This is a genomic window from Fulvivirga sedimenti (assembly GCF_020328055.1).
Genome location: NZ_JAIXNE010000001.1, coordinates 749729 through 980414 on the forward strand (window position 1 = coordinate 749729; position 230686 = coordinate 980414).

Here is a 230686-nt window from a genome sequence, read left to right on the forward strand (position 1 = left end):
CGGAGCAAACTTTTACATCCACCAGGTCGGTGGTCAGCAGAATCTCACGGACGAGTTCCCTGTTGAGATCACCCGGCACGCGCGCCGACTTTTTTGGCCAGCTCACCCAAAGCATTCCCGAATCGGGCAGGACTTCCATACAGGCCGGCAGCATTTCGTATAGGGTGTCTGATTGTGTGACGAAGAGATGGATATAATCAGCATCATCATGACCATCAGACCAACGTATGTCATCCAACTGATGCAAGGCGTCAGTTAAGACCGGTGGTGCATTAATAATCCAGGTCACAGAACCCGGTTTTACACCCAGTTTTTCCAGCAGGGTTGGCATTTACATAATATCGTCATAACACGGTCAAAATGCAACTCTAATGGAGTACGTAGAAATAAAAAAAGCCCCGTCTCCGGGGCTTTTAATGATAGCATAATGAATTATCCGTTTATTCGGTCGAGTACATCCATCACCTCCTGAACATGATCTCGCGAAACATTCAATAATTCCTTCTCAGCATCAGTGAGCTGAAGTTCAATAACCTTTTCAACACCGTTCTTGCCAAGTATAACCGGTACGCCCAGGTAGCAGTTATCAATACCATACTCGCCTTCGAGTTTGATACATACCGGGAATACCCGACGCTGGTCCTTCACAATAGCTTCCACCATTTGCGCTGCAGCTGATCCGGGTGCGTACCACGCAGAAGTACCCATTAATTTAACGAGTTCACCTCCACCTGTTTTTGTGCGTTCAATAATCGCATTAAGTTTATCTTCGTCGATAAGTTCCGTAACAGGAATACCACCAACTGTAGTATACCGTGGAAGAGGCACCATCGTATCTCCATGACCGCCCATCAGTACTGCCTGGATATCCTTTGGCGAAACATCCAGCGCTTCTGCAAGGAAAGAACGATAACGTGCTGTGTCAAGAATTCCAGCCATTCCCATTACACGGGTCCGTGGAAGTTTAGATGTCAGGTGAGCCTGATATGTCATTACATCCAACGGATTTGAAACGACGATTATGATGGCATCGGGTGAATGCTTTACAACATTTTCGGTGACTGACTTAACGATTCCGGCATTGGTTTCGATAAGGTCATCACGCGACATTCCAGGTTTACGGGGTAAGCCGGAGGTAATTACGACAACATCGGAACCGGCTGTCTTTGTGTAATCATTTGTTGAACCGATCGTACGGGTATCATAGAGATTGATCGGCGATTTTTCCCATATGTCAAGTGCCTTGCCTTCAGCGATACCTTCCTTGATATCTACAAGCACGACTTCATTGGCCACCTCTCTGTATGCCAAAACATCGGCACACGTCGCACCAACATTCCCTGCTCCCACAACAGTAATTTTCATAACGGATTTATGTTTTAAATGTGAATAAAAAAGCAATTTTTCAGGAAGACAAATTTAAGCAATCGCATTCATATGCCTAAATCTGCGGGAAGTTTAATTCAGGGCCTTTCTTTTCCGTATATCTGTGACAAGTGGAAAAACCCGAATGATGACCGGTATGCCTTGAAAAGGTTTGAATTGTATTCATTATACATCATTGCCAGCTCCTTCAGCATTTTGGTTTTTACGCGAGCGTGGTTTTCAAATATTGAGAAAATATTATCCTGCGGTATGACATAAAACTGGGCTGATTCGGAAATCACTATGGCATTCAACTGTCGCTTTGAATTTTCGAGAAGACAACTTTCTCCAAGTACGTTTCCCCCCTTAACCGAAGTGAGACTTTCAAAAGAGTCATTCACATCGATATTGAGCAAAACTTCACCCCTTTTCAGTAAATATAGCGCATGACTGGGATCATCACGGAAGAATACGACCTCATCCTTTTGAAAATTCCTTTCATGCATGAAGGGAAGAAAATAAGACATCTCCTTGAAGGTGAGATTCTTGAAGAGGCGAATTCCCGATAAAAAATTGAAAATCCGTAGTTCGTATGTCGTGTAGGTTTTTTTAAACGGATTTATCATTGTCTATGATGATATTGAAACGCCTGGTAGTGTGCTGCGTAACCTTTGCCATTTCTGAGATCCGCAATCCAACAACCCAGACAATTTCGCCATTGGATTCAAGCACGCACACACGCTGTTTCAAGTTTAACGGAATTTTCTCATCTATCATAAGGTCACTTACCTTTTTTTTGCCCTTCATTCCCAATGGAATGAAGTGGTCTCCCTCCTCCCATTTTCGGAGAATGAGCGGTTCCCGAAGCCGTTCAATATCAAAAGAAGCCTGCATAGGTCCCTTCAGTACCGGCTCAAAACCTGGTTCAATGAAGGCCTGTATCTTTCCAAGATCATGTTCATAATGAGCATCGGAAAGATCAATTCGCAACGGTATGATTTCTGTTGGAGATTTGGAAATGATCAAATATTCTCTGTCCAGGTTCAAACGGAAATCCGAAGTAATGAAAATCTGTGAGTGGTCATTTCGCCCAATACATTCGAGTAGATCCTGGTTTTGTGAAATCGTCAATCCATATGGCGCCAGCAAAACTTCAGTAACAGCAAGATTTGTGTCCCTGAATGCATCCCGATGAATGTATATATCCTCTCCCTGTTTATGCTGATAAGCATTGATGCGTTCAGCTGCTTCCTGAAGCAGAACAGATTCGGCATCCATGAGTCGAAGGTGTGTGGCTCTGTAAGTTTCAATAACCGAGGGGTTAAGCTCCTCAAGCTTCGGAATTATATGATGACGAATATAATTTCGGGTGTAATGGTCGGAGGCATTGGAAACATCTTCGCGCCATTGAACATTCTTCAAGCGCGCATATGACTCGATTGAATTACGCGAAGTATGCAGAAGAGGCCTGAATATCCGATCATGCAGCGGCTTTATGCCACGCAATCCGGCAATGCCAGTGCCCCTGGATAAATTTAACAGTGTGGTTTCAAGGGCGTCATTCAGGTGATGCGCAGTGACCAGATAGTTGAATCCTTCCTTCTCGAGAAGTTCATACATCCAGGCATACCGAAGTTCCCTGGCTGCCATCTGAATGCTGATCTTTTTCTCTTCGGCATAAGTTCTGGTTTCAAACTGCACAGAAAAAAAGGGGACGTCACGGGATCGGGCAAGTTTCTGAACAAATTGTTCATCCTTTTCCGAGTCTTCACCCCGAAGCATAAAATTCACATGGGCTATGGCAAAGTCAAACGACTCTCCCGCCAGTAAATCGATCAGCACTGCTGAATCAATGCCTCCGCTCACAGCCACCAGCAAGCGATCTGATTTTTTTATTTTACACGCATGGAACAATTCGAGAAATGAACCAGGAAGCATGGTATGAATTTTGTTTAACTTTGACCCTGATGAACGCCGGTAAAGTTACCATATTAATATTAACCTCTCTACTCCTTTTCTCCAGTTCCATGGCCCAGGCACAGCGGAAGGTTGAATTGGTTCAGGCTGATACCTCCTACGGCGGCCTCAGAGATGGGGTAAGATACCGGAATGTGGTGGGAAATGTCGTTTTTGTTCAGAACGAAACTACAATCTACTGTGACACAGCTGTCCTCTATAATGAAACCAACCGGATAGAAGCTCGAAGTAATGTGAGAATCGTAGAGGGTGACTCGGTCACTATTGTGGCAGGCCGACTTATTTATGAAGGCAATGAAAAGATCGCCCGCCTTCGGAAAAATGTGGTTTTTACAAAGCTCGGACAGGCAACGCTGTATACCGATAATCTGGATTACGACCGCATAAACCAGGAAGCGCGTTATTTCCAGGGGGGAAAGCTTGTTGACAGCACCAACGTTCTTACCAGTGATAAAGGGTATTATCTGGTAAATACAGGAATGGCATCCTTCAAAAAAAAGGTTGTTGGAGTCAATCCGGAATATACACTCCGGTCAGACACCCTGCAATACAATACCCGAAGTAATATCATGTATTTCCGGGCTCCTACCGAACTAACGGATAAAGAGGGGAATGTATTTGAGTATGACCAGGGGGAATATGACACGCGAAAAAAGAGCTCCGATCTTCGACTGGGTGAAGTAGAGACGAAATCATATTTTATCAATGCCCGGCGTATGCTGCTTGACGATCTCCGAAAGTTTTACCTGGGAAAGGACCGGATCCATCTTGTTTCGAAGCAGGAAAATGTGATCATCGATGGTGATGACGGATACTATGATAAGGCGAATGGAATTGCCAAGGTTTATGGAAATGCGGTCATGAAACGACCCCTGGGTGAAGATACCCTTTACCTTCGTGCTGATACGCTGGTGGCTGTTGAAAGTGATGATCCTTCAAAAGAGCGAATCCTTGCTTATCCCAACGTAAGGATCTTTAAAAATGACCTGCAGGGACGATCAGATTCACTGGCATATATGAATGCCGACAGCCTGATAATATTCTACTCCGATCCTGTGCTATGGACGGGTGAAAACCAGATTACTGCCGATACCATTGAAGTAGAAATTCATGACAATTCCATCGATAAAATGTTTCTGAATTTCAATTCATTTGTGGTAAGCCGGGATTCAATCAACAATTACAACCAGATCAAAGGCCGGAATATGATCGCCCTCTTTCGGGAGAGCGCAATCAGCAAAGTGGATGTGGATGGTAATGCGGAGAGTCTCTTCTATGCACTTGATGAGACAGAATCCTACCTGATGGGGATGAATAAGAGCATTAGCAGCAGTATGCGGATCCATTTTAAGCTGAACCGTGCCGATAATGTATCATTTTTTGTGAAGCCTGATGCGCACATGATTCCACCTCACGAGCTTACATCAGAGATGCAAAGACTTCCGGGATATTCCTGGAGAATTGCCGAACGGCCGGCAAAAGAGGATGTTGCAAGAGAGGAGGACCTGGTTTCGCCCATAAAACCTGATGTAAAACCTGTGCAGGAGAAGCCTGATATCCTGAAAGAAAAATCATCCCTGCAGAAAAAAGAATAATTCTTTTTTTATTGTCCGCCACCACAACCAAATTGTCCTTTGCAGTGTCAAACAGATGATCCAGTCATTAGCAGTTTTGCAATGGCAACAGCTTTTTGCGGATTCATTTTAAAATTATTGTATCAAATACTGAAATACATTGATTTTATGTGAATTCACTATGTTAAAAATGAGGATATTTTGTATCTTCCTTAACGAATTTGATAAAACGTACGTATATACATATATATTATGTTTGCCTATGAATAAACTTTACTTCCTGTTAGTATTGTTTCTCGCCTCCCACATTATCAGCGCCCAGGAACTTCAGGTCGTAGAAAATTCTATTGTCCATACCGGACGGATTGGATCCGTAATGAAAGTGCCGGTTACACTGGTGAACACATCTGATCGTCCCATTTATGTTGCTATAAAACGAACCAACAAGGTAATTGGCACAAGCCAAAAATCTTATTTCTGCTGGGGCAATGAATGCTACAGTGAGGAAACCGACAAGTTACCATTATCCAAGAGACTTGAGCCAGGAGAAAAATCAAGTGCATTTGTAAGTGTACTGGAGGCTGGACTTGCTGAAGGAATCAGTACGGTAAATTATCAAATATATAATCGGGACAATCCGATGGATTACGTAGAATACGAAATAACCTATTCAGTTGAAGACAAAGTAGCGGAACGGTTCATTTATGAGTCACGCGCCATAAGAATCAACGATGTTTATCCGAATCCGGTGACTGAATTTGCATTTATTGATTATAATATCCTGGACAGGGACGTAGAGGCCAAGGTTGTTATACACAATGTATTGGGGAGTGCAGTCGCGGAGTATGATCTTCCCTACCTTGAAACAAGGGTGAAGGTGAATGCCGATGAATTTAATGCCGGCGTATATTTTTATACCCTGTATGTCGACAATGAAGGTGTCATGTCGAGAAAACTTATTGTTCGAAAATAATCGCCGCCCCGGGCACTAAATAGTACTTTAATCCTGTTATCCAATCCGACACAGACATTCTTCATTGATAATTGTCGTTAACTAGTTATATTTGCAGCCTTATGCGTAAAAGGGTCCTATTTTATATTATTTCAGCAAGCATTGCGATTACACTTTTTTCAGCGTGCGGTAAATTCCGTGCTATCGAAAAAAGTGAAGACTGGCGGGTGAAATATGAGGCGGGTCTGGAATATTACGAAAACAAGGACTATTACCGTTCCTCAACACTTTTCGAACAAATTTTACCCATCGTCAGGGGTCTTCCGGAAGGTGAGAAGGTACAGTTCTATTATGCATACTCCCAGTATTATCAGCGACTATACGACCTGGCTTCGCACCACTTCAAGGTCTTTTACGAGACTTACGGAAGAAGTGAGTTTGCCCAGGAGGCTGCATATATGTATGCCTATTCACTCTATGCAGCCTCGCCGACTTACAATCTGGATCAAACCAACAGTATTCAGGCCCTCATGGCGATGCAGCAATTCATTAACCGTTATCCGACCAGTGAATTTGTTGACGACGCTTCGAATGTGATTAATGATGTGCAGGTACGACTGGAGAGAAAGGGGTATGAAAATGCCAAACAATATTATCGTTTGGAAAATTACAATGCGGCAGTCATTGCGTTTCAGTCATTTTCAGAGAATTTCCCTGATTCTGAATACAATGAGGAGCTGTCTTACCTAAAATTCATGGCTCAGTATAAGTATGCTGAGAAAAGTATTTCAATCCGACAGCTGGAACGTTTTCGTGAAGCCAATCAATATTACCAGGATTTCATTGATAATTATCCGGAATCAGAATACATAAAAGAGGCTGAAAGGAAATATGCTGACAGCCTGGAGAAAATAACAGAATTAGCTAAAAATTAAATATATGGTTACTCAAGCATCGATTATTACGCGTGACATGGCTGAGATTTCAGAAAAGACAGGAAACATTTATGAGTCTGTCGCGATCATCTCACAAAGGGCACGTCAGATAACTATTAATGTTAAGGAAGAACTTAACAGCAAACTGGCAGAATTTGCCTCTACCGTGGATAACCTCGAAGAAATTTTTGAGAACCGCGAACAAATAGAGATCTCAAAATTCTATGAGCGCATGCCTAAGCCAACCTCACTAGCAATTGAGGAATTCGTAGAAGACAAGGTTATGTTCCGTGAAAGGGATCAGGATCCTGCCGGTGCACTTGAATTATAATTCAATATGCTTCGCGGAAAGCGTATTTTATTAGGCGTATGCGGAAGTATCGCAGCCTATAAGGCCGCATACCTTACGCGCCTGCTTGTGGGGGAAGGTGCTGAAGTGAAAATAATCATGACAGCTTCTTCCCGCACTTTTATTACCCCACTAACACTTGCTACCCTATCTAAAAATCCTGTTCTGACGGATTTTGAAAAGAATGATTCGGGCGAATGGAATAATCACGTGGAACTGGGCCTCTGGGCTGATCTTATGGTAATCGCGCCCGCGAGCGCGAATACCCTGGCAAAGATGGCAAGCGGATTGTGTGATAACCTATTGCTGGCAACATATCTTTCTGCCAAATGTCCGGTCGTAATTGCTCCTGCTATGGACCTGGATATGTATGCTCATCCATCCACTACCTCAAATATCAATACACTTAAAAGTTACGGCAATGAGATCATTGCTGCGGAATTTGGTGAATTAGCAAGTGGTTTGGTGGGAAATGGACGAATGGCTGAGCCCGAGACAATCGTGACAGTCATCAGCGACACGCTTAAAAAAAAAAGTCCGCAGAATAAACCCCTCCAAGGAAAACAAGTCCTGATTACAGCCGGTCCCACACACGAAGCCATTGACCCGGTACGCTTTATTGGCAATCACAGTTCCGGTAAAATGGGTTTCGCCATTGCTCAGGCTTGCGCTGATGCGGGAGCTCATGTCACCTTGGTTACTGGTCCAACTTCTCTCTCCATACAGAATCCTTCTGTGCATGTGATCAGGGTGGTGAATGCAAGTGATATGTATGACGCAGCAGCCTCTGTATTTGATCATGCAAATATCATTATCCTGGCGGCAGCCGTCGCAGATTACAAACCAGCCAAAACTGCCGAACAAAAAATTAAGAAAACCGAAGGATCACTTTCACTTGAGTTAACCAAAACAGTGGACATTGCAGCAAAACTGGGAGCTAAAAAGAAAGAAGGTCAGATTATCGTGGGGTTTGCGCTCGAAACGGAGAATGAAAAAAGCAATGCGGCTGGAAAGTTGAAAAAGAAGAACTTTGACCTGATTGTTTTAAATTCTCTGAACGATGCCGGGGCCGGATTTGGTCATGATACCAATCAGATTACAATTTTAGACAAGCACAATCATCAACAGACCTTTCCGTTAAAAAGTAAAACAGAGGTTGCTCATGATATTCTTGATGCGATCATTAAATTTAACGTATGAGATCAGTTATCGCAGGTCTATTCATATTTCTTCTCACGGTTTCCCCCCTTACCGGGCAGGAACTCAACTGTCGTGTTTCGGTAAATGCTGAACAGGTACAAACTTCAGACCGGCAAATATTTGAAGATATGGAAACTGCGCTCGAACAGTTTCTGAATAACACACAATGGACCAGTGATGTGTTTGAGCCCTCCGAAAGGATCGGATGTAATATTATCATTACCCTTCAGAATACTCCTACACTCGGTTATTTCTCAGGAACTACCCAGATTCAATCAGCCCGCCCTGTTTTCAACAGCAACTATGAATCCATCCTGCTGAATTTTGCCGACCGGGACTGGCAATTCGAATATATCGAATCAATGCCGTTAAACTTCAATGAGAATATTTTCACATCTAACCTGACTTCATTACTGGGATTCTATGCTAATATCATATTGGGCATGGATTATGACTCATTCGGCGAACTGGCCGGAAATCCTTTTTTCCAAAAGGCATTAAATATTGCCAATACAGCTCAGACATCCAACAGACCTGGATGGGACGCTCTTGGAAGTACCCGTAACCGGTACTGGCTGATAGAGAACATGACGAATCAGCAAATGCAATCGCTGAGAACAGGGTTCTATCGCTATCACCGTTTGGGACTGGATACATATATGCAAAGTGGTGATGATGCCCGCTCCACGATTCTTACGGTACTGAAAGACCTACAGCAGATTAAACAACAATATCCAAATTCAATATTTGTAATCAGTTTTCTCGACGCTAAAAGGGTCGAATTGATCAATATTTATTCGGAGGGTGAATTGAACACCCGGCGGCAGGCATTTGAGATCCTGGCCAACCTGGATCCGGCCAACCGGGCACAATATGAACAAATGCTGAAGTAATATGGCAAAACGTCAGGTTCGAATTAAATACCAGCATTTGAATGATAAACTTCCCGAATTTCTTGGGAAAAAAATTCATGTTATCATGAAAAATGGAAGTGTTATATTCATGAATCTGACGGAAATCAATGGTGATTCATTAAATGGCAGGAATATGCGCCTGGATAAGATGACAATCTCCATGCAAGAAATCGAAGAAGTGATCATCGATATAAATAGTTGAATGTTAACGAACCTGATCATAAAGAATTATGCGCTCATCCAACACCTGGAAATGCGCCCGGTGGATGGCCTGAATATAATTACAGGCGAGACCGGTGCTGGTAAATCCATAATGCTGGGAGCAGTTGGCCTATTGCTGGGAAACAGGGCAGATACGCGCGTTCTTTTTAATGAAGAGGCCAAATGTATCATCGAAGGCAGTTTCTCCATCGAAGATTACAATCTTCAGGGCTTCTTTAAAGTCCAGGAGCTTGACTACGAACCTGAAACCATAATCCGTCGGGAGATCAGTCCGTCGGGAAAATCACGTGCATTTATCAACGATACGCCGGTAACACTGGATGTACTTCGGACATTGGGAGATCAGCTCATGGATGTTCACTCACAGCATGAAACTCTACTCCTTGCAAAATCAGGATTTCAAATGGATCTGGTCGATGCTTTTGCCGGCATTCTGGACGAAAGGGCCGATTTCAGGAAGATCTACAGGGAGTACAAAAAGCATCAGGAAGAGCTTAAAAGACTTCTGGAAATACGCACCAAAAAAGAACAGGAGGCAGATTACAGGCATTTCATTCTTCAGGAATTGATTGATGCCAACTTACAATCTGGTGAACAGGAGGAACTGGAGCAGCAATTGACGGTACTGGAAAATGCCGAAGAAATTAAAAGTAATCTCACGGCAGCGAATAATATTCTTCAGGAAGATGAATATTCAGCCTTGCAGGCCATCAGACAGGCACAGCAATTTCTAAATTCCCTGCGCAAATTCTCTTCGGATTACGAGAGTATTTACGAGCGGATCAGGAGCGCATTCATTGAAATTGATGATCTGGCTTCGGAATTGGTTCGCCTCAATGATCTGGTCGAATTTGATCCTGAAAAGACCGAGATTATACAGCAACGACTGGGAAGCATCTATCAACTGCAGCAGAAACATCATGTCAATTCAATTGACGAATTGATCCGCATTCGTGAAGAACTTGATGCGGAAGCTTTTGAAAGCGGGACGATGGAAGAACGAATCGTTTCATTAGAGCGGTTACTGGAAGAACAAAAAATAGCGCTCAGCGCACGTGCTGAATCGCTTTCAAAAAAACGAGCTGATGTCCTGGAACCGCTCTCACATGAAATGCAGGAGCTGCTAAAAAAGGTTGGTATACCCGATGCGCGTATACGGATTGATTTAAAAACTGCTGCCGAAGAATTCACTGAATTCGGCAATGATGAGATTAATCTTCTATTCAGCGCCAATTTGGGTGTTGCCCCGCAGCAACTTTCAAAAGTTGCCTCTGGAGGTGAATTTTCCAGGCTAATGTTCTGCATCAAGCATATTCTGGCAGATAAGGTCGCCCTTCCCACCATTATTTTTGATGAGATTGATACCGGCATATCGGGGGAAATTGCTCTTCGGATGGGTGAAATGATGAAGTTCATGTCTAAAAATCACCAGGTTATTGCCATCAGCCACCTGCCACAGATTGCCGCTCGTGCGGAACGACATTACTTTGTTTACAAAGACCGTGGTGAGAATTCAACCATCAGCAAAATCAGAATGCTGTCAGAGGAAGAGCGCACCATTGAAATTGCCAAGATGATCGGCGGCGACAGCCCAAGCGACACCGCATTACAAAATGCCAGGGAATTAATGACACACAACTAGCCATTGAATAGTACCAGGCATTCATACAGGCCCCTGATCAATTTAATTGCCGGACCCGTCGGAGGTTTCATTTTGTACCAGATAGTTCTCTATTTCTCCGCCGATGAAATGATGGCGCGAACGATCGGACTGGCCACCTGGATGGTTACATGGTGGATACTGGAATCTGTCCCGCTTCCGGTCACAGCCTTATTGCCGCTCATTATACTGCCACTTGCCAACATTTCTTCCATCGGGGAAGCGGCTTCTTCTTATGCAAATCCTGTGATTTTTCTTTTCATGGGAGGTTTCATGCTGGCACTGGCCTTACAAAAACACCGTTTACATGAACGAATTGCCCTTAATATTCTACGGTATACCGGCACAAGCGGTAACGGGATAATCCTGGGGTTTACCATCGCCACAGCCGTACTGAGCATGTGGGTGAGCAATACTGCCACGGCGGTAATGATGCTCCCGATCGCAATCTCCGTAACTGATCTTTTACTCGCAGATGCCAGACTGGATTCCGACGAAAGGAAATTTGCACTTGGACTAATGCTCTCCATTGCCTATGCGGCAAATATTGGTGGATTTATGACAATCATCGGAACGCCCCCCAACGTTGTGATGGCAGGCTATCTGAGCAAACTAGCGAATTATGAGATGTCTTTCTCCCGCTGGCTGCTGGTTGGTATTCCATGCGGAATTATGATGCTTACAGTAGTTTATCTGTTAACAACACGCATACTATTCCGGAATAATTTAAAGGCAGTATCTGGTAGCAGGCAACTGGTGAATAACAAACTTGCTGAACTCGGAGCCCTCAAACAGGAAGAGAAAGTCGTTATTGCCATTTTTGGAATGACCATTTTCGCATGGATGTTCAAGGCACAAATCAATTCATTGCTGGGAGCAAACCTTTTAACTGATCATGTGACTGCCATGGCGGGAGGAAGTGCAATGTTCATCATTCCATCCGGCATAAAGCCGGTGCGCACACTTCTCACATGGGACGATACACGTGATCTTCCCTGGGGTATACTGTTATTGTTCGGTGGGGGGATTTCTCTTGCCGCTGCCATGGAAAAAGTAGGGATCATTGAGCACATTGGCGCTTATGTGGCCAGTTATGATTCAATAAATAAACTCCTTTTGATTTTACTTGTAACCGCAATTGTTTTGTTCATGACCGAACTTATGAGCAATGTGGCACTCGTTACAATAATGCTCCCCGTTCTTATCGCCGTGGCTGCCGGTATGGGTGAAGACCCCCTGCGTCTGGTGATCCCTGCCACGATGGCCTCCAGCTGTGCCTTTATGATGCCCATCTCCACACCGCCCAATGCCATTGTTTATTCGAGCGGGTATATTCGGATTAATGATATGATGCGCGCAGGATTCTTGCTCAATTTGATCGCAGTGATCATTTTATCTGTTTTTACCTACTACCTGGTTCCCTTTTTATCCTAACCCGTATAAAATGAAAACCTCCCGGACGGGACCGGGAGGTATAGTTTAAAAAATTACATACCAGAACCTTCCAGAAAAATTACAACCAACAACCACTACAAAATTGGAAAGTAAGAAGGTTTGTGTCCGTATGTACTTACATAATCATCAATCCACGTTATCGTGTAAGAATCGATTGTTTCCAAGTATCTGATTGTCATCATTCAGATTGTACTTGGAGACATGAGGTTCTGAAGAATGGGGGACCGACTGAAATCGTACCTGCTTACGCAAATATGCTGGTACGTCCAGGCGTTCTTTAAATTCATCAGGTCTCATTTCAACACGTCCCGAAGCATGCAGTTTTTCAATACGTTTATTTGCCTGCTCCTGGAGTCGTTCCTTTGTATTATTAATATCCATCATTCCATCATTGCTGAAGAAATCATCGTCTGACGAAATATCAGTTACTTCCATCTCATCCTCTTCAGAAAAAAGTGAGTCTTCACCTTCATCATCACCAAAGTCTGCATCATCAGTAATTGCCGGCTTATGATTTTCTATTGTAAAATGATAGAAGCGCTCACCTAACTCCGGTTTTTCCTTTTCCTCCAATTTTTCCTCAGCCTCCTCTTCCTTGTGCTTCAGGATCATTTCCTGCGAATCGCTTGGATTATCATCAAAAATGGTTGTCTGCTGTTGAACCGGCTTTTCAAGGTCCATAACTGTCCGTTTTATTTCATACTCACGGCCTCCATTTCCTGTAACCTCATGGTCAAAACCGGTGGCAATCACGGTCACCCTGATATAATCTTCCAGCTCCGGATCCACACCATGACCAAATATTACTTCGGCATCATCACCCGCTTCCATCTGAATATATTCGGTGATCTCAGTAAGTTCATCCATCTGTAGTTCGGCCTGCTCACCCGAGATAATGGAAAGAAGTATCTTTTGAGCACCCATGATGTCCCGGTTATCCAGCAACGGTGACGACAATGCTTCTTCAGCCGCTCTGCGTGCCCTGTTCTCACCCTTGGTCTGCGATGATCCCATAACCGCCGCGCCTGCATTATGCATTACGGTACGGACATCCTGAAAATCGACGTTCACATATCCTGCCACGGTGATGATTTCAGCTATTCCTTTGGCCGCAGTAGTAAGGATGTTATCAGCTTGTCCGAAAGCATTTCCAATAGAAAGGTTTCCGTAAATCTCTCTGAGTTTATCATTGAGGATCACAAGAACAGTATCGCAGTTTTCCTTGAGCTCATCAATCCCCCGCTGGGCAGCGCCAAATTTCTTTTTACCCTCAAAAGAGAAGGGCGCCGTCACGATTCCCACAGTCAGGATATCCATTTCCTTGGCAATCTTGGCAATCACGGGAGCAGCACCTGTTCCGGTTCCACCTCCCATTCCGGCAGTGATAAAGACCATTTTTGTGTCATGGCCGAGCAGATCGCGAATATCTTCACGGCTCTCCAAAGCGGCATTCTTTCCAACATCAGGATTGGCTCCTGCACCAAGACCTTCGGTGAGGTTGGCGCCGATCTGAAGCTTATTTGGAACAACGCTCGCTTTCAAAGCCTGAGCATCGGTGTTACATACCACAAATTCAACATCCTTTATTCCCTGGTTGAACATGTGGTTTACAGCATTACTGCCTCCTCCACCAACACCAATCACCTTAATGATCGATTTATGGTGTTTTGGCAAATCAAATTTATAGGCGTTTTCAGACATAATATTGTGTATTTAGTGGTTGTTGATTCAAAAAATTAGTAGTCGGATCTTGTATCAAAATCATCAATAAGCAGCCCTTTAGTCTTATTCAGGATCTTGGAGAAAAAGTCTGATCCGGATGGACGTACTTTCTTATTATCGTGTTGCTTTCCACGAGCCGTAACTTCCTTGTACCTGTTTTCCCTTTCGTCGATAGCCCTGAAGCCCGACAACACAAGACCTACGGAAGTGGCATACATCGGACTCTTCACCGATTCAGTCTTGCTCTTACCCAGGTGTTCATTCGGGTAACCAATACGGGCATCCATGCCTGTCATATATTCAACCAGCTGTTTCAGGTTAATGAGTTGTGATCCGCCACCGGTTATCACAATCCCTCCTGCCAGCCTGTTCTCATATCCGGAAGTAACGATTTCAGTATGAATCAGCTCAATGATCTCTTCCATACGCGCCTCAATAATGTGGGCGAGGTTTTTTACGGAGATTTCCTTTGGCGGACGGTTACGAATCCCGGGAATTGAAACGATTTCATTCGGACTTGCATCCTCGGCAATGGCACGGCCGAATTTGGTTTTCAGTAATTCTGCCTGGTGCTGCATGACCTGGCATCCCTGCTTAATATCGGATGTGATAATATTGCCGCCAAATGGAATTACCGCAGTATGTCGGATAATATTATCGTGAAAGATCGCAATATCTGTAGTACCGCCTCCGATATCCACCAGGCAAATACCAGCTTCCTTCTCCTCTTCGCTTAACACGGCAAGACTCGAGGCAAGCGGCTCTAATATCAGGTTTTCAATTTCAAGACCGGCCCGGCGCACACACTTGTTAATATTGTTGATCGCATTTGTCTGGGCAGTGATGATATGAAAATCTGCTTCAAGCTTCACGCCAGACATACCCACCGGGTCCTTGATACCGTCCTCATAATCCACTGTATAATCCTGAGGCATCACGTGAATGATCTCGCTGCCCGGTGGAATTACGATGCGGTACATATCGCTGTTCAGGCGATTGATGTCTTCAATAGTAATTTCATCATCTTTTGTGGAACGTGTAATACTTCCGTGATGAATGGAACTCTTAATGTGCTGGCCGGCAATCCCAACGTTCACTACGTTGATCTCGATTCCCGACTGTTCTTCGGCCTCCCGTATGGCCTTCTCAATTGCATTGACTGTCTTGTCGATATTGGTTACAATACCCCGTATTACGCCGTCAGAATCGGCCTTTCCCATGCCAAGCACTTCCAGTTTACCAAACTCGTTCTTTCTGCCAACAATCGCACAAATTTTGGTTGTGCCGATGTCCAGTCCAACTACGATCTTGTCATTTTCCATGGTTGTTAATTGTTATTATGTTAGTGGTTGTTATTCTGCTATTATCTGGTCCTTAAATTCTACGTTCACGCGATCGTATGTATTCCACCCTTTACTGGGCAGGATCTTCTTATAGAAAATCATCAGCTTGGCAAATTTTTCCTCCAGGTCAACCGGTTTGCCAAACTCTATCCGCTGTTTCGTTACCTGGGGGTAAATTGTCATATTCAAATTTTTGTCAATATCGATCTGTGCAACCTGTCCGCTCCAGAATGGATCCTCGTAAACGGTGCGAAGCATTTGAAGAACCTGTTCATTACTCTCTGCATCTTCTTCTTTCTGGGCGATCAGTTTATCAGCATATTTTCCGGAAACTAGTACGACCCTGGATGTGAATTTCTCAGATACCGGCATGATTGTACCATCTTCGGCAATGTAGGCATGTGGTGCTCCTGAGCGTATGATTCGGGCCATTGGACGCTTCAGGTCTACATTTACGATAAGATTACCTTTCAGATCACGATAAATTTCAACATCCTCAACAAACGGCTCTTCCCGTACCTTACCTTCCATCTCTTTTAAATTGAGCTCTGAAAATGGCTGACCTGTTACCAGAGTCTGACCATGGTCTGTCACCAGGTTACTCACATCAGATTCATCCAGATAGTAATTATCGGTCTGATTGAGAATATTGATAACCAGCTCATTACATGTATCCCCATTGTCTACGCGATCTGTAAATGCGATAGCCATTACCATGAACGCCAGTACCAACAGTACTCGTCCGCCTTGTCTGATATATGATTTATTCAACTTCATAGCGCGACTTTAAATATTTCTTTAATGGTGCCACCAGCTGATCAATATCTCCTGCACCGATAGTGGCGACAACCTCCAGTGTTTTACCTTCCAGCATATCGATAAGGCCTTCCTTGGTGCTTACTATTTTATCGGTGTGACGGATCTTATTCAGAATCATAGATGCATTCACGCCCGGGATAGGTTTTTCCCGCGCAGGATATATCTCGAGCAGGATCACATCATCCGCCAGGCTGAGGCTCTCCCCAAATTCCTCGGCAAAGTCCCTTGTGCGACTGAAAAGATGCGGCTGAAATACAGCCGTTATTTTTTTATTCGGATAGAGTGCACGCAATGATTTCAAAAATGCACTGATCTCTTCCGGATGATGGGCGTAATCATCAACGAATACGATCTTATCAGTTCTCAGCAGGTATTCAAATCTGCGCTTAACACCGCTATACGACTCCATCGCCTCTTTCACTATTGCAGGCTCAACACCCAGTGAAAGTGCTATGGCCATCGCTACAGTTGCGTTTTCCACATTATGAAAACCGGAAACACCAAGTCTGATACCTTTGATGAGATACTCATGATCGGTGTAATCGAAGACGAAAAAACCACGTTCTATTGTGATATTACTTGCAAAAAATTGTCCCCGGTTCAATCCGTACGTATGCACGGAAGCCTTTAGATCGATTGGTACTAAATTTTCTTCCAGGCCTTCTTTGATGAAGATATGGCCAGTATTCTTTACTCTTTTTATAAACTCCCTGAACGACTCCTTCAGGCTTTCGCTGTCACCGTATATATCCAGATGATCAGCATCTGCAGAAGTCACTACCGCGAGGTCTGGCATCAGGGTAAGAAATGAACGATCAAATTCATCGGCCTCCACCACGGCAAGGACTTTGTTCAGATCTCCTTCATTAGCGATAAAGTTGCTGTTATAGTTTGTGGCAATTCCACCTAAAAATGCTGCTATATCTTTACCCGCGAACTTCAATATATGAGCAATCATGGAAGAGGTCGTAGTCTTTCCATGTGTTCCGGCAACGGCAATGGTGAAAAGGTTTTCGGTTATCTTTCCGAGGATCTGGCTGCGCTTAAACATGGGTATGCCTAGGTCTCGGATAAAATTCATTTCAAGGTGTTCTGCAGGTATCGCAGGCGTATAGATCACCAGGAGGTGTTCCGCATCCCCAAGGAAGTCTGCAGGAATCTCCGACGGGTCATCATTGAAATGAATCGATATTCCTTCTGACTCCAGCTCATCGGTAAGTACGGTGGAAGTACGGTCATAACCAGCCACCTCAAATCCATTCCGGTTAAACCAACGCGCAAGGGCACTCATACCGATTCCACCGATGCCAAGGAAATAGACGTTATTGTAGTCAGTTAGTTTCACGCGATAATTTTTTCAAGTTCATTTACGATATCTTCCGTTGCCCGGGGCTTTGCCATGGCCTTAATTCGTCTTGCCAGTTCATCCATCTGTTTACTATCACTAAGCAGTTCCAGCGTTGTAGGAATCAGTTGTTCGGGTGCCTGTTCATCGGTTACCATCAATGCAGCACCTTTCGATGTTAAAGCCTTCGCGTTTTTCGTTTGATGATCTTCAGCCACATTGGATGAAGGAACGAATACCACCGGCTTTCCTGCCAGGCACAATTCTGATATCGACAACGCTCCGGCACGGGAGATAACGATATCTGAAGCGGCATAGGCAAGATCCATTTCACGAATGAATTCAAGAACCTGAATTCCCGCATGATCTCCCTGCGCACTTGCTTTTTCGGTCATTTCCTGATGATAGAATTTACCTGTCTGCCACAGCACCTGAACGTTGGCATCTTTCAGGAGCTGCAGGTGGCTGAGCACACTGTTGTTGATCGTACGCGCCCCCAGGCTTCCACCAAGGATCAATACAACGGGCCTGTCATCGTCAAGCCCGAAATGGGTGAGCGCCTGCTGACGTTTTGTTTCCAGTCCAATAATATCCTTACGAACCGGGTTTCCGGTAATCTCTATTTTATCCTTCGGAAAATACTTTTCCATTCCTTCGTATGCCACGCAGATCTTTTCAACCCGATTTCCAAGCTTCCGGTTGGTTAATCCTGCATAGCTGTTCTGCTCCTGGATCATCGATGGAATGCGGCGTCCGGTAGCAGCGAGCATCATCGGACCGCTGGCATACCCTCCAAAACCAACTACAGCATCCGGTTTGAACTCACGAAGAATATTTCTGGCTGCAAACCAGCTGTGAATCAGTTTAAAGGGAAACATCAGATTCCTTGTCGAAAGGGATCGCTGAAAACCACTGATCCAAAGTCCGCGAATTTCAAATCCGGCTTCAGGCACCTTGGTCATTTCCATTTTACCCTGCGCGCCTACAAAAAGAATTTTACTATCTGCATAACGCCGGCGAATTTCAGCAGCCACTGCTAAAGCAGGATAGATATGTCCGCCGGTGCCGCCACCGCTGATGATAAATCGATATGGTTTACCGCCTGTCACGCTGTTCTCATTACATTTTTAGTTCCTTCATTTTTCACTGAAAACGTAGTATCAGTCTCTCCCCGGCTGACACTGAGAATTATTCCCAGTGAAATTCCCGTAAATAGCAATGACGTTCCTCCCATACTTACCATGGGCAAGGGTAAACCAGTGATCGGGCCCAGTCCAACCACAACTCCCATATTGATCATTGCCTGCATCACGATGGCGAAGCTCAATCCCGCCGAGAGTAATCCCCCGAAAACACGTTCGCTTTGATAGACGGCCTTCATTCCACGGAATAAGAGGACCAGGTACAGTATTAGTACAGCACCGCCGCCAATCATTCCGTATTCCTCAATGATGATCGCGTAAACGAAATCAGAATACGGATGGGGGAGAATATTTCGCTGCTGACTCTGACCAGGTCCGACCCCGGTGATCCCACCGGTTGCTACGGCGATACGCGCATGCTTGGCCTGGTAGGGAAGTTCCTCACCTTTTATAAAACTTTCGATCCGGCTTTTTGCCGTTTCACCACGAACACCCAATTCAATAGCCGCCACACCTGCTATTGCACCTACGAAAATGAGCATCGCCAGGTATTTGACAGGTACCCTTCCGATGAACATGATCAGCATGCAGGTCAGGAAAAGTAAAATCGCGGACGAAAGGTTGGTCAGTGCAATCAACCCGCAAATAACGCCACACCAGATCAGCATGGGGATTAGCGACTCTTTGAAGTCTCGAATATTTTGCTGGCGTTTTGCGAGCATACTCGCCAGACTTGTTATGAGGGCAAGACTCGCAAGATCAGAAGGTTGGAAAGAAGCATTGATCACAGGAATCATGATCCACCGTGATGCATCGTTCAGGCTTACTCCGTTCGTAAAGGTATAAAGGAGTAAGGGTACGCTGATCCAAAGTGCAAAGCGCGATAAGCGGGAATAATACCTGTAATCGATTTTGTGGGCAAGCCACATGGCTGAAAGTCCGAGTCCCATCAAAAGGGTATGCTTCATGAGATAGGCTTCCGGATGGCTCATTCGCTTAAATGCCAGCGTTCCGGTCGCACTGTAAACAACCAGTATCGAGATGATCGACAGCAATATCACTACGGCCCAGATCACCGGGTCTCCCTTCAGATGTTTGTCGGTCCATTCTTTTATCGCGATCATTGCATCTGCTGATTTTTTTCAAACTCTTCTTTTAATGCCAGCACCGTTTCACGGAACTGATTTCCACGATCTTCATAATTCCTGAAAAGATCAAAGCTTGCACAAGCCGGTGATAGTAGCACAACATCATTCGCACGTGCATACCCCATCGCACCACGTACCGCGTCCTGCATGGTCCTGGTTTCCATGATGTCGACGATCTGGTCATGAAATGCATCCCGCAAGCGCAGATTATTGGTACCGAGACAAACCAGTGCCTTTACTTTCTTATTCACCTGTTCCATGATCAGTTTGTAATCATTTCCTTTGTCAATGCCCCCGGCAATCCAGACCAACGGCTCATCGAATGCATCCAGCGCATATTTCACCGAATCCACATTCGTAGCCTTGGAGTCGTTAAAAAATTTAACATCATTGATAGTAGCGACGTATTCCAGGCGATGCGGTGCATTTGTGAACGTTTTTAACGCCTTTTTAACCTGATCAGCATCGGCACCAAGGATTCGTAATGCCTCCACTGCGGCCATTATATTCTGCGCATTGTGTAATCCGCGAAGTGGTGTGTCTTTTTGGGCGATCCAGAATCCAAAGAAGTACATCTTTCCTTTCCGGTAATACATTTCAGCAGCCTTACTTCCGTCGATGGAAAACCCGTGACCCAGTGGTTTGAACAACCCGCGCGTGACCAGCTCTTCAGTGAGTATGGGATCTTCGGCATTGTAAATAAAATGGTCCTCTTCAGTTTGATTCTGAATGATCCGGAGCTTGCTGTTCACATAGTTCTTCAAGCTATACTGATACCGGTCCATGTGATCCGGCGTAATATTCAGCAGCATTGAAATATAGGGACGGAATGTGCGCGTGCCATCCAGCTGGAAACTACTGATCTCAACCACATAGTAATCTTTTTCACCGTCGAGCAGCTGCCGGGCGAGACTCTTGCCAACATTACCCGCCAGACCCACATCGAATCCAGTCTCCTTCATCAGGTGATACGTCAGCAGGGTGGTCGTTGTCTTTCCATTGGTCCCTGTAATAGCAATAATCTTTGCCGAAGTGAACCGGAAAGCAAATTCAAGCTCATCGATGATCTCGATCTCACGAGCCATCGCCTGTTGTATGATTTCTGTCTCGGGGCTAATGCCCGGCGACTTAATGATGATCCGTGCATCAAGAATATAGTCGGCCGTGTGACCGCCCTCTTCATAAATGACACCCGCCTGCTCCAACTCCGCTTTATATTTCTCCGAAATTTTGTTAGCGTCTGAAACGAACACGTCATAGCCCCTGGCCTGACCCAAAAGGGCCGCCCCTGTACCGGATTCCCCGGCTCCCAATATGACTAGTCGTTGTTTCATTCTACATTTCCAGTTGCGTAATACTCTCTTCCCGTACGTCAATCTTACTGACGACCAGCCTAATCACCCTTCTGACCAGGCCGATCAGCCAGTTAAGAATCATCGTATGGATGTCACACATATTGATCATCTTAATTTCAAGGTTGCTAATGTCATTATCGCCAACAGAATACCTACCATCCAGAATCGGGTTACGATCTTAGCCTCATGCATATTTTGCATCTGGTAGTGGTGATGCAGAGGTGACATCTTAAAAATCCGTCGTCCCTCCCCATACTTGCGCTTCGTATACTTAAAATAGCTGACCTGCAAAATCACCGAGAGATTTTCGATCAGGAAGACCCCGCATAACAAGGGGATCATTAATTCTTTTCTTACCACCAGGGCTATTACCGCAATAATTCCACCCAATGAAAGACTTCCGGTATCACCCATGAAGACCTGTGCGGGGTATGAATTGTACCAGAGAAAACCGATACACGCCCCGACAAATGCCGTGCAAAAAATCACGACTTCACTCAGATTCGGAATAAACATGATATTCAGATACTGACTGAAATCCACACGGCCTGAGAGGTACGCAAAAATGGCCAGGGTTAATCCAATAATGGCTGATGTGCCTGCTGCAAGGCCATCAATTCCATCGGTAATATTCGCTCCGTTAGATACGGCAGTGATGATAAAAATTACGATCAGGACGTAGAACATCCAGGTGAAATCATCTCCTGCAAAAGAGAGAATCCGATCGTAACTCAGCTCGTTGTTTTTTACAAAGGGGACTGTAGTCCTGTTGGATTTCACATCCTCATATTCCCGGATAATTTCATTGTTTTCCATGCGCACCTCCCCTGTGTAGCTTCGCACAGTGACATCCTCATGAAAATAAAGCGTTAAGCCAACGATCAGGCCGATACCAATCTGGCCCACTACCTTGAACTTTCCGGCAAGTCCCTTTTTATTCTTTCTGAATACCTTGATATAATCATCCAGGAATCCGATTATACCCAGCCATAAGGTTGTGATGAGCAACAGGATCACATAAATATTGTCGATCTGTGCGAAAAGCAAAACCGGGATGATAATGGCCGCGATGATGATGATCCCTCCCATCGTTGGAGTTCCCTTTTTCTGCATCTGTCCTTCCAATCCCAGATCACGGATATCTTCACCAACCTGTTTACGGCGCAAAAAATTAATAATGCGCTTGCCAATTAAAATGGCAATAAAAAGCGAAACAAAAGCTGCCATACCTGCACGGAAGGAAATATACTGAAAGACACCAGCCCCCAGTAAATCATATTCCCGATCCAGATAGTCAAACAGATAATACAGCATATTTCAGTTCGTAAACAGATTTAACATTCTTGATAATACTTCCTTGTCATCAAAAGGATGTTTCACCCCATTGATCTCCTGGTATTTCTCGTGCCCTTTTCCGGCCACCAGGATAATATCCCCCGATTGCGACATCATACAGGCGGTTTTGATCGCCTCTTCACGGTCTGCGAGGACAACAGTCTTTTTATAATCAGCCGGACTTACGCCTGCCTGCATATCCTTCAGAATCTCCAGCGGATCTTCATTCCGGGGATTATCTGAAGTAAGGATCACCTTGTCACTGTATTTACAGGCAATCGATGCCATCAGCGGACGCTTACCTTTGTCACGGTCTCCACCACATCCAACCACCGTGATTACCTGCTCATTACCGGTTCTCAATTCGCGTATGGTCTCAAGGACATTCTGGAGGGCATCGGGGGTATGCGCATAATCCACCAGTGCGGTGATACCCGTTTCACTTAGTACCTGCTCAAACCGGCCAGGAGCTCCGTTTGTGATGGTTAGTTTAGTGATCACATCATCCGGATCCTCACCAAGCAATACAGCCGTACCGTATGCAGCAAGGAGGTTATAGGCATTGAAATCACCAATCATCGTGAACCATGCTTCTTTACCATCCACCTCCATCTCAAGCCCCTGCAGCGAATTGGTCATGAGCCGTCCCTTAAATTCGGCCACTGAACGCAGCGCATATGTATGCTTGGTGGCCCGTGTATTCTGAAGCATGATGCGGCCCCGTTTGTCATCGACATTCACCAATGCAAATGCCTCTGCAGGCAAATCATCAAAAAGCCTCTTCTTGGCGGCTATGTATTCATCAAATGTCTTATGGTAATCCAGGTGATCATGTGTGATATTGGTGAAAACACCGCCGGCAAATTCGAGTCCGGAGACACGTCTCTGATCCAGTGCGTGCGAGCTCACTTCCATAAAACAATGTGTGCACCCTTCATCAACCATTTCCTTCAGCATGGAATTCAGCGATACGGCATCAGGCGTGGTGTGAGAAGCCGCCAGTTCCCGTCCGTCGATCTTATTGACTACTGTAGAAAGCAGTCCTGTTTTATGCCCGAGGTTTCTGAAGAGGTTATAAAGAAGGGTTGTAACTGTCGTTTTGCCATTCGTGCCGGTAACACCTACGATTTTCAGACTTGATGCAGGATTACCGAAGAAGTTGATGGCCAGGCGGCTTAAAGCTTCCGCGCTGTTACGTACAGCAATGTAAGCAACATTTTCTGCCAGTTCCAGGGGAAGCTCTTCACATACGATGGCAACGGCACCCTGATCAATGGAGGGATTAATAAAACGATGGCCGTCAACCTGTGTACCGCGAACAGCGATAAAAAGAGAACCTTTACGGACTTCTCTTGAATCAAAGGTAATATGCCCGATGTCCACTCCCATGTCACCGGATGTGGACAGCAATGATACCTTATATAACAAGTCGCGTAATTGCCCCATTAACTGAGCGTTATTTTAATTTCGTTACCTTTTTTAAATTTCGTTCCGGGCCGGATTGACTGGTTCTTTACCCGTCCGTATCCATTAAACTGTACCCTCAAACCATGTTTTTCAAGCAAATACAATGCGTCCCGCAGGGTCATGCCCGTTACATCCGGAACCAGGGTTTCAGCCATTTCAAATTCTTTCCACTGGATCGTATCCCCACTTACCTCTGTCTTTACCCATTCGGAATTTTCCAACCCTGCATTCGGGATCTGAAGCTCATCACAAATGATTCTTAATTCATCCTGAACTCCACCACGGATCAGGGGAAAGTGGTCATCATCCACCTCCGCAAGCACCTCAGATTCATGCAGGTCGATGTCCCGTGCGTAAATATTATCTGCAATTTCCTTGAAAACCGGAGCCGCCACATTACTTCCGTATTGCCGCCAGCCTTTCGGATTTTTGATCACCACAATAGCGCTGTATTTGGGAGCATCTGCCGGAAAATATCCAGCGAAGGAAGTGATGTACTTACGGGTATACCGTCCACTTTCCAGCACCTGGGCAGTACCGGTTTTTCCGGCGATCTTGTAATGATCATTCTTGATATTCATCGCAGTACCACGCTCGACAACACCTTCCAAAATCTCCTGCAACTTCTCCAGCGTTTCTTCCGAACAGATCTTACGATTCAAAACAGCCGGTTCGAAGGTCTCAACAATCTTGTCTGCGCGACGTACACGTTTCACAAGCAAGGGGCGAATAAGCCGGCCATTATTGGCAACTGCATTATAGATTGAAAGGGTTTGAAGCGGCGTGATCTCAAAGCCATATCCATACGCCATCCATGGCAAAGTGATTCCACTCCAGTCCTTGTCCTGAGGCCGCTTGATCTTTGGAACACCCTCACCCTTAATCTGGATTCCCAGCGGCTGTGAAAGTTTTAATTCATCAACGTAATCAAGATATTTCTCGGGTTTCAGACCAAAGTTCTCATCTACCAGCTTGGCCATAGCCACGTTCGACGATTTTTCAAACGCATCCCGTATCGTGATCGTTCCGTATCCGCCGGCTTCATGATCACGAACAGTGTTATTGTAAAACTTGAAGGTTCCGTCTCCTGTATCAATGCTATCTTCAAGGCTGATATTGGTTTCTTCGAGCAACGCCATCATCGTTACCAGTTTGAAGGTAGATCCCGGCTCCATCAGACCCCCGATGGCATGGTTATAACGCTCATAGTACGACCCGTTCTCATTCCGGCTTAGGTTTGAGATCGCCTTGATCTCACCAGTCTTTACTTCCATGACAACAACGGTTCCGTAATCTGCATCGTGATATTCCAACGCACGCAGCAGGGCAGTTTCAGAAACATCCTGAAGGTTTATATCGATGGTCGTCTCAATGTCATAACCATTTTCTGTCTTTACCTCACTGCCGTCAAATACAGGTCTCCAGCTTCCTCCCGCCATTTTTTGGTAGAGGGCCTGACCGTCCTTACCTGCAAGGAACTGATCAAAGCTATATTCCAGTCCCGCCCCGCGGTGATTTTCATTGATAAACCCAATTGTTCTTCGGCTTAGGTTATTAAACGGACGGAAGCGTTTGTCTACTTTTTCAAAGATCACTCCCCCACCCAGACGACCTTCACGGAATATGGGCCAGGTTTCCATTTTCTTTTTCTCCTGATATCCGATCTGACGGCGGTTCAGGAGGATATACTGACGGCCTGTACTGCGCGCATCTTTGATCTTCCGTGCATACGACTTGGCCGACAAATCACCGAAATGGCGGGAAAGCAGAAGGGCCAGTGAATCCAGCCCTTTATCAAATACTTCGTTATTTGCTCTGGTGGCATCGAAGCCGACTTCATAAAAGGGCAGTGAAGTGGCGAGCAGACTCCCGTTGTCGGAGTAAATATTTCCGCGTGTGGCTTTAACGACCCTCGTTTTGTAGCTGATCTGTTCGGCGATCTTATTCCATTGTTCACCCTCTGAGAACTGTATGAGCGATACCTTTACCATGATCGCCATGGCAAACAGCGCTACCAGTATAAAGGCAATCCTTGCCCTGAGTAATATGGATTTTTTAATATTCACCCTCTTCGATCACAATTTTTTTTGGTGGTTCAAGTGTTTCCTGAATTCTTAGCCTGTCTACGCTGCGAGCGATCTCCGACTGTTTGCTGGCAAACATGTAATCACTTTTTAATGTCGTGTAATCCGCACGCAGATCTTCAACCTCTACCTTCAGCTTGTCAATCTTTCGGATAGTTGAATCGGCATAATGACTATTCCCGATATAGAAGATCACAAGCAATGTCACAAACAGCACTTTCGGCATGTACTTTACCGGGAGTCCATTCTCAAAAAGAACCGGAATCCGCAGAGATCCCTCGATCAGGGAAAAAATACTTTTCCCGGATGGTGTAGTGGATACTTTGTATCTGTTGGTTGCCATTTTATTTTTTTATCGCAATCCGAAGCTTTGCACTTCGTGCTCTGTTGTTTTCCTGTGTCTCTTTCACTGAAGCTGTAATAGGTTTTTTATTGAAGGGGTGTAGTGGTTTCAACACGTTTCCATAAAAGTCTTTTTCCAATTTCCCCGCAGTGTTTCCCGAATTGATGAAGTTCTTCACCATCCGGTCTTCCAATGAATGATAGGACATGATCACCAGTCTTCCCTGAGGCGCTAAAACTTCTGCCGCCTGGACCAAAAATTCCTCCAGCGCCTGCAATTCCCCGTTCACCTCAATACGTAGCGCCTGAAATACCTGAGCATAATACTTAAACTCCCGGCCTCGTGGCGCATACTTCTTTAAAATGGCGATCAGATCTTCTACCCGTTCAATTCTTCGGTTTATTCGTTCTGCAACAATGGCAGCGGCAAGGGTCCTGGCATTTCTAACTTCACCATACATTCCCAATATCCTGTGAAGATCCCGTTCTTCATAGGTATTAATTACCTCCCGCGCCGATAGCGAAGCCTCCTGATCCATCCGCATATCCAGAACCGCATTGAACCGTGTAGAAAAACCACGATCCGGTTCATCAATCTGATGGGAGGAAACCCCCAGGTCGGCAAGAATCCCGTTAACCTGCCCGACATTGTGCAACTTCAGAAATCGTTTCAAAAACCTGAAATTCGCTTCGATAAATGTGAAAGAACGTTTTGTGATGTTCTCGGCATTGGCCCTCGCGTCCTGATCCTGATCGAAAGCATATAAATGCCCCTCATTCAGATGCTTCAGGATTTCCCTGCTATGACCTCCTCCTCCAAACGTCACATCGACATAAATCCCTTTCGGATCTATATTCAGCCCGTCGATACATTCCTGTAACATAACGGGCCGATGATAACTGCTGGGCTGATCCATCGGATACTATTCCAGCAAATATTTTTCAGCCAGCTTCGACAGCTCATCCGGATCTTCAATGGACTGAGAATTGTATCGTTCAGGATTCCATATCTCCACCCTCAGACCGGTACCCACAACCATGGCATCCTTTTCCAATCCAGCATACTGCAGCATTTGTTTCGGAATTAAAATCCGACCCGCACTGTCAATTTCCACCGTTTGTACACTGCTGAAGAAGTTCCGCTGCAATGCCCGGTGCTCCTTGTTGAATTCATTCAGACCCGCAATCTTCTGGTATGTCTTTCTGAACTCAACCATCGGATACAGTATGAGACAAGGCTCAAATGCCATTCTCAGAACTACCTCATTACCAGTATCTTCCGGAAAATTTGTCTTGATTTTCGACGGCAAAACAAGTCTGCCCTTCGCATCAATTTTACAGTCATATGTACTGGCAAGGAATGTCACTGTCGATAGTGTGCTTCTTTTCTAATAAACAAACATATTAAAAAATCTGACATTTTCCACCACTTCCTACCACTTTTAACCACTTTTTTACATTATACTCGAAATATGGTAGAATAGCCCCACGAACGACCACATATAGCCGATCTGATGAAGTTTGATATCCGCGAAAAGGGGTATTTTTCGATTGAAACAGAGACCTGGTGTCTCAAAGTGGGAGTCGGATCAGTAAATTACATTACGGGCCCGGAGGGATTCAAAATCAAACCCTCCGGCAGGCAAAAATCCATTCAGAATATCCTTACTGTTAGCACCCAGGAGCGGAGGTGGAGACAATGAAACAGGATTACCGTCGAAGAAAGTACGGATACCGCTGAACCCATTATTTTTCAACGACATATGCTCCGGTAACATTTCCATGGCTTCACTGATCTTACGAATTCTACCGGCAGGAATATGAAGCCTGTTACATTCATTCAGCAATACATCGGCGGTCACTCCGAGAGATACATTTCTTAGTGCTTCGCCAAGTTCAGTGCGATTCGACACCCTGCCGGAATTAGTTCTGAACCGTTCGTCCTCCAGAAGTCTGCCCAACCCCAGGATCCCCAGCAGATGTTGAAATTGAGAATCAGTACCAACGGCCAGCAGGATGCGCTCGCCATCTTCTGTCACAAGCACTTCGCCATAGGGCGCAATATTAGGGTGTAAACTGCCGGATGCCGCGGGTTCATGGCCTGCCACCAGGAAGTTGGCTCCCTGATTCGCCAGGGACGACAATGCAGCATCCCACAACGAAACAGTTACTTCACCCCCACTTCCGGACCGCTCCCTTTGAATGTAGGCAAGGAGCAGTGCTTCCTTTAAATGATGGGCGGCAAGAATATCAATTAAAGCGACAGGCAGTTTCAGAGGGTCAGCCCCCTTCTCACCATTGATGTGCATAAAGCCCGATTCCGCCTGGATAAGTGCATCATAGCCAACACGGGGATCACCCTTGCCGTACCCGGTTATGCTTCCATAGAGAAGCGAGGGGTTCAACGTCGACAGCGTTTTGTAATCCATCCCAAGTTTTTCAGCGCTTCCAGCCCTGTAACTTGCAAGCACAATGTCTGCTTTTTTTACAAGCTCGTATACAATTTCGCGACCTTCATGGGTACTCAGGTCAATGCCGATTGATTTCTTACCCCAGTTGACTGAAGAAAAATACGCAGAGATCGCCCCATTTTCTCCTGACAGGCGCCAGCTGCGCGTTACATCACCTCCATTGCGATGATTCTCAACCTTGATCACAGTTGCTCCTAGTTCGGTGAAGAACTGGCCGACAGCAGGACCCGCCAGAACCGATGCCAGTTCAATCACTACTAAACCCTCAAACATCCGGGAAGGAATCATCAATAACCTAATTTATCCGAACCGAAAGTTAGTATTTCCGTATTAATTCACATAACCATTATTCACTTCCGATTGATACGTATATACGGTTTTCCCCTGGGGCCTTACGACGGGTTTTCATTCTTTATCTTTCTGTTTTTTAAGTCAAAGAACCCGTCTGCTGAATTAATAAACCATGAAAGAATTCACTTCTATCAGCAGGTTGAATTGCTTTTTATATTTCACTGGCTTCTATATGCAGGTCATTACGCCGTTTTACGACTGAAGATGCTCGGCAAACCAGGTATTAAGAGACCTCATGACACCGCCTACCGTGCGATCTGTTTCGAAAAAGAGGCATATGCAAATGAAAGGAACCTCACCTACCTGGATAACCGACCGCTATTTGCCTGGCGACACTATTTCCATTCCCGCCGGAACCAATCCGTTGATAAATAACTTTACATAAAAGAATTGTAAATTTGCGGCATGAATCAGGGTACCGGTAAACGAGTTGTTGTAGGGATGTCCGGAGGTGTGGACTCCAGCGTTGCTGCCTACCTGCTGAAAGAGCAGGGGTATGATGTGATCGGTCTGTTCATGAAAAACTGGCATGACGACAGTGTTACGATAAGCAAGGAATGTCCGTGGCTCGAAGACAGTCATGATGCAATGATCGTCGCTCAGAAACTTGGAATTCCCTTTCAGGCCATTGACCTGAGCAAGGAATACAAGGAAAGGATTGTGGATTACATGTTTGCTGAATACCAGGCAGGACGAACACCCAATCCGGATGTATTGTGCAACAGGGAAATAAAATTTGATATATTCCTTAAAGCTGCGCTGAAGCTTAAGGCCGATTTCATCGCAACCGGTCACTACTGCAGGAAAGGGACAATAGAAAAAGACGGCAAGGTTACATACCAGCTCTTGTCCGGAAAAGATCAAAACAAAGATCAGAGTTATTTCCTGTGTCAGCTGACGCAGGATCAGCTATCACGGGCCCTTTTCCCGATCGGCGAGTTAACCAAACCTGAAGTTCGGACAATCGCCCGTGAACTGGACCTGGTAACGGCCGACAAAAAGGATTCCCAGGGTCTTTGCTTCATTGGTAAGGTCAGGCTGCCTGAATTCCTTCAGCAAAAGCTTACTCCAAAGAAAGGAGAAGTTATAGAGATACCCCCGGATGCCGCTATGTTTGAAAATACAGGTGAAGTACCATCCATTAATGGGGACCTTCATGTTTTGAAGACATTAACGGAACCGTTTCACTATTCTGCATCCGACGGTGCGGTGGTAGGAGAGCATAATGGTGCGCATTACTATACGATCGGGCAACGTAAGGGCCTCAACATCGGAGGCACACCCAAACCGCTGTTCATCATTGACACCGATACTGAAGAGAATACTATTTTCACCGGACAGGGCGAAGACCATCCGGGATTATTCCGATCCGGCCTTTTCATAAAGGCTGATGATGTTCACTGGGTCAGGTCAGACAGGGCCCTTGAAGCCGGAACTGATGAACGTTACCAGGTACGGATCCGTTACCGACAGGATCTTGAACCTGCCACACTCTATGCGCGTGAAGATGGAATGTACATCATTTTTGACAAGCCACAGAAGGCCATCGCCCGCGGTCAGTTTGCCGTATGGTACGATGGTGACGAACTCGTTGGTTCAGGCGTAATCAGCTAGCTATTCTTCTAACCCACTAACCCCGCCGGAAACAACAAATTTCATCGCGTCTGTGCTATTCATCGGAAGCGGATGTACCATCTCTTTTTTCACCAGGAAGTGATTACCCGAAAAATTATAACTATGTGGCAAATAGACTGAGATGAACCCGGGCAGACCGAGTGCATTTAAATCTTCCCGGGTAATAAATCCAACTTTAAGTACTGTTTGCTCAGAATTCAGGGCTACGGTTACAGGAACATTGAATTTCTTATGATCCCCGACAAATGCCCCAATAAGATCTTTGATGGATGTATAGATAATATTTACCAGCGGGATTTTTGCCAGATACTTTTCAAAAAGCTCGAAAAACGGCCTGGTAATGAAGAAGGATGCTAGATATCCCAGGAATGTAATGTTCACAATGATGATCAGCAAACCGAGACCGGGAATGTTTACCGGGATGAGCCCGTCCAGCCATTGAAGGATCACGTAGATAATGTAAATGGTCAGCGCAAACGGGACGACGAACAGCAGGCCCCGGAAGAAATAAGTAAGGAACCTTTTTACAGTAAAATTGCTCATAAGTTAAGGGATAAAAAAAGGCTTCCTGTTACAGAAGCCTTCATTGGTTGGGTAATTCATTTTTAAATCGCGATACCGATGAAGGATTTAAACGCGAGTCCCATAAGGCCGGTGATCAGCATGGTAATACCAAGACCTTTGAGGCCGTCGGGCACATTCGAATATTTTAATTTTTCACGGATGGCAGCCAGTGCTACGATCGCGAGCAGCCAGCCGATCCCTGAACCAAAGCCAAAGACAGTAGCTTCAGAAAGTGTGTAGTCACGCTGTACCATGAAAAGGCTTGAGCCCAGGATGGCACAGTTAACAGCGATCAAAGGCAGGAATATACCCAGTGAACCATAGAGCGCAGGTGAAAACTTTTCAATGACCATTTCTACCAGCTGTACCATGGCCGCGATAACTGCGATGAACATGATAAACTGCAGAAATTCCAGGTTCACGTCAGCAAAACTCGCCCCTGCCCAGGCCAGTGCTCCTTCTTTGAGAACATACTCCTGGAGCAGCCAGTTCACAGGCACAGTAATCGTTAATACGAAAATTACCGCAGCCCCCAGACCCAGTGCCGTAGAAACCTTTTTAGATACTGCAAGAAATGAACACATACCCAGAAAATAGGCGAAGATCATATTCTCAATGAAGATGGATTTTATTCCAAGGTTAAGTAATTCCATGTTTTTCAGATTAATGTTCTACGTATCCTGTTTTCCAGCGCTGCACCCAGATGATAAGTCCGAGAACGACGAATGCTCCGATTGAATCCACCATGAGTCCGTTGGTCGGAAAATTCTGGATCCCAATGATTTCAAATACTTTTGCTCCGAATATTGAACCTGAGCCAAGCAGTTCTCTGAAGAATGCCACAGCCAGAATGATCCAGGCATATCCAAAACCGCTTCCAAGTCCGTCGAGAACTGAATCATACGGTTTGTTACCCATTGCGAATGCTTCAAGACGTCCCATTACTATACAGTTGGTGATGATCAGACCAACGAAAGCCCCCAGCACCTTGTACATCTCATAGCTATACGCTTTCAGCACCTCACTAACCAACGTTACCAGTGTGGCAATTACGGCAAGCTGAACGATGATACGTACACGATTCGGAATGGTATTACGCAACAATGAAATGATCAGGTTGGAGAAGACAATTACAAATACAACCGATACCGACATAATGAAAGTAGGTCGCATTTGAACGGTTACAGCCAATGCTGAACAGATACCAAGTACCTGAACCGTAATGGGGTTGTCATCATTCAGGGGATCCGATACCAGACGTTTCCGTCGTTTGGATAACAGCTCCTCCTTGGGTAATGCTATCTCTTGTGATTGTTCTACAGTTTCAGTACTCATAATTTATTAATTAATACTAGCTGTTCTGGAATTTCCTTTTACTGAATTGATATAGGACTGATAATACGAAAGATAATTCTTCAGCATATTGTTAAGTCCCTTACCGGTAATGGTTGCACCGGACATTCCGTCAACCTGATATTCGCTCAAACCTGAATTTCCTTCCCCTTTTACCATGGTTACAGAAACCAGGTTTCCGGTTTCGTCAAATATTTTCTTGCCTTTATAGCGATCCTGTACTTCAGGGGTCGCAATACGTGCGCCCAGTCCGGGAGTTTCTCCACGATGGTCGAAAGAAGCTCCAACGATTTCCTCGAACTGGCTGTCAAGCGCGACGAATCCCCAGATCTTGTCCCAAAGCCCGGCTCCGTACAAGGGAAGAATATATGCATCCACCTGCTCGGGGTTGGCTTCATTCATATATTTAAATACCGGGTACATACGATTTTCAGGAGTCTTCTTATAGTTCTTTGAAACATCCACTTCCTCTGCAACAACCGGGTTTCCCTTCTCATCGGTAGTCACTTCGTTTCCGTTGATATCCACAACCAGAGAGTTGATCCTTTTACTGTAGGTCTCCAGAATTGCGTCTCCCTTCAGTCCGGCAGATTTCAGATCCATAACCGAACTCAGGATCGCGCTTTTTGTATCCAGCTCAACAGATTTCTTCTGAGCCGGTGCCAGTACCTGCGAGGTTAGTGATAGTACACCTCCAACCACGACCGTCATGATCGCGGTGAATATGATGATATATTGATTAGACTGTCGCACGTTGTAATCTTCGTTTTTTGTTTGCTTTCACTACATAATAATCCACCAGGGGTGCAAAGACATTCATAAACAGAATTGCCAGCATAATACCCTCCGGATATGCCGGGTTCAGAACCCGGATCAGGACGGTTAGTATACCAATGAACAGACCGTAGATCCATTTACCTGTTTCAGTCTGCGCTGCAGAAACCGGATCGGTAGCCATAAAGACAGCTCCGAAAGCCAGGCCTCCCATCACAAGATGATATTCAGCTGGAACCGCCATGAAAGCGTTACTTCCAACTACATTGAACAGGGCCGCCATTCCATAGGCACCGGCAAATACACTTACGATAATTTTCCAGCTTCCAACACCTGTAAAAATGAGCACGAAGGCACCAATAAGACACATGAGTACCGAGGTTGCCCCGATGGAGCCGGGATACAGTCCCATGAACAGATTCTGAAAGGAATACAATCCCTCGGCTAAACCATCTCCATAGTTAAATGTATTCAATGCGCTCACCATATCCTGACCGTTGTTTACAGCCTCGGCGCCAATGGCAAGCGGCGTTGCCCCGGAGTATCCGGCTACTGCCTGGTTGTCTGATCCAATGTAGGTCCACACATCTCCTGAAATCTGGCCAGGATAGGCGAAATAAAGGAATGCCCGTGCGGTTAGCGCCACATTCAGAATATTCATCCCGGTTCCGCCAAATGCTTCTTTTGCGATGATAACCGCAAAAACGGTTGCAAGGGCAACCTGCCAGAGAGGAATATCCGGAGGCATGACAAGCGGAATCAACATCCCTGTTACCAGGAAGCCTTCATTCACCGGGTGTCTTCGAATCGTTGCGAAAGTAAATTCCGTTCCAAGTCCGAATATATAGGAAACCGCCACAATGGGGATCACCTTGTATAGTCCTACCCAGATCATGTCAAGCAAAGCCGCATCAGGCTGTCCGATGGCCAGGTAATGCTGGTAGCCTACATTATAAATACCAAAAAGCAGACAGGGCAGCATGGCAATGATCACTGTCATCATCATACGCTTCATATCGATTGCATCGCGAATCTGCACCCCGTTTGATTTTGTGGTATGGTTGGGAGCGAAGAGAAGTGTATCATGCGCTTCATACACATAATAGAATTTCTCCCATTTGCCGCCCTTTTCAAAGTTCGGCTTTACCTTATCCAACGCGTCTCTTAAAAACTTCATATCGTATAGGTTGGCAATTAACTATATCTTAATAAATCTAAACCTTCTCTCAAAATTTCCTGGATATCATGTTTGGAGACATCCACGTATTCACAAAGGGCTACATCCTCCTCAATCAGTTCGTAAATTCCCAATGCTTCCATTTCATCATAATCTTCAGCCAGGATGGCTTTGAAAAGATATGTTGGCAGGATATCCATGGGTGTTACTTTTTCAAACACACCGGTCTGCACGAATGCGCGCGGCTCACCTTTTGTATTCGTATCAACCACATACTCCTTACCCGGATTCAGGAAGCTCAGCAGTCCGAATGCCCGGTGGAAACTTGGCCTGTTGAAAGTCGGCTTAATCCATCCGAACATTTCATAATAATCCCCTTCCGGAATTACAGTGAGCTGCTGATCGTAGAATCCCAGGAAACCATCTTTAGCGATGCGTGTTCCGGTCAGGACATTTCCGGAGATATAGCGTACATGGTCGGAGGTAGTATTACCTGCAATCATGTTCTTAATATTTGCCCCGGTATAGGTTTTGTAGTATTGAGGATTCTTGATTTCAGATCCGGTTACTGCAACGATTCGGGATGCGTCATACTTTCCTTCACGGAAAAGTTTGCCTATCTGAATCACACCTGCCGGATTCAGCGTCCAGACGATCTCACCTTTGGCAATCGGATCCACATGATGAATCTGAACTCCCACATTTCCTGCCGGATGTGGCCCGTTAAAGGTATGTACATCCACTCCCGAAGCATTGGTAAACATCGGAAGAGTTTCACTGTCACCAGATACGCCCAGGTTCACACGGCCGGAAGTCAGCTTTTTCAACACTTCCAGACCTGTCTGAAAATATTCATCATTGCCCTTGAAAATAAAATTGTAGTCGGGCGCTAACGGATGGCTGTCGAAACAACTGATGAAAATAGACTTTGGTGTTACTTCCGGATTGGCCACCACTCCGTAGGGCCGTTCGGTGATATTCAACCATGTGCCGGATTGGAGCAGATGTTCAACGATCGCTTCACGTGATAACGCTTCCGGTTCAGGATGTGCGGTGAAGGCTTCATATTCCATCTGACGATCCGCAAGGATCACCACTTCCAGTAATTTTCTCTTTTCTCCACGACGGATTTCCACGATTTCACCGCTAACGGGTGCGACGTGTTTAACCCGGTCATTCTTTTTATCGAAAAGTATCGGTGTTCCTGCCTTCACAGTATCTCCTTCTTTGACCAATAATTTAGGCCGTAATATACCGTGAAAGCTGGTGGGTTTATAGGCGAATGTTTCAGGTTGAGCCGCCTCGGCGATTTTTCTGTCGGGTTTACCCGCCAGATTGATATCAAACCCTTTCCTTAGCTTGATCTGTTTAGACATGCGTTCTTCGTAAGATTCTGGTCTACCTTTAAAATTGTGGCAAAATTAAGAATTTTTCCTACAATTAAAATTGATTGTCTCTATTTTACCATTAAATAAAAAACACCTCAAATACCTTTAAAAAAGAGATTTTCAGGCATTCTCCATCATTTTTTCCTTTGCGAGCGCCACCACCTGCTGCACTTGTTCTTCCAGGGTGATTCCGGATGTATCCAGAATCACGGCATCATCGGCTTTTCGTAACGGACTTTCCTCCCGGGTGGCATCGATATGATCCCTTTTTTCAAGGTTCTCCCGGATTTCATCCAGGTTCAGCGCCTGCCCTTTCTCGAGAAGTTCCAGCTGCCTTCTTCCTGCGCGTATACCCATCTCCGCAGTCATAAAGACCTTGAGTTCTGCGTCGGGAAACACTACTGTGCCAATATCCCTTCCATCCATAACCACACCCTTCCTTTTTCCCATGGCCCGCTGCTGAGCAACCATAGCGTGACGAACCACAGCAAGGGTACTTACCTCGCTCACATGATTACTAACATTCATTTTGCGAATCTGTTTTTCAACATTCGCACCATTCAGAAAAGTCGTATTTGCTCCACTGATATTTTCGAAATGAATATTGATTTTCTCAAGCGCCCTTTCCACTTCCTTCAGATTCGTGATGCTCACATGATTGTCAAGAAAATACAACGTGACGGCCCTGTACATGGCACCCGAATCGATGTAGGCATAGCCGAGTTCTTCGGCAACACGCTTGGCTGTGGTACTTTTACCGCAGGCTGAATATCCGTCGATGGCAATAATGATTTTTTTCATTTAGCAATCTTTTTGCGGACAGGGGATCGGCTTGCCTGGCTTGATCTTACCGGGTCGTTTATTGGAAGAAGCACAGCCGGCAGCCAGGATGAGCGAAAGGAATATGATGATCCATTGTCTTTTCATGGAATTAAACAGGTTTGTCCCGGTCATGAGACATCTGGAAACCAATTTTTTGCCCCATCCCCACCGAAGCAGACAGGCCTACCTTCTCATTCAGTGTGATCATCCGGATCGTTGGAAATGGTGGTGTAATAAGATCGGATTCAACCGCACGAACCATCAGCAGTTGAATAAAAATACTGACATCGCTTTCATTGATCTCCCGATCTGAAATATCATTGAAATTATAGCCGAGCTGCCCATCGCCTTCCACCAGGAAATGGTTATCGGCATTCACAAAAAAACGTGCCAGGAGATAGCCTGTATCATTCAGCCGGTTGTACTTAAATGAATCAGCCATAAAGTTGTACACATTGATCTGTCCGAGGTACCTGCGGGAGGGATTCTCCAGCACATAGGGCGATTTATTCAGTCCGTGTTCCGGATCCAGCGTTACAATGTTCGTGTGCAGGATAAATACCAGCAGATCACCGGCGATTTTTACATGAAATTCATTCTCCCCGATCTCAAATACTCCAACGCGTACATCAGGATCCGTACCTTCCATGAGATGTCCTCCGATGGTATCAATCACATGACGTGACTCATGGTAAAGGAGTTCAAATGCTTTTTGAAGGTTTTTAAAAGCCACCTGCTTCGCACTGCATTTATCATGCAGCATTTTGGCTATATCTTCGAGCGGATTTTGTGACATATTTACCTGTAATAACATCGCTGTTCACGACGATGTTTCGTAAATTCATAACAGCGAACCAAACTTAACAGACCATGACCACAAATGCACAAGGTAATGCCGAAAAATTCATGCAGGACCTCGGCAAAAGGCTGGATGCCATGATCAGCGACCTGCATAATCTGAAAGAGAAGGCGAAGACCGACTATGCCGACGAAATTGAAGAATTAAAGAAAAAAGGCGATACAATCCGGGAAGAAATTGATGAATTCCGTGAAAAGCACAAGGACCGGTTTGATGAAATACATGAACGGCTGGACCGTGCAGCCCAGGAACTTGGCAAAGCCATTGAAGCCGCCTTCAGGAAAAAGGAGACGAAATAAATTTCCCTTCTCGCTGAGCGAGGATCATATATAAGATAAAAGCATTCCTGCCGGGGCAAAAAAAAGAGGCTATCCTGAAAAGACAGCCTCTTTTTTTTATAATCTACGTGTTATTATCCTATAGAAACCCGCTTGAAGCTGGCTACAGAAAGTCCTTTGGTAATACTGTTAAGATAATCCTGAACAGTAATGGAAGAATCCTTTACGAACTGCTGTTTGAGCAAGGTATTATCTTTGTAAAACTTCTGAAGTTTACCCTGAGCGATCTTTTCAACAATGTTTTCAGGTTTTCCTTCAGCGAGGGCCTGCTCCTTACCGATCTCCAGTTCCTTCTTCACTATTTCAGCGTCTACGCCTGACTCATCAACTGCTACCGGGTTCATGGCAGCAATCTGCATACCCACGTCCTTACCAGCATCGGTTACGTCGGTACCGTTAACACCCGTTAGCGCTACCAATACACCCAGTTTGCTTCCTGCATGGATATAAGGAACAACGGCATCACCTGAAACAGTTACGAATTCAGTGATTTCAATTTTCTCCCCAATCTTTCCGATCAGCTCTGTGATTTTTTCAGCAACGGTAAGATTACCGATTTTCTCAGCCTTTAACTGCTCGATATCTGAAGGCTTCTTGTCGAAAGCAACATCAAGGATCTGCTCACCAAGTTTTACAAATTCCTCGTTTTTACCTACAAAGTCTGTTTCACAGCTCAATGCAACCATAACCCCCTGGGTGTGATCCTCGTTTGTTTTAACGAATACCGACCCTTCAGTGGTTTCACGGTCTGCCCGTGAAGCAGATACTTTCTGCCCCTTTTTACGGAGTAGATCAATTGCTTTTTCGAAATCTCCATCCGCCTCAACCAGTGCCTTTTTGCAGTCCATCATACCTGCACCAGTCATTTGTCTGAGCTTATTTACTTCTTTTGCTGTAATAGCCATGGTTTATACTTTTATGAATTAACTACTAGGTTACTTATTAAAAAAAATTGAACACCAGCATGCGACCGATGTTCAATTTTGTATGATCATTCAAATATGACGTATTATTTCTCTACGGTCTCTTTTTCGTCAGCTTTCTTCTTCGCTTCCTCTTCCTTTTTCATTGCCGCTTCTTCCTTGTCCTTCTTTCTTTCCATGAGCGACTCTTCGATCACCTGACCGATTCGGCCTGTGATCAGGGAGATTGACTTGAAAGCATCATCGTTCGCAGGGATAGGGAAATCAACTCCGGTAGGGTCTGAATTCGTATCAACCATTGCAAACACAGGGATGTTCAGTTTCTGAGCTTCTTTCACTGCAATGTGCTCGCGCTTTACGTCGATTACAAACAATGCTGCAGGAAGACGGTTAAGGTCGGCAATACCGCCCAATACCCGCTCCAGCTTCGCTTTCTCACGTGAAATCATCAAACGTTCGCGCTTCGCCAGGTTCTGATAGGACTCGTCCTTCATCAACTTTTCGATTGACGTCATTTTCTTCAATGATTTACGGATGGTAGCGAAATTGGTAAGCATACCTCCTAACCATCGTTCTGTTACATAAGGCATGTTCAAACGCTGTGCCTCACCGGCAACGACGTCCTGAGCCTGCTTCTTTGTTGCAACGAAAAGTACTTTTCGTCCGGAACGAATGATGTTCTTAAGTGCATAAGATGCTTTGTCGAGGCACTCAAGGGTCTTATTTAAATCAATAATGTGGATACCATTCTTCTCCATAAAAATATACGGAGCCATTTTAGGATCCCACTTTCTCGTTAAGTGTCCGAAGTGAACACCAGCATCCAGTAAGTCTTTTTGTGTTAATTTATCTGCCATATTACTTGTTTTCTGATTCGCCAGGTACAGTACGTATTAACGTTTACTGAACTGGAATCTTCTTCTCGCTTTTCTTCTACCGTATTTCTTACGTTCCACCATTCGCGGATCACGCGTGAGGAAACCTTCCTTTTTCAAAGGCGGGCGATGCTCAGTATCAACTTCTACCAGAGCACGCGAAACTGCCAGGCGAATTGCTTCTGCCTGTCCTTTCGGTCCCCCGCCATCAACGTTTACCTTGATGTCGAAGTTTCCAATTGCATCTACTACGTCCAGGGGCTGCATAACAATTGTTTGCAGAATCTCCGAAGGAAAATATTCCTTCACAGACTTCTCGTTCACCACGATCTCTCCCTTACCGGCAGTCATATATATCCTGGCCACCGATGTTTTTCTTCTTCCGATTGAACTGATTACTTCCATTCTTAAAATTTGAGTTCTTTGGGTTGTTGGGCCGCATGAGGATGCTCTTCGCCCTCATACACGTATAAATTACCGAATAAAGCGCGCCCTAATCTATTCTTAGGAAGCATGCCACGAACAGCTCGCTCCACCAGGATCGTTGACGACTTCTTGTTCATCACCTCCTTGGGAGTTTCAGTACGCTGACCGCCCGGATAACCGGTGTGCGAAACATATTGCTTGTCGGTCCATTTTTTACCGGTAAGTTTTACCTTATCCGCATTGATCACAATCACATTATCCCCACAATCCACATGCGGTGTAAAATCAGGCTTGTGCTTACCCCTGATAACACGGGCAACCTCACTCGCCAGTCTTCCCAGCGCCTTAGATTCAGCGTCGATAACGACCCATTCCTTATTAACAGTCGCCTTATTTGCCGAAATGGTTTTATAACTTAAAATATTCACGCCTTCAAGCTTTATTTTTTGACATTATTCACTACTCCCCTCGAAAAGGGACACAAAGATAGATGTATATAATTTTAAAAGCAACATGGGGTATAAATATTTGCAGGATATAACCTTCACCTCATGAATTTTTTTCCAATTGTGTCACCAAAACCCTGAAATCCTTGGGGTATGGAGCTTCAACAGCGATTTTTTCTCCTTTCAAATCTTCAAAAGTCAGCTGTTTTGCATGCAATGCCAGCCGGCGAATTAATGGCTGCTCCTCTTCATCCCTGCCCGACCGGTACTTCGGCTTGATATTACTAAGGAAAAATGGATGCCCGCCATATTGTATATCTCCGGATATTGGCGCTCCGTAATGGGCAAGGTGAATCCGTATCTGGTGCATACGCCCCGTTACCGGGCGGCATTCCACCAGTGTATGTTTCTTATAGGCATGAAGGGTGGTAAAGATCGTTTGTGCATCACGACCCTTCCTTTTATCAATACAAACAGTTCCATTTCCCAGCTTTCTGATCGCATCCTCTACATTAAGGGCATTAAAATCATGTATGCCCTCACTTACTGCATGATAAATCTTGGAAACCTGCCGGTTCTGGAATTGCATAGACATATGCCGGTATGCTTCCGGGTGCTTTGCAATCACCAGCGCACCGGAAGTTTCCTTATCCAGCCGGTGACATACCTGCGATTCCGCATGATATCCCCGCGCCATCGACAGGATATTGGTGTCCATCACCCGATCCTCCAGGGTTGCAACAAACGGCGGTTTATTGATGACGATGAAATCATCCGTTTCCACCAGAATAAGATCTTTGAATTGTGGTTTACTCAACGCTTTTTTTGACAAAGTTAATCAAACCTCGTCCAATGCGTGATGTTCCTCGCCAGCTTTAAGCTTAAATCTGAACTCAGATCCCTTTCCAACCGTACTTCGCACATCAACCTTGGTATTATGACCTTCCATTATATGCTTCACGATGGCAAGTCCCAGTCCGGTTCCTCCCTTTTCCCTCGAACGGCTTTTATCAACGCGGTAGAACCGCTCAAAAATTCGCTTGACATCTTTTTCAGGGATTCCCTCACCGGTATCACTCACCACGATCTCCACGAATTCACCTTCAGGAATGAAGTTCACCCGAACTTTGCTTTTTTCACCGGAATATTTAACAGCATTACTGATCAGATTGGTCATGACCTGATTGATACGCTTCCAGTCACCATGTACAATTACCTCATCGGGTATTCCCGGCTCAAAGCTCATATCCAGCTTTTTCTTTTCTGCCTTATTTTCAAACTGATCAAAAACCTCCTCCGTAAGCCGACGAATATCAAAATCCTCGAAATGCATTTTGATCTCACCGGTTTCTATCTGGGAAAGGGTTAGTAAATCCTGAACCAGCAGATCGAGTCCGTCAAGGCTCTTTGCAGCCTTCTTAAGAAAACGGGTACGTACACTTTTATCCTTGACCGCCCCATCCAGCAATGTATGTACGAACCCCTGTGCGGCGAAAATGGGGGTCTTGAGCTCATGGCTGACGTCTGCAATAAACTCTTTGCGGAAGGCCTCCATTTTTTTCAGCTCATCGATCTCTTTTTCCTTGAGTTGTACAAACTGATGAATGTCCTCCTTAATCTTCCGGAATGGATTAAGCGGATTGCTATCCATATTCTCAAGGTTGATGGGCTGATCAGAACGTAATTTCTGAAGCAGATCATAGATATTATTCATCTCCCTGAAGATGAGAAATTCCAGTACGATAAAAACCAACAGGTAGGTAGCACCCAGCGACACAAAGAATGTGACCACCAGTGCATTTCGGGTTACTTCTTCAAATAAAGAAAGGAAGGCAGTCGTCACTGCCGCGACGCAGATCGCCAGCAAAAAGGCAATGCCGCGTGAATTGAAGGTCATGCGTTAATTCAGGTTAAACTTATATCCTACCCCCTTGATGGTCTTGATATAATTGTCGCCGATTTTTTCTCGAACTTTCCGGATATGCACATCGACCGTGCGGGCCAGTACGTAAACATCGGAACCCCAGATATTCTGAAGGAGCTCATCCCTTCCATATACCTTATTCGGATTTTGAGCCAGAAAATACAGGAGTTCAAATTCCTTTTTCGGAAGGGTGATCTCCTCTCCGTCCTTACGGATGGTATAGCTTGATCGGTCAATCACCATATCTCCCACTGAAACCTGGTTGGTAACGGTCTTTTTCTTGGAATCCCTTCGGAATAATGCACTGATGCGACTCATCAGCGCGCGTGGCTTAATCGGTTTTGTGATATAGTCATCTGCTCCTACATCAAAGGCGGCCACCTCTGAATACTCTTCGGAGCGGGCAGTAAGAAAGATAATGAATGTCTGTGCCAGTTCAGGAATATCGCGAATCTGACGGCACGTCTCAACACCATCCTGCTTTGGCATCATAATATCAAGTAAAATCAGGTCCGGATGATATTTTTTCGCGATCTCAACCGCTTTCATTCCGTCGGCTGCGGTTTTCACATCGTAGCCCTGCTTTTCCAGGTTGTATTTCAAGAGTTCAAGAATGGCCTCTTCGTCATCCACAACAAGCACTTTGTGATGCTGCTTGTTTCCCATATCCTTTTAGATTTTTGTAGTTTCGGTATTGAAAGTTAAAGCTATTATCTTTTGGTTTCAATACAAAGGCAGTAAAAATATCTTAACAATTACTTAACCTTTCCCTTCTTGAAGGACTCTATATCGATCTCAACTGCACCAACAAACATATTTGCCTTAATCTTCAGCGGCACCTTATTTATATCATCGGAAATCCATATACGGATGGAATTTTCGCCATCGAACAGGCTGTTCTCCGGCATAATGGGTGAAAGCACAAGAGACCGAATAACGCCAAGGTTGGTTTTAACTTCTTCCCTGCCTACAAATCGGATCTTAAAATCATACATTTCCTTATCAAAGAAGGCTTTGAGTGTAATTAAATCACCGGGCTTGTTTTTCGAAAAGTCATAGGTCCGAAGGAAATAATAACCGCTTACCAGATCCTGAACATTCGAAGGCACTTTGGCCTCCACAACGGGTTTCCAGCGGTTCTGGCTGAAGGAAAATTCGCGGGTATAGGCAATCTCCCTGGAATGATCAAAGGTTACAACTTCGTTCTTCCGGTATTTGCCTTCCTCAAGGACGCGATAGAATCGCGCCGGCCGGATATTCGTAGTATCGAAATATGTACCCCAGTTGTCACGTATCCGTGTAAACAGATCAAACATGCCAACAGATTCACCGTAAACATCGATTTTCATGCATGGTTGGCCATTTACATAATGGATATCCTCCCCGATCACCATCCTGGCAACCGCTGCATTCAGGAATCCGTAATGTACGCGATAATTCAGTTCTTCACCCGGACCAAAAGTGATCTTGTGCCCTTGCCTTTGATTCTCTTCAGAAGGAGGAAGAAGGGCCAGGAGTGGGATCAGACAGAATAAAAAAATGACTGCTCGCATAATCATCAGAGATACGGATATGTCTTAATGAATTCTGAAATCATGAATCTGAGATTGCCTTCATACCTGGAAAAAAATAAGGAATCCAGATCCTGCTGTCGTTCCCTATATCTGATAAACGACATAAAGTACGTATTATTTGGGAATTGCGCCTCAAGCCGTGACCGAATATCATAATTAAACGTTAATTGAAGTGTATCCACCGATTCAACAACTTTCCGGATGAGATTCGTTTTTTTAACTGCCAGGGATGCTGAATCAAGATTGCTCAAGTTTGAATACAGACTATCCAGCTTATCAGCACCCAGTAGAATATGATCTGCAAATTTCTTTTCATCGCCCAGTTCCCTGTAATAATTTAGCACCTGGACGGATGAATCTCCGAAATGTGACTTCAGAAATAGCACCGTGCCCTTGTCGGCAATGAAAGAAGCGAGATTCTCATTGAAGGTAACGCTGTCTTTCACAAAAATCGTTGAATGTACAAGCTCGTGAATAATCAGATTGGCCAGGTCGCCGTCACTTCGAGTCAGCATTTCACTCAGGATAGGATCCCGAAACCATCCGAGGGTAGACCATCCGCCTACGGTACGAACTCCGGCATCAAAGCCTTTTGCCGAAACTGCCTCCATCTCTCTGGTTGCGAGTTCCTCCCTGAAAAAACCTTTGTACGGCACCGTACCTACCACAGGAAAATCCCACTCATACGGCTCGAATGCAAACGGCTTCGTTCCGGTTACGACCCATAATACCGGTTTTCCCTTCTGATCATACAGTGTGGTATAATTGTCGGTATCATTTAATCCCAGGGAGTCAATTGCATATTGACGGACAACGGAAATATAGGAAAGCTTTGTCTTGACAGAATCGGGGACCTGCGGGTCATTCATTACCTCATTCACGTCCCGGGCGTTCCAGACAATGGAAAGCTGCCCGCGGCCCTGCTGCAGTCCGTAACGAATCAATTTGTAGTTCCACGCAGCAACAACAAGCAGGATCAGAAGAAGGATGAGTGCTGTTTTTTTAAACATTCCGAAAAAATAAATTCAGATGATGAAAATCGGCAACCGATGAAAACGAAGATACATATTTATTCAACGGGACTCAAAATGATTGAAACGGAAACATATTGTCCTCCTGCAAAGAGAAATTAGTGCGACAGTTACGGTACGAATTTGAAAAAAAAGACTGCAAATAAATTTTCCTAATATTTTTAGCAAAATATTGAATTAATTCTGAAATGTAATTAGTAACTTCACCCCTATTGAACAGAAACGGATAATCACAGATGAGCGAGAAGAACGAAAAACTTAAGGCATTACAATTAACGATCGACAAGCTGGAAAAGACTTACGGCAAGGGTGCCGTAATGAGACTTTCTGACGAACGTGTAGTGGACGTGCCCGCGATCTCCACAGGATCTCTGGGCCTTGATATTGCACTTGGAGTTGGGGGGATTCCACGCGGTCGTGTTATTGAGATTTACGGACCAGAATCTTCCGGAAAAACAACCCTGTCGATGCATTGCATCGCAGAGGCGCAGCGAGCCGGAGGGCTTGCCGCCTTTATTGATGCCGAGCATGCATTTGATAAAATTTATGCTGAAAAACTAGGTATCGATACAGAAAATTTACTCATCTCACAACCCGATAACGGGGAGCAGGCACTGGAAATTGCAGAGCATTTGATTCGTTCCGGAGCTATCGACATTATTGTGATTGACTCCGTAGCAGCGCTCGTACCAAAGGGTGAACTCGAGGGTGAAATGGGGGAAAGCAAAATGGGCCTCCAGGCACGATTGATGTCACAGGCACTCCGTAAACTTACCGGTACCATCAATAAGACAGGCTGCTCCTGTATATTCATCAACCAGTTACGTGAAAAGATTGGTGTGATGTTCGGTAATCCCGAAACAACAACGGGTGGTAATGCGCTTAAATTTTATGCGTCGGTCCGGCTTGATATTCGCCGCATTGGTCAGATCAAGGAAGGCCCGAACGATATTACCGGAAACCGCACACGAGTGAAAATAGTAAAGAACAAAGTGGCGCCTCCATTCAAAGTTGTGGAGTTTGATATCATGTACGGACGTGGAATTTCCAAAGTCGGTGAAATCATTGATCTGGGTGTTGAACTGGAAATCGTAAAGAAAGCTGGTTCATGGTTTAGTTATGAGGATAATAAACTCGGCCAGGGTCGGGATGCCGTGAAATCATTACTCGAGGACAACCCTGAATTAATGGAGGAAATTGAGGCAAAGATTAAGGCAACGATCAAAGGCGAAGATCTTGAAAAGCCCATTCCGGCGGCAGAGGATAACTAAAGAATTTAACTGATAGAATATAGAATGGCTGGTGTTCCTACATCAGCCATTTTTTTATTTAGCTCCGAATAGCGATTACCGGATCCAGGTTGGCAGCTTGTGCGGAGGGAATGATTCCAGACAATGTTCCAATCGCCGTGGAGACGCCAAGCCCCAGCAATATATTGGAAAGGGACATCGTAACTTCAAGGCTTCCCATGGGAATAAGGGTGATGAGATATACGAGGAATAAGCCTGCACCCCCGCCAATAAGGCTCAGGAAAATAGATTCAAAGAGAAATTGGAAGAGGATGAAGTAGTTTTTGGCACCGAGTGACTTTTGCAAACCGATTACACTCGTCCGCTCCTTAACTGAAACAAACATAATATTGGCGATTCCAAAACCGCCGATGAGGATTGAAAAGCCACCAATTACCCATCCTGCCATATTGAGTACATTGAATAAGCCGTCCAGCACTTTTCCCAGTGCTTCCGGCCGGTTCAAGGCGAAGTTATCCTTTTCCTTTGGCTTCAGTCCTCTTAAATTTCTCATAGTGCCAACCACTTCATTTTCAAGTTCTATCAGGCCGATATCGGAGGAAAATCCCTTTACAGCGATATTTGATCCCAGCTCATTGGAGGAACCAGTTCCCGTCTGATACATTTTCCGGAAAGAACCATATGGAATTATGCATACCTCATCGGCACTGGGCGTGCCCAGAAAGCTTTCACCTTCGAATTTCAACACACCGATTACGACAAATTTGATGTTCTTCACTTTCATCGTTTCCCCAATCGGAGATGGATTGCCGGGGAACAGCGTTTTCGCAATTTCCGACCCGATGATTGCAACATTTCTGCCTGCCGCCGCTTCCGTGGGAGTGAAATAGCGTCCTTTTTCTATATCAAGCTCTTTGGTATCCTTGTAGGAATAACTGGCCCCTGTGAGATTCACGCTTTCCATGGAATTACTCCCTTTCTTTAGGGTATGTCCGCCACGATCTGCAAAAATACTAATGGCAGCGCTGTGCTGAAGGTTCTCTTCCAGCATCTTGTATTCAAAATAGGATACATTGGGTCGGCGCATAAACTCCCACCATTTGTATACACCCTCTGCATCAGGAAGAAATTCCCATTTATTCACATAAATGATGTCATTTCCGAGGAAATCAAGACTTTGCCGTATATTCTTCTCAAGGGAATCAACAATAGTTAGCACCGAAATAATGGCAAATATGCCGATGGTCACACCCAGTAGCGAAAGTACTGTCCGCAGGATATTCATCCGCAGGGCGTTCCATGCGAACCGAAAACTTTCAATGATCTGAGTTAAAACTACCATTAGCTTCTGCCGGTTTAACAAATTCTCCTGAACACTATTATTGTCAGAAGGATTCTATAACTTTGCAAGTTCTATTTAGAAATTATCCTTGTCTGAATTACCACAATTATACGTATGAAGTTATCAGAATTCAAGTTTGATCTACCGACTGGGCTAATGGCCATGTATCCGGCAGAAAATCGGGATGAATCCAGGTTGATGGTTATTAACCGTGCCACTGGCGAGATTGAACACAAGGTTTTTAAAGACGTTGTTAATTATTTCGAAGAAGGAGATGTCCTGGTCGCCAATAATACCAGGGTTTTTCCAGCACGGCTGTATGGCAGAAAAGAGAAAACCGGTGCGAAGATCGAAGTATTCCTGCTCAGGGAGCTGAATGAAGAAATGCACCTATGGGATGTGCTGGTAGATCCGGCGCGAAAGATCCGGGTTGGAAATAAGCTGTATTTCGGGGAAGGCGATCTGGTTGCAGAAGTTATCGATAACACCACTTCACGTGGTCGCACAATCCGGTTTCTTTTTGACGGAACCGATGAAGAATTCTATAAGACTATCGACACTCTTGGAGAGACCCCTCTTCCAAAATACATCGATCGTCCGGCGGAAGAATCCGACAGAGAACGCTTTCAGACCATATACGCAAAGCACAAAGGTGCCGTTGCTGCTCCAACAGCAGGTTTGCACTTTACCGAACAGTTGCTGAAGAGACTTGAAATAAAAGGTGTGGAGAAAACCGATATCACACTGCATATCGGTCTGGGCACCTTCCGTCCCGTGGATGTTGAAGACCTCACCAAGCACAAAATGGATTCTGAGAATTTCCAGGTTGGGCCTGAAACAGTCGAGATAGTAAACAGAGCCATTGATCAGAAAAAGAAGGTTTGCGCTGTCGGCACAACATCCATGAGAGCACTGGAATCAGCTGTTTCTGCAAGTGGCCGATTGAAGGAAAAACAAGGTTGGACTGATAAGTTCATTTTTCCGCCCTACGAATTCAAGATCTGTTCCGCAATGATCACGAACTTTCATGCTCCTGAATCAACATTATTGATGATGGCATGTGCCTTTGGAGGTTACGACCTGGTCATGAAAGCATATGAAATTGCGAAAAAAGAAAAATATCGCTTCCTCACGTATGGGGACGCTATGCTGATCATTTAAATTAAAGGGGCTCAATTGGCCCCTTTTATTATGTCCAGAAGAGAATACGCCATCATAGTTGCCGGCGGACGCGGCACAAGAATGCAATCAGAAACGCCCAAACAGTTTATGATGCTGAACGGGATGCCTGTGCTTGCGCATACCATCAATGCCTTTCTTGAATACTCTTCCAATATCGAGATCATTGTGGTATTACCTGAATCTGAGATCAATACCTGGAATAAAATCTGCGACCAACTGGATTACCATCCTCCGATGACTCTTGCTTCAGGAGGCGAAACCCGCTTCCAGTCGGTACAAAATGGCCTGGCGTGTATTCAGGAAACCCACGGTCTGGTGGCAATTCATGACGGAGTTCGTCCGCTTGTTGCCACAGATATCATCGGTGCTTCATTTCGACTGGCAGCAGTTCATAAAAGCGCTGTTGCCGCTGTAAGACTAAAAGAAAGCATCCGGATTACGGATCAGGATACGACCAAAGCCGTTGACCGATCGAAATATCGGCTGATTCAAACACCACAAACTTTTGATGTATCACTCATTAAAGATGCGTACCGCCAGAAAGAAGATCCAAGTCTGACTGATGATGCCAGTGTGGCTGAGAAACTGGGACATAAAATTTCCCTGTTTGAGGGAAGCTACGAGAATATAAAGATAACAACACCGGAAGACCTGGTTGTTGCTGAAGCGTTATTAGCTGAAAGAAAAAAAGCTGATCAGTAGTGACCAGCTCCCATCTCATAATTTTTTTTTAGGAAGGCTAATATTCATCTTCATTGAAGAAGAAATCTTCCTTGGTAGGATAATCCGGCCAAATTTCCTCAATATTTTCATAAGGCTGTCCGTCATCTTCAAGTTCCTGAAGATTTTCAACCACTTCCAGTGGCGCTCCTGTACGAATTGAATAGTCGATCAATTCATCCTTTGTTGCCGGCCAGGGCGCATCCTCAAGATATGATGCTAATTCTAGTGTCCAATACATAATAAACCCTCCTGTTTAATGCCTTTTAAATTTTGCTGCAAAAATATAATTATTAACAAGAAAACAAATATTAACAGAGATATTTTACTTCCCCCCAGTTTAAATAGGATGTTTCCAATAATTTACCGCGGTAACACCTGTTTGATTATAAAAGTTTATTATAAGTAACCTTTTTGTCAGGTTTTTTTAACAACTTCTCCCATAACTTTGATTATCAAGCAATAACTTTGATAAAACTGAATATCATCTAACGTATGGCGAACGAAAAAATCATCTTCTCAATGGCCGGGGTATCGAAAGTATATCCACCTAATAAAACGGTATTGAAGAACATATATCTTTCCTTTTTTTACGGCGCGAAAATTGGCGTCCTGGGTCTCAATGGTTCCGGTAAATCATCCTTACTCAGAATTATCGCAGGGATAGACAAGGATATTCGGGGGGAAGTTGTTTTTGATGGCACATATACCGTTGGCCTTCTGGAGCAGGAGCCCGAATTGGATCCCGCTAAAACAGTAAAGGAAGTTGTGGAAGAAGGTGTAAAGGAAACAGTGGATCTGCTTCGGGAGTTCGAAGAGATCAACCTGAAATTCGCTGAGCCGGAAATCCTGGAAAATCCGGACGCTATGAACGATCTGATTGAAAAACAGGCAAAAGTTCAGGAAAAGCTTGACCAGGTAAATGCCTGGGAGCTGGAGACACGTCTTGAAAAAGCCATGGATGCGCTGCGTACACCCCCCGCAGACGCGAAAATTGAATATTTGTCGGGTGGAGAGAAAAGGCGTGTTGCCCTATGCCGCCTGCTTCTCCAGCAGCCAGACGTACTATTGCTGGATGAACCAACCAACCACCTCGATGCAGAGTCGGTTCACTGGTTAGAACATCATCTTCAACAATATCCGGGTACCGTAATTGCCGTTACTCATGATCGTTATTTTCTCGACAATGTTGCAGGATGGATTCTGGAACTGGACCGCGGGGAAGGGATCCCCTGGAAAGGAAATTATTCAAGCTGGCTTGAACAAAAACAAAAACGCCTTGCTCAAGAGGAAAAAACAGAAAGCAAACGACAGAAAACACTGCAGCGGGAGCTGGAATGGGCACGAATGTCACCCAAAGGCCGGCATGCAAAAGCTAAAGCACGTCTGAATGCCTACGACCAGCTTCTTAGCCAGGAATCGAAGGAGAGAGAAGAGAAGCTTGAACTTTTTATTCCACCTGGCCCTCGCTTAGGTGACAAAGTAATCGAAGCTCACGACGTTGCCAAGGCATTCGGAGATAAGCTCCTCTATGAAAATCTCGAGTTTCACCTGCCAAAAGCCGGTATCGTTGGAATCATCGGTCCCAATGGTGCAGGAAAAACTACCTTGTTCAAGATGATCACCGGGCAGGAGCAGCCTGACAAGGGTACGTTTGAAGTCGGACCTACCGTAAAAATTGCATATGTGGACCAGGAGCATGATGATTTGAAGCCGGAAAGCACAGTCTGGGAGGCGATTACCGGAGGCAACGAGCTGATCAACCTGGGGGATAAACAAATGAACAGCAGAGCGTACGTGAGTAAATTCAACTTCAACGGAACCGACCAGCAGAAAAAACTCAAGGAACTTTCGGGAGGAATGCGGAACCGTGTCCACCTGGCGATTGCCTTGCGACAAGGTGCAAATCTCCTTCTGCTCGATGAACCGACCAACGACCTCGATGTAAATACACTGAGGGCACTCGAAGAAGCACTGGAAAATTTTGGAGGATGTGCGGTGATCATTTCACACGATCGCTGGTTCCTTGACCGGGTATGTACACATATTCTTGCATTCGAAGGTGATTCACAGGTTAAATGGTTTGACGGGAACTTCACCGAATATGAGGAAGACCGCAAAGCGAGACTGGGTGATTTGGTTCCGAAACGGATTCGCTACAAAAAACTCGCATAATTGAGATCGCTACTCATTTTCCGCCACGCAAAATCCAGCTGGGATTACCCGAACCTGGATGATTTTGACAGACCCCTGAACAAACGGGGCGGAAATGATGCTCCGGAAATGGGCGCCAGGCTAAAGAAATCGGGCTACTTCCCTGATCTCATGATCTCAAGCCCCGCAAAACGTGCAATCGATACCTGTATCGCAGTAGCTGAAGCCGTTGGATACCCTAAAAAAGCCATTAAAAAAGATGAACGCCTGTATCATGCATCTTCAGGCGAGATTCTGGAAATACTCAAAAAAACAGATGATCTTTGGTTGAATGTGGCAATCTTCGGGCATAACCCCGGCCTTACATCCTTTGCAAACTACCTGAACAATACGTCCATCTATAATATCCCAACCGCAGGGATGATCATGAGCGATCTTGATATTAGCAGCTGGAAAAATATCGCCTTCGGAAAGGGAATCATGCGGTTCTTCGATTTCCCAAAGAACCGCTGATATTTATAGAATAAATTCGCTGAGATCGCGGTTCTTAACCAGACTTTCCAGTTTCTCATGAACCATTTCCGCAGTGATTACGATCTGGGCGTTCGGACCAATTTTATCCGGCACATCAAACAGGATCTCATTGAGTAAGCGGCTCATGACCGTGTGAAGCCGTCTTGCTCCTATGTTCTCCACTTCGGAGTTAATTCGAAATGCAGTATCTGCAATAGCCAGCATCGCCTCATCCTGGAACTCAAGCTTCACATCCTCCGCATCGAGCAGTGCTTCATACTGCTTGGTGAGCGCATTTTTCGGATCTTTCAGAATATGATAAAAGTCGTCTTTCGTTAAATTCTCAAGTTCCACCCGAATCGGAAAACGTCCCTGTAATTCAGGAATCAGATCCGAAGGCTTTGCCACGTGGAATGCGCCAGCAGCAATAAAAAGAATATGATCAGTCTTGATAAGGCCATACTTTGTACTTACCGTACTTCCTTCCACGATCGGCAGCAAATCACGCTGAACACCTTCACGGCTCACATCCGGTCCGCCGCCCGACTTACCTGATCCACCGGCAATCTTATCGATCTCGTCAATGAAAATAATTCCGGTATTCTCTGCCTTCTGAATAGCTTCATCCTTCACTTCATCCATATCGATGAGCTTTGCAGATTCCTCTTCCAGAAGAATCTTACGGGCCTCCGCAATTGTAACCTTACGCTTTTTGTCCTTCTTGGGCATCATACCACTGATCATCTCCTGCAAATTGATCATGGAAGCCTCATCCATCATTCCTCCTCCGATCATTCCAACACCCGAATTCGCAGGTTTTTTTACATTGATCTCAATCTTCCGGTCTTCCAATTCCCGGTTCTGGATTTTCTGACGAAAACGTTCCCGGGTTTTTTCGTTGAGTTCCGCATCCGAATCCGTCATCAATTCAGTGCTTCCCGTAGTGGTAGTTGGCCTGGTATTCTTTACCGGCGGAATTAAGGCATCGAGAATAATATCCTCCACAATCGCTTCGGCCTTTACCCTCACCTCTTCCTGCTTTTCAGTTTTTACCAGATTCACGGATTGCTCCACAAGATCGCGGACCATGCTTTCCACATCCCTTCCCACGTATCCCACCTCAGTAAATTTTGATGCTTCAACTTTCGTGAACGGTGCATGAGCAATCTTGGCAAGACGGCGCGCAATCTCAGTTTTTCCAACACCCGTCGCCCCAATCATCAGAATATTGTTGGGTACAATTTCCCCCTTAATATCCTCACGAACATTCATGCGTCTCCATCGATTTCTCAATGCGATCGCTACGTTTCTTTTGGCATCATTCTGACCAATAATATATTTGTCAAGTTCCGCCACGATCTCACGAGGCGTGAAATAATTCTGTCCGTCCTTCATAACTTAATTCCTTTTCTAAATAGCGATTTCGTATCTATTGTTAGTGTTACATTATGGGCCCCACCTGCAACATGGTATCCGCCACGGCTATATGCAAATGAAAACGCCTTTACGAAAAAAACGATTCCATAGGATATGCCAGCTCCGCCTGCTGCATTATCCAGACGTAGTTCCTTTCGATTCAGATGATTATATCCGAATCTCACATGCACCCTTTTATGTAACAATAGTTCTGTTCCAACGTTCAGGTGTCTGAAAAAAAGGTCCGCCGTACCCGGATCTTCCAGCCCTTCTGCCGTATCCCAGTCGGTAAGGTTAAACAGCGTAAGATGAAATCTCAACGGCATAAACTCAGGCTTGAAGGAAACCCCGGCCTGCACATCAAAAGGCAGATCGGAAGCAGCTCCATCATCATAATCGGAAATAACCGCCCCAAGGTTACGCACCGCAAGCCCGACCGACAGGTCCTTCTCCGGGTGCTTAAAGGTACCCCCCAGATCCAGGGCTACGGCATTTGCCCCAAATCCGGCAATATTGGATGAGATGAACTTTAAGGATGCTCCCAGGCGAAAGATCCCTACCTGATGCGAAGTCCCAACCAATACAAGTGTTTCCCCCGATTTGAATTCACCGATCGCCTGGCCGGTTTCATCATAACCTTCCAGGGAACCATATCCGATATGGTCCACAGCAGCAAACCAACTTCCCGCCCTGTTGAAACGGTGCTGATACGCGAACTGCATTTTCCGCACATCGGCAAAATAATCCATATAGCTTACGGAAACGCTGTAATCGAGGCTGTCACCGCTTTGCGCAGGATTTGTCAGCACAAGATTCACATCTGCATTGGGCTGGGAAACCAGGTAGCCACCCAGACCGGTCAATCTCGCAAATGAAGGAACATCCATAAAACTGAATGAGCCATCTCCCGGCTGAGCCATTCCAAGCGCCGGAATCAGCTGGATCAGGAGAAGAACCAAATATATTTTCCTATTACCCATAGCAGGTTTCATGCCGGGTAAATCTACGCCTTATTGGCGGGCTCTTCAAGCCTGAATTCAAGTGGATTTTTCACCTTCTGCTTGAGCAGTGCCAACTCAAGTACCTCGTCCGCATGCTGTACATAATGTATATTGAGTCCGCTTACATATTTTGCATTGATCTCCCCGATATCGCGGCGGTTTCGTTCAGACATTATGATGTCATGGATTCCCGCACGCTTGGCGGCAAGGATTTTTTCCTTAATGCCCCCTACCGGCAGTACTTTCCCGCTGAGGGTAATCTCACCGGTCATTGCCAGCCGGGACTTCACCTTTCGCTGTGTATAGATCGAGGCCAGTGATGTAAGCATGGTGATGCCCGCCGACGGACCGTCTTTTGGAACAGCTCCCGCCGGAACATGTACATGCAGATCATACTGATCAAAAACCCGGTAATCAATGTGAAGTTGCTCAGAGTTGGCCTTGAGATAGGAAATCGCGGCCATGGCCGATTCCTTCATCACATCGCCCAGCTGTCCGGATAGCGTAAGTTTACCCTTGCCCCGGTTTAGACTGGCTTCCACGAAGAGAATCTCTCCGCCGGTCTGTGTCCAGGCCAAACCCGTTACGACACCGGCTACATCATTTCCCTGATATGATTCCTTGTCAAACATTTCAGCTCCGAGAACCTCTTTCACCTTGGCAACGTCTATAACCTGCTTTTCAGTAAGATCCTCCATCGCCACATTTTTGGCGACATTTCGAACAACTGAACCGATCTGCCGCTCCAGGTTTCGCACGCCGGATTCCCGGGTATAGCTTTCAATGATTGTCCGAATCGCCGGTTTTTGGAATGAAACCTGGCTTTTGGTAAGGCCATGATCCCTGATCTGCTTGGGTATCAGGTGACGGTTGGCAATTTGTATTTTCTCTTCCTGGGTATATCCATTGATCTCGATGATCTCCATCCGGTCACGAAGTGCCGGATGAATGGTATCAAGGGAATTGGCCGTAGCGATGAAAAGCACCTTGGAAAGGTCGTATTCAAGTTCAAGGTAATTATCCACGAACGCGTTATTTTGTTCGGGGTCCAGGACTTCAAGCAATGCGGAAGCAGGATCACCACGAAAATCAGAATTCACCTTATCAATTTCATCCAGGATAAATACCGGATTAGATGAACCTGCTTTTTTCAGGTTCTGGATCACCTTGCCCGGCATGGCGCCCACATAAGTCTTTCGATGACCACGGATTTCAGCTTCATCATGCACTCCTCCCAGGGACATCCGGATATATTTACGGTTCAATGATTTGGCGATTGATTTACCAAGCGAAGTCTTACCCACACCGGGAGGTCCGTACAGGCACAATATAGGCCCCTTCAGCTCTTTCTTCAGCTTCAATACCGCCAGGTATTCTATCACCCGTTCCTTCACCTTGTCCATTCCAAAGTGATCTTTATCAAGAATTTTCCGGGCTTTTTTGAGATCAAAGTCATCGGCCGTGTATTCATTCCACGGCAATTCCAGCAGAAACTCCGCATAGTTCATCGCCACAGGATATTCGGCTGCCGCCGGATTCATCCGCAATATCTTGTCCAGTTCCTTGTTGAAATGCTCCCCTACCTCCTTTGGCCATGCCTTGTCTTTTCCCTTTGCCCGCAGGGCTTCAATTTCCTGGTCCGGACCGTCATATCCCAACTCATCCTGCAGCACCTTAATCTGCTGGCGCAGGTAGTAATCACGCTGCTGCTGATCGATATCGGTGTGCACCTTCTTCTGAATATCATTTTTCAGCTCAAGCAGCTGGATCTCCCGGAGCATAAATTCCAGCAGTAATGTTGCCCGCTCCAGGCCATCTTCCATTTCCAGCAGCCGCTGCTTTTCTACCACCTCGGCATTCAGATTGGATGAAAGAAAGTGGGTAAGAAAAACCGGGTTGTGAATATTGTCCAGGGCCATTTGAGCTTCCTGGGGAATTTCAGGATTCAGTTTAAGAATCTTGGACGCAGAGTCCTTCAATGACTGTATGATCGCTTTGGTTTCTTTCTTACCTGTAGAGGGAAATCCTCCCTGCAGCAAGGAGATCTTTGCCATAAAAAATGGATCCTCCGACGTGAAGTTATCGATCTTAAAGCGTCGCTTGCCCTGAATGATAATGGTTGTATTCCCATCGGGCAACACAAGCATCTTAACAATCTTCGCAATTGTTCCAACCTCGTACAAATCCTCTGTTGAAGGATCTTCTGTCTGATCATTGCGTTGTGCCACCACTCCGATGATGCGGTCACCCTTATACGCCTTCTTTACAAGTTTTATCGATTTCTGCCGTCCTACTGTTATGGGTATAACAACTCCCGGGAACAGCACCGTATTGCGAATGGGCAAAATTCCCAGTTCATCAGGATAATCCTCCTGCTGCTCATTTATTTCTTCATCAGGATTTATTAGTTGGATCAAGTCTTCCGCTTCCGCCTCACCCAGATCCGACATTATCAGGTCCTTGAACATAAAGTTTCCTCCGACTATTAAGTATATAAAAATATGTCAAAATGACATTCATACCCCTGTATTCAGGGGATTTTATTCGTAACCCCTAATAGGTCAAGCGCTGTGCCAAACTTCTTTCAGGCACGTTTCTTGATAAAAATTGTTTTTTGTAACATCTTTAATCACAGTTTATAAAACGGAGGCTTCTTGAAATTCCGATTGATTTTTTACGGTATTGTACTCTGGTCGTGTTTAACGCCGGTTTCCGACCTATTGGGTCAAAAGAAGAAAACGAAAGCCGTTGGTCAGCTTACCCTCAATGACACTTTGTCAACCTATAGTGACTCCGATCTTTTCCTTTTTCCGAATGTAAATAACATCGCCTATTACGAAAACAAGAAGGACCTGCGCGAAATACAAAACCTGATATCAGGTGAAAAATGGGAGGCAGCATACCCCCTGTTGCGTGACTATGTGAGTAAATTCGGCATCATGAATTTTTACCGGGAAACTGAACTGATCTGGCGACTGGCAACACTTACGGAAAAATTCGGAAACCGGGATGAAGCAATCCTGCTCTACAAGCTTGTGCTGCGGCACCACCGTGAAGATATCGATATCGCCAGTATTCAGCTCTACTACGATTCGCTTACAGTAAATGACAAGGACTATTACGTTCCCTTAAAATATTATTACGAACTGGTGGACTTCCGGCAGGAAGTTGACACGCTCCAGCCTCCGCGCAGTGTACTGATTAACATGGGCCAGGAAATAAATTCCGAACAATCCGACTATGCCCCGGCGCTTGGCAATGGTGATACCAAGCTGATCTTTACTTCCAAGCGCAATGCAAATTTCAGAGGGGTGGACCCGGTGGAAGATGAGGATCTGTACATCAGCTATAAAGATGGTGAGTATTGGGAGAACGCCGTTTCGATGGAAGGTGTCAATACACGGTACAATGAGGGGTCTGCATGTTTGTCGAAAGATGGAAAAACCCTGTATTTCGCACGTTGTAATTCACCGGACAGCTATGGCGATTGTGATATTTTCGTGAGCCGGCTAAAGGAGGACAGTACCTGGAGTAATGCCGAAAACCTGGGTGTTAATATTAACAGCGTGGCATGGGACTCTCACCCTTCCCTCTCCCACGGCGAGGATACGCTCTATTTTGCTTCCGACAGAATTGGCGGGTTCGGCTTGTCGGATATTTATTATTCTGTTCACACAGAAGACGGGTGGTCAAGAGCCAGGAATATCGGGCCGATCATCAATTCACGGGGTTCCGATGTAAGTCCGTTCTATCATCATGTTGATGATGTGCTTTATTTCAGCTCCAATGGTCAGAATCTTAATTTCGGTGAATTTGACATTTACAAGGCATATTACGGGGGCGTGAACTGGCGCGAGCCGATCAATATAGGTCCCCTGGTGAATGGTGATGGCAGTGAGTTTTATTTTACAATCGATTCACGGTCAGATGATCTGTACTATGCCCGGTCGGTATCTGACCGGATGAACAACCTGGATCTGTATTCCTTTCCTTTGCCGATGGGCGCCCAGCCACTGGCGAATACTAAAATCACGGGATCACTCATCAATGAGGAAAACGGAAAGCCGTTCAAGGGGATCGTATCCATTATAGACCTGGACAATGGGATCGAGGTTGCACCTAAATTTTTACGGCCCGATGGTTCCTTTGAATTTGACCTGATCAATAACAATAACTACCTGCTGATCCTGCAGGGGGAAGAGTTTTTTCGGATCGAGGAACTCTTTTATCTGAATGGAAATATGGAATTTCACAGAACCACGGTTCCCATCTCAAGCCGGATGGAATTCGCTTCTATTGAATTTGAAGAAGGAAGTTCTGAGCTGTCGACACCGATGTTTGGGGATCTGGACAAGCTTGCGGATTTTCTGCTCGACAATCCCGATTTCTTATTACGTATTTCCGGCCATACGGATTCAGACGGGCGGGAAGATGCCAACCTGCAATTATCCCAGGAGCGCGCTGATGTGATCAAGGAGTACCTGATCTATTTCGGCAAGATTGATGAATCACGCATATCGGCCAGGGGCTATGGCAGCTCAAAGCCTATCGTGGAGGAAAAAACAGAAGAGGACAAGCGGCTGAACCGCAGGGTGGAATTTGAGATATACAGGGATTAATCAGTGTTCGTCATCCCATCGCTTAAATAATCATGAAATTCTTCAGAAGAATACGTTTCGATCTTATGGGAAAAAATAAAAAGGCTAAGGATGCCGGCCCGGGCCTGCAGGCAGGTCGTTATCTCAAATATGCAATAGGTGAGATCATTCTTGTTGTGATTGGTATTTTGATTGCATTATCCATCAATAACTGGAATGAGCAACGCAAGGACAGAATTCAGGAACAAAAAATATTAAAACAGCTGGCCGCGGAGTTCAGGACGAACCTGGCACAGCTAGAAAGCAAAATTCAGCTGCGTGAAAACATTATGCAGCAATCGGCGGATGTTCTGAGATATATAGATTTAAAACAGGAAGTATCCATCGATACGCTGTTCAGAAAAATCAGTGTCGTGCTATTGGCACCAACTTTTGACCCGATACAAAATGAAGAATTGAATTCCGATAAAATTCAACTCATCAGAAATGATTCTCTGCGGCACTTCCTTAGCACGTGGTCATCCAGTATTGCCAACCTGCGGGAGCAGGAAAATGAATGGGTGAATCTCCTGAATAATTATGCCATTCCATTATTTATCGACCTGGGTATTTCAAGGAATTTAAATATCAGCTTTTATGAAGACCCTGAAAATATGAACTACCTGCTCGACAAATCCAGGATCAATCAAATCAGAATTCCCAAATCAGATAATATGCCTCCTGTGTCGGAAATTCTGAATAATAAAAAAATCGAGGGAATACTGTCCAATGCCGTTTTACTAAATGAAGGAATCAATTGGGAATCCGAAGGGTATCGGAACCGGATTATAGAGATTATTCATTTAATTGAAAGCGAGATTAAATAGCATCTTAGGGGAAATGGGCACATCGTCCATCTTTTCTTAAATCTCCAGCCGGATGCGAGTCTTGGTTCCGACACAAGGCTGATGTTATCACAATTTGAATATGGGCCGATAAATTATAATGCGAATGCGATTCAGGTAGGTGCAGGTATCCCGTGCATCATAGAATAAGGCATCCGATCTACACTAAGATCTTCCAACATCTTCCTGCACGGTTCAATTAAGATCCCAACTATTTAATAATCAGGAGGTATAACCACTCATTGGAAAACCAACAATAATTGATATATTCATCGATATTAACAATTTCGGGATGAGCCCACTTGTAAAAATCAGCTGTTCTCGATTACATGAAGCAAACCAGTATGAAACTTATCCGGCCTTCAATTTTCCTTTATCTATTTATAATCATTGGAATACACTCCTGCAACCGACCGGTATGCGAAAACACGAATGCCATTTTTGATATGAACGAATTCAATTCCCCGGAATATAAAACCGAATTGTTCAATCAGATCCAAAATATTGGTCAGAATAACTTAAGCTACTGGTTTGACAGCTACGTTAGGGAGAATGACCGGGAGTACATTGTAGTAAATATTCAGGGGGAAACGCTGTGCGCCAAAGGAATGATTCGTGTTGAGGACTGGAATAAAATTGAAGGCATAAAAAACGTTGAAGGCAAGGGTTATTCAGGCGCAGAATTAGCGGGACTTCGTTTTAGCATTGAAAAGGATTTATCAGATAATATTGAGTTGGTTTATGCAGATATTAACCAGATCATTGATTAATTACTTCCGGCTGGATTTATTAGCCATCATTGAAAAAACTAAAAAATGAACTTAGGATTGAACGGAAAAAATGCCATAGTGACTGGCGGAAGCAAGGGTATTGGCAGAAGCATCGCATTGACCCTCGCTGATGAAGGTGCCCACGTCGCCATTTGCGCGCGTGGAGAAGAGGCACTCCGCGCTACGGAAAAAGAGCTGATAGGAAAAGGGGTAAAAGTATATGCCGAACCCTGCGATATTGGCGATTCTGAGAAACTGGAAGCATTTCTGGAGGCGGTAAAAGGAAATCTGGGAAGTGTTGATATTCTTGTGAATAACGTTTCTGCCCTGAGCCTGGGTGATGAATATTCCGACTGGGAAGCATCCATTAACATAGATGTATTGGCTAGTGTGAAGGCAACGCGGAAAGTGATCCCGTGGATGATGGATGCCGGTGGAGGAAGTATTTTGTTCATTTCATCAGTATCCGGAATGGAAGCCGGTTCGCCCCCTGCCTATGCAGCAGCCAAGGCTGCCCTAATCAGTTATTCCAAATCGATATCAGCCCAATTGGCGCCCAAAAACATTCGTGTAAATACAATTGCTCCGGGTTCGGTTGAATTTGAAGGCGGACTTTGGGAAATGGCTAAAAAACATGACCGTCCGTTTTATGACATGATACTGAACACTATTCCATCGGGAAGATTAGGTACACCGGATGAAATCGGCAAGGTAGCAGCTTTTATCGTTTCTCCCTGCGCGAGCTGGGTTACAGGAACATGCCTTTCTGTGGATGGGGGCCAGCATAAATCTAATTTATCATAAGCAGCGTTGATGATCACTTTTTCAACTTTTGGTTAAAGAAGTATCGAATGAATATCATATTGATTCGATATTTATAGTATATTATTCCTAATCAAGCCCCGGAATACCTGATGATCCGGGATGGATCATCTGTTTACATGCAAATCATGGCAAAAAATAAAACAAGAGAAACGAATGTCGGCGTTGAAGAGTTCATCAATTCCTTTGTTGATTCCGACCAGAAGCGGCAGGACAGCTTCGAACTTCTTGGGTTGATGAGGGATGTTTCAGGATTCGAACCAAAAATGTGGGGGCCTTCCATTATCGGCTTCGGATCATATCATTATAAATATGCCAGCGGACATGAAGGCGACGCACCCCTGGTTGGTTTTTCCCCCAGGAAAAATGAATTTTCACTTTATGTTTTTACTGGACTGGACGACCATGAACCCTTACTGTCGGACCTTGGCAAATTCAGGCGGGGAAAGGCCTGTATTTATGTGAAAAAGCTTTCTGATGTCAATCAGAAAGCTTTGACCAGCCTTATGAATAAGACCATTGAATACCTTACCACAAAATATGAAAAAGATCAGAATTGAAATCAAATGGGCGTTGATCTTTGTTGCAATGTCACTGCTCTGGATGGTCCTTGAGAAACTCGTCGGACTTCACAGCACCCACATCGATAAACATTTATACTTAACCAACCTGTTTGCCATTCCGGCGATCATCGTGTATGTACTGGCTTTGAAAGACAAAAAAGCGACAGACTATCACGGACAAATGACTTACAAGCAGGGATTCATGTCCGGTTTGATCATTACCATCATAGTAACCGTACTTGCTCCGATTACCCAGTGGATTACCTCGACCATCATCACTCCAGAATACTTCCCCAATGTTATTGCTTACTCTGTTGAAACGGGTTATTATGAAACAGTAGAAGAAGCCGAGGCCAATTTTAATTTAAGTAATTATATGATGCAAAGTGTGATCGGTGCGTTCATCATGGGGGTTATCACCACTGCTATCGTAGCATTTTTTGTAAAAACGAAATCAATCAAATAGGGTCGTTCTGTGTTTACCGGCAATGAAATTTAGAAAAATAGAGACACGAGAAAGTGAGCACTTGGGCCCAACGTCCGGTTATCAACTATGATCAGTTTTTTTAGAAAATTCCGGCAGCAATTCCTTGCGGAAAATAAATTCACGAGATACCTGTTATATGCGATCGGTGAAATCATACTGGTGGTAATCGGAATTCTCATTGCGCTATCGATCAATACATGGAATGAAAACAGGCATAACCGAACCTTTGAGTTGAAAATGCTGAAAGAGATCGAAAAAGCCCTGGAACAGGATTATTATTTTTTTACCTACCACCTGATCGGTTTCCGTAATCAAACCGAATTGCAGGCCGTGGATTTTTTCGACAGGGCTATCGTTTCAAAAAATGCTGAAAAGGATTCTATTGACTATCATTTTAACCGCTTGCTTTTCGGACTCCAGGTTACCCTCAACCGGGGTCCTTATGATGCATTGAAAGCTTCCGGCATCGATAAAATTTCGAATGACAGTCTCCGAAACAAGCTAATATTTTACTACGATTTTTTTGTCCCCAGGTATAAAGGACTTGTTGAATTTACCATGAGTACTTCCAGTGAGAAAATGGAACCACTCATTGAAGAGCTTAGCTTTCCATCCAGGGTAATCGTTACCGACTCAACAGTTCTCCGACCGAACAGATCATTAAAACAGATTGATCTGGAGACCAGCGAGACCTTTAATCAATTACTCTATATTACAAAAGATCGGGCTTCCAATACACGAGAATTACTGGAACAAATGACTCCCTCCATGCTCGAATTGCGTGCCTTACTCCAACAGGAGATTTCAAAATGAACGTGCAGGTTATGCATAAGCGCGCGTCGTAAAGCGCTTGATGTCTGAGCATGGGTTGCCAGGAAGGATTTATTCTTTTAAATAACAACTGCGGATTGTTCCGCCATGGCCTATGCGAAGGTTAAGTGGGTGACTGCATATGGTTAGATAGAAAAAGGCCAATTCTTTTTTATCAGAATCGGCCTTTTTCATTATTGCTTAACGTCTTAATTAGTAACGATACTCATCAGACTTGTACGGACCTTTTACATCTACTCCGATATAATCAGCCTGTTCCTTGGTAAGCTCTTCCAGTTCAACACCAATTTTCTTGAGGTGCAGTGCAGCAACTTTTTCATCAAGGTGTTTCGGAAGTGTATATACTTTGTTTTCGTAATTTTCGTGATTATTCCATAGCTCGAGTTGTGCAAGCGTCTGGTTTGTAAACGAGTTCGACATTACGAATGACGGGTGACCTGTCGCACAGCCGAGGTTCACAAGACGGCCTTCTGCGAGCAGAATTACATCATTGCCGTTGGTAAGTGTAAACTTGTCTACCTGCGGTTTGATCTCGTCACGAACAGCATTCTTCTTCAGCCAAGCCACATCAATTTCATTATCAAAGTGACCGATGTTACATACAATGGCTTTGTCTTTCATGTTTTCAAAATGACGGCCTGTAACAATATCCTTGTTTCCGGTAGCTGTCACAATAATATCGGCTTCTTTTACGGCATCTTCCATTTTCTTCACTTCATAGCCATCCATAGCAGCCTGCAGCGCACAAATCGGATCGATTTCGGTAACAATAACACGTGCTCCTGCTCCGTGAAGCGAGGCAACGGATCCTTTTCCAACATCACCATATCCGGCAACTACAGCTACTTTTCCAGCCATCATGATATCAGTGGCACGACGAATCGCATCCACACAAGATTCCTTACAACCATACTTGTTATCGAATTTCGATTTGGTTACGGAATCATTGATATTGATCGCAGGTAAAGGAAGTGTGCCTTTCTTCTGACGATCGTGCAATCTGAGTACTCCGGTAGTAGTTTCTTCCGAGATTCCACGAATACCGCTAACATACTGGGGATAACGGTCCAGCACCATATTGGTGAGATCTCCACCGTCATCAAGGATCATGTTCAAGGGTTGTCCGTCAGGGAAGATAAGCGTTTGCTCTATACACCAGTCAAATTCCTCCTCGTTCATACCCTTCCATGCATAAACAGGTATTCCCGCAGCAGCGATTGCAGCAGCAGCATGATCCTGGGTAGAGAAAATATTACATGAAGACCAGGTCACATCGGCACCCAGTTCCACAAGTGTTTCGATCAAAACAGCGGTCTGGATTGTCATGTGAAGACAGCCTGCAATGCGAGCTCCCTTCAGGGGTTTCTTAGCACCAAATTCCTCACGTAATGACATAAGGCCGGGCATTTCGGCTTCCGCCAGTTCAATTTCCTTTCGCCCCCATGCAGCAAGGTTGATGTCCTTTACTTTGTACTTTAATTTTTCTTCGATCATTATTTTAAGTAATTATTTGATACTCTTTGTAGCCTTTTATTACATATGTAACACAAAAGTAACCCATCTGTTTTTGAGTTCCAATCGATTTAACTGGCACTGTTTCAATTATTCACGGCAAATTACCCTTGCTTCGGCGGATATTCCAGCGGTAACGCGCGTAAAGCCTCCAAAATCGCCGAGGCCATACAATATTCCTTGTACCAGTTTCGGTCCGACGGAATTATATGCCATGGGATTTCCGGTCCGCAGTTTTTAAAAACATCCTCATAAGCGCTCATGTACTCATCCCAGTGTTGCCGCTCATTGAAATCATTCTCATTATGCTTATAAAATTTTTTCGGGTCAGATATGCGCTCATTCAGCTCGATGAGCTGCTGATCCTTTGAAATATGCAGATAGAACTTAATCACGACCGTATTGCTGTCCTGCAGCAATCGTTCAAAATTATTGATATGCGAAAACCGTTTCATCACCGTTTTCTCATCAATCCACTTATGTACACGCTGTATCAGTACATCTTCGTAATGTGATCGGTTAAATACCTGTATCATGCCCTTTTCCGGAACATGCTTATGAACCCTCCAAAGAAAATCATGACTCATTTCTTCTTCAGTCGGTTTTTTAAATGCCTGAACCTTAATCCCGGCCGGACCGATCTCATCAAAGACCTTCTTTACTGCACTATCCTTACCTGACGCATCCATTCCCTGCATTACCACCAGCAAGGAGTATTTACGCTGGGCCTGCATAATCTCCTGCAGGTCCTCGATTTCCTTCGTTATTTTTTTCGTTGCATCCTCAATTGGTTCCTTATCCAGGTCCCCGGGAGGTAGTGTGGATATTTCAGCAAGTTTAATTTCGGTCATATAATAAAGGTAGTTAACTCCTTAAATTTGATTTTCTCACAGGATGATTAATCGACTTCAAATGATATCTTCAAATTTACGCGGTACTCAGAAATATCATCATTTTTAACAACAACACTTTGCGACTGCACATAAGCCGACCTGATATTCTTCACACTTTTAGACGCTTTCCTGATTCCATTTGCAGTAGCATCTTCCCAACTCTTTTCGGAATTGCTCATTATTTCAAGAACTTTCAAAACAGACATGACATGTTATTTTTGGTAATACATTGATTTACTTTAATTTACATCACACGCACTGATTTACAAATTGTAGCCCATGAAACTTACCATTTGCGGGGCAGCCGGAACTGTGACCGGAAGCTGCCATCTCCTTGAACTTGATAGCGGTTATCGCGTTTTGCTCGACTGTGGCCTCTACCAGGGAAGGGAGGAAGATTTTGTCTCCTTCAATGAAGAATGGATATTCGATCCTGATTCTATTGATTGCCTGGTTCTTTCCCATGCTCATATCGACCATAGTGGCCGAATACCCAAATTGGTTAAGGATGGATTCTCAGGGGATATCATTTGTACGGATGCAACACGTGATCTCTGTGCCATCATGCTGATGGACAGCGCCTATATTCAGGAGCAGGATGCCAAATATGAAGCTAAAAAAGGATCAGGAGGCCCCATCGAGCCACTTTACTCGGTAGAAGATGCCGAAAATGCTATTGAACAGTTTGTCGGAATTTCATATGAACGCTGGTATCAGATAAGCAATGAGGTGTCGGTGCTGTTCAGGGATGCAGGACACATTCTTGGAAGCGCCACCGTAACACTTAAAATTAAACGGAATGAATCGGAATTCCTGCTGGGATTTACAGGCGATGTAGGACGCCCGGATCGTCCGATACTTCGCGATCCAATACCCATGCCGGACGTTGACTTCCTGATTTGCGAATCCACCTATGGGGGTGAGAAGCACGACCAGCTGCCTGATGACGAAAAAAGGTTTCTAAGTATCATACGGGAAACGTGCGTCGACCGAAAAGGCAAACTGCTGATCCCTGCTTTCAGTGTAGGAAGAACCCAGGAGATTGTTTATATGCTGGATCGGCTGGAAACAGCAGGCAAGCTTCCAAAAGTTCCTGTATTTGTCGACAGTCCTCTTGCCGTGAACGCAACTGACATCTTTATTGCCCATCCGGAATGCTATGATCGCGAACTGCGGGAGTACATGCGGGAGGATCCCAATCCTTTCGGATTTGGTCATCTTCACTATGTGCGTTCCGTTGAAAAATCCAAATCCATCAATTTCCTGAACGGTCCTGCCATCATCATCAGCGCCTCCGGCATGATGTCTGGCGGGCGCATCCGCCATCATATTTTTAACCATATTGAAGAGGAATCAGCTACACTGCTCATTGTCGGATTCTGTGCCCCGGGAACACTCGGCGCTGTTATTCGTACAAAGCCGGAAAGCATCAAGTTATTCGGACAGGAACGACGGATCAAAGCACGTATCGAGATCATGGATAGTTTCAGCGGACATGCGGATCAGGATGAGTTACTGGAATTCCTTAAACACATGAATCGCGACCGGTTAAAACGAATTCTCCTCGTGCACGGGGAGCGCGACCGGCAAATTCCATTAAAGGCGGCGCTGGAAGCCACCGGATTTAAGTCGGTCATCCTGCCCGAACTGGGCGAGAGTTTCACCATTTAAATTTTACAGCTATGGATCCAATGGTTAAAAAAATGTTCGAGAGTATCGAAGAGAAATATGGCAAACCGGTCTCTGAATGGGTTGAACTTGTTAAAGCCAGTGGATTGGAAAAACATGGGGAGCGCATTAACTTCCTGAAAAAGGAACATGGTTTTTCCCACGGTTTTGCCAACCTGGTCGTCCACGAAGCAAAGAACCCGGGAATCGGTGCCGGAACAAAACCCGGCGATGATGAACTGCTGGAGGCCCAGTTTAAAGGAAAAGAAGATCTCCGCAAGCTCTATGACCTAGTAATAGCAGCAGTTGAGAAATTTGGGCCCGATGTGGATGTTTCCGTCAAGAAGAATTATGTAAGTCTTCGCAGAGACGTGCAATTTGGCATTTTACAGCCTTCCGCAAAATCGCGGCTGGATGTTGGTCTTGTACTAAAAGAAGATGACTCATCCCTTGAGAAAGCCGGAAGCTTTAATTCAATGTGTTCCCATCGCATCCGGCTGGAAGGGATTGAATCACCGGATAAGGAAACCATAGGGTGGCTGAAAAAAGCCTATGAAACTGCAAAGCGATAAGTTAATGGAGGTTAACCCGCCAGATCATCGGTGACGGGGTCGTCTCCGGATTGAGTTCATTGTCTTCGGTATAGTAAGGCCACGGACTATTGGCAATAAAATAGAACCAGTCCCCTACCCAGGTACCCTGCACGGGCTCACGCATCTCGTCGAGATTCTTATCAAGGTAGATCACATCTGTAATCCGGTTTTTTTCTGAATCGTAAACGTACTGGGCGACCCGCATCGGAAAAACACCATTCTGAATGCCAATGAAATTTCCCTTGCGGTAGTACAACCCATCGATACCCTTGGTGGAAATATTTTTTCCATGTTCCACGCGCACTGCTTTCCCATCAACAATCTTAAAAATACCCCTGATATAGTCGCTGAAGTACAGGTTTCCCGACTTGTCAAATGTTATACCTTGTATGTTGCGCATTTCAGGAAAGGAATGACTAAGCCAAATTGAATCCAGGTTAGCCATATAAATTTCGGTGCGGTTGCTGCTGGTACAATACGCGCGTCCATCAGATCCTACGATGAGGTCGCCGAGCAGAACGCCCTCATCCTGCAAGCGATGTGAACGGATCAGGCTGCCGGTTTCCAGATCATATATATGAACACGGCTTCCTGTAGCTTGCCCGTCCTTATTTTTCATTTGAGGCATGACGGCCGAAGATACCCACAATACATTTCCTTCTTTATCGACATCGAGTCCGGTTACCGCCAGCAAACTGTCCTCTGCCTCTTTTTTAAACATGTAGGACCGACCGCGTTCATAAATTAAAATTTGCCGTAAACGGATACTGCCAATAAAAAACCTTGAGCTCTCCTGATCATATGCCAGCGTTTCCGGATGAATTTCAGCATCATCGATAGTGAAGGCCAGTTCAGACAGATGTACAGGCTTTAACAAATGAAGATAAAAGTCTGTGATCTTTTTGAATTCCTCAGAGTCACGTATCACATCAAAATCAGGACGTGACAATAAGGCTGTATCTGCATTAATGATGGCCGTTTTATTCAAATATCGAAGTGCATCTTCCTTCCTGTTCAACCGGCCATAAACTGCAGCCAGGTATGCATTAACAGGCGGATAGTTATCCCGGATCTTTTCGAATTCCCTGAACGAAATTAAGGCCTTATCATATTGAGCGCTGTCATATTGCGCACGCCCCTGCTGAAAAAGAGACTGCAGGTCCTGTGCGAACGAAGTAAGGCACAGAGTGAGTGACAATAGAAAAGTCAACATCTCTTTCATAATGATCAGAACAAGTGTTCAGTTCTTGTAACGTAAATTATATAAATATGGATCTATGCCTACTATAGCTACCTGTTATTTTTCAGCAAAATATTTCTGGAAATATGGAAATGTGGAATTCTTGTTGTCAAATTTCTTATTGATCCAACAAGTTTCAGGCTTGATTTAAATTCTGTGTATCACGTGCCGACAGAGATTTGATATCATAGTGTTTGGTGAAAAATTCATCGCACCAAAGACAAACATTTCCCAGCTCACCACATCGTTTTCTGGCATAGGACTCCGGGATTCCGATTGATTCACCCATCGAAAAGGGGTCACCCAGGTCGATTTTTTTGAAAACCGGATTCTCAGATATCCTTTCCAGAATATCAGCGATCTTTTCCTTACGGGCATCTCCTATTGGATCTTTGGTACCCGGACAACAGGGATTAATTTTCCACAACTGAATAGAAATTTCCTGTGGGATTCCCTCGCTGCCGTTCAGGAATCCTATACCTCCGGAATGAATCGCGCAAAAGTTATGTTCAGGATCTCTTTTCCATATGTTTTTCCTCAAAGCCCTGCCGCGTGCCCAGTTACCCCCCAGCCACATATCTTCGGTGGAGCCCCAATAACCCCAGCTCAACGGATAGCTGTGCAGATATGACTCCTTTCTAACCAATGGTTCCTTTTCATCTCCATTCACGCCTCGCGAATCAAACAATTGCTTAAGTTTCTCCAGATGGGCACCGGCCGCCTTATGATAACGGTCTATACTCGCCACATCAAACCGGGTTACTCCTTTTTCAATGAGTGTATCCAGTATTTCGCCGGTAAGCAAGTCACCGTTGGTCTGAAGCATCAACTGCGTTAAATTGCCATATCTCGCCCTGGCACGATCCAGAATATGATACAAAAGCTTGCGCTCCGCAAGCGGCTCTCCGCCCGACAGGATTAACCGATCAATCCGATCCGGCAAATTATCTAAAATAGCGTCGCACTCCTCAATGGTCATCCGGGCCCCGTGGGGTCCGGAAAGATTATAGCAGTGATCGCACTTGTCATTGCAGAGTTGGGTAAATACCCAGTATAAACTTTCGACGTGATTAAAATCATGCATACAATCCCAATGATACACATTATTGAGAGAAGGTGCCTGTCATGGGATAGACAAAAGAAGATTTTAAAAAAAAATCATAACTCAATCCGCGATGATTCCGTATTGCAAAGTATATTTGTTTTACAAATCATATACAAATGGGTAAAGCGTTTCTTGGAGAATTTGAAGAGCTTGTTTTAACAATGGTGGGAATCCTTGGAGATCAAGCATACGGGAATGCCATCGTCCACGAGATCAGCAGCCGGCTGGATCGCGAGGTCAATCTCAGCGCAGTGCATGTGACCCTTTACAGGCTGGAGGATAAAGGGTTTGTTAAATCTCATATGGGAGGCGCCACAGCAGAGCGGGGCGGACGGAGAAAAAGATATTTTCAAATTTCAAATGCGGGCCTGGCTGTGCTTCGGGACATGAAAGAAAGTCGGATGCAGCTTTGGAACATGCTTCCGCAATTAAAGTTTAGCATTTAGCAGCATGCATCCGGAACCTCCTCATCGATTCACGCGATTCCTTGAATGGTTTTGTCCGCCGGAACTATGTGAAGCCATTCTGGGAGATCTCTATGAACAATTCGAGATGGACATAGACCAGGTGGGTCAGCGCAGAGCAAACAGACGGTATCGCTGGAATGTGATCAGGTTTTTCCGGCCAGGAATTTTATTTAGAAACAGGAACAGAATTAAATTATTCAATAACATGATGTGGTCAAACTATCTCAAAGTAGCATTCCGGAATTTATATCGAAGAAGGTTATATTCCCTGATCAATGCGGTCGGACTTAGTATCGGTATCGCCTTTTGCGGCCTGATCTATCTCTACATCCAGAATGAAAAGAGTTTCGATAAGTTTCAGACCAACGGGGACCGCATTTTCCGGATCGAGGAATACGGTTATGATGATTGGGGTGCTAAAGAAACCGGCGAGCTATACCGGTATTCTGCCTACGTACAAATCCCTGTGATCCCTACTTTAAAGGCAGAAGTACCGCAGGTAGAATTCGCAACCCGCTTCTCACCACATGGTGAGGGTATTTTCACTTATGGCGATAAGATTTTCAATGAAGAGATCACATTTACAGATAAGGATTTCTTCCAGATATTTTCCTTTGAGCTTCTTGAAGGCAACCGTGAAAAATTATTCAATGATAAAAATGAGGTAGTCATTACACCGTCCATTGTCGAGAAATACTTCGATGGGGAAAGTCCGCTGGGTAAGACGATCGAATTATCCATTTTTGGAGATAATCAGCCCTACGTGGTCACGGGTGTGATAGAAGAAGCACCGGCCAATTCCAGCATTACCTATTCCTTACTTATCCCGCAGGAGAACCGTCCATTTTTTGAACAAAGCAAGGACAGGTGGAATAATTTCAATACGCCTTCCTTCGTGATGCTGTACAAAAATGCCGATATGGAGCAGTTCGAGGCTAACCTCGACATTATTGTAGAAAAATATATGGGTGAAAACCTTGAACGATGGCGGGAAGATTCATCCCTGCCGGAAGACCTTGAGTTATTTAAATTTAAGTATACCCGGTTCACCGATATTCATATGGATACAAAGGTGGAATGGACACGTTCCAGCGATCCGCAGTATTCCTACATTCTGGGAGGTATTGCTCTATTCATTTTATTGATCGCCTGTATCAATTATATTTCGCTGGCGCTCACTACCTCTGCTTCACGCAGAATCGAGGTAGGAATACGCAAAGCCATCGGGGCACAACGCAATCAGCTCCTGGCACAGTTTAGTTTTGAATCAATGCTGCTGGCACTGATTTCAATGATTGTCGGACTCGGTCTCATCACAGTATTTTTACCCTATTTCAATGAATTCACCACAAAGGAAATCGTTCTTGGTGGTCCCGATTTAATCAGACTCACGCTGGTAAGTCTGGTTATCACCTTACTGGTAGGGTTCCTCTCCGGAGGATATCCCGCCCTGTTTCTGTCAGCGATCCGTCCCACACAGGTATTGAAAGGTAATTTTACAGGTCGGCTTAATGCCGGGTTTACAAAACCCCTGGTCATACTTCAGTTCACGCTGTCTGCGGTGCTTATTATCAGCAGCCTGATCATGTATCGCCAGATGAAATTTATCACCACCAAGGATCTTGGTTATGAAAGCTCTCAGGTAGTTGTCATTCCTACACAGGTCGGTTATAATCCTGAAGGCAACCGGATCATTGCCAATTTCAGAAACGCCCTTAATAATGAACCAGACATTGAGAGTGTTTCCGGCACGACCACAGCCTTCAGCCAGGGCTGGTCGAGAAATGGTTATAAGTATAAGGGGGAAGATAAGACTGCATACGTTTTTGGTGTGGATCCGAACTATATTCCCCTGTTGAATATAGAAATTCTGGAAGGAAGAAATTTTGATCCGGCAATTGCTTCTGACAGCAACGCCTTAATCGTTAACGAATCACTCGTACGCGATCTGGGTTGGGAAGATCCGTTGGCAGAGCGACTAAACTGGAGAGAAGACTCACTTGATGGCCATGCCATTATTGGTGTCGTGAAAGATTATCATTTCCTCTCCCTTGAATCCGGTATTTACCCGATGTTTTTGTCGATCAATAATGATGATGTCGGCTACCTGAATTATATTCTTGTGCGGATAAGGCCGGGAGCCATTGACAACGCGATGGGCATTCTGAAAGAAAAATGGAAGGACATCGCACCCGACAAGCCGTTTGATTATACATTCCTGGATGAAGATGTAGCTAACCAGTATGCAAGTTACAAGCGGTGGATGAATATCATGGGCCTGGCCACCGGATTCGCAATTCTAATATCCTGTCTTGGATTATTCGGGCTTGCCGGTATCAATGCGGTAAACCGAACCAAGGAAATCGGCATCAGGAAGGTAATGGGCGCCGAAATACATAATATTTTTGTGCTGTTAAACCGCCAGTTTATCTGGCTTGCCCTGATTTCGTTTATCATTGCCACTCCCCTTTCCTACTACTTAATGAACCAGTGGCTGAGTGAATTTGAATTTGCGGTAGAGATCTCCTGGCAAATATTTGCCATCAGCATGCTGGCAGGTTTAAGTATCGCGCTGTTAACGGTAAGCTACCACGCCATCCGGGCTGCAAATATCAACCCATCGGAGACCCTGAAATATGAATAAATCAACGGCAATATTCTTTTAACAGGGTTTCTGCAATCTGGATATTGTATTCACTTGCTTTTTGCCAGTCAGCACAGGCTCCTTTCAGATCGTTGGTATCAAAACGTACGGTTCCACGATTCAAGTAGGCTTCGGAGTAATCAGGATTTATTTCCAGTGTTTTATTGTAGTCGGTTATCGCTTTTTCAGATTCTCCCAAAATATAATAGGAATAAGCCCGCTCGAAATAGGCTTCAGCATAGTTGCTTCTCAACGCTACAGCTTTGTCAAAGTCTTTTATTGCCTCTGAATCCCGTTGCAGTAATGAGCGGCACACTCCCCGGTGATAATAATATTCGGGGTTCGCAGCATTCAGTGCAATGGCTTCTGTATAACGAACGATGGCCACCTCATATTCTTCCTGGAGATATAATTCATATCCCTCATCGAACTTTTGATCGGCACTTTGCGCAACACACAAGGCTGGCAATAGCACCAGTATAGTCATTATAAACGCTTTCATTTTCTCAATTATACAGATATCATTTGAATTTATGTTCTTCAGTAACAATGGTTACGCCTTTTGTGATTTTATTATGCGAATATTATACCAAGACATCAGGATTAAGCAAGATGATTGATGACGAAGCCGCCCTTATCAGGGGCGGCTTTATTGATTGAAGCCCTTAATCAGCCAGATATATATGTTCCTGTAAAATGAAAAATCCCGGCGCAGTATTATAATTCCGTGCCGGGATTCAGATTCAGACGTTATGTTGTCAATGAACAGCCATCGCTGCTATATTCTCGGAAGATACCGGAGCATATTCCGCAAATTTAGTTTTGAAGCTGGATCGGCCCTGAGTTATGGACCGTAACGCGGTGGTATATTTATCCAATTCCGCTACAGGTGTTTTCGCCTTGATCACCTGGTAGTTTCCTTTCATATCAACACCGGTTATTATCGATCTTCGGGTCTGAAGATCTGTCATCACATCACCCATCAATTCCTCGGGCACATAAACCTCAAGTTCATTGATCGGCTCCATTACCACCGGTTTGGCATTCATGAAAGCTTCTTTGAATGCATATGTACCGGCAATCTTAAATGCGATGTCGTTCGAATCGACAGGGTGCATTTTTCCATCATGAACCATCACGCAGACATCACGAACGTACGATCCTGTAACCGGTCCGTTTGCCAGCACTTCCATGATTCCTTTCAATATTGACGGATGGAACCTGTTATCTATTGCACCACCTACGATACAATTGTAATACACGAGCTTACCTCCCCATTCCAGGTCAATGACCTGCTTATCACGGATATTGAATCCCTGAGGATCATCCATGCCTTCTGTATAGGGCATGATCTTCATATGGACCTCAGCAAACTGGCCCGCTCCGCCCGACTGTTTCTTATGCCGGTATACGCTTTCGGCAGGAATTGTTATCGACTCACGATATGAAACACGGGGTGTCTCGAAATCAATGTTAAGGTCATACATATTCTCAAGAATCCACTTGATGACACTCAGGTGTAATTCACCCTGGCAGCCTACCAGCATTTGGCGGAGCTCATTGGAGTAATGCACGTCAATTGTAGGATCTTCGGCTACCAACCTGTGCAGCACTTCGGTCATTTTTTCCTCATCAGACCTGTTGGCCGCGGTAATCGCTACAGTGAGCCTGGGTGCTGGAAACTCCATAGGGGCAACAGGCGATTTTAAATCCTCGCTTCCCAATGTATCATTGGTGGCCGTATTTTTCAGCTTTAGCGTCGCACCGATATCACCGGTACCCAATGTATCAACCTGATTACGGTTATGTCCGTCAATAATGAAAAGCTGATTAATTCGTTCGGTTTGTCCGTTTTGCTGATTAACCAGCTCCATACCTTCTTTCAACGTTCCGCTCACAACCTTAAAAAAAGTAAGCTGACCAAGGTTTTGTTCGATTCGAGTCTTAAAAACGAACAATTCAGTAGGAGCATCTTCCTTCAGTGGTATTACATTTCCGGAGGCATCATGTTCCGGCATGGCATCAATGGCCGAAGGAGCCACATTGTCGATAAATCCCATCAACCTGCCGGATCCCATATCATTCTTGGCAGAAATACAGAAAACAGGGAATACATCATGATTCAGCATTCCAAGGCGCAATCCTTTCCGCATTTCATCTTCAGAGAGCGTTCCTTTTTCAAAATAGAGCTCCATCAGACCTTCATCATTTTCTGCGGCTTTCTCTACCAGCTCATTATGCATTTTTTCAGCTTTCTCGCGGAACAGCTCAGGAATTTCCAGTTTTTCCGGCTTTCCTCCCGATTCCCCAAACTTATAGTAACGCATTTTCAACAGGTCGATAATACCATTGAAGCCCGGTCCTTCATTTACCGGGAATTGCATGGGTGTTACTGCAGACCCGTAGTGCTCTTTCAATGATTCCAGCGCGAAGTCATAATTGCTTTTCGGGTGATCCAGTTGGTTGATAACAAATATTGTAGGCTTCTGCAGTTCATCTACGTGATTCCAGATTAGTTCGGTTCCCACTTCAACTCCGTATTGCGCGTTGATGAGGTAAACGCACGTGTCAGCCACACGTACCGAGGATATCACCTCTCCCACGAAATCATCAAGTCCGGGTGTATCCAAAATATTGATCTTATAATTTCTCCATTCCGTATGCAGCAGCGTGGTATAAACGGAGCCTTCGCGTTCATGCTCAAGAGCATGGTAATCGGACACTGTGTTATGGTTTTCAACACTTCCCCGCCTGTTGATAAGTCCGGCTTCAAACAACATGGTTTCTGCCAGTGTTGTTTTACCGGACTTCTGACTTCCCAACAGCACAATGTTTTTGATGTGTTTATTATCAAATACTTTCATAGCTATAAAGTTTTAGGGTGGTAAATTGTCTGATATGTGAGTGAAAATCAGGCATATGATCTGCACGATTTTGGGTCGTACTATAATATACTAAAACTATCCATTGTGTGTATGGAAAACGATGCCATAAATCAGGAAAAAGAATGATTGAAATAGTGATTCTTACAGCGTGAAATACACCCTTTTTATTATTGGGTTATTTATTTTTTATGCTGAAAGTCGCTGAACTGCTGCCAAATGCACCGCCAGATGCCATGCCCTGAATGACGATCAGAAACGTACCGGCATTTTCGGGGAGGGTCACATTGAGGCTGCCTGATGTTGTTCCTTCCAGAAGCATGCGTGGTTCCCAATATACCTGATTTCGAAGATCCGGAACATTGCGGCCCTCACCTTTTACGGGGATGTAAAATTGCTTCGCATCCTGAAGTCCGAAATAATTACTTCGAAGTGCGCTCGGCGGTAACGTATACCCAGCCAGATCTGATTTATAACTGTAGAATGCAATGATGCCATTGGCAATTTCAGATCCATAGCCATATTTGCGCCTCACTACGTCGATCTTTTCAATACCCAATGGGTCGATATCCATGATGATATCGGCATCAAATATTGGTACACCATCGAGCAGGATCAGCGGATCATCCAACACCTTGTTATCCCCGCTTTCATCATACACCCGAAGCACGAATTTATCACCACGCTTCCGCACGTAAACTCCGTAGACATATTCCCTGAGCACTTCTTCCATAACCGGAAAGCGTGTAAACTTATCCAGCTCAAAGGAGGCATCCGGTGTACCATAAAAAGGCTTTGAGGCTGCTGATTCTTCCTGACGCTCTGCCATAAAATAATTGCGTACCTGCATGTGGGTGTTTTGAGATTCAATAAAATCCCGAAATTGCTCATCGAGATCAAAAGGCGGCAGGATGCCTGTGGAGCGACGGTCATCAAAATAGGAGCGTATCGAGATTCTGCTGTTTTCAGACCCCGTTAAAATCATTTCCTGTTCCCCGCTAATATTTGGCACCTCCATTAAAAACTGTCCCGACGGACCCGTATCGCCAATAAATAGTTTTTCATCAGAAGCAGGCAGGCTGGCAAAGATACGTTCACCTTCAATACCCTTTGAGGTCGTTCCGGCAATAAGCGGACTTCTGAATTCCGGCAGGAATTCGGGTTCTGCCCCCGCAATTATCCTTTCCCAGTCATACCTCCGCCAGCCGTGTGTGAGTAAAATATTATCAATGGTTTTACGATCTGCAGGATCATTGACCCTGAGGTAATCAGCCGGCAAATTCATCAAACCAGGCAATTCTGAAGTAAGCCACAAATACGTATCGATATTGTGATCGAAAAGAGGCATATTTTCATCCCACGCAAAAACTGACACTGAAATATCTGCTGGTTCACCGTTTGTATCAATCTGCAAAACTGCGGTTTCCCCCGCATCATATGTATCGCGGGAAGTGGTAACCTCTACATCCAGGGATGATTCCGGAGATCTGAACAACAGCCGTTCGCACTGCGGCATTGCCATGCTATTGAAAAATGTAAGCTGATTCACACCTGGCCTGAGTATTTCTTTGGGTACCTCGAAGATGTAGACGTCATCCAACAGTCGCGCCTGCGCAATCTCAACAAACATACCCCGCGAAAGTATCGCCAGGTATCCCGTGCCGCTCTCAGCACGACCAGCAATCGTCACCTCCACTCTGTATTCACCCGCAGACTCGATCACCTTCATGGCATATCCGTTCAGCTCAATCGTACCGATCACTACCGGAATCGTATCCTGAACTGTAGCAAACATATATCGGGCATCACGGTGAGGAGTAATTTCTATACTTGAAATACCGAAATCATCGGTTTTTATTAATGCAATTTCTTCATTATCCCCGTTGATGAGATGGCCTTCGATGGCCACAGGATTCCCAAATTTATTTCGCACTTTCACCCCAGCGCGTACAGGATGGCCTTCAATAAAAGATCCACCCTCCGGATAAAAACTTATCTCCAGCTCAGCACTGTCGCGAATGGCCTGCAACCCAAGTCTTTTAAATGTATTAATCACCTGAAGAGGTGCCTGGAAAAACTGCCCGGGTGAACTATTGCGCATCCACTGCGTATAAGACCGAACCGTATAATACCCGGAATTAATTGTTGCAGGGAGCTGCAGATATCCACTGCCCCCGGCCGAATCCATTGAAACCCGCACCTGTTGTATCGCCCTGCCCTGTTCATCGAGCATTTCAACGTAGGCAACCTTGCTCATTAAATGCGGAGAATGGTCATGGGAGGCAACGTGAAATATTCTGAAATATACTTCCTCGCCTGCCAGTGCCAGCGGTCTTGAGAGGTGTAAAAAGAGCTTTTCTTCCGGGTTCTGATTGAAGTATGCCCGTGCCCTTTGTTCAATGTCGATTTGCTGGGCTTGAGTTCCCAAACAGGCAAAAAGCACGAGGATAACAATGAGTGCAGTTTTGATTCCCATCATTATTCCCAAAAATCAGGTTTAACATTCGAACCAAACAACGTACAATCCACACATTCGGGTTTCACCATGACATAGCCTGTCGGAAAAATGTAATAGGAAATATAAAAGCCTGAATTCACAAAGGCAGGAACTGCCGAGGCACTCACGAGTGTATCTACCGAGCTGCTGGTACAACCCCGGTAAAGACTTGGCGCTGACGTACTTCCGGGTAAATCGGTTTTATCAATAAAAATCCGTTCCGACGATACAGAGGCTACATCAAAATAGCCAAGGACGGGTTCATTCTGGTCATCCGCATTCATGAGGTTACCCGTCAACGGAAATGGCTGGGTATCAAACAGCGATCCGGTGGACTCGTTGGTTTCCTTCAGACTTTTCCAGAACCTGTATGCTTCCGCATCCATGGCGTACTGCTTTACACGAATACTATAGCGTTCATTCAGTTCAACACCCCGGAAGGAGAGATATCGAATGGGATGTTCCCGTATATCTGTAATGGCCCGCCCTTCTGTCGTTACGATGTTAATGGCTGATGAACGCTGATCAATCCAGCACTGACTTATATTATCCTCACGCGGTTCAATGATTTCAGTTTGTTCATTATAAACGAAAAATGCCGGGTACGGAGGAACGGTCATATAGGTTTCTTCCCAGTCATATCGAAGATAAATATCCTCGTTTGCAAGTCCGTCAGTATTTGCCATCACCACGAAGCCCTCTTCGATCGTCCCGCTTTCTGCACCCACAAATGCCTGCTGTTCGTAGAAAACTTCTGTAAGCGGAGGTGTTAGTTTCATCTCAACCGGCTCTGAAACAATTCGTCGTCCGTCTGATAGCCGCACCTCGAGAACATATATGTTTCCGGGAAGTGGTATGAATACTCCCGGATCTGAATAATAGGCCCCGCTTTCCGCCGCATTAAAAGAATATTGATTGCCATCCTGATCCTTAATCAGTACTTCTGCACCTGTTACAGGCAAGAAACGAACCGTGTCTATTGGCGAAGTGAGCGAGAGGTACACCACCTGCGGCCCGGGATCATCACTGATAAAGGCCTCCACCACAAGGAGTTCTTCATAATTCTCCACCGGCGGGTCAAACGGATCCACACATCCGGTAAATGTGAGTATGGCGAGCAGAAGTATATGTAAGTTCAGTTTTCTCACCTGAAGTTAAAATTATATGTTATAGTTGGTATAGCAGATCCAAAGACCGAGAGCTTGTATCCATTCACTTCACCCTGTTCAGCGACAAAGAAAACGGAATAGGCATTTTTCCTGCCCAACAGGTTATATACAGCAAATGACCAGGAACTGTGGGCGGGTTTATCCACCTTATGATTTCCCTCCAGCTGAAGTGAGATATCCAGACGGAGATAGTCAGGTATCCTGAATTCATTCCTTCCGGAGTAGTATACACGTTCAGATCCGTTAAAGAAATACTTGGCAACCGGATAGGTAATCGGTCTGCCCGTAGAGTAAACAAAGCTTCCCGAGACATTTACACGCCTGGAAAATTTGAAATTTCCGATAACATTCAAACTATGAGGTTTGTCGAAATTCGACGGAAAGTATTCGCCATTGTTGATACGCTCCTCACTGGATTCACCATCAACCCTGTTGAGTGACCGGGAGTAGGTATAGCTGATCCATCCATCGAGCTTTCCAACCTTTTTCTTCAACAAAAACTCAACCCCGTACGATTTATTCATGGCAGTTAGCAAATCCTGCTCAATCACCGGATTCAAAATCAGTTTAGCTCCTCCTTTGTACTCAAGGACATCCTGAATGGTTTTATAATAGACCTCTATGCTTCCCTCAATACTGTTATTCCTGAAGTTCCTGTAATATCCAAGTGCGACCTGGTCCCCTACCTGCGGTTTCACATGAGGGTCACTCAGCTTCCATGTATCCGTTGGTGTGATCGCCGTTGTATTGGATAAGGTCTGTATATACTGACGGGAACGGTTAAAGCTCAGCTTAAGTGATGAAAACCGGTTGAGGGTATAACGGGCTGATAATCGATATTCAGGTCCGTGATATCGGGATATCACATCGTTCTTGCCATATTGAGTTGTATCGGTAAGCGTTGAAGAAGATTTCGGGAATCCATCCCGATAAGAAAAAACGGTCCGGGGTCCCAGATACTGATAGAAGGAATATCGCAAACCGAGGTACAATGAAAGCCTGTCGGACAGATCAAAATTATCACCCACATACACAGCACTTTCGAGAGCTGCTTCATCTTCCAGGCGGATAGGAACAATATCAGACTCCGGGTTAAGCGGCACCTGTTCACCGGGAAGAATATCATACCGAAGCACGCTGGCCCCAAAATCCACCTTATGCTTCTCACTGGGGAAATAGCTGAAATCAAGCTTCCCGTTTACGGAGGTCAGCCGGTAATTAAGATTGAAGCTTTGAAGAGAATCACCCTCATAATCAAGTTCATACTGGTAGTCACTGTAGGAACCGGTTACGACGGCAAATAACTTCGGACTGAATACATGTTTCCATTTCACCGAACCGTTCAGGTTCTGATACTGAATCAATGAATCTGAATAGAGCTGGAACTTGTCTTTCGAGAAATACCCGGAAAGATACAAAGCATCCTTATCACTGAATTCAGTGGAGATCTTGGCACTGATATCATAGAATGCCGCATTACTATTTTTCACATCATTATCAGGGACCTGTTTTAAAAGCCAGTCGGAATACGTACTCCTGCCTCCGATCACAAAAGACATCTTATCCTTAATGATTGGACCTTCAACTGCAACCCTTGCCGTTACAGGGCTGATACCTCCCTGCACACCGAATTTACGCTTGTTTCCATCCTTGGAATTAATATCAAGTACAGAAGATATACGTCCTCCATATTCTGCCGGGATACCGCTTTTCAGAAGGGTGGCATTCTTGATCACATCCGGATTGAAGACCGAGAAGAACCCGAAGAAGTGTGACGGGTTGTAGATGACCGCATCATTGATTAAGATCAGGTTCTGGTCGGTAGCTCCACCACGGACATTAAATCCCGAGGAACCCTCGCCAACGGTCTGCACCCCTGGCAATGTGAGTGCCACCTTGATAATATCTGCTTCTCCAAGGACCGTTGGAACCTGCTTTACTTTGGTAATATCAAGGCGCTCCATGCCCATTTGAAGGCCGGTTACATTCGCAGTTTTTTCTGCCTGAACAACAACCTCCTTCAGTGCAATGACATCATCCTTCATTTCAATATCCAGGCTTCCTTCAGCATAAACAATGACTTCCCGCTTCGTCTCTTTCATTCCAAGACTGCGTACCCGGACGGTATGACGGCCCTGAGGTAAGGTAAGCGTATAATATCCATAGATATCCGTGGCGGCGGCAACGTTTGGGTTTTCAACATATACCATCGCGCCAACCACGCCTTCACCGGAATCGGTCTTCCGGACATATCCATTGATGTTAACCTTGACGCCTTCGCGAAGGGCGGTACGATCGCCAATGGGTATCAGCTGATTTTCAAGTTCATTCTGCTCTGCCAGATCTTCATCCGATTCTGAATCGTTAAATGTAAGAGCAACCGGATCCAGTTCGAGCGGGGCATTGCTGTTTACATCAAAAAACCCGGCCGGTAACGTTAGCCTGAGCGCATTTTGGGGAGATATGATGATCATATTTCCCGGAAGAATCGCATACTCGTAACCGGTTCCTGAAAACAAGCTGGTAAGAACCTGATCTATCGATCCGGTAACGGAAAGATCAAATTTTACAGTATCCAGTTCAGATGACTTGAAATAGAATGTATACCCGGATGAGGCTTCCAGGTCGCTGATAATATCATCCAGTGTGGCATTATCACGATTCACTGTGAACGTCTGTGCCGAAGCTTCAAAAAGCGGCAGTGATAAAAGGCAGAGTAATATGGCAACAACTGCTTTCATTTCAATTGCAGTTGATCCAGGTAGGGGCCTAATTTTTGAAAGTACCCATCCGGGTAAGTCTTGAAATCAATATTCTCATCCCTGATGAACTTTTTGATTTCCCGTTTATCTTCCTTAAAAAGCTGGTACAGCGCTGCCCTTGTTCTGATGGTATGGAATCGTCCGTCTTTCCAAAGAAAGTACTGATCATTCAATTTATATTCAAAAAGGTAGTTCCCCTCCTGATAGGCAGCCTGAATTTTTGATCTTCTTGCTAAAATCTTAGTGGTACCGTCATAAAGCACATCGTAAAATCCTTCATCCGGTAATCCTGCCGGAAGGTCTTTGATCTGAACAAAATGATGTCCGAGAAGTGAGAAGTAATTAATTCTGTCTTTACGTGGAACAATGGCAAAGAAAGCATCGTCCCTTGGATAAACGAGTATCAATTGATCCTGGACAATGTTATAGCCGATGATCAGGCTGTCGTAGGTGTAGCCCATATACTGCACGCTGCCAAACTGAAAATTCTTGTTCAGAAAGTAGGGATGACCTGCAATGGTGGGGTCTGCGCCCTTATATTCCGGGCCATTATATATTGCTGCCCCTCCATTCACCGATTGACTGTAACGGTTAAACAGCTCAATATCGCTGTCCTGATATGTCTGGTTGACAGGAAGAAGATTTTGACCGATTGAAGACGATGACAGGAGGACCAGGAAAGAGAAAAAGCAGGATTTTACAGCAGTCATTTACTTTAAATGAACTTTCAATATAGGAAGAATGTGCATCAATGAACATTGCCATGACAATATTTATGTAACAGGAGAAAAAGACGGGTAAACGGAAAAATAGTATTTCAGGATTGAATCCATTCAATAATTGATGTCTGAGTAATTTGTAAATCAATGAGTTAACTTGTTTGGTTCAAAAAATTTTAATATTATTCCTTATCAAATAATCACAATCATATAGTGGAAAAATATAAGAAACTGCATCTATGGATGATTATACCAATGATCCTCATGCAGCTTGGAATCTTTATGGATTACTGGGGTGATTTCACCTCGAATGCGTGGTCGGTTCATATTCATTATTGGACAGGCACGGTCTGGTACATATTCCTGATCTTTCAGCCTTACTATGCTACACACGGTCAGCTTGAAAAACACCGGACTTATGGTATCATTGGAATGTTCATGGCAGGAGCTGTATGCTTTACAGCGCTCAGCATGATGTACCGCGATCTTGAGAGTGCACATCGTGCGGCTGAGATGGTAGAACGGTTCGGACCGTTCAAGCCTTACTTTTTCTATGGAATTGCAGCCATTGAGCTGGTGATGATGACTGCATTCGGATATGCTGTAATTCAAAGCATCATTCACAGAAAAAGCCTGGAAGATCATGCCTGGTGGCTCGTTTCCACAGTTTTCATCATCATGATGCCCGCTCTGGGGCGCGGGGTGCAGAATATCTGGATCATGATGTATGTTGACAACTGGCCGGATATCGACATACTAACGCCGCTATACATTGCCCAGGTAATTATCATTATCCTGATCCTGGTTACAGCGAAGTATTTCGGAAAGTTACGGCACCCTGCAACCTATCTTGCCCTGGCTATCAATTTTCTTAATTGCTTTGCCGCACCTATAGGTAAATCGGAGGCCGTGCAAAATTTTCTCGAAACGTTTATTAAGGGTTAGGGATCTTCTCATTCCTTTTCTTGAAAGTGTTGGGAGAAAATACTGTATCTTATACATCTGAATCTATTGGTTTATGAAACGAATCATGTTTTACCTGCTGTGTGGGATGCTATCTTTTACATCAATTGTTGTTTCTGGTCAGACGAATGCTCCTTTTGATATGACCCGCGCCGAAAAGGAAATTGAAAAGCGTCTCAGGGATTATGAAGATGCCTTGAGTGAAGGTGATGCTGTAAGGCTCGGAAATTTGTACACGGCTGATGCTGAAATTTTGCATGACGGAAAACCAAACACGGTCGGAAGAGAGAACATTACAAAGGTTTTCGCGTCGATGATCGAGGGCGGCACAACGGTATCAGGTTTTACTACGACCGGTTTATGGGGTAACGAGGAAATGCTGGTTGAACAGGGAAACGGATATTTTGCACCCGCCGATGGGTCATGGAAATCGAGCGGTGATTACCTGCTGGTGTGGAAAAAAGTGGATGGGGAATGGAAGATATTCAGGGATACATGGTTTAGTAAGGAGGAGTGAGATTCTTTGCCTTACAAAGCCGCCTTCGCTCTTGTAGAAGCAAAGAACATTATATCTACCCATCTTAGAATTATTGAGATGATTTTATCGGTTATTAGGTGGGTCGGATAAATATTTCCACAGACTTAAGTCTTAAAAACTTGAACAAAGTAACATACTGATAATGAAAGAACAGATGAAATATCCCGAAATTCAATATCTAATAGGTAAAGTAAGGGGATATGTATTTATGATTTTTATATATATTCTATACGCAATATATAATTACGGTTATGTTAATACATATGGTTGGCTTTTATGTGTTACAGTATTAATTATTATTGGTCTGGCCGTATTTCATAAATCACTTAAAGAAGCGCTACAAGGCATATATGTTGACTCTTCTTTAAGAGCATTTGTTCACTCGGTTTTTTTGATATTACCTTTGGGAATTTTATGTTTTTATCTTTTCTTCTACAAAGGTATTTATGAAGGATATCTCATGATTAAGGAGGATTTTTCATTTAAATCACTTGTATGGAGATTGTTTATTCTGACATATAGTTATTTTTTAACTGTGGAGGTTGCTGATCTATTTGGACTTTATAAAGGATTAGAAAAAACGAATGAGCTTTACTCTAAAGAAGAGTAGAAAAAGAGATTTATCTCAAGTAAAAAATAACCTTTGGGACCAAAACTTTAACCCCTCAATTCAAATACCATAATTGAAGATTTATGGCGATTAAAGTAGATTAATGCGATAATTCGTTGCTTGCGAAGGAGTCACAAGATGAACATAATTATGGATTCAATTATAGACTTAGGCACTGTTCTAGTTTTAGCAATAACGCTGATCGTGAATTATCTCGCATTTAAAAGTTTGAATAGACGAAATGTAAGTGAGGCATTGCCTTTCTTTGTATTCGTTGAAGATAAGTTGAAGCCAGAACCTAATCAATCTCCTTTCGGATCGTCCGAGTATTTCTACGAAAATAAGGGTAAATGGGCGTTTGATCTTATTATCATTGTTGAATTAGCCGAAAAACAAATTGATACAAATAAAATATTATTTACATATTCAAAAGATGTCATTCCTTCAAATTTACCTCCTCGAAAAGCATTTCAAATATATTGCTCATCGATAAATGTACCCACAAATGGAACGTTTAGTATTGAGATCTTCCAATATAAAGACCTTGAGGAATTTTATAATGAATCATTTGAATTTAAGCTCTATTTTACTGACGCATATAGCAATTGTTATGAGCAATATCTACACCTAACACCGATAATGAGAGCTTTCAATCCAGAACCTCCAGTAAGAATTAGGAGCACTATTTATCGGCAAAAATTTCAGGAAGCCATTGAAATAGAGAGCGCTCACCGGAGTAAATTCGATACTGATAGAATGTATGGTCGCATGCACCGTATGCGAAATAGACTGTTTTCATAATCGAATCATAATATTTGGATAAAAACATAAAAAGAGCTCATATTATTGAATTTTTATTCTTTATGGGCACTTAAAAAAACCAAAAATATGGATGAAAATCTGTATAACTGCATCGGGCAGTTTATCCTAGATTCACTAAGGCACGATGATGGCCCTGCCTGGCTTTGAATTCAACTGAAATCTTTTTACTCCCAACTCACTGCTCCACTGAGTGTAACGGTCCACCGAACGCAGTGATCCACTGTTCCACTACCGCGGGATTGCCTTTCCCGAAGGGATGCTTAACGTTGAATATTTAACAGATTATGAATTTCCAACCTGTTATTGGCGTAAATATCTTTAGCCATTACTACGAGAGAATTTAACAATTCCTTGTCCTTCACGTCCAGTCCAAGTACTTTATCACGAATTTTCAGCGGTGCCTGCGGATCATCAAATTTCGCCTGTATTCTTATGTACTGTGATGATTTCAAAAGCTGACTAATATAATATTCAGCTGCCTGAACATTGGTTTCTGTGAGAAGATCGGGCAAATACTGTATCCATTGTAAATTTCCCCAATCACCCTTTCTTTTTCTCTTAATTTCGCTGACTGGTATATAATTCTTGTTAGATGTTCCACAACCTAATGAAAGCAGGGCTAAATCAATTAATTCATGGCCCATGCCCTTTTTAGCTCCATCAGGATGTCTATATTCTCCCGTTTCTGAGGATTGACCATTTATGGCAAATGCCAGTGCAGCCATCGAAGGATTATTGAGAGATACGCCCCCGTCTATATGATTGTTATATATTGGAAAGTATGTAGGCCCGGCTGATGTCATCAGACAGATGTCAACCAATGTATATTTCGAATCTCTTAAAAAAGATGAATGAAATACTTTAGGCCTGAAATTGATTGGTTTTCCATTATCCATAGGATTCAAATCAAATGAGCAAACCATCAGGTCCTGATCATCACTGAGTCCTTTTCTGATATCACCCAGAGTCGTTGTTCCAAAAATTGATTTTAATAACTTTTTGAACCTTCCATGCGAATAATCAGCTCCAATATTTTTTCCGAATCCATCCCTGATATCATCGAATCCGCTGTCATGGAATATATCATTTGCATGCTGGATATAAAGGTCTAACATTTCATCCGTTGGTATTCCATAGCTATACCCGCAGGCTAAAATTCCTCCTGTAGAAGTTCCTGACAGAAGTTTAAATAAGTCCTTAGGATGAATGCCGGTTTCTTTGAAGAGTTCATCCAGAATTGTTGCAGGTATTACACCCCGTGTTCCACCGCCATCAATAGATAAAATAGGTATCATCTCCTTAATAATTTCGTCAATCAAGATCACTGTTTTATATCTATCATACATCGCATTATCTAGGTATTTTTCGGGCTGTTCGAATTACTGTTTTGTGGTGATTCGATGGATTCATATGATTAATACCTTGCATGACATATCGAGTATCAAATCAGATACTATCGATAACCTGGCAGGAACAATTAAATAATCATACTAAAATGATGAAATCATGAGCACAGTATTTATCGAAGGAACCATCATTGGACATGCCAGTCCGAAATGGAGTAATCCCGGAAGCAAAAATCGTCTTGAGTTAAATAGACAACTGTCAACAGAAAGAGCCAATGAGGTTGAGATTTTTGTCCAGGACATTTTCCAAAGGGAATTGAGTAAAATTGGCGTCAACGCAGAATTTGCTTTAATGTGCAGCAATGAAGCTAACTTCAATTCAATTGTGCTCCCGGCAATGGGTGTCGGAGACAGTGTAACAATCGAAGAGGCCGGCGGGGATAAAAATGCCAATGAACCGGCGATGAGAAGAGTGGATATTACTCTGAATGTCACGCACCAAATGGAAGGTGAAGCCGGAAGCAGTGTATTAATTGAAATTCCTGAAGAATGTGAGGAAAACGCGACCGATAAATGGGCAGTTCGATTGAATATGACCGGTGGTGCAGGTCATCTGGGTGTCGGTGCAGCCTTCGCTGTCGGCGAAATCAAAAACCGACTGACAGGACAAAAGGCATCTGGAGGCTTTGTAGGAGGCGGTATAGGCGTGGGACTTCAGGCACCAGGGGCAGATCCCGGGTGGAGTGACTGGACCAATTTTCGGACTGATCAAAAAATTACATTTGATCATTTTGATGGAACATTGGCCAGATTGACAACCGCAGGCGCTGGATTCCTCATCGGTTACAGTTTTGCATACCTATCCTTTCCCATGTACGGGGCGAACTCAATTTCTGTTGGAGGATTTAATTTAGGCTCTGTAGGTGCAGATGCGAGCAGTAATGTTGGTAAATGGGAATTCAGCAGCACTCCTCCCGGCGCAAATTGTATACCTGCACATATGATCCCAGGTGAGGAGATGATACCTTATACATATCATGTGCAGGAGGAAATAACTCATTCCGTATTCTTTGAAACCGGAAGTTCCAGAATTAGTGATACCGAATTATCAATTCTGGATAGCTTGATTAGGTCGATAGTAGATGCGGTTTAAAATATTAGCATCATGAAACTGAAACAAATAATCATTATTGCGACAACAGTTATTCTTTTTTCTTGCGGTCAGAATAAAGATAATGGTAATGGAAAAGCAGCACCACAAGCATCACAGCCCGATGTTGAAGTACAACAGCCTGATACGGAAATACCAGAGGAGGAAGTAATTGCCAAATTACCTGATCTGGTAATTATTTCTAGTTCAGTAAGTCCGGCTGGCATGGTAGCACCTAAAACAAAATGCACATTTACTTTTGAAGTAAAAAATATCGGCGAGGGCGACTATGATCATACCATAGTGGTTGGGGGTGCGGGAATCGTAGCAAATGGAATCAATTCATTAAAAGCTGGGGAAACTAAAAAGGTGATTGTTGAATATATGCCTTATTCTAAGAATGCCACGTATACATTGAAATTTAAGGTAGATCCGGATGATGTCATTAAAGAATCTAACGAATCAAATAACGAAAGTCAGACCTACACTATCAAAACGACTTTCTAGGATTAGCAATACAATACTTCCTTGATAATTGAGATTGAATTTAATTATTGAAAAGGTAGTCGGCACATTTCTATAAGACGTGAAGAAAATGCCCGGTGGGCATTTTTAGGAGCGGGCCAGCCTGATGGGTCAGCCCCGACGGCGAAGCGATCAAGCAAAGGGATTGCCTTCGGCGATCCCTGGAACGCCAGTCCTGCAAATGCAGCCGCCTGTGCCAATGGCACAGACGCTAAAAAAGAAAAAGCCCGCTCAAGTAAAACTTGGCGGGCTTTCCGTTTTTTAGCGTGCTGCATTTGCAGGCTGCGCTTGATCGTGGAGCCGGAGGGATTCGAACCCTCGTCCAGAGAAGGTAACTATCGTATCTTCTACATGCTTAGTCGTTCTCAGATTGTCGGGAAGAGCCTGGCAAACGACAGCCGAACCCAACCTTAGTTGCGATGAGTTTCACACCGGCATCACAACCCTGCCAGCGCTAGTTCAGTCTGTTCGACACCCCAATTCTAACCGGACCAAACAACGGTTAGCGGGATGTGGCCCGGTGCTGCTCTAAGCAGTTCACCGATTAAGCCCAGGTCTCAACATCTGAGTCGAGATTAGGCGGCCATGGCGTAATTAGATTCGCCAATTGTGTTGTGGAACTATTGATCAAGGCTCTCATCCCATGAGCCTGCATGCTTACACACGTAATCACTCTACCTGTCAAAACCGGTCGGCCCCAAATGGGTTTACCGTTTCTCAAAAGAGTCAACAAAGGTAACGCAAATTTGATTCCAAAACAGGAATGCTGACAGATTTGCAGGTTTTCTTTCCTCTCTATGCGTTTCTTCCTAATTTCGCGGCCATGCGCACATTCCTGCTCACTTGTTTTGTCCTGGGCCTTATGCTTTCAGGCCCTGTCTCTGGCCAGATCCTCCGGGTGAATAAGAATAATCTTAACGCGGATTCCTCACGTTTCTGGCTGGGTGCCTTTACCTTCAACTTCAACCTTAACAACCGAAGCGTTTCCGCCGAAAATGAAAATGCGTTTATCGGACTGACCGCCTCAGCAGACCTGGTATATGTGGCCGATAAGAACGCCTATATCCTCATTAATCAAATCAATTACTTTACATCTTCCGACCAGAATGGTGCATTTATTTCAACCGGCTACGCCCATTTCCGGATCAACTGGCTCCGTAAAAAACGTCTTTCCTATGAAAATTATGTTCAGACCCAATATGACCGCGGCCGTAACATGCCGCAAAGGGTCCTGATGGGGGGCGGAATCCGCTACCGCCTCGTGGATGAGGAGAAGAAAAAACTGATCGTCGGAACCGGTGCCATGTTCGAGCGTGAACGCTGGAAAGAACCGGAAAATGAGAGTAACATTATCGAAAAGAATTTCTGGAAGAACTCATCCTACATCAATGGGTTCATTTTCATCACCGAAGATGTGAAACTGGATATTATCACCTATTACCAGGGCGGTTATGATTACGAGGCAGATCTATTCAGAAACCGTATCAACGGAGATATCGTCCTTTCCTTTAACATCAATAAAAAGCTTTCCTTCAACGCCGAATTCTCCGGGCAATTTGAAGACCGGCCCATTATCGCGATCAACAAATTCATTTACTCGGTGAAGAATGGGATCAAATGGGCTTTCTAAATTTTTAGTCAATTTAAGCGGTGATGCCTGTGTTAAATAGCGCAGGTTCTTTATCTTCGAACAATGGAAAAATTTGTCGTATCGGCACGGAAATATCGTCCGCAGGGATTCGCGGAAGTGGTGGGCCAGTCCCATATCACTACCACCCTGAAAAACGCGATCGACAATAATCAGCTGGCGCAAGCACTCCTCTTTTGCGGTCCGCGCGGTGTGGGAAAAACCACCTGTGCACGTATCATGGCCCGCATGATCAATGATTTTGACGAAGGCACAGAAAACAATTCACTCAATATCTTCGAACTTGATGCCGCTTCCAATAACTCCGTTGATGACATACGTCAACTGATCGATCAGGTACGCTACCCGCCTCAATTCGGTAAATACAAAGTGTATATCATCGATGAGGTTCACATGCTTTCGACAGCCGCCTTCAATGCGTTTCTGAAAACGCTGGAGGAACCGCCGTCCTACGCGATCTTCATTCTGGCTACCACCGAAAAACATAAAGTAATACCCACGATCCTTTCACGTTGTCAGATCTATGACTTCAACCGGATCCAGGTTTCGGATATTGCAAATCACCTGGCTGTCATCGCAGAAAAGGAAGGAATTCAGGCCGAGGAAGAAGCGCTTCACCTCATTGCCCGAAAAGCAGACGGTGCCCTGCGGGATGCCCTGTCTATTTTCGATTTGATGGTCACGTTTAGCTCGGGGGGCAATGTGACCTACCAAACGGTCATTTCCAATCTTCATGTACTTGACTATGAATATTATTTCAGGGTAGTGGATGCCCTTAATAATATGAATCATACTGAATGCCTGCTCATCCTGGATGAAATCATTCAGAAGGGTTTTGACGGACATAATTTCATTGTAGGTCTTGCCGAACACCTCCGAAACCTCCTGGTGTGTAAAGATCAAAGAACCGTCGCACTTATGGATGTGCCCGATACGGTGCGGGCGAAATTCATGGAGCAATCAGGACAGACTTCAAATTCCTTTATTCTCACTGCACTGAATATTGCAAACCAATGTGATATTCAATACAAAGCCAGTAAGAACCAGCGTCTCCACGTAGAGTTGTGCCTGATCAAGATGGCACATATCAATCATGCTGTTGATCTGGTTTCAGAAGTAAAAAAAAAAGCCTGAGCCAACCGCCTGAACCGCCTGCGAAGCAGGAGTCATCCGCCAATGGCATCAGCAAGGCAAACGCCACACCATCTTCAGAAGAACTTGCGGAACCAAAAAAAGAAACACCCAATATCCGTCCTGTAACACCTGTTCAGGAAGTCAGAACTACTGAACGTCCAAGAAAGATCGCCAGGATTCCCCGACTAGACGAATTGGCAGAAGCCGGCAGGAAGAAAGAGGAAAAGAAAACCGAAGAACAATCACAGGAATTATATGGTGAAGATCCCTTCGATGCAGATCAGTTGCGGGCAAGCTGGAATTTATTTGCAGAACAAAAAAAGCAAGAAGGGCGGGATGTGGAATATGCTATTTTAACACAGGACTTTTATCTGAAGGAAAAGTACACCATCGTACTCCAGCTCACCAATACCGTAAAGATCAATATCCTCGATCGGTTCAGATCTGATCTGATAACATACCTGAAAACCGAATTGAATAACCGGCATATTCAGATTGAGACTGAGCTGCTTGAAGAAGAAAAAGCTTATCGCCCTTACACCAACAAGGAGAAATTCGAATATCTCGCGACTAAAAAACCCATTTTGAAAGATCTGCAGGAACGGCTTGGACTTGATCCCGATCTATAGTAATTGGAGAATCATTTGAGCACAACCATTAGATTGTTGTGACCTTCACCTCTTCCAGGGAAGCTTCTGTAAGTGGCTTCGTAATGAATTTAATGACGTGATCATTGTTCACGATTTTATCGATGTCCCGTTTGTTGTCAGAACTAGACAGAATGATCACTTTGCACTTGTCTTTTACAAGGTCATTGAATTTTTCAAATTCGTACAGGAATACAAATCCATCTACGATCGGCATATTGATATCGAGGAAAATAAGATGTGGCAATTTATCAGGCTCATCCTGGTGCTCTGCCAGGTAATCCAGCGCACTTTTTCCGGAATTCTTAACCTCAACCTTGTGCGCAAATTTGGTGATTTCGATGATACGCTTACTGATGAAATTATCAGTTTCATTATCATCTACCAGCATTACAAGGTCAATGGTTTTATGATCTGCCAAGGCTTCCTCCGATTTAAAAAATTATACTTCCTTTTAAGGGTCGACAAAATTAAACTTTTTATTGACTATGAATGAGTTAATCAAAAAAAGTAAGCTCAACCAATTCCAGATGGAATACTCTACAATTTGGCAAATTTTGTTGTGGAATTAAAAAATAACCTGGATGCCACCATGTGTGTCCGGGTAAGTTTGAAGAAACAATTGCACGGGTATTTTAATCTATCGAACCTTCAATCGTTCCCCGGGTTTGAGAATATCATCAGTTTTACTGTTCAATTCTTTTAACTCCTTGACAGTCAGGTTATAGCGACGCGAAATACTATAAAATGTATCACCTTGTTGCACCGTGTAATAAATTTCAGCATTCTCCGTCTTTTTTTCCGTTACAGTTTCTTCCGACTGATATAGTTTCAATTTCTGATCAATACTAATTGGATCTGTGATTGACAGGCCATTCCATTCAAGGAGGTCATCTATTTTTACTGAATAATTACGTGAAATCGAATACAAGGTCTCACCCGGCTTTACCACATGTATTTTTTCCTTCGCACCAGCTGGCGGTACCGACGCAACCTTCACAGGAGAAGCTTCTTCAGCCCGCGTACTTTCAGGCCATGCAGGAATTTCCTCACCGGATTCTTTTGTAAGGATCTCGATCGACCCCGATTCATCATCTGCAAACTCCACGTTCTGCTCTGCAATATTTTCCCTCGCGCGCGTCGCATCCTTTTTAACAATCACCGGTACCTTAGGCACTTCCGGATGAATGAATTCAGCAGGAACATTGGCCGGCCGGATCGATCTGAGCCACAGAATCCTGCCGGGCTTCAATGGTGCATCCTTACGCATTCTGTTTCTGGTGAGCAATTGACTTTTCCTTATTCCATACTTCTGTGATATCGACCACATCGTTTCACCATCCTTCACCACATGATGCACAGCTTCCTGTTTCGATTTCTTTTTCTTCAGATAATAAATCTGTCCAGGCTCAATCCGGTCCTGAATATCCATATCATTATATTTCAGGAAGCGCTGCAGAGACAGGTCTCCCTTTGAAGCCAGGCTTGCTGCACGATCTCCCGGACGTGCCATCACCGCAGGTCGCCCGTTTATCGTCGTTATCTTCCCCAGTCTGGCCTCATTCATATTTTTATATTCGGGAAACGCGCTTTCCGGTGTGAATTCATAATCAACCGCGTAACCTTTCTTCGGCACTCCATTCAGGGTTCTGTTCGATCCAATGGAAGGTTCTCCCTGATCCATGGGCAAACGAACGGCTGACGTAACTGGCAACACTACCGCGTAACTTTTGTCGGTTGGAATTTTCCCTTTCCGCAACCACTTATTGTAATTCTCCAGCTCGGCGGTGGTGACTCCGGTCTCCTTAGATATATCACTCCAGGACTTATTGTTTCCTTTCCAGTATTCGGCCAATGAAATATCCGCCGGACCATTCAGTGCATTTTCATAAGCCACTTTGTATGCCAGGAATTTCTTCACATACCAATAGGTCTTCCGGTCGATTGTCATCGACTTATGTCCCTTGTATTTTTCACCACCAGCCTTGATAGCACCCCCTGGACCCATCTGATAGGCCTGCAGCGAAACCAGCCAGTTATCAAAATAACGTTCATTATTTTTCTTCAGGTAGCGGGCAGCTGCCCGTGACGAAGAAACTATATTCATTCGTTCATCCACCTGTTTATCGACCCTCAGGCCCATTTCCTTTGCTGTAAAATCCTTAAACTGCCAGAATCCTACCGCGTCGGAAGAAGAAACGGCATCAGCGACAAGCGCACTTTCCTGAAGTACGAGGTATTTGAAATCCACCGGAAGATTTTCCTCGGCAAAGATTCGTTCGATGATGGGAAAATAGGTACGTGCGCGCTGAACATGAATATTAAAATACCTGGGGTTTTTGGTCAGCGCATCCACGTCTGCCTGGATCTCACGCCGCGCATCATCTTTAATCCGCAGGCTGATACCCGCAAAATCCATTCTTGCCGGAACCTGTGGCCCCTGGCTCCAGACGCTGTTGACCGTTATCAGGACAACGCAAAAAATTCGAAGGAATGCATTCATTTTTTTCTCATAACCATTAATCCATCCCGGAGCGGCAGCAAAATATTCTCCACCCGGGGGTCATTCATAACCTTTTCATTAAAATTTCGCATGGCTTCGGTCTTTTTATCTGAAACGTCCTCCACGATCTTACCACTCCATAAGACGTTATCCGCAATTATATAGCCATCCGTATTCATATTATCGATGACAAGATCAAAATATTGTGAATAGCCCAGTTTATCTGCATCAATAAAAACGAGATCCCATTGCTCATTGAGGGAAGGGACGATGGCATGTGCGTCACCCACTAAAAAGGTGACCTTGTCTGTGACCCCGGCCATTTCAAAATGTTTCCGAACCCGTGCTTCAAGCTCCTCATTCACGTCGATTGTATACAGCTTACCCTCCGTATCAAGGCCCTCTGCCATGCAAACAGCCGAATACCCTGTGTAGGTCCCGATTTCCAAAATTCGTTTGGGTTTGATCATGTGGGAAAACATAGAAAGCAACCGCCCCTGAAGATGGCCGCTTAACATTCTCGGACTTAACACCTTCAAATGTGTTTCCCTGGAAATGTATTTGAGCACGTCACTCTCATCGGTGGTGTGGCTCTCTGCATAATCCTGCAGTTTCTCTGGTAAAAATTCCATATTATTCCGGCAAAAAAATCAACTCGCTCAACTGAGCGGGCGCAAAAATCTCATTCGCTATATCCATCAGATCACTGGCCGTGATATTTCGGATCTCATCAAAAATTTCTTCCAGAGAATCAACCCGATTCAAATCCAGAATACTTTTTGCCATCATGAGCATGAGGCTTGCGTTATTCTCCTCGGCCATCGCCAGCTGTCCTTTTAACTGCTGCTTGGCACTCTGCAGCTGAACGCTCCCAAGGGGAACTTCCCTCAGCTTTTTCATTTCTTTCTGAACAAGTTTTACAGACCGGTTAAGTTGACGGGGGTCAGTAGCAAAAAATATCCCGAACAGCCCGGTATCCGTATACCCATGATAGCTGGCATCTACCGCATAAACAAATCCATGTTTCTCCCGTAATGCCAGGTTCAGCCGGGAATTCATGCCCGGCCCTCCTAAGATATTAATTAACGTAAAGAACGTCAACCGTTTGGGGTGATTTAGCGAATAAGCGGGACCGCCAATTGCACAATGGGATTGCATCAGTGATCTGTAAATTTTTTTCGATTCAGGCCAATACTCACCTGCTGGTTTTCGGTGTATGGGGGCTGAGAAAATCGGCAGATCCCGCAGGTATTTCTCGGCAATGGCCACCGCTTTTTTAACTGGTATATTACCTACGATCGAAAGCACGATGCGCTCACTGTTCAGATGATTTTGAACAAATTTCAGAAAACTCTCCCGGGAAAACCCGGAAACCGTTTCCTGTGTCCCCAGAATATTATATCCAAGCGGATGATCAGGATAAATGACCCCGTCAAATTCATCCTGGATTGCATCTTCAGGTGAATCATAGTACATAGCCATTTCTTCAAGGATCACTTTCCGCTCCTTATCGATCTGCTTTTCCGGAAAAATACTGTTAAAAGTGATATCTGTCAGCAGTTCAACGGCTTTCTGAAAATGAACATCAAGAACACTGGTATAAAAAGCGATTTTCTCCTTGGTAGTGTATGCATTCAGCTCACCTCCAACTGATTCCATCCTGTTCAGAATATGAAAGGCCTTTCGTTTTTTTGTCCCTTTAAAGGCCATATGCTCCCAAAAATGGGCAATTCCCTGCTCGTCTGCAGACTCATCACGGCTACCAATGTCCAGCATAAAACCACAGTGCACAATCTTGGTATTGGTGACCTGCTTGTGGAGAATCCGGATATTATTCGAAAGTGTATGGATCGTATATTCCATGGCGTGCAAAGATATACTATTAATTGGCCATCCGCTCCAATACCAGAAGAATCAATTCATCCACTACCGCATGCGGATTTTCAGCAAATTCACCAGTGATACGATTAGCAATAATCGCATTCATACTCAACATGCGGTGCCCCATCATGGCCCCCATGGCATACATGGCAGAAGTTTCCATTTCAATGTTGGTGAATGAAAGAGAGGAATGTTCAAACGACTCAAGCCTGTCCAGATAATCCTCCAACACTGGCCCGAATCGCAGATGACGTCCCTGGGGAGCATAGAAGCCGGGACAGGTGAGCGTATTACCGTGAATTACATCTTTGCCGATCCGCGAAAGAAGATGGGGATCAGCATTCGCCACATAGGGCGTCCACTCAAGTGCCAGATGCTGTTTTAAAGCACGGCTAAATTCCAGTTGCCCGGCGTCCATCGTATAATCATAAAAATGCATCAGGTTATCCAGGCCTGTTCCGGTTTTGCTTGCGAGCATTGAACCAACAGGAATACGATCTGATATGCTTCCGGAAGTTCCGATACGGACAATATTAAGGGATGTCTTGTCATCCTTAATTTCCCTGCGATCGAGGTCGATATTCACCAGTGCATCCAGCTCGTTCATCACGATCTCAATATTATCCGTACCCATGCCGGTGCTAATCACCAGCACATCAACAGTTCCTATTCTTCCCCTGTGAGAAATAATTTCACGGCTTTGCTTTTTGAAATAAATTTCATCGAAATGCCGGCTCACGAGCGCCACACGCTCGGGATCACCCACGGTTATAATATTTTCACAAACGTCCCCGGGGCGCAGATTAAGGTGATAGATCGCGCCATCGGGCCGGATGATCAGTTCAGTTTCTTTGATGGCCATTAACGATTGATTTCAGCGGCAGGATTTCCAAATACTGTTTTCCCGGCAGCAACTGATGAGATCACCACCGAACCTGCTCCTACCCGGGCACCCTTGCCGATCGTTACTCCCGATACAATGGTAACCCCGCTTCCAATGAATGCCTCATCTGAGATGGTCACTCCTTCATTGATCGTTGATCCTGCTCCGACCTGAACATAATCCCCCAGCTGTACCCCATGATCAAGGGTAACGCCACTATTCAGAATACAATGGTTTCCGATCTTCGCGTTAACCCCGATATGTACATTCATGTTAATAAACGTACCGTGTGATAAATGCACAGAGGGATCTATGAAAGCCGTTCTGTGAATGGCATTTACGGGCATCATCTTGCGTTTCTCAGTAAGGAGGTTTACCATAAACTTTCTTACTTTGTTATCATCAGATGCGACAAATGCCTCACATTTTTTACCAATCAGCTTGAGAAAACCATCATCAGTAGTTTTCCCAAGTACCACCACATTATCAATTTCTGTTCCGATTAATTTTTCTTCATCGTCAAGAAACCCGTAGGTAACGATATCGTTGCTTTCAAAAATCGACTTTGCAGCCCTCGCAAGGGAATTCGCTCCTAAAATTATTACCGGTTTATCCATGCCGCAAAGGTAAGACGATTAAGTCTATTATCGAAGTCTTCCATCATCGTTGCCGTCTAAAGCGCTTCAGGCTGATTCTCTCCAGGAAATTTTTTACAATTTCAGAATTACCAGAAACAATGATAAAAACAGGAAGGATGATTATCCTGTACCGATCCAGAGTTCCAAAATTAGGGGTAGAAAGACCGAGGAATCCGGCAATTATCAGAATAAAGAGAACGGCTGCAAATGTGGCTTGCATACGTTCAGGCGTCCACCTACGAATTGATATGAGAGACAGAAGAAAGACCGGAAACAATGCCAGGTATAACAGGTTTTCCAGTCCGGCAAGGACTCCGGGAAGATGATGCAGCTCCCATACATACGGACGAAACAGGGTTCCCCAGACTGCAGAAGGAAAATTCAAAAGAATACATTGCCATTCGTCGCAAAAGTTGGCATATACCAGCGCACTACCCGGGTCGGAACCCGCCTGAAATGCCTGGTAATTCTCATAAAGCATTTGCGGGAAATAATTTGCCTCGAAATTTATATTCAGCACTCCCGAAACAGCGAACAGCACTACCGATGCAATCAGCAATGCCACCGATTTCCAGTACCATTTAAGTCCATTCCGATCCAAAGACTGCAGCATATAGAAAACTCCGAATGCAAAAATCAAGGGCAGGGCATAGTAATACTTAATGCTCCATAAGCCGGCCAGCAATAATAAAATAATGATAACATCCTGAACAGATTTCCTCCTTCCGGGCAACAACTTCGCCACGAGTAATCCAAATAACCCCATGGCAATACTCTCCTTCGTGAGTCCGGCAGACCAAAAAACAACGGATGGCAGATATAGTCCGGCGATTAATGCCAGATTTCTAAACGAAGGATAATTCTGAATGAAAATGACGGAAGCCCTGAACATCCCCAACCAACAAAAGAAAGAAAGATAGGCGCCGGAGATCCAGTAGTTCCCCATGGTCAGAAGATTGAGTACTGAAACTATCTTAACCATGAAAAACAACCGTGGGGCACGCAGCAGTACGTCAGATTCAGGCGGGGGAATAGCGCCGGCCAAAATTTGAAGGTATCTTCCAAAGTCAAGGCGGGCCACTTCAGCAATCTGTTCCCCGAGCCCGTAAAAGAGATAGGTATCTCCGGAATCATAATATTCCGAATACAACAATCCAATTAAAATTCCCGCCAATAATTTTAGTGAAAGGGATATCCAGCCATGAATTTTTAGCGTATGGTCATGAAGTCGTGTTATTATGCTTCCCGAAAGGAAGAATAATACAAATCCATGAATTGCTGTCATCAATAAAATCATATGCGCTTGAGCAGATTAATGCCTACGGGGCAGTCGAGGCATTTTCGCCTGCTGCATTGATGTTTAAATAAAGCAAGATAGGACTGGCTGTCAAGTGCAGTCTTCATATCTACACCTGCGCGATCCCAAAGACGTGTAATACGATTTCGCTCAGCAGGAATCCTGTAAAGCCGGGTAAATATTTCTCCCATTTTAAAATGATCTCCCTTACTGTATGTGTAAGCCCAGTGCAAGGGCAGGATGGTATTCATCATGAGCTCATTCCGGGAGCGCAATCCCATTCCCCCATGGGGAAATTTACGCTTCTTGCCAAAGTTGTAATGGCTCTGCCAGTATGAGGAAGGACGGGTATTCGATTCAGAAAGGAAAACGTCATTATCCAGCATGGTATGGAAAAGGTTATCTGACCGGGAAATCAATGCTGACAGCTGGGCAAGTCGGACCGTCGGGAAATTAGAAGGTCTTAACCGCAGGAATTTCCACTCAAAATCATGAATTCTCGGTTTCAATCCATATTTGTAGCGAAGAAATTGAAATTCATTCTTTAACGTCGTATGATAATCATCGGCCGTTCTCTTCTGCTCCAAAAACCCCGCCATACCAAATATCAGCGCCTCGACATCCACTATCCGGTCACGGTGCCGGAACAATAGTTTCAGGTCTAAAGAATCGGCCAGTATTTCGAACGATTCATTATTAATTCCAAATCCAAAATGTCTGGTCAGCCATTCAAAGGAGGTTTTATCCCAGTCGTTATTATTTCGGTGCCAGAGTGCCAAAACCTTCCTGGCTTTCATTTCCATTCTGCGCCGCAGCTGTGTATCAAGGGCCTGATAAAAACTGTAATCTTCCACCTCCTCTACCTGTTCAATACATGGAATATGCGGAAGTCCGCTCATGAGCTGTGCGTACTTTTCCAGAATCCGGGTAGGTGTTCTTTCCTGCAGGCTCAATGCGGGAATTGAACTTCCATCCTCACGTTGCACCCCGGCCCCGGCAGTCCATGTTACATGCAGAATCACATTATTGTAGAGTGGATCGGACTGATGACCATGCTGATCCCACTGGGATGCATCCACGTGTAGTTCCACGCTCCCACGCCAGTTAAGCCCGCGGATCAGTAACTCAGCATTCAAAAAATCGGGCCCACGATTCGTATTATGCATTCCCGGTCGGATCACCTGAACGGGATCACCGGTTGATGTCTTCAGGTTAAAACTATCAAAATATTGATGTTGCCATATAAAATGCAGCAACCGCTCCTGCATCAGGGCAAATATTTATCCATTAATGATGCCATTTCCTGTTGCAGTTCGGCGGCCTTTTTACCGGCCGCTTCAGCAAAATTTGTCGAATCATCTGCATAAATGATCCCACGGGACGAATTTACGATCAGCCCTACATCCTTGTTAAAGCCATGCTGACAAACTGACTCAAGGTCACCACCCTGTGCACCGATACCGGGAACCAGGAAGAAATTCTCCTGCGCCTGTTCACGAATTATCTGGATTTTATGGGATTGGGTTGCGCCAATAACGAACATCAGCTGATCCGGGGAGGCCCATCGACGTGATGTGCTGATCACATGTTCATAAAGCAGTTCGCCATCCATACTACACGTAAGCGTTTGGAAATCCTGCGAACCCTGATTCGACGTAAGTGCCAGAAGAATCACCCATTTACCGGGAAATTCCAGAAACGGGGTCACACTGTCTTCACCCATATATGGAGCTACTGTTACAGAATCAAAATTGAAGTACTCAAAAAATGCGCGCGCATATAATTTTGAAGTATTCCCGATATCTCCGCGTTTCGCATCAGCAATCGTAAAAATATGATCGGGAATGTACTCAATAGTTCGTTGCAGACTTTCAAGACCTTGCGGACCCAGGGCTTCGTAAAATGCCAGGTTAGGTTTGTAGGCAATGCAATATTTCTCAGTCGCGTCAATGATCCTCCGGTTAAATTCAAATACCGGATCCTTTTCTTTTAGCAGGTGAACAGGGATTTTCTTAATATCTGTATCAAGTCCAACGCATAGAAATGATTCCTTATCCCGAATCTGGCCTGCAAGTTCTTTTCTGTTCATGGCTAATGGCTGGTAAGTGAGGTAAAGATAAAACCTCTCACGGCAACAAAAAACCCCGAACGGAAGTACGGGGTTAAATTCTGTTAATATGGAATCACTCTATCTAAGATCAATTACCTCGACACCGGGATATTTCGATTGATCAAACTGGAAGTAAGCATCCGTTGGATTTATACCGGAGTTGAAATTATCAATAGTATAGTGATACTGATTGCCCGATTTATCGAACATGGTCCATTTTGTCAGACTATTGTCGGACTGACTGATAAACAGCTTTATCTTGAAGTATTGGGCGTCCTTATCATTGGGAACCAGGTCAATTACTGCATGTTTCGTTCCGCCCACAGTTTCATCTCCGATATAGACATATTTATATCCGTCTTTGTAGGCCTCATAAATTTTAGAGGGGGAAATTTCATCCTCATCCGGATCATAATTATCAATATTAACCTCGTTCACATCCGGAAGATAGGTCCAGAAAGTGGTGCCGTCGTTAATTACAACCTGTTCATCAAGTTCAAGGCGGTATTTTTCTCCCTTCACAGTGATTTTTCCACGAAACTCTTCGTTAATACCATCGGTCTCGTTCACCAGGGAATAGGAAATATCTGCGCTGTAGGCCGGTATTTTTTTGTACTTCGCACTCATCGCATCCAATACTTTCAATGCATTCTCGTCATATTGTGCGAATGACAGGGTGTAAACACACAAAAGACTTACAAGAGCAGCTAATTTTTTCATTCTGTTTTATTCTGTAAAATTTCTAATTCGAAAATATCTAATTCAGTTCATTCAATAATTGTTCCAAAGAATATTCATCCGGAATTAATACATCCCTGGCCTTACTTCCTTCGAACGGACCAACGATTCCTGCTGCCTCCAGCTGATCAATTAACCGGCCCGCGCGATTATATCCCAGCTTCAGTTTCCGCTGAATGAGAGAAGTACTTCCTTGCTGATGCAGTACGATCAGTCGCGCGGCATCTTCAAAAAGGACATCACGGTCACTCAGGTCAACTTCACCAGGAACTGAAGAATCCTCGTCACCCTCAAACTCGGGCAGCAAATATGCTGTTTCGTATCCCCGCTGTTCTCCAATATAATCACAAATCCGCTCAACTTCAGGCGTATCAACAAAAGCGCACTGCAAACGGATCAAATCCGATCCCTGTGACAGAAGCATATCACCCATTCCAATGAGCTGATCAGCACCGCCTGTATCCAGGATCGTTCGCGAATCGATTTTCGACGTAACCCTGAAGGATAACCTTGCCGGGAAGTTCGCCTTAATCACCCCGGTGATCACATTCACCGAAGGTCGCTGTGTAGCTACCACAAGATGTATACCAATTGCGCGCGCGAGCTGTGCCAGCCGGGCAATCGGGGTCTCCACCTCCTTGCCGGCAGTCATCATCAGGTCGGCCAGCTCATCAATTACAAGAACAATATACGGCAAAAACCGATGTCCTTTTTCCGGGTTAAGCCTCCGGCTTACAAATTTGGCATTATATTCCTTGAGATTTCGGGCACCCCCCTCTTTCAGCAGATCGTACCGGGCATCCATTTCAATGCACAACGAATTAAGTGTATACACCACCTTTTTCGTGTCGGTGATGATCGCTTCTTCAGAATTTGGCAACTTGGCCAGGAAGTGCCGCTCAATTTTATTGAACAATGAAAGTTCAACTTTTTTCGGATCTACCAGGACAAACTTCAGCTGGGAAGGATGTTTTTTGTATAACAGTGAGGTAAGCAGCACATTCAGACCCACCGATTTTCCCTGTCCGGTCGCCCCCGCCATCAGGAGGTGAGGCATCTTTGCCAGGTCGATTATATGTACCTCGTTGGAGATGGTCTTACCCAATGCTACAGGGAGTTCCATATCACTGTGCATAAATTTATTGGTCGAAAGCACCGAGTTGATCCCCACCATTTCGCGGTTCTTGTTCGGTACCTCAATTCCGATAGTTCCTTTCCCCGGAATAGGCGCAATAATCCTGATCCCGAGTGCCGCAAGGCTCAGGGCGATATCATCTTCGAGGTTCTTGATTTTTGAAATTTTAATTCCCGCTTCGGGCACAATCTCATAGAGTGTTACGGTTGGTCCGATTGTAGCCTTAATACTTGAAATCCCGATCTTGAAGTTGACCAGCGTTTCAATGATCTTATCCTTGTTCTGTTCCAGCTCTTCTTTCGTTACCTGGATCTTGCCTGCATCGTACTGGTTAAGGAGATCCAGCGTAGGATATTTGTATGAAGCCAGGTCGAGTGTGGGATCATAATTTTCCTGCTTGTCGGCCTTTTCCTCCTCACCTGCACTTTCCTCAATACTGAATTCAGGTTCGGGTTCTTCTTTTTTAGGCTCAGGCCTTTCAACCCGTTTTGGTGGCTCGGGTTCCTTTTCTTCCGGCAGATCCACATCCAGGGTAAGATCGTTCTTCGGTTTCGCCGGTTGTGCGGGCCTTTCGACTTTTGAGGTGGCAAGTTCAACCTCGGGTGACGTAAGATGCTCAGGCCAGTTATCCTCTTCTTCCGGATAACCCGCGGCAGATTCATCACTTTCCTCGTCGGACTCCATGACTCCCGCAAATGATTTACCAAGACTCCACGGCGATTTAATGCCCTGCACCTGTGTTACATTGAAGAAATAAATAATAAAGACAAAAAGGGCAAAAACGAGCAGCAGCAACGTTCCCCAGCCCATCAGGCTCTCAAGGAATACCGCCATTTCAAACCCGATTTCTCCACTCAGGTAGCCCCATTGCGACACGCCTTCTGAATTATAGACGAGATATCCCATCAGCACACTTACCCAAACCATGAAAAACACACAAAAGGTAAAGGTGGCATTGAGGGGAAGAATAGACTTTTTGAAAACAATTTTATGCCCCAGCAAATATAAAAAAGGAGGTATCAGTAGTGTGGAGATTCCAAATCCAAGGAAAATTAAAATATGGCTGGCGATCGCCCCTGTAAGTCCGAGCCAGTTTTCGGCTTCGTTTCCTGAAATGCTTCCGCTATCCATGACGACACTTTGATCTGCCTTTCCGGTGAACAGGTAGGAAATACAGGCGGTAAAAAGGAATATGGCGATTATGATCAGGAAAAACCCGAACGTAAGCTGGAAACGCCTGTCTTTCCAGAATGCCAGGTTTAATTTTTTCCTGGCCTTCTTTTCAGTGGGTTTTGCCTTTACCGTATTCTTTTTGTAGGTGTTTTTGGCCATTTTTCAAAAATACAAAGCTACTAGTTATTAAAAAATTCGGATGTTCCGGCCTGTCGGCGCAGGTATTTGTTTATCCGTTTAATGAACCCCGGGCCTTCATAAATAAATCCCGTATAAATCTGGATCAGCGAAGCGCCTGCATTCAATTTTTGCTGGGCATCCTCGGGCGACATAATCCCCCCAACTCCGATGATTGGAAACTCAGGCCCCAATTTATCACGTAAAAATCGTATTACCTTATTCGACGCATCGAAAACAGGTCTTCCACTCAATCCCCCCGCACCAATATCGCTAATTCTTTGCTCATCTGTCTGCAAGCCGGCACGTGAAATGGTGGTATTTGTGGCAATCAGTCCATCCAGCCGTGTTATTTTAACAATTTCTACAATATCCTGCAATTGTTGACGGGTCAGATCCGGTGCAATCTTTAACAAAACGGGCTTTCGCACGGGTTTGGTATCATTCAATGCCTGAATTCTGGTAAGCAAATCGGTAAGCGGAGCTTTGTCCTGCAGTTCCCGCAAATTCGGGGTGTTGGGAGAACTTACGTTCACCACAAAATAATCTACAACGGGGAAGAGCTCCTCAAAGCACTTCAGATAATCATCTGAAGCCTGTTCATTGGGCGTCACCTTGTTCTTTCCAATATTACCACCAATGATCACCTTTGACTTTCGCTTTCTTAAATTTTTTACCGCTTCCTCCATACCCCGGTTGTTAAAGCCCATCCGGTTAATGACAGCTTTATCCATGGGCAACCGAAACAGGCGGGGCCTGTCATTTCCGGGTTGGGGCAACGGTGTTACCGTTCCGATCTCGATGAAGCCGAAGCCAAAATCTGAAAGCTCATCAATGATTAGCGCATCCTTATCGAATCCGGCGGCAAGGCCTACAGGATTCTTGAATTTAATACCGAAATATTCACGCTCCAGCTTTGGGTCTTCCAGCCTGTACATGGCACGGATGACGGAACGCACAAACGGAAGTTTGCCGCCAATTGCCAACAGCCGAAAAGTAAAATGATGAACGGACTCCGGGTCAAACAGAAATAAAAGAGGCCTGATAAAAATTTTGTACACCTATCTCTACACGATTCGTTCCTGCAAAGATAAGGGTTTCAATGAGCAGCGGTAAAATTAATGCAAAAACTTATCGCCAATTCCGAAATTTTCAGCTTCGGGGATGAAACTCCTTCATCACCTGCCTCAGATAGTCACGATCCATATGCGTGTAGATTTCCGTTGTAGTAATGGATTCATGGCCAAGCAACTCCTGGACCACACGAAGATCTGCCCCTCCTTCGAGCAGGTGGGTTGCAAATGAATGGCGAAAGGTATGCGGACTAATGTTTTTTTTGATCCCCGCCTTTATGGCGAGCTGTTTTATGATGGTAAAGATCATTACGCGGCTCAGATGCTTGCCGCGGCGGTTTAGAAAGACATAATTTTCATGACCCCTGGCGATCTTTCCATGTACACGAACCTCCTCAAGGTAGATCCTTAGGTATTTCAGGGCATCCGAGCCAATGGGCACGAGCCGTTCCTTGTCACCCTTCCCTACAACCCGGAGAAATCCGACATCTGCATAAATATTGCTTAATTTTAGTTCAACGAGTTCAGTTACCCGAAGCCCCGATCCGTAAAGTACTTCCAGAATAGCGCGGTTCCGCTGGCCTTCAGGGGTGGAATGATCAATGGCTTCCAGCAGGGTAACTATTTCGTGATAATCCAGCGTATCGGGTAACTTTCTGCCAAGTTTTGGCGCTTCCAGCAATTGGGTCGGATCAGTGTCCATCACCTTTTCATAAAGAAGGAAATGATAGAATGCCTTTATCCCCGAAATAATCCGTGCCTGAGAGTGGGGCGACATACCCAGATGATTAAGTTCCTCTACAAACGAACGCAGGTCATCATAGGATACGGCCGAAGGCTGCTGCTTGCCCAGTTCCTTTTCTGCAAACCGGTGAAGCAGCCCAACATCATGCAGGTATGCGTCAATGGAATGTGCAGCAAGAGATCGTTCGAGTTTCAGGTATCGTTCAAAATCCCGCTGCAAATGATTCCAGTTCATGGATTAAAAGTAGACATTTTCATTGACCGATAGGTTGGATTTACCATACAAATTCGTTTAAATTCAACCTATGAAGATAGTGATTATCAACGGGCCCAACCTCAACCTACTGGGAAAGCGGGAGCCTTCAATTTATGGATCTGAAAGTTTTGATGCCTTTTTCAGTCGTTTGAAAGCATCTTTTCCAGACCATCAGCTTGAATACTTTCAATCAAATATCGAAGGTGAGATTGTCAATAAAATTCAGGAAACCGGGTTTTCCTATGACGGGATCATCCTGAATGCAGCGGCTTACACACATACATCGGTTGCTATTTCAGACGCTATTGCTGCTGTTCAAACCCCGGTTATTGAGGTGCACATCAGCAATATCTATGCGCGCGAGGAATTCCGCCATAAAAGTATCATCAGTAAGAATTGCGCCGGGATGATCAGCGGCCTGGGACTCGAGGGGTATATGCTTGCGCTTTCCTATTTTATTCATCAGGATCAACGGCATGCTTAGCTTTTATCCCGGTCCGTCACAAGTTGTTCCGGAAACAGGCGATTATATGATCGAAGCGCTGGATTCAGGCATTCTTTCGATGAACCACCGCAGCGAACCTTTTATGAAGTTGCTGGCAAAGACAAAAAAAGTCATTTACAAAAAACTGGAGGTCCCCCCGGATTATGAGATACTTTTCACCTCCTCTGCCACAGAATGCTGGGAAATAATAGCCCAATCGCTTACTGTTGAACTCAGCTACCACATTTTCAATGGCGCTTTTGGCGAAAAATGGTTCAATTATACCCGCAAGATTCATTCAAAGACGGTCGGATTAAAATTTGATCCTGAAATCGAGCTCTCCCCCGCTAATCTTGATTTTTCACAACCCTCATCTGTACTTTGTTTAACCCATAACGAAACCTCAAACGGCACCCGGCTGAAAATGGAAGTGATGCAGTTGTTTCGGGAAGCATTCCCGGAACCTCTTATAGCGGTTGATGCAACCTCTTCGATGGCCGGAGACTTGCTGGATTTTCAATTGGCAGACGTATGGTTCGCATCAGTTCAAAAATGCTTTGGGCTCCCTTCCGGAATGGGAATTATGATCCTGTCACCCCGGGCCATAGAACGTGCTTACCAGATCGGTGACAATAAATATTACAACAGCCTTCCATTCATGCTGGAAAATTTTCGAAAGAATCAGACACCCTACACACCCAATATCCTGAGCATCTACCTGTTGTACAGAACTCTGCAGGACCGGGCAAGCATTTCCAAGGTAAATAATCAACTCAGGAAACGACACGAACAACTGGAAAAAGTAATTTCAAAGCAGACCCGGTTTGCGTTCCTGATAAAAAATGCCGCTGTACGGTCCGTTACCGTAACAGCGCTGGAAAGTACCCCAAAGAATGTCAAATCACTAAAAAAAACAGCCCTCGAACACGGTTTTCTGCTTGGTAACGGATATGGAGAGTGGAAGGAATCGACAGTAAGAATCGCCAATTTCCCGGCCATTACCCGGCAGGAATGGAAAGAGCTCAGGGACTTTCTTCGCAGTACCCTTGCCGGAGATAATTCATAATCTTTGCTGGTTTAAACGGGTCAATTATCTGAAGTTTGCAGAAAATTTCATACCCATGCTTAACATCAAGGATATCTTCTCAGTGACATTGATATTATTTTCCGTCATTGATATTTTAGGTTCCATTCCTGTGATCATCGCGCTGCGCAAACGCGAGGGACATATTCATTCCTTACGCGCAACGATCATTTCCGGCGTTTTGATGATATTGTTTTTGTACCTGGGACAATCAATCCTGAAACTCTTCAATCTTGATGTAGGATCCTTTGCAGTGGCCGGTGCAATTATTATGTTTATTCTCGCGCTTGAAATGATACTTGGGATTACTTTTTTCCAGGAAGATCATGGCAGCAAGGGAACCGGATCGATCGTGCCTCTCGCATTTCCACTGATTGCCGGAGCGGGTACCCTTACAACAATCCTTTCGATCCGCGTTGTGTATGAAACACCCAATATTCTGATCGGTATATTGCTAAATCTTGTATTTGTTTTCATCGTGCTTAAATCGACAGACTGGTTGGAGCGCAAACTGGGCTCATCAGGATTCAGTATATTGCGACGGGTATTCGGCATCATCCTGCTGGCCATAGCTGTTAAAATCTTTAAAGAAAATATATTCGTTTCATGATCATCATGTACACAGACGGTGCAGCCAAGGGAAATCCCGGACCAGGCGGTTACGGGACAGTCCTGAAGGCGAAAGTTAATGGTAAGCTCCTCCGCCGCGAGCTTTCCGGGGGATTTAGGAAGACCACCAACAACCGGATGGAGCTCCTTGCTGTCATCAAGGGGTTGGAGGCGTTAAGAAATCCGAACAGCCAGGTGATTATTTATTCAGATTCGAAATATGTTGTTGAAGCAATAGAAAAAGGCTGGGTGTGGAATTGGGAAAAGAAAGACTTTGCCAAGAAGGCAAATGCCGATCTTTGGAAACGTCTCATTCCACTTTACAGAAAACATCGGGTGGAATTACGCTGGGTGAAGGGCCACGCCGGGATTCCCGAAAATGAACGATGTGACCAGCTGGCGGTAGCTGCCGCTGAGGAGCCCGGTCTGGGACCGGATATCGAATACGAAAAATCGGTTAGTTGAAACCCCTGGTCAGTTGCCGGTAAAGTTCGGCTTGCGTTTTTCCAGGAAAGCGTTTACACCCTCCTTGTAATCTTCAGAATTACCGGCGATCTCCTGACAATAGGCTTCATAATCCAGCATATCATCAAGAGAAGAATGCCCGGCTTTATTGAGCATTTTTTTCATCAGCGCAACGGCCTTTGTGGGCGCCTTGGCATAGTAATCAGTATAGAATGCAACAGCTTCATCAAGCTCACTCATCGGAACCACCTTATTCACCAGCCCCATCTGATACGCATCCGGCGCTTTTACGCGGGTGCCCATGGTAGCAAGTTCAAAGGCCTTCGCGGAGCCTACCAGCCTGGGTAAAAAGTAGGTCGATCCCGAATCCAGCACAAGGCCAATATTTACAAATACTTCTGTGAGCATTGCTTCTTCGGCGGCGACAATCAGATCGCAGGCCAGGGCAAGAGAGCAGCCCGCTCCTGCCGCCACGCCATTCAGCCTGCATATGACCGGTTTATTGAGCGTACGCAACGCCCTGATAATGGGATTATATCGCTTGTGAAGTGAATCAATGAAAGATCGTTTCACATCGGGGGAACCACTCTTCAGATCCTGCCCGGAACAGAATGCCTTTCCTTCCCCGGTAAGCACAACCACGCGCACTTCCATGTCACGATGTATATGTTTGAGCACATCCTGAAGTTCGAATGTAAGTTCGTCATTTAACGCGTTATAAACTTCCGGACGGTTCAGGGTGATGGTCCCGACACCATCTGCCTGGTCATATTTGAGATAAGTATACATAGTGAAAGGGTTACATGGCAAAGTAAAGAATTCCGAAACAGAGCGCAAAACCTAAAACTGCACCGGTATGAACTTCACGGGGTGTATGTGCATTGAGCAAAAGTCTTGCAGAACTTACGAGACCTGCGAGGATCAGGAAAACCACAATCGGGTACAGCAATGGTGAATAAGGAAGATGCAGGTGAATGGCCAGGAGAAACCCAACGACACCCCAGCTTGCAGCTGCATGCACACTGATCTTCATGAAAAAAGTGATCAGGAATACCAGGAATACCAGTATTGTAATAATGGAAAGAATGAGAATCATCACATCATTCAAAACCACCCGTTGCGAGAACAAATAAACCGTAAGCGCATAGTAGCAACCAATAAAAAAGAATGGCATCAGTCGCTCCCGCCGTTCTTCCATCCGAAGTGTTGAGATCGCACCGATCAGACGCAGGGCCACAACACTTAAAATTGGAACGATAAACGTGAGTATAGCGAGCAAAAACAACAGGTTGGGGATGGTTTCGACATTAAACGGCTTCAGAATCTCAGGGATATACCGGAATATCACAGCGGCCAGCAGCGTGGTTTGCACCAGCGGATGCAGGATTACCGAAATAAATTCTGCAAGCTTACGGATCACTATAATTCTTTTCTTAGGCGTGCAACGGGAATATTCATCTGTTCCCTGTATTTGGCAACGGTTCTGCGGGCAATATTATACCCTTTGGCTTTCAATAATTTCTCAAGCTTATCATCGGAAAGAGGCTTCTTTTTATCTTCTCCCTCGATTAGCTCCCTAAGTTCATTTTTCACCTCCCGGCTGCTCACATCTTCTCCGCTATCCGTGGCAATTCCTTCGGAAAAGAAATATTTCAGCGGAAAGATCCCGAAATCTGTCTGTATGGATTTACTGTTGGCCACACGGGAAACAGTGGAAATATCCATATTGATCATGTTGGCAATATCCTTAAGGATCATCGGACGGAGTTCACTCTCGTCTCCCTCCTGAAAATATTCGTACTGGTATTCTAGGATCGCGCGCATGGTATTCATCAACGTCTGTTGACGCTGCTTTATCGCGTCGATAAACCATTTGGCAGCATCCAGTTTTTGCTTGACGAACTGAACGGTATCCTTCAGTTTTTTATCTTTTTTATCACTCTTGTCATATGCCTGAAGCATATCCGAGTATGATCGGCTTACACGCAGTTCGGGCGCATTTCGCGAATTGAGGGCAAGCTCAAGCTTTCCGTTATTGTTGGTGAGAATAAAATCAGGAATCAGGTATTGGGTCCTGACAAGTCCGCTCGATGTACCTCCGGGCTTAGGGTTTAATTTCCTGATAAGTTCCATGGCATCCTTCACATATTCCTCATCGTCGATATCGAGCTTTTTCATGATCTTATCATAATGCTTCTTCGAAAATTCATCGAAGCACTGCTCGAGAATCTGCTTGGCAACGATCACATCTACGTTATGATCCTGATCAGCACGCCGTTCGAGCTGGAGCAGCAGACATTCCTGAAGATCACGGGCAGCAATTCCTGGTGGATCAAAATCCTGAATCTTACGAAGGATTTCTTCTACCTCATCGATGTCTGTTTCAATATTTTGGGAAAATGCGAGGTCGTTGATGATCGATTCCAGGTCCCTGCGGATATAGCCATCACTCTCAATGCTTCCGATCAATTGTTTACCGATGATATACTGCCGGTCGTCGAGCCTTAAAAATCCCAGCTGATTCATGAGCTGTTCATTGAGGGTAGAGCTTGTAGCGATGGGCATTTCCTTATCCTCGTTATCGCCATCTCCCTGCATCTTGTAACCGCTGAAGTCATCATCCTGCAGATAATCCTCTACATCGAGTTCATCATCATTGCCGGCATCCTCCTCCTCGAACTCATTCGAGAGTTCGTCGGATTCTTCCTTACCTTCCTCAAGGACCGGATTATCTTCCAGTTCCTGTTCAACCCTGCTTTCAAGTTCGGCCGTAGGAATCTGCAACAGTTTGATAAACTGTATCTGCTGAGGAGAAAGTTTCTGCTGTAGACTTTGATTTAAACTGAGCTTCTGCATAAAAAAATAGTCCGTTCACGGCCTGTACCGAAGATATAACAAAGTTATTTAATTTCGATGATTCTTTGATTAAAAGCGCAAATAATCGTTTTTTTGCGCACTATTCAGCCTTTAGAATTTCAATTGACGTGCAGAAAAGAATTAAAATTAGCGACCTCCTGAAGGAGGCCCCGATCGGGAAGGAAGTAACGGTAATGGGATGGGTAAGAACCTTCCGCAATAACCAGTTCATAAGTATGAACGATGGTTCCACCATAAATAACCTTCAGGCTGTTGTAGATTTTCAGCAAATGCCCGAGGAAACATTGCGCAAGATAACAACAGGATCGTGCCTGTCTGTAACCGGCGTAGTCGTGGAATCCCTTGGAAAGGGACAGTCAATCGAGGTGAAAGTGAAGGACCTTGAAATTTTCGGGGAAGCAGATCCGGAAAAATTTCCGCTACAGCCAAAAAAGCATTCTCTTGAATTTCTTCGCGAGATCGCACATCTGCGCGTCCGCACCAGCACATTTGGAGCCATCTACCGTATACGTCATTCGATGATTTACGCTGTACACAGTTTCTTTCATGAGCGTGGATTTTACAATATTCATACCCCCATCATCACCGGGTCGGATGCCGAGGGCGCCGGAGAAATGTTCCGGGTAACCACCCTTGATCCTGCGAATCCTCCCATGGATGAGAACGGCTTTGTAGATTTCAGGGAAGATTTTTTTGAAAAGGAAACCAACCTTACCGTTTCGGGTCAGCTGGAAGTGGAAACGGCCTGCCTTGCGTTATCGGATGTCTACACGTTCGGACCGACTTTCAGGGCTGAAAACTCGAACACTTCCCGGCACCTGGCCGAATTCTGGATGATTGAGCCTGAGGTTGCTTTTTGTGATCTGGAAGGGTTAATGGACCTTGCAGAGGATTTTGTTAAATACCTTACCCGGTATGCGCTGGAGCATTGTGCCGGGGATCTGGAGTTCCTGGAAAACCGATTATTGGAAGAAGACAAATCAAAGCCGCAGCAGGAAAGAAGCACCATGACCCTTACCGAACGACTCAGATTCGTGTCAGAAAATGAGTTTGAACGCCTGAGCTATACAGACGCTATCGAAATTCTTCGAAATTCAAAACCCAACAAAAAGAAGAAATTCCAGTACCTCATCGAAGGCTGGGGTTCCGACCTCCAGTCTGAACATGAACGGTACCTGGTTGAAAAACATTTTCAAAAGCCTGTGATACTCTTCAATTACCCGAAGAATATCAAGGCATTCTACATGCGTCAGAATGAGGATGGTAAGACTGTTGCAGCGATGGATGTGCTTTTCCCTGGTATAGGTGAAATCATCGGAGGGTCACAGCGCGAAGAGCGCCTGGATGTCCTTCAGGAACGTATTGCAGAAATGAACATTCCGGAGAAAGACCTGTGGTGGTACCTTGAATTACGTAAATTCGGAACGGCACCGCATAGTGGATTTGGACTGGGATTTGAACGCCTGATTCAGTTTGTTTGCGGCATGGGAAATATCAGGGATGTAATTCCTTTTCCAAGGACCCCTGGAAACGCGGAGTTCTGATCAGCGCTTGACGAATTTATAGGTTTCCCTGAAAAACGTCTTTTCATCCCTGATGGCCAGGAAATAATATCCGGCCGGGAGATCCGATACGTCAACCACGAAGGTATCATCATCATCCCCTTCAGAGATTTTCACTTCAACGGGATTCCCAATAACGTTGTACAGGGTAATTTTTGCATCGGTAAGTTTCGAATTTTCAATTTTTACCTGCAAATAATCAACGGACGGGTTAGGGTACAATGAAACCTGATTCTTCTTTTCCATTGAAGAAGACGCAAAGCGATCCAGTTCTCCTTCCGACTGAGCATAGGTAATCTGCCCGGCCAGGAGAAATGAAAGTATAAGTACGCTTAGTCTAAGTAATTTCATAGATTTCAATCTACCATGTAACCAGCAAAAATCGAACCAAAATATTCGATGCATACCTGTTACATCTCTATGAAAGTACGCAATTTTTGAGGACATGGTTTTGCCAAAACACAATTATTTTGAATAAGATGTACTATTTAATGCACTTTTGTCGTTACGGCGGCCTTTAAATCACTCGAATGCCGCGAAGGCGTGGGGTAAATAACGAACTACATCACCAGCAATCAGTCCTGCTTCTGATCCCGCCTCACGGGCAAGATCTCCGGCATAGCCGTGAATATAGACGCCGCAGAGTGCTGCGGCAGTGGGTTTAATGCCCTGAGCAAGAATTGAAGTGATCACTCCTGTAAGAACGTCTCCACAGCCGGCAGTCGCCATGCCGGGATTTCCGGTAGTATTGAAAAAAACCTGTCCGTCGGGGAACGATACCGATGTATGGGATCCTTTAAGAACAACTATCCATTTACGTTCACGTGAAAGTGACCGCTGTTTATCGAGGCGCTCAAAATCATTATTCCATTCGCCCACCAACCTTCGAAATTCTCCAGGGTGAGGTGTTAAAATTGAGTTTTCCGGAACCAGATCCTTCAAATGAGGATGTTCGGCAAGCAGGTTTAGCGCATCGGCATCCAAAACCATGGGTTTGTTACTGTTTCGCAGTGCTTCTTCAAGCGTATATACGGTTTCGGCCTGCCGCCCGATACCCGGACCAATTCCCACAGCCGATGCACCCTCCAAATCAGGAATCCCGGAAAGATAATGTTCATTCTCATCGGTTATCACCATGGCTTCAGGAACTGCCGATTGAAGGATAGGATATCCGTCCCTGGGAATATACATCGTTAAAAGTCCTATCCCCGATCGCAGCGCCGCGCGCGCCGCCAATACCGCTGCCCCGATTTTTCCATGGCTGCCAGCGATGATTATTCCGTGACCGTAATTCCCCTTGTGATCAAATTTTGACCTGGCGGGAATTAGTTGATCCACAAGACCCGCGGTAATCAGGGAAAACGGAGAGTGCTGACTGGAAATAAAATCCTGATCAAGACCAATATCGAGTACTTCCCATTCACCGGTACAACGTCCGTTCTCTGGCATCAGAAGGGCCAGCTTGGGCAGCTGAAATGTAAGTGTTACCGTCGCATGTACAACCTTCATACCTGCGCTGGATGCATCCGGAAACAATCCGCTTGGAAGATCTATTGCCAGAATTTCCACCGATGAATCATTCATAGCTCTGATGGATTCTGCATAGATGCCTTCTGCCGCCCTGCTTAGTCCGGTACCGAAGATGGCATCAATGATCAGTCCGTATTGCTCAAAAGAAGGTATTTCTCCCGATTCTGAGATTTGTTTCCATGGCACCGGAAGCCGGTTCAGATTCGTCTCAAAATCATCGGAACCTGTTGTTTTACGATTGATCACATATACATCTACACGATACCCGTGTTCGTGCAACATCCTTGATACGGCCAGTCCGTCGCCACCATTATTCCCGGTACCGCAAACCACAGCAATTCGTTTTGACGGATCATAGCAGTTTACCATCCACTGAAATATTGCGCGTGCGGCACGTTCCATCAGGCCGATAGAAGTAACCGGCTCATTCCGGATGGTATGCGCATCTGCTTCCCTGATTTGTTCTGCGGTAAATACTTTCATCGGTCAACCTCTCCAAGTACGATATCAAAAGACCCCAGGATTGCCACCAGATCAGCAATGAGACCACCTTTGGCAAGTTCGGGCAAGACCGACAGGTTTACGAAACAGCAGCTGCGCGCCTTGCACCTGAAAGGAATGTCCGACCGTCCGTCGGCCCTGAAGAAAAAGCCAAGCTCACCTTTCGGATTTTCGGCCCGGACGTACAGGTCCTGCTTTTTAGGGCGGATCTTCCTTGGTACCATCGCCTGCGGATCGAAGTCGGGATTTCTCTTTAAATCCCCGGTGAGCCTTTCAAGACACTGCTCAATTATTTTGACCGACTCATGCACCTCCAGGACCCGCACATAATTCCTGTCCCAGCAATCGCCGACAGTTCCCATTTTTCCTTCACCAATAGGAATGTTAAACTCCAGCTCGGGGTATACCGAATATCCATCCACACGGCGCAGGTCAAATTTCAGTCCGGATGCACGGAGCATGGGACCCGTTATGCCGTAATTGATGGCAAGATCGAGGGGCAGAATTCCCACATTGGCAGTTCGTTCTACAAATATCTTATTGTTGACAATCAGATCTTCGACCTCGCGAATTTTCGGTTTCAGATAGTTGATAAACTCCCGGCATTTTTCCTCAAATCCCACTGGAAGATCATAGTAGAGTCCACCGATCCAGATATAATTATACAGCATCCGTGCTCCACTCGCCCATTCCAGCAAGCGAAGAAGGTGTTCGCGGTCGCGCATCAACCAGAAAAAGGGGGTGAACGCACCGATATCCATGGCATAGGTGCCAACGCTAACGAAATGGGAGGCAATCCGGTTGAGCTCAGCGACCAGCACACGGATATATTCAACGCGTTTGGGAATCTGTTCGGTGATACCCAGCATTTTCTCCACACCCATCGCATAAGCATGTTCAGAGTTCATAGCCGCCACATAATCCATCCGGTCTACATAAGGGATGATCTGGTTGTAGGCGAGCGACTCGGCATGCTTCTCAAAACATCGGTGAAGATATCCCATGTGCGGAACAACGTCCCGCACAATCTCTCCTTCCAGGAGCACTTCGAGCCTGAGCACCCCGTGTGTGGAAGGGTGCTGAGGGCCCATGTTGATAATCACTTCCTCCTCACGCAACCCGTCTTCCCGGTATTTGCCGGGTTCAGAACGGACCAGGTGATCCTTATCATAGGTATATTGAATCTCGTTGGCCATATCAGTATGCTACACGGATTCCGTGATAATATTCCTGTTCTTTATAATCCTTCCGAAGTGGAAAACCTTCCCAGTCGGCAGGCAACAATATCCTTCGCTGGTCCGGATGATGCTCAAATTGTATCCCCAAAAGATCGTAGGTTTCGCGCTCCAGCCAGTCGGCTGTCCGCCAGATATCCGACATCGTGGGAACCACCGGCTTTTCGCGGTCACAAAAGACATGCACCATCAGGGATCTCTCATGCGGAATACTGCAGAGATTATAAACCACCTCCATAGTTCCTTCCTCAGGTCCGTTATCGATCCCTGTAACGCAGGATAGCACATCAAAAAATAATGCTTTATGGCTGTACAGCGATTCCATAAAGAACCTCAGGTCCTTTAGCTCAACAATGATAGCCGCTGGTGAATTTTCCGGAATCCATGAATACTCCCTGCCCGAAAGTAATTCCTCGATTACTTCTTTCATGATTTCATTAGTTTTTTTAATGCCGTCGGGGCCATTCTCGATTCGCCCCTGATCTTCTCCTGAAGTTTCAGAAACCCTCCGATCAGTGCCTCGGGTCTGGGGGGACATCCAGGCACATAAACATCTACCGGGACGATACGGTCAACTCCTTTCACCACGTGATAACCGTGTTCCCAGTATGGCCCTCCGCAGTTGGAGCATGACCCCATGGAAATCACATACCTGGGTTCTGACATTTGATCGTAAAGCCGTTTTATCCGGTCTGCCATTTTGAAGGTGACAGTCCCGGCAATGATCATCACATCTGCCTGTCTCGGGGAAGCACGCGGAGCCATACCAAATCTGTCCATATCGTAGGCGGAAGTTCCTGTGGCCATAAATTCAATGGCACAGCAGGCGATCCCAAAGGTCATCGGCCACATCGACGACAGTCTGGCCCAGTTAATGAGATCATCCAGCCGTGTAACAATTACGCCGCCTTGCTCAAACTGACTGTCTAAATAACTTTTCATTGCTGACCGGAATATTTTTTATTGATCGCATCATACATTTCACGTGGCACAGGCGAGTTGATTGACCGGGGTTTCGTCACGGGTCTGGGCCAGTCAAGATATCCTTTTACCCAGGCATATACCAATCCCAGAAAGAGGACGAGTACAAATACAAACATTTCGATGAGTGTAAACCATCCCCACGCGCCGTCGGTAGCAGCATTCATTTCAGCATCTCCAAAGACGACTGCCCACGGAAACAAAAAGACTATTTCAACTTCAAAAAGAAGGAAGATAAGGGCAAACAAATAAAAACGAATGTTGATACGGCCCCATGCCATCCCCACGGGAGATTCACCGCTTTCATACGTTTCCAGTTTTCGTTCATCCGGCCGGTTTGGTCTGAGCAACCTGGCGGTGAACATACCACCACCAATGAAAATAACACCTACAATAATGTAGAGTAATACCTCACCGAATCCAGATACTTCGCTGTACATACAGACCAAATATAGTCAATATTCACAAGCTTAGCCCTTCAGAAGGAATTTACTGTATTTATTGAAAAGCTTCATCTCACGAAGCTTCATACATTGCTTCATTTCGTAGTAAACACGCTTTTTCAATGCCTTATTTTCAGCGGAAGATTTGTTCATTGCCTTGATTTTTTCGCAGACCTTATAGGTATCATAGAGCTGCGGGCTCCCTTTGGCATATTGCAGGGCCGACATATTGCTGGAATGCTTACGTTTACGCACCAGAACCTCATCTGTATAGCTGTAGAGAAATTTACGGGATGATCGCACCCAGAAGTCGAAATCCTCGTAGCTGAGTGTCTCATCATATCCGCCCAAATCGTCAAGTACGGATTTTCGGATCATCATAGATACCGGGTTGATCACATACCTTGAAACCAGAGTAGCATAGAGATCGCCTTCCGGCGGTTTGGTTCGCGCTGTTCCATTCTTATTCACTTCATAATGATGATGGAGATGATGGCCTTCAGCATCCACGATTTCTACATTCGTAAAATTCACCCCATATTCTTCTCCCTTCGATTCGAGATCCTCCACCCCTTTGGCAATCCGATCGGGCAGAAGCATATCATCAGCCGCCAGGTCGATAACATATTTTCCCTTGAGCAACGGCAACGCCGTATTAAATGCCTGACAATTGCCCACGTTTGAAGGCAGGGGCATAAAACGAACATGATCAAGTTTGCTGAGCGTTGAACGAATGGCATAGCGGCTGTCGTCTGTACTCGCATCATCCACTACAACAAGTTCAACATTGTCATAGGTCTGATCAAGCACAGAGTAAATCGCTTCCCGAACAAAGGAAGCCTGATTGTAACACAAGCAAACGACACTAACGAGTGGTTTTTCAGCCATAGATTAATATGAGATCCCGGCCTTGCGATAAATAAAATGCATCAGCCATGCCGGACCTATTAATAAAAATTGCAAATCCTTAAAAAATGAAGGCTTTTTTCCTTCGATTTTATGCCCATAGAACTGACCTATCCAGGCCAGTACAAAAATAATTAAAGCAACGCCCCAGATCGGAAATTCTGTAGCCATATCAATCCTGCTCCAGCCGAAAAGGCAAAGTGACCCAAACAGGAGCATGCCGAATGACAATGCAAACGACAGGCTCAGATAATAAATCATAACCAGTGCCAGTGCCAGAGTAGCCCAGTTCAGGTATGGATTGGCACTGCCGAACACATCCTTCAACCCCCAGGATGGAATCGCCCAGAAAAACCCTACTACACTAAAAAAAATCAGGGGAACGCAGATCCAATGGATCAGCTTATTCGTCTCATTTTGATGACTTTCCCCGTATTCAGCCAGAAGTTGATCGATCTTTGACATGCAGACTATTTTCTTGCCTTCTAATATAGGAATCAGCCGACTTTTGTCCGCACCTTTTCCCATGATTTCACTTGCCAATGTACCTTTCCGGTGGTTAAATGATTATTATCAGCATCATAAATTTTTACCTCACAAATAACAACCACCGCGTCCTCTGTTTGAAGTGGATCAAAGATGGACTTTTTGAGCCAGTCGTCGCTGATCCTGAATTCTCCCCAGGCATCGGTTTTACCCTGATAATGATAATCCATCTGCAGGGTTTTGAGTATGATCCGGTACTTTTTTGGATCAAGCCGGGAGACCAGCAGGAATCCCGTTGTGAATTCCGAGAGCGTGGCCAGGGCACATGCGTGGAGTCCGCGGATATGATTAAAATTTCGTTTCTTGTAGGGAAGCCTCGTCTTGATCATATCGTCGGCAATGGAGACAACCTGGAAACCATGCGGCTTATTGAAAGGGATCATCCTGTCCAGTCCGCGGTTCAGCAACCATCTGTAAAATCCGGATTCCTGTGCTTTTTTTACCAGTGTTGCGGTATTCATAATTGTAAAAGTCTCATGTTATTTTTTAGACCACTTCGGTTAAACTCACTAGAAAAATAAGAACTTTACCGTGTAAATTGGTATCAGATGTTAAGTTACTGGGAAAAGGAATCATTCACCTCCTATGATTATGCGATTGTCGGGGCGGGAATCAGTGGTTTGTCGACTGCCCTCAGCATTCGTGAAAAGGACCCGTATGCAAGAATAATTGTCCTGGAGCGCGGCCTTGGCCCATCTGGTGCGAGCAGCCGCAACGCGGGCTTTGCCTGTTTTGGCAGCGTTAGTGAGTTGATGGAAGACATTCATTCGATGGGTGAAGAATCCATGATCGAGCTGGTTTCACAGCGATGGAACGGATTACGGAAATTGCGTGAACGAGTGGGGGATGATAATTTACAATTCGAAAATCACGGTGGCTATGAACTGCTTCGTGAAAAAGAGATCGGTCAGCTTGAAAATCTTGAAAAGCTTAACATCCTGCTGAAGCCGGTCTTTGACCAGGAAATTTTTAAGGATCATTCCCACAGGTTAAGTCAGATGGGTTTTTCTAAAAAAATAAGGGCACTCATTTATAATCCGCTCGAATCCCAACTGCATCCCGGGGAAATGATGCGGCATCTGTGGCGACTGGCGGGAGAGCGAAATATTGAAATACTCACCGGAGCGCGTGTAAAAAGAATTGAGAGTACCGGGAATGGGGTCAAGATCCGGATCAGGGGCGCCCTGGAGACCGATAAAATGGGGATTCAGGCTAAGTGCGTTGGTGTTTGCACCAATGGCTTTACCCGCCATCTCTTCCCCGAGATAAAGCTCAAGCCGGGGCGCGGACTGGTACTCGTTACCGAACCCATTGATGATCTCCCTTTCAAAGGTACATTCCACATGGATCGCGGCTTTTACTACTTCAGAAACGCAGGCAACCGACTGATCTTCGGAGGCGGGAGAAACCTGCAAATGCAGGAGGAGGAAACGACTGATTTTGGAATTAACCGGGCCATCAGGGAAACGCTGGAAGGCTATCTGAAGAACATCATTCTTCCCCGTCGCGAATTTAAGATTGAAAAGTTCTGGTCGGGCATCATGGCATTCGGGGATAACAAAACCCCGATCGTACAACAACAGGCTCCAGGTATTTTTGTGGGCGTCAGACTTGGTGGAATGGGTGTTGCCATAGGAAGCAATATCGGCGAAAAACTGGCTGATTTGATGACAGGCAATGCCGGAATGTGAAAGTTTGCTTATATTCGGGGCTTTACTGATTGATGACCTTCATGGAAATTACCCACAGGAAACCGACACTTCTTTACTCACTTGTCCCGATACTGATCCTTATATTTCTTTTGTTCATCAACGTCCAATTCTTTGGTGAGGACGCATCTTATGGCCCGAATCAAATGGCGCTTATTTTCGCAGCTGCTATTGCCGGGATCATGTCCATATCCCTGAAATATTCATTTGATGAGCTTCTGGATGGAATAGTTAAAAGCATCAGTTCCGCCATGGGGGCCATACTTATCCTTTTATTGATCGGTTCGCTTGCCGGTACCTGGATGATCAGTGGTGTTGTTCCTGCTATGATCTATTACGGGTTAGACATTCTTAATCCGACCATCTTCCTCCTGGCGGCCGTCATTGTAAGCGCGATTGTATCCATCGCCACCGGAAGCTCGTGGTCAACATCTGCCACCATCGGAATTGCACTTATGGGAATCGGGGAAGCAATGGGCATCAACACAGGTGTGGTAGCTGGCGCTGTTATTTCCGGAGCCTATTTCGGGGATAAGATGTCACCCCTTTCCGATACTACAAACCTTGCTCCTGCTATGGCCGGCACAGACCTGTTCACACATATTCGTTACATGAGCAGAACCACGGTACCGTCGATCCTGATAACATTATTGATTTTCCTTATTTGGGGATTCACCCTCGAGGGAAATGCCGCTATGGACAATGTAGCCGTAGTTCAGCAGGCAATTTCCGAAAAATTCAATATCAGCCCCTGGCTTTTCCTGGTACCTGTCACGGTCATTTTCCTGATTGTAAAGAAAATCCCGGCACTCCCTGCCCTGCTGCTGGGCACACTGATGGGCGGCTTATTTGCACTGATCTTTCAACCACAAATTGTTCAGGAAATTACCGGAGCTTCAGATTATTCGCTGGGCTCGGCCTATAAGGGAGTTCTTACAGCCATGTTCACAGAGGTTTCCGTGATAACCGGAAATGCTTCGGTAGACAAGTTGTTATCCTCCTCGGGAATGGAAGGGATGCTTTCCACTGTATGGCTGATCATCAGCGCAATGATTTTCGGGGGTGTGATGGAGCATAACGGAATGCTGAAACGTATTGCAAGGTCTATTATTCAACTTGCGCATTCAACCGGGTCATTGGTGGCTGCCACTGCGGGAACCTGTATTACCTTTAACCTAACTGCATCAGATCAGTATATCGCGATTGTTGTTCCTGGAAGAATGTACCGGACCGAATATCGTGAACGCGGACTGGCTCCTGAAAATCTTAGCCGAACGCTCGAGGACAGCGGCACGGTTACCTCAGTGCTTGTTCCCTGGAATACATGCGGGGCGTATCAATCCTCAGTTCTTGGGGTGGCAACACTTACGTACCTGCCCTATTGCTTTTTTAACATCATAAGTCCGTTCATGACGATACTGTTTGCTTATGCCAACATCCGCATCGAACGGCTGCCAAATGAAACTAAAGAGGAGACTTTATCAGTTGAAGCAGAAGTAGAATGATTTATCCACCAAATATTACGAATGAAGAACTGAATGCCCTTGAACTTGGACAGTTTGACGGTGAAATTGTACTGGCCACCGACCGAAACGAAGTGATCAGGATCATGGACGAGGTATGGCGTGAGGGTGTTGTAGGGTTCGATACCGAGACCAAGCCCAGTTTTAGAAAGGGGGTTCGTAATAATGTTTCACTGGTTCAGATCGCCACATCCCACCAGGCGTTTCTTATACGCCTGAATCATACCGGTATTACCCGGGAACTTCGGGATTTTTTTAGTGCCGACGAGATCACCAAAGTTGGGGTCGCATTGCGCGATGACATCAAGGAATTGCAACAGCTGCATCATTTTGATCCTGCCGGCTTTATTGAACTGAACAAGCTGGTGAAGGAAATTGGTATTGAAAGTAACGGCTTAAAAAAACTTACCGGGATCATCCTTGGTTTCAGGATCTCAAAAAACGCTCAGACGTCAAACTGGGAAAATGATACACTTACAGAAAAACAACTTACCTATGCAGCAACCGATGCTTGGGTTTGCGTTGAAATGTATCACACGCTCCGCAATAAAGGAATTCTGGCACAGATCAGGTAGCGCTTACGTCTACTTCATGCCCCATTTTTTTTAGCAGGTTGACCTGCTCAAGAAATTGATCGACAAATGAAATATTCACGCGGACGTCTACACTGCAGACATCTGTAAATGTCTGATCTGTAATCCGGGCACTCATGGAATCTATCAGGCGCATAACCTCACTGGTCGCGTCGTAGCTATAGGTAATGTGAACTCCGTCAGTAACTTCCTTTTCGATGATCTTGCTGTTCAGCAATGCGCGTGCTGCCGCGGTTTTGTAGGCGTTGACCAGTCCGCCTATTCCAAGTTTTGTTCCGCCAAAATAACGGACTACAACAATCAAAACTTCGGTGATATTTTCAGATCTGATTTGCCCCAGGATCGGATCACCTGCACTATGTGTCGGTTCACCATCGTCATTGGCACGGTACTGTTCACCATTATGCCCGAGTACCCATGCATAACAGTGATGCCGGGCATCGTGAAACTGTGCCCGAAGCTCATCCTGAAATTTCCGGATGTCCTGATCATTTTCAACCGGGTAGGCAAAAGCAAAAAACTTACTGCCTTTCTCACGATACTCCCCGTAAGAAGGAGATTCGATCGTTCGATATGTAACTGGCGCATCCAACTAACGGTAAATTAATACTGTCAGGCCCGGCGTGCAAATCTCTTATACAGAAGTAATCAGGAAGCCCCCATTTTCAACTCACCTTTTCGGATGATCTTTTTACTTTCAGCACCTTTTATGACGCCTTCCTTTTCATCTATCCAGACAATCGCACCTGTTGGACAGCGTTGAATAGGAGCCTGTGACTGGAGATTCAATGAATAATTAATCACCGGAATATTATCCTGAATGATGATCAGATCGCCCGGCGCATCCATGGCACACTTTCCACACGCCGTACATCCGACTTCACAATCTTCCAGGACCGCATCTCCTGCCTCAAGATTTTTGCATGCTACCCATAACCGGTTACTTACGGGCTGGATTGAGAACAGATCTTTCGGACAAGCCTCTACACAATCTCCGCACGCGGTACACTTATCCTCATCCACTACCGGCAGCGAAAATTCATTCATTGATATAGCATCAAAATCACATACTACATCACAATCGCCATATCCGAGGCACCCCCAGAAACATCCCTTACCTCCTCCCGAAATCAGGGAGGCAGCCTGGCAGGATTTAAGTCCTTCGTAGCTGGCCCGGTTCCTTGCTACATTGATTCCGCCGGCACAGGCGAGGCGGGCTACCTGTTTCTCTTCCGAACCAGCATCGACTCCCAGGTATTGGGCAATTGCCTCCCTCCCCTCTGTGGTGCTCACGGTACATTTACCTGGCAACACCACCCCAGATACGAGGGCTTCGGCAAATGGCCGGCACCCGGGAAATCCGCAAGCCCCGCAATTGGCATGGGGAAGCATCTCCTCTACACGGTCGATTCTCGGATCCTCATAGACATACAGCTTTTTATTGGCCAGAATAAGCATCAAAGCCAGTAAGAGCGTAAGTCCGCCCAGCGCCAGTAAGGAGATCAACAAAGTCATAACTGATACTTAAGTTGCTTTAGTAGATTACTTCCGCCCATTTCTTGCCTGCGATCAGCTCGGCCTTACGGGTTTTCCATTTTTCCTTGGAACCCATGATCTTTGAAAATGCACGGTCCAGGTTTTCCTTTACCTTCTCATATCCTGCGACATAGATATAGGTGTTGGCCATTCCCAGCATCTCCAGAATTTCCTCCGCACGACCTTCTATTGCAGCATCGAGTGAAATGGGATCAGACCAATGTGGTCTTGGGCTCAGGGCATGAAATGCTTCGAACGTAGTCTCGTCATAGTAATTGGTAAGATCGCCATCCTTGTCATTCAGATACAATAATTCCAGTCCGCTTCGGGCACCATAGAACAAACGAACTTTACCTTTCCAGTCTTTAACATCGGTATAAATATGTTTTACAAATGCACGGAAGGGAGCAATTCCGGTTCCCATGCCTATTAAGATCAGGTTGGCATGCTTGTCATCGGGTACTTTGAAGGGCAGCTCGAACGGTCCGGTGATGTGGATTTTATCACCCTTTTTCCGATCACAAAGATAATTGGACGCCACGCCCTCATAGCGCTCACCGTTGAAATCATCCACGTAGGAACAACGTTTTACCAGCATGGTGAGGTGGGTTTTGCCCTTTTCCTTCTCAGGTATATCCGCCACACTGTAAAGGCGATGATGATATTTATTGCCGAATTCGCCGTCTGTTTCCACCAGTACGCCGAAACTTTGATCCACCTGACATGAAAAATCAGGCTGATCTACTTCAAGCATGATCTCACGAACCTCCTCCGTGTCCGCGGGTGTCAGGCGCTCGGTCCGCATCACGGTAGCCTGATATTGCTTGTCTGTACTATAATCCGATAAGTGTGCCATAATGCTTAGTGTTTATTGTGCTCAGATTTAATTTTTACGCCGTTTTCACGAGAACAGACCGTGGTACATCCGCAATTACCACAGCTCCTTCTTTCTGCAAGAACATCACTGTCTGTTATGTTTCCGGCAAATATTTTACGCCAGAGTGCCTGGATCAGGATCCATCCGGTCATCAATCCGACAACTCCGAATATTGCAATCAAATATGTTGTTAATGACTCATTCATTCTTTTATTGTTAGCTGCCCAAACCTGAAAACCCCATGAACGTGAGCGACAGAATTCCGGCAATCAGCAGTGTGATCACCGTGCCTTTCACCACTTTAGGAACATCCGCAAACTCAAGCTGCTCTCGAAGTCCGGCCATCAATACCAGTGCAAGTGTAAAACCAGCTCCGGCACCCAATGCATAGACCAGGCTTTCGACAAATCCGTATCCTTTATTTGTTTGAAAAAGCGCCACCGCCAGGATCGCACAATTGGTAGTGATGAGGGGCAGGAATATACCCAACGCACGGAATAATGCCGGGCTCATCTTTTTCACGAACATTTCCACCAGCTGAACGGTGGATGCAATCACGACAATGTAGCTGATCAGCTGCAAAAACGGAGCATTGATCGCTACCAGCAGGACATGGATGCCATAAGCGCACATGGCACTGATCAGCATCACGAAAGTAACAGCCCCGCCCATCTTGGTTGCGGTTTCCATCTTGCCTGAAACGCCCAGAAATGGACAGATCCCAAGGAAGTATGCCAGCACGAAATTGTTGATCAGGCTTGCATTGATGAAAATATACCAAAGTGATTCCGTTTTCATGCCGCCTCCTTTTTCTGTTTATAAATATTGAAAATCAACAACCATAACGCCAGTGTAAAGAACCCGCCGGCTGGCAGAATCATGACAATCCACTCCTGGAAACTTTGAGGGAAAACCGGAAAGTTAAAGAGTGTTCCATTTCCAAGAATTTCCCTAACCATGCCCAGACAGAAAAGAGCCAGGACAAACCCTATACCCATTCCAAGGGCATCCAGAATAGATCGGCCAATCGTGTTTTTCGAAGCAAATGCTTCTGCCCGGCTCAGGATCAGGCAATTCACAACGATCAGGGAGATGAAAGCTCCCAGGCTCTTATGTAAATCCACACTGATCGCCTGTATGGCATAATCAGTAATGGTCACGAAAGTGGCAATGATCAGGATATAGGAAGCAATCCGTACTTGTTTCGGAATAACCTTGCGTAATGAAGCAACCAGTATATTGGACATTAGCAAAACGAAAGCCGTAGCCAGTCCCATGGCGAGCGCATTTTCAGCCGTGTTCGAAACCGCCAGCGTCGGACACATTCCCAATACCTGAACAAATACGGGGTTATCCCGCCAGAGTCCCTTAATGAACTCATCGGTCGACGATGGGCCTGCAGCTGCGGGAGTATTTTTTAGATCAGCATTCATCTTTTTAGAGTGGTCTGTTGACCGGTCACCTTCTTAAAGGCATCAATATTTTTTTTAATGGAAGGAATGATGGCCGGAGCACTGGTATTAATAATATCCCCAATCGCTCGTGAGGATATGGTTGCCCCCGTGATTCCGTCTATTTCCCAGGCCTCAGTTTTAGTGCCGCTTTTAACCGTCACCACATCGTTCTCCAGTCCATCTCTGCCGGCATTCAGCGACACATCCAGTTCATTGAAATTCGCCAAAAAGGCAGGATCCTTATTGATCTTATCTCCCAATCCGGGTGTCTCTTTGCTTTCGAGCACATAGAATCCTACAATGGCTTCAGCTGCCGGATCATAACCATACAGAATGCGGATAATATCTGCATATCCCTGTCCGCTCGCCTCGATGGCAATCCCCTTTAAATTTCCCTGATCATCATAGCCTGCATAAACATTTACGGAAGCAGGGTCCGCCTGCGCTGTAGCCTCAAACGAGCCGTCATTATTCCGTACAAAAGTCGTTGTTGAGGTTATTCCCGGAACTACTTCAAAAACAGCCCGCTCCAATGCTTCGGCCTTGAGCCGGTCAATGCGTGGCTTGGTACCCTGGAATGTCATCACGATTAACAACGCACAAATAATGCCTATGCCCACCATGGTGACAAGCATCTTCGTGCTGCCATCACTCTGCTGTTGTACCGATGCAGTCTGATCGTTCATGACGATTTCTGTTTAGTGCCGTAAACACGCGGCTTGATCAACTTGTCTATCTGTGGCGACAAGGCATTGCCAAGAAGAATGGCGTACATGACACCCTCGGGAAGACCGCCCCAGATCCGGATCACCACGACCAGCACACCGATAAATACTCCGTAAATAACAATTCCTTTTGATGTGATGGGCGAACCCACCATGTCACTGGCCATAAATACCGCCCCCAGCATGAGCCCACCTGAAAATAACATGAACACTGGTGAAGGATAGGTCTGCGGGTCGATCAGATAGAGGATCCCACTGAACACTGCTACTGTAAGTAAAATGGTTGCCGGGATTCGCCAGTTCATCATTTTCCGGATGATTAGGTAAATTCCGCCAAGGAGAATAAGCACGGCACAGGTTTCACCGGTGGAGCCGCTGATCAGACCCAGGGCAAGGTCTGATGAGGAAGCCACAACATGGTCAAATTTGAAGGCAGAAAGCGGTGTTGCGCCGGTAAATCCATCAAAGTTTGGTTCGGCAAAAGGAAACGTGGTTATAGAAGCGGCCAGTTCTGTAAAGCGGTTTTGAACAAACGCGGGCGACCAGGTAGTTATCGCAATCGGAAATGCCGCCTGAAGAATCGCCCTTCCAACAAGTGCCGGATTGAACAGATTGAAGCCTAATCCGCCGAAAATGAATTTCCCAAGAGCAATCGCCAATACTCCCCCTAAAAATGTCATCCAAAGAGGAAATATCGGTGGCAATGTAAGTCCGAGTAGTAACCCGGTAATAACGGCCGACCAGTCTCCTATGGTGGTTTCCTTATTTGACCATTTACAAAGAACATGTTCGGTGATAACACAAGCCGCTATAGCCGTTACAATGACAAGTAAGGCGTTGAGCCCGAAGGAATATACCGCAAAAAGCGCGACCGGAATGAGTGCGAACACGACATTCATCATGATCACGTCGGTGGTCAGGCCTTTCCTGATATGGGGCGAGGTGCTGATATTGAGTGTCTTGCTAAACATGTGCCTCCTCCTTCTTCTTTGAAGCCCGCTTTCGTACAATCGATTTTGACAGTCTGAAATACTGAACCAGCGGAATATTTGATGGACAGACATAGGAGCATGATCCGCATTCAAAACAATCCATCAGGTTATATTCACTGGCCATCGTTTCATAGGCTTCAAATTTTGCCAAAATTCCCAGCCGGGAGGGGTTCAGCGAAATCGGACAGGCATCTACGCACGCGCCACACTTGATGCAGGGATAAATTTCCCTGGGTCGGCTGACATCCTTTTCACCAAATACTACCAGTCCGGATGTGCCCTTTACGATAGAAATATCAAGATTTGAAACAGCCACCCCCATCATTGGTCCGCCCATGTATACCTCACTGATCTGTGTGTCGGCACCCACATATTCAAGCACAAAACGTAAGGGTGTTCCGATCGGGATCAGGTAGTTCCCTTTTCGTGAAACTGCGGGACCCGTAATGGTCACCACGCGCTCCTGAATTCCCCTGCCATGTGGCAGCAGACGGCCAATTTCAGCCGTTGTTGCCACGTTCACCACCACGCAATTCACATCGATGGGCAGTCCGCCGGAAGGAACTTCCACTCCCAGCAGCGATGTAATCAGCATTTTCTCTGATCCCTGCGGATATTTCACAGGAACTACTTTTACTGTTACAGGAAGGTCCGATGGAATCTCCCGGGTAAGATGATCCGCGGCATCCTGTTTATTAGCTTCGATACCGATAATTACTTCGTCGGCACCGGTCGCCTTGAGCAGGTAGCGGATTCCTGTAAAGATATCCCCGGCCTGCTCCAGCATCACACGATGGTCGGTGGTCAGGTAGGGTTCACACTCAATACCATTAATGATCAGGTGGTCGCAGTGCTTATTTTCCGGGATCTTCAGCTTTACATGGGTGGGAAACGCAGCACCTCCAAGACCAACGATACCGGCGTCCTGGATGCCCTGAAGAATTTGTTCTGCCGATGCGTCCAGGCTTACCGGGGTCCCTTCCGGCACTTCCTGTCCGGACGAAGGGAAAGGTTCCAGGTATATCCCCGGAACCATTTTTCCCGATATCGTTCTTACATTGGCGATCTTTCGAACGGTTCCCGAAACCGGGGCATGCATCGGTACCGACATATAGCCTCCGGCACGGGCCAGTAATTCACCGCGGGTCACTTCCTGTCCTTCACGGACGATTATCTGCGATGGCGCCCCGATATGTTGAACCATCGGCAGGATGATCACCGGGGCAAAGGGAAACTGGCGGATAGGTAGTCCGTTGGTTTCCGCTTTATGTTCCGGCGGATGAATTCCATGTCTGAAAGTATTATTCATCGGATCAGGACATCAATTGTATTTCTCCCCTCTTTTGATCCATTTATCAATATCCTTTTCAGTCCGATCTGCCGGCAATCCCGGGTGAATGACCCGTGCGGTACATTTTTCAGCTGCTTTTACCAGGTCGCTGTACGGACCGCCATCCGGATTCTTGATATACGCCTTCTTGTCATTATTATAGGCGAAGATCTTGGGATTTAATTTGGTACATTCATCGCACGAGGTACACTCTTCAGTTTCAAGCCACGGGGCCATATAGTCGCCGGTACTGGCGCTTCCATTTTGCGCGACTTTCACCGGTTCAGATTTGGCTGGTGCTGATGCCAGTTCAACGATTCCTGAACCGTCTCCACCCGCAAGCTTCATAAGGCCCTGGGCAATTTTTCCTACAACTTCAGCACGCACCTTGCTTTCAATATCTTCCTCTTCCACGATCTCGGGCTTAACGCCAGCCATATCACGAAGCATGATCCAGAAGTCGCGACGTTCCTCACAGGATTCCACAATGGTTTTGGCAACCAGAACCCGGTTGAGGTGCTGATTACGATCAACCGCCCAGATAAATGGGAATTTACCTTCCCGCTCATCGGAATCCATTTCGAGGAAATCTGCCAGTGGGATCATATTTTCATTCCATGTATCCCTTGGTGCTTTTCTGAAATGTTTTCTGAATCGTGCTTCCGTTAGCGCGAAATCAGCAAATGTCATCGCTACCTGCATCGATTTCTGCCGGCCATTTTCCATGTATTTCAGTTCATACGTTGGCCAGAGCTCATCGATTGCCGGATTTCCATCCAGGTCGAACGCTTCGACTGCCTTCACGCCGTTTTCCGGATTGTATTTGAAAATCGGATATGCCCTCGATTCTACGGCAAGTTTTGCCTGGTGTGTTCCCAGGTCATCCCCTACACCGTGTTCTGGCTGACAGGTTGTATACAGGTTGAAGAGAGCCGGACGTTTTGCAGTAAGTCCGTCTATAAATCCTTCAATCATATGACTGGTATTCGCCAGTGTCGCCTGAAGAACGTAGGTGTTGCGGTGTGCCATGGCGATGAGTCCGATCTCTTTTCTCGGCTCCGGTTTGCCTTTCCAGACTTTGCCATACTGGGCCATATCTGAAATCTGTCCTATAAAGCCTGACGTACATGCCTGTCCGCCTGTATTGGAATATACCTGGGTGTCGACAACGATCACCTTGATCGGTTTACCGGAGGCCATCATCCTGGACAAATTCTGGAATCCGATATCGTACATGGCGCCATCACCGCCTAATGCGACGACGGGTGGACAAAGAAGCCATTCCTCATCTGTGAATTGCTGCCATGTAAAGTAGGTAAAGAAATCCTTCTTCGCTTTCGGATCATATTCACCTTTCAGTTCCATTTCAGCTTTACGGATGGTTTTGAAGCCCTCCGCCATTTTGGCCATGTGTCCTTCGAAAATACCCATTGCCATGGAGGTTGAATCCTGGAACAGGTGATTGGCCCATGGGAACGGATACGGGTTGTAGGGATATGTACTACCCCAAACGGATGTACATCCGGTAGCATTGGTCATACCCATGTTTGATCTTCCCTTACCCGTGGTTCCGCTTGTATATTTCCATTTCAGCTGCTTTAACTTGGCAAGAAGCTGTGTAACCTCACGTAACCATTCAGGATCGATAGGTTCACTGCCTTGTTCGGCTTCCAGTTTGCCGGCAAGTCCGGACATCGTAAGATCTCCATCGGCCATTTCCGCCACGATCTTGCTCATCCGTTCGGGATCTGCCACATTCACTGTATTCATTAATTTCAGCTGGATGTGTTTCTCCAGGTTTGCAGTAAGCTCTTCCAGGTGGGCAACATGCTTTTTAATGCGTGGCTGCATGAGCGATTCCACTGTTGCTACAAACAGGTGGATCACCGATTTTTCAGAACATCCAAGGCAGGCACCATCGCCACTGGCAAAATTGAGGTAGGCTTCCTTGTTAAGCAATATGGTTTCCAGTGGTCCGATCTTTTCTTCCAGGTCGTCGATCCGGTTGTATTTTTCAGGTGTGGTGGGAAGGTCTCCCCAGAAATCCCATTCCTCACGAAGTCTGGCCACGGTTCCCTCAGTCTGAATAATAGGTCTGAGTGCGTCATCGCCACAAACCTCAACACACTCCATACAACCTTTACACGTATTGGGATTGATGGTTATACTGAATAAACCTCCATTATTGGGCTGGTCTTTTTCAGGGAGGTCGTAATACGGACGGGTAAGAGCGAATTTGAAATCACCCAGTTCATCCCTGAACCATTCCATTTCACGTGTGTAAGACTCATCTTTCTTATTCTCTTCAATGGTCTGATCAATCACATCGTTGATCAGGTTATTTACGGTTGCACTGTCGTGTGGCTCATTAAAAAGTCCACGGATCACAGGTTCCATTTTCCGAACTGCCTTGGGCAGATGCTCCAGTTTGTCGTGACTCTTTTTCACACGTTTCACAACTGTATCCAGCACATCCGACAACTCACTTACCAGTCCGGGGATGGCGGTATCCGGACAAACTGTATAACAGTTACCACAGGCAGTACAGTTATTTGGAATCCATTCCGGATGTTCAAATCGAATACCTGTCATATCGCGGAACAAGGAAGTTACCGCGGGCATCACACTCAGTCCGATAAATGGGTCGGTAAGGTTATCATTGCCCATTCCTTTCAGGTAGAAATTTCCGGTTTGTTCCCAGAATCGGTGAATATCGCTGAGGTTTGATTCACTGCTGGGTATGTCCTTGATCATGTTGGGAATTGGCACGATTTCCATTCCGTTCGATTTGGCATCTGCTTCAGCGCCAACCACCTTGTTTTTTATTTCATGAACTTCATCGAAGCCTCTTTTCACAACGCGAAGGTTATCATCAACAACACGTTGTCCCTTGCTTCCAAATTTATGCTGGAGCTGGTCTTCGATCGCCTTCAGCAGGGCTACATCCGATAAGCCCGACTTCTTCATCAGGGGCGAAGCTGCGAAAAACGCACCCTGGAAAGCAATACCCTGCATCCTGAGCTGGAGTTCAGTATCGGTTGCTTCTTCCCGTGCAATTTTAAATCCGTCGATGTAGAAGATATGAATATCTTTCTCAACAATCAGTTTCTGATATTGACGTGGAATATCGGCCCATACTTCATCGGGTGTTTTCTTATCACTCTGAATGATAAAGCATCCACCTTTTTTCAGTCCGGCCAGCGCATTGGTATGCTTGAACACATTGGGGTCGGGAGAAAGCACCACATCCACAAAATAATATTCACAGTTCATACGAATAGGTTCGGGAGCGGCTGCCAGGTAATAAGTTGTTGGCTGTCCTTTCTTTTCTGAACCGTATTTGGGATTGGCTTTAATATCGTAACCAAGGAGGTCGAACAAGGTCATCGCCAGGTTCTTACCTGTGGTAATTGCCCCCCAGCCGCCGATTGAATGGAAACGAACAGTAATCGCATCCTTGGGCATGAGATTGGGATTTTCCGAACCATGGACGGCAAGTTCCTTAACATGCGGGTAGGCTTCTTCGATAGTCTCCTGATAGGCACGCTGCTTGGGCGAGATGGGAGTATCGCGAATAAAGTCGATCGACAGATAGAAGAGCTTTTTATGATTACCATCCGGCAGCATGTTCTCAATAGCCCCTATTATTCCTTCGGGCTGTAAATCGCGGCTACCCATTCCAAACGATCCTGAATAAAGGGCAGGCACATCGCCAGGGGCATAATCCGGTAGCAACGGATATGGTTTTTCTTTTTTATTGGTTCCGTTCTCAACACATTTGGTCATAACGGAACGGATTTCACGCAGAATTGGTGAGTCCTCGGCAAGCGGCTGATCTAGACGCTCCAGTACAGTAACACCTTTTTTGCCCTTGAGAACCTTTCCAATGAGGTCAGCAGGGAATGGTCTGAACATTACCAGGTCAACCACGCCTACCTTTATACCTCTTGTTTCACGCAAATAATCAACAACGACCTCAGCACTGGGCACAACACTACCCTGACCCAGAATAAGGTAGTCGGCATCTTCGGCACGATACGACATCACTCGTTCGTAACGGCGTCCGGTGAGCTTATAGTATTCTTCGAAGGCCTGATCGGTGAGTTCCCTGATATGATCAAAGAAGAAAGGCCGCTGAGCTGCGACGCTTTGCATATAGGAATCCTGGTTCTGAACAATACCAGCCATTACAGGATTATCCACATCCCACAACTCTGGAATTCTGCGCCGTGTATCACCGTAAATAATGCGCTGCGCAGGGGTTGGTGTTTTGATGATATCGTCGGGACGGCCCAGATACTCCATGATCAAATCCCGTTCGGGCAGCTGCAGTGATTCGATGAGGTGGGTTGTAAGAAATCCGTCCTGCGCCACGACACCGGGATTGAGGGCCAGCTCGGCAATGCGGTGTGCGATTATATTGAGGTCGGCCACATACTGCGCCTTCTTCGCAAACAGCTGAAAGAACCCAGTATCATCGATGGCATGATAGTCATCATGACCGGCATGAACGTTCAGGGTGGATTTTGTCATAGCCCGTGCACCGATGTTCAGCACATAGGTAAGTCGTTTACCTACGGCCGCGTACAATGACTCATGCATATAGGCGATACCCTGGCCGGAAGAAAAATTGGCGGCCCTCAGGCCCGTCATGGATAAACCGGCTGTAACGGCTGCTGCGGCGTGTTCTCCTTCCGGTTCTATAAAGATTAACGGGCGTTCTGAAATATTCAAATGCCCTTTTGCGGCCTCTTCTGCCCAATATTCACCCATCTGGGTAGAAGGTGTAATGGGAAAAGCGCCCGCTGCATCGGTAGATTCGCGTTCACACATGATGGCTACGGTATTACCATCCATGGCAACACGAACACCGGGATATTTTACATTATTTTTCTTGTCCATGACGATCACTTTTTGTGGATTTCAGGAGTTCTTAAATGATTGATTTTGGCACCATGATGAACATGGTAAAATCCCGGCACAACACCGGGATTGTATTTTTGTATGATTTCAGAATTGGAGTTCGTCAGCATGTTTCAGGATTCTACACCTACCAGCATTCTGGTCTGTGTGGCCAGATCGATGAATTTTCGAACGGTATCCATATTCACCCATACATCCTCGGGATTATCGGTATGCATAAGTGGAGAAAGATGGAGGTCATTAAATCGAGAATCAACATCCCGGCAGAGATTCAGCAGAACATCCGGCGACATGGAACTATGGATTTCAATACCTTTCTTTAATAAATAACCTGTCAGGTACTTCCCTACTGATTTATAGGCATTATTGCATACCATATAGGGCACGACATCTTCTTCTGGCCGGCAAAGTTCTTCTTTCGCTGCATAATACAGCTCATCGGCCGACTCCAGGGTGGTTTGAATCATTTGATCATACATGGCTCCAAAATTTTGAATTAGTAGTTTGATGCAGGCATAGTGTTAATATGCGATTACCAAGCTATCCATATATGGTGTCGGCTCTTATGAGCGGTGTCAACTCAGTTTATGATTTGAGTCAAACCAGTTGTTGACAATCAATAGGTGCTTTAAAAGAAGGCGATCAGCTCCTGATGGGAGAGCAACAGGATAGCCGCAATGGCAAGGAGGAGCCCTGCCATTTTAAGATAGGTGAACTTTTCACCAAAAAACAGGGCTGAAATCAGTGCTGAAATTAGTATGATACCCACATTAATCATCGGATAAACGTATGCCCCATCATTTTTAAATACTCGGAGGGACATGAGTAAAAAATAAACTGAGAAATAATTCACAATACCCAAAAAGATACCTCCGGTGATACTATGCCGTGAAAATGCGCTGCCCCTTATCAGTACAATTACAAATCCGATAATTCCGGCCGTACCAAAAATAAAGATCGGGAATACTTTTTCTTCGGGTTCGCTCAGGTAATACTGATTAACCGCATTGAGGGTGGTGTCAATCAATCCACCCAGCAGAAATACAAGGAGCGGTAAATACCAAAGTGCCCCGACATTAGACGGTAAATTATCTTGCGATTTTTTGCGGACTGAGCTGAGCACAATGGCGACAACTGCCGCCGCCATGCCGAGGTAGTTCAGCAAATTATAGTCCCTGGACCGGGTTCCGAGAATCAGGAGACTGAAAAGCACGGGTATGATGAGCGACATTTTTGTAGAAATAGAGGCCACTGTCATACTGAAGACCTGGGTGGTACGCGCCATTAAGTAAAACGTGGCGATGAATATGCCACCCAACACAACAGCCCAGGGGATCCAGTCGGTATCACCCCTTACAACGTCCACAACATTGGGCCAGCCGGTAAACAGGACGCCGGTCACAACGCAGGTAATGTAGTTCACAACGATGGCATGAAAAGTATTTACCCGGTAGTATTGAAACAACCTGAATGACAGGAAAATACCAACATTGGCGATTATACAAAGGAGGATAGCAAGCATGTCAGGTCGTCATTGAGCAGGATCGGAATTAAAATTCATAAAATCTTCAGGGCTATGCAACCTTTCACAATAATTGCAGTCTATAGTATAGACAATCAAATGTACCAACCAATGAAATCAACACACATACTATTCACAGCATTTATTCTGATGCTGGGGTTTGCAGTTTCGGTGCAGGCCCAGGATCGGAGAAAAGTTAATGTATCAGGATTTGAAGGAGTAAATCTCGGAGGATCGGGTAATGTATACATCAAGCAGGGGTCGGCATTCAGTGTAGAATTTTCCGGCTCTGATGAAGTTTTCGAAGAAATGAAATTTGACGTTCGCGGTAATACACTCAATATAGGCAGAAAGGGCAACAGCTGGTGGAACAGCAGCAAAGGACGATACGAAATATATATTACGATGCCGAACATCAACCGGCTTGGTGTTAGCGGATCCGGCAATATGGAGGTTGAAGGAACCTTTAAGACAGATGATCTGGATATTTCTGTGAGTGGTTCCGGAGAAGTCAGGTTCGGTGCCAATGCGGGTGATGTGGATATATCTGTATCAGGATCGGGTGAGGTTGAAATGACCGGTACCGGAAGAAATTTAACATGTCACATTTCAGGCTCAGGCAAGGTAGATGGCCGGGATTTTAAAGTGGCAAACGTAGACGCTCACATTTCAGGTTCAGGCAGTGTTTATATCCACGCCTCTGAGTCCATCGAATCAAGGATCAGCGGAAGCGGCAGTGTTTACTACAGCGGCGAACCTAAGAAACTCAATAACAACAGCTCAGGAAGCGGGAAAATCCGCAAAATAGACTAGCACTTCAAGGTCAAACACAAGGTCAAAAAAGAGGCTGCCTCCAAAGGGTGCCTCTTTTTATTATTTAATTTATGCGACCCCCGCTCACATATATAACGCGGAACGGTTGGTCAAGTAGGTTGCTCCACGGGTTTCATTTTCTTTTTCCAGAACAGCATATAGAGGACCAGCAACACAAGTGCGGTTCCAGCCATCCAGGCTGCAAAAATGAACGTGGATCCGATATTGCTCAATTTATTGCCATAAATCCACCCTGAAATAAAGGCTCCGGCAAAAATACCGGCCTCCAGGCCGATGAACATGGTGGCCATGCCCTTGCCCCTGTTCCTGAAGTCGGATAAATCGGCCGTCCATGCAAAAACCGTGGGTGAGTTTATACCTGATCCGATCCCAAATACAACAGCACCGGCAAAGAACAGAAATGAATCCTCAGCCAACCCGATCATCACCATACTGATCATAATAATTACAGAGGATGCCAACAGTACGGGTTCCCGTCCGTAACGGTCTGAGATCCGGCCGGCAATGATGCGAACCGCGATGGAAGCAGCCACAAAAACCGTAAAAAATATTCCTTTATTCTGAAAGCCAAGTGATTCGGTGAGATCCGGGATGATTGTAAGAACCACCCCATAGGAAAATACTGAAAAGAAAAGGAATACCATCGGAGGTATGGCCCGCAGTTCGATGATCTCATTGCGGTGAATTCGTAAAAATTCCCACTTGAATTTCTGCTTATTTTCGAGGGTTTCCTTCATCCCCACAAGAATCAGAACCGACATAATCGCCATGGCAGAGGACACATAGAACATAACATCGGTTGAGAACCAGATTACGAGCTGGCCTCCCAATGCGGGACCGCTTGCCATTCCTATTGATCCGAAAACACCCGACAAGCCCATGGCCTCACCCCTCCTGTTATCCGGAACGATATCTGCAATGTAGGCTACCGTACCCGTAGGCTTAAAGCCGGTGGAAAATCCATGTAAAAACCGAAGAATAAAAAAGCCCACGATCGAAGTAACTACAGGATACAGGATTGCTATTATAAAGGATACCCCGGCGCCGAAAACCATCACCGGAATTCGGCCAACCCGATCCGTGAGCTTTCCACTGAAGGGCCTTGAGATCATGGCTGTAAGGGTAAAAAGCGAAATGATCAGCCCCTTATATTCTCCTCCGCCCAGCCGTGTGAGATAGGATGGCAATTCCGGAATGATCATGTTAAAGCTGGCAAAAAAGAGAAAAGAGCTAAAACACAACAGCCAAAACTGGAGTGAATAAATACTGAAAAATGAGCGAAGACCTGCCCCCATGATAATTGATTAATTGTTCGTAAGGGGCCGTCCCTTTATCGCTGGATTACCTCTTCAAGAACCTCTCCTGTAGCGCCATTTGGCAAAGTGATTGACAATATCGCTGAAATTGTTGGAGCGATATCTGTAATCGTATGATAAATTGCCGTTCTGCCCTGTCGTACGTTCTTACCAAAGAAAATTACAGGGACATGGGTATCATAATTAAACGCAGAACCATGCGAGGTTCCTCTCTCATTGGAGGACCATAACCAGCCGGGCTCAAGACTGAATGCAACGTCACCGGAACGCTCCAGGTTGTATCCGCGAACAAACAAACCCTTTATCCCCTGCTCATCGAACGAGGATCGCATCAAATTATCAGCTGTCCAGGCATAACCAATTCCATCTTTCTTTAGTAAATACGTGACAAGTTTATTGCACGTCTCACTGATCGAAATATTCTTTTCTTCAAAAAGCTCATGGTTCAGGAAGATCTGTCCGAATGACACATTTCGAACCCAATTCCCTTCACCCAGTTGGGCAGTGAGGTATTCATTAACTTCCAGGTTCCCCTGTAAATACCCTGCCGGAACGGATTGATCCATAAGATATTTCGGGACGTCTGCTACGCCGTGATCTGCCGTCAGAAATACAGTATAATTTCCTGGGCCCACTTCGTCGTCCAATGTTCGGAGAAGCTGCGCAATATTCTGATCCAGCCTGAGATAGGTATCTTCAACCTCCACACTCCTTGGCCCGAAGTTATGCCCGATATAATCGGTAGAGGAGAAGCTTACCGCAAGAACATCCGTACGTTCATCATCCTGCCCTAACTTTTCTTCCTCAATGGCGGTTATTGCAAGTTCTGTAAGCAAATCATTTCCGAAAGGAGTGGAATTCAACAAGCCGAAAGATTTGTCATCAGATTTAGAAAGATCATAGGGGAAAGTTGTTTTGCCCAGCAAGCCCTGTTCATAGGGACTTTCATCCGGACCGCTTGCCTCGTAGGTATTAATCGGCTCGAGGGTTTTCCAGGTCTGACGCATATATTTTACAGGAAATCTCCTTTTGTTAAAACGCTCAACCCATTTCGGCAGCTCACTATGGTAATAATCGCTGGTGATAAAATCCCCGGAAGAAGGATCATACCAGTAGGCCAGTCCTAAATGACCCGCCGGAAAGATAGCCCCACGGTCCTTTATGGAAATACCGATCACCTTGCTCTCGGGCAATGCCAGCCTGAGCTGATCTGTAAAGGTGGTTGTGAGCATTCTGTGAGGAGACATTTGTCCGTTGTCATCATCTGCACCTACAGTGTTATAGTTCTCATCCCCGGCACAGTAGACGTTTTTGTCAATGAACTTATCATACCAGGAATTTCCGATTACTCCGTGATTCGCCGGTGTGGTTCCGGTATAGACTGAGGTATGGCCGGGACCCGTAGAAGTGGGCACATAATTGTAATGAGCATTATCCAGTGTATAGCCTTCTCTGATAAGCCGGCGGAATCCGTCGTTCCCGAAGCGGTGCTGGAATCGATAGATATAATCCATCCTCATCTGATCTACGACGATACCCACCACCAGTCTGGGCTTTTCCTGCGCCTGGGTATGAATAATACAGGTAAGGGTGAAGATGAGTGATAACAGATATTTGATCATGATTCTTTCTGGTCTCATTAATAAACCTCAAAGTTATCACATTCAATACATTTTCTGGTCAATTCTATGTCGAACAATCGTTACTCATCGCAATATATATCGGAGAAAAAAGAGGGTTCCATCGCTTGTTTTTTGAGGATCCGGCCATCACTGCTGTAATAAACAATGACATGGAGATCTGCCTGTTCAACATACGTTTCGGTGAAATAGCAGGGTTTCCCGCCATTTCCCAGGTCAACCACATCATCGAAGGTGGCCGGCAAAACCTCACCATCCTGGCTGCTGTAAACCCCGAAATGATCATCCTTGAACGCCATAATGATTTTACCTGAAGCATCCTGTCTGAGTATGCGGTAAGACGTAAAGATATTTTCGGGTAGTACATCCCCTCCTACCACGTGAAACTTGTACGTGTTTTTGTCCACTCCAAAAATCAATGTATCATTCCAATAAATGATCTCATCATACGCATAGGGGATAACTGTTTTGTTTGATTTGTCGATTAGCCCTTTGCGGCCATCTTTGACTGCAACGAAGTAATAATCCCCATAGGCAGTTAGCATCTTCTCATAAGATGCCGGGATCAGCATCTTTTCAGCGGGTCTGTAGACACCGAATTTACCATTCCTAAGCAAGGAAAGATCCCTGCCATCGAAATTTGCCATGCCCTGGTAAGCTCCGGATAGCTGATCCTTCCCGCGGGCATCGATCAGGGTCTTTCTCCCTGCGCGTGACAGGATGAAAAGTGAATCTGTTAATAATGAAATATTATCATGATCAGGCAACCGAACGAGAGACTCACTTGTCAGTAATTGTGCATACCTTGGTTGCTGCAAAATCACCCATTCCGTTCCATTGTTTTCCAGTACAGCTGTTTTGAGAACCTTTTCCCTGCTTCTGAAAACCTCCCTGCCATATTGATAAATTGCAAACCCTTCGCGTAAAAAGGCGAGCGCACCATAATTGCCAAGCAGTCGTGCGGAATCCGGCAACGCTACAAAACGAAAGGAGGTGATATCAAACAATCCTTCTGTTTCGGGAGCAGAAAACCGGATATACTGATCATTATAGGCCAGCAACGATTCAGTCGTTTGAAATTTTTGGAGCATGGATGCACTGTAGACGATCGTCTCATCAGGTTTGCGTACCAGAATACCGGCCTCAAGCGGTTCCACCCGCTGGGGCGCCACCTCGATAACTGCATTCAAATTAAAATCAAGCAACCCTTCTTTATTGCCAATTCGTATCCAGATATGTTCATTGAGCAGCTCGTAATCATCAATATAATCCGGCCGGATAATTTTATCTGCTTCCAATGCCGGTTGGATATCCGTCGCGCTGAGAAACGCTGCCTGGTCCTTCCTGCTTACGATATAAAGTCCCTCGACATATTGGATATCGTCAGCTTTTTCATTGGTCAGCTGACGGCCTGTAAAGGAATATAAATCCCATCCATTTCGCCTTCGGGCTTTGATCATTCCGCTTTCAAAGACTTCGATCTCTTCAAATTCCATAGGTAGCACTTCCCGGCCCCATGCGGTTATCAAACCAAACTTATTCTCCTGATTTAGCAAAATGAATCCCATTTTAGCTGGAACCGCCGACGTAAAGTCTCCCTCATAGATGCGATTACCCTGACGTGAATAGATTTGACTTATACCGATAATGAAGTCGGTCGACAGTACCTCACATTGATAATCTGCCGACAGCGCGTCCCGGTCAATACTGAATTTATCATCCCCCGAGGCATCAATAAATTGGGTCCGGTCTTTTTCGAATGTGGCAATCCACATTTCTGTATTCATCTGATGTATGCGTCTCAGGGAGTCATTCCAGATCTCCGGCATTGCATCCAGTTGGGATTTTTCACGCAGGCTGTAATACAAATAATTTCTGATATCGGTTGAAACCGGTCTGTTCCGGAATCGCTGCAGAAAATTGCGGAGTTCATTTGGATCAGGAGTCGGAAGACTCATGGAGAATATCGTCCACTCCACCTCAGACCTGTACGGTGTTGCAGGGTTTTTAGCAAGGAAGGCCTCATAGCTGCTGAGCTTCCCGTCAGCCGTTGCCTCCTCGAAAAACAGCCGTTCATATCTTTCACTTGCCAATGATACCTGGGAAGCCTCAGGATACTTATCCATAAAATTGCGATAGCTTTGGTACGTATTCTCATTTCGGGCGGAAACATAGGCAAGCGAATCGCGGAATTCAGCAGCCCTGGCTCTTTGCGAAGCGCCGGAATATTCATTCAGAAAATGAATGAAACCTTCTTCGCTTAATTCGGACAATGCGTGTTCAAAAGCAAGGCTGTCAATTTTCAAGCGCAGTACGTCCAGTGAAATGAGGGAAAGTCCGTTCCTGGCATATTTTTCCTGATCATCAGGCATTAACATACCAAACAGATCCCTTGCCTTTATTTCAGTATGATTCGCAGAGTCTGGCGCAGGATCTGGCTTCTGTACCTGGAATCGTGCAATATTGTAGTAGACCAGCGGATCCAGACTGTCTTTTTCCAACCCTTTCAATATGAATTCCGAAGCCTTTTCAAGGTCATTTTCGGCCAATGCTTTTAACGCGCGCTTAGCTGGTCCGGATTGTGAAAACACCGGAAAAAAAATTATCAACAACACCAAAGTGAACAGAATTCGCATACTGCGAATATAATAATAGTAGGTAGGGATTAGTTATCAGAACAGGGGAATATGGACAAGGGACCGTAAATTTTACTTATCTTAACAGCTTATGATGGCATTACGAACAAAAATATTCATCCTTATTCTTTCAATTCCGCTGGTCCTGAACGCACAGGAAAACGCTTCAGACATCACTTTTTTGAAGAATGGGGGATATAATGAACTGAGTGATGTACTTCAGCAATTTGAGGGAAAAGTAGTGTTGCTGGATTTTTGGGCAACGTGGTGCCGCCCCTGTATCCAGGAGTTTGCCTATTACGAAAATCTGGATGATTTCAGGTCTGAAAATCCGGACATCGCCATTCTCTATGTGTCTCTCGATGTAAACCGCGAGCAGAAGTGGATGAATTTTGTTGAACAGGAGAAACTCAACGGATACCATCTGCTCGTGGATCAGCCGCTGCACATAAGGTTATATGAAGAATTGGGGGTTTCCACCATTCCGCGATATATGATCGTGAACCGAAGCGGTAAAATCATAAACCGCAATGCCGCACGGCCCAGCCAGGGTAAAGCATTGATACGGCAACTCGAAAAAGCGCTGGAAAAAGGTCAATAAATCCGAATCACAGTCATTCAGGGTAATCTTGCAGTACGCTAACTGACAAACATCATTGGATAGAGAATGTCTTCTTTTGATATTCCGTTATGAGAACAGGTTTCAGCATCATAATGATCATCCATGGGCTTATCCATCTGCTCGGATTTATTAAAGCTTTCGATATTACTCCCGTCGCTCAGCTGAAACGGGAAATCTCTCCCCAAAACGGATTTTTCTGGGGGCTGGCTGTCGTACTGTTTATATTGGCCGCCGTTTTGTGCATTCTGAAAAATGACATTTGGTGGATTGTGGCAACATTTGCCGTGTTAACCTCACAGATACTAATTTTTCAGCAATGGGGTGACGCACGATTCGGCACCATTGCTAACCTTGTAATTTTAATTGGGATAGTTTACGGACTGGCCAACTGGTCTTTTCAACATACCTCGATTTCTGTAACTCAGGAAAAAATTATTTCAGATGCACGGGGCGGCAAATTACTCACGATCCCTGAAACCCTGCCAGCCTCTGTGAAGCAATGGCTTGTATTTTCCAATATTGCAGGCACAGTGGTTCCTGCAACAGTTGAAGTGGACCAGGCGGGTCAGATGAAAATTTCAGAATCCGGAGACTGGATGCCATTTTCATCCCATCAGGTGTTTTCTATCGAACCTCCCGGATTCATCTGGAGTGCAGATGTAGGTAATTCCCTGATGAATTTCCGCGGACGCGACTTATTCAGTGGCGGTGATGGTGAGATGTTGATCAAGGTGTACGGAATTTATCCGGCAGTTCATGCAACCGGTGATCAGATGAACCAGGCCACAGCGATACGGTTCCTCAGTGAAATCATCTGGCTTCCGTGGGCGGCCGTGCAAAATTACATCTCCTGGGAGGAAATTGACGATCAGAAAGTGAAGGCCTCCTTCCACTGGAATGATACAGGCGGTTTTGGCATATTCACGTTTGATGAGATGGGAAGACCGGTGAAGTTTGAAGCAAAGCGATATTATCAGCGTGATCAGGGAGCATCACTCGAAAACTGGGTAGTGGATATTGATCCGCAGAGCTATGAAGCATTTAGTGGTGTTCTTATCCCAACCCGCGCATCGGTTTCATGGGAACTCGAAAGCGGATTATGGAACTGGCTGCAGCTGGAGATTACAGACGTTGTCTTCCAGGAAAATGTGGAAAAGCTGAATTAAGGCTAACCAGAATTTCTTAAGTTCGTTAATACTGTTAAACCTACTAAATCAATAAATTATGAAATTCAACAGAAAAGCCAGCGCCAACTGGAAAGGTCCGGGTAAAGACGGAAAAGGAACCCTTACCACGGCAAGTTCGGTACTAAACAATACGCAATATTCATTCAAAAGCCGGTTTGAAGAAGGAATCGGAACCAATCCGGAAGAATTAATCGGAGCCGCACATGCTGGTTGTTTTACCATGCAATTGAGTTTTCTGCTGGGTGAGGTCGGATATACCCCGGAAAACCTGGATACGGAGGCAGTTATTACCTTTGAAGACGGAAATATTACGCAAAGCCATCTTTCGCTTACGGGGACAGTGCCCGGTATCGGCAAGGAGGAATTCGACCAGATCGCTAAAAAAGCCAAAGAAATTTGTCCGATTTCCAAATTATTAAAAACCGAGATTACGCTCTCCACAGAGCTTTCCTGATTTTTAAATATTCTAGTACAAAGGGGCTTCGGCCCCTTTTTTTATGAATTTAAGTGAATTTAATACACGGGCGCCAAGGGCGGGTTACTACGCATATCTGCTGCCGATATATAAAAAATTAGGGGTGGGATTAAACCTTTACATGAAACAGACATCTAACCCTTCGAAACAACTTAAAAAGACATGAACAAGATATTGATTTCAAGTTTACTGATATGCTTCTTTCTCACCGGAACCGATGAGTTCGTTTCAACTGCCAGTGCTCAGACCGTAGCTAAGCGCGTAGAAAGACGCGTGGATCGTCGGGTGGACCGAAGATTTGACCGTCGTGTTGAACGCCGTGTGCATCGGCGTGTTTCAAGAAGAGCGCACGTTCGTTACGCAGGCCTTCCGGTTTACAGATCCACAGTAACCGTCCTTCCTTCAGGTGCGGTGCATGTCAAAGTCCGTGGAAATGCCTATCACTATCATAACGGAATATACTATCACGCGCATGGAAAATCATTTACCGTTGTACGCCCGGTTGCGGGTGTGCGGGTACGCGTTCTGCCGGCGAGGGCGATTGCCCTCTCACATATGGGAATCCGTTACCATTACTACTACGGAGCGTTTTACGTTCAGAAAGGTGACGAGTATGAGGTGGTAGACGCACCAGCCGGTGCGGTGGTGGATGCGTTGCCCGAAGGATATACTGTTAAGGTGATCGACGATGTAGAATATTATGAGCTTGATGGGGTGACCTATCGCGAGGTTGACGCCGAAGAATTTGAAGACGGGGTTGGATTCGAGGTTATATAAGCAAACCTGTTGATTGGGAAGGCCGTTGAAAGACGGCCTTTTTTTATATCCGGCCCAATCCCGATTAATGGAAGGGAAAGAATTCTATTTGAATTATTACTCATTGAGCATTGGTAATCGCTCGATGAAATTTTAATTTGAAGGCAGCCATTCGATGCACAAACAATGGGTAAAGTGAAAGAAAGATGTTATTATTGTATCAAAGTGAGACAATAGATACTACTTAATCGAATTCCAATGAAAACGCCCCTCTTATTCATCGCATTACTCCTCATGATAAACTCAGTTGTAACAAGCCAGGACAAAGATGCTTTTCCGGTTCAGGCAAAAGTGGAAAATGGCATTATTGAAGGTAATTACAATACAATCACCGGAATTCAGACCTATCTCGGTGTTCCTTTCGCCAAACCGCCTGTAGGAGATTTACGCTGGAAAGCCCCTCAGCCACTCGATAACTGGGAAGGGGTGAAGGAAACAAAGAAGTTCGGGCCGCGCCCGATGCAGACCATGGTTTTTGGTGACATGAAATCCCGTTCTAACGGGGTAAGTGAGGATTGCCTGTATCTGAATATCTGGACCCCGGCAACACGCAATACAAAGGACCTCCCCGTTCTTGTATACTTTTTTGGAGGAGGTAACGTAGCAGGAGATGCTTCGGAATATCGCTATGACGGAGAAAGTATGGCCAAAAAGGGAATCGTCGTGGTAACTACCAATTACCGTCTGAACATATTCGGTTTCTTCGCACATCCTGAATTAAGTGCGGAAGCACCCTATGGTTCATCAGGAAATTACGGCTTGCTCGATCAGCATGCGGCCTTGAAATGGGTACAGCAAAATATTGCCGCCTTTGGAGGAGACCCGTCCAAAGTAACGATCGCAGGTGAGTCTGCCGGTTCGATTGGTGTTAGTCAGCAAATGGCTTCCCCACTCTCCAAAGACCTGATTGCAGGGGCAATAGGTGAAAGCGGGGCCGGCATCAATCCTACCATGACAGCCATACCCCTGGCCGAAGCCGAAAAAATCGGTTTGGAATTTGCGACAAAGGCGGGTTATCCAACGGTTGCCGAACTTCGGAAACTGAGTACGCGCGATGTGTATGAAATTTATAATGAGTCGGGGAGGTTTGGTTTTCCGGCGGTAATCGACGGATATTTCCTCCCAAAATCGCTCCCTGAAATCTTTGAAAATAAGGAACAGGCCCAGGTTCCTCTGCTCGTTGGCTGGAATTCAGCTGAAATTCCCGGTATAGCGCTGATGCAGGGACAACCGTATACCGAGGAGAATTATATTGCCAAGGTAAAACAGTTATACCCTGAGGAATACCAGGAGGTTTTGAAACTCTACCCCCACAGCAGCACGAAGGAAATTGAATATTCAGCCACTGACCTGGCATCGGACCGTTTCATCGCCTACAGTACCTGGAAGTGGTTCGATCTGCATCGTGACAACAGCAATCAGCCCGTTTACCGGTATTTGTACAGTAAACTGAGACCTCCGCTGCGGGATAAGAACCTCGCATCCGGACTTGCCGGCGGTACGGTAAGAAGAGACTCAGACGCACCCCAGATGCCTGAACCGATTGGGGCACCCCATGCCTGTGAAATTGAATATTGCATGGGTAACCTGCATTTGGTTGAAGACTATGCGTGGACACCTGAGGACTTTAAGGTGAGTGAAACGATGCAGAATTACTTTGCCAATTTTATCAAGACCGGCAATCCGAATGGAGATGAATTACCTCAATGGGATGTGGCAAAGACCAATGACAAAACACCCCCGGTCATGGTGATTGATACAACAAGTAAGCAGATTTTGGCCGAAAATGATGCCAGATATCAGTTTCTCGATAAAGCATATGGCAACAAAGACTAGTTAAAAATTTCAAGTTTGGAGCATCCGGTCATTCTGATGTATTGGTAACATCGTTACTTTCCGGATGCTTCAATTATTTCATTTAGAAGGTTCATCGCCTCTCCATATTTTTCATCCAGTTGGCGGGCCGCATACAAGTTATCCTCCAGCACGTTTTCAAACTGTAAATTCTGAAGTAATTCCAGGTTATCTACAGAAAATTTTGAGGTATGACGTGCTTTGAAATGATCGATATTCACGGTGGAACCGCTTTCATACAGGACTTCCATGAGTGTGCGACCGGTTCCCTCCAGTAAAATATGCCACTCGAGCATATCCTCATACAGCCGTTCCCATTTATACAGAAGCAGTTTCAGTTCTTCATTCTTCAATGCCGACAATTTCCCGGCATTCTTAATATCATTCAGCACATAGGAGCTTGGATTCCAGGTGGGATTATCAATAGCATAAAACAACAAACTATCCATTTGCAGGTTCTCTGCAGAACCCGGAATGCCTCCGGTGAATTTCAATATGTTACTGGCAGCGGATATTTTAACAGTAAGACGAGCTTTGTCGATTTCCAGCTGCTTCAAATTATTCAGGAATTCATTTTTAAGATTTTCAGTAAGAGTCTGCAACGCGAGGGTTTCCTTCCTGCTCTCATTCCAGTTATTGATTTGAAGCGCTATTAAAATCCCGATTACAACCAGGAGGATCTCCCCCACAGCATACTTGATATATTGCCCGGTGCTTTTTTTATCCATAAGTGCGAAGCGTAGTTTTCTGAAGAAATTGAACATCATTCAAGCATCTGTTCCAAAAGTTCGAGCGTATTCTTAAAGTTTTCATATTCCTCCAATTGTTCTTTGGAATTATAAAAACGATTGTCGATCAGATTTTCAAAAAGCATGTATTGCAACACATTCAGATTATCATGTTCCGGAAATGCGGTATTTCCTGATTCATCACTGTACTCCGAAAATTCAGCATCCATTGTACGCCAGTTCAGGTGCTCATATAAAAAAGGAGTAAGGTTATTGTCAATATCCTCCGCATTGATTTCTTCCATGTGCTTTATTTCATCGACCAGTGTTTGCAGTCCGTACAGCAGCGTACGCAATGAATCTGAAGGTATCAATGCAATACTCCCTGTATTAAGTCCTTCATTCAATGTACTTAACTTCAGCTCAATCTGATTCTTGCCAATACATATGAAAAGCATGCTGTCCAGGGTTCGTGATTGACGTTTTGAAGCATCCGTATTGAACATATCAAGTATCGCTACAGTGCTGCCGATCTGGTCTTTCTCCCTGTCAATCTCCCGGTTTGTGGCTTCAATATTATAGCGGACTTCTTTAAGCAGCCGGTCCATAAATCTTTCCGATTCTATCCGGTTATTCTTTTCATTGTTCCAGTTATTAATTTGAAGTGCCAGTAAGATACCGATGACCACCAGGATTATTTCGCCAACGGCATATTTGAGATATTGCCCGATTTTATTTTTCTCCATAAGCTTATAGCGAATCCTTCCTAAGAATTTAATCATATGACCTTCCTGTGGTTAATCCGTTTTTATTAATCCGGCCGGTGGGGATGATTCCTAAATGTAGTATTTTTTTTGAAACAGAGTAAGGCTGGGGTTCATAACACTGTATCCTGTATCCCGTATCCTCGTACTGTAAAGTATCCCGTATCCTGTTTGCTCATACTGTAAAGGTATCCTGTATGTTGTTACTGGCCCGCTTCAATGAAGCCCTAATTTCAATGCAGCAATCTAAATAAAAAAGCCCTCCTTCGCTGCGTTGCAGCTTCGGAGGGCGGAGTCGGCGATCCAAGGGGGGGGAGGTTCCCTGAAGCTAAGGTCACGTCACAAGGGACAATGAGGAGTCTTTTATGGTGGTTGAACTAGATATACAAATAACACAATATGGATTTAGGAACTTGTATTCATCAATTCATCATTTCTCAAGAAATCCGATTGGTAGTCACAACCAAATTGGTAATTACTACAGCCATAAAAGCCCCATTTTTTGCCTTTTGTATATCCTGATCTCAGGATTAAATCCCCTTTTTTGCATCTCGGACATCTCTTGTTTATATCCTGCTTTGATCCTTCAATTTCCGTGATGAATTTTGACTTCAACATTTTATCTGCAATCAGATAGACTTTTTTCTTAGCTCTAGTCAGTGCAACATAGAAGAGACGTCTTTCCTCACCATTCTCGTATTGATCAGACTTACTCAATAGCAGATTCAAAATAGAATCATCAGCCCGCTCTGAAGGAAACCCCCACTTACCACTATTACAATTCAAAACAATTACATAATCCGCTTGAAGTCCCTTAGACTTATGTATTGACATAAATTGTGCATTTAGTTCTTTATAGTTAATTGTCCCATTCCTTACGTTTACCTTTATTCTATAGTCCTGCATTATTGAACCAATTTCATGATTATACCTACCTAATATCAAAATGCTAGGTTTATCACCTGCCATTCTTGACATTATCTCTTCAAAGACTTGAATTAATACATCGACTACATTCGATTCATTTGAATACTTAATCTCAAAATCCGTCTCTATAGAAATATTGAAGCACTTTAATTGCTTTTTGCTCTGATTAGGATTCTTCTGAATGAAACTACTGGAAAGATTTAAGACAGGGTTAGAGAATCGATAAGTGGTTTCAATCCTTAATATTTTAGAGTGGCCAAAGTATTTATCAAAGTGGCTAAACAATGAAATATCACTGCCGCTAAATCTATAGATTGATTGCCAATCATCACCTACACAGAAAAGTCGAGTGTTCCTATTTTGTTCTTTGATGGCTTTAACCAATTTATATCTGCCAAAGGAGATGTCTTGGAATTCATCAATGACTATGTAGCGGAAATTTGTCTTATATCGTCCTTCCTCCAAATATGTCGTGGCAAGATTAATCATGTCACTGAAGTCGATCTCTTCATGTTCTCTAAGATACTGTTGGTATCGATTATATATTGGTTCAATCAGATTAAGAAATAATTCATTTCGTCGTCTGGCTGATTTAGTAGCAAGCTTCTTGTTCTTACTCCGTAGTGATTCAAAACTGTTGTTATTAGATTTTAATAGAGCAATAAAGGTTTGGATTACTTCAAGAACCCCCTCAATCTCATCTTCTGAGCATGCTTGAATTATTTCCCACTTTTCGGCTGTGGAAAGCGGTTTCATTACTAAGCTATGCTCTTCTAGCTTTCGTGTTAACTCTTCATATACAATTCCTTCTTGAAACTCATGACTGTAAGTCTCAATCAATACAGTTTTGTTCTTCTCGTGTTCTTCTCGTGCAAACTTTATTTTATCACCATACGCTTGTTTAGCCTCTTCATACGACTGCCCTTCTTTTGCAAAATGCTTTGGCACATCTCCTTCACGAGATATGCCTAAATGCTCTAAATACAATACCTTTTCCTCTTGAACTATCGTAAAATCTGGTTTGTACTGTTGGTGTTTTTTTGTTGCTGTAACAAACTTATATGGTTTTTCATATTCATAATCTATCCCATTAAAAAGAAGGAAGTTAGCGATACGCGCCTCTTCAGAGCTTTTTACTCGCTCCCCTCTAGCTGTCCTGAGATCATCGCCTACTGGAATTTTATACGTAAGTGTTGAATCACTTTTCGCCTCATCAATATACTCTTCAAAGGTTTCAATATCCATTTCTGATTTTGGTTCCCTAAGGAAGTCAGCAAAGAAGTCAACAAGCAATTCTAGATAACCACTATCTTTCAATTGATCAGTAAATACTTGGCGAATAATTCTAGGGAAAGACCTCTCATCGAAGATTGAGGGTTTTTTACCAGTTACTTCCGTGACCACATCTAACCCAAATTTGTGAAATGTCTTTGCTTGGATTCCTTTGAGATTGACCCTGTTCGCTAGATCATTAGTTGATTTAGTGGTAAAGCTGATTAACAGTATTTCATTTGGTAGAATGTCAAACCTTTGATTTAGATACTTTATTTTTCCTACAATACAACTGGTTTTACCAGAACCAGCTCCTGCAATAACAAGATTATTATCCTCATCATAGACTATGGTATTTCTTTGTTGCGGGTCGAGACTTCTTCCTTCTACATCATCAAAAATCTCAGAGTATTCCTTTAATTCATTTTCAATATATTTTTCATTTCTTTCTTCACGAATTGATTCGACATTTAAGTAAGAATCTCGAAACTTCTCGACAACTCGAAAACGCTCGATAGATACATCCACTTGTTTCAGGTTTATCCTTTTAAGCTCCGAGAATAGCTGCTTATTACTTTCTTTCCATTTGGACATTTCAGTGAAAGAAAAATAACCATGCCCAAAGGTGAGATAGCCTTCAAGAGAATCATTTGCACTTATAGCGTGGGTCAAGCGAGATAAGAGTAATTCCGTACGTCTTTTGCGGTATTCAACTCTGTTTATATATCTGTGTCGAATGTAAAGTACTCCACCAGATAGTAAAGCGATCACAGTTAAATATGTGAGCAGTTCAAGCATTGGTTATTGCTTAGCAGTTTTACTAAAACACTATGGATAATCCCTGCATTTTGTAGGTGTTTAGGTTATCGATCGGGCAACTGAATCCCAGTATTTTTAGCAAAATTATTTTTGATAATCGATTTTATTCTATTTAGAATCATTTCTATTTCACCAGAGAATTCTAAATAAAAAAAGCCCTCCTTCGCTGCGATGCAGCTTCGGAGGGCGGAGTCGGGATGACTGGATTCGAACCAGCGGCCCCCACGTCCCTAACGTGGTGCGCTAACCGGACTGCGCCACATCCCGTAAACGGACTGCAATATTAAGAACTTTTCACCAATAGAATAACACTCGGATCAAATTTTAAGCATGTATCGGACTGAAATCATTTCTCTAGACGGAAACTTACAATGCAGTAAACCCAAAAAGGCAAATCCACCGAACACTGCCTCCGGTCATGTAAATTCAGTGGGATTCTGGTGCATCCTCTGTAATTTTGACCTGGTTTATTTATCCGGCATAATTAATTGGGAATTCGCTTGTCAAAAGATTTATATAGAAAATATTTCCTCGTACTGATACTTTTCATCAGTCAGCTTTTAAATGCGGCTTCCGCTCAAATGCTGATTACCATCAAAGACAGCGAAACAGGTATCCCCCTTGAGGGTGTGGTAATTTTCGCCCCGGATTCCCGGTATTATTCTATTTCAGACGGCCACGGACAGGCACTGATCAACCTGCCCTCGGAGGAAACCGAAGTAGCTTTTCGCCTGATCGGATATGAACAACAAATAATTACCACCCAGGAACTCAGACTTGCAGGATTTACTGTCATGCTGAAACCATCCCGCCTCGCCCTGGAGCAAGTTGTTATTTCCGCCACACGATGGAACCAGACCACTTCCAATATTCCGCAGAAAGTCACCTCTCTTGCCTCAAAGGATTTGCAGCTTCAGAATCCTCAAACCGCTGCAGATATGCTGGGCACCTCCGGAGAGGTATTCATTCAGAAAAGTCAGCAAGGCGGAGGAAGCCCGATGATACGCGGGTTTTCTGCGAACCGGCTTCTCTATGCTGTAGACGGCATCCGGATGAATACTGCCATTTTCCGTAGTGGAAATCTGCAAAATGTCATATCGCTGGATGCGCTGGCAATGGAATCAACTGAAATACTTTTCGGGCCGGGATCGGTTATGTACGGCAGCGATGCCATCGGCGCGGTAATGAGTTTCAGGACACGCGAGGCGCGATATGCAGTGGATAGCAAAACCCTTGTTTCCGGAAATGTCATGACGCGCTACGCATCGGCCAACCAGGAAAAAACAATTCACGGCCACCTGAATGCTGGAAGGAAGAAATGGGCCTCGATCACCAGCTTTACCTTTACCGATTTCGATGACCTGCGCATGGGTGCTCACGGTCCGGATTCCTATCTCCGCCCGTTCTTTGTCGAACGCAGGGGCAACGAGGATATCGTGGTGGATAACCCGGAGCCTCGTCTTCAGACACCCAGCGGATATCATCAAACCAACCTGATGCAAAAATTCCGTTTCAAACCTTCAGAAAACTGGGACATTCAATACGCCTTCCACTTTTCCCGGCTGTCGGAATATGACCGCTATGACCGTCTTATCGAAACACGAAATGGCCTGCCCAGAAGTGCGGAATGGAAATACGGACCACAGAAATGGGATCTCCATCAGCTCCGGTTTGTTAACCGGCGAAACTCCGGGATTTATGATCAGATGGTGGCGCAAATCTATTTTCAGCGCTTCGAAGAAAGTAGAATTAACAGGAATTTCAATGACGAAATAAGGAATACGCGTACAGAAAATGTGGATGCCTGGGGCGCTAATATCGACTATTCCAAACACCTGAATAATGGATCGATTATTAATTACGGAGTAGAATTTGTACTCAATAATGTTACTTCTTCCGGGATGGGACAGAATATTGAAAATGGGTCGGAATTCACCGTTTCATCCCGCTATCCGGATTCCAGATGGATCTCACTGGCAGCCTATGCACTACTTCAGCATGACCTCACTCCCACCCTGAATCTTCAGACCGGCCTCCGGTTTAACCAGTTTAAACTGGAATCAGATTTTTCCAATAATTCGGAATTCATTCCGCTGCCATTTTCCGAATCAACGCTGAACAACGGTTCCTTAACGGGAAGTGCCGGACTGGCATATCAACCAACTTCTTCATTTACCCTGAGGGGCAATTTATCGACCGGATTCCGGGCCCCGAATGTGGATGATATCGGTAAAATATTTGACTCTGAACCGGGGTCGGTGGTTGTACCAAACCCGAATCTGAAACCTGAATATGCCTACAATGCTGAAATAGGTGCCTCAAAAGTTTTCGGGGATTTTCTGAAGCTGGATTTCACAGCGTTCTATACGTACCTCGACAACGCAATGGTGAGACGTGATTTCCAACTGAATGGCCAGGATTCGATTGAATATGACGGAACTCTCAGCCAGGTGCAGGCGGTTCAGAATGCCGCCAGCGCACGTGTTTACGGATTTCAGGCTGGGTTTGAAATAAAACTGTTGCAAAATATTTCCATTTCAACACAATTGAATTACCAGAAGGGTGAAGAAGAACTTGAAGATGGAAGCACAAGTCCGTCGCGTCATGCCGCTCCGTTTTTCGGAATTTCCAGGATAACCTATCAGCGGGGATTGATGGAAATTCAACTTTATTCAACCTATGCCGGAACGAGAGGATTCAACAACATGCCGGAGGAAGAAATTGGCAAGCCCTACCTCTACGCTGAGGACCAGGATGGAAATCCATATGCACCGGGATGGTACACACTCAACCTGAAGGGTCTTTTTAATATCTCCAGCCGAATCATATGTACGGGCGGAATTGAAAACATTACCAATCAGCGATACCGGCCCTACAGTTCGGGAATGGCAGGAGCCGGAATTAATTTTATTGCCAGCTTCTCGTACAGGTTTTAGCATGACAGCCGGCAAGCAATTTCACATGGCAAACCACTAGTATCTGTATACATATTGTCTTTGTGAACCTCATTGCGTAATTTCATGGTTCACCCAACAATCAAATCATGAAATTAAAGTCTTTTCTATTAGCATTCCTTGTAATGGCTGCTTCAACCATTATAGCGCAGGATCTGAAGATCACTGTGGAACCTGAAGCTCCTAAAATGAAAGTCGGAGAATCTGTCCAGCTCAAGGCAAAAGTTGTCGATAAAGATAACAAGCCTGTAAGCGGAAGAACCCTGGCATATTACTCCTTTGATGCCCGGTCGGTTGAAGTGGATTCTACCGGAAAAATAATGGCACACGCCCCCGGAAATCACCGGATCATTGTGGTGAGTCCCAGTGAAGATGGAAATTTCCTAAGAACAGATCTGGATATCGTTGTTGATTATCCACCCATTGCCAAGATTGTGATAGAAGAGATTCCGGATAAAATTTATGCAGGAACTACATTCCCGGCAAAAGTTACGGTAATGGATGCCATGGATATGAAAAGGGAAGATGTGGAAGTAAAGCTTACCTCCTCCAATACATCCGTTGCAAATCCGGATGCATTTGCCAATATCTATGCCTCGACCCCGGGCAAAGCCGTAATCACTGCACAGGTAAATGATATTACCAGCACTGTGAACATTCAGGTGGTTGAAAATCCTGTAGCGAAAATTGAACTTAGCTCAGCGATGGACCAGGCACGTACTGGTGACGTGTTTCACTTCAATGCCAAAGCCATCGACAAAAAAGGAGCCACGGTAAGTGATGCTCCTGTAACCTACACATTTGCGGGAGTTGCGGACGACGTGAGTTCCAGTGCATCAGGACTCATTAAAAATGATGGCAGATTTGTTGCCAATGAACCCGGCATCTATACCATCACCGCCACTTCTGGTCCGTATGCGGCACAGAAAACAGTAAAGATTCTTCCAAGAAATGTTCAGCGCAAAATTGACCTGGTTGGTCATGGAACGGTTGATACCAAGCATACTTCAGACTTATGGGTTTGGGAAGGTGTTGATGGACGTGACTATGCAGTAACCGGAACATGGGGTGCTGATGGCACTGCGTACTTCTGGGACGTTACTGATCCTGCCAATATAACCAAGGTCGATAGCGTGCAGGTGGATGCCCGAACTGTCAATGATGTAAAGATCTCGGAAGACGGAAAAATATGTATCATCAGTCGTGAAGGTGCCTCGAACCGGAAAAATGGCATTGTCATCATCGATGTTACTAATCCGAAAGATGTGAGTATCATATCCACATTTACAGAAAATCTGACCGGCGGTGTTCATAACCTGTTCATTTATCAGAATCATGTCTTTGCCCTCAGCAACGGTGAAAAATACTACATTATCAATATTGAAGATCCCACAAAGCCTTATATCGTAAGCAAATTTGAACTGGATACGCCGGGTCATGCCATTCATGATGTTTGGGTGGAAAATGGTATCGCCTACAGCTCAAACTGGTCTGATGGTGTGTATATGGTGGATGTAGGAAATGGCATTGCAGGAGGTTCATTTGAAAACCCCGTGGCCTTTGGTCATTACGAATATCCAAGCGGTGCACACCATGCTACCTTTCCGTTCCACAGCCAGTCGACCGATAAGTTTTACGCGATTCTTGGGGATGAGATTTTCCCGTATGGTCTGGATGTGAACAGCGATAACGTCGCGGGAGGATTTCTTCATTTCGTGGATTTCACGGATATTGACAACCCTGACGAAATTGCCCGTTATGAAGTCCCCGGTGCCGGATCCCATAATTATTGGGTGGACGGAGATCTGCTGTATGTTGCCTATTACAATGGTGGTGTTCGTGTAGTGGATATCAGTGGCGAACTGATGGGTGACCTCTACAACCAGGGCCGTGAAATTGCCTGGATCCTACCATCAGATCCGAATGGTTATATCCCGAATGCTCCCTTCACATGGGGTGCACAGCTGCATAAAGGTCATGTGTTCTATTCCGACTGGAATAGTGGATTATGGGCTGCAAAACTTGAGCCAGAGAAACCAAAAGACGTGAACGTCGAAACCAAATAAACAACCATGAAAAGTAAAGGAATTGTAACCCTGTTATTTACCCTCGCTGCAATATTGCAGCTCCAGGCGCAGGATTACTACGTGTATGTTGCGGCAGAATCAGAGGATGAAGTAGCACTGGTCAAATTTGACGGTCAAACCGCCGAAACAGTAAAGCGAATTCCTGTTGGTATCTGGCCTGCTGAAAATGAGGGCCCGCACGGGATTACTGTGAGCCCCGATGGAAAGTATTGGTACCTGAGCCTGGCGCACGGAAATCCTTACGGAACGCTTTATAAGTTTTCTACGGAGACGAATGAAGTAGTGGGTGAGACAAAGCTGGGTATCTTCCCGGCATCCATGCAAATAAGTCCGGCAACTGGTCTGCTGTACTGTGTGAATTTTAATTTGCACGGCGATATGGTGCCCAGTTCGGTATCAGTGGTGGATCCTGTTACAATGACAGAGCTCAAGAAGATTACTACGGGCACTATGCCGCATGGATCACGCATTTCGCCGGATGGCATGAAGCATTATTCAGTGGCGATGATGTCGGGAGAACTGTTCGAAATCAATACTGTCAGCCTTGAAGTATCACGGGTATTGGACCTTGATAAAGCGGCTGAAGACTACGACATGAAATCAATGGACCATAGCAAAATGGATCACGCAAACATGGACCACAGTAAAATGGATCATGCCGCTATGGGCCATGAAGGCATGAAGCATTCCAAAATAAAGCCAACCTGGGTGATCCCGGCTCCGTCAGGAGATAAGGTGTATGTCGCTGCCAATGGAAATGAAGAAGTCCTTGAGGTAGATTTGAAAACCTGGTCGGTATCCAAACGTTTTCCAACCGGAAAGGGCCCGTACAATGTTGAGATATCTCCCAATGGTAAATACATGGTTGTCACGTATAAGTCAGACGCCATGACAGGGATCTGGGACCTGGAAACCGGGAAGGAGCTGGCAAGACTTCCAAATACACAAAAAGTTAGTCATGGAATTGCGATGTCACCCGATAACCGTTACGCATTTGTATCTGTTGAGGGGATCGGCGATGATCCCGGCGCGGTCGATGTTTTTGACCTGAAGGAATTGAAACTTGTCTCAACCGCACACCTGGGAAAACAGGCAGGCGGTATTGCCTTCTGGAAAATTGAGAACCAGATGTAATCAGTACAACGGCCGGTAAACAAATTGTATTGCCGGCCGTTTTTATGAATCAAATATATGTTTAAACATGAAAGAGATTAAATCTGTATATCGCGCCGTACCAGCTCATATGGGTGATCTGACCACCTTCCGTGCAATGCCTACCCAGAAAATCCAGCACCTGGACCCCTTTCTATTCCTTAATCACCACGGTCCTCAGACCTACAAACCGCATAACAACGGTTTACCTTTCGGGCCACACCCTCATCGCGGGTTTGAAACATTAACGTTCATCTTCGACGGGGATATCGTTCATTGGGATTCCAGTGGTTTCAAAAGTGTGATTCATGAGGGCGGCGTACAATGGATGACTGCCGGAAGCGGGCTTATACATTCAGAACAATCGTCAAAAGAATTTACAGAGAAGGGGGGTCCACTGGAAATAATCCAGCTTTGGATGAACCTGCCGTCTTCACTCAAAATGACACCTCCCGATTATAAGGGATTTGAAAAGGACAAGTTGATCCATATTGAGCGGGATGATTACACCATTCACCTGATTTCCGGGACGGTTGAGGGCATCACAGGCCCGATGGATTCACCAACGAACCTGACCATGATGACCGTAGACATTCATGAAGGGGGTGACTTTGAAATTGCTATCCCCGAAGGTCATGAAACTCTTTTCTATGTTGTTCGCGGAGAGGTAGTTGTGAATGGGGATGGCGCGCGTAAACTTGATCTTGTCACGTTTGATCGCAATGATGGGATCATTCGTGTTCATGCAGAAGAAGAGAGCAAGTTAATTATTGGACATGGGCTTCCGTTAAATGAACCTATCGTAGCATACGGACCTTTTGTAATGAACAGTGAACAGGAGATTCAGCAGGCATTTAAGGATTATGAAGCAGGGAAATTAGGTACCTGGAGTTAGTATCATGCATGTTTTTCTAAGCTATGAACTCAGATGGTTCGCCCGCAATCCGATCGGTCAGATTGAATACTGGTTTAGTGAACACTCGGCAAAATTAACAGGCCACTGGGACAGAACGGATGAATATTTAAAAACCAACAGTCCTCAATTTTCAGTCAAAGTAAGAGAAGGACGGCTTGAATTTAAATTGCGGGGTGAACAGGGAATAAATCCGCTTGCTGCACTCCCGGGGAATGCCTGCTTCTGGAAAAAATGGAGCTACGAACTGCTTCAGTTGCCCCCGGCAGGCTTATTCCCGGAAAAAACAGATGTCATTGAAATTCAGAAAGAACGAATATTACGGTATACATCGGCCGATACGAACGATGTAACGTCATCCCTTCCTCCCGGATCTGCAGGCTGTCAGATTGAATATTCCAGGATCTCTATTGGGAAAAATATTTATTACTCATTCGGGCTGGAAGCTTTCGGACCTGGTAAGGAGCAAATGATACATGAATTGCAACATGCGGCAAATGTATTAATAAATGAAATACCTGATTTAACGGTAACGGATTTGGATAATGCCGATTATCCTGAAAAATTAGCTGCACTTTAGTAATTTCAGGGAATATTAATCCCTGAAACAGCATGACATTTGAGAATAATCCCATTGCACCTGAGGAATTGCCGGAGATTCAGGATGCGGTTTTTCATGATCATCCGGTTCGCTTCCGGAAAAAGAAACTGATCATCCGGCTCATCGTTTTCGTCATTTTGCTTGCAGGACCGGTCGCATTGATTTTTACTGGCAACATGTTGGTTGTGATTCTTTCATTCGTTGCGTGGACTTTGCTCTTCTCTTTTTCGGTTTTAATTGTGTTCAAGGAATTTCCAAAACGTGCCTATGCTTTACGTGAAAAAGACATCACATATCGGAAAGGCTGGATTTTTCATTCTGTTACCTCGGTTCCATTCAATCGCATCCAACACAGTGAAATTGATCAGGGGCCACTTGACAGGGCTTTTTCGCTCGCCTCCTTAAATCTGTATACTGCGGGGGGTTCGGGTTCAGATCTTACCATCCCCGGTCTTCCCTATGAAGAAGCCGTTCGATTGCGTGAATATGTTGCCAGAAAAACTGCCGCAGATGAATAAACAGATTGATTTCACGAAACCGCAGCGGCAAAGTCTCCTGGGGGTAGTTGTCTATTTTTTGAAGAATGGCCGCGCCATGGTGAGTATTTTAATCGCCCTTTTCGTTGTTTCCGGGAAATTCGAATACGGATCACTTTACCTTCTGCTTGCATTGATTGTGCTCACGCTCCTGGTATTGACCATTTCCTACCTGCAGTATAAAAATTTTACATTTCAGATCAGGGATGACGAACTCATCATCCATATGGGCGTGATTTTCAAAGAGAAGCGGATCATTCCTTTCGATCGAATCCAGTCGGTGCATATTCATCAGAATTTCATTCAGCAAATTTTACAGGTTGTAGGGCTGAAGATTGATTCTGCAGGATCACAGAAGAAAGAACTGGAAATCTCCGCGCTGGATTCTGCAACGGCCAGGGCTTTTCAGAAAGTTCTTGAAGCAGAAAAGGCCGGGGAGGAAAGCCAGGTGACCGAAGAAACTATTCTGGACGAAACCAGAATAGAACTCATGCGTCTGAGCATTTCAGACCTTTTTAAGGTGGGTTTCACTGAAAACCATTTAAAAAGCGGTCTTCTTGCCATAGCTGTTGTGGTTGGTTACTTCAATCAATATTCACAGTATTTTGAGGATTACCTCGAGGAATATGTAAGTACGGATATCAAGGATTATTTACCGGAAATTATTCGGATGGGAACCATCATGGTTCTCGGCGGAGTGCTCGTTTTTATTGTGGTTTCAATTATTATTTCATTGGTTAGAACAGTGCTTCGCTTTTTTGAATTCAGGGCGTGGCTAGACAAAAATATCATCGGAATTTCCTCCGGCCTGCTGAAAAAGAATGAATTCAGAATACCCGTAAAAAAAGTACAATACCTGGTTTGGCATTCCAATCCATTGCGCAAATTGCTGGGATTTGAAAGTGTCCAGATTAAACAGGCGCAGAGTGCGAAGGAAGTTAAAAAACAGATTATTGAAATCCCCGCATGCTACAGAAATCATTCTGATGCCCTTGAAAATCTGGTGTTCGGATCAACAATTCAAGAGGGTAAAACGATCATTCGCCCCAACATTGTTCCCTATGTTTTAATTTCTACATATGTGAGCATTCTGTTGGTGGGCGGACTGATTGGATGGATGTATTTGCTCAGAGGGACATTGGAATATTCATTCATGCTCGCAGCCCCGGCCATCATATTTTTAACTTTCATGTACGCCCGAAGTATTTCTGTGGATATTCAGGAAGAACTGCTCATCATCCGGAAAGGCTGGATTTTTCCAAGCCGATTCATTTTGCCGTACCATAAGGCACAGTCAATGGCGATTCATCAGAGTATTTTTCTTAAAAGAAGAAAGCTTTCGAATTGCCGCTTCTATACGGCTTCCGGAACCGTAGGGATACGCTACCTTCCTGAACCGATCACGTCATTCATTCATGATTATACGCTCTATAAAACAGAAACTTACCAAGGTTCCTGGATGTGATCAGTCCTTGAGTGCATCCTCCAATGGAGGCAGACTGTAAGAGTCAAAAATACTTGGCTGAGCCATCATGGCTTCGATTTCCTTAGTAGAGCGCGGAGCAAAGGCAGTAAGCAGCTCGTACCCGTCTTCGGTGATCAGTACATCATCTTCAATTCGTACAGCAATGCCCCACCATTTGGGATCACACGGACTATTCTCGGGGATATAAATTCCGGGTTCAACGGTGAGTACCATGTCTTTCTCAAAGGTGGTGTAGTTCCCGCGGTCGTGCACGTCTAATCCGATGTGGTGGCTTACACCGTGCGGAAAATAGCGGCCCACTTCAGACGCATCCGCAATGATACCAAGTTTGATAAGTCCGTCTGCAATCACCTGACGGCTGATGGTGGTTGTTTCACGAATGGTTTCACCGGGTTTACATATCTTAAAGGATTCTTCCTGCGCCTGGTAGACCAGGTCATAAATGGCTTTTTGTTCAGGTGTAAATTTTCCATTCGCCGGAATTGTACGGGTAACATCGGCAGTATAACCATGGTATTCCGCTCCAAGGTCCATTAGTACAAGTTCATCCCCCACTTTCAATTTATCGTTCTTTATGTAATGGAGTACACATCCGTTATGACCAGCACCTACGATACTTGGGTACCCTTCATATTCAGACCCGTATTTCTTAAAGACATATTCCTGTATTCCCTGGATTTCAGTTTCCGACATTCCCGGGTGCATTGCCTTCATAACTTCAACCTGTCCCATACAGGAGATGTAAACAGCCTTGCGCAAAAGATCAATTTCCTGGGGTTCCTTAATTTCCCGCAGATCAGTCATAATTTGCTGGATTTTTTGAGTATTGAAATTATTTGGGGACGGAAGGATATTCCCTGCAACTATTTCCTGTTCCAGAGAACCCTCAGCCTTGATGAAATTTTGGATAATCTCATTTTGCTGAAGCAATGGAATCTGTTCAGACATCTGGGCCAGGCGCTTCTTATATGCTTCGCGCTCTCCAGGCTCAAGATTTCGGATCTCTTCGTAAATCCCTGCTATCATCGAATTATAATCCTGCGGAATTCCAGCCTTTGCCTTAAACTGATTCATGAGATCATACAAATCACCGCTGGCATAAATTTCATCCCTCACATCATTTTTAAAGTCGAAGAAAAGAACACTGTCGAATTCCTGAAAAGGAATCTGCAAGGCCTTGAATTCTGTGTTTTCATAGGCCACCTTAAATCCTAATTTCTCTTTAGCACCCTCAACACCCAGACGCGGACCGTTATAGAGTTCCTGGCGGGCATGATGGGGCTGAACAAAAAGAATTTCCTGTGTGCCCTGAAAGGGTTCTGAGAAAAGAAGCAGGACAGAATGCGGCTCGGGGTTACCGGTGAGATAATAGAAGTCAGGATCCTGATGATAAATATATTCAACATCATTAGCCCTGTTGCGAACCGGATTCGAGAAAATGACAGCTACACTGTTCGATGGCATCCTGTTGATAACTTCCAGCCGTTTCTTTTTGTGAAATTCGATATCGAGCTGATCGGCCGGATAATCCTGGCTCACAGACAAACCCCAACTTAAAACCAGGATTAGTATAAATATTTTGCGCATAGTTTCTTAATTTGAATAATAAAAATAGTTAGACTTTTCGAGAAGCATAAACCGTTCATCAATTCATTCGAAAGGTAATTAATCTGCGAATTTTAGATGCAATCTATCAGGGTACTTATTTTCCTTTTGATATGTTCTTTTTTGAAGATCAGCAATCTCAATGCTCAGGACAAAGCAGACACCCTCAAAAAGATTGATATTGAATATACCAGTAAGGGATTTCAATTCAAAACGAAGGATAATAAATACAAACTTCAGATTCAGTCTCGTCTACAATTCCGTTTCTCCACACCGGGAGATCAGGACCCTGTCGACTTTGACGATTTTAACAGGGATCCACAAACCACTTTCAAGATCAACAGAGCCCGGTTAAAAATCGGGGGAAATGCATTTGAGCCCTGGCTGGGCTATTATTTCGAATATGAACTTGCCCAAAACAATTTACTTGATTTCAGAATTATGATCGAAAAGTGGTCTTTTTTCAAAATAAAGGTTGGGCAATGGAAGATTGATTATAGCAGGGAACGTTCCATTTCTTCAGGACAACAGCAAATGGTGGATCGCTCGATCGTGAACAGACCCTTTACCCTCGACCGGCAGCAGGGAATCGCTTTCTATGGAAGGCTGAATGAAGGAAAGATTTCAGATTTCAATTACTGGATCTCTATTCTTACCGGCAATGGCAGGGGAACCGTGAATAATGACGATAAGCACCTGATGTATGCAGGGCGTATTCAATGGAATTTCCTTGGCCGGGAGCTTGGATATACCAACAGTGATTTAAACAGGAGGAGCAAGCCGGTGGGTCTTGTAGCCTTGGCCGGCGCCACAAATATCAGTCAGTACACCCGATTTTCCTCATCCGGTGGTGGGTCACTGGAAGGATACGAGGATGGGATTCCGGGTCAATATGAGGTCAACCAGTGGATGTTTGAAACCGCGTTTATGTACAGGGGATTCTCCTGGTCTCAGGAGTTCCATCATAAATACATCGAGGATAGAATAAATGGTGGCAATAACTCTTTGATCGGAAATTATGTGATGATCGGATACTTTCTCAACCCATTGATTCATTTTATCCCAAAAGGAACAGAAGTCGCATTTAGGCATGCGTTTTATGATCCGAATACTTCACTGGAGCAGGTCAGGGGACATGAATTTGGATTTGCGATCAACCACTTTTTCAATGAGCACAGAAATAAGCTCACGATGGAATTCACGCGTTTTATTTATGACGACAATTCTTCAGATAATCCCGAAGACTTCCGTTTCAGAATACAATGGGATATATCACTTTAGTCGACAGTAAGAGCCTGGTAAATTACGGGAACAATCCGTTGTGAAAGATCCCAATCTGGGGTTGGCCAGATATTCCGCATGATCACAACGGTGACATTGTTCGCAGGATCCACCCAAAAATGTGAGGCATACATACCCGACCAGCCATAAGCGCCTTCGGGCATCCCATAGGCCCGAAATGCAGCACGTGTAAATATGCCAAAGCCCAGGCCAAACCTGCTTTCCATTTCCCCGTCACCCCACATCAGGTGATCACCGATCTGATTGGTATGCATCATACGAACGGTTTGAGGTGCCAGGATCCATGTATCCCCTGCTTTTCCTTCCTGCAAGAGCATTCGGGCAAATTTCATGTAATCCTCTGCGGTTGAAGACAAACCCGCACCTCCCGAAAAATACTCACCGGAATAAAGGGGATAGTCCCTGTGAAACGTCATTTTCAAATTAATCAGGGAATCCTGTTCGGCGAGTTTGTCATCATATTTATACAATGGAACCAATCTTGATTTATGACTTTCAGGCAAATAAAAGTAGGTGTCTTTCATACCCAGTGGATCGAAGATTCGCTCTTTAATAAAAGCATCAAGCGGTTGCCCACTCACCACCTCCACAAAATAGCCGAGTACGTCGGTGTTCAGTCCGTATAAAAACACACTCCCAGGATCATTCATAAGGGGAAGTTTTGCCAGTTTTGGTATCATTTCCGATAGCGGGCTATATGGTGTTCCAATACCACCATTGATACGGTTCTTGTAGTATATGGCATTTTGCCTGCTGTCACCGATCTGGGCATACCCCAACCCGGAACTATGGGAAAGAAGGTCCCGAACGGTAATCTCCCTGGAGGCCGGACGTACGGTGTAGGTCGTATCATTTTCATTATAGGTATCAACGACTGTGGGGTTGGTAAATTCCGGAATGAACTTACTAACAGGGTCATCAAGTGAAAATAAACCTTCTTCATACAGAATCATCGCTGCGACGCTAATGACAGGCTTTGTCATGGATGCAATCCTGAAAATTGCATCCTCGCTCATGGCCTCCCGCGAATCAACATTTCTATACCCGAAAGTTTTTTCATAAACGCGTCGACCGTCCTTTTCAATAAGTACAACGGCCCCGTTTAACCGGCCATTGTCGACGTAGGATTGTACGAATTTATCAATTCGTTCGAGACGCGCCGCTTTGTCCTGAGCCATGCCACTGACGCTCAATAATGCGATCAACGCAATGATGAAAATAGGTGTAATTCGATTCATGGAAGGAATATACAAACCTCCTGTATGTCTTACAATTATTCCGACTTTATAGAGTCTACCGGATTAGCCCTTGCCGATCGATACGTCTGAAAAAATATCATGGAAAAGGCAATAAATACAGCTATGAACGCTCCCAAAATGAATGGCCAGATATTCAAATCCACCCTGTATGCAAAGTTTTCAAACCATTTCTGCATAATGAAATAGGACAGCGGACCGGCAAGCAAAATTGCAATCAGGATCAAGCGGGCGAAATCCTTCATCAGCAACATCAATATATCCGGAATGCTTGCGCCAAGTACTTTTCTTATTCCAATCTCACGCGATTTTTTCACAGCAAGGAATGAAATAAGTCCGATCAAACCCAGCGAAGCAAGAACAATAGCAAGGCCGGAAAATATACCGATCATCTTTCCAAACTTCAATTCAGCCTGGTAAAGTCCAGAGTATTGCTGATTAAGAAACGTGTATGCAAAGGGCTGGTCCGGGGCAACATCCGACCAGATATTTCCAAGCCCGGCCAGGGCAGATTGTACATCTTCTGTTTTAACCTTCACAAAAACCTTACTGAACTGATCTTCCATGAACAGAACGACAGGCTGAATTTCCTCCTGAAGTCCCGCAATATGAAAATCCTTCGCAATTCCTCTCACAAACCCGCTTCGGCCATTCAGAAGAACAGGTGTCCCGACGACCTCCTCTCCGGGCGAGAAAAATTCCTCTGCTGCCTTCTGGTTCAGAATAAAGCTGTAAACAGTGTCCTCCAATATTTCCCAATCACCTTTATTGAAAGTACGACCATTATTGATTTCAATGTCCAGAGTTTCCAGGTAGTGTTCATCCACTGCAATGGCCTTCACCAGCAAATATTCATCCTGAGCCATCGATGGAGTATGTATTGAATATCCTCCCATAACCGATACAGGTGATTCAGAACCCCTGGCCACTGATTCCACGCCGGGGACATTCCGAAACTGATTAGCAACATAGTCGAAGTTGGCGGACAAGGCCCGGTTATTTGATAGCATCAAAACCTCCTCCTTGTTGTATCCTAAATTCTTATCCTGAATATAGGTAAGCTGGCGGTTTATAAGAAGAGTGCTGGTAATCAGAGCAACAGTAATCACAAACTGTACAACAACGAGGGTTCTTCGCAGGCTTGCACCCTGATTGGTTGTGATGGCAGTGGCCCGCAGTACTTTTTCAGGCTGAAATCCTGATAGAACGAGCGCCGGGTAGGTTCCGGATAAAAATCCGATAAGCAATACAATTCCCAGTAACCAGTACGGAAGCTGTTGGGCAAAAATCAGATCGAATGTGTATTGAAAACCTACCAGATCGCTGAAAACGGGCAGGAGGAAGTAAATCAATCCGATTGCCATACCTGCTGAGAAAATAACAAATGCATAGGATTCACTTAAAAACTGAAGGATCAGCTGCGACCTGACAGCCCCCATCACTTTCCTGACGCCAACTTCACGTGCACGTTCAGTTGCACGTGCGGTTGCCAGATTCATATAATTGATACAGGCAATGAGCAGGATCAACAGCCCTACGGCAGCAAAGATGTAAATGGAACTATAGCTTCCACCTGGCTCAAGACCGGTTTGCGGTGCGGCTTTCAAATGAATATCCTGCAGCGGAAATACATTTACAGATACAAAATTGCTTTCATCCATTTGGGCTCCAAAATCCTGCCGAATACGATCATTGATCCGCTGTGTCAGGAATTCAGGATCACTTCCCGGAAAGAGCTTTGCATACATGGCATAGTTTGCACTTCCCCAGGTAAGGCGATCCGGAGCAGATTGCGGATGAGACAAAAATGGCACAAACATGGAAGCATGAAAATGACTTGCAGGCGGCATGTCCCTATAGACAGCCGCAATTTCATAATCCATGCCATCCATTTTGAAGGAACTTCCAAGCGGCCTGTCATTTCCGAATAGACGAATCGCTGCAGATTCAGATATCATCGCCTGGTCCGGACGAAGCAGTGCCGATCTGTTTCCCGAGATTACCTCTATGTCAAACACATCCAGCAGAGAACTGTCACCATAGTACAGGTTAGCTTCTGCATGAGATTCACCATCAATAATTATAACAGGATCACGAAAACCCCCGGGCTTGAAGAGCAATGTGGAATTTTCAACGGCAGGCTCCTGTAACAGTGCCGGCAACAATGCTGTTGGAGCCACTCCTGATTCATATTTTTCGCCATTGGATGTGAAATCGAGACTGGTACGGTATATCCTGTCCGATGCCGAGTGATAAGCATCATAACTCAATTCCTGCTGTACCCAGATAAGGATCAGAAAGAATGCCGCCAGGCCGATACTTAGTCCGAGAATATTGATTACAGAATAGAGGAATTTTTTACGAAAATTCCGAAGCGTGATAAGCAGGTAATTTCGAAGCATGTTGTTGTTATTTAATGGCTACTGCAAGCCGGATATTATGAGACCTTATCTCGAATTGCAGTGAATTGAGTTTTTGCGAAACAGGATCAAACCTAGTCCATCCCTATAGACTACGGTGCCGATGTATCCTTTGTTACAGATACATTAACTTTATCCAGACCTGTATTCCCTGTTTTTGCATTATATGCATACACGATGACCTCATACATACCATCCACAGTAATGGGAATTTTACCCTCGAAGGTATTTGTTGATTTAAGAATTAATGGAATAACCTTTTTTAGTCCGTCTTCCTGGTAGACCATTGCCTTCACCTCGATGTCATTACTATCCCATAACCCTCCTTCACTTATCGGGCACCCGCACATCATTACAACATGCGCGCTCACGGTAACATTTGTGTTTGCTGCAGTGGTTGAAAGAGACTGATGCATCTGCGGCGCGATAATGCTTACTACCATTCCCGGAATTTCAAGAATGATCCCATCTCCTTCTATATGTTTTCCAGGCACCACCCAGATCTGGGTAGTAGCAAGTGCGCGGGCCTGCCGGTCATTCACGGGCGCCAGGACCTCAATGGTCACGAAAACAGGCTTTTCAATATCCAGTGTGGCAAGGTATCCGGCCGTTTCATCATTGGCAAGAATGCCATTTCTGGCATGTGGTTGCCGCATGATGACATCCGTATTACCGGTACTCCCGGAGGTATAGCCATCTGCTAAAAGCCGTCCGCTCAGAAAATCGGTGATGCGCACATAGGCACCTCCCATGGAAGTACCGATGAATTTGGCATCACGTGCTTTTGCCCGCACCATAATGCGGGTAGGAACAGCCATAAGTTCAGCGCCAAGAAATAGAATGAATATGAGCGTAAATAAGCGTTTAGAGACAACCATGACTTTTTTTCTATCAAGATACAAGATTGCGGCACGAAACGCAACAGGTCAGTTTTTCCTGAATTCAAGTGACAGTCCGTACATACTTTCCGGCTCTATGATATCCAGGATGTAGGTATAGGAACCGACAAAATATTTCGTTTCCCCCACATAATCAATCGGCTGGATGACATAGGTTTTATCACCTGCAACAACCTTTACATAGGCATACCTGTACACATATTGAAAGGTGATATAATCTGAAGTTGACCCTGGGGCCAACACGCCATAATCATGCTCCCCTCCCCCGGTATTCACATAGACCTGATCAAACTTAACCGGTGAATGATTGGAAACGCGCAGACGTACAATTCCCGGCTCCCCGGGAGCATCGTCATCGTTGCAGGAGGTAAGTGCAAGCAGTACTGCCAGCAGGAGTGAAAAATTCAGCAGATATTTCATACGCTTCAAGACACACTTTTTAATCCGATGGTTTGAATCCAAAATTGGATTTGAACGTCCCATTCTGGGAAAAATTCATCATATCAAGGCCCATAAACAGCTTTTTCGAAGGAATTTAGGTTTTGGCACGGAGTCTGCAAATATCTTCCGAAACAAACACTAAGCGTTATGAACAGCAGGGAAATAACCGTATTTAAGATGATTACCGCAGTAATCTATATCGTCCTGTTTACAATGATCGTTGTGTCATTGATCCTCTGAACTATTTATCTTTATTTTTCTTCAGGGATTTAAAGAACTGCGCCCAGTTAAATGGGTTCAGCAGGGGGTTCGGGCGTGGACCGAAACGGTCGCCCTGGTAGGCTGCCCAGTTGTTAAGATACCATCGGGCATTTTGAGCACCATCCATAGGGGTCGTTTCAATCATTAATGCCAGCAATTCGGCACTCATGTTCTCTTCGGCAATATTTCTGCGTTCTGGCAGATTTAAAGCCAGAACCGCTTCTTTCAAGACCTCCTCCGTCGGGAATGGCATAATAGTAACCTCTCTAAGGTAGGTTGTATCACTCACCATTTCAACGATGATCGTGAGGCTTTGTTTGTCTATGTTGGGTATCTTATAGTATTGCTTTTCGTAACCAATAGTACTGATTACCACTTCATCGCCGGGAAGCACCGGCATTGAAAAATAACCCAGATTATTAGATGTGGTTCCCCTTCCAGCCTTGGGCACATAAATATGCACGCCGGGCAATCCACGCGTAGTATCCTCCTCACTCAGAATAATACCCGATAACTGAATAACGTGACGCTCACCCTGCCCAAATGCCTTGGGGCCCGAGATCAATATCACTGTTAAGAGCACTGAAAAGAGGCCAAACAGCCGTCCAATATGATGGATTTTATTCAAGTGATTTTGTCAAATTTCTTCGAAGTTATCAATTGAACGGTAATTTTCCACACTTTGTTCCGTGTTATTTACCGATTCATTGTTCCGCTTATCTATTATCAAAGGTCAGGCCAACAATTGCGTATCCGGTTGCAGTAATTTATCGTTATCTTTATAGGAGAGTGTATTACTGCCATGCGTTTAAAAAACTTCAGCGTCTTATTCGGTTCACAAATCTTCAAGGCTTGCTCTGAAGAGTCACGTCTGCGAATCCTTCATCTGATCCTTAAAAACCGTGAAATGTGCATATCAGATCTTGAACAGGTTCTTGGTTTCACCCAGACCAAGACCAGTCGTCATTTGATATACCTGAAGAATGCAGGGATCCTGAATACACGAAAGCAAGATCAGTGGGTATTTTATTATTTGAAGGAGGAAGTTCTTGATATCATTGACCAGATTTTTCAATTTCTGAAAAAGGATCAGACACTTCTTCAGGATTTCGCAAACTATAAAACGATGTATTCAAACCGTGAGCTTGCGATTAACAAACTTGAAAGCCGAAGCTGGCATCGTGAATGAACCAAATACGTGCAATTTTTTTCGATCTCGACCATACGCTGTGGGATTACGAGCAGAATTCTGAGGAAACACTCACAGAACTGTTTCACGAACATGAGTTGAAAGCACTACTTCGCTGCAGCTCACAGGATTTTCTCGAATGTTTTCAACGGGTAAACGCTCGTTTATGGGATCAGTACAATCATCACCAGATCAATCGTGATACCATTCGTGAACGAAGATTTTCCGAGATTTTCAAGACATTTGATGTCGAACATGAAACGCTTGCGCTGGAATTATCTGACTTGTACATAAACCGATGTCCAACCAAAAGCAATCTGCTTCCCTTTGCCCGGGAAGCATTGGATTACCTGTCGGCCAACTATCCATTACATATTCTGAGCAATGGATTTGATGACGTTCAGGCCGTAAAGCTGGCAAGCTCCAACATTCGGGGTTATTTCGGAGAAGTAATAACTTCAGAGACCACAGGGCATCGAAAACCCTCTGCCGAGATCTTCCGGTATGCGTGCGCACGGATCGGAATGCCGGAAAATGATTGTCTGATGGTTGGTGATAACTATCATGCAGACATCCTGGGAGCCATGGGTGCAGACCTCAGCGCGATGTATTACAATCCATTGGGTATTCGCCAGACGCAACAGCCACATTTTGACATTAAATGTCTTAGTGAGATACCGAAACACCTCTGAACTGGTCGGTTATTTGGGTCGGATTGACTAATTTTGCACCTCCAAAGATTTAATCGTAAACCCGAATAAGAATGCCTAAAGGAATTTACAAGGTGCCGACCCCGGCAAACGAACCTGTTCTTCCATACACCCCTGGAAGTAAGGAACGAAAAGAAGTTTCAGCAGCACTGAAAGAAGCCCGCAATACGGAAGCCGACATTCCGATGTACATCGGTAGCGAAGAAGTTCGCACGGGCAACAAAAAACCACTTGCACCACCCCATGACCACAAGCATGTACTTGGTCACTTTCATGAGGGCGACCGTTCCCATGTTGAACAGGCAATCAATGCAGCGCTCGGAGCCAAAGAGGCATGGGCGGCACTTCCCTGGGAGCAGCGCGCCAGTATTTTCCTCAAGGCGGCAGAACTGATGGCCGGACCCTACCGTGCAAAAATCAATGCTGCTACGATGCTCGCACAATCGAAAAGTATCTTTCAGGCAGAAATTGATGCAGCTTGTGAAATGATAGATTTTCTGAGGTTCAATGTGCATTACATGTCACAGATCTATGCAGAACAGCCTGAATCTGCACCAGGTATCTGGAACCGGCTTGAATACCGCCCGCTGGAAGGTTTTGTTTTCGCGATCACCCCATTCAATTTCACATCAATTGCGGGTAATCTTCCTTCATCAGCCGCTCTCATGGGCAACACAGTTGTATGGAAACCAGCCTACACTCAAATCTATTCTGCGAATGTACTGATGGAGGTATTTCGTGATGCAGGCGTACCGGACGGAGTTATTAACCTGGTCTATGTAGACGGCCCAACAGCGGGTGATGTGGTTTTCAATCACCCTGATTTTGCCGGATTGCACTTTACCGGAAGCACAGGAGTATTCCAGCATTTGTGGAAAACAATCGGTGAAAATATTCAAAAGTATAAGACATATCCCCGAATTGTGGGAGAAACAGGTGGTAAGGATTTCATTGTAGCCCATAAATCCGCAAAAGCGAAGGAAGTGGCCACAGCAATCACACGCGGGGCATTTGAATTCCAGGGCCAGAAATGTTCGGCAGCGTCCCGTGCCTATATTCCGGATAATATCTGGTCGGATGTCAAGTCATATGTGGTTGAAGATCTTAAATCGATTAAAATGGGGTCCCCCGAAGATTTCACAAACTTCTTCAATGCGGTGATCGATGAACGCGCTTTTGATAAGATCGCGGGATATATCGATAAGGCGAAAGCCAATCCCATGAATGAAATTATCGCCGGTGGTAATTACGATAAATCAAAGGGATATTTTATCGAGCCGACAGTTGTAGTAACGAAAGACCCCCAATCTCTTACGATGTGTGAAGAGATTTTCGGACCGGTGATCACCCTTTATGTTTACCAGGCTGAACGGTTTGAGGAAACTCTGGAATTGGTAAATTCTACTTCTCCATATGCATTGACCGGCGCCATTTTCAGTCAGGATCGTTACGCGATTAATCTGGCAACGAAGAAATTGGTTGACGCAGCGGGCAATTTTTATATCAACGACAAGCCCACCGGGGCAGTTGTCGGTCAGCAGCCATTCGGCGGTGCGCGTGCATCGGGAACCAACGATAAAGCAGGTTCTGTACTGAACCTCTACCGATGGGTTTCTCCCAGAACAATCAAGGAGACCTTTGTTCCACCAACGGATTATCGCTATCCGTTCCTGGAGCCCGGAGAATAAGAACTCTGAACTAAAAAGGCTGTCCGACAGGGCGGCTTTTTTAGTTTTATTCACTATCATATTTCAAAAATCAGATAGGGATTCTGTTGAGTTTAGTAACTTGAGACTCTCTAAATCTGAAAAGTATGCGCAGGATATTCATAATTGCAAATACCCTTCTCATCATCGTCCTTGCGGTCATCATTTATTTTTTTCCGAATATTTGGTGGCTGGCAGCTGTATTTGGTCCTTTCATCATTCTTGGAATCTATGATGTCATTCAGAAGGAACATACAATACTTCGGAATTTTCCGGTTGTTGGCCATTTAAGATACTGGCTTGAAGGAATTGGCCCAGAAATTCATCAATACTTTATCGAATCAGATACCGATGGAAAACCAATAAGCCGGTACCATCGGACGTATATTTATCAGCATGCCAAGCAGGAGGTTATGACGCATCCTTTTGGTACCGAACTTGATTTATACGCCACCGGATACGAATGGATGAATCATTCCATTTATCCTGCGCCCAAGCCAATGACTCCCCCGAGGGTCATCATCGGCGGCCCGAATTGTCTTCAACCCTATTCTGCCAGCATATTGAATATTTCCGCCATGAGTTACGGTTCACTGAGTAAAAATGCCATTGAAGCACTCAACAAAGGAGCAAAGGCAGGAAATTTCTATCATAACACAGGCGAAGGCGGTATCAGTCCGCACCACCTTCATGGCGGTGATGTTGTATACCAGATTGGTACAGGATATTTTGGTTGCCGCACCGATGACGGAAATTTCAGCCCTGAATCATTCATAGAACAGGCTGCACGACCGGAAGTGAAAATGATTGAATTGAAGCTTTCCCAGGGCGCAAAACCGGGTCATGGGGGCATCCTGCCTGCAGCCAAGAATAATGAGGAAATTGCGGCAATACGGCATATTGAGCCCTTCACGGATGTGCACTCTCCTCCCGGTCATCGAACATTCAATGATTCCGAAGGATTATTGGATTTCATAGCACAGTTAAGGTCACTGGCAAAAGGGAAACCCGTTGGATTTAAATTATGCATCGGTGAAAAAGATGAATTTATCGAGATCTGTAAATCCATGGTAAAAACAGGCATTAAGCCCGATTTCATCACCATTGATGGTGCAGAAGGCGGAACCGGCGCTGCACCGATCGACTTCAGCAACTATGTGGGAATGCCGCTCGAGGAGGCCATCATCTTTGCCCGTGACTGCCTTGACGGATACGACCTGAAGAAAGACATCAAACTGATCGCCTCGGCTAAAATTTTTACCGCATATGATATATTCCGGGTAATGTGTTTTGGGGCCGACCTGTGCAATTCTGCCCGGGGAATGATGCTCGCCTTGGGTTGCATCCAGGCGTTGAAATGTAACACCAATAACTGTCCGAGTGGTGTTGCTACCAATAAACCCGAGCTGATGAACGGACTTGTGGTGGAAAAGAAATGGCAGCGGGTGAAGAATTATCACCATGAGGTGATTGAGGATTTCACTGAACTTTTGTCGGCTGCAGGCATTTCAGATACTGCGGAACTTACCCGTGTAAAAATTCATAAGCGAATCAGTAACCGCCAGGTTAAAGTATTCAATGAGATTTACCCGCACATCAAGCCGGGGAAATACCTGAGAAAACAAGCTGCTAAAAACTGAATTTTCATACATTGTAGAACCATCTTGTGCTAATTTTCGTACTTTTGATACGATAATGCCGCGAAATAATCACATATCATCATTCACATCCAGGGTAACCGCCCTGATTATGTCATTGATGCTACTGGTTTCAGGAACCGGTTTCAGCTATCATGCGCACTATTGCGGCAAAGAATTGAAAGCCTGGTCGGTATTTGGTGAAAATACAGAATGTGACATGCCGGCATACACAGAAACCGCATGTCCCTCCCATGAAGGGATGATTCTGAGAACACCGAACAACTGCTGTGATGACCAGCAAATCCAGATTGACAGGGTAGACCATGAAGCGAACCTGCTTCAGGCTGATCTTCAGGTTGATCTGATTGTCATTATTGAAAATCATGGTATTTCCTTGGGAAATCAAATTCCCACATCGAAGGAATATCAGTCATTCACACTAAAACGTCCCCCTCCGGCTGACAGGCATATTTATATGCGTGTTCAGTCATTCCTTCTTTAGCCTGTCAGATAATGATTTCGGCAGTTGGCACTTAAGCTAACCGCCTGATTTTTCATTTCAATATTCTGACAGCTATGATTCGTTTTTTCTTAAGAAATCGTCTGATTACAGCGATTTTCATCCTGATAATCATTGGATGGGGCATGTCAACCGCACCATTCAGCTGGAATTCCATACTTCCGCGGGATCCTGTTCCAGTGGACGCAATTCCGGATCTGGGTGAAAATCAGCAAATCATTATTACCGAGTGGGCCGGACGCTCACCGGAAGACATCGAGGACCAGATAACTTACCCGCTTACATCTACGTTGCTGGGTGTTCCCGGGGTACGTACGATCCGAAGCAATTCAATGTTCGGTCTTTCCAGCATCTACCTGATTTTCAATGAGGGTGAGGATTATTATGACTCCCGGTCGCGGATCCTTGAAAAACTTAACGCCCTTCCTGCCAATACACTTCCTGAAGATGCAAGCCCATCTCTTGGTCCGGATGCCACAGGTCTCGGACAGGTGCTCTGGTATACACTTGAAGGTCGGGACTCCGCAGGAAATGTTACCGGCGGATGGGATTTGCAGGAATTGCGAACGATTCAGGATTACTACGTGAAGTATGCCCTGAGCGCTGTTGAAGATGTAGCCGAGGTTGCCTCCGTGGGTGGATTTGTAAAGGAATACCAGGTCGACGTACGGCCGGAAGCACTGGAAGCCTATGAGATCAGCCTGCAGGAAATCGCGCGTGCTGTTTCCAATTCAAACAGGGAGATCGGTGCAAGAACCGTCGAGATTAACCGGGCTGAATATTTCGTGAGGGGGTTGGGCTACGTGGAAAATCTTGAAGACCTGGAGAATGCGGTAGTTAAAGTGCTGGATGGTACGCCCATTCGGATCGCTGATGTTGCCCGGGTAAATATTGGGCCGGCACAGCGCAGAGGTGCGCTGGATAAGGGTGGCGCAGAGGTAGTTGGCGGATCCGTCGTAGCCAGGTACGGATCCAATCCGCTCGAGGTGATCAATAATGTGAAACGAAAAATAAGTGATATTTCAGGCGGACTACCCTCGAAAAAACTAAACAACGGGACAGTTAGCAAGGTAACGATCGTGCCTTTTTATGATCGTTCCGGCCTGATTTATGAAACATTGGGAACACTCGAAGAAGCGCTGACTCTTGAATTGTTTGTAACAGTTCTGGTTATCCTGATTCTCGTATTAAACATCCGTGCATCCATTGTTATTTCCCTTCTGCTGCCATTGGCCATTTTGATGGTTTTTATAGCAATGCGCTATACAGGCGTGGATGCAAATATTGTGGCCTTGAGCGGTATTGCCATAGCGATCGGAACCATGGTTGATCTGGGCATCATTATGACGGAGAATGTAATCCGGCAGAAAGAGGACCAGCCCGACAGGTCCTACCTGGTTACCATTGCATTTGCGGCCAAAGAAGTACAGGGAGCAATTATTGCGGCCGTATCAACAACTATTGTAAGCTTCATTCCTGTCTTTTTACTGGAGGGTGCCGAAGGGAAATTGTTCAGGCCGCTGGCTTTCACAAAAACGTATGCGCTTGTTGCCGCGTTAATCGTCTCACTGGCGATACTTCCGTCTCTGATTTACTGGATAATGGGAATCCGCGTCAGTTCCCGACTTTTGAGAGGATTGGTTTACCTTACCTTACTCCCCATTTCTATTACAATAATGGTCCTGTGGTCAATACCATTGGGAATCATACTCATCATTGCAGGAATCCTGGGATATGCCTATGAATACAAACTGGTCACATTCTGGAAAACGTTGAAGTACGCCAATCTCGTTTTGATTGGAAGCACCTGTATCTGGTTGCTTGCACGCAAATGGCTTCCGGTTGGTGTCGAATCTTCCCTCCTGCTGAATTTTATTTTTGTAACGCTGCTCCTGGGTTTTTTCATGGGCTTTGCCTGGCTCATAATTCAATACTATTCAAGAATTCTTTATTGGTGTCTTGAGAACCGTTTTATATTTCTGATGATACCCCTGTTCCTTTTGCTTCTTTCCAGCTTCATCTGGTTGGGTTTTCAAAAGGTGGCCTATCCATTGAAGGCAGCCGCAAGTTTTCTCAATTGGGATATTGAGGAAACAACAGCCTGGCAAAAGGGAACGGCATTATTTCCCGGACTGGGGCGGGAATTCATGCCTACACTGGATGAAGGATCATTTCTTCTGATGCCAACTTCTATGCCGCATTCAGGAATGGAAGAAAATCTGTTCATTCTGAAGCAGCTGGATGCCAGGGTAAGCATGATCCCTGAGGTGGAAGAAGTTGTTGGAAAAATGGGACGTGCTGAAACTGCACTTGACCCCGCTCCCATTTCCATGTTCGAAAACGTGATCCGTTATAAGCCTGAATTCATGCTGGATAAAAGCGGCAGAAGAATCCGTTTTGCTTCAACAGATAACGGAAATTATATAACAACAACAGGTGATACACTTAATCCTGACGAGGTCCGCGCACTCCGACTTTCGGCAGCTGATCTGAAGAAAGACAACAGCGGTTCTTATTTCAGGAATTGGCGTGAGAATATTAAGTCCCCGGAAGATATCTGGCAGGAGATTGTAACCTCAACAAATATCCCGGGAGTAACATCTTCGCCGAAGCTGCAACCGATCGAAACACGTCTTGTTATGCTTCAAACAGGCATGCGCGCACCCATGGGTATCAAGATCTTTGGTCCGTCACTTGAGGCCATCGAAGCATTCGGAATGGAACTTGAACCCATAATCAAAAATTCTCAGGGTGTAAAGCCGGAAACAGTTTTTGCCGAAAGGATCATTGGGAAACCATACCTGGAAATAGAAATTCATCGTGAGGTCATAGCCAGATACGGTCTCACCGTAAATGATGTCCTTGAATCTGTTGAGGTGGCCGTAGGTGGCATGCGGGTTTCAACCACCGTTGAGGGAAGGGAACGCTATCCGATCAGGATCCGCTATCCGCGGGAATTGCGTGATGATGCTTCTTCAATTGCCAAAATTCTCGTAAAAACTCCAACAGGCGCAATGATCCCACTTGGAACGCTCACCGACGTTTCCTTCAGGAAAGGACCGCAAATGATTAAAAGCGAAGATACTTTCCTCACCAGCTATGTGGTTTTTGACAAACAAAATGATCAGGCCGAAGTGAATGTGGTACAAAATGTTTCTGCGGACATCCAAAGACATATTGAAAATGGATCTATTGAACTGCCTGCAGGAATATCCTATGAATTCTCAGGAAGCTATGAAAACCAGGTCCGCGCTGAAAAGAAACTAAGCGTTGTAATACCGCTGGTTTTGATTGTCATATTTCTGATTCTCTATTTTCACTTCAAGTCTGTAACCACAGGATTGATGGTATTTTCAGGAATTGCAGTCGCTTTTTCGGGAGGGTTTCTCCTTCTATGGCTGTACGGACTGCCGGGCTTCATGAATTTTGAGGTCTTTGGAACTTCTTTCAGGGATCTCTTTCAAATGGGCACCATCAACCTCAGTGTAGCGGTTTGGGTTGGATTTATTGCGCTTTTTGGTATTGCCACAGATGATGGCGTTCTGATGGCCACTTACCTGCATCAAAAATTTAAAACAGCGAAACCCATGAGTGTTCGTGATATCCGCGCAACGGTCATGGAAGCCGGATTAAAGCGGGTAAGACCTGCCATGATGACGACTCTTACTACGCTTATTGCGCTGCTTCCTGTTCTCGGTTCAACCGGAAAGGGATCAGATATTATGGTTCCAATGGCCATTCCTATTTTCGGTGGAATGACCATTGCCATAATTACAATGTTCATTGTTCCGGTTCTATACGGATGGCACCAGGAAATTCTTTTTAAACTCAGCAAGGTATGAAACGAATCATAATCACACTGGTATTTAGTATTCTTTCTTCTCAGGCATTTTGCCAGGCTGAGTTGAACAGATTGCTCATCACTGCCGCGGAGAATCACGCCGGACTGGCGTCGCAGTCCTCTGCCATTGAGGCAGCCAGGGAACGTCTGAATAGGTCGGGCACATGGGAAGATCCACGGATATCAGCTGGCTACTTTATTCAGCCGATTGAAACCCGCAACGGACCGCAGCGCTGGCGATTTTCTATTTCTCAAATGTTTCCCTGGTTCGGAACCCGCGATGTGGAATCTGACCTTTACAGCCTGATGGCAGATATCGAATATCTGCGCTGGGTGGATGAAAGAGAAAAACTATTCCTTGAACTGCGTACCGAATATTTTGCATTATGGTCATTGCGTCAAAAAATCATTTTGAATGAAGAGCAGGATCAAATCCTCGAAAATCTGGAGGCACTCGCAGAAACACGTTTTGCCAGCGGTTCGGGCAAATTAAGAGATTTTAATCGCATCCGGATGTCCCGGCAGCGGGTACAAAATGAAATCGAGATCCAGCAGGGGGAATTTATTGCCCGATATCAGGCACTGCTTCGAGAGGTACAGGCACCTATTGATACTCTGCTTTTTGATGATGAGTTCAGTATCAGTCTTACTTCACCCGTAATACCTGATAGTATTGCTATGAATCCCGGATATCAGTTGCTGAAGGCACGGGAGGAATCTGCCCGGCTGGAACAGGAAATGATCCGTCAACGTGGAAAGCCCGGAATCGGGGCTGGCCTTGATTATATAATCGTAGGTAAGCGTGACGATATGATGATTGCAGATAACGGCCGCAATGCTTTGATGCCGATGGTAACGATGACACTTCCCATATGGCGGCGTAAGATTAACAGCGCCCGAAAAGAAGCCGAATGGAAGGAAGAAGAATTTAAATCAGCATCCCGGCAATTTCAAATATCCAGACAGGCGGAACTGGAACTCGTTCTTTTCGAAATGGAGAAGTCGATAAGAAATATGGGTTTGTCAGAAGATCAGCTGTCACTGCTAAATCAAACTCTGGAACTTGCCGAAACAGATTTCGCCAATGATCAGGCCAGTCTTTATGATCTCCTGCTCATACAGGAGGATATACTGAACTTCGAAAAAGAAAAAGTGCAAGCGCTTGAAAATTATCTGAGCGCCAGGGCAACGTATGAATATCTCACATGGCAGGAAGCCTACACAAGTCTAAAAGACCTACAAGATGAAAAAGAATAAGACACTTTGGATAATAATCATTTCTGTGACTGCCGGACTTATACTCGGGTATTTGTTTTTTGGCAATGGACCAGAAAAGAATTCAGTTGCTGAACACGAACATTCGCTGAATGAAATCTACACATGCTCCATGCATCCCCAGATACGCAGAAATGAACCGGGCGCATGCCCGATCTGCGGGATGGATTTAATCCCGGTAAGTAATCTCGAAGCAGGGGAACAGGATGAAATCAGACTGTCTGAATCGGCTCTTAGACTGGCCAATGTCCAGACCACACTTATCGGAAATACCGTACCCGAAAAAGAGATCACATTAAACGGAACGGTCGTTCCAAATGAAACCGCGATACGTTCGCAGACGGCACATGTAAGCGGCCGCATTGAGAAATTATTTATAAACACCACCGGCGAAAGTGTTCGAAAGGGCCAGCCTCTCGCTGCGTTGTATGCCCCAGATCTCATTATTGCCCAAAAGGAGTTGATCCAGGTAGCTTCCCGAAAAGGTCAGAATCCCGGATTATACGAGGCTGCCAAGAGTAAATTAAGATCATTTGAAATCAGTGAAGAACAGATCAGAAGAATTGAAGAATCCGGTGCCATTACTGAAAATATCCTGATTCATGCCGATTACAGCGGTATTGTGACGGATAAAATGGCCAATCTCGGAGATCATGTGAAAGCCGGAGATGTGCTACTCACATTAACAGATCTGTCTTCCCTGTGGGTTGTTTTCGAAGCCTATGAGTCTGATCTCCCCTTTATCCACATCGGTGATGAAATCACATTTTCAGCAACCTCTCTTCCCGGCACGGAATTTAAAGGCAACATTTCTTTTATCGATCCTGTGGTAAATAGTAAATCACGCATTACACGTGTCAGAGTTGAGATCAGCAATCAGGAGGGCCGGCTTAAGCCCGAAATGTTTGTGAGAGGCACCATCAGGGCCGTCAGCAATGCAAAGACACCTGGAATAATCGTTCCGAAAACAGCTGTTCTATGGACTGGTGTCAGGTCGGTTGTGTATATAAAAACAGATGATAAGAATAATGCCTTTCAATTAAGGGAGGTAGAACTGGGCAATGACCTGGGAGAGGCATACGTCATTCTGTCCGGACTTAACACTGGCGAAAAGGTAGTTACGCAGGGAGCCTTCGCGATTGATGCGGCGGCACAACTTGCTGGGAAAAGCAGCATGATGAATATGACTGAAACCCCGAAAGTCCTTCCACCTGCAGCTGCCCTTGAGAATTTTGAACCAGTACTGGAACACTATATCGCCTTGAAGGATCAACTTGTATTATCGGATTTCAAAAGCGCAATGTCTCAGGCCGGTTTTCTTCAACGTGCACTGGACAATATCCCGGAACCATCTGAGGAACAGTGGAGACAATCGCTGCTGATCATTCGGACCACGCTTGATCAAATGACTTCGGCAAAAAATATTGATCTGCTCAGAAAGCAGTTCATAGATCTTTCCTCTGAAATTGTTAAGTGGGCCAGAGGTTCCGGGGAACGGCAATCTCCGCTCTACATCATGTATTGCCCGATGGCAAATGATAATGACGGGGCGGTATGGGTTAGTTCGTCTGAAATCGTCGAGAATCCCTATTACGGAGAAATGATGCTCAATTGTGGTGAAGTAACTGAAACTATTCAATAACTGTTAATAATAAATGATGATGAAACAACTTGTATTCTTATTACTGCTTATAGGAGTAATGGCCTCCTGCAGTTCCAAATCTGAAAACACCTCGAATGAGGCAGGAAGTGGAATAGCTCCGGAAAACATGATGATCCTGGAAAGTTATATGGAATTGAAGGATAACCTGGTTAACGATCAGTTCAGTGAAGCTCAGGCGAACGTGGAAAACCTACAAGCAGCAGTGCTTGCGAACACCCCGGAAGGCAGTGAAACAATCCTTGCTCTATTGGAAGAAATGAGTGTCGCAGAATCAATTACCGGACTTCGTTCCACTTTTGATCCTCTCTCGGAGGAAATGTACCAGTGGGCAAAGGGGATCGAAAAGGGAAATACAACTATTTACTGGCAGTACTGTCCGATGGCAAAAGACAACCAGGGTGCAAACTGGCTTAGCCTTGAAAGTGAAATAATGAATCCGTACTTTGGGGATCAGATGCTGCACTGCGGCAATATCGAAGAAGAACTCTAATGACAGAATCACTTAGGACAGGCCTCGCACAACTGGCTCCCGTACTGCTGAACAAGCATGCCACGACGGAAAAAATGCTTACGTTTTGCGACCGTGCCGGTCGTGAATCATGTGACCTCCTGATATTCAGCGAAGCCCTGCTTCCCGGGTATCCGTTCTGGATCGAACATACAGATGGAGCCAGGTTTGAATCTGACCTTCAAAAGGAATTTTTCCTGAAGTATTATGAGAATGCAGTAGATATTCCGGCTGGTGATCTCACATCCTTTTGTGAGATCGCCAAAAAATATCATATGGCCATCTACCTGGGCTGTATTGAAAAGCCAGTTGAAAGAGGTATGAGTTTATACTGTTCACTGGTGTACATTAATCAGCACGGTGAAATAGACTCTGTACACAGAAAACTGGTACCAACGTATGAAGAGCGGCTTTTCTGGTCTCCGGGTGACGGGAACGGATTACAGACTCATAAATTGAAGGAGTTCAGGGTTGGCGGACTGAATTGCTGGGAAAACTGGATGCCCTCTGCCCGAATGGCATTGTATGGCCAGGGGGAAGAAATTCATATCTCCGTCTGGCCGGGAAGTCAGCGTAATACAGAGCAGATTGTTCCATTCATCGCACGTGAAGGGCGCTGCTATTCGGTTGGCGTGGGAGGAATTTTCAGGAAAGCCGATATTACGTCAGATATCCCTGCCTCGGAGCAATTCCGATCTTCTGCCGGGCCAGTGATCGCCAATGGCGGAACATGTGTGGCCGGTCCTGACGGAAAATGGCTTCTGCCCCCACAGACAGATATTGAAGATCTCTTTATCGTAGATCTTTCCAGGGATGAGATAATTAAGGAACGGTTAAACTTTGACCCGGCGGGTCATTACAGCCGCCCGGACGTGTTGGAACTCAGGGTGAATAAAACTCGTCAGACGCCCTTATCAGATGATCTGTTTTCAACCTGAAGTACACGGTTGATACACCGGATCATTTCATCCATATTGTCTGCAGCAATCTCGAGATAATCAAACAGGATTTTCTCTTTTTTGGACATGCCGGATTTCTTCAACAGATCCAGTAGTCCCATCATTTGAACCAATGGAGCTCTTAGCTGGTGTGAGTTAAGGTGGGCATAAAATTCCAGCTTCTTCTGTAAGAACTCATTTTCCTTCCTGTAAAGCTCTAAAAGCTCTTCAGAATTTAACGGCGATGAACGACGTACGGTCTTAATCTCGCCCATGAGCTGGTCGAAGGATTCCTCGATTTCGTTATTAAATTTTTCCAAAACAGACACTATTTTTATTTAATATCAGATAGTCGTGAAAAGGTAACCATGTAAGATATTCGTTAAATACAAGCCGGATCTGATGTTGAGGCAATGAGAATCCCTTTAACTCATTCCAGAAAAGAAGTTTTGCCAATTGACAAGGGTGTAAGCATCCGGATATTTTTCCAATATTCAACTTCATTTCGGTGGTTATCCCACACGACGTATTTGTCAATAGTGCCCGCAGTGATCGCTTTATAACAAATATAATTTCATTATCTTGTTGTATGTCTACCAGGGTTTTTCTGAACAAAAAGAACAACCAGACCTATGTCCTGATTGGTGCAGGTATCATTGCCGGACTGGCTTATACTGTATTTTCCGACGGACTTAGTAAACCCATGCCGGTGATCAATTCCATTATTATCGGAATCTTACTGGGCACACTGGTCAGCTTCATTGAATCAAACGTATTTACCGCAAAACTTCGCAGGAATTATTCTTTCCTGCCATTGCTAGGCATCAGGGTCGCGATATATTCAGCGGTCATACTGGTCGTGCTCATTCTTGTTTTCTCTGTCAGCAGGGTCTTCTGGTTTAATCTGAGCTATTTGGATGTACTCCGCAGTGCCGAATTCCAGGAATACATTTTTGAAAAAGATTTCATCGTAGTAGTATTCTATTCCATCGGAATGATCGGGCTGGTTGTTTTTACATATCAGATAACACGAAAACTGGGACAGGGATACCTTGAAAACATCATCACAGGGAAGTACTATGATCCTCAGCGGGAAGAACGGGTTTTTTGCTTTGTCAGAATTCATGAAGTAGAGCGTATCGCGAAGGAGCTGGGTGCTGAAAATCACTACAGTTTCATCAATGACCTGATTTATGACATAACCAATACCATCCTATTTTACGACGGGATCATTTATCATTATGTAGATGGTGAGATGGTCATCTTCTGGGCCCCGAAAAAAGCCTATAACAGAGCCTCGTGCATTCGATGTTATTTTGCGCTGACAGATCAGTTATTTTCGAGAAGGGAATACTACCTGGAAACATATAATCATTTCCCATATTTACTCGCCGGCATGCATCTCGGCACAGTAATACACGGAGAAATCGGACATGGAAGGACTGAAATATCGTTCTACGGCGACGTTTTGAATACAACCAGTCGGATTCTGAACATGAGCACAATTGAAGCCCCTTTGCTCATCTCACAGGCTGTACTTGATAAGATTGAACTGCCTCAAATCTATGAATGCATAGAAAAAGAAGACAATCTGCTCGAAGGAAAGAGTAATCCTGTTCGGCTCTATAGCATCCGCGAGAAAGTTTTAAAGAACCGGCCGTGAGACACTTCAGCGAAATAAGAAATATCACACTTACCGGCCTGGTGGCCGGCACCCTTTATTCGCTGCTCACCGATGACCTCTCTAAACCAGCACCCATATTAAACGGCGTCTTTATTGGACTTATCGGAGGGTTTCTGGCGGGTGTATTCGAATTGTTAATATTTCGCCCAAGGAAATCAAGGCCGGCTTTCGCGCTGACTGTATTTTTAAAAGTTTTGACATATTTTGTCCTCCTCAGTATGTTAATTTTGCTTGTTAAAGGACGGATTGACAGCCTTTTTATGCCGGAGACATTTTCTGAGTACGTGAGAAGTGATGAATTCCTCCACTTCATTAAGCATGGTGAATTCAAAAGGATTCTTATTTTTTCTCTTTTCACAATTGTGGTCATCATTTTTACTATGCAGACCAGTAAATACCTTGGGAAAGGTGTGTTATTCAATCTGATAACAGGTCGCTACTTTCATCCACAAAAGGAGCAGAAGATTTTTCTGCTGATTGACATCTGTTCCTCTACCTCCATCGCAGAATCGATGGATCAGATAGAATATTTCAAACTCCTTGACAGATTCTTTTTTGATGTTTTTGAGGGTGTCAGAGCTTTTGAAGGGTACATATATCGGTATGTGGGTGACCAGGTAACGATTGTATGGAGTGTTTCATCGCTACATAAAAATGCGAATTGTATCCGGGCTTTTTTTGCCATCAAGCATCAGCTTCACATTCAGCGTGAATATTATCTGAAACGTTTTGGTTTTGTGCCGGATTTTCGCGGCACAGCACATATTGGCGATGTAATGGCGGTGGAAATCGGGGATGTGAAGACGCAGGTTGTTTACCAGGGATATGCACTTTATGCTGCGAACAGGATGGAAAAAGCGGCAGGAAGAAGCTATAATGGATTATGCATTTCATCCGCCCTTGCAGCGAATGTAGAACTGCCGAACTTCTGTCAGGCTGTTCCCTGTGAAAACACAACAGCACAAGACTTGCCGGAAATGTTGGAAATAACTGAAAGTTGATTAGAATCAGCCCGGGCATTGACCGGCATCAAATGATTATAAATATTTTACTTCTAGCTTATCCATGTGCATCTGATATTTTACATGCACATGTGCGCAGGTAAAGGATAGCCCTTTTGATCGAACCTCAGACCTTTGTCAAATTTTACTCTTCATCGACTATGAAACCTATTAAAAACGTACTCATATGTACTGATTTCTCCCAGGAATCCAACAACGCATTGATTTATGGCGTATACCTCGCCGAAAAGATCGGGGCCAACACAACCATACTTTATGTACAGACTGAATCATCACCACCAGTGGAGATCATAGAGGAAAATTTTGATAAAATACGTCATGATATTCTGTTCCTTGCCAAGGAGAATTATGAGTTTTTACATCGCCAGGGAGAGATTGCCCCGACTGTTCAGGAAGTGATAAGGGAGAGAAATATTGATCTCACGGTGGTAGGAATGAAACCTATTTCCAGTCATAAGGAAATGCTCAGCGGAAGTATCACTGCCTCTCTAATAGAAAGGCCCTGTTCTGCGCTGCTGAGTGTCCCTGGCAAATCAAAATATCTGGGCATGACCCATATCGGTGTGGCAACAGACGGCTCTGAGCCTACCAGTGATGCCATGGAAGTACTGACAGATCTGGGACAAAAAATGGAATCTAAAGTCAGCGTATTTCACGTACAGAAAAAATCTGTTCCGGAAATAGCAGAAGTGGAAATGCGATCGAAGTTTGAAGGATTATTGGGAGAATTATTCACAGGTTTCGAAGATGTCGACGGTGAGAACATAGTTTCCGCCCTTTCAACCTACGCAAATGATCATAACATTGATCTGCTCACCGTATTACATCATTGTGGTGGCGAAGTGAAGAATCCGCTCCGGCGAAGTGTTTCTAAACAGCTTGCTTTTCGGACGCGGATGCCACTGCTGATTCTTCCCGTGGTGTAGTGTTGATTTTTTTTGGTCTGCTAAATCCGTATGTGATTTGTTTCCAAAAGCTATGGGGGAATTTCTCCACACCTGGAAACCCGAGTTTGATCTCCTTGCCATCATAGGGAATATAGTCGGTCTTAAATAAATAATCCCACAGGCTGAGGGTAATTCCAAAATTCACCCCGTAATGTCGTTGTGCAGGCATATGGTATGCATGATGCCATTTATGCATCTGGGGGTTATTGAAAATGTAAGCCAGCGGACCCAGATTCACCCTGATATTGGAATGATTGAAATGCCCGATTGCCAGGGTGAAAATGTGTATAATGAAAAAATCCCGCAGTCCGATCCCGATCAGTGCCAGAGGAATGTATTCGATACTTCGGTATACGATCGTTTCCATCCAGTGGTAGCGAAGGTGGGCGGCAAAACCCATTTGTTCCACCGAGTGATGCACCTTGTGAAATTCCCATAGGAATGGCACCCTGTGTAAAAGGCGATGCGTGTTCCACTGCACAAAATCCCGTACCACAAAGCCAAGTAAAAGGTGTGCCCAAACCGGCCAGGACATCACTTCAAGCGCAACGAGATTTGTGATGCCTATAGATTCAAGCATACGGTTGAAAAAAAGCACAACCACATTCGAAGCTGCATTATAAATGACCAGTGAAAACAGGAAGAAATTGAAAAACATGTAAAATACATCCAGCCAGAAATCCTTTCGGAATTTTGGCTGATGTTCATTCCAGGGCTTGATCCATTCAAGGGCAAAAAAGAAAAGAGAGAGCCCGATCAGCCAATAAAAATAGTTATGCCAGGACGGATGCGTGATCTCGTGCCACAGGTAATTGGCATACCCCGCGTAGCCGTTCCAGATTTCATTAAAGATTTCTTCCACGTAGCAAAAATGTAGTTAAAGATAATACCATCCAGTCTTCTATTATGAAACAAAAGTTACCGAGAGTGGTTCCGCAAATCTGTGAAACCTCACAAATCTCGAGTAAATAAAAAAATGAGGTTGTCAGATTTGCCATGATTGTTTATGTTGGTATGTAACTGAACCTCTAACGGCAATTGCCGTTTAACATACCTGATGCGCTCATTCTGGAAAAATGCATGGTTTCTTGTGATTGCGGTCGTATTGCCGATCATCGCTTATGCCGCTTATCAGCTCTCCACACTTAGTGAAGATGAGGAAAATATCAGTATGATCTATCAGAATCAGCTCGATGCCATTTTATTCTCCGTCAACCAGTACAGCGATGATATTGTAAAAGGATGGATCAATACCATGGAAGAATCGATGGAATCCGATACCAATGTTGATTCCCTCATTTCCTACAACCTTTTTCAGTTCCAGCCGGCAGTCTTCCAGATCTATATCCGCGAACTGGACAAAGAAATTATTTTAACTTCGGCAGAGGCAGACACCTCATTCACCACTGATTTCTACCAACAGCAACTGCCGGATCCGGCCTCAGACCAATTTGAACAGCTACGTAACTATGCGGAAAACGGCTTCCAAAAAATACTGTCTTCGCAATTCAATGAAGGTGACCGGAGCTACCTCCTTCTATCCTTCATCATGCTTTCTCCCAACAACACTGTCACAAGTCGTATGGGTGCCATAATTCTCGATCCTGAATTATTTATCAGGGAAACACTTTCAACCAAATTTCAGACCGTGGCACAGGACAAATTTGTGGTGTCGGCCTATCGGAGGGATAATACGGACCCGGTTTACTCAACCGCCGATTCTGTGAATTCAGAATCCATAGCTGTCACTAATAACTTCTGGCTCCTTCCCAACTATTACCTGGCAATCGGAACACCGGGCAAACCTGTTCAGGATATCATCCGTGAACGCACAGTGACTAACCTTGGTATTTTACTTACGCTGATCGCCTTTCTGGGTATCGCAGCCTTTCTAATTCTAAGGAACGTTCGAAAGGAAATGCGGCTCGCACAGAAAAAAGCAGATTTTGTTTCGAATGTATCCCATGAACTGAGAACCCCGCTCGCACTTATCAGCATGTTCGCTGAAACACTTGAAATGGATCGTGTCCCGACGGAAGAAAAGAAAAAGGAATATTACCAGATTATGCAGAAGGAGTCGGGACGATTGACAGGTATCGTCAACAAAATTCTTACGTTTTCCCAAATGGATAACGGCAAAAAACAATTTCGGCATGATAAAATCGATCTGAATGAAATTGTGGCTGAAGTAGTATCCAATTACGAGTTTCATCTGCGCACAAAGGGATTCAGTCATGTACTTTCCCTGAGTGAGGAACCGCTTCCCATTGAGGGTGACAAAGAAGCAATTGCTGAAGTTCTCATTAATCTGCTGGACAATGCCATTAAATATTCAACAGATACCAAAGAAATTACCGTGCGAACGGTGAAAGGAAATGAGAAGGCGGTGATGACTGTTCAGGATAAGGGGATCGGTATACCAAAGGGAGATCAGGCGCAGGTATTTGAAAAGTTCTTCCGGGTATCCGTGGGTGATCTTGCACAAAGCAAGGGCACCGGCCTCGGGTTGTCGTTGGTAAAACAAATTATAGATGAGCACAAGGGTGATGTACGACTTGAAAGCGAACCCGGGAAGGGTTCTATTTTTATGATCCTCTTTCCGCTTTTAAAACAATAGAATATGTATAAAATACTTATTGTTGAAGATGAACCTGCCATGCAGATGGGCCTAAAGGATAACCTGGAATTTGATGGCTATTCGGTAGACGTTGCCGGCGACGGTCCGGGCGGACTGGAAAAAATCATGAAAAACTCCTTCGACCTTGTACTTCTGGATGTCATGCTGCCGGGCATGTCAGGATTCGATGTTTGTCGAAAAGTACGTGGAGAAGGAATAGAAACGCCTATCATCCTGTTAACCGCAAGAGGTGAAGAAATTGATAAGGTCCTCGGACTTGAACTCGGGGCTGACGACTACGTCACCAAACCTTTCAGTGTTCGGGAATTGCTGGCACGTATTAAGGCGATCTTACGAAGGTCATCGACCCATGATGATAAGACAGAAATTTCCGGAAGCATCATGATCGGCAGGTTGCGGCTTGATTTTCAGAACTTCCAGGCGTATGAAGGAGATGATGAAGTGAAACTTTCACATAAGGAATTTGAAGTTCTGAAATACCTGTATGAAAATCGCAATGAACTGGTAAGCCGTTATGACTTATTGGAAAATGTCTGGGGGTACCAGGAAAGCATTACAACCAGAACCGTGGATAATTTTATCCTGAGACTCCGTCAAAAAATTGAAGAGGACCCCGGAAATCCGCACATTATACTTACCGCCCACGGCTCAGGATACCGGCTGATACATCATTAAGACAATCAAAATTTTGTTGTGACAATTTGTGACAATGCTTTACGAGACCATGACACCTGCAGGTCCCGGATCGCCGTTAATTGTAACAGTAACAGGTCATAAACTCAAAACAACAAAATCATGAAACGCACAACAACATTATTAACACTTGTCTTGGCAACGCTCTTTTCAATTTCAGCAATGGCAACAGATCCTATCAACGGAACACCGGAAGTTAAAATCCTCCCTACCGAGGCTGGAAAACTGAAAGTGCTGTATGTTAACGGACATGAAAAAACTGTTCATGTAAAAATATTTGGTCAGGATGGTCTCCTAATTGACGACAAGGTCAAACTCAACAACACCGACAACGGGTTTATTAAAATGTATAACTTGAAAAAGCTCGATGCCGGAAAATACTGGATTGAAATTTCAGACGCTAGCATGGTGGTGAAATATGAGATCACGTATCAAAACAATCAGATGGTTTGGGCTACTTATTGGGATGGCATGTTGCCTGCCGATGAAGGCCTGGCTTCTAATTAAGGGTCAGACGGGCTGCGCCGTTAACCAAGCGGTGCAGCCCTCTGTTTTCAAACTGAACAAAGCAAAACATTGAAAAACCTGATATTCATAGCATTGATGTTGATTTCCATCAGTTCCCCGGGCCAAAGAAATTATCTTGATCTCCGGGGAATGTGGAAATTTTCCATTGGTGATAAGGTCACATGGAAGGAACCTGATTTCGACGACAGCCGATGGGAAGAGATATTTGTCCCAGGCCCGTGGGAAGAGCAGGATTTTCATGGTTATGATGGATATGCATGGTACAGAATCACTTTTGACGGCAGGTCATTGCCAAAAAATACTGCACTATATCTGAACCTGGGTTACATCGATGATGCAGATGAAGCCTATCTGAACGGAAAACCTGTCGGATTCAGCGGTTCATTTCCCCCAAAGTTTCAAACCGCTTACCGTGCCCTGCGGTTGTATTTCCTGCCAGGTGAAATCATCAATTTTGAAGGAGAAAATGTAATTGCCGTCCGTGTTTTTGACGTGACCAATGAAGGCGGCATCGTGGACGGCAAGCCGGGCATCTATTCAGGTGACCCGAATGCGCCCATGCAGGTCAACCTTCAGGGCATATGGCAATTCCAGACAGGAAAGACTCATAAAGAAGACCGCTGGGAAGATGTAATGGTCCCGGTACCCTGGGAATCCCAGGGCCACCGTAATTACGACGGATTTGCCTGGTACAAAAAGACATTCTATCTGCCTAATGATCTGTATGGTCAGGATCTGGTATTCATTGGTGGCAAAATCGATGATTTCGATGCCGTGTACATCAACGGTCAGAAGATAGGAGAAACCAACGACCACAGACCCTTCGGTTCCAGTATGTCGTTCTCCAAACTCCGTGTATATACAATCCCCACCAATATTCTGATGCGGGGTGAAAATACTATAACAATCCAGGTGGAAGATATCGGCAATATCGGCGGTATCTATGAAGGGCCGGTTGGTATCACAACGCGTGAATTATTCAACCGGCATTTCAGAAGGTAAACTCCGGAAGTGTACCCGAGTCCTCATCCAGCAACTTTACCAGTTCCCCATTTTCATCAATCTGTACCTGGGGTTCAACAGAAGGATTTCCCGGATAAGTGGATCCGTCAAATTTCATCACGTGATAGGCACTGCCCTGGGGAATGATCAGGTCCCTCCACCCCGCAGATTTTTCATTTGATATTACAAAAGGTGCATACGAGACCGTAAATCGGGTGATCTCTGCCATATCCTCATTCAGTAATAAATAGGTGCAACCCCCTGACCCACAAAAATAGCTGTTGCGCAATTCAACCAGGTATTCCCTGTTTCCATCATCATTCAGGTCACAAACAGCAAACCGGAATCTTCGCTGTTCCGGAGCTAGATATTCGATATCCTCAGCAAGAAGAACATTCACCAACGCCTCCGAGATCCTGGAGGCTTCGGCTTCATCCATACCATTCAGACTTAGGGCCGTTTCAGATGGTTCCTCCACTTGCATTTCCTCTGAATCGGAAACAACTTCAGTCTGTGTTTCCTTTTCAGAACCCGTGGAACAGGCAACAAGCGAAGCAAAGAAGATCGGTAAGATAAAATGATGTGCTTTCATACAATAAAGATAACAGACTTTAACGGCAATTTGAAGTTATCAGAAATTCACTTCTTCCCAACCCCCATATGTGGGAGAAAATAATAATCCAGGCGGACAACCTATAATTTCTTTTTCTGAAATGTATCAGCGACTAATCATCATCTTTCACGCGCACCACCAGTAATGCGGCCACGATCAAACTGATACCACCCGTGATAAGAACATAGATTGGCTGATTATCAAAGAAAGTTTCCAGCAAATATCCGTAAATACTGGAGGCCGTTATCTCGGGAAGCACAATGAAAAAGTTAAAGATCCCCATGTAAATCCCAAACTTGCGGGTTGGAATTGCCGAAGTAAGCATGGCATAAGGCATCGACAAAATCGCCGCCCATGCAAGTCCGACCCCCACCATCGAAATAAGAAGTAACGTCGGATCTTTAAAGAAATAAAATGAGATAAGGCCTAAACCGCCTGCGATCAGCGAGATCATATGCGCCGTCTTTCGGCTGGATCGCCTTGCGAGCGGCGGCAGCGCGAACGCGAAGAACATCGCCATGAAATTATACATTCCGAATAAAATCCCCACATAATCCGCACCATCCTGATAGGCTTGTGAAGTGGTATCAGTGGTACCATAGGTATAGCTGGTTACAGCGCCAGTTGTGTATAGGAACATTGAAAATAAACCAAACCACGAGAAGAACTGAACCAGGGCCAGTTGCTTCATGGTTTCCGGCATTTTGAACAGGTCATTAATCACCTCAAGAAATCCGTTTTCCTTCTTGCCCAAACGCGTTAGAATACCACTAATAATCAGCAATATCCCGAAGACCATCATACCGATAGTAAGCACCAACGGCTCCTTGTGTGATGAAAAATTATAGAGAAGAATGGTAAGAATGGCCCCAATGGCAATCCAGACCGGCCCCTGCCTGTAAAAGGTGATGGCGCGCACCATTTGCTCCTCCTCGCCCTCTTCTCGCAGGGGGTGATCTTTTTCCTCGTCTTTATGAAAGACCTCCATCTGATCGGGGGAATACTCCCTGGTGCGCAATACCGTCCAAAGCACAGCCAAAAAGAACACTACACCCCCAGCGTAAAAGGCAATCTTCAATGACATTGGAATCTCACCCTTATCGGCAACATTGGAAATACCAAAATATCGCGTAAGGACAAAGGGTAACACCGAGGCGATTACGGAGCCAAATCCGATGAAGAAACTCTGCATGGCATATCCCATTGTCCGTTGTTCCTTAGGGAGCATATCCCCGACAAATGCCCTGAAAGGTTCCATGGAAATATTTATGGAGGCATCCATGATCCACAGCATTCCGGCAGCCATCCACAGTGCTGGTGAATTCGGCATGATGAATAATGCGATCGATGCGAAAATCGCTCCTATCAGAAAATAAGGCCTTCTTCGTCCCAGCCGGTTCCAGGTCTTATCACTCATGTGCCCTATGATCGGCTGGATAACAAGACCCGTCACAGGGGCGGCGATCCACAGGATGGCGATCTCACCAATCTCCGCGCCAAGCGTTTCAAAAATGCGGCTCACATTCGAAAGTTGAAGCGCCCAGCCGAACTGGATGCCGAAGAAACCAAAACTCATATTCCAGATCTGCCAGAAAGAAAGTTTGGGCTTGGTGGAGAGAAATGTCATAATTCTGAAATTGATGGAAAATTTCAGAAAGATATAAAAATCAATGAAATGTTGATCAGAATTTTACCAGTGCCGATAATCGGAATTACAAAGACTTGACGAGCACTGTAAATTCAAGGGATTGCCTGGGTTGACCGAACCGGGGATCATTAAATGCAAAGGGCTTTCTCTGGCCGGTATCGACATATCCGTGCCGTACATACCAGGCGATAAGTTCAGTCCGTGGTACCAGCACGGTCATGTACATGGTGGAACAACCATTCTCCAGGGCAAAATCCTCTGCCGTCTTCATTAGTACCTTACCGATCCCCTGTCCCTGCAAATCCGGACGGACAGTGAGCATGCCCAGATACATCTTTTCGGTTTCCTTGCGCAATTCAACGCAACCTAAGATTTCTCCGTCTGATCGTAGCGATAATAAGGTGGTTGCAGGCGTCTGGATGATCTGACGGATAAGTTCAGCATCCGTTCGTGTGCCGTCCAGAAGATCTGCCTCGGTGGTCCAGCCTTTTCTCGAACTTTCCCCACGATAGGCAGCGTTGATCAATACATTGAGCTCCTCTGCTTCTTCAATCGTGGCTGGAGATATTTCAAAGGATGAGTGCATTTTAATTGATTTATCCAGTGAAATAAACAAGAACCGACAGAACTACCATGACAAGCAATACTGAAAACACCACATCGATCCAGCTGAAGCTCTCTTTCTGCGCCAGCTTTTGCTCTTCAGTTAGTGTTCCAAAGGCGAGACCCTGTATCGCGGCATAATTCGGACTCTGAGTGGCAAGACTGGTTACCACACAAACAATCACCGAAAAGATCAGCATGAAAAATGCCATATTCGCGAAATTGATAACGGCAAAATAATACCAGATTCCGCTGCCTGAATGAACCCCTGTTTCACGGAAAGCTGCTATTTCCGAGGTGTAATTCAGCTCTGCCACAATACGCAGCATGGCGAGAATCAAACCGGCAAACAAGGTTACAATAGCACCTTTGGAATTGACGCGCTTCCAGAGAATACCCAGGACAAATACGGCCGTTATGGGAGGAGCAATATATGATTGCACACTTTGAAGATACTGATACATCACACCGCCTCCGATCTTATCCATGATGGGAATCCAGATAATGCCGAGCACAACAACAATGGATGTTGCAAACCGTCCAACACGTAATAGACGCTTTTCAGAAGTCTTCGGACGGAGCTTTTTATAAATATCGATGGTGAAAATGGTGGAACAGGAATTAAAGACGGAAGCCAGCGAGCTCATCAGTGCCGCCATCAACCCACCTGCAACAAGTCCTTTCAAACCCACCGGGAGCAATGCTTTCACCAGTGTTGGAAATGCCTCATCTGCCCTCCCAAGCTCAATCACTCCCTGCTGGTTCAACGCATAGGCAATGATACCTGGGATGAGAAATATGAAGATCGGAAGTATCTTCAGGTACGCGCCAAAGATAGCCCCGCGTCGCCCGATGGTAATATTATTGGCCGCAAGGGTGCGTTGTACAATGTACTGGTCGGTACACCAATACCAGATCCCTACCACCGTTCCGCCGAACAACAAACCCGTCCACGGGAATTCAGGATCTGAAGCTGATCGCCACATATTGAAATGTTCCGGACTGGTTTCACGAACAATCGCCTGTAATTCGCCCCATCCGCCAACAGCCTGTAATCCCAGGTATGTGATGATCACCGAGCCTAAAATGAGAATGATGGTCTGAAGGGTTTCTGTATAAATAACCGCTTTCATACCTCCCACGATCGTATAGGCACCGGTAAACAGAACCACCCCTATCGCGCCGTACCAGAATGGAATTCCGAGTAATTCGGATACTACGATTCCGCCGGCATAAATGGTTACGGAAACCTTGGTGACCACATAACCGGCAAGTGAGAATATTGACAGGAACCAGCGGGACCGGCTGTCAAATCTTTTCTCGAGGAATTCAGGCATGGTGAAGGCCCCGCTTCGCATATAGAACGGAAGAAAAAGCCAGCCCAGCAACAGGACTATCCAGGCATGCAGTTCATAGTGTGCCATGGGCATTCCCGACTCAGCACCTGTTCCGGCGAGTCCCACCACATGCTCAGAGCCAATATTTGAAGCAAAAATCGACGCGCCAATGACGAACCATCCGACATTCCTGCCTGCCAGGAAATAGTCCTCTGTATCCTTGTTCTTTTTTGAAATTACCCAAATTGCAACTGCAATTAATGCAAGGAAATAAATACCCAGGACTACCCAATCTGCTGACTCTAAAACCGAATTCATATGGAAAGATTTAATAGTTGACTGCAAGCACACTGATACACAATCAGCCTCTTGAAAATTTTTCGAACCTAAAGATTAATTAATTTTAATTTTGATCAAAATAAATTATTCGAACGGTTGACAGGACTTCAGAAATGAATTCATTCTGCCGCCTAGTCAAGAAATCCAAATACATCAGGTAGCCAAAGTGAAATCTCCGGAAAGACGCTGATCAGGATAAGCGATAGCAGCATCACCCCGAAAAATGGCAACAACGGCCTGATCACCTTCTGAACTGTTGTTTCTGCTACACTTACGCCGATAAACAGAACCGCACCAACGGGTGGTGTGCATAATCCGATACAAAGATTCAACACCATTATGATACCAAAATGAACAGGATGTATGCCCATCGAGGTCGCCACCGGAAGAAAAATGGGTGTAAATATTAACACCGCAGGTGTCATATCCATGAATATCCCTACAACTAACAGTATGATGTTAATCAGGAGTATCGTAACCCACGGCGAAGCATTCAGCTCAAAGAGGAATGCTGTAACCTGTGCGGGAATATTTTCAAATGACAGCACCCATGACATGGCAATTGACATGGCGATAAGCAGCATGACAACTGCAATGGTGCCTGAGGCTTCAATCAGAATATTCGGAATATCCCTGAATGTTATTTCTCGGTAGAGCAAGGCCAGCACAATACAATACAACACCGCCACCGCAGAGGCTTCAGTCGCAGTAAAAATTCCGCCGACAATTCCACCCATGATCACAACCAGCAACAATAAGCTCGGGAGGGCCACAACAAATGACCGAAGTATCTCCATAAATGTATGGCCCCTTCCGGTTTTGAATTTCTTTCGGATCGCGTATACATAGGCTACAACCATGAGCAACAATCCTGTGAGTATTCCGGGCAGGTATCCGGCAAGGAACAATGCCCCGATACTTACCCCGCCGCTGGCCAGTGAATAGATGATGAAAATATTGCTGGGCGGAATAAGGAGGCCCGTTGTTGCTGAAGTCACATTCACCGCCACTCCATAACCTTCACTGTAACCTTCCTCCTTCATTTCGGCAGACATGAAACTTCCGATCGAGGCTGCGGCAGCTCCGGCAGATCCGGCTATGGCACCAAATAACATGGCTGCCAGTATATTCACATGGGCCAGTCCGCCCGGCAAGCCCCCCACAAGTGCCTTTGCGAACGACACCAGTCTTCTGGCGATACCTCCCCTTTTCATGATATGACCTGCCAAAATAAAAAACGGGATCGCAAGAATGGAAGTACTGTCAAGGCCGGTAAGAATGCGCTGCGACATGGTTGTAATTGCGGCCATTGAACTCATTCCAGTGAAAAGAGTGAGTAACGAAGCAATTCCAATGCTCCATGCGACAGGTACACGCAATGCCATTAAAATAAAAAAACTAAGGAGCAGAATCGCTATTTCCATGATGCCTGATTTTTATCCCCGATCAGCTTCAGAAGGTCATAAATCTTGTAATAACAGATGAATATGCCCGATAACGGAAGAACCAGGTACACATATCCCACAGGAATGTTCAGCGAAGCAGACATCTGACCAAGGCTGAATGTTAAATAGGCATATCGGATCCCGCCTATCAGAAAAACTACGATAACAAAAATGAGAACAACGCCTGATATGAAGATCTGAAGACGCCTTTCGCGATGCGGATTACGACCGCGCCTGAACAAATCTATGGCAATATGTTCGCCCCTCCCCGATACAAATGCCGCACCGAGGATACTGATCCAGATCATCAGATAACGGGCCAGTTCATCCGTCCATTCACTTTGGTTGGCAAGGACATACCTTGTGAATACGCCATATAAAATATCCAGCGTCATGAGGGCCAGGAGGATTGCAAGCAAGATCGCAATGAACCGGTCAACCGTTTTTCGCATGATTGTATTTCATAAATTCTTATCTTAAACCTGCTAAAAATTTTCCATCCGTGAATAATCCTGTACACAAGAGCAACAAGGCAATTTTCCGACCTTTCCAGGGTTTATTGCTCTTTCTATTGTTGTTATCCTCACTGCATGCTTACAGCGAAAATGGATATGATCTATGGCTACGGTATTCCCTTATTGAAAATGAGGCAATACGTACGCAGTATACTCAATTTTCTTCAAAAATAAGGGTGGCAGGAAACAGCCCGACCATCAACGCGCTCAAGTCTGAACTCATGACGGGGTTGAATAAAATGCTCGATATAACTCCGCAAATTTCTTCCGTTAGCACAGAATCTTACGCATTGATTATCGCAACCATTTCGAATCTTCCCGATAATGCTGATATCACCGGAATGCCCGAAATCAATGATGAAGGGTATATCATCATGACCCAAAATGTAAACGGCAATGAAAGACTTATCGTAACGGCCCGAACTGATATCGGTCTGCTTTATGGCACATTCAATCTTCTTCAACTTATGCAGCAGCAACGCGACCTGCAAAATATTGAGGTTGCCAGTTCACCCAGAATCAACTTACGTCTTTTAAATCATTGGGACAATCTCGACCGAACTGTAGAACGAGGTTATGCAGGTGCGTCCATCTGGAACTGGCAAAAACTTCCTGAATATATCGATCAGCGATACATTGATTATGCGCGCGCAAACGCCTCGATTGGAATAAACGGAACCGTAGTGACAAACGTAAATGCCAATGCCCTGATACTAACACCTCAATATGTGGATAAAGTAAAAGCGCTGGCCGACGTATTTCGCCCATACGGTATCAAAGTTTATCTCACTGCCCGGTTTTCTGCCCCGGTTGAACTCGGCGACCTCGATACCGCCGACCCCCTGGATCCGGCGGTTCAGGAATGGTGGAACGTAAAGGCAAATGAAATTTATAACCAGATCCCGGATTTCGGAGGGTTTTTGGTAAAGGCTAATTCCGAAGGCCAGCCCGGCCCGCAGAACTATGGAAGAAATCATGTAGATGGCGCGAATATGCTGGCAGCAGCCGTTAAGCCACACGGCGGTATTGTGATGTGGCGTGCCTTTGTTTATTCACCCGATGAAGGGGCTGATCGCGCAAGTCAGGCATCAAAAGAATTCGTTCCCTACGACGGGCAATTTGCTGAGAATGTTTTGGTTCAGGTTAAGAACGGACCGATTGATTTCCAGCCAAGGGAACCCTTCCACCCGATGTTCGGTGCGATGCCGAAAACTCCTTTAATGATGGAGTTTCAGATCACCCAAGAATACCTGGGATTTAGTACGCACCTGGTATTCCTCCCAAAACTATTTCAGGAAGTTTTGCACTCCAGGACTTATCAACCCAACCGTAATACGCGTGTAGCGGATATCATTGCAGGAACAGAAGGCAATCAGGCATTAACCGGAATGGCCGGGGTAGCCAATATCGGTTCAGATATAAACTGGACGGGGCATATTTTCGGTCAGGCGAATTGGTTTGGCTTTGGTAAACTGGCATGGGATCCTGATTATTCTCTTGAACAAATCGCGGAAGAATGGCTGAAAATGACCTTCACTCCTGATCCTGAATTTGTAAATTCCTTTCTGCCGGAACTTCTTGAGTCACGGGAAATGCCTGTATCCTATATGACACCACTTGGGTTGCATCATATGATGGATGCCGGTCATCACTACGGACCCGGGCCCTGGATCAGTAATATGTCGAGGCCCGACTGGACTTCTGTCTATTACCATAAAGCTGATAAATCGGGAATTGGCTTTGACCGTACAACCACCACAGGAAGTGGAGCGGTTAACGACTATGCCCCGGAACTCGCCAAATTATTTAATGATCCGGCTACCACTCCCGAAGAATTATTGCTTTGGTTCCATCACCTGCCCTGGACATACAAGTTAAAAAACGGCAGAACTCTTTGGGACAATCTGGGGATGAAATACCAGGAAGGCGTGGATGAGGTGGGTCAAATGCTCGAAACATGGAAATCTTTACGCCCTTATGTGGATGAAGAAAGATATGAGGAAATATTGATGCACCTGAATATTCAGTTCAAAGAGGCAAAATGGTGGAAAAATGCATGCATGCTGTACTTTCAGGAATTTTCTGAAATGCCATTCCCTCCGGAAATGACGGTCCCGGACAAAGACCTTTCTTATTATAAATCCTTGAAATTTCCCTATGCGCCGGGCATACGCCCGAGCTGGGATTAATATTGAACTATGAAAAGCAATGTAGCCATCGTTACAGGAGGCGGATCAGGTATCGGACTCGCCATCGCCGCGAAAATGTGTTCTGAGGGGATCATTACGTATATCGTAGGCCGAACGGCCGATAAACTCAGGTCTGCTCAGGAAAAACTCGGATCAAATGCGCGAATTAAGGTTTTTGACCTGGACAGGATTTCAGAGATACCACATCTGATCGATTCTATTTCGGAAGAAGCCGGCTCTGTGGACATCCTGGTGAATAATGCCGGAATCAATATGAAAAAGCCATTTTCGGATGTTTCAGATCAGGATTTCGCATCGATTCTCCATACCAATGTTCAGAGCATTTTTGCCATGAGCCGTGAAGTCGTCAGGATCATGCGCAAACAGGGACATGGCAGTATTGTGAATATTTCCTCCATGGCTGCTCAGTATGGAATTCCTTTTGTAATCGCCTACACGGCCAGTAAAACCGCAGTCGAAGGAATGACCCGCGCCATGGCCGTAGAACTGGCGGCAGACGGGATCCGGGTTAATTGCGTGGCTCCCGGGTTTATCCGAACTCCCATGTCTGCCAAGGCACTTGATTCAGACCCCGATAGAAAAAACAAGGTCCTCGGAAGAACGCCTATGAAATCACTGGGCGACCCGGATGATGTCGCCGAGGCAGTATACTTCCTGGCAACAGAATCTTCGAAATTTACAACCGGCGTTGTGCTGCCGGTGGATGGCGGAAACAGCATCGGGTTCTGATATGGAAGGAATAAAAATGTTAAAAACGATGCGCTGGTTCGGTCAGAAGGATCCCATTTCTCTCCGGGAATTACGCCAGGCCGGATGTGAAGGCATTGTTTCGGCATTGCACCATATTCCTGTAGGAGAAGTTTGGAGCATTGAAGCCATTGAGGAACACCGGCAACTGATCTCTGATGCCGGCCTGCAATGGATGGTTGTGGAAAGTCTGCCCGTGCATGAAGATATCAAGCAGGGAAAGGGAAACCGGCTGGAATTCATTGAAAACTACAAGCAAAGTATACGCAACCTCGCCGTCTGTGGAATTCATGTGATCACTTACAATTTCATGCCCGTACTTGACTGGATCAGAACAGATCATCAGTACCGGAATCCTGATGGATCACTTACACTTTCGTTCGATCCAATGGCATTTGCGACCTTTGATTTGCATTTATTGAAAAGACCGGGCGCACATGAAAGTTATTCTGAACATGAACAGCATGCGGCGGCAGCCTATGCAGAATCCCTTTCCGAAAATCAAAAGAAACAACTTTTCCAAAATATACTTTTAGGATTGCCAGGATCATCTGTCAATTTCACGCCCGAACAATTACTGAAACTGCTCGATGGGTATTCCGGTATCGATGAAACGGCATTTAGAAAAAACCTGGTAAATTTCCTTGAAGCGGTTGTGCCGGTGGCAGAAGAAGAGGGCAGTAAGCTGGCCATCCACCCTGATGATCCTCCATTTTCACTACTCGGATTGCCACGAATTATGAGTACGATGGATGACGCAGATAAAATATTCAATGCCGTACCATCTGTTTCGAACGGACTTTGTTTCTGTAGTGGTTCATTGGGCGCGCATGAGGAGAATGATCTGCCTGCTATTCTGGATGCCTTTGAAGACCGTGTTCACTTCATTCACCTAAGAAACGTGTTGAAATCGGGCAACAGGAATTTCAGAGAATCTCCCCACCTGGATGGTGACAATCCAATGGAGAAAATCATAGAAAAAATTTTGTTAATCATGCAAAAGCGAAATATTGCCCTTCCTGTACGACCAGACCATGGATTCCTGTTTGAGGCTGAAATACATAAAGATGCATACCCCGGCTATTCGCTGATGGGACGTATGAAAGGATTAGCCGAAATTACAGGGCTGGAAAGAGGAATATTATTTAAATTGAATCAATAAATATCATTTATAATACCATGAAGACAAATCACATAATTTATACCATTTGCCTGCTGATGTTCACATGGATTTCGATACCGCTCAGTGCGCAGGAAAATTCTACGGGAGATAAGCCAATTATTACAGATCTCTACACGGCCGATCCCTCTGCGCATGTCTTTGAAGGCAAGATCTATATTTATCCATCCCATGATTATGAATCAGGCATTCCGGAAGATGACATGGGAAGCCATTTCAACATGCAGGATTACCATGTATTTTCCATGAACAAGGTTGGCGGAACAGTTAAAGATCATGGCATCGCGCTGCATGTGGATGACGTACCGTGGGCAGCAAAGCAAATGTGGGCGCCGGACGCCGCGGAGAAAAACGGAACGTATTATCTGTATTTCCCTGCAAAGGATTCTGACGGCATCTTCAGGATCGGAGTCGCCACATCTTCCGACCCTGGCGGACCATTCAAGCCTGAAGACAAACCCATTGAGGGCAGTTACAGCATTGACCCGGCGATATTCAAGGATTCAGATGGATCCTACTACATGTACTTCGGGGGGATCTGGGGTGGTCAGCTTCAGCGATGGGAATCCGGCAGCTATGTGGGTGAAGATGTATATCCACCGGCTGATAAACCTGCAATTAATCCGAAAATTGCACGTCTGAGTGGAGATATGCTCTCTTTCGACGAAACACCGAAGGATGTAGTTATTCTGGATGAGGACGGAAATCCAATTGTAACGGGCGATAATGACCGAAGATATTTTGAAGCGGCATGGGTACATAAATATAAGGATGTCTATTACCTGTCCTACTCAACAGGTGATACCCATACTATATCTTACGCAACCGGGGATAATCCATACGGACCATTTACCTACCGGGGTGTGGTTTTAAATCCTGTGATTGGCTGGACCAATCATCACTCCATTGTTGAATACAAGGGTAAATGGTATTTATTCTTTCATGATAGTTCATTGTCGGGCGGAAAAACCCATCTCCGAAGCGTGAAGGTAAAAGAGCTGAAATATAATCCGGATGGAACCATTCAAACCCTTGATGCCTATAAGGATTGAAATTGAATTGGCTTGTGCTTTCTTCAAGTTTTGCAAGTAAAGTTAAGTTATTGAGCGAAGTTGTAATTAATGTTAAAACCAAGGTATGAGCATCATCAAAACAATTATAGTTTCAGGGATTTTAAGTTCATTGACGTCCGTTTGTCTTGCCCAGGAAGATGCTGCGACATTGGCGAAAGAACTTGCGAATCCTGTAGCATCACTCATCAGTGCACCGCTGCAGAATAACATGGATTTTGGGATTGGTCCATATAACGGATCCCGTTATCTGTTGAATATTCAGCCTGTAATTCCTGTCTCCATTTCTGAAAATCTGAATCTGATAACCAGGGTTATTCTGCCGGTAATCAGCCAGTATAATATAACCGGCGAAGGCCAGACAGAAACGGGCTTTGGTGATGCTGTTATTAGCGGGTTTATAAGTCCGAAAGCTTCCAGCAATGGGTTTACCTGGGGTGCCGGTCCGGTATTTCTCGTTCCAATTGGCAAAGACTACTTTACCGCCGACAAGTTTGGCATTGGTCCCACAGTGGTTGCATTACGGCAGGCCAATGGATTCACTTATGGAGCGCTGATCAATCAGATCTGGAGTATTGCGGGAAATGATGAACGAATGGATGTGAGTCAGCTGTTTTTTCAGCCCTTCTTAAATTATAACTGGGCATCCGGAGCAGGGGTCGGAACAAATTTTGAAATCACTCAAAACTGGAAGGGTGACAATACCCTGGTTTGGATGAATCCTTCTGTGAGCGGACTCACCAGCCTGGGTAAACAAAAAGTTCAAATGAGTATCGGGCCTCGCTTTAACCTTGCGGCACCAGAGAATGCCAAAGCAAAATGGGGCGTAAGGGCAGTGCTCGTTTTCCTGTTTCCCAAGGGATAAAATAAAAAAGGCCTGCATCAACAGGCCTTTTTTATTTGCATTCTGATCGCTATTCTGTCGCTGTCTGTACTGTTGTGAATTCCTGTACAGATTTATAGGGGCGGTATACGAATGGAAGCAGGAAGCATTGCGTGATCGACATGAGCACACCAATCTGATCGGTGAGTCCATCAGGTTCCCCGGTCGCCAGCAACACTGCCTGAACAGGAATGGGGCCCAGTATCAGGATTGCCATGAGTGTATTCCTGCGCGTCCAGGGATCATTAACTACCGGACCTGCTGCGTCTTCACGAATCACTTTGTAGATTACAAACAACGCGAGAACCGACAGGGGTATCACGATCCATGTAATGGAAATATGCACATTGAGAGTCTCTCCATGAAACATGCTGTCGCCATTCACGGCTATGTCATACAGCAGGTTGCCGAATACGTTAACAAACCATACGAGGAGCAGGCCATAGAATATCGTGCGATCCTTTACCCGATAGATGGAATACATGAGGAATACATAAAAAAGAAATTGAATTACGACAAAAATGAAATCTGTGGTAATTCCGTTTCCATAGAATGTGAATCCAAAATATTGGGTTCCCCAGGGATAGGATGACCCATCGCAGATAGACCTGATGAATGGAAGCCAGACAATCATGAAAGTCAGTGAAATCATAAAGGCCAGGATGTTCTTCCACATGGTAGGCCGGCGGTAAGCGGTTAAGTTTATCATTGTTGTTGTTATTTGGTTATGACCTAATGATCGGATTCCGCGAACAGAAGTTGCAGAAAAAGGGGCTTCAGGGATGAATTTGAGCTATTTGGGACAAACGGTAAGCTATTTTTCGATACGCTCCATCAGGGCATCAATAGCTGATCTTGAAACAGGGAAGATGTTTGGGTAAAAATTAAGCTTTAAGGAAAGCTTATTCCGGTTTCCCTCTACGCGATCGACATGAAAAAGATTGATCATATAGGACCTGTGACATCTGAATAGTGCCGGATGAATATCCTGTTCATCAATTGATTTAAGGCTTTGCCTGATGATGGATTTACGAACCGCGTCATCTTCCAGGTAGTGGATTTCCACATAATTATCTGCAGATTCAATGAACAATAAATTACGCAGCTTCATGACCATAGTATCCTTATCATTCTCGGCAACTATACGGATAATGTCATCCTGATTTATTTGATCATTCCGGTAGTGATAAGCTGCCGACAGCGACTCCTTAAGTGAGGTAATAAAAAGATAGATAAAAATTCCAGCCAGCGGCAACATTCCAAGGGCAGCAAAATTGATCAGAAATTCAACATAACTCTTCCATCTGAAGTCATGCCATTCACCCATAATATTGTAAATGAAAAAAGAGCTTGTAGCAAGTAAAATGTAGTTCCAGAGGGTCCAAATAATGATCCCTATTCTCCGCGAAGGGTGGAACAGGGGAAAAAGAAGAATCTCATTCAATAGTAATATCATGCCGGAACCACCCACAAAGATTACCAGCGCATAAACCAATTGCCACCTGATACGTTCCGTGGGATCATAATTGTTTACACCAAATGGTTGAAAAAAGAGAAGAAAAACAAAGATGAACACCATTGTAATCCATATGGCATGGAATCGTTCGGCACGTGTGAGCTGCCGCCCTTCTTCGAGCAAATAGGATTTTACTTTTTTCATGAGGGTGATACAATGAATCCGAACGAGCATTCCATCCGGCAATTCAATATGCAACTTTTTCTTAAGTTACGCAGAATGAGGGTCAGGAGATTCTAATGCTTATTTATGCGCATTCCGGTCGGAAATAATTCCTTCAGCAATCCAGTTTGCAAGTGCCTGACGGTTGTCGGCAAGTACAAACCGTCGCTGGTCTTTTTCGTTCTTAATATTTCCGAGTTCAATAAATACGGTAGGCGGGTAGCTGTATTTAACCACATACAAACTGCTGCGGGAGCTGACTGAGCCATAGTAATTCCTGTTAGGCTGATGGCGTTTATATTTCTTGGTAAAGGTTTCATGGATACTTGTTGCCATCGCCCGACCATTCACGCTATTCATGTGATGATAGAAGAATACGTCGATGTTTTCACCCCTGCTTCGGCTGTCGATGTGGATTGCCAGCATGCGCTGATAGGCCCCCTGATGTTTTGAATACAGATCATTCACGACAGCAACCCGGTCACGCAATCTGGCACGCTGACTGTACGGAATTTCCTTATCTGGATAATGACGCTCATCGGTATCGAGGGTTAGGATTGGTTCATCACGAATGCCGTCATCCTCATCCTTGACAATCATGTAAACAGTTGCTCCGTGCTCCATGAGCCGCCGGGCTAGTCGGAGTGTTACATCATAAGCATATTCATCCTCACTTAATTCATATGGCCCGTACTGCCCGATAGCCCCGGGATCCGGACCACTATGACCTGAAACCAGATAGTATACGGCACCCTTCAATTGTTCGTCCTTCAGCGTAATGGTCTTGTATTTTGATCCAAAGAGCGGCTCAACCATTCTACTGGAAGCCTCAGAAACCGTTTTTTCGTTGGTTACCGTACTGGTGCTTACTTCTGATTTACTTTCCTCAGTAATTGGCGGTATCAGGTATACCTGTCCTTTTACAAGACTGCTGTCGGAACCCAGCTTATGTTTATTCAGCGCGATGAAATCGGGAAGAAAATTTGCCGGATTCCGATCTGTACGACGAAGTATCGCAAAGATCCCTTCCCCTGTTTGTGCTATGACGGTATCTGGAACAACATCCTGTGAATGTAGCTGAAAGGGAATGACAAGAACGAGAGCCACCACAAGGGCGCAAAAAAATCTACGTGCCATGGGACAAAAATACAAAAAATAACTGCTTTTAATAATTGGTTTTACGGTGAAAAAGAGAAAAGAGTTTTATCGCCTTCCAATGCCCGGGTTTAGCAAACTTCAACTTATCTCCTTACACACCCGCTCATCCGGATATGCTTATTTATGCCCATTTAGTTCGTTAATATTCAATACTATGAAAGCATTTGTTCTGACCAGGTACGGTGAGCCTGAAGACCTTACACTCATGGATGTGGATAAGCCAACTCCGGCAACCGGACAGGTATTGGTGAAGGTTATGGCGACGGCCATCAATGATTACGACTGGGCGATGGTGCGGGGCAAGCCCGACCTTTACCGTCTGCTTTTTGGAATTACAAAACCAAAAAGCCCGGTTCCCGGGATGGAGCTTTCAGGCATCGTGGAAGCAGTTGGTGATAATGTAACACTCCTCAAGCCCGGCGACCGGGTCTATGGAGATATTTCCCAGTTTGGGTTCGGAACCTTTGCGGAATATGTATGTGTGAATGAGAAAGCGTTTGTACACATACCCGGGGGTATGAGTTTTGAAGAAGCTGCCTCGCTTTCGCATGCATCTATGCTCGCATATCAGGCGCTTTACGATTATGGAAAAATCGGTGAAGGCATGAAAATCCTGATAAATGGAGGAGGTGGCGGTGTAGGATTTTTCGGACTTCAGCTGGCAAAGCTTCACGGTGCGGAAGTGACGGGTGTGGATACCGGCGATAAGCTTTTAGCGATGAAATCGATCGGGTTCGACTATGTGATCGATTATAAGCGTGAAGACTTTACAAGGAATGGCAAGAAATACGACCTGATTGTGGATACAAAGACCACGCGCTCTTCCATCAGTTACCTGCGTTCATTAAATACGAACGGCCAGTATGTGACCGTTGGCGGATACTTACATCGTATCCTTGAAACGGTGGTGATGAACCCGGTCATCTCTCTGTTTAGCAACAAACGGGTAAAATTAGTACCGCTTGTGCCTAACAAAGACCTGGGGATCATAAACCATCTGTATAGTCAAGGGAAACTAAAATGTATGATTGACGGGCCATATTCGTTTGACAAAATACCATGGGCACTCCGTTATTTTGGCGAAGGGAGGCATACCGGGAAGGTTGTAATCCATGTTTCCCGTTGATTCTTTTAGTGGTTCCGAACTTTATAAAAATGTATCAGAATATCCTGGAAAGTATCGATTTCAATGAAATTAGTACGGAGGTTATAGTTATAACCATGCTCCTCAAACTTCTTTAAAAAGAATGAGAGCATTGAATTGTCACTACCCATGTTATGATGATATTCAATAATGTACTCGTTTGCCTTATTCAGCGAAGATGACTCCAACAGATCCGTAAGAATATTGATCTCCGCTCCCTCTACATCGATTTTTATCAGGTCTATATGTTCAAAAGATTTCAGATAATCAGATAACCTCTTTGCCGCAACGGTCATTTCTGATTCACCACTTCTGCCTTTTTTAACCGAACCCATCAGCGTTCCAATATTATCACCAATGAAAAAGGAAATGTCGGTTTCCTTGTCAAATAAGGCTACATTATGCAATTCTACATCCTTCAAATTATTCTCACGCACATTCTCTTCGAGCAAGTCAAATGCATAGGGATTAGCTTCGAAGGCAATAATTCTTGAGCCGGGATATAGGCTTTTGAAATAAAGGATCGACATCCCGATATTCGCGCCGCAATCGATAATTAGTGGTTCCGGTGTAGCAGATTCAAAGTAGTATTCGTCTGACATGAAAATCTCATTAAAGAGATGTTCGATAGTACGATAGTCATAACCCTGAAATTGATAATTCAAAAAATCCACCTTAACCTTTGAGTTTCTTTTCTTATTGATTCCTCGTTTTACCTGGAGTTTGCTCAATGTGGCGAATGCCGAAATCTTTTCGGCGGTACTACCCCTGTATTTTGCTGACATCCAAATATTACGCAGAATCTTTTTAATCGCCATTCGTTTCTTTTTCTTGAACCAGAATGCAAGATGTGGTTTTTGGGGATAAAAAAGAAAATCATGTCTTCAGAAATAAGGGAAGGCTAAAATTATTGTTGAAGTGATCCGAAATCAACTAATAAAAAAGCAGCGGTACCGCTGCTTTTTTATTCCATTTCCACTACCCGTATCCTGTTCAATTTCAATCGGTGGTGAAAAGTCCCGCGGGCATTTCCCGGTTTATTCACGTGACAATAAATGCGTTGCCTTTTCTGTTTCCATGATCATTTCGGTGTGCCTGAATACTTTCACCTTCATGACCCTGAATTCTTTCATGAAAGCGGCTATTCTGATTTCCAATTCTGCATGTTCATCACGGCTACTTTGCAAATCATGGGAGAACGGGTTCTCAATGAGCTCTGCGATATGTTTGAAATGAATTTTGATCCGGCTTTCAATCTGATCCCGCTCTTTATCCATTTCACGTAGTTTCGAGACCATGATTCTCGTGTCTTCGATGTGTTTATCATCAATCAGCCACATAAGATATTTAGCTATAAGATTCTGCAGAAAACCCAGTTCATCTTCATAGAATTTCATATCTGATAACCAATGCTCGCTCATGTAATACATCTGCTCAGGCGAAATGCGCGCCAATCCTTCAGTTTCCGGTCGATTTACCCTGTCGGTTCTCGGCTTTCCGGATTTTTTAGATAACGTTTTCATGTTGATCCTATTTTCTAATAATCTCGCGAAAAAGGATCTGATTCGGTATGATAAATGATTGAAAAAAAATGAACATCCGTCATTCCATTCACTTTAATGCTGACTGGGCAATAAACTCCCTCTTAATTGGATGGACTGAAAAGAAATTATTTGAGTGAATCTCCTTGAAACCACGTTCAAAATTCATAATTTCCGAGACTATTCACTTTCTCAAACTACAAATCCAAACAAGTCATGAGTAACACAAAAGGCTACGCAGCCTATAGCCCCACCGAAGAAATAAAACCCTTTGAATTCGACCGTCGGGAAGTCGGTCCGAAAGATGTAAAAATTGAAATCGATTATTGCGGCGTATGCCACAGCGACATACATACAGCACATAATGACTGGGGAATGTCGATGTATCCGATCGTTCCCGGTCATGAGATCGTCGGCCGGGTTACACAAATTGGCTCAGATGTAACCAACCATAAAGTAGGCGACCTTGTGGCCGTCGGATGTATGGTCGACTCCTGCAGGGAATGTGCTTCCTGCAAGGATGATCTCGAGCAGTTTTGCATGAACGGAATGGTAATGACCTATGGAAGTCCGGATGCAGTAATGGGTGGCGTAACACACGGGGGATACTCAACCCAGATTGTGGTGAATGACTATTTCGTTCTGAAGGTATCCGATAAGCTTGATGTGAAAGCGGTTGCCCCTTTGCTTTGCGCAGGGATTACAACCTATTCGCCACTGATGCACTGGAAGGTTGGACCCGGACAAAAAGTAGGTGTTATCGGATTGGGCGGACTCGGACATATGGGCGTTAAGTTTGCCGCTGCCATGGGAGCTGATGTGGTAATGATCACCACCTCCCCTGAAAAAGGAGCGGATGCAAAACGCCTTGGTGCGAATGACGTGATCGTTTCCAAAGATGCCGATCAGATGGCCGCACACGCCGGTACATTCGATTTCCTCCTGAACACGGTCCCTGTTGGTCATGATATCAACCCATACCTGCCGCTGTTAAAAAATGACCGGACCATGGTGCTGGTGGGAGCCACACCCGTAGACCTCCATAGTATGGGTCTTATCTTTGGTCGGAAAAATGTGGCCGGTTCCCTGATCGGAGGCATCAAGGAAACCCAGGAAATGCTGGATTTCTGCGCCGAACACAACATTGTCTCAGATATCGAAATGATCAATATGCAGGAAATCAACGAGGCCTGGGATCGTGTAATGAAATCGGATGTTAAATACCGGTTCGTGATCGATATGAAATCCCTGAAGTCGAATTAGTATAAATCCCGGTTCAATATGAATTGAAAGAGGCTGTCTAAATTGACAGCCTCTTTTTTTGTGTTAAAGCGTGTTTCAGGCGCCGGCCTCAGCCATTTCACGGACTTCATCCGGTGATAGCGGTTCAGGCACATAATTATCGATCGGCGGAATCGACATGAGGTACATATAAATTGCCTTCAGATCATCATCGGGCAATTCACCGATGATCTCCCAGGGCATAGGCGGCATAATCGGCCTTCCCTGCTCAACCCCCATGTGTTTCCCGGTTCGCATAGCCTTGACAAATGTTTCCAGTGTCCAGCCTTTGATCCCCGTTTCATGGGGTGTCAGGTTTCTCGCATAGGACATTCCCCAGGGGCCCACAAATGTGGTCAGATCGGGCGCAAATGCCAGCCAGTTTCCGGGCTCAAGCGCTTTTACTTCCATGGGTGGCAAAGGCGAACCGTCCGGATGCCCCGAAAGCATTCTGGACTCATCAAATTTCATCACGCCGTTTTCAAAGGTCTTTGGTGAATGACAATCCTGGCATCCGCCAATTGCTACAAGGTGCTTACCGTTCCGAATGAAATCCTGATCGGTCATTTCAGGCGCTGTGGCCTGGGCTTCCTTTACCGGCTGACTGCAGCTGGTAAAAAAAATGCCACTGATCAAAAAGATCAATGGCATCCATCGAATGGTGAATTTGTTCATGGTTGTTTGGTTAGGGTTGGAATTCCTGCCTGTCTTAGGTCATTGACAGATAGTCATTTAACCATTCAATATAGTAAAAATTACGGTTACTTTAAAGGGGTATCCTGCTTACCGGAGTAGTCTTTAACAAATGTTTATTTTACTTTTGAGCAGCCTCATAAATAGCATCCAGAAGGCTCCCCCTTTCCTTTGTGTCATTTCCAAGCTCCCAGAACATAATCCCTCCCAGTTGTCTATCCATGGCATAGCGGGTCTTCAAAGCCACAGAAACGGTATCATCATAGGAAATCATTATACTGTCCCTCTCATTGTACATGAACGGAGCCTTCGCTTTTTCGTCCCAGAATCGCACATAATTAGTATCAGGCTCAAAGGTTTTCCGGATGTGGTGATAAGCGCTCCAGCCAATGTGAAGTCCCCTGCTTAACTGGTAGAGTCCGTGATTCACCGGAGGAACCCCCTTCCAGGCACGGCCATAAAAGGCCGCCCCGATTACGATCTGTTTGGGATCCACCCCTTCGCTTATCAGGAAAGTCACAATTTTTTCCACTGACTCCGGGTTAGGATCAGGGCTTTCGCCCGCCTTGAAAAGGCTATCCAGGTGATCATGAAATGGTGTGCCCACAATTTCTTCACTTGTTACATCACCCAAAGGCGTGTGATGGCCTGTATATATTGATACCCCCGAAACCTGGTCATATGTCATCACATTGGTATAGTTCGCATATTTCATTACTTCATTTACCTCAATATGATCGTAATACCGTTTCCAGCCCGCCGAGGCGAATGTGAGCACCTTCGGTGATTCGAACGTATCGAGCATTTCCCGAAGGCCCTTCATCAGTGCCGTGAAGTTTTTGGTGTCTTCCGGACGGGCCTTTGTTCCCGCTCCTGAAATTCCGGGATACTCCCAGTCCATGTCCATTCCGTCAAGTTGATATTTTTGAATGAAGTCATGCGCACTATTAATAAATTTCGCACGACTCTCTTCAGTGAGGGCCATATCAGAAAACCCGTCGGCCCCCCACCCACCGCAGGCGATCATCACTTTCAGGTCCGGATTTCGTTCCTTTTGCCGAACCAGTGCTTCCAGCTTTGGACCCGCCACTTCGGGTTTGCCAAATTTCATTTCCCCGTCGATTACATGGGTAAAGGAATAGATGATATGGGTAAGCTTTTCTACGGGTATCTTCTCAGGCTGATAATCCCGTTCGGGGACATAGTAGGCCATGATAACAGGATCTGTGCCTTGCTCCTCATGAAATTCTTCATTCCTGCTCTCCGGAGCCGAACAGGAAACCAAAAGAAAAAAAATAGAACTCGGGACGATTATTGGAAACTTCAATTGTAAGGGTTTAAAATCAATGATATTATCAGATAATCAGCACTTAAAATGGTAAAAAGACTTCTAAAATCATCACTTTACACATATTAATTCAGCAGATATGATTAAATTATGTGATCAATAATAATATTACAAATGAGTCGATTTTTACTATTCCTCTTCTTTGGCGCAATCATAACTATGTTTACTTCTTGTAAGAAGGATAATGACGTTCAGGGAGATCAACAACAAGTAAGTACTGAAGAATTAAACAGGACACCACCTGAAGGAGACGCACATCATGGAGATATGTCCATTGACCCTTCAGCAATTTCACAAACTTCCCGGCTTGGTGAAAGAAGTTTTTCGCCCTATGCTAATCGAAAATTTCCTACCAGACCTTTATGGGGAGATCAGCATATTCATTCGGGCTGGTCATTCGATGCAGGTTTTATAAATTCACTCGGCCCGAAAGAAGCGATGAAATTCGCACGAGGGGAACAGGTGGAAACTACCTGGGGTGTGCCGGTTCAATTATCAAGACCACTGGATTGGCTGGCAATGACAGATCACTCAGACTTGCTGGGTGCAACCCCTCTCATGCGCGCATCAGATCCGCTGGTGATGGATGACCCCACGGTTCGACGGTGGAATAAAGCCATGCAAAGTGGTGATATAGACGCAATAACAACCGCCGCTATGGAGGCAATCCAGGCACAAGGTAATGGCACCTTGCCTGAGATTCTTAAGAACGAATCTGTTTTTCGCAGCTCATGGTCCGACTATACTTCCATCATTGAAGAATACAATGAGCCGGGGCGATTCACCGCACTGATCGGCTATGAATGGACACCCAATCCCGGCCCGGGAAATAACATGCATCGAAATGTCATTTACAGAGGCGGCAAAAACGAGGCTGATCAGTTACTTCCGTACACAACCTTTGAGAGTGTAGACCCTGAAGATTTGTGGCGCTGGATGGAGAATTATGAAAAAGAAACCGGTGATCGCGTGCTTGCCATCCCGCATAACGGAAATCTTTCAAACGGTCTCATGTTTGCTTTCGAAACTTATGGCGGTGAACCATTAACCATGGAATACGCGAATAGGAGGCAACGATTTGAGCCCATCTACGAAGTCACACAAATTAAGGGTGACGGAGAAGCCCATCCACTGTTTTCACCTGAAGATGAGTTTGCTGATTTTGAAACATGGGATGAGGGCAATCTGAACCTGACTCCAAAGGATTCCGGAATGCTGAATCATGAATACTGGCGGGAAGCTTTAAAAAATGGCATTATGCTCTCTGAAAAAATCGGCGCGAATCCGTTCATGGTCGGAGCGGCAGGCGGAACCGATGCCCACACCGCATTATCTGCAGTGGAAGAGGATAATTTTTTCGGGAAGCATTCCGGGGTAGAGCCATCGCCCACGCGATGGGAACATGTGGTTTTATCGTTCGACGGAAGAGAAATTCTTGGATGGAGACAGGCATCCGGTGGATACACCGCAGTATGGGCGGCAGAGAATACACGAGAAGCAATCTGGGACGCCATGATGCGCAGGGAAACATATGCATCGACCGGTCCTCGAATAACAGTTCGCTTTTTTGGAGGCTGGAATTTTGTTGAGGAGGATGCGCAAGCACGGGAACCCGGATGGATCGGATATGATAAGGGTGTTCCAATGGGAGGTATGCTGGAAGCACGATCAGAAGACAAGTCACCGACTTTCCTTGTGGCTGCATTGCGGGATCCTATCGGCGCTAACCTAGACCGGATCCAGGTTGTCAAGGGATGGCTGGATAAAGACGGGAATACACACGAAAAAGTGTATGATGTGGCGTGGTCAGATAATCGCAGGAAAGGCAGGGACGGTAAATTACCCGCTGTTGGAAATACGGTAGATGTAGCAAATGCCACCTGGAAAAACAGCATTGGCTCACCGGAATTAATAACTGTCTGGGAAGATCCGGATTTTGACCCGGACCTGAAATGCTTTTACTACGCCCGTGTAATAGAAATTCCTACACCGCGCTGGACGGCTTATGAAGCAAAACGATTCAAGCTTGAACTGCCTGAGGAAGTTCCAATGATAATCCAGGAACGGGCCTATACCTCACCAATCTGGTATATGCCGGAATAACTTAATTCGGAATTAACTTAAAAGTCCGGGGCACTTGAAACGAATCCCGGACTTTCTTTTTTCTAGCGATTGCAAAACAAGCCACATCCGATGTCTGTCATCGGCTTGGTTACTTTTTAGAACAATTCGATTGAAAAACAAACTTGTGCAACTAATCAAAGATTATAGGACATACTTATACCTCAGATAGATAGTACCTTTCGTCATAATTTTTTGAAAGCCAATTTTTTAGACGAGGAAATACCCAGGTAGTCCCTCCTACGGATTAATACAACAATTATGCGAATTTCAATTATTACTCTTTTGGCATTTAGTTTCTTTACCTCTGCCATTGGTCAGGTAAAAGAACTGTGGACTGAAAATCACACGGAAAACATAAACTGGCAACAGGTTACCTCCTATGGTCATTACATTGTAGGCGGGAGCCGGTCTTTATCCGCGTTCAATCCTGATACGGGCCAGCGATTGTGGTCGGCCCCTGAATTTGCGAATGTTCCTATGGAAGCCGTCGAACAAATGGACGGATCGCCGTTACTTTCTGTGAATATCGGTACAGACATCGCTTTTCTTGATCCATTTACCGGAGAAAAGAAGTTTGACAGCAATAAGGCTGGAATAAAGGAAATTATTGACCAGCATGTACTGTATGAATCGAATGGCATCCTGATATCCGGAAAGAACATAAGCAATGATGAAACTATCGTTATGGCTTCGCTGGAAACAGGTGAGATCGCCTGGTCAATCCGGGAAGATTACGGGCGCGTTGTCGCAGTAAGCGAGGTATCAGCCAATGAAGTACTAATAGTCACACTGTTTTTCAACTACAAAGTCAATACAACTTCAGGAGATATTATCTGGAAGAATGAAATTTCGGATGCCAATTCACAACTTGAAAAAATGGGTGCCCTGGGTTCTCTTCTGAAGGATGCAACGACTTCCATGGCAAACAAGATGGATATTAATGTGGGTTTCTTCCAGCATCCTACCGATGACATGTTTATCATTGCCAGTGAACAGGAAGGATCTGCGTCTAACAGCGGTTTTACAATGAGCACGGGTGATGTTCCACAGATGAACACCACCTACATCGCGTTCTCCCTGAGCACTGGTGAGAAACTCTGGAAAGACGATATTCAGGTAAACGGAATGATGGGCACATTGCACTTTGCCGACAACGGATTTATATCCCTGCCTGATAACGGTGGTGGAACCATCATTAACCTGTATGACTACGCTACCGGAGAAGGCATGTGGGGTAAGAAGGGAAAAGGCGTAAGGATCAAGGGTGGAATATACGATTATGTTGTGGCTGGAGATGGCTTGCTGCTGGTGACCCGTCAGGGAGAAAAAGATTTTATTTCTTACCTGGATGTGAACCAGGGCTTGCTCACGTTTGACAAGCCTGTGAAAATTGACGGTCGCCTTACTTTTAGTGAGAAGACATCGAACGGACTTCTGTTCATCACAACAGAGGAATTAAATATCCTCGACCCCGCAACAGGCGAATTGCTTTTAAAAGACCAGATTTCTGTGAACAGGGCCATTGTACAAAACAAAGATGTACTGTACGCCTACGACGTGAAACATCAGGTCATTAAGAAATTAGACAAGAATACGGCAAAAACAAGCATATTCTCGCCGGACATCCGATTTGAAGGAAAGGAAATACCGACAAATCTTGAAATGCGGGAAAGTGGCTTGCTGGTTTCTTCGGAACAGAATATGCTGTTATTGGACCAGGATGGAAAAGTAGTTTACACCAGTTACTTCGAAGCGCCAAGGGAACCAGGGGTTTTGCGTGCCCTTCGATATGCCAACGCGATATATGCTTCCTATGTGAGCGTGGTTTCCTATAGTGCGGCAGCGCAATTAGGGGCCATTAGCCAGGAGTATTCAGACGACGTTGCCGTTTCCTCCATTGCCAATGGGCTCGGACAAGCCTATGGAGAATTGGGCAATCAGGCATCGGGCTTTGCAAAGCAATCATTTCAAATGGCAAATGCCCGCTTTAAGGCAACTTCAGAAGGGGAAAATTATCTGATCATTCTGTCAAGAGTAGATCAGCAAAATGCACTTCTTCAGGTAAATAAAGACACCGGTGAAGTTGAAGGCAAAATATTCCTTGGAAGTGACCGGAATCCCGACTATGCCATGGACGGCGTCCTTGGGTATGTATTTTATCGCACGGGACCTGATTCGATTAAAGGGTATAAGCTGTAATAAAACGGGGAAATTGGTATTCCCCGAGCAGCGCGGATTAGCTTCCGGGCCAATCGCACTCAAGCTCAATAAAGAAAGCAGCGAAAAAGGCTGCTTTTTTAATTCTCGCCTCCCCAACAATTCACTTTAAAATTGAAGGGCTATTTTAATTATCCTGGGTTGAAATGTTGATAAATATTTGCAGCTTAAGTAAGCTGAGAACAGACATCAATTAAACTATAGAATTAATGTAAGTTGTATGTTTTTAGGGTTTTAACAAGTCGAGCACGATTCAGTGTTATATCATAATTCCAGTCCTGATTGACCTCAGTTTAATGGATAATTTATATATTGAAATTGCATTGGTGAGTTGAAAATGGCTTTATACGTAGTTGCGGTAATTATTGATATGAAAAACGCTTATTGTAAACTCTCCTCCTCAAATCAATTTTGACCGAAAAACTACTTTCCATTGACCCAAACCAAGAAAAACATTACAGATGAACCTAAGGAAGTGAATCCTTCAGGTTTTGACCGTCGCAAGTTCCTCATGCTCAGCGCTACCGGAGTAGCTTCCACACTTACTGGTTGCGCAATAAATCAAAATACCAGCAATTCATCCCAACTTGCAGAAGTCACGAGCATTGAACCGGTCGTTCCTGATTCTGTGGAGAGCCAGGCGATGCCTGAGGTGGGCGACCTGGTTAATCCGGCAAATATGCCGACGGAAACCTGGCAGGAGCCCTGGGTTTGGCGCCCGGAGCGGTGGCGAGACTCCTGCCTGGAGTTAAATGTGGTTGAATTCCAAAACCCGGGTGATTCGACTTCACCGGGGGACCAGGGAGCATCGTTGTTCAGTTACGGAGGAACGAGTCCAGGCCCGACAATACGCGTGAAAAGTGACGGAACGGTACGGTTCAGAGTGCGGAATCATTTGGATCAAAATCAGCAAAATACCCCGGTGGGTCCCGCACCGGATCCTCTCGAATTAGTCCCGGCTGTTCGCAATCAAGTTATTTCACTCATCAAGGAGCAGGTACCCGACAGAAATACAAACCTGCCCGACTTTTTTTTACCGTTTTTATACCCGGAACAGGTAAATGAGGTCATTCCCGTAAAGTTGCTTCCTGGTTGGAATCTGGGCGGTCATATCAATGGTCTGCATGGAGCCCACACCACCAATTTACACACTCATGGCCTGCACGTGGAACCGCAGCGCAATAAGGACGGGAGCCACTCGGATAATCTGTTTCTTCGTATTATTCCACAAGCTGACTGGGAAGCGAGGAAGGCCATTGGAAATGCGGAACTGGATCCTAATGAACATGTGGGAGAATTGGAATACAAGATACAGCTTTCCTTTGATCGTAATGGTCAGCAGATGCCGCACCCTCCCGGAACACATTGGTATCATCCGCATTCACATGGAGCGACTCACGACCAGGTGGCTAGCGGCATGGCAGGATTCCTGATTATCGAAGGGGACGTAGATGAGGAAATTAACAAAGTAATGACGGGAGATCCGAGTCCGGACCCTGAATTGAAAACAGGTCGATGGGATTACCGGGAAAGGCTGATCTTTTTACAACGCGTATTCGTGGCAGCCAGCGACCTGGATGCAGGCCCCAGACGCGGACAATTACGTTTCCCACAATTCCCGGCGGTCAATGGCCTGGTCAAACCCAGGGTAATTCGGATGCGTCCCGGAGCCGTGGAAAGGTGGCGGGTGCTCAATGGAAGTGTGGATGGGGCAGGCACTAAGCGTTTCATGGTGCTAAAAGGCCAATACACACAAAAGAACGGCCAAATGTATCGTGTCGAAACTGTAAAAGGTGAAAAAGAAGATTCGCGTCGCTTAATAGCTGTAACCGATAAGGACTTTGAAGAAAACAAGCTGGATCTTCACCAACTAGCAATTGACGGTATTACACGAGTAGTCGAGCGGGACGGAAAGGTCCGGCATGAAATTAAAGACCTCTCACGTCAGAATGCCGGCACAACCAATCCCTACATAACCACTCCTTTACCCGGCGAAAGTGACGCTACTGCCAAACTGCGAGGTTTTGAAGCTGTTTTCAGAGATGGTGATAGTTTACGACGCTCTTTCGTTCGTCCTAACGAAGTTTACATGGTAAACGCTAATCGTACTGATATTTTGTTTAAGGCTCCTTTGGATTCGGCGGATCAGATCTTTACCATATTTGCAAGGGAGGCACATATACATGCCGATTCCATGCAAGAAGTTTTACAGAGGCAAGTAGTCAGGCCCGAATCTGGTGGTAGGCGGCCACTTTTTGATGTGGTAGTCGCGTACATTCATGTAGAAGGAAAACCGGTTGAAGGAGGTGATTTCGATATCCAATCTTTGAATACATATCTGCCACCTGTTCCGCCGCTGCTTCAACCAGTTCGGGCAGATGAACTCAAGGTTCCGCAAAAGGAGGCCTCAATCACCGGAGCTAAGCCCGGGCAACACAGAACGCGTGTGATCAGTTACTCCGGTACTGGAGGAACAGATTGGCCAACCATTAAAGTCCCGGAAGGTTTTACCGAGAAATGGGCTGATCAAAAGAATATGCTCTGGGGGAATCATCAGGGGGTGGATTTATTGATGCCCAACCTTACCCGCACCATGGCGATTAATTCGGAATTTGACCTGTCTAAAAACCCGGACCCCGGATTGCCACGAAAGTTCGCGCACAATGACCCGAAACGTACCAGGGTTTTGGTAAACACTGCCGAGGAATGGGCGCTATACAACTGCTCACAGATGCTCTGGTGTCATTCAGATCGAAAACGATTTCCCCAACCGGGTTCATATGGAGCTCATTATGTTTCGTATCCAATTTCCAGAAAGGAGGGGCAAGACCGTTTTGCCAAAGATCCGGAGTTCATCATTTCTACTAAAGGAGTGGATCACCCGTTCCATATCCATGTGAACCCGATGTGGGTCTTACGAATCGACGTACCGGATGAAAACGGTGATCTGCACAATATACTGCCGGAACCCGTATGGATGGATACGGTTCCGATTCCACGCCATGGTGGACGCGTGGTATTCCGTACCCGTTTCGATGATTTTGCAGGGCAGTGGGTCAATCACTGCCATCTGCTGCTTCACGAGGACAATGGCATGATGCAGATGGTAGATTGCCAGGAAGAAGCCGAGGGTGTTAATTATAATGGCAAACAGAAGGTCGCTGAACACGGCATGAATGGCTCAGAAGTGGATGCCATTTATCCCAAACCGTCATTGGAACTTATGTACCGTCAGAACCTGAGTTTTATCGATCCGAATCATATCGCCTATCAGGAGTATCCTGGTTTTGAACTCAAAATTCCCAAATTGGAGGATTGATAACAGGGGTTTTTTGATGAGCAAATTTCCCTGAAATCGCTGGATTGCTGGATTTGGCCGATACTGCTTATTTAGGCCACCGGCTTCAACTGGTTGGACGTATATTTACATCCCACTGTCGAGTCGAACTATAAGCAAGTATGCGATGGAAATGAAAATAACCAGAATAATGAGTAATGACCATAGTATCCTCTTATATTTTCGTTTCAACTCAACTTCTTCTGTCCGGCGGATAAGATTTACCATATTGCCAAAATCTGCCCAATGAACCGCGAACGCGTAAACCTCATATCCACTCTGCTTCAGAATATTCTTCATCCAGTACCATAGGATGTTTCCAGAAAAGGCCAGAAGTATCAGGAGAAAAATTAAAATGCCTTTAAGGGGACTATTCATATAGGCTAAATTTAAAACTTTTATGATAAGTTAATTCGTTTGCCGAGTTTGTGATATTCGTCTTAATCCGATCGAAAGGCCTGAAGTAAAAGAAAAAGTCCAGAATATAAATATTGGTACCCCCGACATATGTGTGATCCTGAGAATTCAATATTTCAGGAAATTAATCCGGAGTAAGGACTTCCATACTGCTTAATTCAGGTCCGCCTCCACGATTACCGGACCCTGCCACAACGTATATTTTTCCATTGACATTGACTGCCCCCGTTCCATGTCGTCCCTGTTGCATGGACGGGAGTTTTTTCCAGGTCATGGTCGATGTATTAAATCCTTCTACATCGCTGTGAGAGGACTCCTGCGCACCACTTTCCCCACCAATGATAAGAACCAACTGGCCATATGCTACGGAGGATGCACCTGCCCGTTCTGTTGGAATATTTTTTTCAGCAGAGAGCGTTGACCATTCTCCTGTTTCGAAATCATAGATATCTACTGAGGCAAGCGTAGTTTCCAATACTTTGTTTGTCTTTGCGCTTGATTGTCTTCCGCCGGCAATCACTAATTTATTATCCACCACGGAAGCGCTTATATGGTCCCGGGCAGTTGGTGCATCAGGGAGAATTTTCCAGGAATTTGTCGAAGGGTCAAATTCATCAAACCAGGCCTGTGTCCCGTCATAATGTCCATCAACCTCACCGCCAATCAAATAAATTTTATCATTATGAACAAATGCCCCGGCCGCACCGCGCCTGCGCCCGGAAGGAATCACCGGCCCTTTGCGCCATTCATTTTTCTCCAGGTTGAATATATAGACATCAGGTATGGGTATCTCATGTGGGTATGGACCTGTAAATGCGCCCAATACCCAAACTTCACCCTGGAAAGTAATGGCTTGAAAATGGCTCATTTCCAGAGGTGTCTCAATATGCCGTTTCCAAGTGTTTGAAGCAATGTCGAATGATTCGACCGGCCGAAGTCCACGTCCACCAAGAAGCACAAGTGTATTTCCAACCGCCGTAAGTGAATTTTCATGTCTTGGAGTGCAGTTATTCGAACCTTCTAAAGTGCTCCATTCCTGGGCAATTCCACAGGTTGCCATGAGCAGGGAAAGAATTAAGACTACGTATCGCATGATGATTTTGGTTGGTTACAAACAAAATACAATAATTCAGATATATTCATACCGCGAGACAGGCTAAAAACTGTTCATAAAATTATCAGCTAAGGCAACAACAGTAAATAAGTGAAGAGGCGCAAGGCTGATTAAGCTCTTCAGCTTTTTGCCGCCAATCAGACAATCCTAATTTCTAAAATAGTATCAAGACTATATAAATCACTTTTTGGTATACACCTGAATCATTTTGAAGAGCATTTTGGAAAGCTGTTCCAGCGTATCATTGAGCTTTTCTAACTCTTCTGAAGAGATACACTTCTCTTCATGTAAAATATCACAGATTTCAGATACTTCAAATACTGATGCCCTCGCCACCACGTAGAAATTTCTTTTGTCAGGTGCAGTACGTCGCCCGGCACCCTCCACGATATTTAGAAGTACACTTAAGCTTGCCCGGTGAAGTTGATCAGCAATAATTCTATCCGGCTTACTGACTGTTAATATGTTCCTAATATATCGATAAAGGTCTTTGGCTGTCTGATAAACCTGTAATGTTTTGTAATGGAACACATAGCATTTTATCTCACGCCACGGACATCAGAAAGGATACAGGAACAGGATATCCTCCTTCGCAATGCTTCGGAGGACTTAGCACTCCTTCGTTAAAACTTCGGAGTGCAAAGCAGGTAAAAACAAAAACAGTTCGAAGATACCTGTATCCTGTATCCTCGAACTGTTCCTGTTTTTGCTCCCCCTCTTGGGCTCGAACCAAGGACCTACTGATTAACAGTCAGCCGCTCTAACCAACTGAGCTAAGGGGGAATATTTTCCCAAATGGATTGCAATATTAGAGGTTCCTTCAGAATTATCCAATATCTGCCAAAAAGATTTTTCACTTTTATCAGCAGCAGGGCTACACAGCCTTAAAACCAGCGTTACTCGCTCTTAAGTACATTCACCGGATTTGTCATTGAAATTTTGATGGACTGATAACTGATCGTTCCCAGCGTAATAAGAAGAACCCCAACAACAGTGAATGCAACCGTCACCCATGACATCTCAATGTGATATGCATAACCCTCAAGCCAGCGGTTCATTAAGTACCATCCGATAGGAATCGAAAGTATCAGGGAGGCCAGGATCAGCCGGGTAAAATCTGTAGCCAGCATTACAAATATTCTTGGTACAGAAGCACCCAGCACCTTTCGAATACCAATCTCACGTGTTCGCTTTTCGGCAGTATATGATACCAGTCCGAACAGCCCAAGACAGCTTACAATAATGGCGATTGCTGCAAAAAAGGTGGAAAGACGAGCCGTTCGTTCTTCCGCCTGGTACATGTCACTCCAGTCGTCATCAAGATAATTAAGCTGAAATACCAGATCCGGAAAATTTGATGTCCAGGTACTCTCTGCAATTTCCCTGATACGTTCCTCATTGCCCGGCTTGTACCTGATAAATACCCTGCCGGGATCGCTGGCCAGATAGATCAGCAATGGCTCAATGGCCGTGTGAATAGACTTGAAATTAAAGTTCGCCACGACTCCAATTATGGTAAGTTTGTCATCCCCCGATTCTATTGTTTGTCCGACAGGATAGTCGAATCCCATGATCTCAGCGGCACGCTCATTGATGATCACGCCAAGTGAATCATTTCTGGTAAATCCCCTGCCATCTACAAGTCGCATATTCATGGCCGACATGTAGTGCTCATCAACGCCAAACTGATGAATCAATATGTTCTCATCCGGATTCTTGCCTTGCCAGCTGTACCCGGAAGTACTGTTCATAACATAGCCAGGGTGAATATTCGTAAGACCCGCCGCCAACACCTCGGTTTCATTCCTGAGTTCATTGGTGAAATTTGCAGCTTTATCTAAAGGAACATTAATATACGCCAGGTTATGTTTGTCATACCCAAGGTCAACCTGCTGTATGAACCGCACCTGCTGAACCACCACCAATGTACCGATAATCAAAACAACCGATATTGTAAACTGGGTGATGACAAGTGCTTTTCTGAACCATCCCGCACTTTGCACCGACTGGCCATTATTCTTAAGTGTTAAAGCAGGTCGTGCTTTACTTAGTATTACGGCCGGGTAAAATCCTGCCAGCAGTCCCGTGGTCAGTGCAGCCCCTGAAATGATGAGCAATAATTTAAATCCCCATTCCAAATTCCAGAGAGTTGCAAGCTCAATTTGCTTTCCTGTTATTTCATTAAAATAGGGCAATAGCAGAGTTACGACCCCAATTGCGAGCAATACAGCAATGAATGCCATGAATACAGACTCGCTCAGAAATTGCAACATGAGTTCGGGGCGATTGGCTCCTACCGTTTTTCTCAGCCCTACTTCCTTGGCACGGTTTTCTGATTTGGCCGTGGCCAGATTCATGAAATTAATGCATGAGATTAGGAGGATAAATAAGGCAACCAGAATAAATATTTTCACATAAAGCATTTCGCCCTTTTCAGGAGCCTCAACAACAAAATCAACTTCGCCCAGGTAAATATCCGTGAGGGGTTGAAGGTATATTTCGGTGGATGAGTTTTCCTGATTTTCTTTGATCAGTGAGGTAATCTTATCGTTCAGCGCCGTGGCATCTGAATTTGGGTCCATCTCCACATAGGTATACAGCCAATTAGAACCCCAGCTTTCGCTTCTGGATGGATCAAAGGAAAGATAATATTCAAAATTAAACAGGTATTTGAAGGGCAAATGGGTATTGGCCTTCTGATCAGCCATTATGGCCCGCACCATAAATTCTTCATCATCCAGGTTTAAGGGTTTTCCGACTGCATCCCCATCCGGAAAATATTTCTTTGCAAGCTCCTCCGAAAGTACTACAGCCCGAACATCCTCCCGGAATCCGGTAATGTCCCCCGCAAGAATCTCCACATCAAACATATCCAGGAAGTCAGCATCCGCCATTAACCCGCCGCGCTCATTGAATACCACATCGTCAACCCGGATCTGCATGTCCTGCGGACTCACGCGTGCAGATTTTAACACTTCCGGAAACTGGTCTGATAAAGCTGGCGACAGCGCCGTGGGAGTAACGGCTACCGGAAAAACAGGCTGTCCGGAATAATACTGGTTCTCCACGACACGATATAAATGATCTTTCTTACTGAAATGATTGTCGAAACTCAATTCATCGGTGACGAACAAGGCAATCAGAAAAACAATGGCCAGCCCTGTTGTGAGGCCTGCCAGATTCAATATTGAATGGAATTTGTGTTTTCCGAAGTGGCGTATGGCCACCTTAATATAGGAGCTGATCATAGTGTTGTTGATTATTGAGTTAATGTTCCTTCTTTTTTGAATGTTCCAGTTTTCTTCCCGGGCAACAGCATCAGGTTCCCCAAAGTCCGTCCTTGCTTTTTCGAATGCTTCCTCTACAGATAAACCCTGACCAACCAGGTCATCTATATAATCCCGCATATGCAATTCCAATTCACGAATGGAACCGTGATTAAATGGGCGGTAGCGCCGGAATGAGCGCAACCATTTGTGCATCTCCTTATCCAGATCAAATGTCTCCATCAGGCATCATATTTGGAATCTGACCTTTCCAAACCATATCGAGAACCTCATTCACCTTCGACCACTGTTGTCGTTCGGCTTCCAGCTCGAGTTTTCCTTGCTCCGTGATTTCATAATACTTTCTGGGCCGGCTGTCATCAGACATCACCCAATCCGATACAATCAGGTTTTCCTTTTCCAGCCGGTGCAATACCGGGTAAATCATTCCATCCGACCATTCCATATCTCCGCCAGACATTTCCTTTATCTTTTTAATGATCAGATACCCGTAACTCCGGCCTTGTTTCAGTACTCCAAGAATAATGGGTTTCGTTGAAGCGGCAGTTAAATTTTTTGATAACATATAGTTCTATATACCTTGTAGTACTATGTATTACGTAATGCAATGCATTACGTTTCACTTTCACCCAACTTTTGTTGATTTAATTTATTGAGAGCTCATTACTGGTATGCCTCTGATCGCAATACTTGAAACGCTCAAAAAAAATCAAAAATTTTTGATTGGAATAATTTGAGAATTACACTGTATCAAAAGGGTGCAAATCACAATCTTTCAGAAAGCGCCCCCGAAATAAAAAATATTGCAATAAACTGCCCTATCTCCCTCTAATCGAAGTTTTTCGCCACAATTTCCATTCTTTTAATTGTGGAATATCCGCATTATTTTGAATAATTATTCAACCACTAAGCAGCAAAAAATGAAGACCATTTCACGTCGTACCTGGCTAAAGTCTGGCCTCCTTTCCGCAGGAAGCATGTCACTCATGTCCCACATCAGCATCAGCGAGTCCTTCCGCCATTCTGTAACCACCGATCACCAGGGAAATATCATTCATAGTCCGTTCTTCAAGGAATACCTTCCCGCCAACGTCTATGAAAGACCGGTCCTGAAGGCAAAATTAAATGCCAATGAAAACCCCTATGGTCCTGCGCCGCAGGCCATCGAGGCCTTGAAAAACGCTGCCTCATCAGGAAACCGCTATGCCTGGGGCTCCCTCAGCGAGCTGACAGAAAAAATCGCCGCGAAGGAAAAGGTGGAAACAAAAAACATCATGATGGGACCGGGATCGTCAGACCTGCTGGAAAAAGTAGGCATCGTACTTTTTATGAAACCTGGCAATGTCGTTTCGGCAGATCCCAGCTATATGTCGCTCATCCATGTCGCAGAATCTGTAGGCGCCACCTGGAAACCGGTTCCGCTGGCTTCCGACTGGAGTCATGACCTTGATGCAATGGCCGCGGCTGTCGATGAGAACACAAAACTCGTCTATGTCTGCAACCCCAATAATCCCACCGGCTCCATCACCGATTCCGGCAAGCTCAGGGAATTCTGTAAAACCGTTTCAAAAAAAGCACCGGTTTTCGTGGATGAAGCCTACCTGGAATTCATGGAAGACGGTGCAAAGCAAAGCATGGTATCCCTGGTTGCGGAAGGATATGACGTGATCGTAGCACGTACCTTTTCAAAGATTCATGGAATGGCGGGATTACGGGTTGGCTACATGGTGGC

Annotated in this window: 210 protein-coding genes, 2 tRNA genes and 1 other RNA gene (2 of these 213 cut by a window edge); 87 read left to right on the forward strand and 126 right to left on the reverse strand. The window is 45.0% G+C overall.

All coding sequences use genetic code 11. The features are described from left to right. The 4 genes from LDX50_RS03465 to tilS all read right to left on the reverse strand — a co-directional run. Nucleotides 1–331: the 5' portion of a DUF3052 domain-containing protein gene (locus LDX50_RS03465; RefSeq protein ID WP_225697017.1), read on the reverse strand. It extends 59 nt beyond the left edge of the window; only the first 331 of its 390 coding nucleotides appear in the window; the start codon lies at nucleotides 329–331; its stop codon lies beyond the left edge, outside the window. Between the two features lie 101 nt (nucleotides 332–432). Next, nucleotides 433–1365, reverse strand: coding sequence for a malate dehydrogenase (gene mdh, locus LDX50_RS03470; protein WP_225697018.1), 933 nt, complete (start codon nucleotides 1363–1365; stop codon nucleotides 433–435). Between the two features lie 98 nt (nucleotides 1366–1463). After that, nucleotides 1464–1991 carry a Crp/Fnr family transcriptional regulator gene (locus tag LDX50_RS03475; protein WP_225697019.1) on the reverse strand — a complete coding sequence of 176 codons (528 nt, stop codon included), beginning with the start codon at nucleotides 1989–1991 and terminating at the stop codon, nucleotides 1464–1466. Continuing rightward, nucleotides 1975–3303, reverse strand: a complete 1329-nt coding sequence (gene tilS, locus LDX50_RS03480; protein WP_225697020.1) for a tRNA lysidine(34) synthetase TilS — start codon at nucleotides 3301–3303, stop codon at nucleotides 1975–1977. The genes LDX50_RS03475 and tilS overlap by 17 nt, the downstream gene beginning before the upstream one ends. A gap of 29 nt (nucleotides 3304–3332) precedes the next feature. Between tilS and LDX50_RS03485 the strand changes: the two genes are divergently transcribed. The 9 genes from LDX50_RS03485 (at nucleotide 3333) to LDX50_RS03525 (ending at nucleotide 12582) form a co-directional block, all read left to right on the forward strand. Continuing rightward, nucleotides 3333–4937, forward strand: coding sequence for an OstA-like protein (locus LDX50_RS03485; protein WP_225697021.1), 1605 nt, complete (start codon nucleotides 3333–3335; stop codon nucleotides 4935–4937). Nucleotides 4938–5178: 241 nt separating this feature from the next. Further along, nucleotides 5179–5889, forward strand: coding sequence for a T9SS type A sorting domain-containing protein (locus tag LDX50_RS03490; RefSeq protein ID WP_225697022.1), 711 nt, complete (start codon nucleotides 5179–5181; stop codon nucleotides 5887–5889). Between the two features lie 101 nt (nucleotides 5890–5990). After that, complete coding sequence (locus tag LDX50_RS03495; RefSeq protein WP_225697023.1) at nucleotides 5991–6803, forward strand: outer membrane protein assembly factor BamD; 813 nt, start codon at nucleotides 5991–5993, stop codon at nucleotides 6801–6803. Nucleotides 6804–6807: 4 nt separating this feature from the next. Next, the gene (locus LDX50_RS03500) at nucleotides 6808–7134 is read left to right on the forward strand and encodes a DNA-directed RNA polymerase subunit omega (RefSeq protein WP_225697024.1); all 327 of its coding nucleotides are present in this window, start codon (nucleotides 6808–6810) and stop codon (nucleotides 7132–7134) included. A gap of 6 nt (nucleotides 7135–7140) precedes the next feature. Continuing rightward, on the forward strand, nucleotides 7141–8352 hold the full coding sequence (gene coaBC, locus LDX50_RS03505) for a bifunctional phosphopantothenoylcysteine decarboxylase/phosphopantothenate--cysteine ligase CoaBC (protein ID WP_225697025.1): 1212 nt from the start codon (nucleotides 7141–7143) through the stop codon (nucleotides 8350–8352). After that, entirely contained in the window at nucleotides 8349–9245 is an 897-nt protein-coding gene (porD, locus tag LDX50_RS03510; protein WP_225697026.1) for a type IX secretion system protein PorD, read from the forward strand. Before coaBC ends, porD begins: the two co-directional genes overlap by 4 nt. Before the next feature lies 1 nt (nucleotide 9246). Beyond that, nucleotides 9247–9468: a hypothetical protein gene (locus tag LDX50_RS03515; protein WP_225697027.1), complete on the forward strand. Its 222-nt coding sequence runs from the start codon at nucleotides 9247–9249 to the stop codon at nucleotides 9466–9468. Then, complete coding sequence (gene recN, locus LDX50_RS03520) at nucleotides 9469–11130, forward strand: DNA repair protein RecN (RefSeq protein ID WP_225697028.1); 1662 nt, start codon at nucleotides 9469–9471, stop codon at nucleotides 11128–11130. It begins immediately after the preceding gene. Between the two features lie 3 nt (nucleotides 11131–11133). Next, the gene (locus LDX50_RS03525) at nucleotides 11134–12582 is read left to right on the forward strand and encodes an SLC13 family permease (protein ID WP_225697029.1); all 1449 of its coding nucleotides are present in this window, start codon (nucleotides 11134–11136) and stop codon (nucleotides 12580–12582) included. Between the two features lie 147 nt (nucleotides 12583–12729). On the opposite strand, the gene ftsZ is transcribed toward LDX50_RS03525, so the two are convergent. From ftsZ to LDX50_RS03595, 14 genes are all read right to left on the reverse strand, one after another. Next, nucleotides 12730–14304 carry a cell division protein FtsZ gene (ftsZ, locus tag LDX50_RS03530; RefSeq protein WP_225697030.1) on the reverse strand — a complete coding sequence of 525 codons (1575 nt, stop codon included), beginning with the start codon at nucleotides 14302–14304 and terminating at the stop codon, nucleotides 12730–12732. A 35-nt stretch (nucleotides 14305–14339) separates the two neighbouring features. After that, a complete protein-coding gene (ftsA, locus tag LDX50_RS03535; protein WP_225697031.1) occupies nucleotides 14340–15647 on the reverse strand; it encodes a cell division protein FtsA in 1308 nt (435 codons plus the stop codon). A gap of 30 nt (nucleotides 15648–15677) precedes the next feature. Then, nucleotides 15678–16445, reverse strand: a complete 768-nt coding sequence (locus LDX50_RS03540; RefSeq protein WP_225697032.1) for a cell division protein FtsQ/DivIB — start codon at nucleotides 16443–16445, stop codon at nucleotides 15678–15680. Further along, the gene (murC, locus tag LDX50_RS03545) at nucleotides 16432–17832 is read right to left on the reverse strand and encodes a UDP-N-acetylmuramate--L-alanine ligase (protein WP_225697033.1); all 1401 of its coding nucleotides are present in this window, start codon (nucleotides 17830–17832) and stop codon (nucleotides 16432–16434) included. Before murC ends, LDX50_RS03540 begins: the two co-directional genes overlap by 14 nt. Then, the gene (murG, locus tag LDX50_RS03550) at nucleotides 17829–18941 is read right to left on the reverse strand and encodes an undecaprenyldiphospho-muramoylpentapeptide beta-N-acetylglucosaminyltransferase (RefSeq protein WP_225697034.1); all 1113 of its coding nucleotides are present in this window, start codon (nucleotides 18939–18941) and stop codon (nucleotides 17829–17831) included. The genes murC and murG overlap by 4 nt, the downstream gene beginning before the upstream one ends. Then, a complete protein-coding gene (locus tag LDX50_RS03555) occupies nucleotides 18938–20098 on the reverse strand; it encodes an FtsW/RodA/SpoVE family cell cycle protein (RefSeq protein ID WP_225697035.1) in 1161 nt (386 codons plus the stop codon). The genes murG and LDX50_RS03555 overlap by 4 nt, the downstream gene beginning before the upstream one ends. Next, nucleotides 20095–21456 (reverse strand): UDP-N-acetylmuramoyl-L-alanine--D-glutamate ligase, encoded by a 1362-nt coding sequence (gene murD / locus LDX50_RS03560; RefSeq protein ID WP_225697036.1) that lies wholly within the window; start codon nucleotides 21454–21456, stop codon nucleotides 20095–20097. The genes LDX50_RS03555 and murD overlap by 4 nt, the downstream gene beginning before the upstream one ends. 126 nt (nucleotides 21457–21582) lie before the next feature. Next, a complete protein-coding gene (gene mraY / locus LDX50_RS03565; RefSeq protein WP_225697037.1) occupies nucleotides 21583–22791 on the reverse strand; it encodes a phospho-N-acetylmuramoyl-pentapeptide-transferase in 1209 nt (402 codons plus the stop codon). 3 nt (nucleotides 22792–22794) lie between these two features. Next, nucleotides 22795–24258, reverse strand: coding sequence for a UDP-N-acetylmuramoyl-L-alanyl-D-glutamate--2,6-diaminopimelate ligase (locus LDX50_RS03570; RefSeq protein WP_225697038.1), 1464 nt, complete (start codon nucleotides 24256–24258; stop codon nucleotides 22795–22797). After that, the gene (locus LDX50_RS03575; RefSeq protein WP_225697039.1) at nucleotides 24258–26345 is read right to left on the reverse strand and encodes a penicillin-binding protein; all 2088 of its coding nucleotides are present in this window, start codon (nucleotides 26343–26345) and stop codon (nucleotides 24258–24260) included. Before LDX50_RS03575 ends, LDX50_RS03570 begins: the two co-directional genes overlap by 1 nt. Beyond that, on the reverse strand, nucleotides 26335–26706 hold the full coding sequence (locus LDX50_RS03580; RefSeq protein WP_225697040.1) for an FtsL-like putative cell division protein: 372 nt from the start codon (nucleotides 26704–26706) through the stop codon (nucleotides 26335–26337). The genes LDX50_RS03575 and LDX50_RS03580 overlap by 11 nt, the downstream gene beginning before the upstream one ends. A 1-nt stretch (nucleotide 26707) precedes the next feature. After that, on the reverse strand, nucleotides 26708–27622 hold the full coding sequence (gene rsmH, locus LDX50_RS03585) for a 16S rRNA (cytosine(1402)-N(4))-methyltransferase RsmH (RefSeq protein WP_225697041.1): 915 nt from the start codon (nucleotides 27620–27622) through the stop codon (nucleotides 26708–26710). Nucleotides 27623–27628: 6 nt separating this feature from the next. Continuing rightward, nucleotides 27629–28072 (reverse strand): division/cell wall cluster transcriptional repressor MraZ, encoded by a 444-nt coding sequence (mraZ, locus tag LDX50_RS03590; RefSeq protein ID WP_225697042.1) that lies wholly within the window; start codon nucleotides 28070–28072, stop codon nucleotides 27629–27631. A 222-nt stretch (nucleotides 28073–28294) separates the two neighbouring features. Further along, nucleotides 28295–29449: a CaiB/BaiF CoA transferase family protein gene (locus tag LDX50_RS03595; protein WP_225697043.1), complete on the reverse strand. Its 1155-nt coding sequence runs from the start codon at nucleotides 29447–29449 to the stop codon at nucleotides 28295–28297. Nucleotides 29450–29536: 87 nt separating this feature from the next. On the opposite strand from LDX50_RS03595, the gene LDX50_RS03600 reads away from it, so the two are divergent. Further along, nucleotides 29537–29902: a hypothetical protein gene (locus LDX50_RS03600; RefSeq protein WP_225697044.1), complete on the forward strand. Its 366-nt coding sequence runs from the start codon at nucleotides 29537–29539 to the stop codon at nucleotides 29900–29902. 30 nt (nucleotides 29903–29932) lie between these two features. Beyond that, nucleotides 29933–31141, forward strand: coding sequence for a tRNA 2-thiouridine(34) synthase MnmA (gene mnmA, locus LDX50_RS03605; RefSeq protein ID WP_225697045.1), 1209 nt, complete (start codon nucleotides 29933–29935; stop codon nucleotides 31139–31141). On the opposite strand, the gene LDX50_RS03610 is transcribed toward mnmA, so the two are convergent. The 9 genes from LDX50_RS03610 to LDX50_RS03645 all read right to left on the reverse strand — a co-directional run bounded on the left by LDX50_RS03610 (nucleotide 31142) and on the right by LDX50_RS03645 (nucleotide 38036). After that, nucleotides 31142–31705, reverse strand: coding sequence for a DUF502 domain-containing protein (locus tag LDX50_RS03610; protein ID WP_225697046.1), 564 nt, complete (start codon nucleotides 31703–31705; stop codon nucleotides 31142–31144). Between the two features lie 62 nt (nucleotides 31706–31767). After that, nucleotides 31768–32379, reverse strand: coding sequence for an NADH:ubiquinone reductase (Na(+)-transporting) subunit E (nqrE, locus tag LDX50_RS03615; protein WP_225697047.1), 612 nt, complete (start codon nucleotides 32377–32379; stop codon nucleotides 31768–31770). Between the two features lie 10 nt (nucleotides 32380–32389). Next, entirely contained in the window at nucleotides 32390–33061 is a 672-nt protein-coding gene (locus LDX50_RS03620) for an NADH:ubiquinone reductase (Na(+)-transporting) subunit D (RefSeq protein ID WP_225697048.1), read from the reverse strand. 6 nt (nucleotides 33062–33067) lie between these two features. Then, the gene (gene nqrC / locus LDX50_RS03625; RefSeq protein ID WP_225697049.1) at nucleotides 33068–33832 is read right to left on the reverse strand and encodes an NADH:ubiquinone reductase (Na(+)-transporting) subunit C; all 765 of its coding nucleotides are present in this window, start codon (nucleotides 33830–33832) and stop codon (nucleotides 33068–33070) included. After that, nucleotides 33819–35030: an NADH:ubiquinone reductase (Na(+)-transporting) subunit B gene (locus LDX50_RS03630; protein ID WP_225697050.1), complete on the reverse strand. Its 1212-nt coding sequence runs from the start codon at nucleotides 35028–35030 to the stop codon at nucleotides 33819–33821. Before LDX50_RS03630 ends, nqrC begins: the two co-directional genes overlap by 14 nt. Before the next feature lie 17 nt (nucleotides 35031–35047). After that, nucleotides 35048–36406 carry a Na(+)-translocating NADH-quinone reductase subunit A gene (locus LDX50_RS03635; RefSeq protein ID WP_225697051.1) on the reverse strand — a complete coding sequence of 453 codons (1359 nt, stop codon included), beginning with the start codon at nucleotides 36404–36406 and terminating at the stop codon, nucleotides 35048–35050. 132 nt (nucleotides 36407–36538) lie between these two features. Further along, nucleotides 36539–37219: a (d)CMP kinase gene (gene cmk, locus LDX50_RS03640; protein ID WP_225697052.1), complete on the reverse strand. Its 681-nt coding sequence runs from the start codon at nucleotides 37217–37219 to the stop codon at nucleotides 36539–36541. After that, nucleotides 37220–37345, reverse strand: coding sequence for a hypothetical protein (locus LDX50_RS30725; RefSeq protein ID WP_255647313.1), 126 nt, complete (start codon nucleotides 37343–37345; stop codon nucleotides 37220–37222). A gap of 4 nt (nucleotides 37346–37349) precedes the next feature. Further along, nucleotides 37350–38036 (reverse strand): hypothetical protein, encoded by a 687-nt coding sequence (locus tag LDX50_RS03645; protein WP_225697053.1) that lies wholly within the window; start codon nucleotides 38034–38036, stop codon nucleotides 37350–37352. A 74-nt stretch (nucleotides 38037–38110) separates the two neighbouring features. Here LDX50_RS03645 and LDX50_RS03650 point away from each other — a divergent pair, with 74 nt between their 5' ends. Continuing rightward, complete coding sequence (locus LDX50_RS03650) at nucleotides 38111–38398, forward strand: sll1863 family stress response protein (protein ID WP_225697054.1); 288 nt, start codon at nucleotides 38111–38113, stop codon at nucleotides 38396–38398. A 113-nt stretch (nucleotides 38399–38511) separates the two neighbouring features. On the opposite strand, the gene tsf is transcribed toward LDX50_RS03650, so the two are convergent. From tsf to LDX50_RS03695, 9 genes are all read right to left on the reverse strand, one after another. After that, nucleotides 38512–39342, reverse strand: coding sequence for a translation elongation factor Ts (tsf, locus tag LDX50_RS03655; protein ID WP_225697055.1), 831 nt, complete (start codon nucleotides 39340–39342; stop codon nucleotides 38512–38514). Between the two features lie 104 nt (nucleotides 39343–39446). Next, nucleotides 39447–40217: a 30S ribosomal protein S2 gene (gene rpsB / locus LDX50_RS03660; protein ID WP_225697056.1), complete on the reverse strand. Its 771-nt coding sequence runs from the start codon at nucleotides 40215–40217 to the stop codon at nucleotides 39447–39449. Between the two features lie 36 nt (nucleotides 40218–40253). Continuing rightward, entirely contained in the window at nucleotides 40254–40640 is a 387-nt protein-coding gene (gene rpsI / locus LDX50_RS03665; RefSeq protein ID WP_225697057.1) for a 30S ribosomal protein S9, read from the reverse strand. 2 nt (nucleotides 40641–40642) lie between these two features. Beyond that, entirely contained in the window at nucleotides 40643–41089 is a 447-nt protein-coding gene (rplM, locus tag LDX50_RS03670) for a 50S ribosomal protein L13 (RefSeq protein ID WP_225697058.1), read from the reverse strand. 121 nt (nucleotides 41090–41210) lie between these two features. Beyond that, nucleotides 41211–41924, reverse strand: coding sequence for an RluA family pseudouridine synthase (locus LDX50_RS03675; RefSeq protein ID WP_225697570.1), 714 nt, complete (start codon nucleotides 41922–41924; stop codon nucleotides 41211–41213). A 21-nt stretch (nucleotides 41925–41945) separates the two neighbouring features. Further along, a complete protein-coding gene (locus tag LDX50_RS03680) occupies nucleotides 41946–43004 on the reverse strand; it encodes a sensor histidine kinase (protein ID WP_225697059.1) in 1059 nt (352 codons plus the stop codon). Between the two features lie 3 nt (nucleotides 43005–43007). Further along, entirely contained in the window at nucleotides 43008–43697 is a 690-nt protein-coding gene (locus LDX50_RS03685; RefSeq protein ID WP_225697060.1) for a response regulator transcription factor, read from the reverse strand. A gap of 89 nt (nucleotides 43698–43786) precedes the next feature. Then, nucleotides 43787–44584, reverse strand: coding sequence for a DUF3108 domain-containing protein (locus LDX50_RS03690; protein ID WP_225697061.1), 798 nt, complete (start codon nucleotides 44582–44584; stop codon nucleotides 43787–43789). A 5-nt stretch (nucleotides 44585–44589) separates the two neighbouring features. Further along, nucleotides 44590–45615, reverse strand: coding sequence for an aminopeptidase (locus tag LDX50_RS03695; RefSeq protein WP_225697062.1), 1026 nt, complete (start codon nucleotides 45613–45615; stop codon nucleotides 44590–44592). Nucleotides 45616–45872: 257 nt separating this feature from the next. Here LDX50_RS03695 and recA point away from each other — a divergent pair, with 257 nt between their 5' ends. Next, nucleotides 45873–46907 (forward strand): recombinase RecA, encoded by a 1035-nt coding sequence (gene recA, locus LDX50_RS03700; protein WP_225697063.1) that lies wholly within the window; start codon nucleotides 45873–45875, stop codon nucleotides 46905–46907. A gap of 58 nt (nucleotides 46908–46965) precedes the next feature. Here the strand turns inward: recA and LDX50_RS03705 are convergent, their stop codons facing one another. Continuing rightward, entirely contained in the window at nucleotides 46966–48228 is a 1263-nt protein-coding gene (locus LDX50_RS03705; protein ID WP_225697064.1) for an ABC transporter permease, read from the reverse strand. Nucleotides 48229–48342: 114 nt separating this feature from the next. Here LDX50_RS03705 and queA point away from each other — a divergent pair, with 114 nt between their 5' ends. Both queA and LDX50_RS03715 read left to right on the forward strand, forming a co-directional pair. Further along, nucleotides 48343–49389 (forward strand): tRNA preQ1(34) S-adenosylmethionine ribosyltransferase-isomerase QueA, encoded by a 1047-nt coding sequence (queA, locus tag LDX50_RS03710; protein ID WP_225697065.1) that lies wholly within the window; start codon nucleotides 48343–48345, stop codon nucleotides 49387–49389. A 30-nt stretch (nucleotides 49390–49419) separates the two neighbouring features. Further along, nucleotides 49420–50112, forward strand: a complete 693-nt coding sequence (locus LDX50_RS03715) for a 2-C-methyl-D-erythritol 4-phosphate cytidylyltransferase (protein WP_225697066.1) — start codon at nucleotides 49420–49422, stop codon at nucleotides 50110–50112. 37 nt (nucleotides 50113–50149) lie between these two features. Here LDX50_RS03715 and LDX50_RS03720 read toward each other — a convergent pair whose 3' ends face one another. After that, on the reverse strand, nucleotides 50150–50371 hold the full coding sequence (locus tag LDX50_RS03720) for a DUF2795 domain-containing protein (protein ID WP_009578808.1): 222 nt from the start codon (nucleotides 50369–50371) through the stop codon (nucleotides 50150–50152). 254 nt (nucleotides 50372–50625) lie between these two features. On the opposite strand from LDX50_RS03720, the gene ettA reads away from it, so the two are divergent. Both ettA and LDX50_RS03730 read left to right on the forward strand, forming a co-directional pair. After that, the gene (ettA, locus tag LDX50_RS03725; protein WP_225697067.1) at nucleotides 50626–52305 is read left to right on the forward strand and encodes an energy-dependent translational throttle protein EttA; all 1680 of its coding nucleotides are present in this window, start codon (nucleotides 50626–50628) and stop codon (nucleotides 52303–52305) included. Continuing rightward, complete coding sequence (locus tag LDX50_RS03730) at nucleotides 52306–52797, forward strand: SixA phosphatase family protein (protein WP_225697068.1); 492 nt, start codon at nucleotides 52306–52308, stop codon at nucleotides 52795–52797. A gap of 3 nt (nucleotides 52798–52800) precedes the next feature. On the opposite strand, the gene hslU is transcribed toward LDX50_RS03730, so the two are convergent. From hslU to lon, 3 genes are read right to left on the reverse strand one after another with little or no spacing between them, the layout of a single operon-like run. Then, on the reverse strand, nucleotides 52801–54192 hold the full coding sequence (gene hslU / locus LDX50_RS03735) for an ATP-dependent protease ATPase subunit HslU (RefSeq protein ID WP_225697069.1): 1392 nt from the start codon (nucleotides 54190–54192) through the stop codon (nucleotides 52801–52803). After that, nucleotides 54189–55193: a type IX secretion system protein PorQ gene (gene porQ / locus LDX50_RS03740; RefSeq protein ID WP_225697070.1), complete on the reverse strand. Its 1005-nt coding sequence runs from the start codon at nucleotides 55191–55193 to the stop codon at nucleotides 54189–54191. Before porQ ends, hslU begins: the two co-directional genes overlap by 4 nt. A gap of 23 nt (nucleotides 55194–55216) precedes the next feature. Further along, on the reverse strand, nucleotides 55217–57682 hold the full coding sequence (lon, locus tag LDX50_RS03745; RefSeq protein WP_225697071.1) for an endopeptidase La: 2466 nt from the start codon (nucleotides 57680–57682) through the stop codon (nucleotides 55217–55219). Nucleotides 57683–57868: 186 nt separating this feature from the next. Here lon and LDX50_RS03750 point away from each other — a divergent pair, with 186 nt between their 5' ends. The 7 genes from LDX50_RS03750 (at nucleotide 57869) to LDX50_RS03780 (ending at nucleotide 64151) form a co-directional block, all read left to right on the forward strand. After that, entirely contained in the window at nucleotides 57869–59833 is a 1965-nt protein-coding gene (locus LDX50_RS03750) for an OmpA family protein (protein ID WP_225697072.1), read from the forward strand. A gap of 32 nt (nucleotides 59834–59865) precedes the next feature. Then, nucleotides 59866–60678 (forward strand): DUF6090 family protein, encoded by an 813-nt coding sequence (locus LDX50_RS03755; protein ID WP_225697073.1) that lies wholly within the window; start codon nucleotides 59866–59868, stop codon nucleotides 60676–60678. Nucleotides 60679–61040: 362 nt separating this feature from the next. Then, the gene (locus LDX50_RS03760; protein WP_225697074.1) at nucleotides 61041–61466 is read left to right on the forward strand and encodes a hypothetical protein; all 426 of its coding nucleotides are present in this window, start codon (nucleotides 61041–61043) and stop codon (nucleotides 61464–61466) included. 45 nt (nucleotides 61467–61511) lie between these two features. Further along, entirely contained in the window at nucleotides 61512–62270 is a 759-nt protein-coding gene (locus LDX50_RS03765) for an SDR family NAD(P)-dependent oxidoreductase (RefSeq protein WP_225697075.1), read from the forward strand. 146 nt (nucleotides 62271–62416) lie between these two features. Continuing rightward, nucleotides 62417–62848, forward strand: a complete 432-nt coding sequence (locus LDX50_RS03770) for a DUF1801 domain-containing protein (RefSeq protein WP_225697076.1) — start codon at nucleotides 62417–62419, stop codon at nucleotides 62846–62848. Next, nucleotides 62829–63317 carry a DUF4199 domain-containing protein gene (locus LDX50_RS03775; protein WP_225697077.1) on the forward strand — a complete coding sequence of 163 codons (489 nt, stop codon included), beginning with the start codon at nucleotides 62829–62831 and terminating at the stop codon, nucleotides 63315–63317. The genes LDX50_RS03770 and LDX50_RS03775 overlap by 20 nt, the downstream gene beginning before the upstream one ends. A gap of 87 nt (nucleotides 63318–63404) precedes the next feature. Beyond that, nucleotides 63405–64151: a DUF6090 family protein gene (locus LDX50_RS03780; protein WP_225697078.1), complete on the forward strand. Its 747-nt coding sequence runs from the start codon at nucleotides 63405–63407 to the stop codon at nucleotides 64149–64151. A 210-nt stretch (nucleotides 64152–64361) separates the two neighbouring features. Here LDX50_RS03780 and ahcY read toward each other — a convergent pair whose 3' ends face one another. From ahcY to LDX50_RS03795, 3 genes are all read right to left on the reverse strand, one after another. Further along, nucleotides 64362–65663, reverse strand: a complete 1302-nt coding sequence (gene ahcY, locus LDX50_RS03785; protein ID WP_225697079.1) for an adenosylhomocysteinase — start codon at nucleotides 65661–65663, stop codon at nucleotides 64362–64364. 122 nt (nucleotides 65664–65785) lie between these two features. Further along, nucleotides 65786–66532 (reverse strand): PPK2 family polyphosphate kinase, encoded by a 747-nt coding sequence (locus LDX50_RS03790; protein ID WP_225697080.1) that lies wholly within the window; start codon nucleotides 66530–66532, stop codon nucleotides 65786–65788. 47 nt (nucleotides 66533–66579) lie between these two features. Further along, the gene (locus tag LDX50_RS03795) at nucleotides 66580–66780 is read right to left on the reverse strand and encodes a dodecin family protein (RefSeq protein ID WP_225697081.1); all 201 of its coding nucleotides are present in this window, start codon (nucleotides 66778–66780) and stop codon (nucleotides 66580–66582) included. A gap of 73 nt (nucleotides 66781–66853) precedes the next feature. Here LDX50_RS03795 and LDX50_RS03800 point away from each other — a divergent pair, with 73 nt between their 5' ends. Continuing rightward, nucleotides 66854–68245: an MBL fold metallo-hydrolase RNA specificity domain-containing protein gene (locus LDX50_RS03800; protein WP_225697082.1), complete on the forward strand. Its 1392-nt coding sequence runs from the start codon at nucleotides 66854–66856 to the stop codon at nucleotides 68243–68245. 11 nt (nucleotides 68246–68256) lie between these two features. Beyond that, a complete protein-coding gene (locus LDX50_RS03805) occupies nucleotides 68257–68814 on the forward strand; it encodes a DUF4287 domain-containing protein (protein ID WP_225697083.1) in 558 nt (185 codons plus the stop codon). A 1-nt stretch (nucleotide 68815) separates the two neighbouring features. Here LDX50_RS03805 and LDX50_RS03810 read toward each other — a convergent pair whose 3' ends face one another. After that, a complete protein-coding gene (locus LDX50_RS03810; protein ID WP_225697084.1) occupies nucleotides 68816–70057 on the reverse strand; it encodes an NHL repeat-containing protein in 1242 nt (413 codons plus the stop codon). Between the two features lie 154 nt (nucleotides 70058–70211). Then, nucleotides 70212–71159, reverse strand: a complete 948-nt coding sequence (locus LDX50_RS03815; protein ID WP_225697085.1) for a radical SAM protein — start codon at nucleotides 71157–71159, stop codon at nucleotides 70212–70214. 137 nt (nucleotides 71160–71296) lie between these two features. Here LDX50_RS03815 and LDX50_RS03820 point away from each other — a divergent pair, with 137 nt between their 5' ends. After that, entirely contained in the window at nucleotides 71297–71626 is a 330-nt protein-coding gene (locus LDX50_RS03820; protein ID WP_225697086.1) for a PadR family transcriptional regulator, read from the forward strand. Nucleotides 71627–71630: 4 nt separating this feature from the next. After that, on the forward strand, nucleotides 71631–74291 hold the full coding sequence (locus LDX50_RS03825; protein ID WP_225697087.1) for an ABC transporter permease: 2661 nt from the start codon (nucleotides 71631–71633) through the stop codon (nucleotides 74289–74291). 1 nt (nucleotide 74292) lies between these two features. On the opposite strand, the gene LDX50_RS03830 is transcribed toward LDX50_RS03825, so the two are convergent. The 6 genes from LDX50_RS03830 to LDX50_RS03855 all read right to left on the reverse strand — a co-directional run bounded on the left by LDX50_RS03830 (nucleotide 74293) and on the right by LDX50_RS03855 (nucleotide 84311). Beyond that, nucleotides 74293–74793 carry a tetratricopeptide repeat protein gene (locus LDX50_RS03830; RefSeq protein ID WP_225697088.1) on the reverse strand — a complete coding sequence of 167 codons (501 nt, stop codon included), beginning with the start codon at nucleotides 74791–74793 and terminating at the stop codon, nucleotides 74293–74295. Nucleotides 74794–75049: 256 nt separating this feature from the next. Continuing rightward, nucleotides 75050–77155, reverse strand: coding sequence for an elongation factor G (locus LDX50_RS03835; RefSeq protein ID WP_225697089.1), 2106 nt, complete (start codon nucleotides 77153–77155; stop codon nucleotides 75050–75052). 196 nt (nucleotides 77156–77351) lie between these two features. Further along, nucleotides 77352–79652, reverse strand: coding sequence for a hypothetical protein (locus LDX50_RS03840; protein ID WP_225697090.1), 2301 nt, complete (start codon nucleotides 79650–79652; stop codon nucleotides 77352–77354). Continuing rightward, nucleotides 79652–80818: a DUF4249 domain-containing protein gene (locus tag LDX50_RS03845; RefSeq protein ID WP_225697091.1), complete on the reverse strand. Its 1167-nt coding sequence runs from the start codon at nucleotides 80816–80818 to the stop codon at nucleotides 79652–79654. The genes LDX50_RS03840 and LDX50_RS03845 overlap by 1 nt, the downstream gene beginning before the upstream one ends. Next, entirely contained in the window at nucleotides 80815–83580 is a 2766-nt protein-coding gene (locus LDX50_RS03850) for a TonB-dependent receptor (RefSeq protein WP_225697092.1), read from the reverse strand. Before LDX50_RS03850 ends, LDX50_RS03845 begins: the two co-directional genes overlap by 4 nt. After that, nucleotides 83577–84311, reverse strand: a complete 735-nt coding sequence (locus LDX50_RS03855) for a hypothetical protein (protein ID WP_225697093.1) — start codon at nucleotides 84309–84311, stop codon at nucleotides 83577–83579. Before LDX50_RS03855 ends, LDX50_RS03850 begins: the two co-directional genes overlap by 4 nt. A gap of 252 nt (nucleotides 84312–84563) precedes the next feature. On the opposite strand from LDX50_RS03855, the gene LDX50_RS03860 reads away from it, so the two are divergent. From LDX50_RS03860 to LDX50_RS03875, 4 genes are all read left to right on the forward strand, one after another. After that, nucleotides 84564–85265: a hypothetical protein gene (locus tag LDX50_RS03860; RefSeq protein ID WP_225697094.1), complete on the forward strand. Its 702-nt coding sequence runs from the start codon at nucleotides 84564–84566 to the stop codon at nucleotides 85263–85265. A 73-nt stretch (nucleotides 85266–85338) separates the two neighbouring features. After that, nucleotides 85339–85800: a YybH family protein gene (locus tag LDX50_RS03865; RefSeq protein WP_225697095.1), complete on the forward strand. Its 462-nt coding sequence runs from the start codon at nucleotides 85339–85341 to the stop codon at nucleotides 85798–85800. 163 nt (nucleotides 85801–85963) lie between these two features. Continuing rightward, nucleotides 85964–86431, forward strand: coding sequence for a hypothetical protein (locus LDX50_RS03870; protein ID WP_225697096.1), 468 nt, complete (start codon nucleotides 85964–85966; stop codon nucleotides 86429–86431). Between the two features lie 150 nt (nucleotides 86432–86581). Next, nucleotides 86582–87232, forward strand: a complete 651-nt coding sequence (locus tag LDX50_RS03875; protein WP_225697097.1) for a hypothetical protein — start codon at nucleotides 86582–86584, stop codon at nucleotides 87230–87232. A gap of 281 nt (nucleotides 87233–87513) precedes the next feature. Here the strand turns inward: LDX50_RS03875 and LDX50_RS03880 are convergent, their stop codons facing one another. Further along, nucleotides 87514–88572 carry a patatin-like phospholipase family protein gene (locus LDX50_RS03880; protein ID WP_225697098.1) on the reverse strand — a complete coding sequence of 353 codons (1059 nt, stop codon included), beginning with the start codon at nucleotides 88570–88572 and terminating at the stop codon, nucleotides 87514–87516. A gap of 187 nt (nucleotides 88573–88759) precedes the next feature. On the opposite strand from LDX50_RS03880, the gene LDX50_RS03885 reads away from it, so the two are divergent. Together LDX50_RS03885 and LDX50_RS03890 are read left to right on the forward strand one after the other, a co-directional pair. Continuing rightward, nucleotides 88760–89752 (forward strand): hypothetical protein, encoded by a 993-nt coding sequence (locus tag LDX50_RS03885; protein ID WP_225697099.1) that lies wholly within the window; start codon nucleotides 88760–88762, stop codon nucleotides 89750–89752. A 12-nt stretch (nucleotides 89753–89764) separates the two neighbouring features. Further along, a complete protein-coding gene (locus tag LDX50_RS03890; RefSeq protein ID WP_225697100.1) occupies nucleotides 89765–90256 on the forward strand; it encodes a CARDB domain-containing protein in 492 nt (163 codons plus the stop codon). Between the two features lie 310 nt (nucleotides 90257–90566). Here the strand turns inward: LDX50_RS03890 and ssrA are convergent. Next, nucleotides 90567–90973, reverse strand: a transfer-messenger RNA (tmRNA) gene (gene ssrA / locus LDX50_RS03895). 64 nt (nucleotides 90974–91037) lie between these two features. On the opposite strand from ssrA, the gene LDX50_RS03900 reads away from it, so the two are divergent. From LDX50_RS03900 to LDX50_RS03910, 3 genes are all read left to right on the forward strand, one after another. After that, nucleotides 91038–91904, forward strand: coding sequence for a DUF481 domain-containing protein (locus LDX50_RS03900; protein ID WP_225697101.1), 867 nt, complete (start codon nucleotides 91038–91040; stop codon nucleotides 91902–91904). A 63-nt stretch (nucleotides 91905–91967) separates the two neighbouring features. Further along, on the forward strand, nucleotides 91968–93056 hold the full coding sequence (gene dnaX, locus LDX50_RS03905; protein ID WP_225697102.1) for a DNA polymerase III subunit gamma/tau: 1089 nt from the start codon (nucleotides 91968–91970) through the stop codon (nucleotides 93054–93056). Between the two features lie 194 nt (nucleotides 93057–93250). Next, complete coding sequence (locus LDX50_RS03910) at nucleotides 93251–93685, forward strand: hypothetical protein (protein ID WP_225697103.1); 435 nt, start codon at nucleotides 93251–93253, stop codon at nucleotides 93683–93685. 28 nt (nucleotides 93686–93713) lie between these two features. On the opposite strand, the gene LDX50_RS03915 is transcribed toward LDX50_RS03910, so the two are convergent. From LDX50_RS03915 to xerD, 13 genes are all read right to left on the reverse strand, one after another. Beyond that, the gene (locus LDX50_RS03915; protein WP_225697571.1) at nucleotides 93714–94094 is read right to left on the reverse strand and encodes a response regulator; all 381 of its coding nucleotides are present in this window, start codon (nucleotides 94092–94094) and stop codon (nucleotides 93714–93716) included. Between the two features lie 249 nt (nucleotides 94095–94343). Then, nucleotides 94344–96206: a lytic transglycosylase domain-containing protein gene (locus LDX50_RS03920; protein WP_225697104.1), complete on the reverse strand. Its 1863-nt coding sequence runs from the start codon at nucleotides 96204–96206 to the stop codon at nucleotides 94344–94346. Next, a complete protein-coding gene (locus tag LDX50_RS03925; RefSeq protein WP_225697105.1) occupies nucleotides 96203–96838 on the reverse strand; it encodes an O-methyltransferase in 636 nt (211 codons plus the stop codon). The genes LDX50_RS03920 and LDX50_RS03925 overlap by 4 nt, the downstream gene beginning before the upstream one ends. Nucleotide 96839: 1 nt before the next feature. Further along, nucleotides 96840–98069, reverse strand: coding sequence for a M16 family metallopeptidase (locus LDX50_RS03930; protein WP_225697106.1), 1230 nt, complete (start codon nucleotides 98067–98069; stop codon nucleotides 96840–96842). Nucleotides 98070–98088: 19 nt separating this feature from the next. Further along, nucleotides 98089–98949, reverse strand: coding sequence for a nucleoside phosphorylase (locus tag LDX50_RS03935; protein ID WP_225697107.1), 861 nt, complete (start codon nucleotides 98947–98949; stop codon nucleotides 98089–98091). Then, the gene (locus LDX50_RS03940) at nucleotides 98949–99587 is read right to left on the reverse strand and encodes an acetyltransferase (protein ID WP_225697108.1); all 639 of its coding nucleotides are present in this window, start codon (nucleotides 99585–99587) and stop codon (nucleotides 98949–98951) included. Before LDX50_RS03940 ends, LDX50_RS03935 begins: the two co-directional genes overlap by 1 nt. A gap of 43 nt (nucleotides 99588–99630) precedes the next feature. Then, complete coding sequence (locus LDX50_RS03945; RefSeq protein ID WP_225697109.1) at nucleotides 99631–100893, reverse strand: hypothetical protein; 1263 nt, start codon at nucleotides 100891–100893, stop codon at nucleotides 99631–99633. An 8-nt stretch (nucleotides 100894–100901) separates the two neighbouring features. Next, nucleotides 100902–102173 carry a DUF2851 family protein gene (locus tag LDX50_RS03950; RefSeq protein WP_225697110.1) on the reverse strand — a complete coding sequence of 424 codons (1272 nt, stop codon included), beginning with the start codon at nucleotides 102171–102173 and terminating at the stop codon, nucleotides 100902–100904. Continuing rightward, complete coding sequence (gene pyrF, locus LDX50_RS03955) at nucleotides 102173–102994, reverse strand: orotidine-5'-phosphate decarboxylase (RefSeq protein WP_225697111.1); 822 nt, start codon at nucleotides 102992–102994, stop codon at nucleotides 102173–102175. Before pyrF ends, LDX50_RS03950 begins: the two co-directional genes overlap by 1 nt. A 99-nt stretch (nucleotides 102995–103093) precedes the next feature. Then, nucleotides 103094–103735: an outer membrane lipoprotein periplasmic chaperone LolA1 gene (lolA1, locus tag LDX50_RS03960; protein ID WP_225697112.1), complete on the reverse strand. Its 642-nt coding sequence runs from the start codon at nucleotides 103733–103735 to the stop codon at nucleotides 103094–103096. A 37-nt stretch (nucleotides 103736–103772) separates the two neighbouring features. Then, a complete protein-coding gene (locus tag LDX50_RS03965) occupies nucleotides 103773–106220 on the reverse strand; it encodes an FtsK/SpoIIIE family DNA translocase (protein WP_225697113.1) in 2448 nt (815 codons plus the stop codon). Between the two features lie 20 nt (nucleotides 106221–106240). Continuing rightward, entirely contained in the window at nucleotides 106241–107299 is a 1059-nt protein-coding gene (locus tag LDX50_RS03970) for a quinone-dependent dihydroorotate dehydrogenase (protein WP_225697114.1), read from the reverse strand. 91 nt (nucleotides 107300–107390) lie between these two features. After that, the gene (gene xerD, locus LDX50_RS03975; protein ID WP_225697115.1) at nucleotides 107391–108290 is read right to left on the reverse strand and encodes a site-specific tyrosine recombinase XerD; all 900 of its coding nucleotides are present in this window, start codon (nucleotides 108288–108290) and stop codon (nucleotides 107391–107393) included. 70 nt (nucleotides 108291–108360) lie between these two features. On the opposite strand from xerD, the gene aroQ reads away from it, so the two are divergent. The 4 genes from aroQ to rnhA are packed head-to-tail and all read left to right on the forward strand — an operon-like array spanning nucleotide 108361 to nucleotide 110953. Continuing rightward, the gene (aroQ, locus tag LDX50_RS03980) at nucleotides 108361–108795 is read left to right on the forward strand and encodes a type II 3-dehydroquinate dehydratase (protein WP_225697116.1); all 435 of its coding nucleotides are present in this window, start codon (nucleotides 108361–108363) and stop codon (nucleotides 108793–108795) included. Next, complete coding sequence (locus LDX50_RS03985) at nucleotides 108788–109861, forward strand: aminotransferase class V-fold PLP-dependent enzyme (protein WP_225697117.1); 1074 nt, start codon at nucleotides 108788–108790, stop codon at nucleotides 109859–109861. Before aroQ ends, LDX50_RS03985 begins: the two co-directional genes overlap by 8 nt. Before the next feature lie 55 nt (nucleotides 109862–109916). After that, nucleotides 109917–110489 (forward strand): MarC family protein, encoded by a 573-nt coding sequence (locus LDX50_RS03990; RefSeq protein ID WP_225697118.1) that lies wholly within the window; start codon nucleotides 109917–109919, stop codon nucleotides 110487–110489. Further along, nucleotides 110486–110953 (forward strand): ribonuclease HI, encoded by a 468-nt coding sequence (rnhA, locus tag LDX50_RS03995; RefSeq protein ID WP_225697119.1) that lies wholly within the window; start codon nucleotides 110486–110488, stop codon nucleotides 110951–110953. The genes LDX50_RS03990 and rnhA overlap by 4 nt, the downstream gene beginning before the upstream one ends. Nucleotides 110954–110962: 9 nt before the next feature. Here rnhA and LDX50_RS04000 read toward each other — a convergent pair whose 3' ends face one another. Genes LDX50_RS04000 through rpoN form a run of 3 tightly spaced genes read right to left on the reverse strand, consistent with a single transcriptional unit; the run spans nucleotide 110963 to nucleotide 113809 of the window. Beyond that, nucleotides 110963–111742: an enoyl-CoA hydratase/isomerase family protein gene (locus tag LDX50_RS04000; protein WP_225697120.1), complete on the reverse strand. Its 780-nt coding sequence runs from the start codon at nucleotides 111740–111742 to the stop codon at nucleotides 110963–110965. 10 nt (nucleotides 111743–111752) lie between these two features. Then, nucleotides 111753–112373, reverse strand: coding sequence for a PA-phosphatase (locus tag LDX50_RS04005; RefSeq protein WP_225697121.1), 621 nt, complete (start codon nucleotides 112371–112373; stop codon nucleotides 111753–111755). Next, a complete protein-coding gene (rpoN, locus tag LDX50_RS04010; protein ID WP_225697122.1) occupies nucleotides 112373–113809 on the reverse strand; it encodes an RNA polymerase factor sigma-54 in 1437 nt (478 codons plus the stop codon). The genes LDX50_RS04005 and rpoN overlap by 1 nt, the downstream gene beginning before the upstream one ends. A gap of 122 nt (nucleotides 113810–113931) precedes the next feature. Here rpoN and asnS point away from each other — a divergent pair, with 122 nt between their 5' ends. Further along, on the forward strand, nucleotides 113932–115374 hold the full coding sequence (asnS, locus tag LDX50_RS04015; protein WP_225697572.1) for an asparagine--tRNA ligase: 1443 nt from the start codon (nucleotides 113932–113934) through the stop codon (nucleotides 115372–115374). Here the strand turns inward: asnS and LDX50_RS04020 are convergent, their stop codons facing one another. From LDX50_RS04020 to LDX50_RS04060, 9 genes are all read right to left on the reverse strand, one after another. Next, nucleotides 115375–115743 carry a T9SS type A sorting domain-containing protein gene (locus LDX50_RS04020; protein WP_225697123.1) on the reverse strand — a complete coding sequence of 123 codons (369 nt, stop codon included), beginning with the start codon at nucleotides 115741–115743 and terminating at the stop codon, nucleotides 115375–115377. A gap of 171 nt (nucleotides 115744–115914) precedes the next feature. After that, the gene (locus LDX50_RS04025) at nucleotides 115915–117405 is read right to left on the reverse strand and encodes an NAD(P)H-hydrate dehydratase (RefSeq protein ID WP_225697124.1); all 1491 of its coding nucleotides are present in this window, start codon (nucleotides 117403–117405) and stop codon (nucleotides 115915–115917) included. After that, nucleotides 117402–118619, reverse strand: a complete 1218-nt coding sequence (locus LDX50_RS04030) for an NADH-quinone oxidoreductase subunit D (RefSeq protein ID WP_225697125.1) — start codon at nucleotides 118617–118619, stop codon at nucleotides 117402–117404. Before LDX50_RS04030 ends, LDX50_RS04025 begins: the two co-directional genes overlap by 4 nt. A gap of 1 nt (nucleotide 118620) precedes the next feature. Continuing rightward, entirely contained in the window at nucleotides 118621–119088 is a 468-nt protein-coding gene (locus LDX50_RS04035; RefSeq protein WP_255647315.1) for an NADH-quinone oxidoreductase subunit C, read from the reverse strand. After that, the gene (locus LDX50_RS04040; protein WP_225697126.1) at nucleotides 119085–119600 is read right to left on the reverse strand and encodes an NADH-quinone oxidoreductase subunit B; all 516 of its coding nucleotides are present in this window, start codon (nucleotides 119598–119600) and stop codon (nucleotides 119085–119087) included. Before LDX50_RS04040 ends, LDX50_RS04035 begins: the two co-directional genes overlap by 4 nt. Further along, nucleotides 119597–120079, reverse strand: coding sequence for an NADH-quinone oxidoreductase subunit A (locus LDX50_RS04045; RefSeq protein ID WP_225697127.1), 483 nt, complete (start codon nucleotides 120077–120079; stop codon nucleotides 119597–119599). The genes LDX50_RS04040 and LDX50_RS04045 overlap by 4 nt, the downstream gene beginning before the upstream one ends. A 30-nt stretch (nucleotides 120080–120109) precedes the next feature. Beyond that, nucleotides 120110–120970, reverse strand: a complete 861-nt coding sequence (locus LDX50_RS04050) for a glycosyltransferase (protein ID WP_225697128.1) — start codon at nucleotides 120968–120970, stop codon at nucleotides 120110–120112. A 3-nt stretch (nucleotides 120971–120973) separates the two neighbouring features. Then, the gene (locus LDX50_RS04055) at nucleotides 120974–121453 is read right to left on the reverse strand and encodes an Mpo1 family 2-hydroxy fatty acid dioxygenase (protein ID WP_225697129.1); all 480 of its coding nucleotides are present in this window, start codon (nucleotides 121451–121453) and stop codon (nucleotides 120974–120976) included. Nucleotides 121454–121485: 32 nt separating this feature from the next. Continuing rightward, complete coding sequence (locus LDX50_RS04060) at nucleotides 121486–121995, reverse strand: DUF4442 domain-containing protein (RefSeq protein ID WP_225697130.1); 510 nt, start codon at nucleotides 121993–121995, stop codon at nucleotides 121486–121488. A gap of 87 nt (nucleotides 121996–122082) precedes the next feature. Between LDX50_RS04060 and LDX50_RS04065 the strand changes: the two genes are divergently transcribed. Genes LDX50_RS04065 through LDX50_RS04075 form a run of 3 tightly spaced genes read left to right on the forward strand, consistent with a single transcriptional unit; the run spans nucleotide 122083 to nucleotide 125341 of the window. Further along, on the forward strand, nucleotides 122083–123225 hold the full coding sequence (locus LDX50_RS04065; protein WP_225697131.1) for an NAD(P)/FAD-dependent oxidoreductase: 1143 nt from the start codon (nucleotides 122083–122085) through the stop codon (nucleotides 123223–123225). A 41-nt stretch (nucleotides 123226–123266) separates the two neighbouring features. Further along, entirely contained in the window at nucleotides 123267–124748 is a 1482-nt protein-coding gene (gene nhaC, locus LDX50_RS04070; protein WP_225697132.1) for a Na+/H+ antiporter NhaC, read from the forward strand. Beyond that, entirely contained in the window at nucleotides 124745–125341 is a 597-nt protein-coding gene (locus tag LDX50_RS04075; RefSeq protein ID WP_225697133.1) for a 3'-5' exonuclease, read from the forward strand. The genes nhaC and LDX50_RS04075 overlap by 4 nt, the downstream gene beginning before the upstream one ends. On the opposite strand, the gene LDX50_RS04080 is transcribed toward LDX50_RS04075, so the two are convergent. From LDX50_RS04080 to LDX50_RS04135, 12 genes are all read right to left on the reverse strand, one after another. Continuing rightward, entirely contained in the window at nucleotides 125334–125951 is a 618-nt protein-coding gene (locus LDX50_RS04080) for an IMPACT family protein (RefSeq protein WP_225697134.1), read from the reverse strand. The two genes, LDX50_RS04075 and LDX50_RS04080, sit on opposite strands and share 8 nt — an antisense overlap. A 56-nt stretch (nucleotides 125952–126007) precedes the next feature. Then, nucleotides 126008–126874 carry an RnfABCDGE type electron transport complex subunit B gene (locus LDX50_RS04085; RefSeq protein WP_225697135.1) on the reverse strand — a complete coding sequence of 289 codons (867 nt, stop codon included), beginning with the start codon at nucleotides 126872–126874 and terminating at the stop codon, nucleotides 126008–126010. A 19-nt stretch (nucleotides 126875–126893) separates the two neighbouring features. After that, nucleotides 126894–127751: a ferredoxin reductase domain-containing protein gene (locus LDX50_RS04090; RefSeq protein ID WP_225697136.1), complete on the reverse strand. Its 858-nt coding sequence runs from the start codon at nucleotides 127749–127751 to the stop codon at nucleotides 126894–126896. 5 nt (nucleotides 127752–127756) lie between these two features. Then, entirely contained in the window at nucleotides 127757–127978 is a 222-nt protein-coding gene (locus LDX50_RS04095; RefSeq protein ID WP_225697137.1) for a hypothetical protein, read from the reverse strand. 10 nt (nucleotides 127979–127988) lie between these two features. Beyond that, a complete protein-coding gene (locus LDX50_RS04100; protein WP_225697138.1) occupies nucleotides 127989–128570 on the reverse strand; it encodes an electron transport complex protein RnfA in 582 nt (193 codons plus the stop codon). Continuing rightward, nucleotides 128567–129205: an electron transport complex subunit RsxE gene (gene rsxE, locus LDX50_RS04105; protein ID WP_225697139.1), complete on the reverse strand. Its 639-nt coding sequence runs from the start codon at nucleotides 129203–129205 to the stop codon at nucleotides 128567–128569. Before rsxE ends, LDX50_RS04100 begins: the two co-directional genes overlap by 4 nt. After that, nucleotides 129202–129912 carry an RnfABCDGE type electron transport complex subunit G gene (locus tag LDX50_RS04110; RefSeq protein ID WP_225697140.1) on the reverse strand — a complete coding sequence of 237 codons (711 nt, stop codon included), beginning with the start codon at nucleotides 129910–129912 and terminating at the stop codon, nucleotides 129202–129204. The genes rsxE and LDX50_RS04110 overlap by 4 nt, the downstream gene beginning before the upstream one ends. Continuing rightward, a complete protein-coding gene (locus LDX50_RS04115; protein WP_225697141.1) occupies nucleotides 129909–130922 on the reverse strand; it encodes an RnfABCDGE type electron transport complex subunit D in 1014 nt (337 codons plus the stop codon). The genes LDX50_RS04110 and LDX50_RS04115 overlap by 4 nt, the downstream gene beginning before the upstream one ends. Next, nucleotides 130915–132252, reverse strand: a complete 1338-nt coding sequence (rsxC, locus tag LDX50_RS04120) for an electron transport complex subunit RsxC (RefSeq protein ID WP_225697142.1) — start codon at nucleotides 132250–132252, stop codon at nucleotides 130915–130917. The genes LDX50_RS04115 and rsxC overlap by 8 nt, the downstream gene beginning before the upstream one ends. A gap of 12 nt (nucleotides 132253–132264) precedes the next feature. After that, entirely contained in the window at nucleotides 132265–137175 is a 4911-nt protein-coding gene (locus tag LDX50_RS04125) for a 2-oxoacid:acceptor oxidoreductase family protein (RefSeq protein ID WP_225697143.1), read from the reverse strand. Between the two features lie 134 nt (nucleotides 137176–137309). Continuing rightward, nucleotides 137310–137675: a hypothetical protein gene (locus LDX50_RS04130; RefSeq protein WP_225697144.1), complete on the reverse strand. Its 366-nt coding sequence runs from the start codon at nucleotides 137673–137675 to the stop codon at nucleotides 137310–137312. 149 nt (nucleotides 137676–137824) lie between these two features. Continuing rightward, nucleotides 137825–138718 (reverse strand): hypothetical protein, encoded by an 894-nt coding sequence (locus tag LDX50_RS04135; protein ID WP_225697145.1) that lies wholly within the window; start codon nucleotides 138716–138718, stop codon nucleotides 137825–137827. A 111-nt stretch (nucleotides 138719–138829) separates the two neighbouring features. Here LDX50_RS04135 and LDX50_RS04140 point away from each other — a divergent pair, with 111 nt between their 5' ends. Beyond that, entirely contained in the window at nucleotides 138830–139531 is a 702-nt protein-coding gene (locus LDX50_RS04140; RefSeq protein ID WP_225697146.1) for a head GIN domain-containing protein, read from the forward strand. Between the two features lie 110 nt (nucleotides 139532–139641). Here the strand turns inward: LDX50_RS04140 and LDX50_RS04145 are convergent, their stop codons facing one another. The 3 genes from LDX50_RS04145 to LDX50_RS04155 all read right to left on the reverse strand — a co-directional run bounded on the left by LDX50_RS04145 (nucleotide 139642) and on the right by LDX50_RS04155 (nucleotide 145117). Beyond that, a complete protein-coding gene (locus LDX50_RS04145; RefSeq protein WP_225697147.1) occupies nucleotides 139642–140847 on the reverse strand; it encodes an MFS transporter in 1206 nt (401 codons plus the stop codon). A gap of 35 nt (nucleotides 140848–140882) precedes the next feature. After that, nucleotides 140883–142508, reverse strand: a complete 1626-nt coding sequence (gene pafA, locus LDX50_RS04150; protein WP_225697148.1) for an alkaline phosphatase PafA — start codon at nucleotides 142506–142508, stop codon at nucleotides 140883–140885. A gap of 62 nt (nucleotides 142509–142570) precedes the next feature. Continuing rightward, a complete protein-coding gene (locus tag LDX50_RS04155; RefSeq protein WP_225697149.1) occupies nucleotides 142571–145117 on the reverse strand; it encodes a WG repeat-containing protein in 2547 nt (848 codons plus the stop codon). A 118-nt stretch (nucleotides 145118–145235) separates the two neighbouring features. On the opposite strand from LDX50_RS04155, the gene LDX50_RS04160 reads away from it, so the two are divergent. The 5 genes from LDX50_RS04160 to LDX50_RS04180 all read left to right on the forward strand — a co-directional run bounded on the left by LDX50_RS04160 (nucleotide 145236) and on the right by LDX50_RS04180 (nucleotide 150080). After that, nucleotides 145236–145745, forward strand: a complete 510-nt coding sequence (locus LDX50_RS04160; protein ID WP_225697150.1) for a TlpA disulfide reductase family protein — start codon at nucleotides 145236–145238, stop codon at nucleotides 145743–145745. An 89-nt stretch (nucleotides 145746–145834) separates the two neighbouring features. Beyond that, the gene (locus tag LDX50_RS04165; RefSeq protein WP_225697151.1) at nucleotides 145835–146932 is read left to right on the forward strand and encodes a DUF6920 family protein; all 1098 of its coding nucleotides are present in this window, start codon (nucleotides 145835–145837) and stop codon (nucleotides 146930–146932) included. A 58-nt stretch (nucleotides 146933–146990) separates the two neighbouring features. Next, nucleotides 146991–147407 (forward strand): OsmC family protein, encoded by a 417-nt coding sequence (locus tag LDX50_RS04170; RefSeq protein WP_225697152.1) that lies wholly within the window; start codon nucleotides 146991–146993, stop codon nucleotides 147405–147407. Nucleotides 147408–147590: 183 nt separating this feature from the next. Further along, nucleotides 147591–148205, forward strand: coding sequence for a DUF6515 family protein (locus tag LDX50_RS04175; RefSeq protein WP_225697153.1), 615 nt, complete (start codon nucleotides 147591–147593; stop codon nucleotides 148203–148205). Nucleotides 148206–148442: 237 nt separating this feature from the next. Next, a complete protein-coding gene (locus tag LDX50_RS04180; RefSeq protein ID WP_225697154.1) occupies nucleotides 148443–150080 on the forward strand; it encodes a carboxylesterase/lipase family protein in 1638 nt (545 codons plus the stop codon). Between the two features lie 53 nt (nucleotides 150081–150133). Here the strand turns inward: LDX50_RS04180 and LDX50_RS04185 are convergent, their stop codons facing one another. The 4 genes from LDX50_RS04185 to LDX50_RS04200 form a co-directional block, all read right to left on the reverse strand. Further along, nucleotides 150134–150826 (reverse strand): DUF6090 family protein, encoded by a 693-nt coding sequence (locus LDX50_RS04185; RefSeq protein WP_225697155.1) that lies wholly within the window; start codon nucleotides 150824–150826, stop codon nucleotides 150134–150136. Between the two features lie 35 nt (nucleotides 150827–150861). After that, complete coding sequence (locus tag LDX50_RS04190) at nucleotides 150862–151608, reverse strand: DUF6090 family protein (RefSeq protein ID WP_225697156.1); 747 nt, start codon at nucleotides 151606–151608, stop codon at nucleotides 150862–150864. 387 nt (nucleotides 151609–151995) lie between these two features. Then, nucleotides 151996–154587 (reverse strand): UvrD-helicase domain-containing protein, encoded by a 2592-nt coding sequence (locus LDX50_RS04195; protein ID WP_225697157.1) that lies wholly within the window; start codon nucleotides 154585–154587, stop codon nucleotides 151996–151998. Between the two features lie 213 nt (nucleotides 154588–154800). After that, a tRNA-Pro gene (locus LDX50_RS04200) sits at nucleotides 154801–154875 on the reverse strand. 233 nt (nucleotides 154876–155108) lie between these two features. Here LDX50_RS04200 and LDX50_RS04205 point away from each other — a divergent pair. The 7 genes from LDX50_RS04205 (at nucleotide 155109) to LDX50_RS04235 (ending at nucleotide 164316) form a co-directional block, all read left to right on the forward strand. After that, nucleotides 155109–157544: a TonB-dependent receptor gene (locus LDX50_RS04205; RefSeq protein ID WP_225697158.1), complete on the forward strand. Its 2436-nt coding sequence runs from the start codon at nucleotides 155109–155111 to the stop codon at nucleotides 157542–157544. Between the two features lie 107 nt (nucleotides 157545–157651). Then, nucleotides 157652–159628, forward strand: a complete 1977-nt coding sequence (locus tag LDX50_RS04210) for an Ig-like domain-containing protein (protein ID WP_225697159.1) — start codon at nucleotides 157652–157654, stop codon at nucleotides 159626–159628. A 6-nt stretch (nucleotides 159629–159634) separates the two neighbouring features. Beyond that, nucleotides 159635–160783 carry a YncE family protein gene (locus tag LDX50_RS04215; RefSeq protein ID WP_225697160.1) on the forward strand — a complete coding sequence of 383 codons (1149 nt, stop codon included), beginning with the start codon at nucleotides 159635–159637 and terminating at the stop codon, nucleotides 160781–160783. Nucleotides 160784–160850: 67 nt separating this feature from the next. Further along, nucleotides 160851–161696, forward strand: coding sequence for a pirin family protein (locus LDX50_RS04220; protein ID WP_225697161.1), 846 nt, complete (start codon nucleotides 160851–160853; stop codon nucleotides 161694–161696). Nucleotides 161697–161700: 4 nt separating this feature from the next. Next, nucleotides 161701–162294, forward strand: coding sequence for a hypothetical protein (locus LDX50_RS04225; RefSeq protein WP_225697162.1), 594 nt, complete (start codon nucleotides 161701–161703; stop codon nucleotides 162292–162294). A 32-nt stretch (nucleotides 162295–162326) separates the two neighbouring features. Then, nucleotides 162327–162833, forward strand: a complete 507-nt coding sequence (locus LDX50_RS04230; RefSeq protein ID WP_225697163.1) for a PH domain-containing protein — start codon at nucleotides 162327–162329, stop codon at nucleotides 162831–162833. Then, nucleotides 162826–164316: a PH domain-containing protein gene (locus tag LDX50_RS04235; RefSeq protein WP_225697164.1), complete on the forward strand. Its 1491-nt coding sequence runs from the start codon at nucleotides 162826–162828 to the stop codon at nucleotides 164314–164316. Before LDX50_RS04230 ends, LDX50_RS04235 begins: the two co-directional genes overlap by 8 nt. Here LDX50_RS04235 and LDX50_RS04240 read toward each other — a convergent pair whose 3' ends face one another. Further along, entirely contained in the window at nucleotides 164317–165924 is a 1608-nt protein-coding gene (locus LDX50_RS04240; protein WP_225697165.1) for an aminopeptidase P family protein, read from the reverse strand. It lies immediately after the preceding gene. Between the two features lie 141 nt (nucleotides 165925–166065). On the opposite strand from LDX50_RS04240, the gene LDX50_RS04245 reads away from it, so the two are divergent. Next, nucleotides 166066–167223 (forward strand): porin, encoded by a 1158-nt coding sequence (locus LDX50_RS04245; protein WP_225697166.1) that lies wholly within the window; start codon nucleotides 166066–166068, stop codon nucleotides 167221–167223. Here LDX50_RS04245 and LDX50_RS04250 read toward each other — a convergent pair. The 5 genes from LDX50_RS04250 to LDX50_RS04270 form a co-directional block, all read right to left on the reverse strand. Further along, entirely contained in the window at nucleotides 167220–168482 is a 1263-nt protein-coding gene (locus LDX50_RS04250) for a serine hydrolase domain-containing protein (protein ID WP_225697167.1), read from the reverse strand. The genes LDX50_RS04245 and LDX50_RS04250 overlap by 4 nt on opposite strands. Nucleotides 168483–168517: 35 nt before the next feature. Continuing rightward, nucleotides 168518–170902: an ABC transporter permease gene (locus tag LDX50_RS04255; RefSeq protein WP_225697168.1), complete on the reverse strand. Its 2385-nt coding sequence runs from the start codon at nucleotides 170900–170902 to the stop codon at nucleotides 168518–168520. Nucleotides 170903–171012: 110 nt separating this feature from the next. After that, a complete protein-coding gene (locus LDX50_RS04260; protein ID WP_225697169.1) occupies nucleotides 171013–171798 on the reverse strand; it encodes a hypothetical protein in 786 nt (261 codons plus the stop codon). Nucleotides 171799–171846: 48 nt separating this feature from the next. Further along, nucleotides 171847–172248: a hypothetical protein gene (locus tag LDX50_RS04265; protein WP_225697170.1), complete on the reverse strand. Its 402-nt coding sequence runs from the start codon at nucleotides 172246–172248 to the stop codon at nucleotides 171847–171849. Between the two features lie 253 nt (nucleotides 172249–172501). Continuing rightward, the gene (locus tag LDX50_RS04270) at nucleotides 172502–173149 is read right to left on the reverse strand and encodes a carboxypeptidase-like regulatory domain-containing protein (RefSeq protein ID WP_225697171.1); all 648 of its coding nucleotides are present in this window, start codon (nucleotides 173147–173149) and stop codon (nucleotides 172502–172504) included. A 174-nt stretch (nucleotides 173150–173323) separates the two neighbouring features. On the opposite strand from LDX50_RS04270, the gene LDX50_RS04275 reads away from it, so the two are divergent. From LDX50_RS04275 to LDX50_RS04320, 10 genes are all read left to right on the forward strand, one after another. Then, the gene (locus LDX50_RS04275; RefSeq protein WP_225697172.1) at nucleotides 173324–173710 is read left to right on the forward strand and encodes an ArsR/SmtB family transcription factor; all 387 of its coding nucleotides are present in this window, start codon (nucleotides 173324–173326) and stop codon (nucleotides 173708–173710) included. Next, nucleotides 173707–174402 (forward strand): YjjG family noncanonical pyrimidine nucleotidase, encoded by a 696-nt coding sequence (locus LDX50_RS04280; protein ID WP_225697173.1) that lies wholly within the window; start codon nucleotides 173707–173709, stop codon nucleotides 174400–174402. The genes LDX50_RS04275 and LDX50_RS04280 overlap by 4 nt, the downstream gene beginning before the upstream one ends. A 71-nt stretch (nucleotides 174403–174473) precedes the next feature. Next, nucleotides 174474–176108 (forward strand): L-glutamate gamma-semialdehyde dehydrogenase, encoded by a 1635-nt coding sequence (pruA, locus tag LDX50_RS04285; protein WP_225697174.1) that lies wholly within the window; start codon nucleotides 174474–174476, stop codon nucleotides 176106–176108. 125 nt (nucleotides 176109–176233) lie between these two features. Further along, nucleotides 176234–177766: an FMN-binding glutamate synthase family protein gene (locus LDX50_RS04290; RefSeq protein WP_225697175.1), complete on the forward strand. Its 1533-nt coding sequence runs from the start codon at nucleotides 176234–176236 to the stop codon at nucleotides 177764–177766. A gap of 55 nt (nucleotides 177767–177821) precedes the next feature. Next, a complete protein-coding gene (locus tag LDX50_RS04295; protein WP_420828559.1) occupies nucleotides 177822–178268 on the forward strand; it encodes an HYC_CC_PP family protein in 447 nt (148 codons plus the stop codon). 74 nt (nucleotides 178269–178342) lie between these two features. Beyond that, nucleotides 178343–182128, forward strand: a complete 3786-nt coding sequence (locus tag LDX50_RS04300) for an efflux RND transporter permease subunit (protein WP_225697177.1) — start codon at nucleotides 178343–178345, stop codon at nucleotides 182126–182128. Beyond that, entirely contained in the window at nucleotides 182125–183384 is a 1260-nt protein-coding gene (locus LDX50_RS04305) for a TolC family protein (RefSeq protein WP_225697178.1), read from the forward strand. The genes LDX50_RS04300 and LDX50_RS04305 overlap by 4 nt, the downstream gene beginning before the upstream one ends. Next, nucleotides 183371–185044 (forward strand): efflux RND transporter periplasmic adaptor subunit, encoded by a 1674-nt coding sequence (locus tag LDX50_RS04310; RefSeq protein WP_225697179.1) that lies wholly within the window; start codon nucleotides 183371–183373, stop codon nucleotides 185042–185044. Before LDX50_RS04305 ends, LDX50_RS04310 begins: the two co-directional genes overlap by 14 nt. 13 nt (nucleotides 185045–185057) lie before the next feature. Further along, nucleotides 185058–185555: a DUF3347 domain-containing protein gene (locus LDX50_RS04315; protein ID WP_225697180.1), complete on the forward strand. Its 498-nt coding sequence runs from the start codon at nucleotides 185058–185060 to the stop codon at nucleotides 185553–185555. Continuing rightward, nucleotides 185555–186511 carry a carbon-nitrogen hydrolase family protein gene (locus tag LDX50_RS04320; RefSeq protein WP_225697181.1) on the forward strand — a complete coding sequence of 319 codons (957 nt, stop codon included), beginning with the start codon at nucleotides 185555–185557 and terminating at the stop codon, nucleotides 186509–186511. The genes LDX50_RS04315 and LDX50_RS04320 overlap by 1 nt, the downstream gene beginning before the upstream one ends. Here the strand turns inward: LDX50_RS04320 and LDX50_RS04325 are convergent. Continuing rightward, nucleotides 186475–186831 (reverse strand): histidine kinase dimerization/phospho-acceptor domain-containing protein, encoded by a 357-nt coding sequence (locus tag LDX50_RS04325; protein ID WP_225697182.1) that lies wholly within the window; start codon nucleotides 186829–186831, stop codon nucleotides 186475–186477. The genes LDX50_RS04320 and LDX50_RS04325 overlap by 37 nt on opposite strands. Before the next feature lie 269 nt (nucleotides 186832–187100). Between LDX50_RS04325 and LDX50_RS04330 the strand changes: the two genes are divergently transcribed. From LDX50_RS04330 to LDX50_RS04340, 3 genes are all read left to right on the forward strand, one after another. Then, a complete protein-coding gene (locus tag LDX50_RS04330) occupies nucleotides 187101–188174 on the forward strand; it encodes an adenylate/guanylate cyclase domain-containing protein (protein WP_225697183.1) in 1074 nt (357 codons plus the stop codon). Continuing rightward, complete coding sequence (locus tag LDX50_RS04335; RefSeq protein ID WP_225697184.1) at nucleotides 188171–189196, forward strand: adenylate/guanylate cyclase domain-containing protein; 1026 nt, start codon at nucleotides 188171–188173, stop codon at nucleotides 189194–189196. Before LDX50_RS04330 ends, LDX50_RS04335 begins: the two co-directional genes overlap by 4 nt. Before the next feature lie 161 nt (nucleotides 189197–189357). Further along, complete coding sequence (locus tag LDX50_RS04340; RefSeq protein ID WP_225697185.1) at nucleotides 189358–190143, forward strand: universal stress protein; 786 nt, start codon at nucleotides 189358–189360, stop codon at nucleotides 190141–190143. Here LDX50_RS04340 and LDX50_RS04345 read toward each other — a convergent pair. Further along, nucleotides 190088–191026 (reverse strand): sterol desaturase family protein, encoded by a 939-nt coding sequence (locus LDX50_RS04345; RefSeq protein ID WP_225697186.1) that lies wholly within the window; start codon nucleotides 191024–191026, stop codon nucleotides 190088–190090. The genes LDX50_RS04340 and LDX50_RS04345 overlap by 56 nt on opposite strands. Before the next feature lie 195 nt (nucleotides 191027–191221). Between LDX50_RS04345 and LDX50_RS04350 the strand changes: the two genes are divergently transcribed. The 4 genes from LDX50_RS04350 (at nucleotide 191222) to LDX50_RS04365 (ending at nucleotide 195025) form a co-directional block, all read left to right on the forward strand. Further along, the gene (locus LDX50_RS04350) at nucleotides 191222–192781 is read left to right on the forward strand and encodes a sensor histidine kinase (protein WP_225697187.1); all 1560 of its coding nucleotides are present in this window, start codon (nucleotides 191222–191224) and stop codon (nucleotides 192779–192781) included. Between the two features lie 3 nt (nucleotides 192782–192784). Next, nucleotides 192785–193477 carry a response regulator transcription factor gene (locus LDX50_RS04355; RefSeq protein WP_225697188.1) on the forward strand — a complete coding sequence of 231 codons (693 nt, stop codon included), beginning with the start codon at nucleotides 192785–192787 and terminating at the stop codon, nucleotides 193475–193477. Nucleotides 193478–193597: 120 nt separating this feature from the next. Further along, nucleotides 193598–194002, forward strand: a complete 405-nt coding sequence (locus tag LDX50_RS04360; protein ID WP_225697189.1) for a hypothetical protein — start codon at nucleotides 193598–193600, stop codon at nucleotides 194000–194002. A gap of 150 nt (nucleotides 194003–194152) precedes the next feature. Beyond that, nucleotides 194153–195025, forward strand: a complete 873-nt coding sequence (locus LDX50_RS04365) for a beta galactosidase jelly roll domain-containing protein (protein ID WP_225697190.1) — start codon at nucleotides 194153–194155, stop codon at nucleotides 195023–195025. On the opposite strand, the gene LDX50_RS04370 is transcribed toward LDX50_RS04365, so the two are convergent. From LDX50_RS04370 to LDX50_RS04395, 6 genes are all read right to left on the reverse strand, one after another. Then, entirely contained in the window at nucleotides 195015–195617 is a 603-nt protein-coding gene (locus LDX50_RS04370) for a hypothetical protein (protein ID WP_225697191.1), read from the reverse strand. The two genes, LDX50_RS04365 and LDX50_RS04370, sit on opposite strands and share 11 nt — an antisense overlap. A 133-nt stretch (nucleotides 195618–195750) precedes the next feature. Further along, nucleotides 195751–197265, reverse strand: a complete 1515-nt coding sequence (locus tag LDX50_RS04375; protein ID WP_225697192.1) for an MFS transporter — start codon at nucleotides 197263–197265, stop codon at nucleotides 195751–195753. Nucleotides 197266–197350: 85 nt separating this feature from the next. Beyond that, a complete protein-coding gene (locus LDX50_RS04380) occupies nucleotides 197351–197872 on the reverse strand; it encodes a GNAT family N-acetyltransferase (protein WP_225697193.1) in 522 nt (173 codons plus the stop codon). 10 nt (nucleotides 197873–197882) lie between these two features. Continuing rightward, nucleotides 197883–199544, reverse strand: coding sequence for a sodium:solute symporter (locus tag LDX50_RS04385; protein ID WP_225697194.1), 1662 nt, complete (start codon nucleotides 199542–199544; stop codon nucleotides 197883–197885). Between the two features lie 152 nt (nucleotides 199545–199696). Then, nucleotides 199697–200989 carry a TRAP transporter large permease gene (locus LDX50_RS04390; RefSeq protein WP_225697195.1) on the reverse strand — a complete coding sequence of 431 codons (1293 nt, stop codon included), beginning with the start codon at nucleotides 200987–200989 and terminating at the stop codon, nucleotides 199697–199699. Continuing rightward, nucleotides 200980–201462: a TRAP transporter small permease gene (locus LDX50_RS04395; RefSeq protein ID WP_225697196.1), complete on the reverse strand. Its 483-nt coding sequence runs from the start codon at nucleotides 201460–201462 to the stop codon at nucleotides 200980–200982. Before LDX50_RS04395 ends, LDX50_RS04390 begins: the two co-directional genes overlap by 10 nt. Before the next feature lie 50 nt (nucleotides 201463–201512). Between LDX50_RS04395 and LDX50_RS04400 the strand changes: the two genes are divergently transcribed. The 5 genes from LDX50_RS04400 to LDX50_RS04420 all read left to right on the forward strand — a co-directional run bounded on the left by LDX50_RS04400 (nucleotide 201513) and on the right by LDX50_RS04420 (nucleotide 207597). Continuing rightward, nucleotides 201513–203714 carry an alpha-glucuronidase family glycosyl hydrolase gene (locus LDX50_RS04400; protein WP_225697197.1) on the forward strand — a complete coding sequence of 734 codons (2202 nt, stop codon included), beginning with the start codon at nucleotides 201513–201515 and terminating at the stop codon, nucleotides 203712–203714. 9 nt (nucleotides 203715–203723) lie between these two features. After that, a complete protein-coding gene (locus LDX50_RS04405) occupies nucleotides 203724–204464 on the forward strand; it encodes an SDR family NAD(P)-dependent oxidoreductase (protein ID WP_225697198.1) in 741 nt (246 codons plus the stop codon). Between the two features lies 1 nt (nucleotide 204465). Further along, nucleotides 204466–205644 (forward strand): mannonate dehydratase, encoded by a 1179-nt coding sequence (gene uxuA, locus LDX50_RS04410; protein WP_225697199.1) that lies wholly within the window; start codon nucleotides 204466–204468, stop codon nucleotides 205642–205644. A 56-nt stretch (nucleotides 205645–205700) separates the two neighbouring features. Continuing rightward, a complete protein-coding gene (locus LDX50_RS04415) occupies nucleotides 205701–206714 on the forward strand; it encodes a glycoside hydrolase family 43 protein (protein WP_225697574.1) in 1014 nt (337 codons plus the stop codon). Between the two features lie 85 nt (nucleotides 206715–206799). Continuing rightward, nucleotides 206800–207597, forward strand: a complete 798-nt coding sequence (locus tag LDX50_RS04420; RefSeq protein ID WP_225697200.1) for a hypothetical protein — start codon at nucleotides 206800–206802, stop codon at nucleotides 207595–207597. Nucleotides 207598–207646: 49 nt separating this feature from the next. Here LDX50_RS04420 and LDX50_RS04425 read toward each other — a convergent pair whose 3' ends face one another. The 3 genes from LDX50_RS04425 to LDX50_RS04435 form a co-directional block, all read right to left on the reverse strand. Next, the gene (locus tag LDX50_RS04425; protein WP_225697201.1) at nucleotides 207647–208324 is read right to left on the reverse strand and encodes a ubiquinol cytochrome C oxidoreductase; all 678 of its coding nucleotides are present in this window, start codon (nucleotides 208322–208324) and stop codon (nucleotides 207647–207649) included. Between the two features lie 105 nt (nucleotides 208325–208429). Then, the gene (locus tag LDX50_RS04430) at nucleotides 208430–209275 is read right to left on the reverse strand and encodes a LytR/AlgR family response regulator transcription factor (protein WP_225697202.1); all 846 of its coding nucleotides are present in this window, start codon (nucleotides 209273–209275) and stop codon (nucleotides 208430–208432) included. A gap of 99 nt (nucleotides 209276–209374) precedes the next feature. After that, entirely contained in the window at nucleotides 209375–210430 is a 1056-nt protein-coding gene (locus LDX50_RS04435; RefSeq protein WP_225697203.1) for an N-acetylmuramoyl-L-alanine amidase family protein, read from the reverse strand. A 175-nt stretch (nucleotides 210431–210605) separates the two neighbouring features. Here LDX50_RS04435 and LDX50_RS04440 point away from each other — a divergent pair, with 175 nt between their 5' ends. Continuing rightward, nucleotides 210606–211577 carry an NAD(P)-dependent alcohol dehydrogenase gene (locus LDX50_RS04440; protein WP_225697204.1) on the forward strand — a complete coding sequence of 324 codons (972 nt, stop codon included), beginning with the start codon at nucleotides 210606–210608 and terminating at the stop codon, nucleotides 211575–211577. Between the two features lie 5 nt (nucleotides 211578–211582). Here the strand turns inward: LDX50_RS04440 and LDX50_RS04445 are convergent, their stop codons facing one another. Both LDX50_RS04445 and LDX50_RS04450 read right to left on the reverse strand, forming a co-directional pair. Beyond that, complete coding sequence (locus LDX50_RS04445) at nucleotides 211583–212413, reverse strand: FkbM family methyltransferase (RefSeq protein ID WP_225697205.1); 831 nt, start codon at nucleotides 212411–212413, stop codon at nucleotides 211583–211585. Nucleotides 212414–212632: 219 nt separating this feature from the next. Next, nucleotides 212633–213118, reverse strand: a complete 486-nt coding sequence (locus LDX50_RS04450) for a hypothetical protein (protein ID WP_225697206.1) — start codon at nucleotides 213116–213118, stop codon at nucleotides 212633–212635. Between the two features lie 234 nt (nucleotides 213119–213352). Between LDX50_RS04450 and LDX50_RS04455 the strand changes: the two genes are divergently transcribed. Beyond that, a complete protein-coding gene (locus tag LDX50_RS04455) occupies nucleotides 213353–214399 on the forward strand; it encodes an NAD(P)-dependent alcohol dehydrogenase (RefSeq protein ID WP_225697207.1) in 1047 nt (348 codons plus the stop codon). Between the two features lie 75 nt (nucleotides 214400–214474). Here the strand turns inward: LDX50_RS04455 and LDX50_RS04460 are convergent, their stop codons facing one another. Then, nucleotides 214475–215092: a c-type cytochrome gene (locus tag LDX50_RS04460; RefSeq protein WP_225697208.1), complete on the reverse strand. Its 618-nt coding sequence runs from the start codon at nucleotides 215090–215092 to the stop codon at nucleotides 214475–214477. 139 nt (nucleotides 215093–215231) lie between these two features. Next, on the reverse strand, nucleotides 215232–216437 hold the full coding sequence (locus LDX50_RS04465) for a glycoside hydrolase family 18 protein (protein ID WP_225697209.1): 1206 nt from the start codon (nucleotides 216435–216437) through the stop codon (nucleotides 215232–215234). Between the two features lie 135 nt (nucleotides 216438–216572). Between LDX50_RS04465 and LDX50_RS04470 the strand changes: the two genes are divergently transcribed. The 3 genes from LDX50_RS04470 to LDX50_RS04480 all read left to right on the forward strand — a co-directional run bounded on the left by LDX50_RS04470 (nucleotide 216573) and on the right by LDX50_RS04480 (nucleotide 224118). After that, nucleotides 216573–218561: a DUF3604 domain-containing protein gene (locus LDX50_RS04470; RefSeq protein ID WP_225697210.1), complete on the forward strand. Its 1989-nt coding sequence runs from the start codon at nucleotides 216573–216575 to the stop codon at nucleotides 218559–218561. 279 nt (nucleotides 218562–218840) lie between these two features. Beyond that, nucleotides 218841–220781 (forward strand): outer membrane protein assembly factor BamB family protein, encoded by a 1941-nt coding sequence (locus LDX50_RS04475; protein ID WP_225697211.1) that lies wholly within the window; start codon nucleotides 218841–218843, stop codon nucleotides 220779–220781. 451 nt (nucleotides 220782–221232) lie between these two features. Further along, complete coding sequence (locus tag LDX50_RS04480; RefSeq protein WP_225697212.1) at nucleotides 221233–224118, forward strand: multicopper oxidase family protein; 2886 nt, start codon at nucleotides 221233–221235, stop codon at nucleotides 224116–224118. 105 nt (nucleotides 224119–224223) lie between these two features. Here the strand turns inward: LDX50_RS04480 and LDX50_RS04485 are convergent, their stop codons facing one another. The 7 genes from LDX50_RS04485 to LDX50_RS04515 all read right to left on the reverse strand — a co-directional run bounded on the left by LDX50_RS04485 (nucleotide 224224) and on the right by LDX50_RS04515 (nucleotide 229519). Then, the gene (locus LDX50_RS04485; protein ID WP_225697213.1) at nucleotides 224224–224514 is read right to left on the reverse strand and encodes a hypothetical protein; all 291 of its coding nucleotides are present in this window, start codon (nucleotides 224512–224514) and stop codon (nucleotides 224224–224226) included. Between the two features lie 163 nt (nucleotides 224515–224677). Beyond that, nucleotides 224678–225646: a Kelch repeat-containing protein gene (locus LDX50_RS04490; RefSeq protein WP_225697214.1), complete on the reverse strand. Its 969-nt coding sequence runs from the start codon at nucleotides 225644–225646 to the stop codon at nucleotides 224678–224680. 201 nt (nucleotides 225647–225847) lie between these two features. After that, a complete protein-coding gene (locus LDX50_RS04495; protein WP_225697215.1) occupies nucleotides 225848–226198 on the reverse strand; it encodes a four helix bundle protein in 351 nt (116 codons plus the stop codon). Between the two features lie 13 nt (nucleotides 226199–226211). Beyond that, nucleotides 226212–226400, reverse strand: coding sequence for a hypothetical protein (locus tag LDX50_RS04500; protein ID WP_225697216.1), 189 nt, complete (start codon nucleotides 226398–226400; stop codon nucleotides 226212–226214). Further along, nucleotides 226377–226450: transfer RNA gene (locus LDX50_RS04505), tRNA-Asn, on the reverse strand. The genes LDX50_RS04500 and LDX50_RS04505 overlap by 24 nt, the downstream gene beginning before the upstream one ends. Nucleotides 226451–226563: 113 nt before the next feature. After that, nucleotides 226564–229176, reverse strand: coding sequence for an ABC transporter permease (locus tag LDX50_RS04510; protein ID WP_225697217.1), 2613 nt, complete (start codon nucleotides 229174–229176; stop codon nucleotides 226564–226566). Further along, a complete protein-coding gene (locus LDX50_RS04515; protein ID WP_225697218.1) occupies nucleotides 229163–229519 on the reverse strand; it encodes a PadR family transcriptional regulator in 357 nt (118 codons plus the stop codon). The genes LDX50_RS04510 and LDX50_RS04515 overlap by 14 nt, the downstream gene beginning before the upstream one ends. A gap of 355 nt (nucleotides 229520–229874) precedes the next feature. Here LDX50_RS04515 and LDX50_RS04520 point away from each other — a divergent pair, with 355 nt between their 5' ends. Next, nucleotides 229875–230686 carry the 5' portion of a pyridoxal phosphate-dependent aminotransferase gene (locus LDX50_RS04520; protein WP_225697219.1) on the forward strand. 376 nt of this gene lie beyond the right edge of the window, so the window shows 812 of its 1188 coding nt (coding positions 1–812); it begins with the start codon at nucleotides 229875–229877; its stop codon lies beyond the right edge, outside the window.

Coding starts and splice junctions, on each gene's coding strand:
- mdh (WP_225697018.1), bottom strand. CDS start 1,365: ATGAAAATTACTGTTGTGGGAGCAGGGAATGTTGGTGCGACGTGTGCC.
- LDX50_RS03475 (WP_225697019.1), bottom strand. CDS start 1,991: ATGATAAATCCGTTTAAAAAAACCTACACGACATACGAACTACGGATT.
- tilS (WP_225697020.1), bottom strand. CDS start 3,303: ATGCTTCCTGGTTCATTTCTCGAATTGTTCCATGCGTGTAAAATAAAA.
- LDX50_RS03485 (WP_225697021.1), top strand. CDS start 3,333: ATGAACGCCGGTAAAGTTACCATATTAATATTAACCTCTCTACTCCTT.
- LDX50_RS03490 (WP_225697022.1), top strand. CDS start 5,179: ATGAATAAACTTTACTTCCTGTTAGTATTGTTTCTCGCCTCCCACATT.
- LDX50_RS03495 (WP_225697023.1), top strand. CDS start 5,991: ATGCGTAAAAGGGTCCTATTTTATATTATTTCAGCAAGCATTGCGATT.
- LDX50_RS03500 (WP_225697024.1), top strand. CDS start 6,808: ATGGTTACTCAAGCATCGATTATTACGCGTGACATGGCTGAGATTTCA.
- coaBC (WP_225697025.1), top strand. CDS start 7,141: ATGCTTCGCGGAAAGCGTATTTTATTAGGCGTATGCGGAAGTATCGCA.
- porD (WP_225697026.1), top strand. CDS start 8,349: ATGAGATCAGTTATCGCAGGTCTATTCATATTTCTTCTCACGGTTTCC.
- LDX50_RS03515 (WP_225697027.1), top strand. CDS start 9,247: ATGGCAAAACGTCAGGTTCGAATTAAATACCAGCATTTGAATGATAAA.
- recN (WP_225697028.1), top strand. CDS start 9,469: ATGTTAACGAACCTGATCATAAAGAATTATGCGCTCATCCAACACCTG.
- ftsZ (WP_225697030.1), bottom strand. CDS start 14,304: ATGTCTGAAAACGCCTATAAATTTGATTTGCCAAAACACCATAAATCG.
- ftsA (WP_225697031.1), bottom strand. CDS start 15,647: ATGGAAAATGACAAGATCGTAGTTGGACTGGACATCGGCACAACCAAA.
- LDX50_RS03540 (WP_225697032.1), bottom strand. CDS start 16,445: ATGAAGTTGAATAAATCATATATCAGACAAGGCGGACGAGTACTGTTG.
- LDX50_RS03555 (WP_225697035.1), bottom strand. CDS start 20,098: ATGATCGCGATAAAAGAATGGACCGACAAACATCTGAAGGGAGACCCG.
- murD (WP_225697036.1), bottom strand. CDS start 21,456: ATGAAACAACGACTAGTCATATTGGGAGCCGGGGAATCCGGTACAGGG.
- mraY (WP_225697037.1), bottom strand. CDS start 22,791: ATGCTGTATTATCTGTTTGACTATCTGGATCGGGAATATGATTTACTG.
- LDX50_RS03570 (WP_225697038.1), bottom strand. CDS start 24,258: ATGGGGCAATTACGCGACTTGTTATATAAGGTATCATTGCTGTCCACA.
- LDX50_RS03580 (WP_225697040.1), bottom strand. CDS start 26,706: ATGGCAACCAACAGATACAAAGTATCCACTACACCATCCGGGAAAAGT.
- rsmH (WP_225697041.1), bottom strand. CDS start 27,622: ATGGATCAGCCCAGCAGTTATCATCGGCCCGTTATGTTACAGGAATGT.
- LDX50_RS03595 (WP_225697043.1), bottom strand. CDS start 29,449: ATGTTTGAGGGTTTAGTAGTGATTGAACTGGCATCGGTTCTGGCGGGT.
- mnmA (WP_225697045.1), top strand. CDS start 29,933: ATGAATCAGGGTACCGGTAAACGAGTTGTTGTAGGGATGTCCGGAGGT.
- LDX50_RS03610 (WP_225697046.1), bottom strand. CDS start 31,705: ATGAGCAATTTTACTGTAAAAAGGTTCCTTACTTATTTCTTCCGGGGC.
- nqrE (WP_225697047.1), bottom strand. CDS start 32,379: ATGGAATTACTTAACCTTGGAATAAAATCCATCTTCATTGAGAATATG.
- LDX50_RS03620 (WP_225697048.1), bottom strand. CDS start 33,061: ATGAGTACTGAAACTGTAGAACAATCACAAGAGATAGCATTACCCAAG.
- LDX50_RS03630 (WP_225697050.1), bottom strand. CDS start 35,030: ATGAAGTTTTTAAGAGACGCGTTGGATAAGGTAAAGCCGAACTTTGAA.
- LDX50_RS03635 (WP_225697051.1), bottom strand. CDS start 36,406: ATGTCTAAACAGATCAAGCTAAGGAAAGGGTTTGATATCAATCTGGCG.
- cmk (WP_225697052.1), bottom strand. CDS start 37,219: ATGAAAAAAATCATTATTGCCATCGACGGATATTCAGCCTGCGGTAAA.
- LDX50_RS30725 (WP_255647313.1), bottom strand. CDS start 37,345: ATGAAAAGACAATGGATCATCATATTCCTTTCGCTCATCCTGGCTGCC.
- LDX50_RS03645 (WP_225697053.1), bottom strand. CDS start 38,036: ATGTCACAAAATCCGCTCGAAGATATAGCCAAAATGCTGCATGATAAA.
- LDX50_RS03650 (WP_225697054.1), top strand. CDS start 38,111: ATGACCACAAATGCACAAGGTAATGCCGAAAAATTCATGCAGGACCTC.
- tsf (WP_225697055.1), bottom strand. CDS start 39,342: ATGGCTATTACAGCAAAAGAAGTAAATAAGCTCAGACAAATGACTGGT.
- rpsB (WP_225697056.1), bottom strand. CDS start 40,217: ATGGCAGATAAATTAACACAAAAAGACTTACTGGATGCTGGTGTTCAC.
- rpsI (WP_225697057.1), bottom strand. CDS start 40,640: ATGGAAGTAATCAGTTCAATCGGAAGAAGAAAAACATCGGTGGCCAGG.
- LDX50_RS03680 (WP_225697059.1), bottom strand. CDS start 43,004: ATGACCTTCAATTCACGCGGCATTGCCTTTTTGCTGGCGATCTGCGTC.
- LDX50_RS03685 (WP_225697060.1), bottom strand. CDS start 43,697: ATGGGAAACAAGCAGCATCACAAAGTGCTTGTTGTGGATGACGAAGAG.
- LDX50_RS03690 (WP_225697061.1), bottom strand. CDS start 44,584: ATGCGAGCAGTCATTTTTTTATTCTGTCTGATCCCACTCCTGGCCCTT.
- LDX50_RS03695 (WP_225697062.1), bottom strand. CDS start 45,615: ATGTTTAAAAAAACAGCACTCATCCTTCTTCTGATCCTGCTTGTTGTT.
- recA (WP_225697063.1), top strand. CDS start 45,873: ATGAGCGAGAAGAACGAAAAACTTAAGGCATTACAATTAACGATCGAC.
- LDX50_RS03705 (WP_225697064.1), bottom strand. CDS start 48,228: ATGGTAGTTTTAACTCAGATCATTGAAAGTTTTCGGTTCGCATGGAAC.
- queA (WP_225697065.1), top strand. CDS start 48,343: ATGAAGTTATCAGAATTCAAGTTTGATCTACCGACTGGGCTAATGGCC.
- LDX50_RS03715 (WP_225697066.1), top strand. CDS start 49,420: ATGTCCAGAAGAGAATACGCCATCATAGTTGCCGGCGGACGCGGCACA.
- LDX50_RS03720 (WP_009578808.1), bottom strand. CDS start 50,371: ATGTATTGGACACTAGAATTAGCATCATATCTTGAGGATGCGCCCTGG.
- ettA (WP_225697067.1), top strand. CDS start 50,626: ATGGCGAACGAAAAAATCATCTTCTCAATGGCCGGGGTATCGAAAGTA.
- hslU (WP_225697069.1), bottom strand. CDS start 54,192: ATGAAGGACGGACAGAATTATTTCACGCCTCGTGAGATCGTGGCGGAA.
- porQ (WP_225697070.1), bottom strand. CDS start 55,193: ATGGGTAATAGGAAAATATATTTGGTTCTTCTCCTGATCCAGCTGATT.
- lon (WP_225697071.1), bottom strand. CDS start 57,682: ATGTTCAAGGACCTGATAATGTCGGATCTGGGTGAGGCGGAAGCGGAA.
- LDX50_RS03755 (WP_225697073.1), top strand. CDS start 59,866: ATGAAATTCTTCAGAAGAATACGTTTCGATCTTATGGGAAAAAATAAA.
- LDX50_RS03760 (WP_225697074.1), top strand. CDS start 61,041: ATGAAACTTATCCGGCCTTCAATTTTCCTTTATCTATTTATAATCATT.
- LDX50_RS03765 (WP_225697075.1), top strand. CDS start 61,512: ATGAACTTAGGATTGAACGGAAAAAATGCCATAGTGACTGGCGGAAGC.
- LDX50_RS03770 (WP_225697076.1), top strand. CDS start 62,417: ATGGCAAAAAATAAAACAAGAGAAACGAATGTCGGCGTTGAAGAGTTC.
- LDX50_RS03775 (WP_225697077.1), top strand. CDS start 62,829: ATGAAAAAGATCAGAATTGAAATCAAATGGGCGTTGATCTTTGTTGCA.
- LDX50_RS03780 (WP_225697078.1), top strand. CDS start 63,405: ATGATCAGTTTTTTTAGAAAATTCCGGCAGCAATTCCTTGCGGAAAAT.
- ahcY (WP_225697079.1), bottom strand. CDS start 65,663: ATGATCGAAGAAAAATTAAAGTACAAAGTAAAGGACATCAACCTTGCT.
- LDX50_RS03790 (WP_225697080.1), bottom strand. CDS start 66,532: ATGACCGAAATTAAACTTGCTGAAATATCCACACTACCTCCCGGGGAC.
- LDX50_RS03795 (WP_225697081.1), bottom strand. CDS start 66,780: ATGTCTGTTTTGAAAGTTCTTGAAATAATGAGCAATTCCGAAAAGAGT.
- LDX50_RS03800 (WP_225697082.1), top strand. CDS start 66,854: ATGAAACTTACCATTTGCGGGGCAGCCGGAACTGTGACCGGAAGCTGC.
- LDX50_RS03805 (WP_225697083.1), top strand. CDS start 68,257: ATGGATCCAATGGTTAAAAAAATGTTCGAGAGTATCGAAGAGAAATAT.
- LDX50_RS03810 (WP_225697084.1), bottom strand. CDS start 70,057: ATGAAAGAGATGTTGACTTTTCTATTGTCACTCACTCTGTGCCTTACT.
- LDX50_RS03815 (WP_225697085.1), bottom strand. CDS start 71,159: ATGCATGATTTTAATCACGTCGAAAGTTTATACTGGGTATTTACCCAA.
- LDX50_RS03820 (WP_225697086.1), top strand. CDS start 71,297: ATGGGTAAAGCGTTTCTTGGAGAATTTGAAGAGCTTGTTTTAACAATG.
- LDX50_RS03825 (WP_225697087.1), top strand. CDS start 71,631: ATGCATCCGGAACCTCCTCATCGATTCACGCGATTCCTTGAATGGTTT.
- LDX50_RS03830 (WP_225697088.1), bottom strand. CDS start 74,793: ATGAAAGCGTTTATAATGACTATACTGGTGCTATTGCCAGCCTTGTGT.
- LDX50_RS03835 (WP_225697089.1), bottom strand. CDS start 77,155: ATGAAAGTATTTGATAATAAACACATCAAAAACATTGTGCTGTTGGGA.
- LDX50_RS03840 (WP_225697090.1), bottom strand. CDS start 79,652: ATGATGGGAATCAAAACTGCACTCATTGTTATCCTCGTGCTTTTTGCC.
- LDX50_RS03850 (WP_225697092.1), bottom strand. CDS start 83,580: ATGAAAGCAGTTGTTGCCATATTACTCTGCCTTTTATCACTGCCGCTT.
- LDX50_RS03855 (WP_225697093.1), bottom strand. CDS start 84,311: ATGACTGCTGTAAAATCCTGCTTTTTCTCTTTCCTGGTCCTCCTGTCA.
- LDX50_RS03860 (WP_225697094.1), top strand. CDS start 84,564: ATGATTATACCAATGATCCTCATGCAGCTTGGAATCTTTATGGATTAC.
- LDX50_RS03865 (WP_225697095.1), top strand. CDS start 85,339: ATGAAACGAATCATGTTTTACCTGCTGTGTGGGATGCTATCTTTTACA.
- LDX50_RS03870 (WP_225697096.1), top strand. CDS start 85,964: ATGAAAGAACAGATGAAATATCCCGAAATTCAATATCTAATAGGTAAA.
- LDX50_RS03875 (WP_225697097.1), top strand. CDS start 86,582: ATGGATTCAATTATAGACTTAGGCACTGTTCTAGTTTTAGCAATAACG.
- LDX50_RS03885 (WP_225697099.1), top strand. CDS start 88,760: ATGAGCACAGTATTTATCGAAGGAACCATCATTGGACATGCCAGTCCG.
- LDX50_RS03890 (WP_225697100.1), top strand. CDS start 89,765: ATGAAACTGAAACAAATAATCATTATTGCGACAACAGTTATTCTTTTT.
- LDX50_RS03900 (WP_225697101.1), top strand. CDS start 91,038: ATGCTGACAGATTTGCAGGTTTTCTTTCCTCTCTATGCGTTTCTTCCT.
- dnaX (WP_225697102.1), top strand. CDS start 91,968: ATGGAAAAATTTGTCGTATCGGCACGGAAATATCGTCCGCAGGGATTC.
- LDX50_RS03915 (WP_225697571.1), bottom strand. CDS start 94,094: ATGCTGGTAGATGATAATGAAACTGATAATTTCATCAGTAAGCGTATC.
- LDX50_RS03920 (WP_225697104.1), bottom strand. CDS start 96,206: ATGAATGCATTCCTTCGAATTTTTTGCGTTGTCCTGATAACGGTCAAC.
- LDX50_RS03925 (WP_225697105.1), bottom strand. CDS start 96,838: ATGGAATTTTTACCAGAGAAACTGCAGGATTATGCAGAGAGCCACACC.
- LDX50_RS03930 (WP_225697106.1), bottom strand. CDS start 98,069: ATGGAATATACGATCCATACACTTTCGAATAATATCCGGATTCTCCAC.
- LDX50_RS03935 (WP_225697107.1), bottom strand. CDS start 98,949: ATGGCCATCAAAGAAACTGAACTGATCATCCGGCCCGATGGCGCGATC.
- LDX50_RS03940 (WP_225697108.1), bottom strand. CDS start 99,587: ATGGATAAACCGGTAATAATTTTAGGAGCGAATTCCCTTGCGAGGGCT.
- LDX50_RS03945 (WP_225697109.1), bottom strand. CDS start 100,893: ATGACAGCAATTCATGGATTTGTATTATTCTTCCTTTCGGGAAGCATA.
- LDX50_RS03950 (WP_225697110.1), bottom strand. CDS start 102,173: ATGCAGGAGCGGTTGCTGCATTTTATATGGCAACATCAATATTTTGAT.
- pyrF (WP_225697111.1), bottom strand. CDS start 102,994: ATGAACAGAAAAGAACTTGCAGGCCAGATTCGGGATAAGGAATCATTT.
- lolA1 (WP_225697112.1), bottom strand. CDS start 103,735: ATGAAAAAATTAGCTGCTCTTGTAAGTCTTTTGTGTGTTTACACCCTG.
- LDX50_RS03965 (WP_225697113.1), bottom strand. CDS start 106,220: ATGGCCAAAAACACCTACAAAAAGAATACGGTAAAGGCAAAACCCACT.
- xerD (WP_225697115.1), bottom strand. CDS start 108,290: ATGAACTGGAATCATTTGCAGCGGGATTTTGAACGATACCTGAAACTC.
- aroQ (WP_225697116.1), top strand. CDS start 108,361: ATGAAGATAGTGATTATCAACGGGCCCAACCTCAACCTACTGGGAAAG.
- LDX50_RS03985 (WP_225697117.1), top strand. CDS start 108,788: ATGCTTAGCTTTTATCCCGGTCCGTCACAAGTTGTTCCGGAAACAGGC.
- LDX50_RS03990 (WP_225697118.1), top strand. CDS start 109,917: ATGCTTAACATCAAGGATATCTTCTCAGTGACATTGATATTATTTTCC.
- rnhA (WP_225697119.1), top strand. CDS start 110,486: ATGATCATCATGTACACAGACGGTGCAGCCAAGGGAAATCCCGGACCA.
- LDX50_RS04000 (WP_225697120.1), bottom strand. CDS start 111,742: ATGTATACTTATCTCAAATATGACCAGGCAGATGGTGTCGGGACCATC.
- rpoN (WP_225697122.1), bottom strand. CDS start 113,809: ATGCAGAAGCTCAGTTTAAATCAAAGTCTACAGCAGAAACTTTCTCCT.
- LDX50_RS04020 (WP_225697123.1), bottom strand. CDS start 115,743: ATGAAATTACTTAGACTAAGCGTACTTATACTTTCATTTCTCCTGGCC.
- LDX50_RS04025 (WP_225697124.1), bottom strand. CDS start 117,405: ATGAAAGTATTTACCGCAGAACAAATCAGGGAAGCAGATGCGCATACC.
- LDX50_RS04030 (WP_225697125.1), bottom strand. CDS start 118,619: ATGGCCAACGAGATTCAATATACCTATGATAAGGATCACCTGGTCCGT.
- LDX50_RS04035 (WP_255647315.1), bottom strand. CDS start 119,088: ATGAAAGAAGTAATCGAGGAATTACTTTCGGGCAGGGAGTATTCATGG.
- LDX50_RS04040 (WP_225697126.1), bottom strand. CDS start 119,600: ATGAAAAGTTATTTAGACAGTCAGTTTGAGCAAGGCGGCGTAATTGTT.
- LDX50_RS04045 (WP_225697127.1), bottom strand. CDS start 120,079: ATGTACAGCGAAGTATCTGGATTCGGTGAGGTATTACTCTACATTATT.
- LDX50_RS04050 (WP_225697128.1), bottom strand. CDS start 120,970: ATGGCTGAAAAACCACTCGTTAGTGTCGTTTGCTTGTGTTACAATCAG.
- LDX50_RS04055 (WP_225697129.1), bottom strand. CDS start 121,453: ATGTCAAAGATCGATCAACTTCTGGCTGAATACGGGGAAAGTCATCAA.
- LDX50_RS04060 (WP_225697130.1), bottom strand. CDS start 121,995: ATGAATACCGCAACACTGGTAAAAAAAGCACAGGAATCCGGATTTTAC.
- LDX50_RS04065 (WP_225697131.1), top strand. CDS start 122,083: ATGTTAAGTTACTGGGAAAAGGAATCATTCACCTCCTATGATTATGCG.
- nhaC (WP_225697132.1), top strand. CDS start 123,267: ATGGAAATTACCCACAGGAAACCGACACTTCTTTACTCACTTGTCCCG.
- LDX50_RS04075 (WP_225697133.1), top strand. CDS start 124,745: ATGATTTATCCACCAAATATTACGAATGAAGAACTGAATGCCCTTGAA.
- LDX50_RS04085 (WP_225697135.1), bottom strand. CDS start 126,874: ATGACTTTGTTGATCTCCTTACTGGCGCTGGGCGGACTTACGCTCTTA.
- LDX50_RS04090 (WP_225697136.1), bottom strand. CDS start 127,751: ATGGCACACTTATCGGATTATAGTACAGACAAGCAATATCAGGCTACC.
- LDX50_RS04095 (WP_225697137.1), bottom strand. CDS start 127,978: ATGAATGAGTCATTAACAACATATTTGATTGCAATATTCGGAGTTGTC.
- LDX50_RS04100 (WP_225697138.1), bottom strand. CDS start 128,570: ATGAAAACGGAATCACTTTGGTATATTTTCATCAATGCAAGCCTGATC.
- rsxE (WP_225697139.1), bottom strand. CDS start 129,205: ATGAATGCTGATCTAAAAAATACTCCCGCAGCTGCAGGCCCATCGTCG.
- LDX50_RS04110 (WP_225697140.1), bottom strand. CDS start 129,912: ATGAACGATCAGACTGCATCGGTACAACAGCAGAGTGATGGCAGCACG.
- LDX50_RS04115 (WP_225697141.1), bottom strand. CDS start 130,922: ATGTTTAGCAAGACACTCAATATCAGCACCTCGCCCCATATCAGGAAA.
- rsxC (WP_225697142.1), bottom strand. CDS start 132,252: ATGAATAATACTTTCAGACATGGAATTCATCCGCCGGAACATAAAGCG.
- LDX50_RS04125 (WP_225697143.1), bottom strand. CDS start 137,175: ATGGACAAGAAAAATAATGTAAAATATCCCGGTGTTCGTGTTGCCATG.
- LDX50_RS04130 (WP_225697144.1), bottom strand. CDS start 137,675: ATGTATGATCAAATGATTCAAACCACCCTGGAGTCGGCCGATGAGCTG.
- LDX50_RS04135 (WP_225697145.1), bottom strand. CDS start 138,718: ATGCTTGCTATCCTCCTTTGTATAATCGCCAATGTTGGTATTTTCCTG.
- LDX50_RS04140 (WP_225697146.1), top strand. CDS start 138,830: ATGAAATCAACACACATACTATTCACAGCATTTATTCTGATGCTGGGG.
- LDX50_RS04145 (WP_225697147.1), bottom strand. CDS start 140,847: ATGGGGGCAGGTCTTCGCTCATTTTTCAGTATTTATTCACTCCAGTTT.
- pafA (WP_225697148.1), bottom strand. CDS start 142,508: ATGAGACCAGAAAGAATCATGATCAAATATCTGTTATCACTCATCTTC.
- LDX50_RS04160 (WP_225697150.1), top strand. CDS start 145,236: ATGATGGCATTACGAACAAAAATATTCATCCTTATTCTTTCAATTCCG.
- LDX50_RS04165 (WP_225697151.1), top strand. CDS start 145,835: ATGAGAACAGGTTTCAGCATCATAATGATCATCCATGGGCTTATCCAT.
- LDX50_RS04170 (WP_225697152.1), top strand. CDS start 146,991: ATGAAATTCAACAGAAAAGCCAGCGCCAACTGGAAAGGTCCGGGTAAA.
- LDX50_RS04175 (WP_225697153.1), top strand. CDS start 147,591: ATGAACAAGATATTGATTTCAAGTTTACTGATATGCTTCTTTCTCACC.
- LDX50_RS04180 (WP_225697154.1), top strand. CDS start 148,443: ATGAAAACGCCCCTCTTATTCATCGCATTACTCCTCATGATAAACTCA.
- LDX50_RS04185 (WP_225697155.1), bottom strand. CDS start 150,826: ATGGATAAAAAAAGCACCGGGCAATATATCAAGTATGCTGTGGGGGAG.
- LDX50_RS04190 (WP_225697156.1), bottom strand. CDS start 151,608: ATGATTAAATTCTTAGGAAGGATTCGCTATAAGCTTATGGAGAAAAAT.
- LDX50_RS04195 (WP_225697157.1), bottom strand. CDS start 154,587: ATGCTTGAACTGCTCACATATTTAACTGTGATCGCTTTACTATCTGGT.
- LDX50_RS04210 (WP_225697159.1), top strand. CDS start 157,652: ATGAAATTAAAGTCTTTTCTATTAGCATTCCTTGTAATGGCTGCTTCA.
- LDX50_RS04215 (WP_225697160.1), top strand. CDS start 159,635: ATGAAAAGTAAAGGAATTGTAACCCTGTTATTTACCCTCGCTGCAATA.
- LDX50_RS04220 (WP_225697161.1), top strand. CDS start 160,851: ATGAAAGAGATTAAATCTGTATATCGCGCCGTACCAGCTCATATGGGT.
- LDX50_RS04225 (WP_225697162.1), top strand. CDS start 161,701: ATGCATGTTTTTCTAAGCTATGAACTCAGATGGTTCGCCCGCAATCCG.
- LDX50_RS04230 (WP_225697163.1), top strand. CDS start 162,327: ATGACATTTGAGAATAATCCCATTGCACCTGAGGAATTGCCGGAGATT.
- LDX50_RS04235 (WP_225697164.1), top strand. CDS start 162,826: ATGAATAAACAGATTGATTTCACGAAACCGCAGCGGCAAAGTCTCCTG.
- LDX50_RS04240 (WP_225697165.1), bottom strand. CDS start 165,924: ATGCGCAAAATATTTATACTAATCCTGGTTTTAAGTTGGGGTTTGTCT.
- LDX50_RS04250 (WP_225697167.1), bottom strand. CDS start 168,482: ATGAATCGAATTACACCTATTTTCATCATTGCGTTGATCGCATTATTG.
- LDX50_RS04255 (WP_225697168.1), bottom strand. CDS start 170,902: ATGCTTCGAAATTACCTGCTTATCACGCTTCGGAATTTTCGTAAAAAA.
- LDX50_RS04260 (WP_225697169.1), bottom strand. CDS start 171,798: ATGGTTGTCTCTAAACGCTTATTTACGCTCATATTCATTCTATTTCTT.
- LDX50_RS04275 (WP_225697172.1), top strand. CDS start 173,324: ATGCGTTTAAAAAACTTCAGCGTCTTATTCGGTTCACAAATCTTCAAG.
- LDX50_RS04280 (WP_225697173.1), top strand. CDS start 173,707: ATGAACCAAATACGTGCAATTTTTTTCGATCTCGACCATACGCTGTGG.
- pruA (WP_225697174.1), top strand. CDS start 174,474: ATGCCTAAAGGAATTTACAAGGTGCCGACCCCGGCAAACGAACCTGTT.
- LDX50_RS04290 (WP_225697175.1), top strand. CDS start 176,234: ATGCGCAGGATATTCATAATTGCAAATACCCTTCTCATCATCGTCCTT.
- LDX50_RS04295 (WP_420828559.1), top strand. CDS start 177,822: ATGCCGCGAAATAATCACATATCATCATTCACATCCAGGGTAACCGCC.
- LDX50_RS04300 (WP_225697177.1), top strand. CDS start 178,343: ATGATTCGTTTTTTCTTAAGAAATCGTCTGATTACAGCGATTTTCATC.
- LDX50_RS04305 (WP_225697178.1), top strand. CDS start 182,125: ATGAAACGAATCATAATCACACTGGTATTTAGTATTCTTTCTTCTCAG.
- LDX50_RS04310 (WP_225697179.1), top strand. CDS start 183,371: ATGAAAAAGAATAAGACACTTTGGATAATAATCATTTCTGTGACTGCC.
- LDX50_RS04315 (WP_225697180.1), top strand. CDS start 185,058: ATGATGATGAAACAACTTGTATTCTTATTACTGCTTATAGGAGTAATG.
- LDX50_RS04320 (WP_225697181.1), top strand. CDS start 185,555: ATGACAGAATCACTTAGGACAGGCCTCGCACAACTGGCTCCCGTACTG.
- LDX50_RS04330 (WP_225697183.1), top strand. CDS start 187,101: ATGTCTACCAGGGTTTTTCTGAACAAAAAGAACAACCAGACCTATGTC.
- LDX50_RS04340 (WP_225697185.1), top strand. CDS start 189,358: ATGAAACCTATTAAAAACGTACTCATATGTACTGATTTCTCCCAGGAA.
- LDX50_RS04350 (WP_225697187.1), top strand. CDS start 191,222: ATGCGCTCATTCTGGAAAAATGCATGGTTTCTTGTGATTGCGGTCGTA.
- LDX50_RS04355 (WP_225697188.1), top strand. CDS start 192,785: ATGTATAAAATACTTATTGTTGAAGATGAACCTGCCATGCAGATGGGC.
- LDX50_RS04360 (WP_225697189.1), top strand. CDS start 193,598: ATGAAACGCACAACAACATTATTAACACTTGTCTTGGCAACGCTCTTT.
- LDX50_RS04365 (WP_225697190.1), top strand. CDS start 194,153: ATGTGGAAATTTTCCATTGGTGATAAGGTCACATGGAAGGAACCTGAT.
- LDX50_RS04370 (WP_225697191.1), bottom strand. CDS start 195,617: ATGAAAGCACATCATTTTATCTTACCGATCTTCTTTGCTTCGCTTGTT.
- LDX50_RS04375 (WP_225697192.1), bottom strand. CDS start 197,265: ATGACATTTCTCTCCACCAAGCCCAAACTTTCTTTCTGGCAGATCTGG.
- LDX50_RS04380 (WP_225697193.1), bottom strand. CDS start 197,872: ATGCACTCATCCTTTGAAATATCTCCAGCCACGATTGAAGAAGCAGAG.
- LDX50_RS04385 (WP_225697194.1), bottom strand. CDS start 199,544: ATGAATTCGGTTTTAGAGTCAGCAGATTGGGTAGTCCTGGGTATTTAT.
- LDX50_RS04390 (WP_225697195.1), bottom strand. CDS start 200,989: ATGGAAATAGCGATTCTGCTCCTTAGTTTTTTTATTTTAATGGCATTG.
- LDX50_RS04395 (WP_225697196.1), bottom strand. CDS start 201,462: ATGCGAAAAACGGTTGACCGGTTCATTGCGATCTTGCTTGCAATCCTC.
- LDX50_RS04405 (WP_225697198.1), top strand. CDS start 203,724: ATGAAAAGCAATGTAGCCATCGTTACAGGAGGCGGATCAGGTATCGGA.
- uxuA (WP_225697199.1), top strand. CDS start 204,466: ATGGAAGGAATAAAAATGTTAAAAACGATGCGCTGGTTCGGTCAGAAG.
- LDX50_RS04415 (WP_225697574.1), top strand. CDS start 205,701: ATGTTCACATGGATTTCGATACCGCTCAGTGCGCAGGAAAATTCTACG.
- LDX50_RS04420 (WP_225697200.1), top strand. CDS start 206,800: ATGAGCATCATCAAAACAATTATAGTTTCAGGGATTTTAAGTTCATTG.
- LDX50_RS04425 (WP_225697201.1), bottom strand. CDS start 208,324: ATGATAAACTTAACCGCTTACCGCCGGCCTACCATGTGGAAGAACATC.
- LDX50_RS04430 (WP_225697202.1), bottom strand. CDS start 209,275: ATGAAAAAAGTAAAATCCTATTTGCTCGAAGAAGGGCGGCAGCTCACA.
- LDX50_RS04435 (WP_225697203.1), bottom strand. CDS start 210,430: ATGGCACGTAGATTTTTTTGCGCCCTTGTGGTGGCTCTCGTTCTTGTC.
- LDX50_RS04440 (WP_225697204.1), top strand. CDS start 210,606: ATGAAAGCATTTGTTCTGACCAGGTACGGTGAGCCTGAAGACCTTACA.
- LDX50_RS04445 (WP_225697205.1), bottom strand. CDS start 212,413: ATGGCGATTAAAAAGATTCTGCGTAATATTTGGATGTCAGCAAAATAC.
- LDX50_RS04450 (WP_225697206.1), bottom strand. CDS start 213,118: ATGAAAACGTTATCTAAAAAATCCGGAAAGCCGAGAACCGACAGGGTA.
- LDX50_RS04455 (WP_225697207.1), top strand. CDS start 213,353: ATGAGTAACACAAAAGGCTACGCAGCCTATAGCCCCACCGAAGAAATA.
- LDX50_RS04460 (WP_225697208.1), bottom strand. CDS start 215,092: ATGAACAAATTCACCATTCGATGGATGCCATTGATCTTTTTGATCAGT.
- LDX50_RS04470 (WP_225697210.1), top strand. CDS start 216,573: ATGAGTCGATTTTTACTATTCCTCTTCTTTGGCGCAATCATAACTATG.
- LDX50_RS04475 (WP_225697211.1), top strand. CDS start 218,841: ATGCGAATTTCAATTATTACTCTTTTGGCATTTAGTTTCTTTACCTCT.
- LDX50_RS04485 (WP_225697213.1), bottom strand. CDS start 224,514: ATGAATAGTCCCCTTAAAGGCATTTTAATTTTTCTCCTGATACTTCTG.
- LDX50_RS04490 (WP_225697214.1), bottom strand. CDS start 225,646: ATGCGATACGTAGTCTTAATTCTTTCCCTGCTCATGGCAACCTGTGGA.
- LDX50_RS04510 (WP_225697217.1), bottom strand. CDS start 229,176: ATGGAGACATTTGATCTGGATAAGGAGATGCACAAATGGTTGCGCTCA.
- LDX50_RS04515 (WP_225697218.1), bottom strand. CDS start 229,519: ATGTTATCAAAAAATTTAACTGCCGCTTCAACGAAACCCATTATTCTT.